Origin of the sequence: Paenibacillus montaniterrae (genome assembly GCF_018403185.1) — a bacterium.
Taxonomy (GTDB): domain Bacteria; phylum Bacillota; class Bacilli; order Paenibacillales; family Paenibacillaceae; genus Pristimantibacillus; species Pristimantibacillus montaniterrae.
On record NZ_BOSE01000012.1, the window covers coordinates 1 to 169,489 of the forward strand.

148 protein-coding genes, 1 tRNA gene, 3 rRNA genes and 2 riboswitches are annotated in these 169,489 nt (G+C 44.3%); of the genes, 142 read left to right on the forward strand and 10 right to left on the reverse strand.

The features are described 5' to 3' along the window. The 9 genes from KJS52_RS23090 to KJS52_RS23130 all read left to right on the forward strand — a co-directional run. Positions 1-124 (forward strand): 23S ribosomal RNA (locus KJS52_RS23090); the annotation flags it as partial. A gap of 143 nt (positions 125-267) precedes the next feature. Beyond that, positions 268-384, forward strand: a 5S ribosomal RNA gene (gene rrf, locus KJS52_RS23095). 139 nt (positions 385-523) lie between these two features. Beyond that, positions 524-1,723, forward strand: a complete 1,200-nt coding sequence (locus KJS52_RS23100) for a GNAT family N-acetyltransferase (RefSeq protein WP_213519668.1) — start codon at positions 524-526, stop codon at positions 1,721-1,723. Positions 1,724-1,865: 142 nt separating this feature from the next. Beyond that, positions 1,866-3,323, forward strand: coding sequence for an IMP dehydrogenase (gene guaB / locus KJS52_RS23105; protein WP_213519669.1), 1,458 nt, complete (start codon positions 1,866-1,868; stop codon positions 3,321-3,323). A 183-nt stretch (positions 3,324-3,506) separates the two neighbouring features. After that, positions 3,507-4,790, forward strand: a complete 1,284-nt coding sequence (locus KJS52_RS23110; RefSeq protein WP_213519670.1) for a D-alanyl-D-alanine carboxypeptidase family protein — start codon at positions 3,507-3,509, stop codon at positions 4,788-4,790. Positions 4,791-4,910: 120 nt separating this feature from the next. Continuing rightward, entirely contained in the window at positions 4,911-5,792 is an 882-nt protein-coding gene (gene pdxS / locus KJS52_RS23115) for a pyridoxal 5'-phosphate synthase lyase subunit PdxS (protein ID WP_213519671.1), read from the forward strand. A gap of 107 nt (positions 5,793-5,899) precedes the next feature. After that, positions 5,900-6,475, forward strand: a complete 576-nt coding sequence (gene pdxT / locus KJS52_RS23120) for a pyridoxal 5'-phosphate synthase glutaminase subunit PdxT (protein WP_213519672.1) — start codon at positions 5,900-5,902, stop codon at positions 6,473-6,475. Positions 6,476-6,527: 52 nt separating this feature from the next. Then, the gene (gene serS, locus KJS52_RS23125) at positions 6,528-7,808 is read left to right on the forward strand and encodes a serine--tRNA ligase (protein ID WP_213519673.1); all 1,281 of its coding nucleotides are present in this window, start codon (positions 6,528-6,530) and stop codon (positions 7,806-7,808) included. 84 nt (positions 7,809-7,892) lie between these two features. Continuing rightward, positions 7,893-7,981 (forward strand) — tRNA-Ser (locus KJS52_RS23130). 94 nt (positions 7,982-8,075) lie between these two features. Here KJS52_RS23130 and KJS52_RS23135 read toward each other — a convergent pair. Next, the gene (locus KJS52_RS23135) at positions 8,076-8,429 is read right to left on the reverse strand and encodes a DUF4870 domain-containing protein (protein WP_213519674.1); all 354 of its coding nucleotides are present in this window, start codon (positions 8,427-8,429) and stop codon (positions 8,076-8,078) included. A gap of 410 nt (positions 8,430-8,839) precedes the next feature. On the opposite strand from KJS52_RS23135, the gene KJS52_RS23140 reads away from it, so the two are divergent. Then, on the forward strand, positions 8,840-9,046 hold the full coding sequence (locus KJS52_RS23140) for an aspartyl-phosphate phosphatase Spo0E family protein (RefSeq protein WP_213519675.1): 207 nt from the start codon (positions 8,840-8,842) through the stop codon (positions 9,044-9,046). Here the strand turns inward: KJS52_RS23140 and tadA are convergent. Then, positions 9,038-9,520 (reverse strand): tRNA adenosine(34) deaminase TadA, encoded by a 483-nt coding sequence (gene tadA, locus KJS52_RS23145; RefSeq protein WP_213519676.1) that lies wholly within the window; start codon positions 9,518-9,520, stop codon positions 9,038-9,040. The genes KJS52_RS23140 and tadA overlap by 9 nt on opposite strands. A gap of 255 nt (positions 9,521-9,775) precedes the next feature. Between tadA and KJS52_RS23150 the strand changes: the two genes are divergently transcribed. The 3 genes from KJS52_RS23150 to KJS52_RS23160 are packed head-to-tail and all read left to right on the forward strand — an operon-like array spanning position 9,776 to position 12,954. Next, positions 9,776-11,512 (forward strand): sensor histidine kinase, encoded by a 1,737-nt coding sequence (locus tag KJS52_RS23150; RefSeq protein ID WP_213519677.1) that lies wholly within the window; start codon positions 9,776-9,778, stop codon positions 11,510-11,512. A gap of 28 nt (positions 11,513-11,540) precedes the next feature. Beyond that, positions 11,541-12,212 (forward strand): NAD(P)H-binding protein, encoded by a 672-nt coding sequence (locus tag KJS52_RS23155; protein ID WP_213519678.1) that lies wholly within the window; start codon positions 11,541-11,543, stop codon positions 12,210-12,212. Between the two features lie 40 nt (positions 12,213-12,252). Next, positions 12,253-12,954, forward strand: a complete 702-nt coding sequence (locus KJS52_RS23160) for a pseudouridine synthase (protein ID WP_213519679.1) — start codon at positions 12,253-12,255, stop codon at positions 12,952-12,954. 46 nt (positions 12,955-13,000) lie between these two features. Here the strand turns inward: KJS52_RS23160 and KJS52_RS23165 are convergent, their stop codons facing one another. After that, the gene (locus KJS52_RS23165; protein WP_213519680.1) at positions 13,001-13,843 is read right to left on the reverse strand and encodes a flagellar motor protein MotB; all 843 of its coding nucleotides are present in this window, start codon (positions 13,841-13,843) and stop codon (positions 13,001-13,003) included. Beyond that, a complete protein-coding gene (gene motA / locus KJS52_RS23170) occupies positions 13,821-14,627 on the reverse strand; it encodes a flagellar motor stator protein MotA (RefSeq protein ID WP_213519681.1) in 807 nt (268 codons plus the stop codon). Before motA ends, KJS52_RS23165 begins: the two co-directional genes overlap by 23 nt. A 201-nt stretch (positions 14,628-14,828) precedes the next feature. Here motA and KJS52_RS23175 point away from each other — a divergent pair, with 201 nt between their 5' ends. Both KJS52_RS23175 and KJS52_RS23180 read left to right on the forward strand, forming a co-directional pair. Next, positions 14,829-15,119 carry a hypothetical protein gene (locus KJS52_RS23175; protein ID WP_213519682.1) on the forward strand — a complete coding sequence of 97 codons (291 nt, stop codon included), beginning with the start codon at positions 14,829-14,831 and terminating at the stop codon, positions 15,117-15,119. Between the two features lie 62 nt (positions 15,120-15,181). After that, complete coding sequence (locus KJS52_RS23180; protein ID WP_213519683.1) at positions 15,182-16,375, forward strand: MFS transporter; 1,194 nt, start codon at positions 15,182-15,184, stop codon at positions 16,373-16,375. Between the two features lie 175 nt (positions 16,376-16,550). On the opposite strand, the gene KJS52_RS23185 is transcribed toward KJS52_RS23180, so the two are convergent. Further along, entirely contained in the window at positions 16,551-17,033 is a 483-nt protein-coding gene (locus KJS52_RS23185) for a C40 family peptidase (protein WP_246563891.1), read from the reverse strand. A 7-nt stretch (positions 17,034-17,040) separates the two neighbouring features. Further along, positions 17,041-17,195, reverse strand: a riboswitch (cyclic di-AMP (ydaO/yuaA leader). Between the two features lie 247 nt (positions 17,196-17,442). Here KJS52_RS23185 and KJS52_RS23190 point away from each other — a divergent pair. From KJS52_RS23190 to KJS52_RS23740, 111 genes are all read left to right on the forward strand, one after another. Next, entirely contained in the window at positions 17,443-19,116 is a 1,674-nt protein-coding gene (locus KJS52_RS23190; RefSeq protein WP_213519684.1) for a glutamine--tRNA ligase/YqeY domain fusion protein, read from the forward strand. A 55-nt stretch (positions 19,117-19,171) separates the two neighbouring features. Then, positions 19,172-20,242: a histidinol-phosphate transaminase gene (gene hisC / locus KJS52_RS23195; RefSeq protein WP_213519685.1), complete on the forward strand. Its 1,071-nt coding sequence runs from the start codon at positions 19,172-19,174 to the stop codon at positions 20,240-20,242. Between the two features lie 229 nt (positions 20,243-20,471). Further along, positions 20,472-20,888 (forward strand): RrF2 family transcriptional regulator, encoded by a 417-nt coding sequence (locus tag KJS52_RS23200; protein ID WP_213519686.1) that lies wholly within the window; start codon positions 20,472-20,474, stop codon positions 20,886-20,888. Positions 20,889-20,952: 64 nt separating this feature from the next. Next, positions 20,953-21,261: a thioredoxin gene (gene trxA / locus KJS52_RS23205; RefSeq protein ID WP_213519687.1), complete on the forward strand. Its 309-nt coding sequence runs from the start codon at positions 20,953-20,955 to the stop codon at positions 21,259-21,261. Positions 21,262-21,276: 15 nt separating this feature from the next. Continuing rightward, the gene (locus KJS52_RS23210; protein WP_213519688.1) at positions 21,277-21,456 is read left to right on the forward strand and encodes a hypothetical protein; all 180 of its coding nucleotides are present in this window, start codon (positions 21,277-21,279) and stop codon (positions 21,454-21,456) included. 109 nt (positions 21,457-21,565) lie between these two features. Continuing rightward, positions 21,566-22,666 carry a redox-regulated ATPase YchF gene (gene ychF / locus KJS52_RS23215; RefSeq protein WP_213519689.1) on the forward strand — a complete coding sequence of 367 codons (1,101 nt, stop codon included), beginning with the start codon at positions 21,566-21,568 and terminating at the stop codon, positions 22,664-22,666. Positions 22,667-23,109: 443 nt separating this feature from the next. Then, positions 23,110-24,186, forward strand: a complete 1,077-nt coding sequence (gene prfA, locus KJS52_RS23220) for a peptide chain release factor 1 (RefSeq protein WP_213519690.1) — start codon at positions 23,110-23,112, stop codon at positions 24,184-24,186. A gap of 358 nt (positions 24,187-24,544) precedes the next feature. Beyond that, positions 24,545-25,471 (forward strand): peptide chain release factor N(5)-glutamine methyltransferase, encoded by a 927-nt coding sequence (prmC, locus tag KJS52_RS23225; protein WP_213519691.1) that lies wholly within the window; start codon positions 24,545-24,547, stop codon positions 25,469-25,471. Between the two features lie 318 nt (positions 25,472-25,789). Further along, positions 25,790-26,530, forward strand: a complete 741-nt coding sequence (spoIIR, locus tag KJS52_RS23230) for a stage II sporulation protein R (protein ID WP_213519692.1) — start codon at positions 25,790-25,792, stop codon at positions 26,528-26,530. Between the two features lie 228 nt (positions 26,531-26,758). Then, the gene (locus tag KJS52_RS23235) at positions 26,759-27,829 is read left to right on the forward strand and encodes an L-threonylcarbamoyladenylate synthase (protein ID WP_213519693.1); all 1,071 of its coding nucleotides are present in this window, start codon (positions 26,759-26,761) and stop codon (positions 27,827-27,829) included. Positions 27,830-27,916: 87 nt separating this feature from the next. Further along, on the forward strand, positions 27,917-28,474 hold the full coding sequence (locus KJS52_RS23240; protein ID WP_213519694.1) for a manganese efflux pump MntP: 558 nt from the start codon (positions 27,917-27,919) through the stop codon (positions 28,472-28,474). 25 nt (positions 28,475-28,499) lie between these two features. After that, entirely contained in the window at positions 28,500-29,096 is a 597-nt protein-coding gene (locus KJS52_RS23245; protein ID WP_213519695.1) for an arsenate reductase/protein-tyrosine-phosphatase family protein, read from the forward strand. A 71-nt stretch (positions 29,097-29,167) separates the two neighbouring features. After that, a riboswitch (ZMP/ZTP riboswitch) is annotated at positions 29,168-29,248 on the forward strand. A 123-nt stretch (positions 29,249-29,371) separates the two neighbouring features. Continuing rightward, positions 29,372-29,830 carry a ribose 5-phosphate isomerase B gene (gene rpiB / locus KJS52_RS23250; RefSeq protein WP_213519696.1) on the forward strand — a complete coding sequence of 153 codons (459 nt, stop codon included), beginning with the start codon at positions 29,372-29,374 and terminating at the stop codon, positions 29,828-29,830. A 4-nt stretch (positions 29,831-29,834) separates the two neighbouring features. Further along, a complete protein-coding gene (locus tag KJS52_RS23255) occupies positions 29,835-30,383 on the forward strand; it encodes a TIGR01440 family protein (protein ID WP_213519697.1) in 549 nt (182 codons plus the stop codon). A 36-nt stretch (positions 30,384-30,419) separates the two neighbouring features. After that, positions 30,420-31,667: a serine hydroxymethyltransferase gene (gene glyA / locus KJS52_RS23260; RefSeq protein ID WP_213519698.1), complete on the forward strand. Its 1,248-nt coding sequence runs from the start codon at positions 30,420-30,422 to the stop codon at positions 31,665-31,667. A 483-nt stretch (positions 31,668-32,150) separates the two neighbouring features. Next, positions 32,151-33,797, forward strand: coding sequence for a peptide ABC transporter substrate-binding protein (locus KJS52_RS23265; RefSeq protein WP_213519699.1), 1,647 nt, complete (start codon positions 32,151-32,153; stop codon positions 33,795-33,797). An 80-nt stretch (positions 33,798-33,877) separates the two neighbouring features. Then, a complete protein-coding gene (locus KJS52_RS23270) occupies positions 33,878-34,813 on the forward strand; it encodes an ABC transporter permease (protein ID WP_213519700.1) in 936 nt (311 codons plus the stop codon). Then, positions 34,786-35,736 (forward strand): ABC transporter permease, encoded by a 951-nt coding sequence (locus tag KJS52_RS23275; RefSeq protein WP_373871387.1) that lies wholly within the window; start codon positions 34,786-34,788, stop codon positions 35,734-35,736. The genes KJS52_RS23270 and KJS52_RS23275 overlap by 28 nt, the downstream gene beginning before the upstream one ends. A gap of 66 nt (positions 35,737-35,802) precedes the next feature. Continuing rightward, positions 35,803-36,807, forward strand: a complete 1,005-nt coding sequence (locus tag KJS52_RS23280; RefSeq protein WP_213519702.1) for an ABC transporter ATP-binding protein — start codon at positions 35,803-35,805, stop codon at positions 36,805-36,807. Beyond that, on the forward strand, positions 36,807-37,763 hold the full coding sequence (locus KJS52_RS23285) for an ABC transporter ATP-binding protein (protein ID WP_213519703.1): 957 nt from the start codon (positions 36,807-36,809) through the stop codon (positions 37,761-37,763). Before KJS52_RS23280 ends, KJS52_RS23285 begins: the two co-directional genes overlap by 1 nt. Before the next feature lie 306 nt (positions 37,764-38,069). Then, the gene (gene upp / locus KJS52_RS23290) at positions 38,070-38,699 is read left to right on the forward strand and encodes a uracil phosphoribosyltransferase (protein WP_213519704.1); all 630 of its coding nucleotides are present in this window, start codon (positions 38,070-38,072) and stop codon (positions 38,697-38,699) included. Positions 38,700-39,506: 807 nt separating this feature from the next. Next, entirely contained in the window at positions 39,507-40,655 is a 1,149-nt protein-coding gene (gene wecB / locus KJS52_RS23295; RefSeq protein ID WP_281425695.1) for a non-hydrolyzing UDP-N-acetylglucosamine 2-epimerase, read from the forward strand. A gap of 189 nt (positions 40,656-40,844) precedes the next feature. Further along, positions 40,845-41,072, forward strand: a complete 228-nt coding sequence (locus KJS52_RS23300) for an AtpZ/AtpI family protein (RefSeq protein WP_213519706.1) — start codon at positions 40,845-40,847, stop codon at positions 41,070-41,072. Beyond that, on the forward strand, positions 41,065-41,454 hold the full coding sequence (locus KJS52_RS23305; RefSeq protein ID WP_213519707.1) for an ATP synthase subunit I: 390 nt from the start codon (positions 41,065-41,067) through the stop codon (positions 41,452-41,454). The genes KJS52_RS23300 and KJS52_RS23305 overlap by 8 nt, the downstream gene beginning before the upstream one ends. 9 nt (positions 41,455-41,463) lie before the next feature. Next, positions 41,464-42,228 carry a F0F1 ATP synthase subunit A gene (gene atpB, locus KJS52_RS23310; protein WP_213519708.1) on the forward strand — a complete coding sequence of 255 codons (765 nt, stop codon included), beginning with the start codon at positions 41,464-41,466 and terminating at the stop codon, positions 42,226-42,228. Positions 42,229-42,328: 100 nt separating this feature from the next. Then, entirely contained in the window at positions 42,329-42,541 is a 213-nt protein-coding gene (gene atpE, locus KJS52_RS23315; RefSeq protein WP_213519709.1) for a F0F1 ATP synthase subunit C, read from the forward strand. 85 nt (positions 42,542-42,626) lie between these two features. After that, positions 42,627-43,109, forward strand: a complete 483-nt coding sequence (atpF, locus tag KJS52_RS23320) for a F0F1 ATP synthase subunit B (protein WP_213519710.1) — start codon at positions 42,627-42,629, stop codon at positions 43,107-43,109. Further along, entirely contained in the window at positions 43,106-43,654 is a 549-nt protein-coding gene (locus KJS52_RS23325) for a F0F1 ATP synthase subunit delta (RefSeq protein ID WP_213519711.1), read from the forward strand. Before atpF ends, KJS52_RS23325 begins: the two co-directional genes overlap by 4 nt. Before the next feature lie 15 nt (positions 43,655-43,669). Then, positions 43,670-45,184, forward strand: a complete 1,515-nt coding sequence (gene atpA / locus KJS52_RS23330) for a F0F1 ATP synthase subunit alpha (protein WP_213519712.1) — start codon at positions 43,670-43,672, stop codon at positions 45,182-45,184. Positions 45,185-45,307: 123 nt separating this feature from the next. Beyond that, positions 45,308-46,171 carry an ATP synthase F1 subunit gamma gene (atpG, locus tag KJS52_RS23335; RefSeq protein WP_213519713.1) on the forward strand — a complete coding sequence of 288 codons (864 nt, stop codon included), beginning with the start codon at positions 45,308-45,310 and terminating at the stop codon, positions 46,169-46,171. Between the two features lie 31 nt (positions 46,172-46,202). Next, positions 46,203-47,609, forward strand: a complete 1,407-nt coding sequence (gene atpD / locus KJS52_RS23340) for a F0F1 ATP synthase subunit beta (protein WP_213519714.1) — start codon at positions 46,203-46,205, stop codon at positions 47,607-47,609. Between the two features lie 21 nt (positions 47,610-47,630). Continuing rightward, positions 47,631-48,047 carry a F0F1 ATP synthase subunit epsilon gene (locus tag KJS52_RS23345; protein WP_213519715.1) on the forward strand — a complete coding sequence of 139 codons (417 nt, stop codon included), beginning with the start codon at positions 47,631-47,633 and terminating at the stop codon, positions 48,045-48,047. Positions 48,048-48,223: 176 nt separating this feature from the next. Next, the gene (locus tag KJS52_RS23350) at positions 48,224-49,945 is read left to right on the forward strand and encodes a hypothetical protein (RefSeq protein WP_213519716.1); all 1,722 of its coding nucleotides are present in this window, start codon (positions 48,224-48,226) and stop codon (positions 49,943-49,945) included. After that, a complete protein-coding gene (locus KJS52_RS23355) occupies positions 49,945-52,110 on the forward strand; it encodes a proton-conducting transporter transmembrane domain-containing protein (protein WP_213519717.1) in 2,166 nt (721 codons plus the stop codon). The genes KJS52_RS23350 and KJS52_RS23355 overlap by 1 nt, the downstream gene beginning before the upstream one ends. A gap of 17 nt (positions 52,111-52,127) precedes the next feature. Beyond that, positions 52,128-52,358, forward strand: a complete 231-nt coding sequence (locus tag KJS52_RS23360; protein WP_213519718.1) for a DUF1146 family protein — start codon at positions 52,128-52,130, stop codon at positions 52,356-52,358. 209 nt (positions 52,359-52,567) lie between these two features. Beyond that, positions 52,568-53,902 carry a UDP-N-acetylglucosamine 1-carboxyvinyltransferase gene (gene murA / locus KJS52_RS23365; protein ID WP_213519719.1) on the forward strand — a complete coding sequence of 445 codons (1,335 nt, stop codon included), beginning with the start codon at positions 52,568-52,570 and terminating at the stop codon, positions 53,900-53,902. Between the two features lie 180 nt (positions 53,903-54,082). After that, positions 54,083-55,267: a stage II sporulation protein D gene (gene spoIID / locus KJS52_RS23370; protein WP_213519720.1), complete on the forward strand. Its 1,185-nt coding sequence runs from the start codon at positions 54,083-54,085 to the stop codon at positions 55,265-55,267. A 64-nt stretch (positions 55,268-55,331) separates the two neighbouring features. Next, a complete protein-coding gene (locus tag KJS52_RS23375) occupies positions 55,332-56,087 on the forward strand; it encodes a M23 family metallopeptidase (protein WP_213519721.1) in 756 nt (251 codons plus the stop codon). Between the two features lie 270 nt (positions 56,088-56,357). After that, entirely contained in the window at positions 56,358-56,648 is a 291-nt protein-coding gene (spoIIID, locus tag KJS52_RS23380; RefSeq protein ID WP_213519722.1) for a sporulation transcriptional regulator SpoIIID, read from the forward strand. 159 nt (positions 56,649-56,807) lie between these two features. Continuing rightward, a complete protein-coding gene (gene mreB, locus KJS52_RS23385; RefSeq protein WP_213519723.1) occupies positions 56,808-57,797 on the forward strand; it encodes a rod shape-determining protein MreB in 990 nt (329 codons plus the stop codon). 170 nt (positions 57,798-57,967) lie between these two features. Beyond that, positions 57,968-58,828, forward strand: a complete 861-nt coding sequence (locus tag KJS52_RS23390) for a flagellar hook-basal body protein (RefSeq protein WP_213519724.1) — start codon at positions 57,968-57,970, stop codon at positions 58,826-58,828. 16 nt (positions 58,829-58,844) lie between these two features. Continuing rightward, positions 58,845-59,678 carry a flagellar hook-basal body protein gene (locus KJS52_RS23395; RefSeq protein WP_213519725.1) on the forward strand — a complete coding sequence of 278 codons (834 nt, stop codon included), beginning with the start codon at positions 58,845-58,847 and terminating at the stop codon, positions 59,676-59,678. A 16-nt stretch (positions 59,679-59,694) separates the two neighbouring features. Further along, a complete protein-coding gene (locus KJS52_RS23400; protein ID WP_213519726.1) occupies positions 59,695-60,153 on the forward strand; it encodes a DNA-directed RNA polymerase subunit beta in 459 nt (152 codons plus the stop codon). Between the two features lie 290 nt (positions 60,154-60,443). Further along, complete coding sequence (gene fabZ / locus KJS52_RS23405) at positions 60,444-60,881, forward strand: 3-hydroxyacyl-ACP dehydratase FabZ (RefSeq protein ID WP_213519727.1); 438 nt, start codon at positions 60,444-60,446, stop codon at positions 60,879-60,881. 34 nt (positions 60,882-60,915) lie between these two features. Continuing rightward, the gene (locus KJS52_RS23410; protein ID WP_213519728.1) at positions 60,916-62,631 is read left to right on the forward strand and encodes a phospho-sugar mutase; all 1,716 of its coding nucleotides are present in this window, start codon (positions 60,916-60,918) and stop codon (positions 62,629-62,631) included. A gap of 39 nt (positions 62,632-62,670) precedes the next feature. Next, a complete protein-coding gene (locus tag KJS52_RS23415) occupies positions 62,671-64,803 on the forward strand; it encodes a DUF5693 family protein (RefSeq protein ID WP_246563895.1) in 2,133 nt (710 codons plus the stop codon). Further along, positions 64,764-65,903, forward strand: coding sequence for a polysaccharide pyruvyl transferase CsaB (gene csaB, locus KJS52_RS23420; protein WP_213519729.1), 1,140 nt, complete (start codon positions 64,764-64,766; stop codon positions 65,901-65,903). The genes KJS52_RS23415 and csaB overlap by 40 nt, the downstream gene beginning before the upstream one ends. An 8-nt stretch (positions 65,904-65,911) precedes the next feature. Next, entirely contained in the window at positions 65,912-66,673 is a 762-nt protein-coding gene (locus KJS52_RS23425) for a WecB/TagA/CpsF family glycosyltransferase (RefSeq protein WP_213519730.1), read from the forward strand. A 202-nt stretch (positions 66,674-66,875) separates the two neighbouring features. Further along, positions 66,876-68,024, forward strand: coding sequence for a glycosyltransferase family 4 protein (locus KJS52_RS23430; RefSeq protein WP_213519731.1), 1,149 nt, complete (start codon positions 66,876-66,878; stop codon positions 68,022-68,024). A 354-nt stretch (positions 68,025-68,378) separates the two neighbouring features. Further along, positions 68,379-72,581, forward strand: a complete 4,203-nt coding sequence (locus KJS52_RS23435; RefSeq protein ID WP_213519732.1) for an S-layer homology domain-containing protein — start codon at positions 68,379-68,381, stop codon at positions 72,579-72,581. Between the two features lie 456 nt (positions 72,582-73,037). Next, the gene (locus KJS52_RS23440; protein ID WP_213519733.1) at positions 73,038-75,473 is read left to right on the forward strand and encodes an S-layer homology domain-containing protein; all 2,436 of its coding nucleotides are present in this window, start codon (positions 73,038-73,040) and stop codon (positions 75,471-75,473) included. 126 nt (positions 75,474-75,599) lie between these two features. Continuing rightward, positions 75,600-78,038, forward strand: coding sequence for a hypothetical protein (locus KJS52_RS23445; protein ID WP_213519734.1), 2,439 nt, complete (start codon positions 75,600-75,602; stop codon positions 78,036-78,038). A gap of 60 nt (positions 78,039-78,098) precedes the next feature. After that, positions 78,099-78,587 (forward strand): hypothetical protein, encoded by a 489-nt coding sequence (locus KJS52_RS23450; protein WP_213519735.1) that lies wholly within the window; start codon positions 78,099-78,101, stop codon positions 78,585-78,587. Positions 78,588-78,777: 190 nt separating this feature from the next. Then, a complete protein-coding gene (locus KJS52_RS23455) occupies positions 78,778-79,041 on the forward strand; it encodes an alpha/beta-type small acid-soluble spore protein (protein WP_213519736.1) in 264 nt (87 codons plus the stop codon). Between the two features lie 185 nt (positions 79,042-79,226). After that, positions 79,227-80,429: a methionine adenosyltransferase gene (gene metK, locus KJS52_RS23460; protein WP_213519737.1), complete on the forward strand. Its 1,203-nt coding sequence runs from the start codon at positions 79,227-79,229 to the stop codon at positions 80,427-80,429. 167 nt (positions 80,430-80,596) lie between these two features. Continuing rightward, the gene (locus tag KJS52_RS23465; protein WP_213519738.1) at positions 80,597-85,009 is read left to right on the forward strand and encodes an Ig-like domain-containing protein; all 4,413 of its coding nucleotides are present in this window, start codon (positions 80,597-80,599) and stop codon (positions 85,007-85,009) included. 252 nt (positions 85,010-85,261) lie between these two features. Then, positions 85,262-87,955 (forward strand): stalk domain-containing protein, encoded by a 2,694-nt coding sequence (locus KJS52_RS23470; protein ID WP_213519739.1) that lies wholly within the window; start codon positions 85,262-85,264, stop codon positions 87,953-87,955. A 70-nt stretch (positions 87,956-88,025) separates the two neighbouring features. Beyond that, on the forward strand, positions 88,026-89,165 hold the full coding sequence (locus KJS52_RS23475; protein WP_213519813.1) for a sensor histidine kinase: 1,140 nt from the start codon (positions 88,026-88,028) through the stop codon (positions 89,163-89,165). Positions 89,166-89,188: 23 nt separating this feature from the next. Then, entirely contained in the window at positions 89,189-89,911 is a 723-nt protein-coding gene (locus tag KJS52_RS23480; protein ID WP_213519812.1) for a response regulator, read from the forward strand. 156 nt (positions 89,912-90,067) lie between these two features. Beyond that, a complete protein-coding gene (locus KJS52_RS23485) occupies positions 90,068-90,427 on the forward strand; it encodes a hypothetical protein (protein WP_213519740.1) in 360 nt (119 codons plus the stop codon). A gap of 120 nt (positions 90,428-90,547) precedes the next feature. Further along, positions 90,548-92,434 (forward strand): ATP-dependent helicase ComFA, encoded by a 1,887-nt coding sequence (locus KJS52_RS23490; protein WP_213519741.1) that lies wholly within the window; start codon positions 90,548-90,550, stop codon positions 92,432-92,434. A gap of 7 nt (positions 92,435-92,441) precedes the next feature. Then, positions 92,442-93,302 (forward strand): ComFC family protein, encoded by an 861-nt coding sequence (locus tag KJS52_RS23495; RefSeq protein ID WP_213519742.1) that lies wholly within the window; start codon positions 92,442-92,444, stop codon positions 93,300-93,302. Positions 93,303-93,654: 352 nt separating this feature from the next. After that, positions 93,655-94,077 carry a TIGR03826 family flagellar region protein gene (locus KJS52_RS23500; RefSeq protein ID WP_213519743.1) on the forward strand — a complete coding sequence of 141 codons (423 nt, stop codon included), beginning with the start codon at positions 93,655-93,657 and terminating at the stop codon, positions 94,075-94,077. A 92-nt stretch (positions 94,078-94,169) separates the two neighbouring features. Then, positions 94,170-94,436 carry a flagellar biosynthesis anti-sigma factor FlgM gene (gene flgM / locus KJS52_RS23505; protein WP_213519744.1) on the forward strand — a complete coding sequence of 89 codons (267 nt, stop codon included), beginning with the start codon at positions 94,170-94,172 and terminating at the stop codon, positions 94,434-94,436. An 18-nt stretch (positions 94,437-94,454) separates the two neighbouring features. Next, on the forward strand, positions 94,455-94,964 hold the full coding sequence (locus KJS52_RS23510) for a flagellar protein FlgN (RefSeq protein WP_213519745.1): 510 nt from the start codon (positions 94,455-94,457) through the stop codon (positions 94,962-94,964). Between the two features lie 70 nt (positions 94,965-95,034). Continuing rightward, positions 95,035-96,624, forward strand: coding sequence for a flagellar hook-associated protein FlgK (gene flgK, locus KJS52_RS23515; RefSeq protein WP_213519746.1), 1,590 nt, complete (start codon positions 95,035-95,037; stop codon positions 96,622-96,624). 11 nt (positions 96,625-96,635) lie between these two features. Further along, positions 96,636-97,523, forward strand: coding sequence for a flagellar hook-associated protein FlgL (gene flgL, locus KJS52_RS23520; RefSeq protein WP_213519747.1), 888 nt, complete (start codon positions 96,636-96,638; stop codon positions 97,521-97,523). 37 nt (positions 97,524-97,560) lie between these two features. Then, entirely contained in the window at positions 97,561-98,019 is a 459-nt protein-coding gene (fliW, locus tag KJS52_RS23525) for a flagellar assembly protein FliW (protein ID WP_213519748.1), read from the forward strand. After that, the gene (csrA, locus tag KJS52_RS23530) at positions 98,006-98,257 is read left to right on the forward strand and encodes a carbon storage regulator CsrA (RefSeq protein ID WP_213519749.1); all 252 of its coding nucleotides are present in this window, start codon (positions 98,006-98,008) and stop codon (positions 98,255-98,257) included. The genes fliW and csrA overlap by 14 nt, the downstream gene beginning before the upstream one ends. A gap of 13 nt (positions 98,258-98,270) precedes the next feature. After that, a complete protein-coding gene (locus KJS52_RS23535; protein WP_213519750.1) occupies positions 98,271-98,645 on the forward strand; it encodes a flagellar protein FlaG in 375 nt (124 codons plus the stop codon). Between the two features lie 33 nt (positions 98,646-98,678). Next, positions 98,679-100,136, forward strand: coding sequence for a flagellar filament capping protein FliD (gene fliD, locus KJS52_RS23540; protein WP_213519751.1), 1,458 nt, complete (start codon positions 98,679-98,681; stop codon positions 100,134-100,136). 20 nt (positions 100,137-100,156) lie between these two features. Beyond that, positions 100,157-100,549: a flagellar export chaperone FliS gene (fliS, locus tag KJS52_RS23545; protein ID WP_213519752.1), complete on the forward strand. Its 393-nt coding sequence runs from the start codon at positions 100,157-100,159 to the stop codon at positions 100,547-100,549. Then, the gene (locus KJS52_RS23550) at positions 100,542-100,940 is read left to right on the forward strand and encodes a hypothetical protein (RefSeq protein ID WP_213519753.1); all 399 of its coding nucleotides are present in this window, start codon (positions 100,542-100,544) and stop codon (positions 100,938-100,940) included. The genes fliS and KJS52_RS23550 overlap by 8 nt, the downstream gene beginning before the upstream one ends. 102 nt (positions 100,941-101,042) lie before the next feature. Next, on the forward strand, positions 101,043-101,864 hold the full coding sequence (locus tag KJS52_RS23555) for a flagellin N-terminal helical domain-containing protein (RefSeq protein WP_213519754.1): 822 nt from the start codon (positions 101,043-101,045) through the stop codon (positions 101,862-101,864). Between the two features lie 167 nt (positions 101,865-102,031). Beyond that, entirely contained in the window at positions 102,032-102,844 is an 813-nt protein-coding gene (locus tag KJS52_RS23560; protein ID WP_213519755.1) for a flagellin N-terminal helical domain-containing protein, read from the forward strand. A 110-nt stretch (positions 102,845-102,954) separates the two neighbouring features. Then, on the forward strand, positions 102,955-103,338 hold the full coding sequence (locus KJS52_RS23565; protein ID WP_213519756.1) for a DUF8042 domain-containing protein: 384 nt from the start codon (positions 102,955-102,957) through the stop codon (positions 103,336-103,338). Beyond that, the gene (locus KJS52_RS23570) at positions 103,338-105,182 is read left to right on the forward strand and encodes a motility associated factor glycosyltransferase family protein (RefSeq protein ID WP_213519757.1); all 1,845 of its coding nucleotides are present in this window, start codon (positions 103,338-103,340) and stop codon (positions 105,180-105,182) included. Before KJS52_RS23565 ends, KJS52_RS23570 begins: the two co-directional genes overlap by 1 nt. 38 nt (positions 105,183-105,220) lie before the next feature. Continuing rightward, positions 105,221-106,195, forward strand: coding sequence for a UDP-N-acetylglucosamine 4,6-dehydratase (inverting) (pseB, locus tag KJS52_RS23575; RefSeq protein WP_213519814.1), 975 nt, complete (start codon positions 105,221-105,223; stop codon positions 106,193-106,195). A 19-nt stretch (positions 106,196-106,214) separates the two neighbouring features. Beyond that, on the forward strand, positions 106,215-107,375 hold the full coding sequence (locus tag KJS52_RS23580) for a glycosyltransferase (protein WP_213519758.1): 1,161 nt from the start codon (positions 106,215-106,217) through the stop codon (positions 107,373-107,375). A gap of 38 nt (positions 107,376-107,413) precedes the next feature. Continuing rightward, positions 107,414-108,655, forward strand: coding sequence for a glycosyltransferase family protein (locus tag KJS52_RS23585; protein WP_213519759.1), 1,242 nt, complete (start codon positions 107,414-107,416; stop codon positions 108,653-108,655). Positions 108,656-108,692: 37 nt separating this feature from the next. Continuing rightward, positions 108,693-109,823, forward strand: a complete 1,131-nt coding sequence (locus tag KJS52_RS23590) for a TDP-N-acetylfucosamine:lipid II N-acetylfucosaminyltransferase family protein (RefSeq protein ID WP_213519760.1) — start codon at positions 108,693-108,695, stop codon at positions 109,821-109,823. Positions 109,824-109,962: 139 nt separating this feature from the next. Next, positions 109,963-110,838, forward strand: coding sequence for a glucose-1-phosphate thymidylyltransferase RfbA (gene rfbA, locus KJS52_RS23595; protein WP_213519761.1), 876 nt, complete (start codon positions 109,963-109,965; stop codon positions 110,836-110,838). Beyond that, the gene (gene rffA / locus KJS52_RS23600) at positions 110,831-111,976 is read left to right on the forward strand and encodes a dTDP-4-amino-4,6-dideoxygalactose transaminase (protein ID WP_213519762.1); all 1,146 of its coding nucleotides are present in this window, start codon (positions 110,831-110,833) and stop codon (positions 111,974-111,976) included. Before rfbA ends, rffA begins: the two co-directional genes overlap by 8 nt. After that, the gene (locus KJS52_RS23605) at positions 111,973-113,172 is read left to right on the forward strand and encodes an ATP-grasp domain-containing protein (protein WP_213519763.1); all 1,200 of its coding nucleotides are present in this window, start codon (positions 111,973-111,975) and stop codon (positions 113,170-113,172) included. Before rffA ends, KJS52_RS23605 begins: the two co-directional genes overlap by 4 nt. Then, positions 113,165-113,929, forward strand: coding sequence for an amidohydrolase family protein (locus KJS52_RS23610; protein ID WP_213519764.1), 765 nt, complete (start codon positions 113,165-113,167; stop codon positions 113,927-113,929). Before KJS52_RS23605 ends, KJS52_RS23610 begins: the two co-directional genes overlap by 8 nt. A gap of 4 nt (positions 113,930-113,933) precedes the next feature. After that, positions 113,934-114,566 carry an RraA family protein gene (locus KJS52_RS23615; protein WP_213519765.1) on the forward strand — a complete coding sequence of 211 codons (633 nt, stop codon included), beginning with the start codon at positions 113,934-113,936 and terminating at the stop codon, positions 114,564-114,566. Between the two features lie 23 nt (positions 114,567-114,589). After that, positions 114,590-115,279 (forward strand): class I SAM-dependent methyltransferase, encoded by a 690-nt coding sequence (locus tag KJS52_RS23620; protein WP_213519766.1) that lies wholly within the window; start codon positions 114,590-114,592, stop codon positions 115,277-115,279. Then, positions 115,269-116,429, forward strand: coding sequence for a pyridoxal phosphate-dependent aminotransferase (locus tag KJS52_RS23625; protein WP_213519767.1), 1,161 nt, complete (start codon positions 115,269-115,271; stop codon positions 116,427-116,429). Before KJS52_RS23620 ends, KJS52_RS23625 begins: the two co-directional genes overlap by 11 nt. A 124-nt stretch (positions 116,430-116,553) precedes the next feature. Beyond that, on the forward strand, positions 116,554-117,582 hold the full coding sequence (gene rfbB / locus KJS52_RS23630; RefSeq protein ID WP_213519768.1) for a dTDP-glucose 4,6-dehydratase: 1,029 nt from the start codon (positions 116,554-116,556) through the stop codon (positions 117,580-117,582). Positions 117,583-117,610: 28 nt separating this feature from the next. Further along, positions 117,611-118,543 carry an ATP-grasp domain-containing protein gene (locus KJS52_RS23635; protein ID WP_213519769.1) on the forward strand — a complete coding sequence of 311 codons (933 nt, stop codon included), beginning with the start codon at positions 117,611-117,613 and terminating at the stop codon, positions 118,541-118,543. Further along, the gene (locus KJS52_RS23640; RefSeq protein WP_213519770.1) at positions 118,540-119,235 is read left to right on the forward strand and encodes an HAD family hydrolase; all 696 of its coding nucleotides are present in this window, start codon (positions 118,540-118,542) and stop codon (positions 119,233-119,235) included. The genes KJS52_RS23635 and KJS52_RS23640 overlap by 4 nt, the downstream gene beginning before the upstream one ends. Positions 119,236-119,240: 5 nt before the next feature. Further along, positions 119,241-119,963 carry a cytidylyltransferase domain-containing protein gene (locus tag KJS52_RS23645; protein WP_213519771.1) on the forward strand — a complete coding sequence of 241 codons (723 nt, stop codon included), beginning with the start codon at positions 119,241-119,243 and terminating at the stop codon, positions 119,961-119,963. Beyond that, positions 119,960-120,946, forward strand: a complete 987-nt coding sequence (gene pseG / locus KJS52_RS23650; protein ID WP_213519772.1) for a UDP-2,4-diacetamido-2,4,6-trideoxy-beta-L-altropyranose hydrolase — start codon at positions 119,960-119,962, stop codon at positions 120,944-120,946. Before KJS52_RS23645 ends, pseG begins: the two co-directional genes overlap by 4 nt. Continuing rightward, on the forward strand, positions 120,943-121,989 hold the full coding sequence (pseI, locus tag KJS52_RS23655; RefSeq protein WP_213519815.1) for a pseudaminic acid synthase: 1,047 nt from the start codon (positions 120,943-120,945) through the stop codon (positions 121,987-121,989). The genes pseG and pseI overlap by 4 nt, the downstream gene beginning before the upstream one ends. Beyond that, positions 121,986-123,131 (forward strand): UDP-4-amino-4,6-dideoxy-N-acetyl-beta-L-altrosamine transaminase, encoded by a 1,146-nt coding sequence (pseC, locus tag KJS52_RS23660; RefSeq protein WP_213519773.1) that lies wholly within the window; start codon positions 121,986-121,988, stop codon positions 123,129-123,131. Before pseI ends, pseC begins: the two co-directional genes overlap by 4 nt. 12 nt (positions 123,132-123,143) lie before the next feature. Beyond that, complete coding sequence (locus KJS52_RS23665) at positions 123,144-124,469, forward strand: DUF4910 domain-containing protein (RefSeq protein WP_213519774.1); 1,326 nt, start codon at positions 123,144-123,146, stop codon at positions 124,467-124,469. A gap of 16 nt (positions 124,470-124,485) precedes the next feature. After that, positions 124,486-125,283 carry a formyltransferase family protein gene (locus KJS52_RS23670; protein ID WP_213519775.1) on the forward strand — a complete coding sequence of 266 codons (798 nt, stop codon included), beginning with the start codon at positions 124,486-124,488 and terminating at the stop codon, positions 125,281-125,283. A gap of 371 nt (positions 125,284-125,654) precedes the next feature. After that, a complete protein-coding gene (locus KJS52_RS23675; protein ID WP_213519776.1) occupies positions 125,655-125,852 on the forward strand; it encodes a cold shock domain-containing protein in 198 nt (65 codons plus the stop codon). 145 nt (positions 125,853-125,997) lie between these two features. After that, entirely contained in the window at positions 125,998-127,020 is a 1,023-nt protein-coding gene (locus tag KJS52_RS23680; protein WP_213519777.1) for a ribokinase, read from the forward strand. 232 nt (positions 127,021-127,252) lie between these two features. Continuing rightward, the gene (gene hpf, locus KJS52_RS23685; protein ID WP_213519778.1) at positions 127,253-127,798 is read left to right on the forward strand and encodes a ribosome hibernation-promoting factor, HPF/YfiA family; all 546 of its coding nucleotides are present in this window, start codon (positions 127,253-127,255) and stop codon (positions 127,796-127,798) included. Between the two features lie 445 nt (positions 127,799-128,243). Then, entirely contained in the window at positions 128,244-130,751 is a 2,508-nt protein-coding gene (secA, locus tag KJS52_RS23690) for a preprotein translocase subunit SecA (protein WP_213519779.1), read from the forward strand. A 297-nt stretch (positions 130,752-131,048) separates the two neighbouring features. Beyond that, positions 131,049-132,159 (forward strand): peptide chain release factor 2 gene (gene prfB / locus KJS52_RS23695; RefSeq protein WP_213519780.1). Its coding sequence is split into 2 segments (ribosomal slippage): positions 131,049-131,120 and positions 131,122-132,159, totalling 1,110 coding nucleotides; the frame shifts between segments, so codons are not numbered across the junction. Positions 132,160-132,219: 60 nt separating this feature from the next. Continuing rightward, on the forward strand, positions 132,220-133,098 hold the full coding sequence (locus tag KJS52_RS23700) for a YitT family protein (protein ID WP_213519781.1): 879 nt from the start codon (positions 132,220-132,222) through the stop codon (positions 133,096-133,098). Positions 133,099-133,283: 185 nt separating this feature from the next. Continuing rightward, on the forward strand, positions 133,284-134,333 hold the full coding sequence (gene argC, locus KJS52_RS23705; RefSeq protein WP_213519782.1) for an N-acetyl-gamma-glutamyl-phosphate reductase: 1,050 nt from the start codon (positions 133,284-133,286) through the stop codon (positions 134,331-134,333). 21 nt (positions 134,334-134,354) lie between these two features. Next, entirely contained in the window at positions 134,355-135,587 is a 1,233-nt protein-coding gene (argJ, locus tag KJS52_RS23710; protein ID WP_213519783.1) for a bifunctional ornithine acetyltransferase/N-acetylglutamate synthase, read from the forward strand. A 10-nt stretch (positions 135,588-135,597) separates the two neighbouring features. Beyond that, on the forward strand, positions 135,598-136,386 hold the full coding sequence (argB, locus tag KJS52_RS23715; protein ID WP_213519784.1) for an acetylglutamate kinase: 789 nt from the start codon (positions 135,598-135,600) through the stop codon (positions 136,384-136,386). A 13-nt stretch (positions 136,387-136,399) separates the two neighbouring features. Further along, positions 136,400-137,587: an acetylornithine transaminase gene (gene argD / locus KJS52_RS23720; RefSeq protein WP_213519785.1), complete on the forward strand. Its 1,188-nt coding sequence runs from the start codon at positions 136,400-136,402 to the stop codon at positions 137,585-137,587. Positions 137,588-137,690: 103 nt separating this feature from the next. Then, the gene (gene argF, locus KJS52_RS23725) at positions 137,691-138,647 is read left to right on the forward strand and encodes an ornithine carbamoyltransferase (protein WP_213519786.1); all 957 of its coding nucleotides are present in this window, start codon (positions 137,691-137,693) and stop codon (positions 138,645-138,647) included. 37 nt (positions 138,648-138,684) lie between these two features. Further along, positions 138,685-139,917, forward strand: a complete 1,233-nt coding sequence (locus KJS52_RS23730) for an argininosuccinate synthase (RefSeq protein WP_213519787.1) — start codon at positions 138,685-138,687, stop codon at positions 139,915-139,917. A gap of 20 nt (positions 139,918-139,937) precedes the next feature. Continuing rightward, complete coding sequence (gene argH, locus KJS52_RS23735; RefSeq protein WP_213519788.1) at positions 139,938-141,356, forward strand: argininosuccinate lyase; 1,419 nt, start codon at positions 139,938-139,940, stop codon at positions 141,354-141,356. 127 nt (positions 141,357-141,483) lie between these two features. Further along, positions 141,484-142,209 (forward strand): 3-ketoacyl-ACP reductase, encoded by a 726-nt coding sequence (locus KJS52_RS23740; RefSeq protein WP_213519789.1) that lies wholly within the window; start codon positions 141,484-141,486, stop codon positions 142,207-142,209. A gap of 56 nt (positions 142,210-142,265) precedes the next feature. Here the strand turns inward: KJS52_RS23740 and hxlB are convergent, their stop codons facing one another. The 3 genes from hxlB to KJS52_RS23755 all read right to left on the reverse strand — a co-directional run bounded on the left by hxlB (position 142,266) and on the right by KJS52_RS23755 (position 143,926). Then, positions 142,266-142,823 carry a 6-phospho-3-hexuloisomerase gene (gene hxlB / locus KJS52_RS23745; RefSeq protein WP_213519790.1) on the reverse strand — a complete coding sequence of 186 codons (558 nt, stop codon included), beginning with the start codon at positions 142,821-142,823 and terminating at the stop codon, positions 142,266-142,268. Between the two features lie 6 nt (positions 142,824-142,829). Further along, positions 142,830-143,462, reverse strand: a complete 633-nt coding sequence (gene hxlA, locus KJS52_RS23750) for a 3-hexulose-6-phosphate synthase (protein WP_213519791.1) — start codon at positions 143,460-143,462, stop codon at positions 142,830-142,832. 101 nt (positions 143,463-143,563) lie between these two features. Beyond that, entirely contained in the window at positions 143,564-143,926 is a 363-nt protein-coding gene (locus tag KJS52_RS23755; RefSeq protein WP_213519792.1) for a winged helix-turn-helix transcriptional regulator, read from the reverse strand. Positions 143,927-144,162: 236 nt separating this feature from the next. Here KJS52_RS23755 and ftsE point away from each other — a divergent pair, with 236 nt between their 5' ends. The 9 genes from ftsE (at position 144,163) to KJS52_RS23800 (ending at position 156,727) form a co-directional block, all read left to right on the forward strand. Further along, positions 144,163-144,849: a cell division ATP-binding protein FtsE gene (gene ftsE / locus KJS52_RS23760; RefSeq protein WP_213519793.1), complete on the forward strand. Its 687-nt coding sequence runs from the start codon at positions 144,163-144,165 to the stop codon at positions 144,847-144,849. Continuing rightward, positions 144,839-145,756 carry a permease-like cell division protein FtsX gene (ftsX, locus tag KJS52_RS23765; RefSeq protein ID WP_213519794.1) on the forward strand — a complete coding sequence of 306 codons (918 nt, stop codon included), beginning with the start codon at positions 144,839-144,841 and terminating at the stop codon, positions 145,754-145,756. The genes ftsE and ftsX overlap by 11 nt, the downstream gene beginning before the upstream one ends. 11 nt (positions 145,757-145,767) lie before the next feature. Continuing rightward, entirely contained in the window at positions 145,768-146,988 is a 1,221-nt protein-coding gene (locus KJS52_RS23770) for a murein hydrolase activator EnvC family protein (protein ID WP_213519795.1), read from the forward strand. A gap of 189 nt (positions 146,989-147,177) precedes the next feature. Further along, positions 147,178-148,632, forward strand: coding sequence for a S41 family peptidase (locus tag KJS52_RS23775; RefSeq protein WP_213519796.1), 1,455 nt, complete (start codon positions 147,178-147,180; stop codon positions 148,630-148,632). Positions 148,633-148,728: 96 nt separating this feature from the next. Beyond that, positions 148,729-150,039: a PDZ domain-containing protein gene (locus tag KJS52_RS23780; RefSeq protein ID WP_213519797.1), complete on the forward strand. Its 1,311-nt coding sequence runs from the start codon at positions 148,729-148,731 to the stop codon at positions 150,037-150,039. Between the two features lie 110 nt (positions 150,040-150,149). After that, positions 150,150-151,322: a response regulator gene (locus KJS52_RS23785; RefSeq protein WP_246563901.1), complete on the forward strand. Its 1,173-nt coding sequence runs from the start codon at positions 150,150-150,152 to the stop codon at positions 151,320-151,322. Positions 151,323-151,450: 128 nt separating this feature from the next. After that, complete coding sequence (uvrB, locus tag KJS52_RS23790; RefSeq protein WP_213519799.1) at positions 151,451-153,424, forward strand: excinuclease ABC subunit UvrB; 1,974 nt, start codon at positions 151,451-151,453, stop codon at positions 153,422-153,424. Positions 153,425-153,439: 15 nt separating this feature from the next. Beyond that, positions 153,440-156,301: an excinuclease ABC subunit UvrA gene (gene uvrA, locus KJS52_RS23795; protein WP_213519800.1), complete on the forward strand. Its 2,862-nt coding sequence runs from the start codon at positions 153,440-153,442 to the stop codon at positions 156,299-156,301. A gap of 216 nt (positions 156,302-156,517) precedes the next feature. Continuing rightward, positions 156,518-156,727: a hypothetical protein gene (locus tag KJS52_RS23800; RefSeq protein ID WP_213519801.1), complete on the forward strand. Its 210-nt coding sequence runs from the start codon at positions 156,518-156,520 to the stop codon at positions 156,725-156,727. Between the two features lie 72 nt (positions 156,728-156,799). Here KJS52_RS23800 and KJS52_RS23805 read toward each other — a convergent pair whose 3' ends face one another. Next, a complete protein-coding gene (locus KJS52_RS23805; protein ID WP_213519802.1) occupies positions 156,800-157,768 on the reverse strand; it encodes a sugar phosphate isomerase/epimerase family protein in 969 nt (322 codons plus the stop codon). Between the two features lie 277 nt (positions 157,769-158,045). Here KJS52_RS23805 and KJS52_RS23810 point away from each other — a divergent pair, with 277 nt between their 5' ends. From KJS52_RS23810 to hmpA, 5 genes are all read left to right on the forward strand, one after another. Then, entirely contained in the window at positions 158,046-160,562 is a 2,517-nt protein-coding gene (locus tag KJS52_RS23810) for a U32 family peptidase (RefSeq protein WP_213519803.1), read from the forward strand. A gap of 86 nt (positions 160,563-160,648) precedes the next feature. After that, the gene (gene pcrB, locus KJS52_RS23815; RefSeq protein ID WP_246563897.1) at positions 160,649-161,347 is read left to right on the forward strand and encodes a heptaprenylglyceryl phosphate synthase; all 699 of its coding nucleotides are present in this window, start codon (positions 160,649-160,651) and stop codon (positions 161,345-161,347) included. Positions 161,348-162,004: 657 nt separating this feature from the next. Beyond that, on the forward strand, positions 162,005-164,392 hold the full coding sequence (gene pcrA, locus KJS52_RS23820; RefSeq protein WP_213519805.1) for a DNA helicase PcrA: 2,388 nt from the start codon (positions 162,005-162,007) through the stop codon (positions 164,390-164,392). Between the two features lie 61 nt (positions 164,393-164,453). Beyond that, positions 164,454-166,475 carry an NAD-dependent DNA ligase LigA gene (ligA, locus tag KJS52_RS23825; protein WP_213519806.1) on the forward strand — a complete coding sequence of 674 codons (2,022 nt, stop codon included), beginning with the start codon at positions 164,454-164,456 and terminating at the stop codon, positions 166,473-166,475. A gap of 231 nt (positions 166,476-166,706) precedes the next feature. Beyond that, the gene (hmpA, locus tag KJS52_RS23830) at positions 166,707-167,951 is read left to right on the forward strand and encodes an NO-inducible flavohemoprotein (protein WP_213519807.1); all 1,245 of its coding nucleotides are present in this window, start codon (positions 166,707-166,709) and stop codon (positions 167,949-167,951) included. On the opposite strand, the gene KJS52_RS23835 is transcribed toward hmpA, so the two are convergent. Then, entirely contained in the window at positions 167,888-168,439 is a 552-nt protein-coding gene (locus KJS52_RS23835; protein ID WP_213519808.1) for a Crp/Fnr family transcriptional regulator, read from the reverse strand. The genes hmpA and KJS52_RS23835 overlap by 64 nt on opposite strands. 201 nt (positions 168,440-168,640) lie before the next feature. Here KJS52_RS23835 and KJS52_RS23840 point away from each other — a divergent pair, with 201 nt between their 5' ends. Further along, entirely contained in the window at positions 168,641-169,078 is a 438-nt protein-coding gene (locus tag KJS52_RS23840) for an N-acetyltransferase (protein ID WP_213519809.1), read from the forward strand. Between the two features lie 301 nt (positions 169,079-169,379). Then, positions 169,380-169,489: ribosomal RNA gene (locus KJS52_RS23845) — 16S ribosomal RNA — on the forward strand; the annotation flags it as partial.

Sequence of the window (169,489 nt, forward strand, 5' to 3'; positions counted from 1 at the left end):
CCCCCTCAAGATGAGATTTCCCAACTAGTAAGACCCCTTGAAGACGACGAGGTTGATAGGCTGGGGGTGGAAGTGCAGCAATGCATGGAGCTGACCAGTACTAATCGGTCGAGGGCTTATCCTAAAGTACCCCACAAAGTGAAGCAATGGCTTCGACGGAGATTCCGAGTACTTTGCGGGGACCCCAGTAACCACTGGGTAAACAAACATCGATCGCACGATGAATCAAGCTTTCCTATCCAGTTTTGAGGGTGCAAGCCCGCAACGTTTGGTGGTAATGGCGAAAGGGAACCACGCGTACCCATCTCGAACACGACCGTTAAGCCTTTCAGCGCCGATGGTACTTGGACCGCAGGGTCCTGGGAGAGTAGGACATCGCCAAGCGCAAGAAGAGTCTGCTGCTTTTGCAGTAGGCTCTTTTTTTGTGCTTAAAGCGTGGGTGATCAGCAAGATGGAATGATTTTATTTGCAACTTGTTCGTCAGTTGCTGTATAATCTGCTAAATATTGAAGGAGGTTATACAATGAATACGGTTATTAAACCTTTGGCGTCTGAACATTTCGAACAAAGCATGGAACTATCATCATTTGCTTTTCAATATTCGCTTACACCGGAGCAGCTTGAAGAAAGAAGAAAAACTTTTTTGCGCGACGGACAGATGGTATTGGGTGTTATGAAGGGCAACGAGCTATGCGCACAGGCAACCTTGCTTGACTTGTATGTGTATATAGCTGGAAAGCCGTTTAGCATGGGCGGTATTGCTGGAGTTAGTACGTGGCCTGAGCACCGTCGGCATGGTTATGTTGCGAAGTTGTTGTCAGAGCTGCTTGTTCGTATGAAAGAGAAGCAGCAAGCTATTTCTATGCTCCATCCGTTTTCCTTTGCTTTTTACCGTAAATTCGGCTGGGAAAGCTTTATTGAATATAAAAGCTATGAGATTGGCTCGGAGCAGCTGTCGGCAATATTAAGAGGTCAGCAGCGAAACGAGCAGGCGGGAACCGTCTATCGAATTGCTGATTGGCAGCCGCTGCAGCATATCTATGATCAGTATGCCAAGCAATACAACGGAATGCTTCAACGTTCTGAAAACTGGTGGAAGGATCGCGTCGCTAAACAGAATGCGGTCTATAGTGTTTATGAGGATGAGCAAGGACAGCTGCAGGGCTATCTAATTTATGAAGCTGTTAATCGTCAAATGAATATTCATGAGTTTGTTGCACTGAGCTATGAAGCAGAGCAAGGCTTGCTTCGTTTTATCGCGCAGCATGATTCAATGGTAGAACAGGTAAAGTGGAAAGCGCCTGTGAATGATCAATTCATCTTTGGCCTTGATAATCCAAGAATTAAGCATGACATTACGCCTTACTTTATGGCCAGAATCGTTGATGTTGCTGCATTTATTGCTCAGTATTCATTTACTCCAGCTCCCGCACATGAAACAGAGCAATACCGCATTAAGGTAGTTGATGAACATGCGGCTTGGAACAACGGAATTTTTGAGCTGTGCATAGCATCAGACGGAAGTGCAACAATAAAACAAGAGGATCAATTTGCACAAGCAAATATTACTATTTCTGTCGGTGCTTTAACAGCTTGGCTATTAAATTACCAAACCTGGGATACATTAGTGCGATTTGGCAAAGCTGAAGGCGATCAGCTTACAATGAAACGCTTGCAAAACCGAATTAATGCACAAACGACGTATTTAACAGATTTTTTCTAATATATTGAACATTTCGTCTTTTATTAATAGCTTAAAATCTGCATTTTAGATGCTTTGTAGCGCATTGACAGCCCCTAACTCAAGTGATAATATTGCAATAATATACGTGAGAGACATATAAAAATAAGGGAGGAACATACTCGTGTGGGAAAATAAATTCGCTAAAGAAGGGCTGACGTTTGACGACGTATTGCTTGTTCCGCGCAAATCTGAAGTGCTGCCAAGAGATGTTGATGTATCGATTCGTTTGAGCGATACTGTAAAGCTGAATATTCCATTGATTAGTGCTGGAATGGATACTGTTACGGAGTCTGCTTTGGCGATCGCGATCGCTCGTGAAGGCGGAGTTGGTATCATTCATAAAAATATGACGATCGCACAGCAATCTGAAGAGGTTGATCGAGTTAAGCGTTCGGAAAGTGGCGTTATCACGAATCCATTCTCATTAACACCTGAGCATCATGTATACGATGCGGAAGAGCTAATGGGCAAATATCGGATTTCTGGCGTGCCTATTGTCGATGAAAACCAAAAGCTAGTCGGTATATTGACTAACCGCGACCTCCGCTTTGTTCATGATTACTCCATTAAAATTAAAGAAGTTATGACACATGATCATCTCGTTACTGCACCTGTAGGTACAACGCTGCAGGAAGCAGAAATTTTATTGCAGCAGCACAAAATTGAAAAGCTGCCAATTGTTGATGAAGAAAACACCTTAAAGGGTCTTATTACCATTAAAGATATTGAAAAAGCGATTCAATTCCCGAATGCGGCAAAAGATAGTCAAGGCCGTTTGCTATGCGGAGCTGCTATCGGTATTTCCAAGGATACTCAAGAGCGTGCAGCGGCACTAGTAGCCGCAGGAGTAGACGTGATCGTAGTCGATTCCGCACATGGTCATTCCGCTAACATTTTGAACGCAGTTAGAGAGCTGAGAAACAACTATCCTGATTTGACGATTATTGCTGGTAACGTAGCAACTGGTGAAGCAACCCGCGACCTGATTGAAGCAGGCGCTTCAGTCGTTAAGGTAGGTATTGGTCCAGGCTCGATCTGTACAACTCGCGTCATTGCAGGGATCGGTGTTCCACAAATTACCGCGATCTATGATTGTGCATCGGTTGCACGCCAATATGACGTTCCAATTATTGCAGATGGCGGAATAAAATATTCTGGCGATATTACCAAATCAATCGCTGCCGGCGCAAGTGCAATTATGATCGGAAGCTTGTTTGCCGGAACAGCTGAAAGCCCTGGTGAAACGGAAATTTTCCAAGGCCGCAGCTACAAAGTATATCGCGGTATGGGCTCTCTTGCAGCTATGAAGGCTGGCAGCAAGGATCGTTATTTCCAAGAAAATGAAAGCAAGCTTGTTCCAGAAGGCATTGAAGGTCGCGTTGCTTACAAAGGGCCGCTTGCTGATACGGTGCATCAATTAATCGGCGGCTTGCGTTCTGGTATGGGGTATTGCGGAACTGCTACTTTAGAAGAGCTGAGAAACGATACGCAGTTTATTAGAATTACAGGTGCAGGCCTTCGTGAAAGCCATCCACACGACGTACAAATTACGAAAGAAGCGCCTAATTACTCTCTATAATCGATGTAAAGCCAAAGATTGCTTATCTGCTGACGATAGCCAATCTTTGGCTTTTTTTACTTTGTGCTGCTGCATTAAATGGGAATATGAGACTATAGCAAAAAGTTTAACTAGCCAATTGAATATGTTACAATAACAGTTGGACAATCCAACGGGAAATGGGGAATAAAGGTGTTGAAAACAATGGGGAAAGTTCGATTATTATCGATCATTATGTTATGTGTGGTTTTGCTTGTCACCTCGTTTGCAACAAGTGCTGGGCGAGCTGGAGCAGTCGGCTATGATAACCGACCAAGTACTGAAAATGAGCTTGGGCTGCAAGTAAAATCAGCGATACTAATTGAATTTGAAACCGGACAAGTGCTGTATGAAGTAAATCCTGATGAGTCGTTGCCTATTGCAAGCATGACAAAGCTGATGACGGAATATATCGTAATGCAGGAAATTGGCAATGGGCGTTTAACCTGGGATGAAGTCATTACGGTAACACCTGAAGCAGCAGATACTGACCCGTCAGAGTCACAAATTTATTTGGCAGCTGGAGATCAGCATACTGTAGAGGATCTGTACATTGCGATGGCTGTAGGCTCAGCGAACGATGCTACGAAGGCATTGGCAATCGCGGTTGAAGGCAGCATTCAGGCATTTGTTGATCGCATGAATGAGACAGCTGAGCAAATGGGGCTTACGTCCGCTGTATTTACAAGTGTAACAGGTCTTGAGGATACGACCATGATGTCTGCACGCGATGTAGCGACCTTGGCTCGCAACATTTTGCAGGAATATCCGGATTTCCTCAAATACTCGGGCCTGCAAGAATATAAGTTTCGCGAGCGCGACGATGCGCCAATGATTAACTTCAACTATATGCTCGGAACGAACGTTAACAAGTCTGGGCTGAAGCATTTGGCCTATGAAGGCGTAGACGGCTTGAAAACTGGCTTTATTAGAGCAGCCGGCTATAACTTTGCAGGAACGGTTCAGCGCGATGGGCTGCGCTATATTAGCGTAGTTATGGATACGCGCTCTAAGGATGCTCGTTTCCAGGAAACCGCAACGCTGTACAACTATGCTTTTGCTACTTTTGAAAAACAGACATTAATTTCTCCAAAAAGTGAAGTAGCAGGCTATGAAACGGTTAAAATAAAGAAAGGCGTCGATAAAAGCATTCCTGTCGTTACCAATAAGGATGTTACAGTATTGACAAGCAAAGGAAAGCAAGCAGAGCTTGAGTTGGTCAGTGCTGATATTATAAGCGAGGACGAGCTTGTAGCGCCAATTCCTGCAGGGACGAAGGCAGGGACGCTAACGTATAAATTTATCGACCATAAAGGCAAGGAGCTGCAATATCAGGTTGATCTGATTACGACCGCAGATGCAGCAAAAGCATCCTGGTTCAAGCTGTTTTTTAGAGGAATTGGCGACTTTTTCGCCGGACTCTTCGATAGCATTCTAAATATCTTTTAATCCGAGTGAATTACATGGAAATAGGGGCTTGTCGAAGTGCCTTCATTCCTGTAAAATCAATGCTTAGAGTAATAACGGAGATCATCTCGTTAGATGCGTAATTTAGGAGGAGACGAACTAATGGAAACAGGTACTTTTCGTGTAAAAAGTGGTATGGCTGAAATGCAAAAAGGCGGCGTTATTATGGACGTTATGAACGCCGAGCAAGCTAAAATTGCTGAAGCTGCAGGTGCTACAGCAGTAATGGCGTTGGAGCGTGTACCGTCTGATATTCGCGCTGCTGGCGGTGTAGCTCGTATGGCTGATCCTACAATTGTAGAAGAAGTGATGAAGGCTGTTTCTATTCCAGTTATGGCAAAAGCCCGCATCGGACATATTGTAGAGGCTAAAGTGCTAGAGGCTATGGGCGTAGACTACATCGATGAAAGCGAAGTGCTGACGCCAGCCGATGAAATTTTCCACATTAGCAAAAATGAATTTACAGTGCCATTCGTATGTGGTGCCAAAGACCTTGGTGAAGCGCTGCGCCGTATTCAAGAAGGTGCGGCAATGCTGCGTACGAAGGGTGAGCCAGGAACAGGAAATATCGTAGAGGCTGTTCGCCATCTTCGTCTCATTAACGGTCAAATCCGCAAGGTGCAAAATTTGTCGAAGGACGAGCTTTACAATGAAGCTAAAGTTCTAGGCGTTCCGTACGATTTGCTGCTTGGTGTTCATGAAACAGGCAAGCTTCCAGTCGTTAACTTTGCAGCTGGCGGCGTTGCAACTCCTGCCGATGCTGCGTTGATGATGGAATTAGGAGCGGACGGTGTATTTGTAGGTTCAGGTATTTTTAAATCAGACAATCCTGAGAAATTTGCCCGTGCAATTGTGGAAGCAACTACACATTATCAAGATTACAAGCTTATCGCGGAAGTATCGAAAAATCTTGGCACACCGATGAAGGGTATTGATATTGCGAAGCTGAACGCTGCAGAACGCATGCAGGATCGCGGTATTTAATGTTTGTTGGTCAACTAAAGTGATAAAAATAAATAGATAACCCTAAGAGCCGAGCTGTCCAGTATTCTGGGTAGGTCGGCCTTTGCGAAAAAGGGGAGGTATTGGATATGAAGGTCGGAGTATTGGCGCTTCAAGGAGCTGTAGCAGAGCATATGCGCAGCCTTGAGGCTGTAGGAGTAGAGGCGGTTGCTGTAAAGCGGGTGGAGCAACTGGATGAGCTGGACGGTTTAATCATACCTGGCGGAGAAAGCACAACGATCGGCAAGCTGATGCGCAAATACGGCTTTATGGAGGCTGTTACCTCCTTTCATCAATCAGGCAAGCCGTTATTTGGTACATGTGCAGGCTTGATTGTGCTTGCGGATCGCATTGAAGGACAAGAGGATGCGCATTTGCAGCTGATGGATATGACTGTTGCTCGCAACGCGTTTGGCCGTCAACGTGAAAGCTTCGAAACAAAATTGCCGGTAAAAGGGATTGATGAGCCGATTACGGCAGTATTTATTCGTGCACCGTTAATTAAGTCAGTAGGCAGCGAGGTTGAGGTGCTGTCAGAATACAATGGTGAAATTGTAACGGCACGTCAAGGTACATTGCTGGCATGCTCGTTCCATCCCGAGCTGACTGATGATGTTCGTCTGCACGCTTATTTTGTAGATATGATCAAACAAGCACGTGCATGAATGGATAGAGGGCGGTAGCTGACTACCGTTCTATAGTAGAAAGGGGACTCTCATGTTAGATGTGAAATTGCTGCGCACCGATTTTGCCAAGGTAGAGGAAGCGCTGCGCAATCGTCAAGCTTCATTGGATTTAGTTGCGCCATTTCCCGAGCTGGATCAAAAGCGCCGTGAGCTGATTCAAAATACAGAGCAGCTTAAAAACCGCCGCAATACGGTGTCGCAGGAAGTTGCTGCTATTAAAAAGGCAGGCGGCGATGCCGATGCTTTAATTACCGAGATGCGTGAGGTCGGGGATCGCATCAAGGAGCTTGATGAAGAGCTTAGAGTGCTTGATGTTCAAGTTAATGAGCTGCTCCAGGCAATTCCGAACATTCCGCATGAATCCGTGCCAGTAGGCGGATCAGAGGATGAAAATGTCGAATTGCGTCGTGTAGGCGAACCGACGGCATTTGATTTTGAACCGAAGGCGCACTATGATCTTGCTGCTGAGCTGCGAATTCTTGATTTTGAACGGGCTGCCAAAGTAACAGGCTCTCGCTTTGTTTTTTATCGCGGACTAGGTGCGCGTCTGGAACGTGCGCTTATGAGCTTTATGATGGATCTCCATAGCGATCAGCATGGCTATGAGGAGATTTTGCCACCATATATCGTAAATCGCGACAGCTTGATCGGGACAGGCCAGCTGCCAAAATTCGAAGAGGATCTGTTCAAAATTGCAGAGACCGATTATTACTTAATTCCAACAGCGGAAGTACCGGTAACGAATATATTGCGTGATGAAATTTTGGATGCATCTGCTTTGCCTGCAAAATTTGTGGCGTTTAGTGCGTGTTTCCGTTCTGAAGCAGGCGCTGCTGGACGCGATACAAGAGGCTTGATTCGCCAGCACCAATTCAATAAAGTTGAGCTTGTAAAGCTTGTAAAACCGGAGGATTCGTATGCCGAGCTAGAAAGCCTTACAGCCGACGCAGAGAAGGTGCTGCAGCTGCTGGAGCTGCCATACCGGGTAATAACGCTTTGTACGGGGGATATGGGCTTTGCTTCTGCCAAAACCTATGATATCGAGGTATGGCTGCCAAGCGCCAATACGTATCGTGAAATTTCCTCCTGCACCAACTTTGAGGACTTCCAGGCGAGACGTGCTGGATTGAAATATCGTCCAGAGCCTAAGAGCAAGCCTGAATTTGTGCATACATTAAACGGTTCCGGATTAGCGCTAGGCCGTACTGTAGCAGCAATTCTGGAAAATTATCAGCAGGCAGACGGCTCGATTATCGTTCCTAAAGTGCTTCGTCCATATATGGGCGGCATTGAAGTTATTTCTGCAAAATAATTTTTAAAAAATATTGAAAAGGGGCTTGCATACCCCTTTTCAATTATGTTATACTCTTTCTTGTCAGCAAATTAAATATCTTGTGGAGAGATACCGAAGCGGTCATAACGGGGCGGTCTTGAAAACCGTTAGGGTGCAAGCCCACGGGGGTTCGAATCCCTCTCTCTCCGCCACTACTAATAATTACACGCTCAAGCTATTACGCTTGAGCGTTTTTGGTATATTAACTTTGACCGCAGTGCTGAACAGGTTGCCCTTTATGAAGCACTATTTAATAAAGCGGAAAATTAACGGATAGCGGAAAAATTGCCCTTGATAGCTTTTTACAGAGGCTATAATGGCTAGAATGATCCAGACGACATTTACGAGCGGGACCAGCAGCAGACCAATTAAAACAAAGACCAATATAGATGCAATGATCGAATAAATCGTGAATGTTATGTTGAAGTTTAATGCTTCCTTGGCATTTTCGGCAATAACGCGGGACTGATCCTTTTTAAGCAGCCAAATAATAAGTGGACCTATAAAGCCGCCGAGAAAGCCTAGCGAAGCAAAAAATAAACCAATGAGCGCGGTTAAGTGCGCGAGCATGCTCCACAGTCTCTCATCTTGAGTATTCATTTCAAAATCCCTCCACGTATAAGATAACAATCTAATGTTACGATATGGACTGTCTCCTCTAAATATACTACAATTTAGCGAGAAATCTACAATTTATTGGAAATGCGAGAGAAAATATGTAATAGTAGTGTTAGTCGGAAACGAAGCGCCTATTCATGGCTTAATCGTCCCAAAAGAAAAAGTGAACTTTTAATCTGTTTTTAAGCAATATGAGGAAGGATAGGACTTATTAAGTATTGTAAAAATAAGTGAATAAACTGTATAATTTGAGAGATAAAAACTATAATTGTCGTAAAATGACTTTTATTCGTAATTATGTATCGACAACATCTAACAAACTTTACGTTATAATCTCGCTATAATGGACCTAAGCAACAACAATATATAAGGAGGGTGGGACGAAGCGAGCTATGGAAAAAAAACTGATTGAACTTCAACTGCAGTCGCTTCGGGACAAGCTCTACGCGCTGGTAGAGGAAAAAGGAAGCTTCACACACCCTGCCGTCCTTGCTATCAGTGAAGAAGCGGATCAACTAATTGTTGCTTTGCAAACGATGAAACAGTATGGCGAGCATTGCCAAGATGTTCATCATAATCGATCTAAAAGCTCAATTTAATTGCTGGCTTTTACGCTGTAAACGAAGTGCTCTAAAAAACTGAGTCAGCAAATCAGCACACTCTTCCTGCAGTACATTACCTGTGAGTTCTGTTTCATGATTGAAGCGGGGCTCCTGTAACAAATTCATTAGCGTTCCGGCACAACCAGCCTTGGGGTCATGTGTTCCAAACACTACACGTTTAATACGGGATTGCACAATTGCACCAGCACACATTGGGCATGGCTCTAATGTTACATACAGTGTACAGTCTAGCAATCGCCAAGCATCTAACACTTGGCTAGCCTGCTGAATGGCGATTATTTCTGCATGAGAGATAGGATTATGCTGCGTTTCCCTGAGATTATGACCCCGACCGATAATTACACCTTCCTTAACGACGACAGCTCCGATTGGAACTTCTCCTAATCTCTCGGCTTTTTTCGCCTCAGCTATGGCTTCTCTCATCCAAAATTCATCTTGATTCGAAAGCATTGGATTCTCCTTTATCTACAGAAAATGATATTTATACATCGAACAAACATTCTTTTGTTAACATACTGTGAATAACTTTGTGAATAACTTTTGTTTATCCACAGTTTGCTCCACATATCATCCACTTTATTAACAAGCAATTGTGGAGTATGTTATTAAATTGTTGATAAGTCAAATGGTTAAGGGTGTGAGTCCGTGTCTTTAAAGTATAAGATAAGTATAACTATAACAGGATTACTGCTGCTTGTAATTGTAGTGTTTCATTTTTTATGGGAATATACACAGCAGGAGACCAATTATGAACTGCTGTCTCAGTCCTCTTACGCGATATCTGACCAGTTGTTTCATCAGATTGAGTTTGAAGCTCCGAATGCTGATCAGCAGCTATCGGAGCTGTTTCAACTGTTGCGGGCCAGCAAGCCGTATTTGATAGACGTAGCGATTATTAATCACGATACGCAGCAGATACAGCTATCTGCAGGTCAATCGGCAAAGTTCGAGGAGCTGCTCGGGAAAGTGGATTATGACGATCATTCGCTTTTTCAAATCCATGATGTTGCAGGGCGTCAAAAAAGCTATTATATTAGTGACTATCGCTTTAATGCAGCCAGTCAGGAACGAATTGTAATGCTGTACGACAAGCGGATGTTCATCGCGACCTACGATAACGATAATAATTTGTTTTTTGCGACACTGCTCTATATTTTGTTCTTTTCAAGTGTCGTTAGCTACTGGGCTGTCGGCAGAATGCTTGGACCACTAAAGGATATTATATGGAAGGTTAATGAAGTATCCTCGGTTCGCTTCCAGGGGCCGATTCCGATTACGAGCAAGGATGAGCTCGGCACGCTGGCATTTAAAATCAATGCCATGAGTCAAAATTTGAGCATTTACATGAATAAGCTGCGCCATGCCTTTGATGAAAACAGACGTATGCGTATGTATATGGAGTCATTTATTAATCATTCTCCAGATGCGATATATATAATGGATATTGATGGCTGTATTATGCAGGCCAACCATGCGTTTGAGGAGCTGTTCGGCTTTTCCACTGCCCAGTTAATTGGTGTTCGCAATCCGATTGTGCCTGATCATTTGCTGCAGGAGGAGGAGGAATTTCTCCAGCTTGTGCAAAGCGGTCAGACGATCAAACCAGTTGAAACGTATCGTCAGACGAAAGACGGCGAGTTGATTCCGGTAAGCATTACGATTAGTCCAATTCGCGATGTCAGCAATGAAATTACGGGATTCGCCAATATTTGCAGAGATATGCGGCACAGGCACCGGATGGAGGAGCTCATGCGCCGCTCGGAAAAGCTCAATACGGTTGGACAGCTTGCTGCCGGCGTAGCCCATGAGATACGCAATCCTTTAACCACGTTGCGGGGCTTTTTACAGCTACAGGAGCAAAGTAAAAAGCTTAATCTTGACCATGTACGCGTTATGCTTTCGGAGCTGGAGCGTATTAATTTAATTGTGGGTGAATTTCTTATTTTGGCGAAGCCGCAAGCCGTTAAGTTCAAATACCGGGATATTCGCGATATTATTAGTGAAGTTAGCGTATTTATGAGCAGCGAGGCGTTAATGCACAATGTCACGATTAAGGACAATTATACGGAGGATGATTGCCGCATACCTTGTGAGGAGAACCAGTTAAAGCAAGTATTTATAAATCTGCTGAAAAATGCGATTGAAGCGATGCCGCAAGGCGGTCAAATTCATATCGTCATTTCGCGTCTTGCTACTCATGTAAGTGTGCAAATTACTGATGAAGGGATAGGGATGGATGAGGAAACGCTGAAGCGAATTGGCGATCCATTTTTTACGGTAAAGGAAAATGGGACTGGACTGGGCATTATGGTCAGCCAAAAAATTATTCAGTCTCATCAGGGACTAATGGAGCTTAGCAGCCAGGTGAATGTTGGAACGACGGTAAGGGTGCTGCTTCCATTGCAGGAAGAACGCCAATATGCAGAGGCCAGCAATCTATAGGCGGTCAGATGGAGGGTGTGATTAAGCTTTGAAGGCAGTTGTTGTTGGCGCGACAGGATTGGTTGGGAAAGAATTGGTTCGATTGCTGCTGAACCAGAAGAAGTACAGCAAAGTGATCGTCATTGCCCGAAGAAGGCTTAGTATTGTTCATCCGCGCTTGGAGCAGCAGCTTATTTCATTTGATGAGCTGAACGTCTGCCCAGCGGAATGGTTCGAGGGTGCTGATGTGTTCTGTACGCTTGGCACAACGATGAAGCAGGCCAAGTCCAAGGAGAAATTCAAGCTTGTTGACTATCACTATGTTGTGGAGCTGGGCAAGCTCGTCAAAAAGCATCATGCTAACAAGCTGCTGGTCGTTACAGCAATGGGCTCAAGCGAAAGCTCGCTCTTTTTTTACAGCAAGGTGAAGGGAATGACGGAGCGGGTGCTGCAGGAGCTGCAGCTGCCGCAGCTGATTATTGTGCGTCCTTCGCTTATTATTGGCAATCGCCATGAGTTTCGGTTCGGCGAGTCCTTGGCTGCCCGGCTCAGCAGTTGGCTATCCTTTGCATTTAAAGGTAAAATGAAAAAATATAAGCCTAATGAAGCCAAGGATATTGCACTAGCTATGATGAAGCTGGCTTTGCTTTGCAAGGAGCCGCTTCGTATTGTGAGCAGCAGTGAGATTGCATCCTGGGCCAAGCAGAGGATATACAAATGATCGATCGTTTTATAATTAGCGAGTCTACGGGGTGGCATCTTTGAGAATTAACAAATTTATTAGTGAAACGGGCATTTGCTCGCGCAGGGAAGCAGACAAGCTGGTTGCAGACGGGCGTGTAACGATCAATGGCACAAAAGCGGAGCTGGGCAGTCAGGCTGAGCTGGGCGACGATGTGCGCATCGACGGACGTCCGTTAGGTGTGCAAAAGAAGCATGTCTATATCGCCTTGCATAAGCCTGTGGGCATTACAAGCACGACAGAGCGGCATATTAAAGGCAATATCGTTGATTTTGTCGGTCATCGGGAGCGTATTTTTCCAATTGGCCGTTTGGATAAGGATTCTGAGGGATTAATTTTGATGACCAACGATGGGGATGTCGTCAATCCGATTTTACGTTCTGAGGGCAAGCATGAAAAGGAATATATCGTTACAGTGGACAAGCCGGTAACGGCTGGTTTTTTGCAGGAGATGTCGCAGGGCGTCTATATTTTGGGAAGCATGACATTGCCCTGCAAGGTTAAACGAATTGGCACAAGCACCTTCAACATTATTTTAACAGAAGGGCGCAATCGGCAAATTCGCAGAATGTGCGAGGCTTTGGGCTACAAAGTTCTGCGCTTGAAGCGAGTGCGGATTATGAATATTCATTTGGGGGAGCTTGCCAAAGGGAAGTGGAGAGACCTCACAGAGGACGAGAAGCGCATCTTGTTTCGAGAGATCGGTTATCACTCCTCTTAAATCAAAAAGGCGTACGAGCCATTGTAGCGGCTCGTACGCCTTTTGCTTAATTGCTTGCTTGTTGTTCATTGACAGACAAGCTTTGCTGCTTCACCATATCGACGTAGTTGTGGACGATTGAAACCTCAACGCGCCGATTTTTCGCTTTGCCCTCAGCAGTATCGTTGGATGCGACCGGATGGTGCTCGCCATAGCCAATCGCGCTGAACCGCTTTGGATCAAGCGCATCATTTTCCAGCATAATATCCATAAATCGGACTGCCCGCATGACGCTCAAATCCCAGTTGGAACGAAATTGAGCAGTGCTAATCGGGCTATTGTCCGTATGTCCTGCAATTTCAATATTAAAGTCAGGATAGTTCTCCAGCATTTCAGCAATGCTTACTGCCAGCTCCTGTCCCTCGCGGTTTACGGTAGCCTCAGCCGAATTGAACAAAGCATTATCACGAATCGTAATGAGCAGCTGCGACATATTGAGCGAGGTTTCCAGGCTAGTTGTCAATCCGTTATCCGCAATATACTGATCAATCTGCTGCTTCAGCTCATTCAGTTCAGTTTTACTTTGCTCAATGACCTGCTCCATTTCAGCTTCCGATAACGGCTCCTTCTCTGTCATGCCCTGCTCGGTGGCATCCTCTTTGCCGCCGAGCTCCGTTCTTATATCCGGACCACGCTCAACAATGGAAGGCATATCAAGCACGCTTTGACCGCTGCTGAATGCGATACTGAAGGCTTGGGACAACTCCTCGAACTTCTTCTGATCCACGGAGTTCATAGAATACAGCACGATGAATAAGGCAAGCAGCAGTGTCAGGATATCGGCATAGGGAACTAGCCAGGATTCGTCAACATGCTCTTCATGTTCCTCATGCCTGCGCTTTTTGCTCATCGTCTCCTTCCTCCTTCGCTTTCATTGCTTTACGCTCAGTTGGCGTTAAGAATACTGAAAGTTTTTGTTCGATGGCAATGGTGGATACGCCTGATTGAATAGACAGCAATCCTTCCAGCATCATCAAACGGATTTGAATTTCTGCTTTCGAAAGACGTTTTAGCTTGTTGGCCATTGGATGCCATAATACATATCCGGTAAAAATACCAAGCAGCGTTGCCATAAAGGCAGCTGAAATTGCTTTAGCCAAAGAGTCCATATCGCTCATATCTGCCAAAGCTGCGATTAGACCGATAACGGCACCAAGTACACCAAGTGTTGGCGCATACGTGCCTGCTTGTGTAAAAATTAAGGCGCCAGCTTTGTGGCGTTCTTCCGTTGCCGAAATATCCTCAAGAAGGACATCACGAACAAGGTCTTGATCGTTGCCATCAATGATCATCCGCATGCCATTCTTCAAGAAAGGATCCTCGATATCATCGACACGTGCTTCCAGTGCAAGAAGACCTTCACGACGTGTAATACCAGCCCATTCGACAAACTGCTTGATCAAATCTTCCCGTTTTGGAAGCGGGCGGTCCGTAAATAAAATTTTGAATAGCGTTCCTACCTTTTTGAGCTCGGAAAGCGGAAAGGCTACCGTGACCGCAGCTATTGTACCAACAATAATGATCATAAAGGCTGCTGGATTAAGAAATGCGGTTAAGCTAGCGTGTTTAAATACCATCCCGAGAACTACAGCTACGATTCCTAAAATAACCCCAATAATTGTCGTATTCTTCATCTTACACCTCAATTAACCCATTTTCGACATAGAACTACTTTATTCTATTATCGTCAAATCTATGTCACGACATTATAGTAAATTTGCAACGTTAATAGAATCGTTATGAAAAGTTAAAGCTGGGCATAATACAATAACGACATTTATGTCTGAATGTGTCATAATAGGTAGTATTGATTTTAACTTCAGGAGGATTTTGAAATGGGTGTGCGTCATGCGCGTGAATATAGTGAGATCTTGCAGGAGCTGACAGAAGCTATTGCAGTAATCGACGACAGCTATCTATTTTTCGAAATGGAGGCTGCGGATTGGAACGAGCTCGATAAAGCGGAGCAGCGCGATGTTTTGGAAGCGCTCGCCGATGATGTATTTTATGGCTTGGGCGAGCATCATGAAATTGCAGTTGGCAGCGGCTTTGTAACCTATGTTCCTCTGCTGCATCGGATTGAAGTGAAGACGAATGAGGAGTATCGGGTAGTACATCTCATTTAACCAAGCCGAGCTTTTTGAACAATACTTAACGTGGAATTATGACATAAGAAGGGTGTAGAGACGTGAAAAAAATATTGTGGCTGGCATGCCTGTCGTATCTGGTCATCGGTATCGCGCATATTATCGGCGGATCGATTCTGGAGCAAATTGTTACGCACTATGAGATTTCATATGCTCAGGGCGGCCAGTGGATTATGAATCAGTTTTTTGGCTTTTTGGTCGGCGTGCTGCTCGGTCCGCTGCTATCGACAAAGCTGGGCAAACGATTAACGGTTGTGCTCGCTTTTGGTTCATTAACGGTAGCGGAGGCGGTATACAGCCTGCTGCCGCCTTGGGAGCTGATGCTTGTAGTCGCTCCATTTGCCGGATTTGGCTTTGGTATGATTGAATCTGTAGTTGGTGCTCTTATTATTGATTTGTATAAAGACAAGAAAGCAGCGGCAATGAGCCGCATTGAAACATTTTTTGGGCTTGGCGCCTTGTTTATTCCGTTAATTGCAGCTGTTCTTATCCGCTATCATATTTGGGAGTGGTCTTTCCCGATATTAACCGCCATAAGCGGTGTAACGCTGCTGCTTTGGCTTAGCCTTTCCTTCGGAAAGCAGATTGACAATATTATTTCTCAGCCGTCGAAGCAGGAGAACGTGCAGGCTCCCAAGCTTGCGAAATACGAGCGGCGCGCCATTCCGTTTTTAACGCTTTCGATGATCTTCTTCTTTCTGTATGTAGGTGTGGAAATGAGCGTGTCTCACTACTTGCCGTCAATTATGATTGAGCGCAGCGGCTTGTCTGAATCAAGCGCGGCCAGCATGCTTAGCTTGTTTTGGGTGTTTATGGTTATTGGCCGCTTTGTATGCGGCATGCTTGCGGATCGATTCGGTTATATCAAATATTTGCTCGTGTCGATGCTTATTGCGGTGCTTGCCTTTGTCGGCATGGTACTGCTGCAGGAGGCATGGGCATTGTATGTGATGATAGCTTTAAGCGGCTTAGGCTTCTCAGGCGTATTTGGCATCGGCCTTGTTTATGTTAATGCGTGCATTCAAGGCTTGACTGATCGAACAACGAGTCTGCTTGTCGCTTGTGGAGGCATTGGCGGTGCGCTGCTGCCAAAGCTGACAGGATGGCTGATGGATCATTATGCTGTTGGCGTAACCGTCAATTATGTCGCTGCACTTGTAGCGGTTATGCTAGGCTTTATGATCGCAATGATTTTTGTTGGAGGAAATCGCAATTTGCAGGAGCGTGGACATTAGTATAAATTATTTTAAAAAATCGAACAGGCTATGCATATGTACAGCAGCTGGCGCATATCGTTATGTTAAAGGCAGCATAGCTTGTTCAGCTCATCAAGGGCGACCAGAGCATTAAAAAGAGGCAAGCTGCCTAGCGCTCATAGCGCAAGCTGCTTGCCTCTTGATGGTTTCAAAATTATTTGCTAGCTTCAACATATTTTGCATATTGATCATCAGACAATACGCGTCTTGCTGTTACATAACGTGGCTTATAATAAGAAGAATCCAATGAATCAATCGTTACACCTTTAGAAGTAGAAGCATGTGCGAATTTTCCATCGCCTACATAAATGCCAACATGTGAGATGCTGCCATTATTTTTGCCGCTTGTATCAAAAAATACAAGATCCCCAAGCTTCAAATCCTCTTTGTCTACTTTAGTGCCTTCTGCAGCTTGATCAGCAGAGCGGCGTGGAAGTTCGACATTCATTTTGTCAAATATGTATCTTACAAATCCAGAGCAATCAAATCCGCTTGTTGTATTACCGCCGTACTTATATTTCGTACCTTTCACATCATCAATATTGGTTAGCATTGTCGATGAGCTTGCGGACGCGCTTCCTGCCGCAAAAGTAAGAAATAATGCAAGCGCTAAAAACATCATGCCAATTTTTTTCACAATCTAAGTCTCCTTCCAAATATGCCGACGAGGTTAGCTGAAGGGTTCGGTTGAAGGTTCCCTATGAAGCTACTGAATGTTTTGCATCATTCAGAGTTCAATTCACCCAGAGTGGATCCCCCGCATCTTATAAAGCTTATAAGAATTAGGCGTTAGGCTTACTTGTTACAAGCTATATATTAAACCGAAAATCGAATTCTGTGTAAAATGTGAGAAGATTTTAATCGTTTTCATTTTCCTCTCATAATTGATTTTTAGCAAAGCCTGACTAAAGCGCTCGAAAATGAGTGAAAAAGGGTAGTAGAAATGTAAGAAGAATCACGAGATTTAGCGGGTGAAATGGGTGTAATTTCATGAAAATTTGTGTATGATAGGAGGATAATATTCGTTGTGTGAAAGGTTGATCAAGATGGAAAACACTAATGAGACGAAATCGGCTGCGTCAAATTTTATTAAAAATATCGTCGTCGACGATTTGAAGGAAGGTCGTGTGAAAGAGGTCATTACTCGTTTCCCTCCTGAGCCAAACGGTTATTTGCATATCGGACACGCCAAATCGATCTGTCTTAACTTTGAGCTGGCAGATGAATTTAAAGGGAAAACGAATTTGCGCTTTGATGACACGAATCCCGTTAAGGAAGATACCGAATATGTCGAGTCCATTATGGAGGATGTAAAATGGCTTGGCTTTGAATGGGATAATTTGTTCTATGCCTCCGACTATTTTGAGGAAATGTACAATCGTGCTGTGCTGCTCATTAAAAAGGGCAAAGCCTATGTATGCGATCTTACGGCCGAGCAAATGAGAGAAACACGCGGCACTTTGACCGAGCCAGGGCAAAACAGCCCGTATCGTGAACGTTCTGTGGAAGAAAATCTTGATCTGTTTGCGCGCATGCGTGCTGGTGAATTTAAGGACGGAGAGCGCGTGCTGCGTGCAAAAATAGATATGGCCTCCTCTAATATTACAATGCGCGATCCGGTGCTGTACCGCATTGCTCATGCTCATCATCATCGTACTGGCGACGCTTGGTGCATTTATCCGATGTATGATTTTGCTCATCCAATCAGCGATGCGATCGAAAGCATTACACATTCCATCTGTACGCTGGAGTTTGAGGATCATCGTCCTTTATATGATTGGGTCATTGCGGAATGCGAGATGGAAGCGACGCCGCATCAATACGAGTTTGCCCGTTTAAATATTACGAATACAATTATGAGCAAGCGTTATTTGAAAATGCTTGTAGACGAAGGCATTGTGGAGGGCTGGGACGACCCGCGCATGCCGACCATTAGCGGAATGCGCCGCAAAGGCTACACGCCAGAGGCAATCCGCAACTTCTGCCGCGAAATTGGCGTCGCGAAAGCGAACAGCATTGTAGATGAACGCAATTTGGAGCATTTCATTCGTGAGGATTTGAAGCTTAAGGCACCTCGTACGATGGCGGTGCTTGATCCGATCAAGGTCGTCATTACGAACTATCCTGAAGGACAAATCGAATGGCTGGATGCAGAAATCAATGCGGAAAATCCAGAAATGGGCGTTCGCCAAATTCCGTTTTCACGCGAAATTTATATCGAGCGCGAAGACTTTATGGAAAACCCGCCAAGCAAATATTTCCGCTTATTCCCGGGCAACGAGGTGCGTCTGAAGCATGCCTACTTTATCGTCTGTAACGAGGTTATTAAAAATGAGCAGGGAGAAGTTGTAGAGCTGCGCTGCACCTATGATCCAGAGACGAAGTCGGGTAGCGGCTTCACTGGCCGTAAAGTAAAGGGCACGATTCATTGGGTAGAAGCGTCTATGGCCGTACCTGCCAAGCTGAGATTGATTGAGCCATTGATCGAGGAGTCGCCTGAGCTTAAAGACAAGCCTTTCCTGGAGCGGATCAATCCAAATTCGATGCGTGTCGTGAGTGGCTTTATTGAGCCGAATATGAAGGATGTTGAAGCGGGCGCCAAGTTCCAATTTTTCCGTCACGGCTATTTCAATGTAGATAACGCAAGAAGCGAGGACGGACAGCTTGTATTTAATCGCATCGTGTCTTTGAAAAGCTCATTTGACCCTAAAAAAGCTTAATACAGGATGCTTTGGATGGGCTTAGGAACGTGAAAAGGTTAAGGAGTGGAGTCGCTTGAGTAAATTTTGGAGTCCGCTGACTGCTTCGCTAGAGCCGTATGTGCCTGGCGAGCAGCCAAAGGACAAAGCATATATTAAGCTGAATACGAACGAAAATCCGTATCCGCCATCGCCAAAGGCAATTGCAGCCATGACTGCTGCTATTAATGAGGATTTGCGCTTGTATCCGGACCCTAATAGCGAGGTGCTTGTGCAGGCTCTTGCGAAAAAGCATGGTCTGGCACCGCAGCAGGTCTTTGTCGGAAACGGCTCGGATGAAATTTTGGCATTTGCATTTGCCTCATTTTTTGACCCTGGCAAGCCAGTGCTGTTCCCTGATATTACGTATAGCTTTTACAAGGTTTATGCCAAATTTTATGGGATTACGCCCAAGCTGATCCCGCTTGATGAGCAATTCAATATTAACGTAGATCATTATACAGGCGAGCATGGCGGAATTGTGATCCCGAACCCTAATGCGCCAACTGCCATTCCACTGCCGCTTGACGATGTGCGTCGTCTAGTAGAAAGCAATCCTGAGCAGGTGGTGCTGATTGACGAGGCCTATGTAGATTTTGGTGCGGAGTCCGCAGCAGGGCTGGTTCATCAATATCCGAATTTGCTTGTCGTGCAGACGCTTTCGAAGTCTCGTTCCTTGGCTGGCTTGCGCGTAGGCTTTGCCTTTGGCTCGGAGGAGCTGATTGAAGGCCTCAACCGCACGAAGAACTCATTTAATTCTTATACATTGGATCGAGTCGCTTTGGCAGGCTCTGTTGCTGCAATTGAAGACCATCATTATTTTGCCGCAACGACTGCCAAGGTTGTCGCTACAAGAGAGCGTGTGCGTGCAAGACTGCAGGAGCTCGGTTTTACTGTTACGCCGTCTAAGGCGAATTTCGTCTTTATATCTCATCCAGTCATCCCTGCGAAGCGGCTGTTTGAAGTGCTTCGTGAGCAAGGTGTGCTGGTGCGTTACTTTGCTTCACCGCGAATTGACAATTTCCTTCGTGTCAGCATCGGGACCGATGAGGAAATGGATAGCTTTTTGGCGGCAATTGAGCATAATCTTGCTCATCCGACATCGTAGCCAGAATGTGTTTGGCTGCAGCTGAATATCGTTAGCAAAGGCTGGTTCTGTGATCAACGCATCGGTTGACATGGGACAGCCTTTTTTGTTACTTAGCCTATAAATTTTATTGCGCGCAATGGGAAATAGTAATGAAAATCACTTAATTTTGCAGGAAGACGTGTGCCGATGTTGACAATAAGAACTGTAACGTTTATTATTACAGTATAAAGCAGGGAGGCCCACTGAAGTGAATAGTGAATTTACAATCGCAGTGCATAGTTTAGTTTATTTGGCAAACTTACCAGATAAGATGGCCAGTAGCGAAATGATTGCTGATAACGTAGGTACCCACTCAGCGCGCATCCGTAAAGTGATGAGCGGTATGAGACGAAGCGGCTTCGTCAATACTAGAGAGGGCTCTGGCGGTGGATACCGCTTGACGATCGATCCCGATACCGTTACCTTGGCTGATATTTATCGGGTAATGGCTCAGGGCTCGTTAATCCCAAGCTGGTGCTCAGGCAATCCTGATGCAGATTGTATGGTTGGCTCCAATATGAATACTGTCATGTATGGTATTTTTTGTACTGCTGAAAAAAAACTGGAGGAGCATTTCAGCCATATTACAATTAGTGATGTGCTGAAGCAAATCCATGAATGCTAGGCACCAATTTGGTGTGCAGGGTTTTGCCCTTAATCATATATTTTAGACCGAAAGGATGATTGTAATGGCAGTCGTATTGACAAAAGATAATTTTAACCAAACAATTGAGAACGGTGTTTCTCTTGTAGATTTCTGGGCTCCATGGTGTGGACCTTGCAAAATGCAGCTTCCAATCGTAGAGGAGCTTGCTACTGAGCTTGAAGGTCAAGCAACAATCGGTAAAATCAATGTTGACGAGCAGCCTGAGCTTGCAGCACAATTTGGCGTAATGAGTATCCCAACGCTTATTTTGTTCAAAGACGGTCAGCCAGTTGATAAAATGGTTGGTCTTCAAAGCAAAGATGCGCTAAAAACAAAAATCTCCAACGCTTAATAAGCAAGCGAGGCCTTGAAACGTATAAAGCTGTCCCCAAGTGAAAATGTTCACGGTGGGACAGCTTTATTTCATGTGTATCGTTATTTTATGCTGCCTCTTTCATTGTTGATGGCGCTAGGGTATAATGACGAAAGCTGTGTACAATTGGGGATTGATCATCTTGCCGAGCTAATTTGCGGCAATTTGAAGTAATGAACATGCAGTTATCTAGCGTATTTGGACGTTGCTTTCGTTATGTTGCGTTTATGGATAAGGAGAGCATGGCAAATCGTAATCATAAATTGTTTGAGGAGTTGAAGGTATGGGTCTTTCTTGTGGAGTAGTCGGATTGCCGAATGTAGGCAAATCCACATTGTTTAACGCCATTACACAGGCTGGTGCAGAATCTGCCAATTATCCTTTCTGTACGATTGATCCGAACGTTGGTGTGGTTGAAGTACCAGACAGTCGTTTGGATAAGCTGGTGGAACTGGTTAAGCCAAACAATATTGTTCCGACTGCGTTTGAATTTGTCGATATTGCAGGTTTAGTTGCCGGTGCTAGCAAAGGCGAGGGCTTGGGCAACAAGTTTCTGGCGCATATTCGCGAGGTGGATGCGATTGTCCATGTCGTGCGCTGCTTCCAGGATGAAAATATTACGCATGTCTCCGGTAAAGTTGATCCGTTAAGCGATATTCAAACGATTAATTTGGAGCTGATTCTTGCGGATATCGACTCCGTTGATCGTCGTATCGAGCGCTCTCGCAAAAATATGAAGAGCGGCGATAAGAAGTTTGCGCAAGAGGTTGAAGTGCTGGAGCGGGTTAAGGAAGCGTTATACAATGATAAGCCTGCACGCAGCCTAGAATTAACAGACGATGAGCTTGCCTTGATCAAGGAGCTTCATTTGCTTACGCTTAAGCCTGTGCTATATGCGGCTAATGTGAGCGAGTCTGATGTGAGCAATCCGGATGATAATGAATATGTAAAGCTGGTTCGTGAATTTGCGGCTAGCGAGGGTGCAGAGGTTGTGCCAATTAGCGCCAAGGTTGAATCCGAGATTGCTGAGCTGGAAGGCGAAGACAAGGAGATGTTCCTTGAGGAGCTGGGCCTGGCTGAATCGGGCTTGAATCGTCTCATTCGTGCGGCGTATAAGCTGCTTGGGCTATATACTTATTTTACAGCAGGAGTTCAAGAGGTTCGCGCCTGGACGATTCGCAAAGGCATGAAGGCGCCGCAAGCTGCGGGTGTCATTCACACCGATTTTGAGCGCGGTTTTATCCGTGCAGAGGTTGTATCCTATGAGGATCTTGCTGCTGCAGGCTCGATGGCTGTTGCGCGCGAGCGTGGCCAGCTTCGTCTGGAGGGCAAGGATTATGTGGTGCAAGACGGAGATGTTATGCACTTCCGCTTCAACGTATAACGCTTGTCATTTGTAATATGCAGTGCTTCGTGACCTTAAGGCTTACGAAGCACTTTTTTGCTTGGAAGAGGAGGTTCAAAAGCTGGGCTTTGATGACAATGTAGTTGCGTTGTAGCGTAGTCGACGTCGAATCTTGAACGCTGAGCTTTTGAATATGTACTAATTATACTTGTGCACAACAGGCTGCTTAAATTGCTTATCTTAGGAGCGAAATGATGTCCACATGTGTATAATAAATAGAGTGTTTCGGCTAAACTGTGGATAACTAATGAAATTGATGTGTATATTCGTTATATTTTTGTGGGTAATTCTGTGAATAACTATAATAACTTGTGGATAATTAATTTAATCTTTTCTTCCAGCATGCGGTGATTCATTGCAGGCAAGGGATATGATATAATATAAATTATCTTATTTTGAGGAAATGACAGAGGTGAAGGACTGTGTTAGATCGTTTACAGGCACTGGCTGACCGATATGAAAAGTTGAGCGAACTGCTATGTGATCCAGATGTATCAAGCGATCCGAAAAGATTGCGCGAGCTTTCCAAGGAGCAATCCGACCTGCAGGCTGCCTATGATGCTTATACCGAGTATAAGCAAGTATGCCAGCAGCTGGATGATGCCAAGGAGATGCTGGGCGAGAAGCTGGATGATGAAATGCGCGAAATGGTCAAAATGGAAGTCGATGAGCTGTCCGAGCGCAAAGTGGGACTAGAGGAGAAGGTACGTATATTGCTTCTGCCAAAAGACCCTAATGATGATAAGAACGTCATTGTGGAAATTCGTGGTGCAGCTGGCGGCGATGAGGCTGCTTTGTTTGCTTATGAGCTTTACCGTATGTACACCAAGTACGCTGACACTCAAGGCTGGAGAACCGAGCTGATGGAGTATACGGAAAATGATCTGGGCGGATTTAAAGAGGTCATTTTCATGATTAACGGAAAAGGCGCGTACAGCAAGATGAAGTACGAGAGCGGTGCACATCGCGTACAGCGTATTCCGGTTACGGAATCAGGCGGACGCATTCATACCTCCACTTCTACAGTTGCTGTAATGCCGGAGGTTGAAGAGGTTGAGGTAGAAATTTTGGATAAAGATATTCGGATTGACACGTTCTGCTCCAGCGGTGCTGGCGGACAGTCTGTCAATACAACGAAGTCTGCGGTTCGTGTGCTTCACGTGCCAACCGGAATCATGGCAACCTGTCAGGACGGCAAATCGCAAAATGACAATAAAATGAAGGCCTTGCAGGTACTCCGTGCCCGCATCTACGATATGCGTCGTCAGGAAGAAGAAGCGAAGTATGCTGGTGAGCGCAAAAGCAAGGTCGGTACGGGTGACCGCAGCGAGCGCATTCGTACGTATAACTTCCCGCAAAGCCGTGTTACTGACCATCGCATCGGGTTGACACTTCATAAGCTGGATGCAGTAATGAACGGAGAAATTGATGATATCGTCAACCAATTGACATTGGCTGAACAGGCTGAAATGCTGGAAAAAGAAACAATGGGTGTATAATAAGCGAGCGTAAGCCATTCGCAGGACGGCCAATCAAAGCGTCCCGCTCAGGCTTGCGCTTTCTTTTTCTCCAAGAAATGCAAAGCCGTCGAATCCACTACGAAGAAGTGACATCGTCATCAAAGCCATATTTTTTGAACTACCCCATAAAATAAGAGTTCAAAAGCAGGGCTTTCAGGACCAAGAAGATGGCATGATACTAGAAGGCGAGGAGCGCAGCGTAGGCCAATAGCTACGTGAGCACCGAAGCCTTCGGTAGCGTGACATATTCGCCGTCGAATTCACTACGAAGAAGTGACATCGTCATCAAAGCCATGCTTATTGAACTACCTCTTACTCTTAGAAAGGTGAATATTCTATGTTGGAAAAAACCCTCGCCGCCTCTCTGACTGGCGGCTATACGGTGCGTCAGCAGCTTGAGCTGGCCACTTCATATTTGACCCAGCTGGAGGTGGACGAGGCTCGGGAAAATGCTGAACTGCTCATGCTGCATGTTTTGAAGCTTGATCGAGCCCAGCTCCTGCTGCGCTGGCAGGAAATCTTTCCAAGTGACTACTTGGAAGAATGGGTGGAATTGCTGACCAGAAAAGGACGCGGGGAGCCGCTGCAATATATGACGGGGGAAGCATGGTTTTATGGCAGAGCCTTTGCAGTTACGCCGGATGTGCTTATTCCGCGTCCAGAGACAGAACTGCTTGTTGAGGCCGTATTGCAGCGGATCAGGCAGCACTGGCCGCAAGAGACGCTGACTATACTTGATGTAGGCACAGGTAGCGGAGCGATTTCCATTACATTGCAGCTTGAGCAGCCAAAGTCGCATGTCATTGCTTCTGACTTGTCTTCTGCTGCGTTGGCTCAAGCACAGCGCAATGCGGAACGATATCAGGTTTCCTCCACAATTGAATGGGTTGAGGGTGATTTGCTTAAGCCGTTTTGCCTGGATGGCGAGAGGCTGCAGCACAATGGCAGGGGAATCGACATACTCGTATCCAATCCGCCATATATTCCGCAAGCTGATATGGCTGGTCTGCAGCGCGAGGTGCAGCAGTATGAGCCGCATCTTGCATTGGTAGGTGGAGCTGACGGCCTGGACCCGTATCGTGCAATGCTATCGAGCCTGCAGCTTCTGAGCGAGCAGCCGCGTATCGTTGCATTTGAACTGGGCATACACCAGCCAGCTATCGTAGCCGGTTGGCTTCGCGAGATGGGCGCCTGGGATGAGGTGGATATCATTACCGATTATGCCGGAATAGATCGTCACATTCTAGCAATAAAAAAAGTCTAGTTTTTTTGATTTTCCAGTTCCAAATAAAGGTTCAAAAAGCAAGGCTTTCAGGACCAAGAAGCTTGGACGCTAGTAGAAAACGAGGAGCGCAGCGTAGGCAACAGCTACGTGAGCACCCCAAATGTTTTCGCAGAAAACATACATCGAAAGCATAAGCCCTTCGCTAGCGTTCAAGATTCGCCGTCGACTCACCTACGAAGCTTTTTGAACTTCCTCTAATAGGTTTAGAGTGTTGCATATCTGGGCATAATATAGATAGAGACGTTCCGGAACGCAAGCAGGTACATTTTAGCGGATGTACGAGAGGAGCTTGTCGTTATGAATAATTCTATTTTTTCTTATCGTAAGGTTTATGGATATGTAGCACTTATTTTAATGGTTTTATTAATGAGTTGGGAATTTCAAAAGGTTGATGCTGCGCTTCATATGGAGTCGATTCCAGAGGAGTCAATTCGTCTGCGTATTTTAGCTAATTCCGATTCTCCTTCCGATCAATATATTAAAGCAATTGTACGTGATGCGGTTGTCGAAACGATGAATAGCTGGGTAAGTGAGCCAATCAGTATTGAAGAAGCAAGAGAGATGCTGGCAAGCCGAGAGGCGGAGCTGCAAGCAGTCATTGCTGCTACATTGGAGCAAAATGGCTACAACTATGGCTTTACTACGACAATTGGACAAGTAGAGTTTCCAACGAAAATGTATGGTCAGCTTGTCTATCCTGCCGGTATGTACGAGGCGCTGCTTGTTACGCTGGGCAAAGGCGAAGGCCGCAACTGGTGGTGTGTGCTGTTCCCTCCACTATGCTTCGCTGACACTGTAGCTGGGGAAGCGACAGCAGGAGTAGATAAAGTATCTGCAGAAGCTGAGGAGCCAGCTGCTGAGAAACAACCGACAAGCAGCGAGACAGAAACGGTACAAGCTGCGGATGCAGAGGCCGATAAAGCTGGTGCAAAGCAGCAGGAGGCTGCCGTTGAAGAGGCTGCTGACATTGAGGTTAAATTTTTTATTGTGGAAATTTTCGAGGATATCGGCGCTTGGTTCCGTTCCTTAATGGCATAAGATTGCAGCTTTCATCTGCAGCAGGCGTGATATTGCGCGCTGCTCTGCTAGACAAAGACGAATGTATAGGGTCATGCACCTGATGCGTTCGTCTTTTTTTGCTGCCACAGCTTTGATCCCTCAGTCGGTGCTGTCCATTACTACTACGATCAAGATTGCTGCGTTAGACGGGCATTCCCTTAAAATCTGCAAGTTATGCTATAATAGCAGGGCAAACGAAGAAGAGGGATGATAGAAGTGACTGTTCATACAAAGGTATGGAATATAAATATAGCTGAACCAGCCTGGCAAAAACAATTGGCGGAAGCGGCTGAACGGCTGGCTGCTGGCAAGCAAATCGCTTTTCCTACAGAAACGGTTTACGGCCTGGGGGCAGATGCGACCAATGATGCGGCTGTGCAGGGTATTTTTTCTGCTAAAGGGCGGCCGGCAGACAATCCGTTAATTGTGCATATTTTTGATATTCAGCAGGTGGAGCAGCTGGCGCAGCAGGTGAGTGAGCTTGCCATTAAGCTGATGGATGCGTTCTGGCCAGGGCCGCTTACGATTGTTTTGCCTGTGAAGCAAGGTGTGCTGTCCTCCTATGTCACAGCCGGGCTTGATACTGTCGGCATTCGTATGCCTGATCACCCAATCGCCCTGGAGCTGATGCGGCAAGCGCGCGTGCCTGTGGCGGCGCCTAGCGCCAATACATCCGGGCGCCCAAGTCCAACCTTGGCGGCCCATGTCTATGAAGATTTACAGGGCAAAATTTCCGGCATTGTTGATGGAGGTGCAACTGGTGTAGGGCTTGAATCGACGGTTGTCGAGCTTGTCGATCAGCAGTTGATTCGTGTGCTGCGCCCTGGCGCAGTAACGCTTGAGCAGCTGCAGGCATGCTGCCCAGAGGCGGTTGTCACGATGGAAAGCGAGCTGGAGAGCAAGCAAGCGCCTCGCTCGCCAGGGATGAAATATACGCATTATGCGCCGCAAGGCAAGCTGGCTATCGTCAAGGGCGAGCCTCAAGCTGTTGCTCATTATATTGAACAGCAGCTAGCGCGCTTCGCGGCTACTGATCGCTGTGGAGTGCTGCGCTTTGACGAGCATGAGCGTCATTATCAGCAGGCCGCGCTTGTGCTTAGCCTTGGCAGTATTCATCAGCTGGAGCAGGCCGCGGCCCGCTTATACCAAGCGCTTCGTCAGTTTGATGAGCAGCAGATTCAGTATATATGGTCGGAAGCCAGCGAAGCTGCGGGGATTGGCGCAGCACTGATGAATAGACTTTTGAAAGCTGCGGGGCATACTGTTATTGAGGTTTAAATAATGGTGTCATGCAATTAGTTGTAAACATTGTCTCAGCGTCTGCATATGCTTGTACAAGGATATCGGACAAGGGGATAATGAATGATGGAAATGAACATTTGGCTTGGACAGCTTACGACAATTACAATGATTGCACTCGCGCTTGGCTTCGATGCGTTTTCACTTGGCGTAGGTATCGGCTTGAAAGGAATTCGTTACCTGCATATTATGAAGCTGGGAATCATTATTGGGCTATTCCATATGATTATGCCGATCGGCGGCATGCTGATGGGCAAAATGATGAGTGTTGTGCTGGGAGAATGGGCCAGCTTTGCAGCCGGCTTGCTGCTTATTATTCTCGGGGTGCATATGGTGATCAACTCCTTCAAGTCAGAGGAAGCGGTACTGCTGAACCATCGAACGTTTTGGGGAGTATTGCTGCTGGCCTTCAGTGTAAGCGTCGATTCCTTTTCTGTCGGCATTACATTGGGCATGTTCCACTTGCCGTTGTGGGTGACAGTTTTGCTGTTTGGATGCTGTGGAGCGATTATGGCGATGCTGGGTTTAACTGTAGGCAAGCGCGTCGGTCATACTTTAGGTGAATATGGGGAAACGCTTGGTGGGATAATTCTGGTCGTATTTGGTGTTTACTTTATTGTATAATAAGAGCGTAAAGGAGTTGACGAGGATGAAGCGAATTTTGTTCTTATGTACAGGGAATACATGTCGATCTCCAATGGCTGAGGCGTTTCTTAAAGGGCTTGCTCATGAGAAGGGATTAATTTTGGCAGTGCGTTCAGCTGGCATATCAACGGTTGATGGACTTCCCGTTTCTACGAATTCCAAGCATGCATTAGAGCGACGCGGCATCCAGCATCAAGGCAGCTCAGTGGCGATGAATGAGGAAGCGCTTCATTGGGCCGATCTTATATTAACGATGACAACAAGTCATAAGCGTGAGGTTATGCGTCGCTACCCGGAAGTGATGGATAAGCTGTACACACTTAAAGAATATGCATATATGGATGACCAGCTTCAAGCCAAGCTGAATGAGCTGGAAGAGCTATACTCAGAGCTGCAAATGCAGCAGTTGTTAGGACAGCCTATTGATGAAGAGAAGCGGAAGCGGGCTCAAAAGCTTGAGCTTTCTATGCCAAGCTTTGATATTGCAGATCCCTTTGGCGGATCACAATCGATTTATGATGCTTGTGCGGATGAGCTGGAGGATGCGATTTTCAAGCTGGTTGATAAGCTTTTGGCCATTCGCAGCAGCGAATCAAGCTAAGTCATTCGCATAATTTAGCTGTTGGTGATTGATATTTACCTACAGATCGGCTATGATAAATATAAATGCAAGGACTTCGATGTAACTGGCGACGAGAGTGGGTAACCACGATGGAGCATCGAAGCATACGGCCGGTCGCCTGGGCAAAGAGCAGCGTGCTAATAAGCATGTCTTGCTCTTTTTTCATTTTTTTCGAAAAAGCGTTATACTACTGTATGTATGCAAGCTCATCTGCATCTTGTATTTATGACAAAATGAACGAAAGGGTGTTTCCTTTGAAAATTGCGATAAGTGCTGATCATGGCGGCTTCCGCTTAAAAAATGAAATTTTGCCGTTATTGGAATCATTAGGCCATGAAGTTGTCGATTTTGGCTGTGATTGTGAAACCTCTGTAGACTACCCTGATTATGCTTTGCCAGTTTGCGACCTTGTAGCTGAGGGCAAGGCGGATCGTGGTATTTTAATCTGCGGCACCGGCATCGGCATGTCAATTGCTGCAAACAAGCACGCAGGAATTCGTTGCGCCCTTGTTTCTGATACATTTTCGGCTCACGCTACACGCGATCATAACGATACCAATGTGTTGGCGCTAGGCGAGCGCGTGCTAGGTCCTGGGCTGGCACTTGATATTGTGAAAATTTGGCTGGAAACTCCATTCTCTAATGGCGAGCGCCATGTCAATCGCATTAACAAAGTAATGGAGATTGAAAAGCGCTTTATTAAAGGAGAGTAATGCTATGGCGCATTCCCTTGAGACCATTGCCCAGCAAGTAGAGCAAATTACTTGTGAATTGATGGAAAGATGTCAATGGACAAAGCCCAAGCTGCTTATTATCGGTGCCAGCACAAGCGAGGTGGCCGGCGAGCGGATTGGCTCAGCGGGAGCAGTTGAAATTGCAGAAGCGATCTATAGCGGCTTGCAGCAAGCGAGCAGAACATATCCGTTTATTCCTGTTTTTCAGTGCTGTGAGCACTTGAATCGCGCAATTGTCATAGAGCGTGAACTGGCAGAGCAGCTTAATCTGACGCTTGTTCATGCGAAGCCTGTGCCGAAAGCGGGCGGGGCGATGGCAGCTTATGCTTATTCTCAGCTGCAACAGCCAGCACTCGTTGAAAGCATTGCGGCAGACGCTGGGATTGATATTGGAGATACATTTATCGGCATGCATCTAAAACAGGTTGTTGTGCCGTTTCGGGCTTCGCTTCGTTCTATAGGCGACGCACACGTGACATTGGCATTTACCCGTCCAAAGCTAATCGGCGGCGAGCGGGCAGTATATGAATAATAAAAACTAAAATAGAGCTTTTGAGGAGGATTTATAATGGAGCATTTACGTAAACAAGATCCACAGGTTTTAGAGGCGCTAGGTCTGGAGCTGCAACGCCAACGCGACAACATTGAATTGATCGCATCCGAAAATATTGTTAGTCCGGCAGTACTCGAAGCAATGGGCTCTGTGCTTACGAACAAGTATGCAGAAGGCTATCCGAGCAAACGTTACTACGGAGGCTGTGAGCATGTAGACATCGTTGAGGATATTGCTCGTGACCGCGCTAAACAATTGTTTGGCGCAGAGCATGCCAACGTGCAGCCACACTCTGGCGCGCAAGCGAATATGGCTGTATATTTGGCGGCATTGAAGCCTGGCGACACCGTGCTTGGCATGAATCTTGCACATGGCGGACATTTAACCCATGGCAGCCCAGTTAATGCATCTGGTCTTTTGTACAATTTCGTGGCGTATGGCGTTCAAGAGGACTCCTTCACGATTGATTATGAAGAAGTTCGCAAGCTTGCCTTCAAGCATCGTCCTCGTCTAATCGTTGCCGGAGCAAGTGCATATCCGCGCATTATCGACTTTGAAAAGCTTGGACAAATCGCGAATGAAGTTGGTGCGTTGTTCATGGTTGACATGGCGCATATTGCTGGTCTGGTAGCAGCAGGTCTGCATCCTAACCCTGTTCCACATGCGCATTTTGTAACGACAACTACTCATAAAACATTGCGTGGTCCTCGCGGCGGTATGATTCTGTGCCGCAAATCTTGGGCTGCAGCCATTGACAAAGCGGTATTCCCTGGCACGCAAGGCGGTCCATTGATGCATATTATCGCTGCAAAAGCAGTTGCTTTCGGTGAAGCATTGCAGGATGAGTTTAAACAATATGCAACCAATGTTGTAAACAATGCAAAAGTGCTGGCAGAATCGTTGACAGCAAACGGCATTAACCTTGTATCAGGCGGCACTGACAATCACCTTATGCTGATCGATACTCGCAATCTAGGCATTACAGGCAAAGATGCTGAGCATGTGCTTGACGAGGTAGGCATTACAGTTAATAAAAATGCGATTCCGTTTGATCCGACAAGTCCGTTTATTACTAGCGGTATCCGCGTTGGTACGCCAGCAGCAACAGCACGCGGCATGGATACAGCTGCGATGACGGTTATTGCAGAGGTTATCTCCTCTGTACTTAAAAACCCTCAGGATGAGGCAGTTAAAAATGCAGCTCGTACCAAAGTTCGTGAGCTAACTGCGAAATTCCCGATTTACCCTGGACTGTCATACTAATCGAATAACCATATGAAATAAATGGATTAACAAAAGCCAAAGCAGATCATTTTTGATCTTGCTTTGGCTTTTTTGTTATACGAATAGAGTGGTTACTTTATGCAAATAGTAAATGCACATTCGTTAATATGTGGAAAAGAAGGCAATCTATAATTTTCTTATGATGCCAAATGCTAGATGGCATTAACTGTATTCAAAAGTTGTTCACAAAAAACAAAAGCAGCCCAGAGCTCAGTTCTATCAAAACTTTCGCTTTTTTGCTGGTCGGGCAGAGAAGAGCAACGGTAAATTTATCATCTTGACAGTGGGCTTGCAGAAGCGGTATATTTCTCTCCGTCTTTTTGGACGGGATTGTAAATATGCACAACAAAAGTAAATATTCGCTCACTTGAATATTCATTCATTTTGAATACAAGCTTGTTATGCATTAGACTCGATTCCACATCATTGCGCTATACATCATGAGAAAAGGGGACTATCCGCATGAAGAGAACAAAACTGGTATCTATTCTTTCAATGGTGCTAGTATTCGCTATTTTTACAGCAGGCTGTGCAACTGGAGCCAAAAACGGAGGCGGTGCAAGCAATAATGAATTCCGTGTTAATTTGTCAACTGAACCGCCAACGCTTGATCCAGCTCAAGCGACTGATCAGGTATCCTTCACCGTCATTAATGCCATTTACGAGGGCTTGACCATTCTTGACGAGAATGGTGATGTACAGCCAGGCATCGCAGAAAAATGGGATGTTTCAGAGGATGGCAAGACATATACATTCAAGATTCGTTCCGATGCAAAATGGAGTAATGGCGATCCAGTGACAGCTCATGATTTTGAGTTTTCCTGGAAGCGCGCACTTGATCCGCTGCTCGTTCCAGAGCCATCCCAATATGCGTACCAGCTTTATTATATTGAGGGTGCCGAAGCCTACAATACAGGAGAGGGCTCGGTTGATGATGTAGCGGTAAAGGCTGAAGATGATCATACACTCGTTGTAACTTTGGTCGCTCCGACGATTTATTTTGAGTCGCTGCTTTCTACAGCGATTTACTTCCCTGTCCATCAATCTGTTAAGGAAAATGAAGCATTCGCAGCGGCAGCAAATACAATGATTACGAATGGTCCGTTTACGATGACAGACTGGAAGCGCAATACGTCGATTACACTTGAGCCAAGTGACTCCTATTACGGTCGTGATCAAATTAAATTCAGCAAAGTTTCGTTTACGATGGTTAACGATTCAAGCTCTGAGCTGAACATGTACGAAACAGGGAAGCTGGATTATGCAGGTCACCCAACAGGCTCCTTGCCAAGTGATCAGTTTGCATCATTGCAGCAAAAATACCCTGATGAATTTAAGATTAAAGGTACAGCAAGCTTGTACTACTATTTGATCAATACAACAGAACCTCCATTTACAAATAAAAAAGTTCGTCAAGCGTTGTCCTTGGCTGTCAATCGCAATGACCTGACCGAGAAAGTAACACTTGGCGGCCAAATTCCAGCCTATGGACTAGTACCTCCAGGTATTAAAGGCGTAGAGGACGAGTATCGCAACGAGGTAAATGGCGATTACTTTAAGGAGGATCTGGAACTGGCGAAGCAACTGCTGGCTGAGGGTCTGGCAGAAGAAGGGCTAACTCAGCTGCCGGCTTTCAGTATCACATTCAATACAAATGATCTGCATCTGAAAGTTGCTGAAGCGATTGTTGATATGTGGCGCAATAATTTGGGAATCGATGTGCAAATCGGAAATGAAGAATGGGGTGTATTCCTCGACAACCGTAATGCAATGAATTATCAAGTTGCGCGTGCTGGCTGGGGTGCTGATTACAATGACCCGATTTCTTTCATCAGCTTGTTCACATCCAAGAGCGGCAACAACAATACAGGCTATGCAAATGCTGAATATGATGAGCTAGTGGAGCGCATTAATCATACAAGTGAGCCTGAGGAGCGCGTCAAACTAATAGCGGATGCCGAGAAGCTGTTGATTGAATCACACTCCATCATACCGCTTTACTATTACACAAATGTGTATCTAATGAAACCTGAAGTAAAAGGCGTGTATGTCGACTTTAAAGGCGATATTATTTTCACCCGCGGCTATTACGAAGAACAAGAACAATAAAGCGTAGGCGGATTGGGATATATGCATATTGTTACGCATATATCCCTTTCTTCAGCATTCTTATGGAGGTGTAGGTTCAATTGGTTCGCTATGTCATCGAGAAGATCTTATATATGCTGCTTTCGCTTTTCGTACTAGCTTCGGCCACGTTCTTCTTAATGAAGGCCATACCTGGCAACCCGTTTCAATCAGAGAAAAATATTCCGCCAGCGATTCAGCAAATGCTGATGGAGAAATACGGCTTTGACAAGCCGGTCTGGGAGCAGTATGTCCATTACATCGGGAACCTGTTGAAGCTCGATTTTGGCACCTCAATGAAGCAGCAGTACGTGACCGTTGAAACGGTTATAAAAAGCGGCTTTGCCTATTCCGTGCAGCTCGGCCTGCTGGCTATGATTGTATCGGTTGCAGCAGGCGTGCTGCTCGGCTTGATCGCAGCATTGAATCATCGCAAGTTTTTAGATGGCTTTACGATTTTTATTGCTGTATTGGGTGTTTCGATTCCAAATTTTGTAATCGCTTCTGCCCTGCAATATTTTTTCGGCGTCCAGCTTCGCTGGTTTAACGTTACTGGCTTGAATGGACCGCTTGACTATGTTTTGCCTGTTATTGCGCTATCCTTTTTGCCGACCGCATTTATTGCGAGACTGACAAGGTCGAGCATGCTTGAGGTTTTATCGGCTGATTATATTAAAACTGCAAGAGCTAAAGGCTTATCTGGTAGAGTCATTCTTGTGAAGCATGCACTTCGCAATGCGATTATGCCTGTCGTCACCTATGTAGGGCCGATGACTGCCAACATTATTACAGGCTCGGTCATTGTAGAGCAGATTTTTGGCATAGGCGGCCTGGGCAAAGATTTTGTTAATAGTATTACGAATCGAGACTATACGCTCATTATGGGCTTAACGTTATTTTATGCTGTTATTTTAATGCTGGCTCGGCTCATTACCGATATTGCCTACGGATTTATTGATCCACGCATTAAATTGATTCGCGGGAGAGGAGGAGCGTAATGTCAGAGCAAACGCTAAAGCCGGAGCAATTTGCCAAGCTGAAAAAATCAGAGCACGCTGGCGAGCTTGTTGTCCGTGAAAGCATATCGGCGTGGAAGGATGCATGGATTCGCCTGAAGGAAAACAAGCTGGCTATGCTCAGTCTTGTTGTACTGCTCGTTATTACTTTACTGGCGATTACAGCCCAGTACATGACGCCATACGATTATAAAACGAATGATCTTGCCAATACGAATCTTCCTCCAAACTCAGAGCATTGGTTTGGCACTGATTCTTTGGGCCGCGATATGTTTCAGCGAACATGGATGGGAGCGGGAATTTCCTTGCAGGTGGGCTTGTACGCGGCATTGGTCGATTTGGCGCTTGGCGTAATTATTGGCGGAATTATGGGCTATTACGGTGGTCGAGTTGATGAGGTGCTGAACCGTTTCTGTGAAGTAATGTACTCGATCCCGAGCATGCTCCTTGTCATTCTGCTCATTGTTGTAATGGAGCCCAGCATGTTTACGATTGTACTGGCGCTTAGTATTACCGGCTGGATTAATATGGCCTGGATTGTTCGCGGACAAGTTATGCAGCTTAAAAATCAAGAGTATGTGCTGGCGGCGCGGACGATTGGAGCGAGCACTAGCCGTATTATGTTTAAGCATTTAATACCGAATGCGATGGGGCCGATTATCGTCACCTTGACGATGACTGTGCCTTCGGCAATTTTCGCCGAAGCCTTTCTAAGCTTCCTTGGCTTAGGCGTGCAATCGCCAGCAGCCTCGCTTGGTACATTAATTAATGATGCATTAAAAGCGATGACGGTCTATCCATGGCGGATGCTGTTTCCTGCTGTGCTTATTAGCTTAACGATGCTTTGCTTTAATATATTCGGGGACGGATTGCGGGATGCGCTTGATCCGAAGATGAAGAAATAATGTAGAGAAGCAATTTCAAGAAAGTACACCAAAGCAGTCATTTGAAAAGCTTTAGGAGGTGGAAGTATGGAGAAGCTGCTTGAGGTTCATGACTTAAAGGTTAACTTTGATGTACGCGGCGGAGTCGTCCAGGCGGTACGCGGCGTCAACTTTCATATCAATAAGGGCGAAGCTGTAGCAATTGTTGGTGAATCTGGCTGCGGTAAAAGTGTTACGGCCCAATCTCTTATGCGCTTAGTTCCAAGTCCTCCTGCCCAATTGAGCGGGGAAATTCTCTTTAAGGGAGAGGATTTGCTCAAGAAATCCGATAAGGAGATGGAAGCTGTTCGCGGCAATGATATCGGAATGATTTTTCAGGATCCGATGACGTCTCTCAATCCAACCTTAACGATTGGCACTCAAATTATAGAAGGCTTGACCAAGCATGAGAAGATGAGCAGATCCAATGCGCGCATGCGTGCGATTGAAATGCTGAAGCTGGTTGGCATTCCTAATCCTGAAAGCCGGATCGATCAGTATCCGCATCAGTTTTCAGGAGGTATGCGGCAGCGCGCAATGATCGCGATTGCGCTTGCCTGCAATCCTTCACTGCTTATTGCCGATGAACCGACAACGGCGCTTGATGTAACGATTCAAGCACAAATTATGAAGGTAATGAAGGATCTGCAGCAGAAAATGGGAACGTCCATTATTTTAATCACGCATGATCTTGGTGTCGTAGCAGATGTATGTGATCGCGTAATCGTGATGTACGCGGGCAAGGTTGTAGAGACCGGTACGAAATACGAAATTTTCAACAATCCACAGCATCCGTATACACGCGGGCTGCTACGCTCGGTTCCGCGCCTCGATCAGAAAAAGGACGAGCCGCTTTTACCGATTCATGGCACGCCGCCGGACCTGATATCGCCGCCCAAAGGCTGCAGCTTTTGCGCACGCTGTGAGGAGGCGATGCTCATTTGCGTCGAACATGATCCCGATCTTGTAGCTGCTGAAGAAGGCGATGAGCATTCTGCACACCGCTCTGCCTGCTGGATGCTGCACCCTTATGCGCAAAGGGAGGTTAAGTGATGAGCAAGCCATTAATCGAGGTTAACCATTTGAGCAAATTTTTCAATTTAGGCAATAATCAAATTCTTAAAGCGGTAAATGATCTTAACTTCTCGATTGCACAAGGCGAAACCGTCGGTGTAGTAGGAGAGTCCGGTTGCGGCAAATCAACAGCTGGCCGCACGATGATGCGACTGTACGAGCCTACGAACGGTGAAGTGCTGTTCAATGGTAAAAATATATATCAGATGAAGGGCGCTGAGCTGAAGCAGCTTCGCCGCGACATGCAGATGATATTCCAGGACCCGTATGCTTCACTTAATCCGCGTATGACGGTTATGGATATTATAGGTGAAGCGCTTGATGTGCATAAGCTGGCCGGCAGCCGCAAGGAGCGCAAAAAGAAAGTAGAGCAGCTGCTGGAGCTTGTTAATTTGAATTCAGCATATGCTTCGCGCTATCCGCATGAGTTTTCAGGCGGTCAGCGTCAGCGCATCGGTATTGCGAGGGCGTTGGCTGTTGATCCGAAGTTTATTATAGCCGATGAGCCGATTTCCGCGCTTGATGTATCGATTCAGGCTCAGGTTGTCAATTTGCTGCAGGAGCTGCAGCGTGACATGGGCTTGACGTACTTGTTTATTGCCCACGATTTGTCGATGGTCAAGCATATTAGCGATCGTGTAGCAGTAATGTATCTTGGCAAAATTGTTGAGCTCGCCCGCAGCGAGGATTTGTATAACGATCCAAGACATCCTTATACGCGCGCTTTAATGTCGGCAATTCCGATTCCCGACCCTGAAGTCGAGGAAAAGCGTGAACGGATTGTGCTTGGCGGCGATTTGCCAAGTCCCATTCATTTGCCTTCAGGCTGTCCTTTTCACACGCGCTGTCCGATGGCGACTGAGAAGTGCAAGGTTGATGTGCCAAAATTTTTGGAAGTAAAGGATAAGCATTTTGCTTCCTGTCATTATGCTTAACCACTAATCAAAAGCCGATCAAATCTGTTTATGCAGTTGATCGGCTTTTTGTATAGGTCCGCTGCGGGCATCGTTTAGACTGACATGTCCTAGTATGGTATAATTTTCATTTATAATAGGAAGCTTTATAAGAAATGTTCTGCTGCGCCATTGCAGCAAAGCCGAGCTAAGATACTCGCGCTGTCAGTGTAGGAAATTATAATGCAACAAGCGGTTTACAATGCTATAATAAGTTGGATTATGAGCAATATTAAATAACAATTACGAAAGCAATAATGAGAATCTTTATAGAAAATGGGAGGCACCATGGGTAAACTATTTATTTGCGATCATCCGATGATTCAGCATAAATTAACATTCATTCGAGATAAAAACACAAACACGAAAGACTTTCGTGAGCTCATTGATGAAGTTGCCACCTTTATGGCCTATGAGATTACTAGAGATCTTCCGTTGCAAACGGTTAAGGTGGAAACACCGGTCGCAGTTACCGATGCTAAAATTGTATCTGGTCGCATGATAGGTTTGGTGCCTATCCTTCGTGCTGGTCTAGGAATGGTGGACGGGATATTGAAGATGATTCCTTCTGCCAAGGTTGGTCATATCGGGCTTGCTCGCGATCATGAAACGCTAAAGCCTAAAGAATACTACATTAATTTACCAACAGATGCGCAAGAAAGATTGCTCATCGTCGTTGATCCAATGCTTGCTACGGGTGGCTCTGCGATTGCGGCCATTCAATCGTTGAAGGAGCGGGGCTGCGAGCATATCAAGCTAATGTGCGTGATCGCTGCGCCAGAGGGAGTAAAGGCTGTGCAGGAAGCGCATCCTGACGTTGATATTTACATCGCTGCGCTGGATCAATGCCTGAATGAAAAAGGCTATATTGTGCCGGGGTTAGGAGACGCCGGAGACCGAATTTTCGGCACCAATTAGAGGTAGTTCAAAAAGCTTGACTTTGATGACGATGTAGTTGCGTTGTAGCGGATTCGACGGCGAATCTTGAACGCTAGCGAAAACTGCGGTGCTCACGTAGCTTGTTGCCTACGCTGCGCTCCTCGCCTTCTAGTATCGTGCCATCTTCTTGGTCCTGAAAGCCGAATATTTTGAACCTCATTGGAATGAGGTAGTTCAAAAAGCTTGACTTTGATGACGATGCTGTGCGTTGTAGTGGATTCGACGGCGAATATGTCACGCTACCGAAGGCTTCGGTGCTCACGTAGATAATGGCCTACGCTGCGCTCCTCGCCTTCTAGTATCGTGCCATCTTCTTGGTCCTGAAAGCCGAATATTTTGAACCTATATTGGAATGAGGTAGTTCAAAAAGCTTGACTTTGATGACGATGTAGTTGCGTTGTAGCGGATTCGATGGCGAATATGACACGCTACCGAAGGCTTCGGTGCTCACGTAGCTAATGGCCTACGCTGCGCTCCTCGCCTTCTAGTATCGTGCCATCTTCTTGGTCGTGCACTCAAAAAAAGCACCAGCGGAGGAGCAAAGCAATCCGAAAAACGAAGTGTGTCGCCTTTAACATCGTAATGCAACCTATAAAATTAAAATAAGAGCATTACGATTTAAAAAGCGACTGGAGGATGCTTTGCTCCGGAGCGCTGAATGTTCAAAAATTTGACTTGATGATGTTTAGGGCGATGTCGTGAACTGTTTGTTGATTGTGGAACGTTAGCCGTGAATTATGCGTACTTGAATATTAATGATTGAATGTAGAATTGGAGTGGAGCAGTTTGTCTAAACTAAAGGTAATGACAATTTTTGGGACGAGACCTGAGGCTATTAAGATGGCGCCATTGGTATTGGAGCTGCAAAAGCGAGAGGATGAGATTGAGTCGATTGTGTGCGTTACGGCACAGCACCGTGAGATTCTTGATCAGGTTTTGGAGTTTTTCGAAATTAAGCCGAACTATGATCTGAATGTGATGAAGGATCGTCAAACGTTAACGGAAACGACGATTCGAGTGATTGAAGGTTTGGACCCTGTGCTGGAAGAGGCCAAGCCAGACATTGTGCTTGTACACGGGGATACACAAACGACATTCCTTGCGAGCTATGCCGCATTTCTGAAAAAAATTAAAGTAGGCCACGTGGAAGCAGGACTGCGCACCTGGAACAAAATGTCTCCATATCCGGAGGAAATGAATCGTCAGCTTGCTGGTGTGCTGTCCGATATTCATTTTGCTCCGACAGATTGGTCGGCAAGCAATTTGCGCAAGGAAAACAAGCATGAGGATACGATTTATGTAACGGGCAACACGGCCGCGGATGTGTTCCAATATACGGTTGATGATTCCTTTGCGCACCCTGTGATTGATTGGGCGAAAGGCAAGCGCATGGTGCTGATGACGGCGCATCGCCGCGAATCGCTAGGCGAGCCGCATCGCAACATATTCCGTGCGGTTAAACGGATTGCTGACGAGTTTGAGGATGTTGCGTTTGTATATGCGGTTCATCCTAATCCTGCAGTGCGCGAGCCTGCGAAGGAAATTTTGGGCGGACATCCGCGCATTCGTCTAATTGAACCGCTTGATGTGTTCGAGTTCCATAATTTTTACCCTCATACGCATATGATTATGACCGACTCCGGCGGCTTGCAGGAGGAAGCGCCTTCGTTCGGCGTGCCAACTCTTGTATTGCGAGATACGACAGAGCGCCCTGAAGGAATTGAAGCGGGTACGCTTGAGCTGGTTGGGACGGAAGAAGAGCGAGTTTATGAGCGTGCCAAAGCATTGCTGACTGACTCTGCACTGTACAATCGCATGAGCCAGGCTGCCAACCCATATGGCGATGGACGCGCGTCAGAGCGGATTGTTGATGCCATCCTGCATCATTTTGGAAAAATCGAGCACAGACCAGACTCGTTCACACAAAGTTCATAGTTTAAATTGAATTTCCGGTGAAATCCCGAATATACAGTGTACAGTAGCACTGTACGGTTTTTTATAAGCAACAACCCTTGTCAGACAAGGGTTGTCTGCAATTAACAGCAGTGATTTTATCGGAATTTCAATTGACAAACCTTCTACCGCTTCGATAAAATATATGAGGATTGACAGGAGTGTTGACTAATGACTAAGAGGAAATTAGATCAGCCGCTTGTAGTTGCTGGTTTAATTGGTGCAATGGGCGTACAAGTCGCCATTTGTATTTTAATTGGTTATTGGTTGGGTACTTATGTTAGTGATTGGACTGGTAGCAAGGGTTGGATAGTAGGTGGCGTTCTGACTGGACTTGCTTTCGGTATAGGATCAGCAATCTTAGTCGTTTTGAAGGTGTTGGAGGGCTCCGATGAATAAAATTATGAAGTCAGCAACACGTTGGATGCTCTACCTTCTGGCAGTAACGCTAATTATGTACGCAGCCTTTCCCGAGTGGAGAGCGGTTGCTTTAGGATTAGCGCTAGGCTTGATAGCGAGTGGAATGAATGCGTTTTTATTGCATCGCAGAGTTGGCATCGTAACTGATGCAGTCACTCAGGAAGGAACTCGCGTTAGAAGAAAAGGGCTCGGCTTTGGTAATCGGATTGCAACAGTTTTGCTGCTTGCGATGTTTGGCTACCAATATCCAGACATTATTAATCTTCCGGCTGCTTTATCCGGCAGTATGGTTATGCCCTTTCTACTTTTAGTGGCAGCTATCATTCACACTGTGAAAGAAAATAACAGCGGAAAGGGGTGATATTGATTTATGCATATTTTTCCGATAGTGGATTTGAATGGTATTCAAATTGACCTTTCAGCTATTATTGCAATTGTTGTCACTTCAATCATTGTGTTTGTGCTTGCTCGATTAGCGGTTCGCAATCTGTCTGTGGAAAACCCGGGCAAACTGCAGAACTTTATGGAGTGGGTCATTGAATTCGTGCACAATACGATTGCGAGTACGATGCCATTTGAAAAAGCAAAAAAATTTATTAGCTTGGGCATGACGCTTATCGTGTTTATTTTCGTAGCCAATCTTCTCGGGCTTCCGTTCCAGATTATAACAGAAGCGCATCACGAAATTCATTGGCTAGGCATTACGAAAGAGGTGCTTGAAGCACATGATGGACACGCCCATATTTCATGGTGGAAATCTCCGACAGCGGATATTTCAGTAACTGCGGGGTTGGCGCTTGTCGTATTCGTTATCGTGCATTCTCTAGGCTTGAAATGGAACAGAAAGCATTACCTCAAGCATTATTTTGAGCCATATCCGATTTTCTTCCCGATCAACTTGATTGAAACGGTCGCAAAGCCGGTCACGCTGGCACTGCGTCTATACGCTAACATTTTGGCGGGTGAAATCTTGATTTCAACCATCCTGATGCTAAAGGTTTGGGGTCTACCGTTTATGGCGGTATGGCAAGGCTTCAGTATCTTCGTAGGTGCGATTCAGGCCTTCCTGTTCACAGTATTAACGATGGTGTACATTTCGCAAGCGGCAATTCATGATGAAGAGCACGCACATTAACGTAAGCAACTTGCTTTGGAGGAGATAACTTAGCCGAATCCAAAGTTCGTTATAAAAATTCAATTTCAAATAAATTACCCATTTTGAGGAGGATTCAGTAATGAGTGTATTAGCAGCAGCTATTGCAGTAGGTTTGGGCGCGATTGGCGCAGGTATTGGTAATGGTATGATCGTATCAAAAACAGTTGAAGGTATCGCTCGTCAACCAGAGCAAAAATCAGCTCTTCAAACAACTATGTTTATCGGTGCAGGTATCGTAGAGGTAGTTCCAATCGTTGGCGTAGTTATCGGTTTCTTGGCGTTCTTCAGCTAATATGAACCTCTAATGGCGGGGAAGGGCTTGCCCTCTTCGCCTTTGTTTTGATTATGTCTACCATTCGGAGGAAAGGAGTGCAGCTATGAGTTTTTACCCATCGTCGACTATCTTTACTATTATTGCTTTCTTAGTTCTTCTCTGGCTCTTGAACAAATATGCTTTCGGTCCACTGTTTGGAGTGATGGAGAAGCGCAGACAGCTTATTCAAGAACAGATGAATGCTGCAGCCAATAGCCGTGTAGAAGCAGAAGCGTCTATGGCGGAGCAAAAGGCGGCACTTGATGAGGCGCGCAAAGAAGCGTATGCAATTATCGAGCAGGCGAGAGCGACTAGCTCCAAGCAAGCTGAGGAAATCGTTTCTTCTGCGAAAAATGAAGCTACAAGACTTAAAGATGAAGCACTCAAGGATATTGAGAGCGAGAAAAATAAAGCGATCTCCGCGCTTCGTACAGAAGTGGGCGGCATTTCTGTGCAAATCGCTTCTAAAATTATCGAGAAGCAAGTGGACGAGAAATCTCAAGAAGAGATCGTTAATAAGTATCTAAACGAGGTTGGAAGTAAATGAGCCGCGACATCGTGGTAGCGAAGCGCTACGCACAAGCGCTGTTCGAGCTTGCAGCCGCTGGCAAGGTCGTATCCCAGGTTGAACTAGAATTAAAGCTTGTTGTTGACGCGCTTGCGCACAATGAGCAGTTGAATAAATTTCTTGAGCTGCCAAGCGTGCAGCCTCAAAACAAAATTGATTTGCTGAAGCAATCCTTCGGCGATCAATTGTCTGAACTTGTCTATAACACATTGCAGCTTATGATTGAGCGCGGACGTCAATCTTTGATTTCGAATCTATTTGAAAGCTATGTAAAAATTGCAGGCGATGCTCTGGGACAGGCTAAGGCGACGGTTTATACAGCAAGAAGCCTTTCCGATGCGGAGCTGGCAAATGTAGCTGCTCAATTCGAACAAGTAACAGGCAAAAAAATTATTGCAGAGCAAATTGTAAATCCAGAGCTTCTAGGCGGCGTTCAAGTGCGCATCGGCGATCGTTTGTACGATGGCAGCTTGGCCGGCAAGCTAGAGCGTTTGCAAAAAACTTTATATTCCAAAGCACTGTAGATAGGGGTGAACGAATTGAGTATCAGACCTGATGAAATTAGTACGCTGATTAAGCAGCAAATTGAAAAATATAAATCTGAAATTCAAGTCGTGGATGTCGGCACTGTTATCAACGTCGGTGACGGTATCGCTCGTGTTCACGGTCTTGAAAATGCGATGCAGGGAGAGCTTCTTGAATTCGCAAACGGTGTCGTAGGTATGGCTCTTAACCTTGAAGAGAGCAATGTCGGCGTCGTTATTCTAGGCCCATATACTGAAATTCGTGAAGGAGACCAGGTAAAACGTACTGGTCGCATTATGGAGGTTCCTGTAGGCGAAGCGCTTCTAGGACGCGTTGTTAACTCGCTAGGCCAGCCAGTGGATGGCAAAGGACCAATCAATACAACTGAATTCCGTGCCATTGAATCACCTGCTCCAGGTGTCATTGACCGTAAAAGCGTACATGAGCCAATGCAAACGGGTATTAAAGCGATTGACTCCATGGTACCAATCGGCCGTGGTCAACGTGAGTTGATCATCGGTGACCGTCAAACAGGTAAAACAACGATTGCGATCGACGCCATTATTAACCAAAAAGGTACTGGCGTAAAATGTATTTATGTTGCAATCGGGCAAAAGCAATCTACAGTAGCGAACGTAGTAGAAACATTGCGTCGCCACGGTGCGCTTGATTATACAATCGTTGTAACAGCAAGTGCATCCGAGCCTTCTCCACTATTGTACCTGGCTCCATATGCTGGCTGCTCTATGGGTGAGTACTTCATGTACAAAGGCGAGCACGTACTTGTTATTTATGATGACTTGTCCAAGCAAGCTGCAGCTTATCGTGAGCTTTCCCTATTGCTTCGTCGTCCTCCAGGTCGTGAGGCATATCCAGGGGATGTATTCTACTTGCACTCTCGCTTGTTGGAGCGTGCAGCGAAGCTTAGTGATAAGCTTGGCGGCGGTTCTCTAACTGCACTGCCATTTATTGAAACACAAGCTTCTGACGTATCTGCATATATCCCAACTAACGTTATCTCGATTACAGACGGACAGATCTTCCTAGAGTCTGACTTGTTCTACTCTGGTCAGCGTCCAGCGGTAAACGTAGGTATTTCCGTATCTCGTGTCGGTGGCTCCGCACAGATCAAAGCGATGAAAAAAGTAGCTGGTACGCTGCGTCTTGACCTTGCAGCTTATCGTGAGCTTCAAGCGTTCTCGCAGTTCGGTTCTGACCTTGATAAATCAACAGTAGCGCGTCTGAATCGCGGTGCTCGTACAATGGAAATCCTGAAGCAAGGCGTTAACCAGCCTATGCCTGTAGAGAAGCAGGTCATTTCTATTTACACTGCGGTTAAAGGGCATCTTGATGAGATCGCAATCGAAGATATTCTTCGCTTCGAGCAAGAATTCCTTGCATTCTTGGATAGCAAATATCCGCAAATTGGCGCTTCTATTCGCGACACGAAGGATCTTGTTGCTGATAACGAGAAAGCGCTTGTCGATGCGATCAATGAGTTTAAAAGAAGCTTTGCTGCTTCCGTATAAGTAAGGTCTAGTACGGACAGCAAGGTTAGATGATAGAGAACACTGTCTGCGCCAGCCAGGCTGGTGCAGACCCTTTAGCAAGTTTGGCGCAGGATGCCAGACAACAAAGGCGGGTGAAATGAAATGGCAAAAGGCATGCGTGAGATTAAACGCGAAATTAAAGGTAAACAAAACACGCGCCAAATTACGAAGGCGATGGAGATGGTAGCTGCTTCCAAGCTAAGAAGAGCACAGGAGGCTGCTGTTGCAGCTCGACCATATGCAGACAAGCTGCTTGAAGTAGTGGGCAATATTGCATCTGGCACAAAGGGTGTGCGCCATCCGATGCTGGAATCACGTCCAATTAAAAAGACGGGATATCTGGTCATCACATCGGATCGTGGCTTGGCTGGCGGTTATAATGCCAATATTTTGCGTAAAGTAACGCAGACAATTAATGAGAAGCATAAGTCCGCAGACGAGTATGTCATTTACGTCATTGGTCGTAAAGGCCGTGATTATTTCCGTCGTAGAAATATGCCGATTTTGGAAGAGGTTATCGGCTTATCCGATTCTCCTGCTTTCAGCGATATTAAATCGATAGCCGCTAGCGCGGTAGGCAAATTCTCTGAAGGGGCTTATGACGAGCTATATATTTTCTACAATCAGTTCGTAAATGCGCTGACACAAATTCCGACAGCAACTCGCTTGCTGCCGCTGGAAAACGTTTCGAGTGAAAACACGCCTGTATCCTCCTACGAATACGAGCCTTCTGCTGAAGGCGTGCTAGAGGTGTTGCTGCCTAAATATGCGGAGACGCTTATTTACAGTGCAGTACTGGATGGCAAGGCAAGTGAATTCGGTGCCCGCATGACGGCAATGGGCAGCGCTACGAAAAATGCTACGAAGATGATTAACTCCTTAACGTTGACGTACAACCGTGCGCGTCAAGCTGCAATTACGCAGGAGATTACGGAAATTGTTGCGGGAGCTAATGCACAATCTTAAGTCTATATATGAGGAACCAGGAGGGAAAGCAATGAAAAAAGGACGCGTTGTATCCGTCATGGGTCCGGTCGTCGATTTGGAATTTGAACGCGGCAATCTGCCAGAAATTATGAATGCTGTTACGATTAAGCATAAAGCAGAAGCTGGCGGAGTAGACATTGATCTTACGCTGGAAGTTGCCGTTCATCTTGGCGACAATCTAGTTCGTACAGTAGCAATGAGCTCTACTGACGGTCTAGTTCGCGGAATGGAAGCGATCGATACTGGCGCAGCAATTACTGTGCCTGTAGGTGCTCCTACACTAGGTCGTGTATTTAACGTTCTAGGTAAACCAATCGACGAAGCTGGTGATGTGGTATCTGATGTAAATCTGCCAATTCATCGTCCAGCACCGACTTTTGACGAATTGTCTACACAATCGGAAATTCTTGAAACAGGGATTAAAGTTATCGACCTTCTTGCACCGTATGCAAAAGGTGGTAAAATCGGTTTGTTCGGTGGTGCCGGCGTTGGTAAAACTGTAACAATCCAGGAATTGATCAACAACATCGCCCAGGAGCATGGCGGTATTTCCGTATTCGCTGGTGTTGGTGAGCGTACTCGTGAGGGTAACGACTTGTACCATGAGATGAAGGATTCCGGCGTACTAAGCAAAACGGCGATGGTATTCGGACAGATGAACGAGCCTCCAGGTGCGCGTCTGCGTGTTGCCCTTACAGGCTTGACAATGGCTGAATTTTTCCGCGATGAAGAAGGTCGTGACGTTCTTCTGTTTATCGATAACATTTTCCGTTTCACGCAAGCAGGTTCCGAGGTATCGGCGTTGCTAGGCCGTATGCCTTCTGCCGTTGGTTATCAGCCGACGCTTGCTACAGAAATGGGTCAGCTGCAAGAGCGTATTACATCTACGAAGAAAGGTTCTGTTACGTCAATCCAAGCGATTTACGTGCCTGCGGATGACTATACGGATCCAGCTCCTGCAACGACATTTGCTCACCTTGATGCAACGACTAACCTTGAGCGTAAAATCTCTGAGATGGGTATCTTCCCTGCGGTAGATCCACTTGCATCTTCTTCACGTATTCTTACGCCAGAGGTGCTTGGTCAAGAGCATTACAATGTAGCGCAAGGTGTTAAGAAGATTCTTCAAACGTATAAAGAGCTTCAAGATATTATCGCAATCCTGGGTATGGATGAGCTTTCCGATGAACAAAAATTGATCGTTGCTCGCGCACGTAAAATTCAATTGTTCTTGTCTCAGCCATTCCACGTAGCAGAACCGTTTACAGGTCTTGCTGGTAAATACGTACCTGTTAAAGAAACAGTGCGCAGCTTTAAAGAAATTCTCGAGGGCAAACACGATGACCTACCTGAGGAGGCATTCCGCTATGTAGGAACAATCGAGGAAGCCGTGGAGAAGGCCAAAACGCTTGTCTAGCGAAGGGCGGGAGGAATCCACATGAGTACGTTTCTAGTTGAAATCGTAACGCCTGAACGCAAGGTATATGGTGAACAAGCAAGAATGGTGGTCGTTACTGGCGTGGAAGGTCAGCTAGGTATTATGCCTAATCATATTCCACTCGTGACACCGCTGCGCATTGCTCCTGTTACCATTAAGCGTGATGGAGGCTCAGATGATGTTATTGCTGTAAACGGCGGCTTTATCGAGGTTCGCAAGGATAAAGTGGTCATTCTTGCAGAAAGCGCAGAACGAGCTGAGGATATCAATGTTGAGCGTGCAGAGGCAGCAAAGCAGCGCGCTGCACAGCGCTTGTCGCTTGCCAAGAGCGATGAAATTGATTACCGCAGAGCAGAGCTTTCTCTTCAGCGTGCAATGAATCGTCTGAACGTTACACATAATAAGCATATCAATTAATTGTATTAGCTGTCTGTTGCGACGTCGTTGCGGCAGGCAGCTTTTTCATGTTGCAAAACGCTTTGCTTCAATTGAACTAGCTTACAGTCAGTCAAGTATAGTAAGATATAGGGGACTGAACTAAAATGGGGTGAACGTAATTGCCTAGTTTTTCAGATCTCGTATGGAGCATTCCATTGTTATATTTGTCTATGTTTGTGATCGGTTTGACGGTTGGCAAGGGCAGCCATAAAGGCATGGCGCGCTGCAGCCTGCTTCTGTCCTCGATCGCCTTTGTAATGGCTGCAGGCATCCTCTGGGAACGTTCTACTGTACATAGAGATGATTATAGCTACGATTTCGATTGGCTAGTCATTGGGGATATCTTTTACCGAATTGGTTATGAGCTGAACAATGTATCCTCGTGGCTGCTAATGCTGATCGCCAGTTTAAATATATTGCTGCTGCTCTTACTGCATAACAAGCAGGAGCAGCAGATGATTGCTTCGATTTATGGCTATATCGGATTGTTGTTAAGTGCGGTAAGTGGACTTGTGCTTGCTGATCATATGCTTACCTTTTTTACATGCGCAATTCTGATCAGCTGCAGCGTCTATTTGCTGCTTTCGCATCCCGTATACGGCTGTGTGCCTAAAGCAATATTCCGCTTTGTTACTGCACAGTTGCTAGGCTTTTCTGCATTTTTAGTTGCTCTTGTTGGACTTTATTGGTACATGCCTGATCATTCGCTGCAGTTTACGATGCTCGAAACTGTGTTTAGCAGCTCTGCACCAAGCTTTACACCATTTATGAAAAAGATTATCGCAGGTGCGCTTGTCGTTAGTGCATTATTGATTGCAGGTATTTCACCATATGCCAATTGGATGAAGCATATCGGTACGGAACGCCCTGTTTTGCGAGTTGTTATGTTTTGCTTTGCCAATGCATTGCTTCCTGCCTACCTATTGCTTCGTTTTCATATGATTATTACTGAAGTAGATACTGTGGTATGGCTATGCAAGCTCGCGGGTGCAATTATTGTTGTATGGTGCACTGTGCGCATGCTGTTGGATGCTCAGCAAACATTGTCCTATATCGGCATGATGATGGTCGGTATAATCGTATTTGCGTATGGTCATGGCGCATACGGCTATATGATCGTTCAGCTCACCTTGATTTTATTTTCTTTGATCGTCATATATGGCGCGAAAATGCAATCATCGTCAATTATTGTATACGGTGCATTTTTGGTAGCGATTTTAACGCTGATCGGGGTACCGCCACTGAGCGGTTACTGGATGCAGCAGTCTTTAGTTGCCACGATAGCTGGAACAAGCACAGGCTGGTTCATCGTATCGTTGCTTGTAGTGCTCTGCTCTGCATTAGGCACGACTATCTATTTTACGATGCAGTGGAAAACTCAGTTCAATCAGACGGGAAAAGGCATGCTGCCTGTTGTAATATTGCCAGCATTGCTTTTAATTGCAATTGGTCTGCTCTGGCTTGTCGATTATATGCAGCTTGAAATATGGCTGTTTGAAAAAGTTACATCAGAGTCGATGAAGCTGCTGCCCATGGTGCTGACGATGCTTAGTGTAGCGGTCGGAGTAATAATTGCCTGGCTGTTTAGTGAACGCATTACCGATGCCTTTGCCAGTTCATTGGAGCAGGCCGACCAACAGCTTAAAAGCCAGGCGGAGCGGTTTGGCAGATCTGTCATGAGGCTAGGGAGAAGCATCGTCAGTCTGGAGCAAATGATTGAGCGCGGCGTTGTCCAGCTGCTAACGGTATGGCTGCCATATCCTTTCCGAATCGTAAGCCGTGCGGGAGCCAACGGTCATTTATTGCATAGCGTTGTGCTAGTTGTCGTATTTACAGCAGTGGTAACTGCGCTTTGGTATGGAATAAGGGGGAGATAATGCTGGATAAGATGATTTTACTGCTATTGCTAGTGCTACCACTATGCTCAGCAGGCTTGCTAGCGCTTCTCTATCGTGTTAATTTGCGAATTTTTCGTCGATTGACGATGGCGGCGATTAGCTTGCCGCTGTTTCCTTTGCTCTATTTAGTCTATCAAGCAGTGCAGCAAGGTAGTCTTGCAAACTATGAGCTGCATTACGACAGTAGAGTTTCTATATTTAGCTTTAGCTATGGTGTAGATAGCGTATCGTTGTGGCTATCTATATTTACAAGCATTGTGCTGCTGGCAGCGGTGCTGTCCGGTGTTTATATTAAAAAGCGGCATAAGCAGTTTTATATGCTTGCCTTGCTCGTTCAAGGCGTCATGCTTCATATTTATTTAAGTAGAGACGCATTGCTGCTCTGTGCAGCGCTGCTGCTTGTATCCTTTTTGTTTATGCTGCTGCTCGGCATATGGGGGAAGGAAGACGCTGTACGCACTGCAAGACGCTTTGCCTACTGGCAGCTTGCAGGCATATTTTGTGTGACAATGAGCTGCATTTTTTTGCTTGGCATCAGCTCAGAGTATTTACAGTCGAGTACGGTTATATTAGGAGAACAGCCGCTACAGCTACTGGAGCAGTATGTGCTGGAGGAAGCTAACCAAAACCAGCGGCTGCTGGCATTCGTTATGCTGCTGCTCGGCTTAGTCTGTTTTTTGCCTGTAATTGGGCTGCATCGTCTGTTTCTGGATATATACCGCAGCGGTCATCTGGTCGTGGCGATGATCTATACTGCTTCAATTGGTACCATAGGCATTTACTTGTTCTATCGTATCGGGTTGACCTATTTTGCCGACTTTATGCTTTTGCTTAGTAAGCCGATCATGTGGATCGCAGCCATTCAATGGCTATTCTCCTGTATTAGCCTATGGCATCAAAAGGATGCACGCGGCTGGCTGGCCTGCTTAATATGGGGACAGTATTCGCTGTTTGTCCTGCTAATGCTGGCGGACTCCCAGCTCGGATTACCTATGATGTGGTTGCATCTGTTTTCATTCCTGCTGCTTGCGAGCCTGTTGTCAGGTTTGCTTGCTGCTATTGAGGAGCGGACTAAAACTTTGCAATTCAAGGAGCTGCGCGGACAATTAAAGCAAGTACCTTTTGTATCGGGACTGCTCGTTATGGTCGTTATTGCTTGGTTGGGCTTGCCAGGTCTATCTCATTTTCTCGGATCATATCATGCATTGTTGCTTAGTTTTCAGGCGAGTCGCTGGATTACTGTTTGCTTGGTGCTTGGTATGATAAGCAGTGTTGCATTTGCAGTACGAAAGTTATTTTATTTGCAACAAGGACAAACCGAAGCACGTATTAACAAAGTAACTGATCTCCGCTTCATCGAGGCGTTTCCTGCTATTATTTTGTTAACGCTTGTCATTGTGATGGGCATGTATCCTGTTATTATCGTTGACTTGATGGAGTTCGAGCTTCACCAGCTATATGCATATTGGCAGCAAATCGAAACAAAGATTTTCATAGAGAGTGGCCATTACATAGATGTGCTGCGCTTTGACAGCAGTGCCTGGCAGTTACCTGTAATAGTGTCAGTTGTAATGTCTCTAGTTATTTGGCTAGTCAATCATAAGCAAACTAATGTTTTTCGCATGCTGTTATGGCAGACGGTCTACCATGCGTTAACGTTAGTTGTCGTGCTCAGCAGTGCAGATGCATTGTCTGCAGAGCTTAATGGGCAGCGAATCGTATTGATCGCGATCTGGTATGCAATTATGATTATCGGCAGCTACAGTATGCTAAAGGCCGTTCTCGGCCACTCGCATGCAACGCTAGCCGCCTTGCATGGATTGTACTACCGTCAGCCGCGGCATGCGCTTGTACTGCTGTTGTTTATGCTTGCCTTAATGTCGGCTCCTTTAACTGCTGGCTTTTCGTTTCAGCTAAGCATGATTGAACTATGGAGCAGCCAAGGACAATATGGGCTGATTCTGCTGTGGCTTGTTGCACACGCACTGATGGCTACCATACCGCTAGAGTACATCATTCAAATGTATATGAACAAAGAACAATGTTCCGGCTTGATGCAGGACCAGCAAGCAAAACAAAAGGGATATTCCTTGCTCGGCTATTGCAGCCTGCTGGCCTTGCTTGTTCTGGCGTTCTGGATTTAGAAAGCGAGAGAAGCAAAATGAGCTTAGGGATTCAAGGGCTTTTTTCCATTGTCGTCGTGTTATTAAGCATTTTGTTTGCCTGGATATTATTATCGGAGGTCAAATGGGATAAATTTTTGAAAAACCCGGCATCTCCCAAGGCCAGAATGCTGCAAATTGTAATTGCTGTTGTAATTGGCTATTTGCTTGGCAGCTTTATTTTGCAATATTGGGGCTTCTCCACAATGCTCCAAGATTTTGTGGAATAACAATGCTCAATTTAGCAAACACTCAATACACGATGTGTCATATCGCAATTCAACAACAGACTGCCGAATTCGACAGTTCTGTAACGAAACAAATTAACTGTTGTCGATTTATAGGTAATAATGTTAAGATGAAGTTTAATGAGTGTCTGATACTACTCTAACTGTTAAAATTTGCAATCGGATAAATATGATTCGCGGAGGGACGCAAGATGGCAAAAATTATCGTCCGCGGAGGTCAACGATTAATGGGTTCAGTACGTGTGCATGGTGCTAAAAACGCGGTACTTCCTATTCTTGCGGCCTCATTACTAGCGACTGAAGGTAAAAGTGTAATTACTGATGTTCCTGTATTAGATGATGTAATGACCATTCGTGAAGTATTAAACGCACTTGGCGCGGATACACATTTTAATCAGGAAACGATGACGATTTCCGCAGCCCACATTACTTCAACCGAAGCCCCATATGAATTAATTCGTAAGATGAGAGCCTCTTTTTTGGTAATGGGTCCTCTATTGGCGCGTGTAGGTCGAGTGAAAATTTCTTTGCCTGGCGGCTGTGCAATCGGCTCTCGCCCCATTGAACAGCATTTAAAGGGCTTTGAGGCTATGGGCGCGACGATTCATTTGGATCAAGGAGCGATTGAAGCTGTATGTCCGCAAGGCTTAAAGGGAGCTAAAATTTATTTGGACGTAGCAAGCGTTGGCGCTACTGAAAACATTATGATGGCAGCAGCCTTGGCTAACGGAACTACAATTATTGAAAACGCTGCGCGAGAACCAGAAATTGTTGATTTGGCCAATTACATTAATGCGATGGGCGGCAAGGTTAGAGGAGCCGGAACAGGCATTATTCGTATTGAAGGCGTACAGACGCTGCACGGCGCACAGCACGGTGTCATTCCAGATCGGATTGAGGCTGGAACGTATATGATTGCTGCTGCAATTACAGGCGGCGATGTATTTGTTGAAGGAGCTATCGCTGATCATTTGGCGCCGGTTATTTCCAAGCTTGAGGAAATGGGCGTTATGATTACTCCGCATGATCAAGGGATCCATGTAAAGGCGCCAAAGCGCTTAAAGGCAGTGGACGTAAAAACATTGCCGCATCCGGGCTTCCCTACTGATATGCAATCGCAGATGATGGCGCTGCTGCTTATTTCAGAGGGCACAAGCATCGTGACAGAGACGGTGTTTGAAAATCGCTTTATGCATGTTGAAGAATTCAATAAAATGTCGGCAAACATTAAAGTGGATGGCAGAACCGCAGTTGTGACAGGCAATACATTGTTAAAGGGTGCAAAGGTTACAGCTTCTGATTTGCGAGCAGGCGCTGCTTTAATATGTGCCGGGCTGGCAGCAGAAGGTGAAACCATTGTTGATGGCTTGCACCACATTGATCGCGGTTATGTTGACATTACTGGCAAGCTTGCTTCGCTTGGCGCGGATATTCGACGCATTACAGGTGAGCGTGAGGAAGCAGCCAAAATTAAGCTAAAGCAAGAGCCAATGGTGTTGGCGCGAGTTCAGGAATTAATGGCATAATATGCTTGTCATAAGAGGAGGATAGCTCTCTACGAGGTAGAGCGTTATCCTCCTCTTTGCAGTTTTTAGTAAAAATGAAGAATTCTTAATGGTCTAGTAGCAGACTATGATTCTATTCTAGCAACCTTATTCATAAGCTATAGCAAATAGAGACGTGCATGTGATAAGGAGTAGATAGAAATGAAGCTTAAAGCAATGTCTAAACCGTTAAGAAGGCTTGTATGGCTTGCAGCCGTTAGCAGCTGTCTGTTGATCGCGATGCTTTTCATGCGTCAGCATAAGCCGTCCGAGCAACTCGTTATACCAGTAGTCGAAGCAAGTGGCGAGCAACAAGAATCAAATACGTCAACGGCTCGGCGGCATAGCTATGGCGAAGCGATCGGGCTGCAGCACGAGCAGCGCGATAAATCGAAGCAAGCCGCTCGCGAGGAAGCAGCACTTGCTTCTAGCGATGAGTCAAGCACATCAACTGTTTCTTCTAAACAAGATGATGTCATTTCTCAGGATGGACCATTTATTACTGTCCATTTAAGCGAAGAGGAGCGGCTTGAACAGGTACCGATTGAGCAGTATGTGCTCGGAGTTGCTTTAGCGGAGCTGCCAGGCAGCTTTGAGCCCGAGGCGATAAAGGCGCAAATGCTGGCAATCCGCACGTACATTGTGCATCGCTTGGTGAAAGCAGACGATGCCAAGCAGTCGCTTGAAATTGAAGTAACCGACACGACGGCTGATCAAGTCTATATGCCGTTGAAAAAGGTGACGCAGTACGCCGAGGATTACCCGGAGTACTATGCCAAATTTGTTAAGGCGCTGCAGGAAACAGAAGGACAAATTATTAGCTACGAGGAACAGCCGATTGACGCCGTTTTTTTCTCCACCAGCAACGGCTATACGGAAGCAGCTGATCAGCTCTGGGGGCAGGAGGTTGCGTACCTGCAAAGCGTTGCCAGTCCGTGGGACGAGCAGTTGTCTCCTAATTACGAGACAGAGTTCCAATTCACCTATGAAGAGGTATATGCAAAGCTGAATTTGAAGCAAAGTCGCAGAAACGGTAAACTAGCGATTGCCAATACGGTAAAGAATGATAGTGGAAGAATTCAATCGCTGGATGTAAATGGAGCCAGCTTTACCGGCAAGGAGCTGAGAGAAAAGCTGGGGCTTACGTCCACAGATATGACATGGACGATTGATCCAAGCGAAAAGACAATTACCTTCAAATGCTATGGCTATGGGCACGGGATTGGTTTAAGTCAGTGGGGAGCCAACGGTATGGCCAAGACGGGCTATCTAGCAGCTGACATTATTAAGCACTATTATACTGGCGTCCATATTGAGCAAGCTTCAAAGCTTGTAAAAAACTATTAAAAAATAAGGTATATCACGTATAAAGCTAGTCATTATGGTAACAATGGCTAGTGAGGTGATATAAATGAGTGAATTCAACCAAAACAAGTCTCAACCGACGGAAGAATCTCTTAAAACTGAAAAGAGAGTTTCTACCGTTGCCAAGCAATCCGGCGTTAAAAGGCTGCTTACCCAGAAATGGTTTTCTCCAGCTTTGTTTTTGCTTACGGCAGCAATTATTGTTACCTTACTGTGGGTATATCAGGATAGAGCAACCGATCAACCTACCACAGGCACTGAGGTGACTGAAGAAGGAACTGCGGTAAACAGCGAGACTGATGAAAATATTGCACCAGTCGACAATCCGCTGGACGCTACTGAAGAAATTGCAGCCACGGGCGAAGATATGCAATGGCCTGTAGCCAACATCAATGAATTGCAAATCGAGATTCCTTTCTACGACACTCAAGCGAGTGCAGCAGAGAAAGAAGCAGCATTGATTCAAGTCGGTTCAACGTTTGCGCCTCATATGGGCATTGATTTCGTACACCCTGAAGGCAGCGCATTTGACGTTATGGCAGCACTTGGCGGTACGGTAACGCATGTGGAAAACAATCCGCTTAACGGAAACATCGTTGAAATTAGCCACGGCAATGGCTTCGTAACCGTATACCAAAGCTTGAGCGATGTTACGGTAAAAGAAGGCGATGAAATTCAGCAAGGAACCGTTATTGCTAAAGCTGGCCGCAGCGATGTAGAGCGTGATCTTGGCGTACATCTGCACTTTGAGGCTAGACTGAATGGCAACCATGTAAATCCAGGCGATTACATCGTCGAGTAGTTATTCGATGCCGAGCAAGAACATCTTTGTATCCGAGAAGGATGCAGAGGTGTTCTTTTTATTTGAACCGAGAGCTTGAAAAATATATTGTGCCGACCATGTTATATTTCAAGAATGCGCCGCATATAGCAAGCAGCACTGGACAGGCTGAAACGGGCATTGCAAAAAATATTTATCGCATTTGTTGGCTTGCTAGCTTGGACACAACGAATATCTGCAAGACCTACTCATATAATGTACCAAACTTAATACGAGTAGGGAGGCGGGAGCGTGCACGATTACATCAAGGAGCGAACGATTAAAATTGGCCGTTGTTTAGTGGAGACTAAACAGACGGTTCGTACGATCGCAAAAGAATTCGGTGTATCCAAAAGTACAGTGCATAAGGATTTGACAGAGCGATTACCAGAGATTAACCCTGAGTTGGCTGATCAAGTCAAGCACATTCTCGAATATCACAAATCCATTCGACATTTGCGCGGTGGAGAAGCGACGAAAATCAAGTACAAAAAGCATGCGCCTAAAAAACGCGAAGTGCTTACAGCGGGCAATTCCAAGTAAATGACATGCATATTTTTGTGATGGAACAAATACCAATATAAAATATTTTTTTATGAGAGGATTTTCAGAAATTTTGGCGAATAATGTTAGTTAACGGTGATTTCTGGCCAGAAATAGCGCTAGTAATGACTACATTATTCGTTGGAGGACTAAGGCCTGATGTTTAGTAAGGATATTGGTATTGATCTAGGTACGGCAAACGTATCAATTCACGTAAAAGGAAAAGGTGTTGTACTCGATGAGCCTTCTGTTGTCGCGATTGAAAGCGATACGAAGAAGGTGCTTGCAGTAGGCGAGGAGGCCCATCGCATGGTGGGACGTACACCTGGCAATATCGTAGCGATTCGACCGCTGCGCGACGGTGTAATTGCAGATTTTGATATCACTGAAATTATGCTGAAGGAATTTATTCACCGCGTTGAAGGACGCACATGGTATTCCCGTCCGCGCATCTTGATCTGTGCACCGACGAACATTACTTCTGTCGAACAGAAGGCCATTCGCGAAGCAGCAGAAAGAAGTGGCGCAAAGGACGTATATTTGGAAGAAGAGCCAAAGGCTGCCGCAATAGGGGCTGGAATGGATATTTTCCAGCCTAGCGGCAACATGGTTGTTGATATTGGCGGCGGAACTACGGATGTTGCTGTATTATCAATGGGCGATATCGTTACGGCATCTTCAATCAAGGTTGCAGGGGACAAGTTCGATGAAGCGATTATGAAGTATATCAAAAACAAGTATAAGCTGCTTGTCGGCGAGCGTACGAGTGAAGATATAAAAATTCGCATCGGCACCGTGCTTGAAAATGCACCTGTAGAAGAAATTGATATTCGCGGACGTGATATGGTGACTGGCTTGCCTCAAACTTTAACGATTCGCTCCAACGAAGTTCGTGAGGCATTATGGGATCCGGTTATGTCAATTGTATCAGCAGCGAAGTATGTCCTGGAGCAGACTCCACCTGAGCTGTCAGCTGATATTATTGATCGCGGCGTTATTTTGACTGGCGGCGGCGCTTTGCTAGGCGGCTTCGATACTTTGCTTGCAGACCAACTGAAAGTGCCTGTACTTATTGCAGACAATCCAATGCATTGTGTAGTAAAAGGCACAGGGATTTTATTAGACAATCTGGACAAGCTCAAACGTTAATTAGATTCGGTAATGAAGTGAACATAGGCGAATAAGCACAGGTAGGGCGTCAGAGGGGGACGTGCTGAAGTGCTTATTCGCGGTTTCACTGTCTATTTACTAACAGCATCTTATTTCCGATATATAAACTAAAATAATAACGGGAATATAAGGTGATGAGGAGGAGCAACATGCTTAGAGGGCTCTATTCTGCCGCATCAGGATTAATCAGTCAGCAGCGGCGTCATGATACGATTACGAACAATATTGCCAATATTGAAACGGCGGGCTATAAGCAAAATACAGCGGCATTGCGTTCGTTTAATGAGATGCTGCTGTCAATTACAGGTGTCAACGGGCAGGAGCGCAGGTCGATTGGCACTTGGACTGGCAATGTATTTGCCGAAGAAAGCTTGACGTATCACTTGCAAGGTGATTTAACTGAGACGAACAACCGAAATGATTTTGCAATCCTTTCGAATATAGCAGTAGATGACTTGGTGTTTGACCAATCGGGCAAAGCAGTAAGGGCGAACGGTGAGGTCGTGTTCCAGCCTCAAGCTTATTTCACTGTGCAAAATGCACAGGGAGAAATTCGTTACACGCGCGGCGGACAATTCTCCGTGACGAGCGATGGTTATTTAACGACGAGCACAGGCGATCATATACTTGGAACGAATAACGAACCGATCGTGCTGCCGGCTGGCGTCAGTCTGGATGAGCTTACACTGACAAGTGATCGTCGTCTTGTTACATCAGCGGGCACGGATACAGGCATTCAGCTATTGATATCTCGCATTGACAATCCTAATGGACTAGTAAGAGAAGGAGATGGCAATTTCAAGCTGGTCGAGGGTACTGCTGTACCTATTACAGATCTGGATGCGGTTGAGGTTCGCCAGGGCTATATTGAAAACTCTAACGTAGATGTGCTGCAATCTTCTGTAGATCTAATGGCTGCTTTGCGCGCCTATGAAGCGAATCAAAAGATTGTGCAATATTATGATGCGACACTGCAAAAAACAGCCAATGATATCGGCAGAATTGGCTAAGGGGGAGTAAGGCACGATGAATAGCTCAATGATCAAGGCGCTTAATTCCATGAACTCCTATCAAATGAAAATGGATGTCATTTCGGATAATGTGGCTAATTTCAACACAGTTGGCTACAAGAAGAAATCAACCGTTTTTGAAGACCTATTAAATAATACAAAGACTCAGCCACAAGACTTTGCTTTGGATGGACGCTTGACCCCGCTTGGCTTTAATCAGGGCTGGGGCTCGAGAGTTACTGGACTTGTTACTGACTTTACGCAAGGCACGTTGAATGCAACCGGTGTGCTGACGGATTTGGCGATTGAAGGCAATGCGCTCTTTGAGGTTCAGGTGGATGCGGCAGGCACGACTGCGTATACGAAGGATGGCTCTTTTCAAATTAGTCTCAATCAGGCAGGAGCAGCAGTTTTGACAACCTCCCAAGGATATCCAGTTGTTGGTACATTGCCAGACGGCTCTCAAGGAAGTATTATTATACCTGATGGCTATGCGATGAAGGTGCAGGCTGACGGCAGCGTATTAGGCGTTACTGAAACAGGGGAGTCGATCGCTTTAGGTCGAATTAATCTGGTTCAACCCGTCCGTCCTGACGCGCTCGTTCAAGTAGCTGACAATTTGTTTGCAGTTGCAACTGGAGCTAATGCTGACGAAGCGGTTTTACAGGTTATCCCTAACACAGAAAATCGTCTCGCTGTTCGCCAAGGCTATTTGGAGCAGTCCAATGTTGATTATTCCACAGAAATGACCGACTTACTAAAAGTTCAACGCGCATATCAACTCGCAGCAAGAGCACTAAGTTCTAGTGATACGATGATGCAGTTAGCGAACAATTTGCGTAACAATTAGAACGTAGGTGACTGAAATGAGTAATAAACGATACGATACAGAGCATACAGCGGCAATTTCAGATCAGGATGTATCGCGCAACCATCTGTTCGAGGAGCAAGAAACGATCTTATTGTCGCGTGCGGACAGGCATCGTAATTCTGATCGTGTCAGTTCGTTGTTCTCGCGTGGAAAAAAAGAGGATGAGCTGGCGAGCATCACAGAATCAAGCATGGATGCAGAAGAAGAGGAAGCAGCCGCTATCGCATCTTCTAATGCTGACCGTGCTGAAGGCCAGGAGAAGAAGAAATCTCCTGTCTGGGCGCGCGCTTTGCTTTGGATACTGCGTAAAAGCATTGCCCCGATCATTATGATTATTATGCTCGTGGCCGGGCTGTATATTGGCTACGTCATTTTAGGCGGTCAGCCTAAAGAGGATGTTTTTCAATTCAGTACATGGAAGCATATGTGGGATTTAATTTTCGCCGAATCTTAATGGTTGCGGTGAGCGTATTTATACGAACAAAAATCAGTCAGCAGTCTGCTGGCTGATTTTTACTTTTGGTTCAGTTTTCATTTTGCATGAGGTAGTCTATAATAGTTGGAAGTTAGATAAAATATTCACACGCATACAAAGAGGCTTGCTTGTGGATGTTAAATCCGGCAAGCAAGCCTCCTTATCTCAACCTTCACTTCCTGCAGGATGTAGAAGGATACTTATAGTATTAGCTAACAATCAAATTTTATACGTCTGAAAATTGATAAAAAGGAAAGAGGAATTTGCTGATGTTAGATATTAATGAAATCCAAAAAATTATTCCGCATCGTCCGCCGTTTTTGCTCATTGATCGTATTACAGAAGTTGTTCCAGGTGAAAGAGCTGTAGGTTTAAAAAATGTAACAATGAATGAGCCTTATTTTGTAGGACATTTTCCTGGCTATCCTGTTATGCCTGGCGTGCTTATTGTTGAGGCGTTGGCACAGGTAGGCACAGTAGCAATGCTAATGATTGAAGCGAATAAAGGAAAGCTTGGCTTTTTTGCTGGTATTGACGGCTTCCGTTTTCGTGAGCAAGTAAAGCCAGGCGATACGTTGACGCTTGAAGTAGAAATTACAAGGCTAAAGGGCCCGATTGGCAAGGGCAAAGGTATTGCAAAGGTTGACGGTAAGGTTGTAGCAGAAGGCGAGCTAATGTTTGCATTGACTAATCCGACTGAAGCATAATGAATTTGTAAGTAGAAGGAAGGGTATTAAATTTATGACACAATTGTCTAATGAACAAGCTAAGGTTCGTTACGAATCTTGGCTGCAGGATCCTAATATTGATGAAGAAACGAAGCGCGAGCTGCGCGCATTAGCAGGACAAGAACAGGAAATTACTGACCGCTTTTATCGTGACCTTGAATTTGGCACAGGCGGTTTGCGTGGCGTAATGGGAGCGGGTACGAATCGGCTTAATGCTTATACTGTGGGCAAAGCTACTCAAGGCTTGGCGAATTGGCTGATGGCTCAAAACTTGTCTTCTCCATCTGCGGTTATTGCGCATGATTCACGCAACAACTCGCCGCAGTTTGCATTGGATGCGGCACTGGTTCTTGCCGCTAATGGCGTACGTACGTATTTGTTCAAGTCGTTGCGTGCTACCCCGCAGCTATCATTTGCTGTACGCAAGCTTCAGGCGAGCACAGGCATCGTCATTACGGCAAGCCATAATCCGCCGGAATACAACGGTTATAAAGCTTATGGTGCGGATGGCTGCCAGCTGGTGCCTGAGGATGCAGAGCAGGTCATTGCGGCGATTGCTAAACTGTCCAGCTTTGACGAAATTAAACGCATGACGCAGCAGGAGGCTGAGGAGCAAGGCTTGCTGGTATGGCTGGACGAGTCAATCGATGAAGCTTATGTGCAAACCGTAGTAGCTCAAAGCGTGAATCATCAGCTGCTGCAGGGCGAGCTTGGCGATACTTTTAAAGTTGTATTTACGCCGCTGCATGGTTCAGGCAATTGGCCTGTTCGCAATGTGCTTGCTGCCGCGGGCTTTAAGCAGGTTTATGTAGTTGCCGAGCAGGAGCAGCCGGACGGCAACTTCAGCACTGTCAAATCTCCGAATCCCGAGGAGAAGGAAGCCTTTACGAAGGCGATCGAGTTAGCGCGCAAGGTTGAGGCTGATGTCATTATTGGCACTGACCCGGATGCGGATCGCATGGGCGCAGTTGTCAAAAACAATGATGGCGACTATGTCGTGCTGACAGGCAATCAGTCCGGAGCTATTATGGTTCATTACTTGCTGAGCCAGCTGCAGGCACGTGGACAAATGCCGGATAACGGTGTTGTCATTAAAACGATCGTAACGAGCGAGCTGGGTGAAGTGATTGCCAAGCACTACGGCGCTTCGGTTGAAAATACATTAACCGGCTTTAAATATATCGGCGAAAAAATGACGCGATATGAGCAAACGGGAGAAAAAACATTTTTATTTGGATATGAGGAAAGCTATGGCTATCTGACAGGCACGTATGCGCGCGACAAGGATGCTATAATGGCATCGCTATTCATTTGTGAGGCGGCTGCTTACTACAGCACGCAAGGCAAAACCTTGTACGATGTATTGCAAGAGCTGTACGAGCAATTCGGCTACTTTTTGGAAAGCCAGCAATCACGCACGCTGAAAGGCATTGACGGGGTAGCGCAAATTGCTGCGATTATGACGAATTTCCGGGAACAGCCACCGACAGAGATTGCAGGCATTCGCGTTCAGCAAGTGCTTGATTATGCGCAAGGACTGGATGGGTTGCGTGCAGAGAACGTGTTGAAATATATGCTTGCTGACGGCTCGTGGTTCTGTCTTCGTCCGTCGGGCACAGAGCCTAAAATTAAAGTGTATTTCGCAGTAAAAGGCACATCAGCCGAAGATGCGGCAGCTAAGCAGGCTGCAATTAGTGAAGCGGTTATGCAGCGGGTTGACGGAGTATAATTGTGCACCGCTATGGTGTGAACAAAACGGAGGGGTAACGTGCACTGGAGGCAATGGAACAAAAAAGCAAGAATGCTGCTTTGGATTATTACACTAGCTGGTGTTATTGCGGCAATTCCGCTTGGCGTGCTGCGCGTCAGTATGGAAAGCTCGGCTGATACGGTTGAATATGTATTCGATTATCGTGATTTGGAGGAAGTAGCCAACTATCAAAGCAATGTCGCATCGTTTCTGGACGAAAAGCTGCTTGCTTTAAAAGCAGCAGGCGTACAAACGATGTCGCTATATGAAAGCTCCCTCAAGGATTTAATGCAGTCTGGACGACTGGTTTACTATTCTGAAAAGGATATGGCGAGCTTACAAGGCACCCTGCTTGATACGACAAAAAATCATACGTATGTCATTTTTGCCGGAGAGCAGGAAGCTGAAAAAATCGCGCCGATTATTAAGCACGAATATGCCAGACAAGGCGTGAACGTCAACGATTGGACCTATGAGGACAAGCCGGCGCTCATTATTGAGGAATCGATCAACGCAGCGAACTTAAAAACGCTTGATTTCGATCCGATGACGATTGAAATGTTGAAGGATTACGGGTTCAATATTATCGCACGCTTCTCGGATCGCATTCAGCCTTACCATAAAGGGATGGCTGAGGAGCAAGTGAAGCGCTTGAACGAATATGGAGTTACCCGCATTATTTTTGACGGTACGCATGTAAAAGGGGCCAATGATCAGGCTGAAATGAAAAGCTTGAATCATTTTGGCGAGTTGCTAAAAAGCTACAATATGGGAATTAGCGTTATTGAAAATTTAAGAGCGCCTCAGGCGGGTACAGCAACACTTGCTTATTTGCTTGATTACAATGTAGTTCGTCTATATTCCCTATCTGATGCCGACAGCTTTACAATGACGCCTGAGGGCATTACAGACCGCTTTAAGCTTGCTGCCAAGGATCGCAACATACGTATGTTTTTCTTGAATGTTGGCGTTAGGTCTAACGGCAATACAGGTGTGCTTGAGCATTCTGTAGACAAGCTTACAGAAGCGCTGGCTGGAGAAGAAGGCGTTGTCGCACAAATGGAGAAAGCAGGCTTTCCGAACGGAATTGCCCAAGCTTTTGATTATGAAAACCCGCAATGGACGAAATTCGCCCGAATTATCGTTGCACTTGCAGCAATAGCGATTATTACGCTGCTTGTAGGAGCATTTTTGCCGGGAACAGAGATTATTATCTTTATATTAGGTGTAATTGGCTCAGGCGGGTTGTATGTATTGAATAGCTCGCTTATGGAGCAGGGCTTGGCACTCGGCGCTGCTATTAGCGGACCGACGTTAGGCGTAATCTGGATGCTGAATCGCATGTATGCTCGCACAATTGGCGAGCGCCGCATGCTTGGCGTTTCAGATTGGACATTGAGCGGCACGACACCGATTCACGATGGCAGTTTGGAGCAGCCTAAGCCGAAATGGATTTTCCCAGAGCTTCCATTCTCGCGCCGCATTGGCTTGACGATGAGCTGGTTTATTGTCGGTACTTGTATTACGCTATGCGCTGTGCCGCTTGTATTTGGCTTGTTGTTCAATATTACGTACAGCTTGGTGATTGAGCAGTTTAGAGGCGTTAGCGCGCTTCACCTTGCTCCGCTAGCATTAATAACGATTTATGTGCTGCTATATCGCGGTGAAGGCGCCAAAGGGGCCATCGGACGTTTGTGGAATCTGCTGCAAAAACCGATCAGCCTGCTGTGGGTAGTCATCGCTGTTATTGTGGCAGCAATTGGGGCATACTATCTTTCCCGTACAGGAAATGCCGGACAAGTAACGGGGCTTGAGCTAATGATTCGCCATTGGCTTGAATCGACGGTTGGGGTTCGTCCAAGATTTAAAGAGTTTATGATTGGACATCCACCTCTTATTCTTGGCTTGTTTCTCGCTTTGCGTTATCGGGCGTCCTGGCTGCTTATTATTGTGGGAACGATGGGACAGCTCACAATGGTTAGCACATTTACGCATATTCATTCGCCAATTATGATCTCAATTATTCGTACCTTGCTAGGTCTCGGCATTGGCATTATCATTGGCTTGCTGCTAATTCTAGCGTGGACAGTAGTGGAAGGAGCATGGCGCAAATGGGCTTGGCCGCGAATTCAGCAACGTTTCGAGTCGTAATTTCGGGTTACTACGGATTTAACAATAGTGGCGATGAAGCGGTGCTGCGCTCTATTCTGCTTGCGCTAGAGGAGCAAAGTAAAGAAGCGGGCATTAACATAGAGCCCGTTGTACTAAGTGCAGATCCAGCAGGGACGAGCCAAATGTACGGTGTGGAGGCGGTGCCGCGCATGCATCCGGCTTCAATTAGGCGTGCGCTTTCTTCCGCTCATGCTTTGATTAGCGGAGGTGGAAGTTTGCTGCAGGATGCAACGGGTATGAAAAGCATTCCGTATTATACAGGGATCATTAAATTAGCTCAGTGGATGCGCAAGCCAACGTTTATTTATGCACAAGGGATCGGCCCTGTGCAGCGCAAGGCAATGTTCCCACTTATCGCTTCAGCTATGAAAAAAAGCCGCTATGTATCGGTGCGTGATGCTCAATCGGCTCAATTTTTGCGAGAGATTGGTGTAAACAAGCCAGAGGTGGAGGTTGTGCCTGATCCGGTAATGGGTATGCCGCTGCCGCAGCAAGCTGAAGCTTTGCTCGCTGAGAGCGAGCTTCCACGGATCGGGATTTCCGTTCGCTTTTGGAACAAGGATCGTTCAGATTTGCAGAGGATCAGTGATGCATTAGTAAAGCTTACGATGCAACGAGATGTTCAGCTGACCTTTTTGCCTTTCCATACGCCGGATGATGTGGAAGCTTCCGACTTTGTTGCGCAGCAGCTTAAAGGGCGAATCGGTGGTGGCAGTAAGGTTGAAATTGCCAAGCTGCCGGACGATCCTCAAGTCATGCTGCAGGCAGTATCGCAATGCGATGTTTTGTTCGGCATGCGGCTGCATGCGCTAATTTACGCTGCGAATCAGCATGTTCCAATGCTCGGGCTTTCCTATGATCCAAAAATTGATCAATTTTTGAAACGTATTGACTGCTCGCCAATTGGAACAACAGACCGTCTGGATGCTGAACAATTTGCTCAGGAAGTGGTGGCATTACTAGATCACCGTATGGATTGGCAGAAGCAGCATGAGCGACAAATTGTGACACTAATCCAGCAATCTCAAAAACCTGCGCAACAAATCGTGCAATTTTTGCGTCAGAATATATCGAGGTGATTTCCCTCATGGCAAAAACTATACCAACGGTCCATATATACGGTATTCCATTTTCTAAAATGAGCATGAACGAAACGGTTCAGTATTTGACTGATCGCATTGCAGCAGGTGAGCAAACACATGTGATCACTGCCAACCCGATTATGGTCATGACCGCGCTTGAAAAGCCTTCCTATAAGGAAATGATGCTTAAATCCGACATTATCGTTCCAGATGGAGCGGGAATTGTCTGGGCTGCACAAAAGGCAGGCAATCCGGTGGCAGAGCGTGTGACCGGCATTGAATTGCTGCATGAGCTTTTGAAGGTTGGCGAGCAGCATCACTGGAAAATATTTTTGCTCGGCACGACGCAGGAAATTATCGAGGCTGCGGCTGAATCGCTGCAAATGCAGTATCCGCAAGTAAGAATAGTTGGCGCAAGAAATGGATTTTTTGATGCTTCCAAGGATGATGAGGTTGTTGCTCAAATCGCCGAGCTGCAGCCGCATTTGCTGTTTGTTGCACGCGGGGCTGAGACGCAGGAGCCGTGGATCGTCAAGCATCGTGCGGCGTTGAAGGTACCTTTGATTATGGGAGTTGGCGGCAGCTTTGACGTTATTTCCGGCAAGCTGAAGCGTGCACCGGAATGGGTGCAGCGCATTCGAATGGAATGGCTGTTTCGATTGCTGCAGGAGCCAAAGCGCTTGCCACGCATGATGGTGCTGCCAAAGTTTATGCTTAAAGTGCTGCGCGACAAAGAGAAGGTTACAAAACATATTGAAAACTCGTGAAAATAAGCGAATTTCTCTTATTTAGATTAAATTCGAAAGTAGTAATTTTTCTGTGTGGAGAGTATAATTCAACACGATGCTTACTACAGAAAGAAAGAGCTGGCATTCCAAAACACTGGATAAGTTGACTGCGATCAGCAAATGATAAGCAGGAATCAGTCAACGAGTTCTGTTTGTAGTTCCAGAGGGGAGAATTCATATTATGCCAATTGGAATCGTTTATACGCTCGGTTTTGCAATTGCACTTATCGTCGCCTTAATTATGACGCCGCTCGTAAAGAAATTTGCTTTTTTTGTTGGCGCAATTGACAAACCGAATCATCGCAAAGTTCATACACGTATTATGCCGCGAATGGGCGGCTTGGCTATTTATCTTGCACTAGTCGTTTCATTCTTTTGCGTTATAATGCTAATACCTGAAGGAACATTGCTCGGGAAAGATTTAAATTTACTTAAGGCAGTATTAGTTGGCGGCACAATCATCATTATTACGGGTGCGTTTGATGACCGTTTTGAATTGTCAGCCAAGCTGAAGTTTGTGCTGCAAATTATAGCTGCCTGCGTTGTAGTGTTCGGCTTTGATATTTCGATTGAATTTGTGAGCCTGCCATTTGGTGAAAACATGCAGCGAATTAACGATTGGATCGGGATTCCAGTAACGATTCTGTGGATCGTTGGTGTGACAAATGCAATCAACTTAATTGATGGCTTGGACGGCTTGGCATCTGGCGTATCGGGTATTGCAATTGCTACGATTTTAATTATGGCAATCATTATGGGCTTCCAACCGGTTATTTTGCTAAGCACGTTGTTGCTTGGCGGTATTATTGGATTTCTACGATATAATTTCCACCCGGCTAAAATTTTTATGGGTGATTCAGGATCATTGTTCTTAGGATTTTGCTTAGCTATGCTATCATTAATTTCATTCAAACAGATTACGTTGGTTTCGTTCGTCATTCCGTTATTAATTATCGGCGTACCGCTGTCTGATACGTTCTTTGCGATTATTCGCCGCTTGGTCAACAAGCGCCCGATCTTTGCCCCGGACAAAGGGCATTTGCATCATCGCTTGCAGGATCTGGGCTTTAGCCATCGCAAGACAGTATTGATGATTTGGGGAATTGCCGCAATATTTGGCGCTATGGCGATTATTCAATCCGCTGTAATGAAATTTAATGGTGCCAACTGGATTACGTTTGCCGTTGTTTGTATCGTAATATTTTTTATGCAAATTGGAGCAGAAGTAATCGGTATTGTCGACAAGTCGCGCCGACCATTAATCGGGCTTCTGCAAAAGCTGGGACTTAAGCTTGGCTTTGTAGATTCACAGTCGTCGCGTAGTGAATAAATGATTTTTTATAGATGGATAGTGAGGGGCTGCTGACCGCATATTGGTTGGCAGCCTTTTTTATGCAGCTCGCGCTGTCGAATAATGCTGTCTAATTTTATGGTTGCTCGACGCATGCACATGTTGAAAAAGTGCGAATTACAGGATTTTCATGTCGATATCACTTTAAATCAACGTTTATTTGACCGATATAAGAGATACGGAACTTTTTAGTAAATTTTGCGTCTATCAAATTACGACAAGAAAATTATGGGAAGGAGCTTTGGAGAAATGCTGTCTTTACTCATGTGATCTGCACTTGGGTGCAATTCATATAGAAAATAACTAAAATTTCAAGAAGAGAGGAGTATTCACTTGAAGAAGTTTTTATCTGTCGTTTTGACGTTGGCACTGGTGATTACTTTAATTCCAGCGTACGGTTCAAACATTCAAGTTGATGCAGCGGGCAGTTACTTTTTGTTCCCTAACGAAAAGGATAGTAAAGCCTCTGCAAGGGTTGTTTCCAGCAAGTATGTTACGCTTAACGGAACAATTAACGGGGTTGTCGGCTCGTCTATTAGCTATAAGGTAGAGCAGGTTACGCTAAATAGTGACGCGCCTCTAAACAGTACTCAAGATATTTCAACGGGGATATCGACTACTGGCGACAATCAGATTACAGTATCAAATTTGGAGCTGTTTGCAGGTTTGAACAAAATTACGTTCAAAGGTGTTGCAGGAACTTCAACAGTTGAAGAATCGATCTACATAGAATTCCGCGACAGCCCGATGCTTAATGATTTGAAAATTTTATTTGAAAACCGTTCCTACGATGTGCTGGAATCTGGTGTGACAATGCTGTATTCGCAAAGCCAGACACCATCATCGACAGGCATTATTACAATTGACGGCTATGCTCCAAATGCGACAAAGGTTACAGTTGAAATTAACGACTACAGCTATGATTTCAACGTATCGCAAACAACAAACAATTTTCGCTTTACAACATCTCAGTTGACGATTAATAAAGGGATGAATACGATCAAATTTAAAGTAACCAACGGTGGTCAGGTTATAGAGACAACAAGACAAGTGACGCTATATAATGGCGAGGTTACTTATTTTGACGAGAAGCTGATTAATGGCAGTACATCCTATGATTTGTCCTACAATGGCGATTATTCCATTGATAGAGGGCAAACTTTAAAGCTAAGCGGAAAAGCAATTATTCCATTGCCTTTATATGATCTTGCCAATAACGGGACGACTCCTGTTAGCACAAGCAATATGAATACGTTCAGAACGGTATTAGCTCGTAATATGAGCATCTCCATCTCTGGTATTACAAACAATCCGGCCGTTCAAATTACAGGTTTAAATCCTTCAACTTTAACGGCATCATCGGAATATGTTACGGTGAGCTATGAGTATACGCTGCCAAGCACGCTGCAGCTTAATACACCAATTTCGTTTACGATGAGAGCACCGAATTTAACGCAATATGATACATCTAACGCTCGTCAATTTACTTTGCGTGATGGTACAAAGGCCTATATTGCTGATATTAATTACTTAACTGGCTTTGACGATGCAATGACGGATAACCATGCGTCGAATTCCAAGCTTTCAGTAACGTCTAATCCAAGTCAGATTAGAGCTTTGCAAGCAACTGATATTCCAGCTGCCGGAGTAGAGGTTTATTCTATTCCAATGGCAGTAGAACTGTTGATTGCCAATGCCAGTTCGCTTGGAACGAGTGCTAATATTCCAAATCAACTTGCTGTAACGGTCAATGGAACTTCGTATTCATATCGGGTTATTGCGGATAGATCGACTGGGACTCCGGTCACAGAAACGGTCACAAGACAAGTTGATGGAGTAGACGTTAATTACTTGCGAGTATTTCTCGAGTTTGAGAACCTGGATAAAGCAGGGACAAATACGGTAGGCATCGCACTAACTAACACGAATACATCTATTACAGACCCTAAATATGCTGTCTTCAAGCTGCAGTACGGTCCGTATGTAAAATTCGAGAGCCTGGTAGACGGCATGTCCGTTACGTATGATTCATATCGTGATAATAACGAGGATTTAGTAAGACGAATCGGAGCCTTGGCGGGTAGAGTTATGAACATCGCCAATCCGAACGATATTGTTTACAAAACCTCTGGCAACAAAAAGCAATCTGTCTTTTTATATTTAAATAATGTTGAAATACCGATTAACTCATATTCTACAAGTGCACCGAATTCGCCTGTGTTTCGTCCAGACGGGGCTACAGTGAACTCCAGCGGCCAAATTACGTCCTTGACTCCGGCTTTGGTAAGTGAGTTGGCACAAATTATGAATAAAGCTGGGGAAAACACGGTTAAATTTGTTTTCCGCACGAGCACGTACAGCTATGAAAGCACGGTCAAGTTTAGCATTGTGCCAACGAACCTGCCGATGGTACCATCGCCAAACAGCGATGGCGTATATCCGCATTCAGCAGGCAGCTGGCCGCCTTCATCCAGCGATGCTAAGTTTACGTATAGCGATGGGGTGTATACAACTAGAGAAGCTGAATTTGATGTGTACGGTACGTTTGACTTTATCGATTTAGGTACAACAACTGCAGAAATCGAGGCAGCATTGAATTCGTCAAGAATTACGAAAGAAAATTATATCGTTCAAATTACTAATCCTGATTGGAACACACCTGTTAAGTGGAACTTGGGCATGCAGTTCAAGGCTACTGACAAATCGCGCAATATTGAGAAGCAGGCAAACGGGACAGATCGCATTTATAATAGTAATTCAACAAGCGCAGCAACTCCTGACGCCAATATTACGTTCTATTATGACAAAGAGAAGCAAGACTTCTTCTTTAACATTACAAATCAACAAATGCCTGAAGACGGCAGTGCTTTAGTTTATGTCATTACCGTATTTAATGCTGGCGAGAGTGGACCGCGAGCGACATATCGTTTGGAGGTTAATCCAATCTCCATCCCATACAGCATCAAGTCTCCTGTAGAGGAAAAGCGTATTGTCAATCAAAACTTTGTAGAGGTTATTATTTCTGCACCTGGAGCTGAATCTGTAACAATCAACAAGCAGGTTGCAGAGCCAATTGACTTCTATGATTATAATGCAGGTCCAAACACTACGATTAAAGCATTCCGTACCGTAATTACAAACTTGCGAGCCAATCGAGATACCGATATCTCATTTACGATTAAGCGCGGTGAAACGACAACGACAGATGAGTTTACAGTGAAATATGTGCCGACCAATATACCTGGCGCACAATATCTTGAGACGATGAAAAACTCGCATAAAGTATTTAATAACTCGTTGACGTTGACGTTCCCGAGAAATACGAATTTGATTCGCCCAAGCTATAATCAATCTAATGATCATGCAACGCAAGTGTATAATAATCACGATATTTTATTTGCAATAGCTAACCCGGATGATGGTATTGTCGATCGTCATTTATTTGAAAGTCAGGCTCCTGACTATTCGGCAAACAGTCAGGCAACTGGCGAGCTTCATATTAAAACTCGCTTTGAAAGCTATGCGAATCGCTACATTAAAGCAAGTCCATTGTATTGGATTGACGCCGGATTGGCTGATGACCCGGATACGAATAGTTATGACCCAGAGCGTGGCGGAATTGATCCGTTCCCGTTCCCGAATTATGTAGGCAAGTATAATCAAAACTTTGCTGCTCGCTACGGGCTTCAAGGACGAGAGCTGATTCCAAGCAATGTGGGCTCATTGACGTTGACCTATGACAACAGCATAGTGCAAAGCGCTGGCACTACGATTACAGTATTCCGCTTTGATCCTTACAGCAGCATGTGGGAAAATATCGGCGGTGTAGTGGACGAAAAGAAAGGCACGATCACGGTACCTTTCAACAAGTTTGGCTATTATGTCGTCGTCAAGCTGACACGTAGCTACAACGATATTATCGATCACAGCTATGCTCGTGAAGCAATGGAAGCCATTTACTCTAAAGGGGTAATGAATGCTATTGAGCCTGTCAATCGTTTTGGCGGCGACGAGTATATTACTCGCGGTGAGTTTACGCGCATGATCGTTAGAGCGCTTGATTTGCCATTGAATTACTCAGGCAGTCTGCACTTTACGTATTATCCGGAAACCATTACGAATGCAAGTAATGCCAATGCTATTTACGATTATCGTTACATTGAAACTGCCGCTCGTGCAGGTATCGTAAACGGCACGCGTCCTGGTTTCTTCGGCGAGGATGTTTCCATTACCCGTCAGGACGCCGCAGTTATTTTAGCGCGCGGCCTTGAACTGAAGCTCGAAACGAATGCAACTAAAGCAAAACAACAGCTGGATAAGGCGTTCAAAGATGGTGCGAGCTTTGATTATTACGCGATACCGGCGGTACTGGCTATTCAAAAGCAAGGCTTTATCGTTGGTAAGCCGCTTAATACTGCTGATCCGAAGGCCGGCTACATCTTTGATCCAAAAGCAAGAATGCTGCGCAGCGATGCTGCCATTATTATGGCGCGTGTGATGAACAGCTTGAAGAAGCTTCCGCAAATTTATGGATAATTAAACGTTCAATAATAAAGAAGGCATGAGATGGTTAACATTTCATGCCTTCTTTAACGGTGATGGTAAAAGTTTGGTATCGACTTCAAATCTAGTACAAGCTATACTATTAATAGAAATTTGAAATAAAAATTTCCAGTACGCTCCTTGCATACATACTTGCAAAATCTTGTTGAAATAGGCGCAACTTTTTAGCTGCTGCTACGTCTAAAGTAATGTGAGATGAATCGAGAGCAAATTGAAGCCACCAGGACTCGGAAAGATTTGGAATGAAAAGTGAAGTTTCTCTTTACGGTCTGGGCACAACATTGTATAATGTTATAGTGATACATGTAATCTAGCAGGCTTCTCTCATCATTTACAAGTTTCTACAGCGTGCTCAATACATACGTTGTCATGCTAGTAGACATCATTTTATAATTATGTGCTCTACTCCAGGAAGGGGGTGAACTGGCTATGAGTAATTCGAGCCATTTTTTATCAAAACAAAACTCTCAACAACCGAAGCAATTTAGAGGAGGAGAAAAAAAGGTTATGAAAAAAAGTTTATCTCTACTAGTTGCAATCGCCATGGTATTCTCCATGTTTGCAACGCTTGTTTCTGCTGACGGTAAGGCAGCAGGCCAAAAACTTCAAGATCTTGGTATTATTAAAGGTACTTCTGATGGTCTTGATGAGAACAAAGAATGGTTGCGTCAAGACGTTACAGTTCTATTGTCTCGTCTACTAAACGCTGAAGCAGAAGCGAAAGCTCATGCTAACACTCATGGTTTTGCTGACCTTGATTCTAAGTTCTACAACGGTTACGTTTCTTGGGCTAAAGAAAAAGGTTACTTCAACGGCGAAACTGACACTAGATTTGGTGTAGGTAACCCTATCACTAACCAACAATTCGCAGCAGTTCTTCTACGTGTACTTAAAGTAGACGTTGAATATGCTAACGCATTTGAAAAAGCAGTTGAGCTTGAGTTGGTATCTGCTGACCTTAACAAAACTGCAAACGCTGTTCGCGGCGACATCTACGAAGCTCTAGTTAAAGCTCTTGATTTCAAAATCGATGGCAAAAAACTAGGTACTATTCTTGGTCTTAAAGGCTACGAAGTTACAGATCTTGAAGTTGAAGCTGCTAAAGGCATCAACCAAAAAACTGTAGTTGTTGAATTCAACAAAGAAATCGCTTCTGTGAATGCTAACAACTTCTCTGTAAAACGTGCTGACAATGACTCTGTACAAATCATTCAAAACGTTACTGTAAGTGGCAAAACTGCAACAATCTCTCTTGTAGACAATCTTGTTGCTGACCAAAGCTACATCGTAACTGTAAGCAATGTTGCTGATCTTGAGTCTGCTTCTAAAGTTGATTCTGCTAACGTAACATTCTCTTACACTAAAACAGCTGCAGCTTCTATCTCTTTTGCTGCAACTACAATCGAGCAAAACAAAGAGCTTAAAGTAGTAATTAAAGATGCTCAAGGCAATGATATTACTCCTAACTTTGCAAGCACTGATATCGAAGCTGTTTCTTCTGCAGCAATCATCAGCCAAAACCCAACTACTGGCGTAATCTCTGCTGGTAGCCTAAACGGTGCAGCTGAAGCTTATGCAGTAGTTTCTGCTAAAATTAAAGGTACTGAAATTACTACTGGTAACGTAATTGTTTATGTTAAATCTTCTTTGACTACAGCTAACTCAATCGGTAAAGTAACTCTTGGTTCTACTACTGATCCTGAGCTTTCTATCTTCAAAGGTACTGTAGGTTCAACTCTAGTTGCTGAAATCGTTGACTCTAACAATCAAGCTGTAAGCTTGGTAGCTAACGGCGACCCTTACAAAGCTAACTTCAGATCTTTGAGCCCAACAGTTCTAGTTGTTGACCAAACTACTGGTGCTGTTCAACCGATCGCTACTGGTTCTGCGACTGTTGTAATCAGCGGTACAATCGGCGGTAAAACAGTTTCTAAGTCTGTAGTTGTAACTGTAAAAGACGATGCTAAAGTTTCTGCACTAACAGCTGACAAAGCATCTGTAAACGTAGTTCTTGGTTCTAACGGTGTTGACTATCAAGTTAAACTAACTGTTAAAGATCAATATGGTAACAAAGTTTCTGGTAACGGTATTCTTAACGTAACAGCTTCTACTGCTGGTATCGTAGCTGTTCCTACTACTTTGAACTACACTAACGGCGAAGTTACATTGACATTGCCTGCTGGTACTGCTGTAAAAGGCAGCACAGTTCTTACTTTCAAAGAGTCTACAAACGCTAACGTTGCAGCTTCTGTAACAGTTAATGTTGTAGAAAAAGCAGCATTCGCTGGTTATGCTGTTGATATCTCTGATCTTACTCTAGATGTAAACACTAATACATCTGACTCTAACAAAAAGAATCCTTCTTCTACTAACGTAAAAGTATACGAAAAGGATGTTAACGGCAACTACATCAATGCTGTAGTTGCAAATGTAACTGTTGAAGCTCCTAAAGCTGATATCGTTACAATCAACGGTAACACAATCACAGCTGCTAAAGCTGGTACTGAAGTTGTTACAGTTAAAGTTAACGGCGTAAGCATCGGTAGCTACACATTCACAGTTGTTAACACAACTGCAAGCATTTCTAAAGTAACTCAAAACGTGAATGCAATCACTGTTGGTAACAGCGATTCTGGTATCTTCGCTAAACTATTCGGTACAAACGGTGCATTCTCTGCTTACAACCAATACGGTTCTGCAGCAACAATCACTGCAGCTGATGTAGCAATCTACTCTGGAAACAATAACCTAGTTACTGTTTCTAATGATAAAGTTATTACATCTCATCCAACTAACGATGGTACTGTTCTTCTAACAGTAGTAATCGCTGGTCAAGTATTCACAATCAACGTTGTAGTTCAATAATTGAACTTAACGTAACGAAAAGCTGTCAAGCCTCTGGCTTGGCAGCTTTTATTTTTAAATTTCGTGTTTATCTCGCAACTTTTGACATGTTGCCCTCGTTTTATATATATGAGGAGGGAATGTTTGGTGAAAAAAATTCTATCGATTATATTGTCATTAGGTTTGCTATTAACATTACTGGATACGTTCCGACCATTACAAACTGTTGAGGCCGCTACCAAAGTTAGCATAGCATCTAATGTAAGTGCGGTGCTTTATGATGCTCAATTGGTAAAGGATGCAACAGGCAAATTAGCGTCTTTTACAGTCAAGTTTGAAAACAAATCTCAAAATAATGTTCCGCTGATCGACTACTGGGCCAAAATATCCGGGAAAGATAATCGTTCCTATGTTACGAGATTGATGTCTGAAGATAAGGAAAAAAGGTATGTTATTCCCAATTCAACAACCTACCTTACATACTATGCTTATGTAGGAGCCAATGATGCGCTGACGGATTTGTCGCTTGATATTATCAAGTGGGATTTTAATGCCAAAGATTATGAGCGTATCGTAGGTAAGCTGAAATCCACAGGTAATGGTGTAACTCCTTATAAAAAATCAGAGGAAACGAATCTGGATAAAGCATTGCTGAATGTGCTGCTCGGCAGTTACAAAATGTACTCTGATAAAAATTATCATTACTTTAATATCGAAGTAGTTATGCGAAATAAAGCTAGTGCGGCGTTAGATACTAGCAAATTGAGTTATTATTTAACAGATGGCAAAGGAACATTGATTCCACTATTATCCGCTAATAAGGAAGAAGGCTCAGCGAGCTTAAATCCGCAAGAACGTAGAACAACTTTACTATCTGCGACACTTGATAAAAGCTTTGCCAAAAATAATGCTAAAGTGGTTGTCATGTATAATGACGAAGCTGGTTCGATCCAACTCCCACGGGTAACTTTTGCATTACCGGCGCTTAAAGATACTTCAGCAGTAAAATCTTCTGCAACGTCGACATTTTCTATTGGCAACCACCAAGTAAATATGACGGTTAATGAACAACGTGTTAGTCAAAGCAATGGCAGTACCTTTACTGATACATCGATCGTGTTAGAGAATAAATCTGTATCTAAAATGACGATGCCTAATTTTGAGTATTATATTAAGACAGCACAAGGCTTCTTGTACCCATTGGTGCCAGAGGAAAACGCTCCAACAGAGCTTCTTCCTAATATAAAGAAAGAAATTAAGCTGCGTGGCGAGCTGCCAAAGGATGCAGATTTAAAGAAAAGTCAATTCGTCGTGTTTTATAGTGAAGAAAAAGGACAAAAAAGCAATTTCTTAGGAAATTTTGAAATTGTGCTTGGCGGTGCTAATCAGCCAACTAAGCCAGCAACAAATAAAACAACTTATCAGGATCAAGTAATTGAACAAACATCGCTGCAAAGAATACCAAGTGGAGATAGCGATTTATTGATTGCAGAATTTAAGATTTTGAATAAATCTGCTAAAGCTAAAGCTAGACTTCAGCTTTCTGGTCAATTTGAAATTGATGGCGTAAAACTTCCAGCCGATGCTACTAAAATTGTATATCTAGACAATTTGCTGACGATTGGAAAGGATCAAAGCTATCGTGTCATTACGTATACGAAGATTCCATATGTTCAAAGCACTGATAATGTTTTGTTTAATATGATTGAAAAGCTAGAGGACAAAGAAAATACCATTCATCAGTTTAAGCTTAACGAAATGACAAGTGCTAGATTGCTAGCGGCTAATGAGCCATATGTAATCGACACAACGGGTGGAAAAGGCGAGGTACAAGTACAGCGCTCAGACATTCTTAAAGGCAAGCAAAATGACCTATTCCTGACTCAGCTAGTGTACGAAAGCAAGGAACAACGCTCTGTCGTTCCAACACAGCTAGTAGGCTATATTACAAACAGCAATGGTGATGTGGTTGAGCTTACGATCAAGCCTTATACTTCTAGAATTATGCCTAACGGCAAAGTAGTATTGTACGGTAGTGCTGTTATACCGAAAGATTATGAACAGCAAAAAATTAATCTTTATTTTGGTGAAACTGTAAAAACTGGCGAAGAAGAAATTAGCAATGTAATGGTTAATCCAGTTTATACACAGAACCTGATTAAGGCTGATAGTCCAATTGATTCATTTACAGCATTACCATTTATGAAGTACGATATTTCACTTTCATCCTTCTATGCACAGTTTGACAGCACGGATGGACTAATTGCAGATACGATTAATTTGAGCTTCAATTACGATATAACAGTTCGTGATGACGCGCCAGAGTATGCAGATGCACATCGCATTGTAATTGAATATGTTGATCCTGAGCGTCCAAGCGTAACGTTCTCGAAATCTTTCGAAATTGGTGGAGAGAAGGACGATAAGTTTACGATCGGCACACGCAATAAACAAACGATGTCATTCAGCGATTCTGCCCTGCAGTTTACTAATCCAGGTCAGTATATTGTCAATGTTTATGAAGAATACGATGGATTCAAAAAGCTAATTGCGAGCAAGACTTTCTTATTTGGCAATGTGCAATAAGTCTAGCAATTACTCTCCTAATCTAGTATCGTATATGTATATGTGAGGGGAGATGACGAGATGAAAGCTATGAAATGGACAGGTGCAGCATTGATTCTGGCAACGGGTATCGTTGCTGGAACGATCATTGGCAATGCGCTAACTGTAGGAACCAGTTCAGTGACTCCAGGAACGGTAAATGATCCAGTTGTAACCAAAAGCTATGTTGATGAACAAATTGCTCGTATTAACGGTGGAGGCTCCTCAGGTGGTTCCACCGGCGGTACAGCAACTCAGGCATCGCTAGAGGTAGTAACAGTTCCAAAAGATCGTATTTTAATGGTTGACGCCGGTAGTGAAGCGGTAATCCGTGTAGGAAAAGCAGTTGCTTACAGCTCCGACAGCAATGGGATTTCTGATGTTACGGCTGGTGTAGATATTAAAAAAGGATCTTCTGTTCCAACTAATCATCTAATATGGTTCCCACGTGATGGACGTGGTATTCAAGTAGCACCAGATTCTAAAACATCTTTAACGGTGCTTGTTAAAGGCACTTATCGTTTGGAATAATTTGATTAAGAAGCTGCAATGATAAGGTATGAATTAAAATCGTCAAAGTGCTGGTTCCCAGTTGCTTTGACGATTTTTTGTTGGCAGCAAAGCAAGCATTAGCCAATGCTGTTATAAATTCATCAGTTTACTGACTTGCGCTCGAGCCATACTAATATTGCTTTTATCAATATATTAGGAGGCGATTGCAATGAGCAGACGCAACCAAGTTGTAGTTCCACAATGTAAGGCAGCATTAAACGCAATGAAGTATGAGCTAGCTGCGGAAATCGGGTTATACACTCCTGGACAAGAGGATTTTAGTGCAGAGTTTGCTGGAGAGCTTGGAACGGCAGGCCCAACAACAAGCAGTATTAACTGGAGAGAAGCTGCTACAAGAGACGTTGGCTACATTGGCGGTTCAATTACAAAGCGACTTATTCAGCAAGCTGAGCAAGTGCTCGGGCAATTATAAACCCGATATATGCGGTGGGCACAATAACTGGGATATTTAACTTGCATTGACATGATGCTTGATTTTCTGTATTATTCTATGTTAGAAGTGTTGTAAACCAACCTTTTCCTACGGGAAAAGGTTCATTTTTTGTGTATAAGGTGTATTCTTATATATAAGCATATGTAAATGGGAGGTTGATACGGATGTCGGTAAAAGGACGCCATTTATTCACATCGGAATCAGTAACAGAAGGTCATCCCGATAAAATTTGTGACCAAATTTCTGATGCTGTTTTAGATGCATTTTTGGAAGCTGATCCTAATGCGCGCGTTGCATGTGAAGTTTCTGTTGCTACAGGTTTAGTACTTGTAATCGGGGAAATTACAAGTAAGGCTGATTATATTGATATTTCAGCTATTGCACGTCGTACAATTAAGGAAATTGGCTACACGCGTGCTAAATACGGTTTTGACTATAGCACTTGTGCCGTGCTTACGTCTCTAAACGAGCAGTCTGCAGATATTGCTCAGGGCGTTAATGCAGCACTTGAAACACGTGATGGCAAAGATGTTAACCAGGAAAATGAAGACATTGGCGCTGGTGACCAAGGTCTAATGTTTGGCTTCGCAACCAATGAAACGCCTGAGTTAATGCCGCTTCCAATTGCCCTATCACACCGTATCGCTCGTCGTTTGTCTGAAGTGCGTAAAGATGGCACGCTTAATTATCTGCGTCCTGATGGTAAAACGCAGGTTACGATTGAATATGTTGACGGCAAGCCTGTACGCGTAGACACGATTGTTGTATCTACACAGCATGCAGAGGATGTTGCGCTTGAGCAAATTCAATCTGACATCATGGAGCATGTTATTAAGCCAGTCGTTCCACAAGAATGGCTTGATGAACAAACAAAATATTTTATTAACCCTACTGGTCGCTTCGTTATTGGCGGTCCACAAGGCGATGCAGGCCTGACAGGTCGCAAGATCATTGTTGATACGTACGGCGGCTATGCGCGTCATGGCGGCGGTGCTTTTTCAGGCAAGGATCCTACGAAGGTTGACCGTTCTGCAGCATATGCAGCGCGTTATGTCGCTAAAAATATTGTTGCTGCCGGTTTGGCCGATAAATGTGAAATTCAATTGGCCTATGCAATCGGTGTTGCACAGCCAGTCTCGATCAATGTAGACACTTACGGAACAGGCAAGGTATCTGAGGAAAAGCTGGTAGAAGTTATTCGTAAAAACTTCGACCTTCGCCCAGCCGGCATTATTAAAATGCTTGATCTTCGCCGTCCGATTTATTCTAAAACTGCGGCATATGGTCATTTTGGTCGCACGGACATTGATTTGCCTTGGGAGCGCGTTGACAAGGCTGACATCATTAAAGCTGATGCAGGCATTTAAAGCTATAAATTAGAAAAATGAGAAACCTTTAAGCCAAATTTTACGTCTAAAGATGTAAAATTTGGCTTTTTATTTTGTAAAGCGATTGAAATGCGACTAAAGGCCCTTCATTTTTAGTGCTCAAAAGCCGAAAAAAAGGGTACGAGTGTATTTTGAGGAGTGGTAAGATGCGGGGAAAGAATAAGCTTTCAGTATTGATCACGATCATGCTGCTGTTGCAATTGGTACTTCCTGTTAATGCAATTCAACAGCAAGCTGCAGCGGCAACATCAGGACCAGTCGTAAAAACGTTAAGTCCATCGGACAATACGACTAATGTTCCAATCCGGGCAAATTTTAGTGTTACGTTTGATGAAGAAATTGTAAAGTATGACAATAACAAAAAGATTACGATTCATCGTTATTCCGATAATTCGGTTATTCAATCATTTGCGATGAATTCATCGTATGTCACCGTTTCGGGCAATACGCTTACGCTTCAAGCAAGCCATATAACATTGGATACTAATACGGAGTATTATATTTTAATCGAAGCTGGCGCGGTGGCCAATACTTCGAACGCTGCACTGTTTGCGGGAATAAACAGTCCAAGTGCATGGAATTTTAAAACGATTGCAAAAAGCGATGATGTTAGACCAACAGTTTCTTCCACATCTCCAAGCTTATGCAGCACATCGGGAACATGCGATAAATCTTTGCCGATTACGACTTCACTTACATTTAATTTCAGTGAGCCGGTCTATGTAGACAGCGGAAGCATCAGCTTAACGAGCTCGGTTGATAATCGCAGCATTCCGGTAACTTCCTCTGAAATTGTCGGAAGCGGAACAAGAAAAATTACGATAACACCTAATACTGTACTCAAGCCTGCTACCTTGTATACGTTAACGATTAGCGGCAGCAATATTGTTGATGCTTCGGGGAATAATTACTTGGGAGGCAGCTGGAGATTCAATACGTCTGAAAGTCCGGTTAAGCTGATTCAGCAAGCGCCGGTTAATGGAGCAACAGGTGTCGGTTTATCCAATAATTTAATTTTGAATTTCGATAAAAAAGTGCAGGCAAGTTCAAGCAAAAAAATTCAAATTCGAAAAGTTGCCAACAATGAGCTTGTTTTCGATGAGTATGCGAATAGCTCACGCATTTCAATTAATGGCTCCAGTGTTACGATAAATCCAGGCAGCTTGTCAAGCAACACTTCGTACTATGTAACGATTGAGCCAGGAGCATTTTATGCATCAGGCAAGCCTAAGGATATTTATTATGGAATGAGCAATGCTACTGATTGGAGATTCCAGACTGGCTATGGCAATGATACTATACCACCTACGATCAGCACATATTCACCGCAACTAAACAGCACTGCGGTCGGTGCGGCTGAACGCATTATTTTAACGTTTTCTGAGCCTGTTTTCGCCAACAGCGGCAAGATTGAAATTCGCGAGTATAACTCAGACGCGCTTTATCGTTCCATTGATTTGACCTCCAGCAGAGTAACGGGTGGGGGAACAACTCAAATCACCATTGATCCGCATTCCGCTGTTTCTGGTGAACGCGCAAAATCATTTACGGTTGGCTCGCGCTATTATGTGTCGATCGGCAATCAAGCGTTCGTAGATGGTGCGGGCAATGCATTTGCCGGCATATCGAATAAAGCTTACAGCTTCCATGTATCGTCTCAGGAAGCAGGTCCTCAGCTTGTAGCGCTATCTCCAGTTAATTTAAGCACTACAGTAGCTACGGATGCTACGTTCAAATTTACGTTTGATAAGCCTGTTTTGGTCGATTCCAGCAATAACAAGGCGATGATTTACAGTCTTACAGACGAGGCGATACATGTGGCGGCAACATTAAAGGTGAGCTCCAGCGATAATAAGGTTGTCGAGCTTATCCCTGCTGCAACGCTTGAGGCTGATAATGACTACTACATCAATATTGAAGCGAATTCGATTTACGACTCGAACGGCAATTATTTTATCGGGATCAAAAATCAGTACCAGTGGAAATTTAAAACACTAGGCGGCGATACAACACCACCTGACATTGTTAAAGCAGAAGTTAGTGGTAATGTGATTCGCCTTGTATACAATGAGCTGTTAAATGAGAAGCAAGTACCATCCCCTGCACAATTTTATGTAACAGTTGCAGGTAATGCGCGCAATGTAAACAGCGTGAAAATTGAAGGCAATGTTGTGTTTGTCACACTATCCTCAACTGTAAGCAGCTCGCAGCAGGTATTGATTTCTTACAGCAGAAGCAATAGCAATCAAATTCAGGATTTGACAGGGAATTATGCGCCTGATTTCGCGAACCAAGTCGCGACGAACGGCTTTACCGAGACAAATCCAGTCGTTACATCAAGCAGCTTTAACGGAAGCACAATTACGCTTACCTTTAGTGAAAACCTGGAAACTATTCATTCGTTGGCATTTACACAATTCTCAGTAACCGTAAATGGGGTAGCGACCACAATTAGTCGAATATCTCAAAGCAATAACAGCCTGGTATTTACGCTTGGCAACTCCATTGCTTCAGGCTCGGCAGTTGTCGTTCACTATGTGGAGGGCTTATATCCAATTACAGGCTTGTCCAGCAATAAAGTAGTATCGTTCTCGCATACAGTAGGTACAACTACTGGCGGCGGAGGTGGCGGGAATGTTCCAGGTGCGCCGGTCATGCAATCTATTTCGCTGTCAGGGGATAAGCTTTATATAAGATATAATAAGTCGATGTCTTCAACCTCCACGCCAGGCACTTATCAATATGCAGTGCTAGTTAACGGACGCGCTGCATCGGTAAGATCTGTCGTATTAAGCGGCGATACCGTTGTGTTGACATTGTCAAGCTCGCCGTCAAGCAACGATACCGTTTATGTAACCTATTATGGAACAGGCTCGACGCTGCTGGACAGCGATTATAATGCAGCCGCATCCTTTAACAATATGCTAGCTACGAGCAGCACTAATCCAGGAAACGGCAGTAACTCGACAGCTGTTTCCGTACAGGGAGCGATTATAAAAGGCGACACATTGACGCTTAATTTCTCAGGAAATTTGGATGCAAGCTCAGTTCCTGACGCGAGCAACTTCCTTGTTCGCATATCGGACAATGTGCGCGTTATTTCCAGCATATCGATCGTTGGCTCTCAAGTGATTTTGAAGCTGAATACGGCAACTAAAGTTGGTGAAACTGCTACTGTATCTTATTTCAATACGACCGGTACGCTGCGCAGTTCATCAGGCACGGCAGTGAACGGCTTTACGAATTTGGCTGTAGCGAATCAAACAACTGTGCTGGATGTATTGACTGATGATTACACCTCTGCAACCAACGGACTGCTCATTAAAACATCAGCGAGCTCCACAAGCAGTGATGTATCGCCAGGCGGCTATTCTGCTACGCGCTATACGCTAGTAACTGAAAAGCTTATTACAGCTATTTCTACTTTGACCGATGCGAATATGACTAAGGCTCAAATTATATTTGAGGTACCAGCGAGTGAGCGTGCTGCGATTGTAGCGTTGTCTGTGTCGGCATTGGAGTATGCCGAAAGAAAAGGTGACTTTACCATTGTTGTGAAGCATGGAAATCGCACCTACGAGCTGCCAGTTGCATCTATTAACGTTACAGCAGCTGCAAGAGCTTTAGGCGGCAACTCCGTATCCAACTACTTGAAGCTAGTACTGGAAGAAGGTGAAACGCCTGCAACAAGCTCGCTTGTAACGGCGATCAACCGCAGCGGAGCAACTATGCTTGAAGGCCCATTCTATTATGATGCAGTAATTGTCAATGGCGCTAATTCGGAACCAGCTAAAATCACTGGCAATTTGACGCGTACAATTCAGACGAACCGCAGCTTTACCAATAACAACACAGCGGCTGTATTCTACGATGAGGTTGTTGGACAGCTTTCCTATGTACCGACTACTTTCAATAAGTCTGGCTCAGCAACGACCGTAGTGTTCAAGCGCCCAGGCAATAGTGCGTATGCATTGGTATCCAGCAATAAGCTGTTTAGCGATTCAAGCAATCACTGGGGCTTGAGCTCGATTTCGGTTATGACACGCAAATTTATTGCCGACGGTCACAGCTCAACGAACTTTAATCCGAAAACGAACATTACACGTGGCGAATTTGCGACTTACATCGTGCGTGGCTTAGGCTTGAGCGCCAATAAAGAAGCAGCCAGACAATTTAAGGATGTTAATAGCAATTCTGTTATGGGCGGCTATATTGGAGCAGCAGTTGAATCAGGTATAGTATCTGGTGTATCGTCTACGTCCTTTGCACCGAATAATTATATTACGAGACAGGATATGGCACTTATGATGATTCGTGCAGCCAACTATGTTGGAATTGATACGAAGCTGGTGTCTACCGCTGATACCGTCCTAAGCGGCTACAAGGATAAATCCTCTGTCAGCTCTTATGCGAAAACAGGGCTGGCTCAGGCGATTGAAATCGGCATTATTTCTGGAACGTCATCTACAGCATTGTCGCCTAAAGATAATGCAGAGCGTGTACAAGGGATTATTATGATTCAGCGTCTGCTTGAAAAAGCGGGATATTTGCAAAAATAAGTACTGCGCTGCGTGAGCGCGAACAGCATACTGTTAGAATAGCCAGGCTGATCCTAATTAGTCTGGCTATTTTTTGTGGATACAGAAATAACTTGCCACAATGAAAGAAAAAGGTATAAAATTAGTACCATTAAAGCTAATCTAGCCTTTCTCTCTCTTAATCTATGAATAAAATTACCAATCAGGGCAACTTTCTATCAATTGGTGTAGTCTAATATAATAGAGAAAAGAGGTAGGGAGAGAGGTTAATCAATGCGACGCTACACAATCAAGCAATTAATTACGAAAAAAAAAGCGGTGATTTTGCTGCTTTCAGGAGTCCTTGTCGTTACCCCTTTGCAATATTTGCTGCCAGCTTCAAAATATGCAGTATCTGACCGTGCGTATGCGGCAACGGCGGCCAATTCAAAGCTAAAAGCAAATGGGGAAAGTATTATATCATCTGGTGTCCTGCGCAAAGACTATACGTTTTCTACTACGCGCGGCTCCAAACAAGTATCAACGGCCGTACATGTTTTAGAGGTTGATCTATCAAATCCATACATATCGCTTCAAGCCATTAGCGGTAAAAATGGCGAGGTTGGTACTCGCACCAATACGATGACGATGGCTAGCAATGCCGGCGCAATAGCAGCCATTAATGGCGATGTATTTAATATGGGGCGCGAAGGCGCGCCGCTAGGCTCGCAAATTTCGTTTGGCTCACTGGTCGTTAGTCCTTCCTTGTTAAAAGGGATGTATGCCTTTGGTGTATCAAAGGACAAAAAACCAACGATTGATGCTTATACCTTTCAAGGGTCGGTAACAGCTAGCAATGGTAGCAGCTTTGATTTGTCGGGCATTAATCAATCCTCCTATAGCTCTGATGTAACAGGAGAAGCCTTCAGCCATTATAATCGATTGTTTATTTATACGAGCGCATGGGCAGGAGCAGAACGTCCACAAAGCTCAGGCACAACTCCAACAGAAGTGCTGGTAGTTGATGGTGTTGTCCAGGAAATTGTAAATAACGGCACCGTATCCAAAGCGATTCCAGAGAATGGCTATATTTTGCGTGGGCATAAGGATGCCGCTCAATTTTTACTAGGACTTAAAGTTGGCGATACGATAACGGCTGACTACAGCCTCGTTTCGCAAACGACAAAGCAAAAGGTAGACCCGGCAAGCTTTGAAATGATGGTGAGTGGACATACGCTGCTGGTGGAAAACGGAAAAGCCTCGAGCTTTTCGCGTGATGTTACAGGGGTTAGCGGCAATTCCTACACCTCTCGTACAGCAATCGGCTACTCTTCCGACGGTAAAAAGGTATATATGGTTACTGCTGAACGAGCAGGCTCCAATACCGGCTTAAGCTTGAAGGAGCTGCAAACGGTGCTTGTGCAGCTTGGCGTGCATAAAGCGGTCAATCTCGATGGAGGCGGCTCCACAACGATGGTAGAGCGCAAGCTCGGTTACAGCTCACTTTCCTTGGCGCATTCTACGCAAGAGAGCTCCATGCGTGCGGTATCAAACGGCATTGGCGTGTTCACGTCAGCTCCGCAAGGCAAATTACATGGCTTCACAATTACAGGTACACAGAAAATGCTGGTCGGTCAAACCGCTACCTTTAATTTGCGTGCCTACGATAATTACTATAATCCAATAGAAGTGAGCGGCTCGCCAACATGGAAAAGCACGAATAATGCAGGCTCATTCTCCGGTGATGTATTTACAGCGAAAGCCGCAGGCACAGCCTCGATTCAAGCGTCGCTAGGCTCGGCTAATGCAACCGCCACCTTTGAAGTGATTGGCAGCGATCAATTGAAGTCGCTCGTATCAACCAGCGGCGTCGGTTCATTGTCAGCAGGTGCGAAGATGCCTGTTTCGCTTAAGGCAACCTTGAAAAATGGCGATCAGTACACGTTGAATGGTAATGATTTGGCATGGGAATTTATCGGATTCAGTGGTACATTTAAAGATGGGACTATTACTGTAAATTCAATTAATAAAGGGGTAACGGCAGGCTATGCCGTCGTCAAATATGGAGATTTGTCTACCATGATCCCGTTTACGAATGAGGTTTCCAGCTCAACAGTAGAAAATTTCGATAATGTTGGCTACAGCATTACAAGTCAAGTAACGCCTTCCGGCACAACTAAAGGCAGTGCCAAGCTTGTTGCGGGCGCTACCTCCAGCAGCTCGGATAAAGCGCTGCAAATTGGCTATGACTTTACAGAAGGAACAGGTACGAAGGCCTCCTACGCCAAGCTTGGCGAAGCGGGACGTACATTAATGACTGGCCTGAGTGGATTATCGCTTGATGTTTTAGGCGACGGCAGCAACAATTGGCTGCGCGCTGAAATTGTCGATGCGGACAATACGATTCACTATGTCGACTTGGCGAAATCCGTCAACTGGACTGGCTGGAAAAATGTGAAGGTAGACATTGACAGCAGTAAAATGAAGGGTGCATTAAAGCTGAGACGGATTTATGTGGTTACACTTGATTCCAGCAAATCAGGTGTTGCTGCAAGCGGGCAAATTACGATCGATAATATTGTACAGTACGCCAAACAGGCTAATACATCACCGTCTAGCAGCCAGGTCATTAAATTGATCATTAACAGCAAGCAAGCGACAGTCAATAATAAGGCCGTTACGCTAGAAGTAGCGCCAACCTTGAAGGATGGCTACACGTACTTGCCGATACGCTTTATTGCCGAGCAGCTTGGTGCAAATGTTAAATACAATAGCAAGAACCAAACTGTCACTGTGCTAAGTGGCAACAATATGCTGGAAATGAAGCTGAACCAGAAGAGCTATACGCTTAATGGCTCTCGTTATGAATCAGAGGTAGCGCCATTTGTTCAGCAAGGAAGAACGCTAATACCTGTTCGTTTATTTTCCGAAAAATTAGGATATAAGGTTACTTATAAACATTCAGAACGCAGTATAACCATACAGTAACATTTATAGTTGTTGTCCTGATTGTGGTATAATTTAGTCAGGAATCATAGATAAAGGAGTACTGGTATTGGTGGATCACCTCTCAGTCGATATTAACCGTATATTTACAAATGCGATACACGTGATGGAAAACAGCAAGTATCAAATCTACGAGGTGTGTGAGTCAGCTCGTAGTGAACGTACAGCATTGGAAAAAGAGCTCGAGCAAGTGCTGCAGCAGACGGTTCAAGTGATTGAGCAGGTTGATAAGCTTGAATTGGAATACCGATATGCTCGGATTCGTCTTACAGAGGTAAGCCGTGAGTTTACGAGATATGGAGAGCTGGATATTAAGAAGGCCTATGAGAAAGCTACTTTAATCCAGCTCCAGCTTGCTACCTTGAGAGAGCAGGAGAAGCATTTAAAATTACGGAGAGATGATCTTCAGTTACGTGTGCGAAATGTCGAAAAAAATATAGAGCGAGCAGAAAGCATTGCCTCGCAAATGAATGTTGTATTGGAATATTTATCAGGTGATCTGGATAATGTAACGCGCATATTGGAATCTGCAAAAAATCGGCAGCTGCTTGGTCTGAAAATCATTTTAGCTCAAGAGGAGGAACGCAAACGCATCGCTCGAGAAATTCACGATGGCCCTGCCCAATCGCTGGCGAATCTCGTGCTTCGCACGGAGATCGCCGAGCGAATGGCATCCAAAAAGGACTTTGAATTAGTGCGATTGGAGCTGTCCGACTTAAAGGGGCAGGTTCGTTCTGGCCTTGAAGAGATTCGTAAAATTATTTTCAATTTGCGGCCGATGGCGCTGGATGATTTGGGGTTGATTCCAACCTTGCGCAAGCTCTCGCAGGATTTTGAGGAAAGAGTCAAAATTCATACGACGTTTGAAGTTTTTGGCAAAGAGGTTCGTTTAAGCTCTTCTATGGAGGCTGCCATTTATCGTCTTATTCAGGAAGCGTTGTCCAATGTGCAAAAGCATGCATACGCTTCACGAGTGATGATAAATTTAAGCTTTTTCCCTGAAAAGTTAGAAATAAATGTCAAGGATAACGGTAAAGGCTTTACTCGGAATCCGGGCAAGGATGACCAAACCCATTACGGAATCATTGGCATGTATGAACGCGTAGAATTGCTTGAAGGAACAATCGACATTCAATCGGGGGCTGATAAAGGAACAGAGATCACAATTGTCATACCGCTGAAAAATAGTTGAGAAAGGAGATAGTGATGATGAACATGGGAGAAGGTAGCTATGCTTCTACAGGACCGATTAAAATTCTGCTTGCAGACGATCATCAATTATTTCGAGAAGGCTTAAAGCGTATACTTAATATGGAAGCTGATCTTGAAGTCATCGGTGAATGTGGCGACGGGATTCAAGTGCTTGAATTTTGCAATCACACGTTGCCTGATATCGTACTAATGGACATTAATATGCCGATAGAAACAGGCGTGGTTACAACAGAGCGCTTACGTGATCTGTTTCCAGATGTAAAGGTAATCATTTTATCGATCCATGATGATGAGAGCTACGTATTTGAGTCGTTGCGCAAAGGAGCAACAGGCTATTTGCTTAAAGATATGGGGGCAGAAGCGTTAGTTAATGCGATTCGTGCTGTTTCCCAAGGCTATTCTTACATCCATCCGAAAGTGACAGGCAAGCTTATTAATCAGCTGCGACGCATGACTTATCTCGATGAAATTGGTGTGGCTACTAACCAAACATTAGATATTGGCGCTACCTATATTCCGCTTGAAGAAAGTCCTTTAACGCGCCGCGAAGCTGAAGTACTGCGCTTGATGGCAGAAGGCAAGAGCAATAAAATGATTGGCGAGCATTTATTTATTAGTGAAAAAACGGTAAAAAACCATGTCAGCAGCATTTTACAAAAAATGGAGGTTGATGACCGCACACAAGCAGTTATTAATTCCATCAAGTTTGGCTGGGTAACGCTTTAATGCTGCAGGCATTGTAGCGATATATGATTCATTCAAAATGGTTATGTTATATCTATTCTTTGAATAAGATACGACATAACCATTTTTTTGGTCGAAGGAATTGGGTGACCGCATGAATGGGTAGTGCATACAATATGCAAAGAGGAGGGAATGAAGATGATTAGTCTTCTACTTTTTGTTATTGGATGCTACGTACTCGCAGCCGTCTCAGTCCATTTATATTATCGAATGTGTCAGCATCAACAAGCAGAAAAGCACTATGTACTGCTGGCCGACCAGCCCCATGAGCAAATGGAATGGATAATGCGCTCCATGCATTCTTTTTCCAAATGGATGGGCATTCCTGTCCACGTTACCATTGTTCCGTCTGTCCACTGCTATGAGCTTTCTTTCATGGCTGATCGCTGGAGCAGTCAATGGTTTCCGATTCAAATTAATCAGCAAGCGTCAACACCAGCACATGCTATCGTCGTTGACCTTAATAAGGAGCAGGACTTGTGCAAGCTGCCATTCTAATTTATACTAGTCACATAATGAAAACGTGAAGCACACGAATCGAGATCAAATCGGTTCGTGTGCTTTTTTATTTCAGCTTGTGTTTTTCTGTGAAACAATTAGATTTTGGGAGGGATCAACATGTATGGAGCAATTGCATTAATAGGAAGCCCCTTGCATGCTAAAGCAGTTCTGCTTCCAATGGAGCAGCGACATATTTCTCAAGCGGAGCAATGGGCGGTCCATTTGCAGCAAAATCAGGAAATGGTGGTAAGCACTACTCCAATTGCGCTGGCGATGGCGGATTGGATTTTACGCAAGCTGCAGCAGACAATGCGATCCGGTAAGGGGAAGGTTCGTATTTCTATGGAGCAGCAGATGAACGATATAGCAGGCATGCTTGCTTCTACCGGGATTCAAGAAGCAATAAGCTGGCGGCGCTGTACAGCCCCATTGGACCAACGTGGGGATTCTAATGAGAGCAAAGAAAGAGAAACGCGCCAGCAGGTCGTTCACTGGCTGCAAGGCCGCAAGCTGCTATATGACGAGTGGCTGGGGCTAGCACATGATCAAGCAAGAGAAGAGGAGCTGCCTCATGTCATGTCAGCATGGCGCTGGCTGCTGCTGCACAATTATGTGCAGCTGCGAAGTGCAGTAGAATTTATAGAGCTGTCCAGTGGACGGGCTAAGCTGCGCTGCTTGCGCTGTTATGATACAGAGCTTGTTTTAGCTGAACGATCATGTGCGTACTGTGGCGAGCGCTGCTATTATTGCAGCTCCTGCCTGCAAATGGGACGAGCGCGCACCTGCACAGCGCTTATCGTTGGGCGATATCGTTCTCCTTTGCAGCAGCATGCCTCTACGCAGCAGCTGGCCCCCGAGCGACTGCTGAGAATGGAGTCATTTGGCTTAAGCGATGCGCAGCTTATGGCGACAACCAAGGCATTAACCTTTACTTATCAGCGTCTCTTTTCACACCAAGGGCAAAAGCATAGTAGACAGGAGAGTGCAAGCAAGCTTGCTTCGCAATTTTTATTATGGGCAGTAACAGGCGCGGGGAAAACGGAAATGATTTTTCCGCTTGTTGCTTATATGATACGACTGGGTGGAAAGGTGCTGCTGGCAACACCGCGCAGAGATGTCGTGCTTGAGCTTTCTCCTCGCCTGCATAAAGCCTTTCCCGAGCTTGCCATCGTCACACTTTATGGAGGAAGCGATGAGCGCTGGCAGCATGGTCAGCTGGTGCTAGCCACTACCCATCAGTTGATGCGATTTCAGCACGCATTTGACTTGGTCATTATTGATGAGCTGGACGCCTTTCCTTACCATGGCGATGAGCGGCTTTATCGTGTTGCTGAGCAATCTAGAACTCGGCAAGGAATTACCATTTTATTATCGGCTACCCCTCCAGCCTATTTGCAGCGTGAGCTGCGCAGCGGCAAGCTAGCTCACGTAAAGCTCCCCGTTCGCTATCATCGTCATCCACTGCCCATCCCGATTCGGCTGAAAACTCCGTTAGTAGCTGAGCAGTTGAGCAAGCACAGTATTCCTCGCAGTCTGCAGCAGGCGTTGGCACAATCCTTGCAGGAGGATGCGCAAATTTTTGTGTTCCTGCAGCGTATTGTTCATACTGAGGCATACGCCATGCTGTTAAGGCAATTGTTCCCCGACATCAACATCCAAGCTACCTCCTCACAGGATCCAGATCGAAGCAGCAAAGTGATGGCATTTCGCCAGCGAGAAATCCGAATATTGGTTACGACGACCATTCTTGAACGGGGCGTTACCGTACCGCGAAGTCATGTTTACATATGCGATGCAGAGGCAGAGCTTTTTGATGAAGCAGCACTTGTGCAAATGGCTGGCAGAGCTGGTCGATCTGGAGATGCGCCTAATGGAGCCGTTTATTTTTTATCTCAGCAATGGAATGCGGGGCAAAAACGCGCGATTAAGCAAATTCAAAGCATGAACAAGCTGGCTATGCAGCAGGGGTATTTGCTGCCACAGTATTTATCGGAAAGAAGGTAGATTGAAGATGAAGCGGAGAATAGATTTGCTGCAATGGCTGCAGCCAACTCCTAATTTGTGCATCGTCTGCGGTCATCCTAATTTGCATGCTTCGGCAAGCAATGCGTTGCATGCCTTTGCTCCTCTGCGTCAATTAAAGCTGCATGAGGTCGTTTGTAAAAGCTGCTTGAACGAAATTGCCTGGATTGACAAAATATTGTGCAAGCGTTGTGGCAGGCGTGATCGTTGTCCCGATTGCAGCAGGCGCGAAGAGTCAGCACTATGGATGAATCGCAGCGCCGTATTTTATAGTGAGGCGATGAAGCAATGGCTGCATCGCTACAAGTTTCAAGGCGATGAACGGTTATCTAGCTTGTTTGGGAAGATGCTAATGCCTGCGGTAGAGCGAGTAACGATGCAGCTTATTTACAAGCAAGGGCTAGAGGAGCATTGGAGAAAAAGCAATAAAACAGCGGTGGCCTGGCTAAAGGGTGTAAGCGGGCGATATTGGGATGCGGTTACGTCTGTGCCTTTAAGCGAAGAAAGATATCGCGAGCGGGGCTTTAACCAGGCTCAGCAGTTGGCAGCCTGCATTAGCGCACAGGCTTCAATTCCGTATTATGAGCTGCTCTTTCGTACACAGCAAGGTGTTCGGCATAGCCAACAAAGCCGCCAGGCACGACTAAGCGAGACTGGCGAGCGATTCAGTGGCTCGCATCAGGGATGGAACGCCATGCTGAGAAGCATCGGAAGGTCCAAGCCGCTTCATATTTTGTTGGTTGATGATGTTTATACTACTGGCAGTACGGTTCATGCCTGCGCAGAAGCGTTAATGCGGGTGGGGAGTGGGGATCTCACGGTAGCAAGCATTACTTGGGCCCGATCTTAGAGGTAGTTCAAAATGCTCGGCTTTGATGACGATGCTGCTTCTTTGCAGCTTAGTCGACGGCGAATCTTGCACGCTAGCGAAAACTGCGGTGCTCACGTAGCTATTGCTCTACGCTGCGCTCCTCGTTTTCTACTAGCGAGCAAGCTTCTTGGTCCTGAAAGCCGAGCATTTTGAACTTTTATTGGAAGAGGTAGTTCGAAATGCACGACTTTGATGACGATGCGTTGCTTCGTAGCTTAGTCGACGTTGGATCTTGAAAGTACTATTATTTTTCATATATGGCTAATGAAAATTAATAATTTTTACGATAAACTATATATAAGTAGCTGTTGGTAAAAAGGGGGTAACTATGATGAATTTAGACAATTGTCCTCGTTGCGGCAAGTTGTTTGCCAAGGGTCTTCGAGATGTCTGCCCAGCCTGTGTCCGCGAAATTGATAAGGAATATGAAAAATGCGCGAACTATTTACGTGAAAATAGAGGGGCTTCTATTACTGAGCTGTCAGAGGAAACAGAGGTCTCGATCAAGCAGATTACAAAGTTTATACGTGAAGGCAGAATATCCTTGATGGATGCGCCTAATCTTTCTTACCCATGCGAATCTTGCGGCGTATTAATTCAAAGCAATAACCTGTGCGATAGCTGCAGAAAACGATTAATTAATGCCTCCAAAAACCTTTTTGACGAGCCAGCTCAGACTCAAGCTAAAAAATTGAGCGAGGAGCAGATTAAAGAGGTATATAAAGGGATAAATCAATATAAAGATCGCACTTAGCAATCATTTACTATTAATATTAATAATTATGAAGCCGATAATACTATTAGTAGTTGTCGGCTTTTTAGTTTGGAAACAATGAGGTGAGTATGATGAAAATTAATGATATAAATCGCGTGACGGGTATAAACAAAGGCTATCAAAATCAAATGGAATACCGCCAGTACAACCAAAAATCTTCTAAAAAAGATGAGGTGCAAATTTCTCAAGCGGCGCAAGAGCTGCTTGAAAGCAGCCGTGCAGAGGGTTCAGAGCGTGCTGAGCAAATCAAGGCGCTTAAGCAAGCGGTGCAAACAGGCACCTATCATGTTGAGGCTGGCAAGCTGGCGGAGAAGCTGCTGCCGTTTTTCAAATCATAACGTAGTGGAGGCTTATAGATGGAACAGTCCACTTTTTCTTTACTTATTGGGCAGCTAAAGCAATTGCTGCTCATCTATCGCGCATTGTTTACGCTGGCGGATGAAAAAAAGCAAGCCATCATCCAAAATCATATTGAGTTAATCAATATGATTACGATGAAGGAAACGAAAGCGATGAAGCCTGTTCCAGAGCTGGAAAGCAGCACTCGCTCCTTTCTAACGAAGCTGCAGCGGGAGCTTGGATTTAGGCCAAAGCTGAAGATGACGCTATCCGAAATGGTCCAGCTGCTTACAGATCCTCAGCAGAAGCTTGAGCTTTCGCAACTGCAGGCTGATTTGGCGCAAGTTTCGGATAAACTGAAGCAAGCGAACGAGCATAATCAACAGCTTATTCAATTGTCGCTAGAGTATGTCAACTTCTCGCTTGATGTTATGTGTGGACCGCCTGAGGATGAAGTGACCTACAAGCGGCCGACTTTAAGCAATGATGTACAGAAAAGAACGGGAATCTACGATCGAAGATTGTAATCGATCCTCTGGTGCAACAAGCTTGGATGAAGTTATCGATGGACTATAAAAGTTTTGAGGAGGGGAAACGATGGTTTCCACATTTCATGGATTGGAGACGAGCAAGCGCTCGTTATTAACACAATCTACTGCACTCAACACAGTCGGGCACAATATTTCCAATGCGTCGACAGTAGGATATACCCGGCAGCGCGTCAATCTGACGAATGCAGATCCTGTTTATGCGCCTGGCTTTAATCGCGTTCATACTCCAGGGCAAATCGGCACAGGTGTTCAGTACAGCAGCATTACTCGCGTGCGCGACAGCTACCTGGACATGCAGTACCGCCGCGAAAACCAGGATTATGGCTACTATTCCATTTACAACGCGACAATGGAATCGATCCAAACGATTATTAACGAGCCTTCCGATAACGGCGTAAGCGCAGTAATGGACAAGTTTTGGAACTCGCTTGAAGTATTGAACCGCGATCCTAATTTGCTTAGTGCGCGTGTTGATTTTATAGGAAACGCGAAGAACCTTGCAGACACCTTCAACAAAATTGGCACCTCGCTTAACACACTTGAGAGCGATATTAACAGCAATACAACAATTAAGCTGAATCAGGCCAACAATCTGTTAAACGACATCTCAAGCTTGAACGATACGATTCGCAAAATTGAAATGCTTGGCGACAACGCAAATGATTACCGTGATCAGCGTGATGTATTGCTTGATGAGCTGTCCAAAATTGTCGATGTTCAATATACCGAGGATGTAAACGGCATGGTCAACGTATTCAGCGGCGGAGTACAGGTCATTGCGGGCACTCAAGTAACAGCATTAACAGCTACGGATGTGCCTAACATTACTGGTGGAGAAATTGCAGGCTATGCCAAATCGTTAGAGGATATTCAACTAGTACGCAATCAGCTCAATGCGCTTGTCGATACGTTTATACGTGGAGAAATTGAGATTACAATGCCTAACGGCTACCGTACCTCGAGCGACATGATTGCTGAGAACGACGTGCAGGTAAAGGATGCTGCAGGCAATATAACGACATATGCAGCGGGAGACACGATTCCTGCAGGCTCCAATATTACGTCCAGCGTGACGTTTAAAGTGAACGGCTTTAATGGCGTGCACGAGTTGGGCTATTCTTTAAACAGCCCTGCTGAAACAGGCATTCCTTTCTTTACTTCAAAGGATAATACAGTTCCATTTACAATAGAAAATATTCAGGTTAACGCTGAAATTTTGGCAGATACGAATAAGGTAGCCGCATCCGGACAGTACGAGCTGGACGGTACCGATATGAAAACAATTAAAGGAAACAGCGATGTGGCACTTGCACTAACCAGCCTGCGCGATGCCAAATTCGTTTATCCGGTTGCTTTGACTTCAATGTCTTCAGGAACAACAGATGACTACTTCCGTGCATTCGTAAGCGATCTTGGCACACGTGCCGATGTCGCGATTACGAACTATGATCGAAGCGGCAATTTGTTGGACAATGTAGAAATTCGCAGACAGTCAGTTAGTGGTGTTAGCATAGATGAAGAGCTGACAGATATGATTCGCTTCCAGCATGCCTATAACGCCGCTGCTCGCAGCATGACCGTAGTGGATGAAATGCTGGACCGCATTATCAATAGTATGGGAATCGTTGGTCGATAGGAGGGTAAAGGATGAGAATTACGAGCATGATGCAAAATACGCAGCTGCTTCGCAATATACGCAACAACAATTCGGATATTTTGGATTGGCAGAACAAGCTGTCCACGGGACAGAAAATCAGCAAGCCGAGCGACGATCCAGTAGGCATTGGCTATCAAATGCGCTACACAACTGAGCTTGCCCGCAACGAGCAGTATTTGGCGAATGCCAAAACAGGCTATGGCTGGTTGAGCCAAACCGATTCCGTGCTGCAGCAGGCGCATGACATTCTGCAGCGTCTTAATACGATTACGAATCAGGCTGCGAACGGTACGATTACGCCGGATATAAGAGAACAGATCAAACTTGAGGTGCTGCAGCTTCGTGAACAGATGATCACGGTCGGTAACAGTACATACGATGGTCGTCATATTTTTAATGGACAAAAAACGGATGTCAAGCCTTACTCGTCCGATGCTGCTAATGACAATACCGATATGGGCATCTATTACTTGAATGTTAGCCCATCAGTTACTGTAGAAGTAAGTATTCCTGGTGAGAAGGTGTTTGGTGAAGCGGGAGCAGCGGATAATATTTTCAAGCTGTTCGATGATATTGCAGAGCATCTTGAAAATGATGATCAGGCTGCGCTGTCTGGAAGCCTGGGCAATATTGAAGCCGCTGTTGAGCGAATCTCCTTGAGCCTTTCAGAGGTTGGAGCGCGGATGAACCGTTTTGAGCTGATCGAAAATCGAATTGGCGACGAGAAGGTTAGCCTTACGACATTAAGATCCTCCGTCGCAGATGTTGATATGGCGGATGCCATTATTCAACTGCAGCTTCAGCAAAACGTACTGCAAGCCTCATTATCGGTCGGCGCACGAGTGATGCAGACCTCGTTGCTGGATTATATTCGATAAGTGAAATTACTATATTTCAAGATTGGAGAGTTTGACGATGGGTGAGAAAGCCGCGACAAATATCGTAATACACAGTCAGTTATACGGAGAGCTCCAGCCAGAACAGCATCAAATTTACGAGTTTCAGCAAGGCATAATCGGTTTCTCTCATCTTAATCAGTTTGCTCTCCTGCCTTATGAAGATACGCAATTGTTTATTTTGCAATCCTTTCACGAGGAAATCAGCTTACTGCTGCTGCCGGCTGTAATGAGCGGTAATAATGAGGGCTTCCATGTAGATGAAGCCACAATTGCAGCGCTTGGCGTTGACAAAGCTGATGAAATTGTTGCTTTTTATATTTTACGGTTCATAGATAGCCAGCCTTATGTCAATTTGAAAGCTCCGATTTTAATCGTGCCGAAAAAACAGAAAGGATGCCAATTTGTCCTAACAGACGATTTAGTAGGCGTTCGCGAGCGCTTAATTTTGGCAGGTGAGGCAGATGCTCGTACTTAAAAGAAAAGTTGGAGAAGTTGTTCGCATAGGCAATGACATTGAGGTGCATGTACTGGCTGTAGAAGGTGACGTAATCAAGCTCGGTTTTGAAGCCCCAAAGCAGGTGCAGATTTTACGATCAGAGATATATGAAGCGATTAAGGCTGAAAATATGCAATCATCAATTTCCAACAGCAAGGACGCGAAGGAATTGATGAAGCAATTGAAGTTAGGGAGTGCTCCACCAAAAGAAGAATAAAGGAGGAATTATTGTGTTTGATTCAATCAATCGTATGGAAGGAACCTCTATTGATTGGACTCAAATGCCTGGCGTCAAAAAGTCAACAGCTCAAGACAACAGTCTTGCTGGAGCGTTTGCTCAAGCTGCACAGACACAGGCAAATTCAAGACTTGCTGAGGATAATAAAGAGAAGCTCTATAAAGAGCTGGAGAAGGTAAACAGTCAGTTTCACGCTCTAAATCATTCATTGCGCATGAAGTTCAATGAGGACGCAGAGCAATTTTACGTTGAAGTTGTTGATATCCAAACGCGCGAGGTCATCGACAGCATTCCTGCAGAATATGTGCTGGAGCTGGCTGCGAAGCTTAAAGATATGGTAGGGTTTTTCATCGACGAGAAACGATAGAGCATTAGCTATAGAGGAAAAGGAGGAATCAACATGGGTATTAGTATTACAGGGTTGTCCGGGTTCGATACAGCGAAAATGGTTAGTGATTTAATGGAACTGGAGCGAATTCCGTATAAAAACCTGAGCACTAAAAAGACAAATCTTCAATCAGAGCAGACAGTATTTCGTTCAATCAACACAGCGTTTAGTTCATTGAGCACAGCATTGAATAATCTAAGATATGCAGCGGACTGGAACAAGCTTAAAGCAACCTCTGATTCAAATGCTGTAAGCGTAAGCTCAACGAATGGCGTAGCTGCAGGTTCTTATACGGTCAATGTACAACAGCTTGCGACTAAAAATGTTGTCGAGGTAGATTCCAGCTATATTTTATCTAAAGTTGAGGAAGCAGCAAGCTCTGGTCAAGAATTGAAAATTGGCAGTTATACCTTTACTGAAGAGGATTTGCAATCCATACAGGATGCTGGTGATTCAGAAGCACAGCTTAAAAAATTGGCGAATATCATAAATACCAATACTGCAGCTGAAAATGGCTCTAATGCTACGGCTTCTGTTCTTAAAACTTCATCAAGCGGGGACTTTAAGTTAGTTCTTAATTCTAAAACGACAGGTGCTGGAGATAACAATAGTGTTAGCTTCACTTTAGCTAATAGCAGCATCATTGACCATAACACGACTGATGAGAATGGCAAAATAGCTGTGACGAATAAAGAGGGTAAGGACGCAATCCTTGAAGTAAATGGAGTCACAGTAACACGCAACAGCAACACCTTTGACGACCTCATTTCTGGAATTACATTTACAGTTAACAGTACAGGCAACTCTAATATTAATGTAGGTCAAGACGTAGATAATATCGTAGCTAATGTAAAGAGCTTTGTAACAGCTTATAATAACTTGATTTCAATGGTTCGCAACAATTTGGCAAAGCCTGAAGATGATAGCAAAATGAATCCACTTCAAGGCGATTCCTTATTGAAGCAAATTGATAGTCAGTTATATTCGTTGTTCAATTCGGTAGTAGATACTTCGGGCGGAAAGGCTTGGATGGAGCAGGTCGGCTTAAGTATTGATAAAGGCATTACTAAGGGCAGCGAAATGACTGGAAAAATCACATTTGATGAAGAAGCGTTTAAAGAAGCTTTGGCAAATGATCCACAAAAGGTTATTGAGCTATTTACGAAGCCGCAGCAAGAAGCTGATCCGGATACAGCGACACCTGCAAAACCAGGCGGGATTATTACAGAACTGACATCAATTATGGGCTACTATAACTCGACTGTGAATGGCATGCTAAATACTAAAATTACAGGCTATGATGCTGAAATTAAAATGATTGATGATCGAATGGAGCAAATGGAGCGTCGTTTGGAGATGACTGAAGCGCGCTTGAAGCTGCAATTTGGAACGATGGAAACGATGCTGTCAACGCTAAATAGTCAAAAGGACTGGTTAACTTCCCAGTTTGATGCACTGACCAAGAAGTAATTAAAGGGGATGAAGATTGCATGATCTCAAGTCTTAACGGTTATCAAGCATATCAAAAAAATAAATATGAGACAGCTTCTCCTCATCGCTTAATTACAATGCTATATGATGGTGCGATTCGCTTTGCCAATCAAGCAATTAAGCATATTGAAAACCAAAACGTAGCAGAGACGAATCAAGCTATTCAACGCTTTCAGGATATTATTTATGAACTGATGTCATGTCTTAATTTTAATGAGGGCAAAGAGATCGCTACTAATCTACAGGCTTTATATACCTATGTAATCGAGCTGTCGATACGCAGCAATCTCGAAAAAACAACAGAGCCATTGCATGAAGCTGTTACCATTATTAGCGAGATTAAATCTTCCTGGGAACAAATCGGGAAGGAAGTGAATATGTCCAATGGCTGAGGTAGAGGAGCAATTGCTAGATAGCTGTAAAAGGCTTGTTGCCATACAGCAAAAACAGCTTCAAATCGCTCAGCTTGAGCGATACGATACACAAATCGACGACATCTATCAGCTGGAAGCGCCTAAGTTAGAGCAGCAGAAAAATATCGATTCGATAAGAGTGGCAACTGCAGACTTCACTTTATTATCTTCACATGCAGAAGCAAAGCTGCTGAATAGTATCGAGGAGCTACGCAGCCTAAACGATCAGCTGCAATTTATTATTAGTCAATGGTACGATGAAAATTCACGCTCTATGAGGCAGGTCAGTGTACAGCGCAAGACATTGCAATCATATGGCGGCATGTACTCTAATGATGTTATTTCCTACTATATCGACAGTAAAAACTAAACTTTTTCAGTTAACTATTAATTATTAGCGGACTGTGTCCGATAATAGTAGTGTGACCACAAGGACGTGGCACGAAAAACCTAATCATGGAGGATGATAACTATGTTTATTAACACTAACGTTGGTGCGATGAATGCACATCGTAACCTAGCATTTAACAACACAAACATGAACAAAACTATGGAAAAGCTATCTTCTGGTTACCGTATTAACCGTGCTGCTGACGATGCAGCAGGTCTAGCGATTTCCGAAAAAATGCGTTTCCAAATCAATGGTTTGCAACAAGCACAACGAAACGCACAAGATGGTATTTCTTTGATCCAAACTGCTGAGGGTGCACTAACTGAAGTTCATGCTATGCTTCAACGTTTGAACACTCTTGCAACACAAGCTGCTAATGGTACATACAATGATGATGAAGACCGTGCTGCGATCCAAAAAGAAGTAGACCAATTGCTTCAAGAGATCAGCAACATTGCTGCAAACACAACATTTAATGGTATTTCGTTGTTGTCTTCCAATGTTGGTGGCACATCACTAAACTTCCAAGTAGGTAGCACGGCTGAGACAACAATTTCAGTTGATCTGGCTAATATGTCAGTAGCAGGTTTAGGGCTGACTGGCCTATCTTTCGGAACTGAAGACGATGCACAAGATGCAATTCAAACAATCAAAGATGCAATTAATACAGTATCTGAGCAACGCGCAGTATTTGGTGCTGCACAAAACCGCCTTGAGCACACAATCAACAACCTTGGCGTAAACGCTGAGAACCTGTCTGCTGCACAATCTCGTATTCGTGATGCAGATATGGCTGCTGAGATGACAAGCTTCACGAAAAACCAAATTCTAGTACAAGCTGGTACATCTATGCTAGCTCAAGCAAACTCTGTACCACAGAACGTTCTTAAGCTTCTAGGCTAATAGATTTATAATGAAAGGTCGCCAATGGCGGCTTTTTCTATATAAATGGAGAAAAAAGATAGTATTAAGTTATGAAAAACTATTCATTATTAGCCAATGAGTTCCGATAATAATTATGTGGCCACAAGGACGTGGCGCGAATAACCAATCATGGAGGATGATCAATTATGTTTATTAACACTAACGTAGGTGCAATGAACGCACATCGTAATCTATCTTTCAACAACACAAACATGAACAAAACAATGGAGAAGCTATCTTCTGGCTACCGCATCAACCGTGCTGCAGATGACGCTGCAGGTCTAGCGATTTCCGAAAAAATGCGTTTCCAAATCAACGGTCTTCAACAAGCGCAACGCAACGCGCAAGATGGCATCTCTTTGATCCAAACTGCTGAGGGTGCGCTAACTGAGGTTCATGCTATGCTACAGCGCTTGAATACTCTTGCAACACAAGCTGCAAACGGTACGTATAATGATGCAGAAGACCGTGCTGCAATCGACAAAGAAGTTCAACAGTTGCTTCAAGAAATTAGCAACATCGCTGCAAACACTACTTTTAACGGTATTAGCCTTCTTAACAATGGTAATACATTGAACTTCCAAGTAGGCAGCACTGCTGACACAACAATTTCAGTGGCTCTTAAAGATATGTCAACTAGCGAACTAGGAATTGATGGAATTGATTTGACTACTGAAGCTGGTGCTCAAGCTGCTATTGAAACTATTAAATCTGCAATTAATACAGTATCCGAGCAACGCGCAGTATTTGGTGCTGCACAAAACCGTCTTGAGCACACAATCAACAACCTTGGCGTAAACGCTGAGAACCTGTCTGCTGCACAATCTCGTATTCGTGATGCAGATATGGCTGCTGAAATGACAAACTTTACGAAAAACCAAATTCTAGTACAAGCTGGTACATCTATGCTAGCTCAAGCAAACTCTGTACCACAAAACGTTCTTAAGCTTCTAGGCTAATAGAACTTTCCAGAAAAAGGCTGCCGTCAGGCAGCCTTTTTTGTTAATGAAACATTTCTGAAATTCCGATATAGTAAGTAGAATACAAAATGAACGTTAGGAGATTTAAAATGAGAATATCCAATACATTATTTAATGAGATCGTTGATGACATTGAACAGTATATTCCGAAGCTTATTACAGCAAGCCATTCTATTGGCGACTTATTCTACGAACCATTAACGAATGAAGGTAGTCAATTCTTCTCAGATTACATTACAGGTCTAAGTAACCTCATTCAAACGGTTATGATGACCTTAAAGGACGCTGCAGACCATGCTCCATCAATGATAGAACCAGTTACATATGCGTTGCAAGCGATACCTGAACAGGTTGCAGAGCTAGAAAAGGCTCTAGCACAGCAGCAGTTTGTGCATGTTGCAGATATATTAAAATATGAATTAGCAGACCATTTGGATAAACTATTACAAGCACTAAAGGAGTCTCGCTCATAATGAATATGCAGCAGGATAATTTAGCTTATCTAAAGAAATATCATCCTCAAATTTATAATGCTGTAAATCAAGCAACAAATAGCAATGTGCTAGAAAATTATGAATTGATTCAGAACCGTAATCAATCCTACAATATTTGTATAAAGAACTGGAACGATAGCATGCTCTATAGCAAATACGACCCCGCGTACGAGGCACAACGCTGGTGTCAATCACTGGATTATATAGAGCAAAATGAAGACGATGTTATTCTATTTGGTTTAGGCTTAACTTATCATTTATCAGCTTTAATTGAGCAATTTCCTAATCGAAGATTTATTATTATCGAGCCTGAAGTGGGTCTGTTTATGCAGATGATCAAAATTGTAGACATTTCACAATTATTAAGTCATCCGAATATTAAGCATATTGGAGTAGGGAAAGAGGATTCAACTATAGAGCAGTTTTTAGAATTTATTAAAAAATATTGCACGTTCCAGTATCGCTATGTTCGAATTCCTTTTTATGACAAGCTTTCATTAGAAACAGAAAAAGTATTTTTAGAGAAGCTTAAAAAGATCGATCTTGAAAAGAAAGCGGTGCAAGGCTTCCATAAAACATTTGGAAAAGTCATGTATCAAAATTCTTTGAGAAATATTCCAAAATTACTAAGTACACCTGTACTAAAAACACTGGAACAGCGTTTTCCGGGATCGACTGCGGTCATAATTGGCGGAGGACCTTCTTTGCAATACGACGTTAATCGCATTAAGGAGAATATTGATAACTGGCTTATCATAGCAGCAGGATCAAGTATACAGAGCTTGCGTCACTATGGCATTCAACCACATTTGATTGTTTCGATGGATCCGGGTGTATACAATACGAAAATATTTCGGGCATATGACTATGCAGACATTCCAATGCTAGTCATGCCTCAAATTCATCATGAAATTCTAACTATTCATGCTAAGAACAATGTATATGCTTATTATAACAATGATCCAATGATTAATTATTTGATCCCTTACCAGGATCAAAATTATGTGCTGAAGCCTACATTCTCTGTAACTGGTACAGCTATTCAAGCAGCCGTCTATATGGGGGCCAACCGAATAATCTTTACGGGACAGGACTTATCGTATCCGAATAAGCAACAATATGCAGCAGGTGCAGAACATGTTACTGAGGCTATGAAAAAAAATAAGGAAAAAGAGCTACAATACGAGGTCGAAAATGTGTATGGGAATTTGAATCCTACCACGTTCAGCATGCTGCAAACATTAAAAGATATCGAGCAGCTTATTGCAGAATTTACGTCGGTAGAGTTTATAAATGCTTCTAAATCGGGTGCCAAAATTGAAGGAACAACTTTTAAAAGTATAGAATTAATCACAACATCTGCTACATGTTATAATTTTAACATTCTAAATAGCCTTATAGAAGATCAGGCTGTTTTACATAAAATTGATCGTCATTCGATTATAAAAAAAGTTGAACGTACAGTGAAATTCTCTTACATGTTATTAAAGGCTATATCCTTTAATCTAAGAAAATTCAATGAACTTAATAAAATAGTTCATAAGGCTCCAAAACAAGGCAAGCTTTTGTTGCTTGAAATAGAAGAAAGCCTAGATCGACTCTTTAATAAAGAAGAATTTAAGGAGTTTATTGCGCATTGGTTTATAGTAGAGCTAAACATATGCGAACAACACATAATAGAAGCACATGGCGAGCAAAATGTTATTAAAAAAGCGGAGATCTATAACAGAAGCATACCTGCATTATTGCAAACTATGAAAACATGGCTCCCAACTATTACCAGTGAGCAAGAGGAGCTTATAATTCAGTTAAAGAATAAGTAATTCAAACTTTATATTATGAATAAAAACAGGTGAATATAATGCATAGTGCTATTGAAAATAAAACAGTTCTTATTACAGGCGGAACAGGCTCATTCGGTTATAAATTTGTATCTAAAGCACTAGAGCTAGGTGCTAAGAAGATAATTGTATTTAGTAGAGATGAGTTGAAACAATATGAAATGAGAAGGCAGTTCCCTAACAGATCTGAATTAAGATTCTTTATTGGGGATGTAAGAGACAAAGAGCGGTTATATCGTGCTTTTTATGGTGTTGATATTGTAATTCATGCAGCTGCTATGAAGCATGTTGATGCATGCGAGTATAATCCATTTGAGGCTGTTAAAACAAACATTAATGGTGCTCAAAATATAATAGAAGCTGCAATTGATTGTGGTGTTAGTAAAGTTATTGCACTCTCAACAGATAAGGCGTGCAGTCCCGTTAATTTATACGGGGCTACGAAGCTTGCATCTGACAAATTATTTATAGCGGCTAATTCATATGTTGGTGATAAACCAACTAGTTTTTCCGTGGTAAGATACGGTAATGTAGTTGGCAGCCGAGGAAGTGTAGTACCTTATTTTAAAAGTATAAAGCATACAGGTGTACTGCCCGTAACCGATGAAAGGATGACACGTTTTTGGATTACATTAGATCAGGGAGTACAATTTGTGCTTGATAGTTTAAAACGCATGTATGGTGGAGAAATATTTGTTCCTAAAATACCAAGTATGAGGGTTATAGATTTGGCAAGGGCTATTGGACCTAAATGTAAAATAGAGGTTATTGGAATTCGCCCAGGAGAGAAGCTTCACGAGGCTATGATTATGGAAGATGATGCAAGACATACTATAGAATTTAATGATTATTACATTATACAGCCAGAGTTTCCATGGTGGTCAAAGCAATACGCAATTGGTGGAAAGAAATTGGATGATGGGTTTTCTTATACAAGTAATTCTAATACTATTTGGTTAACTATTGAACAATTAAAAGAGCTAGTAGGAGAGTAAATATGTAAGGAGAACGAAAATGCAATATTCTAGTTTAGTTACAGTTTCAGTAATTATTCCAATTCATAATGGTGCAGAATTTATAGAACAATGTTTAGAGTCAGTACTTAAACAGAAAGAAAATATCCACGAGATAATCGTTGTGAATGACGGCAGTACAGATGGAACAAGCGATATATTGAAACGTTATTCAGATCAAATCAAAATCGTCTCTTTTAATCAAAAAAGAGGAGTGTCGGTATCTAGAAATAATGGTGTTATTTTATCTCAGAGCGATTGGATTTTATTTTTAGATGCTGATGATATTTTAAGTGATGATTTTGTTAAGAAATATATTTTTACATTAAATAAAGAACCAAACGACACAATCTTAGTTTATTCTAAAGCAATTGAGATTACTAAAGAAGGTAATATTACGAACATAATATATGAAGGATTTGACATGTTGAATGGGACTGCGTTTGGACATGAAATTGTAAGAAATAGAATTCTTCTTACAGGTACTATGGTTAAAAGAGATTTATTTCTAAATGTAGGAGGGTTTAATGAGACGCTTACACACGGTGAAGATTGGGATTTATGGCTTAGATTGTCGAAATATGGTGCTTTTAAATATGCTTCAACCACAGTTGTTTTTATCAGAAGACATGAGTCAAATTCTTCAGCAAAGCTAAATAGGATGCTTGAAGCTGAAAAAACAATAATTAAACAGTATTCATTGCGTGAAATAAAATATAGTATCTCTAAACGAAAGCTTAGTGAATTAGATAATATATCAGACTATTTATTTTTGTTACTAAAAATAGAGGAATATAAGTTATGTAAAGATGAATTAAATGAATATTTAAACAATAGCCAACAATCAGATATTCTACTGTTTGTTGATGCCTTAATCCATTGGAACGAACAAAATTGGATACAAGCAAAAGAGAGCTTATTTTTAGCAATTAGTTATAAAATTAAGGCAGAGTATCATAATAATCTTGGTGCTATCTTTCTAGTTGAAAAAGAATTTGATAAAGCAAAAACGCAATTTGAAGCAGCACTTAGTATTCATGCAAATTATTTAGATGCAGCATATAACTTAGATTTAGCCAAAAGTCAGACCTCTGATTTAAAGCAGATAAGAATTACTTCAAGACCCTTACGTAAGAATTTAACATCGTATTCATCATTCTGACTTAAATTTTCAGTGAGACTATTCATAAGAGGTGTAGTATGAAAAAAGTACTTTTTATAACTTATTACTTTCCACCGTATACTAGTAGTGGTGTTTTTCGTCCCTTGAAGTTCGTTAAATATTTGATGAGAGAAGGAAGTTGGGAACCAATTATCCTAACTCTTAATCAGGATTCTTTTAAAGACAGGCCAAGAGATTACACTTTAAGCAAAAATATACCTGAAGAACTGAAAATTTATTATGCCAACTCGTTAGAACCCAACCAAGACTCTACTAATAATTATAAGGAAATTTATAGAGAAGCACATATACCCGATCATGCATATGGATCATTCATGCATTTTGTTATAAAGGCCTTACAAATTATTAAGGAACAAGAGATTAACCTTATTTTTTGTACCATTCCTCCATACACAATGGGGTTAATCGGAACAACAATTAAAGAAATTACAAATATTCCCATGATTGTTGATTATAGGGATGGCTGGGTTAATGGGAATATGATGAATAAGTTCAGAACTGAGGAAGGCAAACATATTAACACATACTTAGAAAATAAGTTATTGCAAAATGCAGATGCTGCTATTTTTGTTAATAGAGAAGTAGCAGAGGTATCATTAAAGCAATTCCCTAAGATAAAACAATTAGTTGCTCCAAACGGTTACGATCTAGAGGATTTTAATAATCTGCGTAAAGTGAATACTAAAAAATTTAAGATAGGAAATAAAAAACAGATTGTTTGGTGTGGACATATATATAATGACTACGTGGATCATATATTAAAAATGGCTCAAGCTATTAACGTTTTGAATGAAGACGGGCATGACCTTGAGTTTGTGATTGCAGGAACTTTACAAAGTGAAGATATCTTAGAAAGATTAGAATTTAATTATTACTCACATATTCGTTTTTTAGGTAATATTTCATATGAGGACTCAATCTTGCTTACGAACGATGCTGATATAAATTTTGGAGTACACATTTTAGAATATTCAATTGGAAGTAGATTTTACAATTTAATCCCTACATTTAAACCGATTATTGCGTTTTACAATACTGAGAATAAATATATCCCTAGATTTTTTGAAAACTACCCATTAAAAGAATTATTTTCATTAGACGCAAGTGTTAGGGGAATAAGCAACGGAATTGTAAGGTTGATAAATTCAAATTATAGAATGAATGGAAATAAGGTTATTGACTCTTATAAGGAATATAGTAGAGAGAATAATGCCTATAAATTAATAGATTTATTCAATCAAATAAGTTTAAGTCAGTAAGTTTTAGGTGAATGTACATAGCAGAGGTGTGGGGATTTTGTATAAACATGTACACATTGTAATTGATCATCTGTATACCAAGCAACTCTATGACTTTATACAATCCAAGTTTAATGATCATTACTTTATAGTAGTAGATTTGGAGTTGGATACAGGAAGCGCTTATTTTAGTAATGCTAGTCTGAATATACGGAAATGCACAAAATCTGAAATAAAATCGGCTTCTACTACAAGTGAGCTATATCATGAAATATCTGCTTTTAAAAACATATTTATTCATTATCTTTATAATTTTTACTGCGACTTTTTTGTGAATCTTCCATTTAACAAATCCAATTTATATTGGATAGTATGGGGCGCGGATTTGTATGATTACATTCCTTTTGAAATATACGATGATAATGTAAAGCGAATGTTTCCTCAAAGCGTAAACAAGCCAAAGTACAGCGAGTTATTTTTAAAAAATAGAGCTTTGCTAATTTCAAAATTATCAGGTATTTGTACTACATCTGTCTTTGATTATAATTTGATTAAACAATTTTATGAAACACAAGCTCCTAGAATAGAATTAGGATACAACACAAGTATATATTTAAACGAAGCTTATTGTCTTTCAATGAAGGAAATAGAAGGGGCGAGCTGTATCAGAGTATTGGTTGGAAATTCAGGAGATATTTCTAATAATCATCAAACTATATTCGAGTATCTAGATAAACTATTACCCTCAGATTCAGAGGTTATTGTTCCTTTATCTTATGGGAACAGGGAACATATCGAAGAAATCAAAAGAATTGGAAAAATGATACTAAAAAATAGAATGATTCCTCTTGAACAATTTATGATATTTGAAGAGTATGTGCAATTAATAAGTAAAGTTAATTGCATAGTTATGAACCATAGAAGGCAACAAGCTGTGGGGAATGTTTTAATAGGATTATATTTAGGGAAAGCCGTATTTCTATCTGAAACATCACCAGTTTATTATGATCTCATAGATAAGGGCTTTATTATTTACAAGGCAGGGATGCTTAATAATATTTCCTTAGAACAGTTTAGTGAGATCTGCAGCTTAAAATATGACCAAAACAAAGAAAGATTGAAAACTTATTTAGGAGCGGAGTATGTAGAACAACAATACTCTAATTTTTTTCTTGATTTTAGTTCATAATTGCTCGCAAAATTACAAAACTTTATTTCGCGAGCAATAGTCAATGTCTATATTAGAGAGTAAGTTTAGTAAGTTTAATTATTATTTCAGTGAAAATATAGAGTAAGTTCATTTTGATACAGGAAGGGAAAATCAACCAATGAAAGGCGTTATTTTAGCCGCTGGTACTGGTTCAAGATTGTTTCCATTAACTAAATCAATATCCAAACATCTATTACCGATTTATGACAAGCCTATGGTGTATTACCCTCTGTCAGTACTTATGTTGTCTGAAATTAGAGAGATATGTATTATTACCAATGAAGAGGATAGATATTTATATGAAGCGTTGCTAGGAGATGGAAACCAATTTGGTATTTCAATAACTTACTTATCACAAAAGAGCCCTAATGGAATAGCAGAAGCATTTTTAATAGCAGAAGAATTTATTGGACAAGAGACAGTATGTTTAATTTTAGGAGATAATGTTTTCTTTGGTCAAGGCTTCACTCCGGTCTTAAGAAAAGCAGTAAAATTGAAAGAGGGAGCAATTGTTTTCGGTTATCCGGTTCATGATCCTGAAAGATTTGGTATCGTACAATTTGATGAATGTAAAAATGCTATCTTGTTAGAGGAAAAGCCAAAAAATCCTTCATCTCAATATGCTGTGACAGGCTTGTATTTTTACGATAGCTCTGTAGTTAATATAGCTAAAACTTTAAAAGCCTCTGAGCGAGGTGAATTAGAGATTACAGATGTAAATAAAGCATATTTAGAAAGAAAAAAGTTAAAGGTTGAAATACTTGGTCGAGGATTTACATGGTTAGATGCAGGAACCTTTAGTAGCTTGTTGGAAGCTAGTCAATTTGTAGAAACAATCGAGAAGCGGCAGGGTTATAAGATTGCATGTTTGGAAGAAATTGCATTCAACCAAGGTTGGATTACACAGGAAGAAGTTTTGAGTACAGCTAGACGATATAAAAATAATGACTACGGAAAATATTTATTTAAGTTAGTAGGTGATATACTTGATTAAATTTAACATTGCTCCAGTAGCGGGACAAGAAATAGAATTCATTCAAGATGCAATAAATTCCAGACATTTATGCGGAGATGGAAAATATACAGAGCTATGCAGTAAATGGTTAGAGAAAACAACCGGAACACCCAAAGTGTTACTAACAACAAGCTGTACACATGCGTTGGAAATGGCTGCACTCTTATTTGATATAAAACATGGTGATGAAGTAATTATGCCGTCATATACGTTTGTATCGACTGCTAATGCTTTTGTACTGCGTGGTGCTAAAATTATATTTGTCGATATACGTCCTGATACTATGAATATTGATGAAACAAAAATAGAGGCGGCTATCACTAACAGAACTAAAGTTATAGTTCCTGTCCATTACGCTGGTGTTGCATGTGAGATGGACACAATAATGAATATTGCTGAGCGATACAATTTATATGTGGTAGAAGATGCTGCGCAAGGTATTATGTCTACATATAAAGGAAGAATGTTAGGTAGTATTGGGCATCTAGGTACCTTTAGCTTTCATGAAACGAAAAATCTTGTTTGTGGGGAAGGAGGTGCGCTATTAGTAAACGATAGAAGACTTATAGAGAGAGCAGAAATTATTAGGGAAAAGGGAACAAATCGTTCACAGTTTATTAGTGGACGGGTTGATAAATATACGTGGAGAGATATAGGGTCATCATATCTAATGTCCGAACTTACAGCTGCATATTTATATTCACAACTAATTAATGCACAGTATATTACTAAAAAGAGATTGAAATTATGGAGTATATATTACCAATACTTATATAATTTTATTGATATTTACGATATAGAGCTTCCTTGTATACCAAATACGGTAGAACATAATGGTCACCTATTTTTCATTAAACTAAAGAATAAGAAAACAAGAGATAACTTAATTGAATATTTGAAAGATCGAGGTATACAAGCAACGTTCCATTACATTCCTCTTCATACAACAGAAACTGGAAAGAAATACGGGGAGTTTCATGCCTCTGATAATATGACTTGTGAGCAAAGTGATAAATTATTAAGACTACCGATGTTTTTTTCTTTAGAAGAGGAAACAGTAATACAAATCTGCAATGTAGTAGTAGATTACCTTAAGAAGGCGAGGGAGAAAATATGAAAGGACAGAAAATTATGATCGTAGCTGGAGGTGAGTGGCAGGTACCTATTATAAAAAAGGCTAAACAACTGGGGCTTCGTGTAATGAATACCAATTTGTATCAAGATTCTCCAGGCTTCCAATATGCTGATGAAAGTGCAGTTGCTGATGTCCTGGACTATAAAACCAATTTGCAGATAGCGGAGGCTTATAAACCTAATGCGATTATTACTGATCAGAGTGATATTGCGGTAAAAACAGTAGCACGGTTATGTGAAAGACTGAAACTAAAGGGAATTACTGAAAAGATTGCTGATCTATTTACGAATAAGTATCTTATGAGAATGTTTTGCAAGGAACATGGATTTGATATACCAAGATTTGAACTATGCTGCAGTTTGCAGGAAGCTGAGACAGCATCCGAAAAAATCGGTTATCCGCTTGTAATGAAGCCTTTAAGAAATCAATCTAGCAGAGGTGTGTTTGTAGTTTATAATAAGGCCGAACTATTCCAAAAGTTCAATTTAACCCTTCAATTTTCTGAATCTGGTGAAGTGTTAGTTGAGGAATTTATTGACGGTAAAGAATTTACTGTAGAAGGATTCATGTTCAGTGATCGCCACATATCATTGGCAGTATCAGCAAAGGATTATTTAAAAGATAATATTGCGATAGCAACAAGATTGGTATATAGTCATGAAAATTTTGATTTTAACTACGATTGTTTGAAAATTCAAAATAATAATTTAGTAGAAACAATGAAACTCCCTTTTGGTATTACACATGCTGAGTACAAATACAAAGAGGGGAGGTTCTACTTGATTGAAATTGCAGCTCGAGGAGGAGGTACTAAAATTTCTTCTGATATCGTTCCACTAGTTTCGGGTGTTGACGTAAATGAACTACTTATAAGAAGTGCCTTGGGAGAGGAAATAAAATCAGGGGATATTTCCCTAATGCAAAAATCAGTTGCGATTTTAGATTTTTTTATACTACCAACAGGAAGAGTTAAGAGTATCATAGGTGCGGAAGAGATAACAATGATTCCAGGAGTAGTTGATTTTAAATTAAATTTTAAAGCGGGAGATACAATAAGTACACCTAATGATGATCGTTCTAGAGTAGGTTACTATATTGCACATGCATCCTATAAGGAGAGTTTACTTTCCTTGGCTGAATATATTAAATTGAAGTTGAAGGTAATTTACGATGAATAAACTGAACATATTTGATTCGCATTTGCATTTTAATATGAATACGGCAGATCCTTATAAGGATCTAGTAACACAAATAACTTCTAGTCAAATGAAAGGCTGCTTGTTAATTTTAAATTATGAAAATGAACGGAATTATTTTATGAATAATATACAACTTTTACAAGCTCTTGATATTCAACTCGAAGTTGCTCTTATGCTTGATTTTCAAAACATAGATTACGAAATTATTAAACAGTGTTACTTGAAGAACATTGAGTTTTCAATTAAAATCCACCCTCGTCTCTCTAATATTACTTTAGGTGACTTTAATAAAATCCTCCTCGCACTTCAGAAAATTAATTACAAACATATCATAGTTGATGGATTTTATTATGGGCCTAATTTAAGGTCACATATAAATATTGAGCTATTAATTTTTTTGTCAAAATACTTACCCAGTAAAAGAATTCTCTTTGCTCATTCTGGAGGTCATAAGATATTAGAAACAATGCTATATACTAGGAATTTAGACAATATATATTATGACTTGTCATTCACACAAAATTATTTTAAAAATACTTCGATCAGCCTTGATATTATTAATTTTATTAAATTTAACTACGGTAAAATTTTATTCGGTTCGGATTACCCAGAATTTTCGATAGAAGACAGTAAAAAACAGTTGTTAATTTATATGAATAAAGCAGGGTTGAGTTTCGAGGCTCAGAATAAAATTTTAATTGAAAATAGTTTGAGTTTTTTTCGAGATGGAGGATAAGTATATGCAAAAAAAAATTATAGAGTATATAAAGAAGAATAGGGTTTCTTCGACGGAAATAGCCGACTGTCTAGGTAAACAAGGAGTAGTGTCAGGTGTTAAAGCAATAAATAGAGGGAAATTTAAAGTAGGGAATGTTTTTTGGGTCTATGCATACGGGGGAAGTAATTGGGATATGCATGAACAAATTCAGGGGGTAAAAGAAGGAGATGTAGTTTTTATTGAAGTGTTTGATTGTGAGGACAAAGCAATATTTGGGGATCTAGTAGCCAAGTATTTGCTACTTTATAGACAAGCAAGCGCAATTGTTGTAAATGGTAATGTACGTGATGTTCCAAGACTAATTAAGGAAAACTGGCCGATTTGGTGTGTTGGATATAATCCTGTTGGGTGCCATAATGAAAAATTAGATTTTGAGCTAGATAAAAAAATAATAGACAATAAAAGACAAATTTATAGTGGCGCTATAGCAGTTTGTGATGATACTGGCGTAGTAATAATTCCAAAAGAGTGTATAAATGATGATTTCATGATTAGGATGGAAGAAATCGAAGAACAAGAAGATATTTGGTTTGACTGTATTGATAGGAAAAAAATGAGTACTTTTGAGACTGTCTGTTTGAAAAAGTATTTATAATCCTGATTGGAAGTGGTGCCAAGATGAAAATTTCGAATAAAGACCTAAGAAGTATAATCGAGCGTTACGAAGATAGATATAGTAAATATGGCTATTCTCCAATTACATTAGGTTGGGATAAAGGCAAACAATTTATTCGTTTTGATATTTTATTAGATTACTTTGACTTGGATAACCGTACTTTTCTTGATATAGGATGCGGGTTTGGAGACCTTTGTTTTTATTTAAATCAAAAAGTTTCTGCCTTTCAGTATCTTGGTGTCGATATTGTTCCTAAGTTAATAGAGATTGCCAATGAGCGTTATTCTAATAATACAACTATGTTTCTGGAAGGGGATTTCTTAAACATGGAATTTATGGAAAACTCCTTTGACTATGTTATTGGTTCAGGTATTTTTAATTTTAAACTGCAAGATGTTGATAACTACGAATATGTTTATTCTATTATGAAAGAAAGTTTTTATGTAGCTAGACACGGAGTTGCTTTTAATTTTTTATCCGATCAGGTAGATTTTCATAAAGAAATAACTTTTCATTCAAATCCACTAAAGATTTTGGAGTTTGCTTATAGTTTATCAAAAAATGTAGTACTTCGGAATGATTACATGCCATTTGAATTTACAATATATATATTTAAAGATGATTCTTTCCATAAAGCTGATACTTTGTTTAATAAATATAAAGAAGAAAAAGGGATAAGAAATGTTTTCTAAAACCATAGAAAGATTAAATCGCCCTGCCTCTATGAGAATCGCATCTTTGGCAAAAAAATTAAAAGCTGGTGGACACGACATTCTTGATTTAACGTTGGGGCAGCCTGACTTACCAGTACACTATAATATTATTGAATCGGTTCACGAATGCTTGCTTAGTGGAAAGACAGGTTATACAGAATCTCAAGGTATATTAGAACTAAGAGAACAAATCAGTGTATATGAAAGTGAAAAATGGGGATATCCAATTTCTGCTGATCAAGTATTAGTATCCCCTGGGGGAAAGCAAGCTATTTATTATGCGCTGAGAACATTAGTTAATCCATTAGACGAAGTTATTATAATTGAGCCTTGTTGGCTGAGTTATAAAGAGTTAATTGAGATGGTTGGTGGTAAAGCGGTTATACTTAATACGGACCCTAATAAAAATTTTGTTGTTTCTATTCATGAGATATTAGCGAAGATCACCTCTAAAACTAAAGCTATTATCTTAAATGTACCAAATAATCCAACAGGGTCCATTTATCCATCAGATACTATTAAAATGTTAATCCGATATTCCGCAGCGCATCAAATTTTCTTAATATTTGATAATATATATGATGAAATTATTTTTGATGATGAGAAGATAGAATATTCTTTGGAACCACTACAGTGTGAAAAGCTTATAATAGTAAACGGATTTTCTAAAAGCTTTTCCATGACAGGCTTTAGAGTAGGCTATGTCATTAGCCATGAGATTATAATGGAGCAAATGATAAAGGTTCATGAGCAGTTAGCTACATGCACATCAATTGTTTCACAATATGCAGCTTTAGCTGCATTGAGAATTGAAAAATCTTATTTAGAAAAACGAAAAGAGGTATTTGAAAGAAGGAGAGATTTTGTTGTAAACAGATGTAGGGAATTAAATATAGATCTAATAGTTCCTCAAGGTGGGATTTATTGTTTGATCGATACACGTAGTATTAACTCAAGTTCTGTTGTAGCAGCGGAAAAAATATTGCAACATGCACTAGTTGCTGTAATACCTGGAGTTGTATATGGTATCTCTAGTGAAGGTTATGTTCGAATCTCGTTAGTGGGAGATGAAGCAATATTAGAGGAAGCACTGAAGCGAATAAGCGATTTGATGGAATTGACTTTATAAAAGACTTTATAAAGATTGTTGGAGTTAAGTGAATGATTTGGTGTAAATTTTAAAATATATGCAGACGATACTAACCAGTATGAGAAATAATTTGTTAAATCAAATTTGTTAAGGGGGTTCGAAGGTGTATATATTAGTTACAGGAGGAGCTGGCTTTATTGGTTCAAATTTTATTGAGTATTATCTACAACAACATCCTGATGTGAAAATAGTAAATTTGGATTTACTCACCTATGCAGCTCATTTGCAGAATCTAGAGAGCTGTAATCAGAGTAACAAATACAGTTTTGTACATGGAGACATATGTGACAGGGATCTCGTTAAACATTTGTTTGAACATTATAATTTTGAAGGTGTAATTCATTTTGCAGCGGAATCACACGTAGATAATTCTATTAAGAATCCCAGTTCTTTTGTTACTACAAATATCAACGGAACTTTTACATTGTTAAGTGTTGCTCAACAGCATTGGATGAAAGCTCCATTTAAGTATAAAAGAAATTATGAACATTGTAGATTTCTTCACATTTCGACTGATGAGGTATACGGGACTTTAGGTAAAACGGGGTACTTCACAGAACAATCGCCATATGCACCTAATAGTCCTTATTCTGCTAGTAAGGCAGCCTCAGATTTTTTAGTACGGAGTTACTACCATACTTATGGTTTGAATGTGGTCACGACAAATTGCTCAAACAATTATGGCCCAAGACAGCATGATGAAAAGTTTATTCCTACTATTATTCGTAAAGCTATTTCTTTTGAGCCAATTCCTATATATGGAACTGGACTTAATATAAGGGATTGGCTGTATGTTAAGGAGCATTGTCGTGCTATTGATCTTGTATTTAACAATGGTAAGGTAGGAGAGACCTATTTAATAGGTGGAAGTAATGAGCATTCTAACATGAATATTGCACTATTGGTATGCTCTATTCTTGATGAATTATTGGTAGACGAACTTCAACATAAAGAAGTAACTTCCTTTACGGAACTAATAGAATTTGTAAATGATCGTGAAGGTCACGATTTTAGGTACGCTATAGATGCTAGTAAAATAAAAAAAGAATTAGGTTGGTTTCCACAAGGTAATTTTGAAGTGTTGTTAAGGGAAACAATATTATATTATTTAGATCGATATCAATTGAAGTGAATAGCAGACTATAAAGTGAGGAAAGTCAATGACAAACATACTTATAACAAGTGCTGCAAATAAAGTGCCATTAATAGAATGTTTTAAAAAATTGTTAGGGTTCTCGGCTAAGATTTTTATTGCAGATTGTGCAGACAATAATATAGCAAAATACTTTGCAGATCAGTTTATTAAAGTTGTACCTTTAAAAGACTCTGTTATTGAGGACTATATTTTATTATGTAGAAAATATCAAATAAAATATATCATTCCTACAAGAGAAGAGGATTTGCTATTTTTTTCACTTTATAGAGATCGACTGGAAATTCAAGGGGTATATGTTCTTGTATCCTCAGTGGAAGCAATTAGAATTACAAATGATAAACTTAAATTTTACAAAGTTTTAAATGCTGAAAATTTACCTGTCATTCCTACTTTCTTGACGACAGAACAGTTCCATGAAAAAACAAGATTAGTAGTGAAAGAACGATTTGGGGCAGGATCGAAGAAAATATTCGTTAACTTAGATAAGGAGCAAGCAGTACAAGTATCGTACCAGCTAGAGAATCCAATAGTTCAGCCTTATATAGTTGGAAAAGAATACAGTGTAGACGTTTACATTACAAGGAAAAAGCAGGTTAAGGCAGTAGTAGTTCGTGAACGTCAACTTATAGTCGATGGAGAATCACAGATTACAAAAGTCTTAGATCATCCAAGCATATCAGGCTTAATCAGCAAAGCAGCGTTGCTGTTGGGCTTAGAAGGCCATGTTATGTTTCAAGTTTTTGAAGATGAGCATGAAATGCTATGGATAATAGAATGCAATGCTCGGATTGGAGGAGCTTCTACCTTAAGTATGTATGCTGGATTAGACTCTATTAATTGGTGGATTTCAGAATGTGGCGGAAAAAATGTTGCAGAATCGCCAGTAGTGATAAAAAAGATAAAGCAAGTTCGTTATAAAAAGGATTTACTTTTATGAGAAAAGTGATTGTTTTTGATTTGGATGATACACTATATGATGAATATGAATATGTGAAAAGTGGGTTCCAAGCAGTTAGTGAATACCTATGGAGAGAATTTGGATTTGATACAAATGAAACTTATAACCGGATGTGGAACAGTTTAAAGTGTGAGGGTAGAGGAACCATATTTGATGGTTTGCTGAAATACTTTGGAATAACTCAACGAAAATATGTTAAAAAATGTTTATCAGTTTATCGGTTACATCAACCAGAAATAATTTTACCTAAAGAGTCTAATGAAATACTGAGACAGTTGCACAAAAAAGTACCGCTATATTTAGTCACAGATGGGAATAAGGTTGTTCAGGCAAATAAGATTTATGCTTTAAGGTTAGAGATGTACATGAAAAAGTGCTATATTACTTACCGGTATGGTCATGCTAAAAGTAAACCATCCCCGTATTGTTTCCAGCTTATAGCAAAAAGCGAAGGGGTATCGACTGCAGATATTGTTTATATAGGGGATAATCCTAAAAAAGATTTTGTTGGAATCAAGCCGCTCGGCTTTAGAACAATTAGGGTGATGACAGGACAGCATTCTCAAGTAGAGATGCCTATACAATACGAGGCAGAATTAAGAATTAATCATATTTCTGATTTGATTCCTGCTTTAAAGCAAATATGGTGCAATTTTGTAATCGAGGGATAATTGTTATGAATGTAATCGTTATAATTCAAGCAAGGATGGGATCTAAAAGACTACCTGGAAAAGTACTGAAAAAACTTGGAAGTACAGATGCTTTAAATTATTGTGTAAAGCGATGTAGCAAGATTAAAGGAGTTTCAGATGTAATTATTGCGACTTCAAACTTATCTCAAGATGATGCTATCGTTCAATGGTGCAAAACGTATAATGTCAAGTTCTTTCGAGGCTCTGAGGAAGATGTACTAGAAAGGTACGTTCAATGCGCATGTACTTACAACCCCAAGTACGTGATACGTGTAACGGCTGATTGTCCGTTTGTAGACTATGAAATGGCTAGTGGTATAGTAGATTTTATTAAGCAGCAGCAGGTCGATATAGTAGATTTGGGAGCGACCTTGCCACGAGGCCTTGCGGTAGAAGCAATTTCCTACTCCGCCCTGCAATATATAGATCAGCATGGTCAGGAGCCGCGCCACCGCGAGCATGTGACCTACTATGCCTATGAATACAAAGATCAATTTACTAGAGCTACGTATCAACCGCCTAAAAATCGTTTGCATCCTGAGCTGCGCATTACACTGGATACAGAGGAAGATTACACGATGCTTGCTGCCGTAGCCCAGCATTTCAATGATCCGTATATACCCAGCAGCGAGGTCATTAAGTACTTGCTTGAGCATCCTGAAATTGCTGCGTTAAATGCTCATGTGGAGCAAAAGCCAGTCATATGAAGCAAGTATTAATAAGAACGGACGCTTCTACTGCCATTGGCAGCGGGCATGTGATGCGGTGCCTGACAATAGCGAAGCATTTAAGGCGATTAGGCCATCATATACAGTTTTGGATGGAAATGCTGCCAGGTAATCTCATCGATTTGGTGCAGAGAGAAGGGTTTTCTGTAACAGAGCAGGAGATTGCTGTTGATCTGCTTATTGTAGATCATTATCAGCTGGACATAGAGTGGGAGCAAGCGATGCGGGCTGTGGCCAACAAAATCGTTGTTATTGACGATCTGGCTAATCGGCGCCATGACTGTGATTTACTGCTCGATCAAAATGTTGTTGCAGGCTATAAGCAGCGCTATGATCAATTGGTACCGGAGCATTGCATAAAGCTGCTTGGCCCTGCTTATTTAATTATGCGTGATGAATTTATTGAAGCTAGACAGCTTGCCGAGGTTCGTGATGGACATGTGCAGCGCCTGCTTGTATTTATGGGCGGCAGCGATCCAACTGGTGAAACGCTCAAGGTGCTGGATGCTTTAAGGCAAACTGCAACCAGCTTCAAGCATGTTGACATCGTGGTTGGCAGCAGCAATCCAAGTCGCGATTCAATAAAGCAGTATTGTGCAGAGCTGCAGCTTCATTATCATTGCCAAATTAACTATTTAGCGGAGCTAATGCGGCTTGCAGACTTTGCAATTGGAGCAGGCGGCTCGGCTATGTGGGAGCGCTGCTTTGTTGGCTTGCCGTCCTCAAGCACTGTGGTGGCGGACAATCAGCGTCTGACGACAGACAAGGCGACTGAGCTGGGAGCTATTATTCATTTGGGCTGGCACGAAGATGTCACTTCTGCCAGCTATTTGCGGCTATTGGATCAATTGCCGTTGCTTGGTGATCAGCTTGCAGCAATGAGCAGGCAAGGATTGACTATAACGGAAAGCCAGGGGAGTGCTAACGCTTGGCTTCAAGAAATGGTGGGGTTATTTGCGTGATTAAAATCGGACATAAGGAAATTGGACGTCATACAAAACCATTTATTATCGCGGAAATGTCGGGCAATCATAATCAATCACTAGAGCGAGCGCTGCATTTGGTGGAGCTGGCGGCACAGGCCAGAGTCGATGCAGTTAAGCTGCAAACCTATACGCCAGACACGATCACGCTCGATGTACATACAGGAGAATTTTTTATCTCCAATCAGGATGATTTGTGGAAAGGGCAATCACTGTACCAGTTGTATCAAAAAGCGTACACGCCATGGGAGTGGCATAAGGCGATTTTTGACAAATGCAAGGAGCTTGGACTGTTGGCGTTTAGTTCTCCTTTCGATGAAACGGCAGTTGATTTCCTTGAAACGTTGGAAGTGCCTGCCTATAAGATTGCTTCATTTGAAAATGTAGATATTCCTTTAATCCGCAAGGTGGCAAAAACTGGGAAGCCCGTTATTATTTCTACAGGGATGGCTACTGCTGCAGAGCTTGATGAAGCAGTGCGTGCGGTTAGAGGCGAAGGAAACAACCAGCTTGTCCTGTTGAAATGTACAAGTACCTATCCAGCTACTCCAGAAAACTCAAATCTGGCTACTATCCCGCATATGGCTGAGCTGTTCCAAACACAGATTGGCTTATCCGACCATACGATGGGGATTGGTGTTGCTGTAGCTGCTGTAACACTGGGCGCTACTGTCATTGAGAAGCATTTTACGACCTCGCGCGCAGAAGGCGGTGTAGATGCTGCTTTCTCGATGGAGCCGCATGAGCTGAAAATGCTGGTAGAAGAAACGGAACGGGCGTGGCTAAGCATTGGCCATGTGCAATACGGTCCAACCGAAGCAGAAAAGCCTTCTATTAAAAATAGAAGATCGCTATACATCGGCGAGGATATGAAGGCTGGCGATATTTTAACTGAACGCAGCCTGCGCAATGTGCGCCCAGGCTTGGGACTGGAAACGAAATATTATGATCTAGTGCTGGGCAAAGCTGTGAAAAAGGACGTCAAGAAAGGAACAGCATTGAGCTGGGATTTGCTGCTATGAACAAGCGACAATCATTTCTACCATATGGTCAGCAGTGGATCGAAGAGGACGATATTGCTGCAGTAATCGAGACACTTAAGTCTCCCTATTTAACGACGGGGCCGAAAATAGCCCAGTTTGAGCAGGCAGTAGCCGACTACGCAGGTGCAGCATATGCTGTAGCTTTTGCCAATGGTACGGCTGCTCTGCACGGAGCATGCTATGCTGCCGGTATTGCGGAAGGTGACGAGGTGATTACGACACCTATTACGTTTGCGGCAAGTGCCAATTGTGCGCGTTACTTTGGGGCAAGTATCGTATTTGCTGATATCGACGAAAAAACATACAATATTGACCCTGATCAACTGATTCGCAGCATAAGTCCGAAAACGAAGGCGATTGTGCCTGTAGATTTCACAGGTCAGCCTTGTGATATCGATACGATTATGGATATTGCCAAAAGGTATGGGCTCGTTGTCATTCAAGATGGAGCACACTCATTAGGTGCGGAGTATAAGGGGAAAAGAGTTGGCACTCAAGCGGATATGACGATGTTCAGCTTTCATCCTGTCAAGCCTGTTACGACGGCTGAGGGCGGAGTAATTGTAACAGATAACCCGGAATATTATGAGAAGCTTAAGCTGTTTCGCACGCATGGGATCGCAACGACGACTTACGCCAAGGAGCAGGGAGATTGGTACTATGAGATGGTCGATCTTGGCTTCAACTATCGGATGACGGACTTGCAGGCAGCGCTTGGCATCTCACAAATGGGCAAGCTGCAGCAATTTATAGAGCGAAGACGAGAATTGGCAGCACTGTACACTAAGCTGCTGCGTAATGTACGCGGCGTAACGCCACCTTATCAAGCGCCTGAAGCCCTTTCCGGCTGGCATTTGTATTCTGTTCAGCTAAACGAACAGGAGCTTGGCATGAGCCGCAAGCAAATTTTTGATCAAATGCGTTCAGCCAATATCGGTGTACATGTTCACTATATTCCTGTTTACTGGTTTCCGTACTATCAAAGATTAGGGTACGAAAAGGGACTGTGTCCAGTGGCTGAGAAGTGGTATGAAGGGGCATTGACGCTTCCGTTGTATCCGAAAATGACAGATCAGGATGTGCACGAGGTAGTCGCTGTGCTAAAAAATATTATAGGTTAGGAAGAAGCAAGCATGAATGAGCGAGAGCAAATGAATACGCTTTTTGATCGGTTATTTCCGCTTCTCCGCAGCATTACAGGAGAAGGCTTGAGAGAGACGTTGTCTATTCTTAGTGAGCATGTGCCGCTTGAAATAGAAGAGGTTGCTTCAGGAACGAAGGTATTCGACTGGACGATCCCTAAAGAATGGGTTTTGCGAGAAGCATGGATTAAAAATGAAGCCGGGCAAGACATTGTGAATGTGAAGCAGAGCAATCTTCATATTTTAAACTACAGTGAGCCTGTCGATAAAATAGTAGATCTGGAGGAGCTAAAACAACATGTCTATACGATACCTCATTTGCCGCATGCCATTCCCTATGTCACTTCCTATTATAAGGAGCGTTGGGGCTTTTGCATGTCACATGAGCAGCTCAGCAGCTTGTCAGAGGGCAGCTACCATGTCTACATCGACAGCGAGAAGATCGATGGTGGACTAAATTATGGACAAGCTGTGCTGCCTGGCAGAAGTGAGAAGGAAGTGCTCATCTCGACCTATGTCTGCCATCCTTCATTGGCAAACAATGAGCTGAGTGGACCGATTGTGGCGGCATTTTTATACAACCGCATTAAGAAGTGGAAGGATAGAGAATTTACTTACCGCTTTGTATTTCATCCCGAAACGATTGGCTCGATAGCTTACTTAGCTAAAAATGGCGAACACTTGAGGCAGCATGTTTATTCAGGCTGCGTCTTGACCTGTCTGGGCGGTAAGGATAAACCATTGAATTATAAAATGGCGCGCAGCACTCAAGCGCCGCTTAATCGCTTGCTGGATTATTTAGTTGTCCATGAAAAGCGGGGCTATACGATTAGAGCTTTCTCGCCATTGAACGGCTCGGATGAACGCCAGTTTTGCTCGCCCGGCTTTAATTTGCCAGTGGGGCAATTTTCGCGAATGGTATACGGGCAATATCAAGGCTATCATAATTCGTTGGACACGAAGGAAGCAATGACGATTGAAGCACTGCAGCAAAGCGTCGATGAAATTGAAGAAATATTAAAGCTGCAGGAGCTGGACGGCAAATATATCAATTTGAAGCCTTTTGGCGAGCCAATGCTTAGCCAATATGAGCTGTATCCCGATATTAATTCTCCAACAAGCTGGAAGGAATCCAATAGCAGAGTGATAGATAATCGGCAAATGCTGAACCAAATATTAATGACGTTGAATTATGGAGACGGCGAGCATTATTTGACCGACATTGCCAAAAAGCTGAACTATCCTTTGCAAGACTATGAGCTAAGTACAAGAAAGCTAATCGAAGTAGGCCTGCTGCAAGGACCAATTCGAGATTAAAGCGAGGTAAGCCGATATGAAAGTGATCATAATGACAGGTTCGCACCCAAGGCATTATTATGTAGCTGAGCAATTAATCAAGACAGGAAAAGTAGTTGGCTGTCTAATTGAGCATAGAGAGAGCTTTGTTCCTGATCCGCCAGCTTCATTAAATGATCAGGACAAGCAAAACTTTATTCGTCATTTCCATGATCGAGACCAGTCGGAGCGTGCGATGTTTCCTTCGACTATAACGATACCGGATAGCGTTTCCGTAAGAAACGTTACGATTGATCAGCTGAATAGCCCGGAAACGATCAAGTGGATGACTTCCCTTGAGGCAGATGTGCTGATCAGCTATGGTGTGCATAAGTTAAGCAACGAGCTGTTGGCAGAAGCGCCTGAGTATGCATGGAATATTCATGGCGGGCTGTCTCCGTGGTACCGCGGCACGACAACTCTATTTTGGCCATTTTATATGCTGCAGCCGAATTGGGCGGGGATGACCGTTCATAAGCTGACAGCCAAGCTGGATGCAGGAGATATTTTGCATCATTCTGTCCCTGAGCTTAACTATGGTGACGGTATACACGATGTGGCTAATAAGGCGGTAAAGCAGGTTGCGGAGGATTTAAGCTACATATTAACGAACCTAAAGCTTGAGGAGCTCAGCTTTGTGCCGCAAAAATCAGCGGGCAAGCTGTTCTTATCTTCGGATTGGAAGCCAGAGCATTTAAGAGTGATCTATCAGCTTTTTGACAATAACATTGTAGATCGTTTTTTGGATGGAGAATTCCCTCGTACTGAGCCTCCTTTAGTACGAGCTTTTCATTGATAAATAATAGAAGCGAATACTGCGGCAGCAGCTGACGCTTCTATTTTATTTTTGTAAATACTAAGCCCAGTTCCAACTCTATTCTGTACGTTGTAACAATTCGATGTAAACATTTGTGACAAGAAAATTGTAGTTTATTTCATATTTTTGCTCGTTGCAAGCGTAAACGGGCTCTATCAGGGGTCAAAATAAAGGTGAAATTGAAAGTACAAAGTTTATTGGAATTGTGCAAGACGACAAATGTTAATCTTGTTTTTATGAATTCGCTTACAACTATATCGTTGACATTTTGAACCAACCATTGTATAGTCAAATTGTGGGCCACATAATGCAGCCACACAGCATTTAAATGACGAAGGGAATGTTTGCACATGCAAGGAAAAGTAAAATGGTTTAATGCAGAAAAAGGATACGGTTTCATCGAAACAGAACAAGGTGGCGATGTATTCGTACACTTCTCCGCTATCCAAACTGAAGGCTTCAAAACTCTAGAAGAAGGCCAAGCAGTTGAGTTCGATATCGTTGAAGGCGCACGCGGTCCACAAGCTGCAAACGTAGTTAAACTGTAATTATACGGCTAATCAGCCTCTATTATAGTGATGATGTCAAAAATCCTCTCTTTTTAAGAGAGGATTTTTTATTTGGCACAGCATCGATCATTTGAACAGCTAATTTAATGTAAGCTTTTGTAGCATTTATAATAGGAGGACATGTATGTTCGCACACGAGTGGAGCTGCGTCAAGAAGGAGACGCCTCGAATCGCTGTAGTTGGCAGCTTGAATATGGACCTGGTTGTAAGTGCCGCGGCATTTCCACGAAAAGGCGAAACGATAACAGGACATGCCATTCACTATATTCCTGGTGGCAAAGGCGCCAATCAGGCGGTTGCTTGTGCCAGATTGGGTGCAATGGTAAGCATGATTGGTGCTGTTGGTGACGATCAGTTTGGCCGTCGCCTGCGAGAGGTGCTGGAGCAGGAAGGGGTTGATGTGTCTGGTGTTGCCACACTGCCTGGAATTGCTACTGGCGTAGCCTCGATTATTCATGCCGAGCAGGACAATCGTATTATCGTTGTACCGGGGGCCAATGGCGAGGTAACGCCCGAGCTGATTGAACGGTATAGAGAGCAAATCACTGCCGCCGATGCTTTGCTTGTACAGCTCGAAATTCCGCTCCCTGCAGTCGAAAGCGCTTTGCGCATAGCTAGAGAAGAGGGAGTTACGACGATATTGAATCCTGCACCAGTGCAGCATTTGCCAGCTTCCTTGTTAAGCCTGGTCGATTATATAACGCCAAATGAACTCGAGTTCCAGATATTAGCCAGCAAGGCTGACTCGCAAGGCAATTTTGGGCAAGCTAACAGCAATAGTCACGCACGCGAAAAACAGAGGACTGATAGCGATAATGCTGAACAACAGCTGGCAGTGGAGCTTGAGCAAAATTTGCAGGCTTGGTCAGAGGCTGTTGCTCCAGCAATTGTACTGACACTTGGCAGTAAAGGAGCGTTGCTCTGCAAGGCTGGTGAGGTAAGTGCCGCAGCGGCCCCCCAGGTTCAGGTTGTAGATACGACGGGAGCGGGAGACTGCTTGAATGGCGCTTTTGCCACCTGTCTTGCTAAAGGGATGAGCCCGCAACAAGCGCTGCAGCTGGCCGTCAAAGCAGCCACGATTTCTGTTACGGTCTTTGGCGCTCAGGCTGGTATGCCAACCTGGGAGCAGTTAGATGTCGACATCTAAATTCAATTGCGAAATAACGAGCCGTCTTTTCTATATAAAGCAGTAAGCTGTGATTTATTAGAAGGACGGCTACTTGCATGTAAATAAGGGTATTCGAGCTTCCTATGTTGAGACCCTGATCCATGATTTTACACAGAGATAATTTTTCTGAAAATTCATAATTAACTAAAATCTATTTTGAATCTTCACCCTGCATATGCTATAATAACAACATATAAAGGAGGAGTGCCACATGAACTACAATATTCGAGGACAACGTGTTCAAGTTACTGATGCACTTAGGGACTATGCTGAGAAAAAGCTCAGCAGATTGGAGAAGTATTTCGATCCTTCGATCACCTCCGAGGTTAATGTTACACTCTCTGTAACGAAAGGCCAGCATACCGTTGAGGTTACTATACCGATTTCCGGAATGTTCCTTCGTGCAGAAGAACGCAGCGATGATATGTACGCTTCTATTGACTCTGTCATTGATAAGCTGGAGCGTCAAATTCGCAAGCATAAAACGAAATTGAATCGTAAAATTCGCCAAACAGGCGGCAGCAAGGAAATTGTGCAGGATCAGGGCTCAGCTGTTTCCGTACTGGACGAAGAAGAGGAATTCGAGCTTGTCCGTACCAAGCGCTTTACCTTTAAGCCAATGGATGTAGAGGAAGCCATTTTGCAAATGAATATGCTCGGTCATACCTTCTTTGTTTTCGCAAATGTCGATACGAAGTCTGTCAATGTCGTGTACAAACGTAGTGATGGGAAGTATGGCTTGATTGAACAACAATAATACAAGAGGAAGTTCAAAAAGCACGACTTTGATGACGAGGCGATTGCGTTGTAGTGTATTCGGCGGCGAATCTTGAACGCTAGCGAAAATTCCGGTGCTCACGTAGTAAGTACCTACGCTGCGCTCCTCATTTTCTACTAGCGTCCAAGCTTCTTGGTCCTGAAAGCCGAGCTTTTTGGACCTTAATTGAAAGAGGAAATTCAAAAAAGCCCCGAGCTTTTTGGACCTTAATTAAAAGAGGAATCTCAAAGGTGCGTTGAGACTTGCTGCTGCAGGTTTCAACAGCGCCTTTTTTATATTGGTTGAATATGGAGAGTTGACCGTTTGCTGGAGCAAATCGCAACTTCTTGCCAATAGTTGGCGTATGATAGGGTTATACATTGCGATAACTGCAACAAACTGTTAAAATTTTAAGCATAAGTCGAACAATCGGAAGGGGAAAGCCATGCTCGGATTGGTAAAGAAGATTTTTGGAGACTATAACGAGAAGGAAATAAAGCGGCTTACAAAGGTCGTTGAACAAATAAATGCAATGGAATCGCAATATCAGGCGCTTTCAGATGAACAGCTGCGTGCGAAAACGGAGGAATTTAAAGCGCGGGTAGCCAAAGGAGAATCGCTTGATGATTTACTGCCTGAAGCATTTGCTACTGCACGCGAGGCTTCCAAACGTGTACTGAACATGCGTCACTTTGATGTTCAGCTGCTAGGCGGTATGGTGCTTCATGAAGGCAAGATCGCAGAGATGAAAACAGGGGAAGGTAAAACACTCGTTGCTACACTTCCTGTTTATTTGAATGCTCTTGCTGGAAAAGGCGTTCATGTCGTTACGGTCAATAGTTACTTGGCTGAGCGCGATAGTAAAATAATGGGTCAGCTGTATGAGTTTCTTGGCTTGACAGTTGGCTGTAACTTGCACGGACTTTCTCATGCAGAAAAACAAGCTGCATATGCCTGTGATATTACGTACGGAACAAACAATGAGTTTGGCTTTGACTATTTGCGTGACAACATGGTGCTGTACAAAGAGCAAATGGTACAGCGTCCACTTAACTACGCGATCATTGACGAGGTCGACTCGATTCTAATTGATGAGGCGCGTACTCCGCTCATCATTTCTGGACAAGCTGCCAAATCTACCGAGCTATATCATGCAGCGCAACGCCTCGTTTCCCGCATGAAAGAGGAAGAAGATTTTACAATTGACATTAAGCTGAAAAATGTAATGCTGACTGAAGAAGGGGTTAACAAGTCGGAGCGTGCCTTCGGTATTGAAAACCTGTTTGATCATGCCAATGTGACGATCAACCACCATATTCAGCAGGCGCTTAAAGCGAACTACATTATGAAGCGCGATGTTGATTATGTTGTAGAAAATGAAGAAGTTGTGATCGTCGATGAATTTACGGGCCGTCTGATGGCTGGACGTCGCTACAGCGATGGCTTGCACCAAGCTATTGAAGCTAAAGAAGAATTAAAGGTGCAAAATGAAAGCATGACGCTAGCTACGATTACCTTCCAGAACTATTTCCGTATGTACCGCAAGCTTTCAGGTATGACAGGTACAGCGAAAACTGAGGAAGAGGAATTCCGTAAAATATATGGGCTTGATGTTATTCAAATCCCTACTAACCGTGCCATGATCCGTAATGATATGGCGGATGTTGTTTACAAAACAGTAAACGGCAAGTTCAAGGCGGTTGTTGAGGAGATTGTGGTGCGCCATAAAAAGAACCAGCCGGTGCTTGTAGGTACGATTTCCATCGAAAACTCGGAAGTGCTTTCTGAAATGCTGAAGCGACGTGGTGTTCAGCATAAAGTATTGAACGCCAAGTTCCATGCGGAGGAAGCTGAAATTATTTCACGTGCAGGCCAGCCTGGTGCCGTTACAATTGCAACCAATATGGCGGGTCGTGGTACCGATATTTTGCTTGGCGATGGTGTTGCAGAAATCGGCGGCTTGCATATTATTGGTACAGAGCGCCATGAAAGCCGTCGTATTGATAACCAGCTTCGCGGACGTGCCGGTCGTCAAGGCGATCCGGGCTCCTCGCAATTCTACTTGTCGCTTGAAGATGAGCTGATGCGTCGCTTTGGTGCAGAAAATATTATGGCGATGATGGATCGACTTGGCTTGGATGAGGATCAGCCGATCGAAAGTCGAATGATTACTAAAGCGGTTGAGTCTGCGCAAAAACGTGTTGAGGGCAATAACTTCGATACACGTAAAATCGTCCTGCAATATGACGATGTGATGAACCAGCAGCGCGAGGTTATCTACAAGCAGCGTCGCGATATTTTGGAATCAGACAACATTCGCGATGAAGTTATGGAGATGATCAAGCCTGTTATTGAGCGTACAGTCGAAGCGCACTGCGTAGGAGATATTCCGGAGGATTGGGATCTGCAGGCTATTATCGACTACGTGCATGCCAATCTGCTTGAAGAAGGCTCTCTAACTCGCGATGATATTTGGGGCAAGGAAAAAGATGAAATCGTCGAGACGATTTATAATAAAGTCGTTCAAGTATATGATGCGCGCGAGGAGCAGCTTGGCGCATTATCGATGCGTGAATTCGAGAAGGTTATTGTGCTTCGCGCGGTAGACTCCAAATGGATGGATCATATTGATGCGATGGATCATTTGCGTCAAGGTATTCACCTGCGCGCGTATGGCGGTACCGATCCACTTCGCGAATATCAGTTTGAAGGCTATGAAATGTTCCAGAGCATGATTGCCTCCATTCAAGAAGAGGTTGCCAAGTATATTATGAAGGCAAGAATTGAAAGCAACCTCGAACGTCAAGAGGTTGTGAAGGGACAAACGTCTTCAACAAGCGGCGGTGGCGAAGAAAATGCAAAACGCCCGGTACGCCGTGAAGAGCGCGTTGGACGCAACGATCTATGTCCGTGTGGGAGCGGCAAGAAATACAAGCAATGCCACGGCAAATAGAGCGGAAGTTTAAAAATCCGGACTTTGATGACGATGACGGGCGTTGTAGCGTAGTCGACGTCGAATCTTGAACGCTAGCGAAAATTCCGGTGCTCACGTAGTAAGTACCTACGCTGCGCTCCTCATTTTCTACTAGCGTCCAAGCTTCTTGGTCCTGAAAGCCCGGCTTTTTAAACCTTATTGGAAGTGAAAGTTTAAAAAACGGACTTTGATGACGATGACGGGCGATGTAGCTTAGTCGACGTCGAATATGTCACGCTAAGCAGTAAATTCTTTTATTTTAGGAGAACGATGATTATGATAGATGTTGCGGTAAAGCAAGAGCTTCGTGATATGGTCAGCCGATTACAGACTCTTAGGGGGTCTCTTTGACTTAGAACTGAAGCAGGAAATGATTGCGAACTATGAAGAGAAGATGTCTATGCCGGATTTTTGGGATGATAATGATCGGGCACAAACCATTATTTCTGAATTGAATGCGGTCAAGTCCGTCGTTGAGCAGTATAATAAGCTGCATAATGAGCAGCAAGAGCTTGAAATGATGCTGGAGCTGGTAGAGGAGGAGCAGGACGAGGAGATGGCAGGCGAGCTTGTCACGGGCATTACCGCCTTGTCGAATAAGCTGTCTGATTTTGAACTGCAATTGCTTCTTAACCAGCCTTATGATCGCCTGAATGCGATTGTTGAACTGCATCCCGGCGCTGGCGGTACTGAGTCACAGGACTGGGGCATGATGCTGTATCGGATGTATACGCGCTGGGCCGAGAAGCGCGGCTTTAAGGTCGAACTGCTTGATTATCAGCCGGGCGATGAAGCGGGAATTAAAAGCGTCAGCATGCTGGTCAAAGGCTATAATGCCTATGGCTATCTAAAAGCGGAAAAAGGCGTCCACCGTCTGGTGCGCATTTCACCGTTCGATTCCGCAGGACGACGCCATACATCCTTCGTTTCCTGTGATGTTGTGCCGGAAATTGATGATACGATTGAAATCGAGATCCGCTCGGAGGATTTAAAGGTCGATACGTATCGTGCCAGCGGCGCAGGCGGACAGCATGTCAATAAAACGGAGTCTGCGATTCGAATTACGCATATTCCTACAGGAATTGTCGTAGCTTGCCAGCAGGAGCGCTCGCAAATCGCCAACCGCGACCGTGCGATGAAAATGCTGCGCTCCAAGCTCTATGAGCGCAAGATTGAGGAGCAGATGAAGGAGCTTGCTGAAATACGGGGTGAGCAATCGGACATTGCCTGGGGCAGCCAAATTCGCTCTTATGTCTTCCACCCGTACAGCATGGTTAAGGATCATCGCACCTCGGTGGAAACAGGAAATGTTGGAGCAGTGATGGACGGGGATCTGGATATGTTTATTGACGGCTACCTGCGTAGCCAGATTAGGCAGCAAGCATAAGACTGGGGAGAGTTTGCGCGTTAGTGCGGCTCTCCCTTTTCCTTGAAAGGATGGCATTGTATGACGCAAAAGACGAGACGGCAAGCAAGAGCACCATTATCTCCATCCATGCAAGTGGCCTGGAACATGATTCAAGTCGTGGTCGGATCATGCTTGCTGGCACTGAGCTTTAATTTATTTTTGCTGCCTAGCGGTATCGCCTCTGGCGGGGTGGCTGGAATCTCAGTGCTTGTGCAGCGTGTCGCCAATATCGCGCCGGCAATTACGCAGTGGTCGTTTAATATTCCGCTATTTATAGCGGCGATTGCTGTGCTTGGCAAAAAGTTCGGCGCTAAATCGATATTAGGCTCCATCATTTTTCCTTTTTTCGTGTTATTGACCGCTCATCTGCCTGCGCCGACGGATAATCCGATTCTTGCGGCTATTTATGGCGGCATCGGTGTAGGGTTAGGATTGTCGATCGTGTTCCGTGGAGGCGGCTCGACAGGCGGACTAGACCTTGCTGCGCAAATGCTGCATAAACTTACAGGAATTCCGTATAATCTTGCAGTGGTTTGCTTTGACGGTGCTGTTATTATTGGCACGGCAATCATTATTTCTCCTGAGGTTGCGCTTTACGCGCTCATTTCGTTGTTTGTGACAAGCAAAACAATTGATTTTGCACAAAATGGACTGCAGCTGTCAAAGGTCGCATTTATTATAAGCGAGCGTTCTGAAGAGCTGGAGCCGATCATTTTGCATGATTTGGATCGTGGCTTAACGAAGCTGAAAGGGGAAGGCGGCTATACTGGACATGCGCGCAATGTGATCATGGTCGTTGTTGCCCAGCATGAAGTAGTTAAGCTGAAAAAAACAGTTGCCAGGCATGATCCGAGCGCATTTGTCATTATAAGCAACACGGCAGAGGTGCTGGGAGAAGGCTTTAAATCGTATCAATAAACCATGTCAAAAGAACATTGTATTTTTATAAATGTGAATGTATAATAATACAATGTTCTGCATATTCATTTTCATAATCTCCTATTGTAAAATAGTAAAATAGACAAGTGCGAATTCGAATGGACCTGTGAAACCGAACAAAGATTAATAGAGTTGATAGACGGGTGCGAGAGGAAGCGATATTAATGAGTACGAAGCTGAAAATTGCAATTGTAGGTTCGACCGGCTACGGAGGCGTTGAATTGATGCGTCTGCTGCAGTCTCATCCATACGCGGAAATTACTTCAGTTATTTCTTCATCAAGTGCAGGCTCACGTGTAACGGAGGGCTATCCGCATTTGCAGCATATTCGAGAAGAGGTGCTTGATGATGTTGATCCGCAGCTAATTAAGCAAAAGGCTGATCTGGTATTTTTGGCAACGCCGGCAGGTGTAGCATCCAAGCTTGCGCCACAGTATTTGGCTGAGGGCTTAAAGGTGATTGATCTATCAGGAGATTTTCGTCTGAAAGATCGAGCCGTGTATGAGCAATGGTATAGGAAGCCGGCAGCGGAGCAGGCGGATCTTGATCAAGCGATCTTTGGACTGGCAGAAGTATACGGCTCACAAGTAAGCGACGCTGCGTTCATTTCCAATCCAGGCTGCTTTCCAACGGCAACCTTGCTAGGAATTGTTCCGGCATTGCAGGCTGGCCTTATCGATCATAGCACATTAATTGTTGATGCCAAATCAGGTGTATCAGGTGCAGGCCGCGGCGCTTCGCTTGGTACTCATTATTCTGAGCTGAACGAAAATTTCAAGGCATATAAGGTAAATCAGCATCAGCATATCCCGGAAATCGAGATGGTGCTGTCACAAGTAGCAGGCGAGCAAGTGACGGTTACGTTTACCACTCATCTTGTGCCGATGACGCGCGGCATTTTGGCTACAAGCTATGCCAAGCTAAAGCAGGATGTTACGGAGCAGCAGCTGATCGAGCTATATGAGCAGTACTATGCGGGTCGCTCTTTTGTACGTATTCGTCCGCAGGGCCAATTGCCTGCAACGAAGGAAGTGTGGGGCTCCAATTATTGCGATATCGGTTTTTCTGTTGACCCTCGCACCAAGCGCGTAACGATTATTTCGGTAATTGATAATCTTGTAAAGGGCGCTGCAGGTCAAGCAATTCAAAATATGAATATTATGATGGGATGGGACGAGACACTTGGCTTGCAATTCGTTCCAGTTTACCCTTAATTATAAGGAGAGCGAGATAAAATGGCAGACGGACAGCAATTTAATATTGTAACGGAAGGCTCCGTGACAACGCCGCAAGGCTTTACTGCAGGTGGACTGCATTGTGGATTGAAAAAGACAGATCGCCATGATTTGGGGGCGATTGTATGCGAGGTGGCTGCAGCAGCAGCGGCGGTGTATACGACCAATGTATTTCAGGCTGCGCCTATTAAAGTAACGCGGGAAAGCCTTGCAAGCAGCGGAAGGCTGCGAGCTGTCATCGTCAATAGCGGCAATGCCAACGCATGTACGGGCAAGCAAGGAGAAGAGGATGCGTACAGCATGCGCAATGCATTTGCTGAAGCCATTGGAGTGGCCAACGAAGAAGTTGCAGTAGCCTCTACCGGAGTAATCGGCGAGCTGCTTAAAATGGATAAGGTTTATGCTGGCATTAAGCAGCTGCCTGGCAAGCTGCAGGCAGATGATCAAGCTGCTGAAGACTTTAGCCAAGCGATTTTGACGACTGATCTTGTGAAAAAAACGATTGCTGTTGAGCTTAATATCGACGGCAAGGCTGTGAAAATTGGCGGTGCAGCCAAGGGCTCGGGAATGATTCACCCGAATATGGCGACTATGCTTGGCTTCGTTACAACTGATGCCAATATTGAACCTTCTTCTCTGCAAAACTTGCTGCGCGAGGTTACGAACGTTAGCTTTAATATGATTACGGTGGACGGAGACACTAGCACGAATGATATGCTGATTGCGCTGGCAAGCGGCTTGGCAGGCAACGATTCGCTGTCAGAGGCTCATCCTTCCTGGGGATCGTTCAAAGCGGCGCTAACCTTTGTTTGTGTGCATTTGGCCAAGGCGATTGCGCGCGACGGAGAAGGGGCTACCAAGCTTGTTGAAGTACGTGTACAGGGAGCGGTCAATGATGAAGCGGCTCAAGCGATTGCGAAAACGATTATCGGCTCATCGCTTGTCAAATCTGCCGTGTTTGGCGCTGATGCCAACTGGGGACGGATCATTGCCGCTGTAGGACGCGCAGGCCAGCCTGTTAATCCGGATACAGTTGATATCGCATTAGGTGATATTGTTACATTGCGACAATCGTCTCCTGTAGCGTTTGACGAGGAGCAGGCGTTGGAATACCTGAAGGGGGACACGGTAATTATTTCCGTAAACCTCAACATGGAAAACGGCAAGGCAATTGCCTGGGGCTGCGACTTGACCTACGATTATGTACGTATCAATGCAGCTTACCGCACATAGGAGGATGAGGATGGAAAAGCAGCGCTTTGTTATGAAATGCGGCGGCAGCACTTTGGCGGCATTGCCGGACAGCTTTTTCGCGGAGCTTCGCGAGCTGCAGGCAAGCGGGGTTGCTCCAGTAATTGTGCATGGCGGTGGACCGGCGATATCGGAAACGCTGGATAAGCTTGGCATCGAGACGGAGTTTGTCCAAGGACTGCGCAAAACGAATGATCAGGTGCTTGATGTTGTAGAAATGGTGCTTGCTGGACGCATTAATAAAGAAATTGTGCGCAAAATGGAAACGAATGGCGCTAAGGCGATCGGCTTATCTGGAGTGGATGGCATGCTGATTCAAGCTAAGCCTGTCGCCAATCATCAGGAAATCGGCTTTGTCGGCGAGGTAACAAGCGTCAACGCAACAATCGTCGAGGGGATTATGAGCATGGGCTATATTCCAGTCATCGCTCCAATCGGCATTGATCAAACGGGACAGCGCTATAATATTAACGCTGATACAGCAGCAGGAGCAGTTGCTTCTCAGCTTGGCGTGTCGCGCATGATTGTCGTGACGGATGTGCCGGGCATTTTGAAAACGGTCGATGGTGAAAAGGTTACATTGCCTGAGGTGACTGTAGCAGATATTGAAGCGATGATTGCCAGCGGCGAAATTTATGGCGGCATGATTCCGAAGGTAAGAGCGGCGATGCAATGCATCCATGGCGATGTGCAGGAGGTTGTTATCGTTAGCGGTTCGATTGAAGGTGTGCTGACACAGGCTGTTACAACAGGTGGAGTGGGAACGGTCATTAAGCAATAGAGAGGTGTTTCTTATGAGTCAAGGTACAATAGAAACGACGGAACAAGCGCTTTTTCCAACCTATGCGAGATATCCGCAAGCGATTGTAAAAGGCGAGGGAAGCTGGCTATGGGACAGCGAGGGCAATAAATATTTGGACTTTATGAGCGGCATTGCGGTAACGAATCTTGGGCATGTGCCTAAGGCGGTCAAGGAGGCGCTAGTCGCTCAGCTTGATTCACTTTGGCATATATCGAATCTGTTTCATATTCCCAATCAAGCGGAAGCTGGCAAGCTAATTACCGATAACAGCTGCGCTGATGCAGTATTTTTCTGCAATTCTGGCGCAGAGGCGAATGAGGCGGCGATAAAGCTTGCTCGTCGCTATCAGCAAAAGGTAAAAGGCAATGGCCGCTATGAAGTGATAACCTTTCATCAATCCTTCCATGGGCGTACATTGGCAACCTTGACTGCTACCGGACAGGACAAAGTGAAGGACGGCTTTGGACCGCTGCCAGCAGGCTTTAAGCATGTGCCGTATAACGATCTTGCTGCGCTTAAAGCTGCAATTACGAATGAAACGGCAGCTATTATGCTGGAAATGGTGCAAGCTGAAGGCGGAATCCATCCGGTTGATCCGCAATTTATTCAAGCAGTTGCCCAGTTGTGCAAGGCGGAAGGCATTTTGCTCATCGTTGATGAAATCCAGACAGGGATTGGCAGAACAGGCAAGCTGTTCGCATTCGAGCATTTCGGCATCGAGCCGGATATTTTTACAATGGCGAAGGGGCTTGGCAGCGGTTTTCCGGTTGGCGCGATGGCAGCCAAGGAAGAGCTGCGTGAAGCGTTCACTGCCGGCAGCCATGGTTCAACCTTTGGCGGCACGCCGATTGCTACAGCAGCAGTGAAAGCGACACTGGAAACGATTATCGGCCAACAAGTGCCAGCGCATGCAGCCCAGCAAGGCGAATATTTGCTTTCCAAGCTACGCCAGCAGCTGGCAGGCTGCACCTTTGTCAATGAGGTGCGCGGCTTGGGCTTGATCGTAGGGATTGAATGTAAGGAGCCTGTTGCTGAACTCGTTGTAGAAGCTCAGAAGCAGGGCTTGCTGGTCATTACAGCTGGTCCGAACGTGATTCGTTTGCTGCCGAATTTGCTGGTGACGAATGAAGAAATCGACCAAGCAGTAGCAATTCTTGCAAGCATTCTATCCGCACGTTAAACTAGCAATCTAAACAATGGTCACGACATTGCTGATGCGCTCCGGCATAACCGCCTGGAGCGGCATCAGCATTAGTATTGTATAGCAAAAGGAGGCGTTACATATGGTAAGTAGTAAAGCGGAAATCGCACAAAGCATGAAGGGCAGAGACTTTTTAATGCTTGTCGATTTTACGAAAGAGGAACTGCAATATTTAATTGATTTGGCAATTGAGCTTAAAGCAAAGCTGAAGGCTGGCGAGGAGCATAAGCTGCTGAACGGCAAAACGATCGGCTTAATTTTTGAAAAATCGTCGACCCGTACACGAGTGTCCTTTGAGGTGGGCATCTATCAATTGGGCGGTCAAGGGTTGTTTTTAAGCGGCAATGATTTGCAAATTGGACGCGGCGAAACGATTTTAGACACGGCGCAAACCTTGTCTCGCTATTTGGACGGAATAATGATTCGCACCTTTGAGCATCGCAAGGTTGTAGAGCTGGCGCGCGGTGCTACGATCCCGGTTATTAACGGCTTGACTGACCTGTCTCACCCATGTCAGGCGCTTGCTGATTTCCAGACAATTTATGAGAAGCATGGCTCCTTCGAAGGCGTGAAGCTTGCATATATCGGCGATGGCAACAATATGGTACACTCTCTAATGATGGGAGCTGCCAAGCTTGGAGTCGATATGTCGATTGCAACTCCTGAAGGCTATGAGCCGGATGAGGACATTATTGCGCAGACGATGGCGGCAGCTGAGGAAACCGGTGCAAAAATTGTCGTTTGCCGTGATCCGAAGGAAGCGATTCAAGGCGCTCATTTTGTATATACCGATGTTTGGGCAAGCATGGGCCAAGAGGCCGAGCAAAAGGAACGCGAGGTGGCATTTGCCAGCTATCAGGTTGATGAGGAGCTTGTTAAGCTTGCTAGCCCTAATTATATGTTTATGCACTGCTTGCCAGCCCACCGTGGCGAAGAAGTAACTGAAGGTGTTATTGATGGCGAGCATTCGATTATTTTTGATCAGGCTGAAAATCGACTGCATGCGCAAAAAGCGATTATGGCAGCGATTATGTCCTAATACACCGCTTTGAATCATAGAAAAGGAGAGATTGAATATGGCAAAGGATAAAATTGTATTGGCCTATTCAGGTGGTCTTGATACATCGATCATTCTAAAATGGCTAAAGGAAACGTATGATGCGGAAATTATCGCATTTACTGCTGATATCGGACAGAAGGAAGAGCTTGATGGACTTGAAGAAAAAGCATTGAAAACGGGTGCTTCCAAAGTCTATATTGATGATTTGCGCGATGAGTTTGCCAAAGACTTTATTTTCCCGATGTTCCAGGCGGCTACGATGTATGAAGGCCAATATTTGCTTGGCACATCGATTGCTCGTCCGCTTATCGCCAAGCGCATGGTAGAAATTGCACGCGCTGAAGGCGCGAAATATATTGCGCATGGTGCGACGGGCAAAGGTAATGACCAGGTGCGCTTCGAGCTGGGCGTCGCTGCGCTCGCTCCTGAAATTGAAGTGATTGCGCCTTGGCGCTCTGAGCAGTTCCGCTCCGACTTCCCGGGCCGTGCAGAAATGATCGCATTTGCCGAGAAGCATGGCATTCCAGTAACCGCTTCTGCTGCCAAGCCATATTCAACTGACCGCAATCTGCTGCATATCAGCTTTGAAAGCGGCATGCTGGAGGACCCTTGGTTCGATCCAAGCGCTGAGGAAAATGAAGAGATGTACGTGCTGAGCGTATCGCCAGAGCGCGCGCCAGACCAGGCTGAATATGTGGAGCTAACGTTCGAGCAAGGGAACTGCGTGGCGATTAACGGAGAAGCAATGTCTCCGCTGCAAGTAATGGAAAAGCTGAATGAGCTGGGCGGCAAGCATGGTATTGGCCGTGTCGATATGGTTGAAAACCGCTTTGTCGGCATGAAGAGCCGCGGCGTATATGAAACGCCAGGCGGTACAATTCTGTTTACTGCACATCGCAAAATGGAATCGTTGACGATGGACCGTGAAGTCATGCATCTGCGCGATTCACTGATTTCCAAATATAGCGAGCTTGTTTACAATGGCTTCTGGTTTGCTCCTGAACGCTTGGCGCTGCAGGCGCTTGTAACCGAGTCGCAAAAAAATGTATCCGGCGTTGTCCGCTTGAAGCTGTATAAAGGCAATGTAATCGGTGCCGGCGTAAAAAGCCCGGTCAGCTTGTATAATCCGGATATTGCTACGATGGAGGCAGATCCTTCCCAGGCTTATGACCAAGGCGATGCAACGGGCTTCATTCGCTTGAACGCTTTGCGCTTGAAGGTTTCGGCTGGAGTAAATCAAAGCAAGTAAATGTAAAGGGATGTGGATTCGTGAGTAAGCTATGGGGCGGTCGGTTCACTAAAAAAACGGACCAGTTAGTAGAAGAATATACAGCATCGATAACCTTCGACAAGGCGCTTGCAGAGGAAGACATTCAAGGCAGTTTGGCGCATGTAACGATGCTAGGCAAGCAAGGCATCGTGCCGCAGGAGGATGTAGAAACGATTAAGGCTGGCTTGCTGCGCGTGCTGGAGCGCATTCGCAGCGGCGAGCAGCAATTTTCAATTAGCGACGAGGATATTCATATGAATATCGAGAAAGCGCTGATCGACGATGTAGGACCAGTAGGCGGCAAGCTTCATACTGGCCGCAGCCGCAATGACCAGGTAGCGACCGATATGCATTTGTGGCTGCGCAAGCGCGTTGTTGAATTTGTTGAGCTGCTGCGCAAGCTGCAGGAGGCGCTAATTGGGCAGGCGAAGGCGAATATTGATACAATTGTGCCTGGCTATACGCATTTGCAGCGTGCACAGCCGATCTTGTTTGCGCATCATATGATGGCCTATGTATCGATGTTTGGCCGCGACATTGAGCGCTTGCAGGACAGCTACAAGCGGATCAACGTGCTGCCGTTAGGTGCCGGCGCTCTTGCGGGAACAACGTTTCCGATTGATCGCCACTTTGTAGCGGAGCAATTGAATTTTGACCGCGTCTATGAAAACAGTTTGGATGCAGTTAGCGACCGTGATTTTATTGTGGAATTTTTGGCTGATGCGGCGATTATTATGATGCATTTGTCTCGCTTGAGCGAGGAGCTGATTATGTGGTCCAGCACCGAGTTCAGCTTTGTCGAGCTGGATGACGCATTCTGTACTGGCAGCAGCATTATGCCGCAAAAGAAAAATCCGGACGTGCCTGAGCTGGTGCGCGGCAAAACAGGCCGCGTTTACGGCGATTTGATCGGCTTGCTAACTGTATTGAAATCTTTGCCGCTTGCCTACAACAAAGATATGCAAGAGGATAAAGAAGGAATGTTCGATACGGTTACGACGCTGCAAGGGGCGCTTCAGCTATTTGCGCCTATGATTGCAACGATGAAGGTCAACCAATCGCGCATGCGTCAAGCGGTTAATCAGGATTTCTCCAATGCAACCGATATCGCTGACTTCCTTGTAAATAAAGGCTTGCCTTTCCGTCAAGCGCATGAAGTCATTGGCAAAACAGTATTGTACTGCATTGAAAACAATAAATATTTGCTGGATTTGTCGCTTGATGAATTCAAGCAATTCTCGGAGCTGTTTGACGAGCGCATTTATGATGTGCTGCAGCCAGAGCAGGTGGTCAACGCGCGTAATGTGTATGGCGGAACCGCCAAGCCTCAAGTAGAGGCCGCGATTTCACGTGCTGAAGAAGCGCTGCAGGCGACTGCTGGCTGGGTAGCTGAATATATGGAGCGCAGCCAGTCATAAGCTCTCCTTTTAAATAAAACAGTTACGCAAGAAGCGCAAGCTGCCTGAGCTGATCAGCTCAGTAGCTTGCGCTGTTTTCGTGTATAATAAGAAAAAGTGAACTACATTAACGAAAGGAGCTGTACATATGGCACAGTCATTAAAGGGCAAGGTAGCATTCATTACGGGTGCAGCAAGAGGCATCGGCAAAGCAACAGCAATTGCATTGGCAAAAGAAGGGGTAAATGTAGGGCTGCTTGCCAGAACAGAGACTACCTTAAAAGAAGCAGCAGCTGAGTTAGAGAGCATGGGCGTAAAGGTAGCCTATGCAGCAGCTGATGTAGCCTCTAAAGAACAGGTTGAATCAGCTATTGAAGCTCTGACGAATCAATTAGGCCCAGCAGATATTTTAATTAATAATGCGGGAATTGCTGCTTTTGCTTCGGTGTTAGAAATGGACCCGGAACAATGGAAACGTATAATCGATACTAATTTGCTAGGAACCTATTATGTCACACGCGCAGTTCTGCCTCAGCTGATCGAAAAAAATGGTGGGGATATTATTAATATTTCTTCCACCAGCGGGTTGAGCGGGGCAGCGACATCTAGCGCATACAGCGCCTCCAAGTTTGCTGTAATAGGCTTTACCGAGTCGCTTGCGCAAGAGGTTCGTCGCAACAATATTCGTGTTTCGGCATTAAACCCAAGCACGGTTGCGACAGATTTGGCGCTTGATCTAAGCTTGATCAAGGAAAATAACGATTCGAAATTTATGCAGCCTGAGGATATCGCAGAAATTATCGTCAATCAATTAAAGCTGAATCCGCGCATCTATGTAAAAACAGCCAGCTTTATCGCCACGAACCCGTATTGAGTAGGCAGTATAGTAGAAGGGCTGATCAATCGTTGACCGGCCCTTTTGTCTAACCTCTATTCAAGATTCGCGTGTCGACTGTACATCGCCTGCGAATCCAATTTGCGAATGTCCATTAATCGTAGAATGATAGCATCAAGGAATAAAAACAATGTTTGTTCAAACAAGGATCCCATTGGTTGTATCGTCTCAGCTGTATTTTGCGATCGGTCCTTGGGCGAGCCTGGCAAGGAAACCGAAAGGCTTGATAATTTCCCAATTGAGGACTCTGGAAAAATAGTGACTACTGCAACTGTCGCTTGCAGGCTTTTTGCCTTCTGGGCCATGGAAAGCAAGCTTTTGGTCTCCCCGGAGCCTGATCCGATTAGAAGCATATCACCTGCGGATAAGCCGGGAGTCACCGTTTCCCCTACAACATATGAATCAAGTCCAAGGTGCATAAGTCTCATTGCGAAGGCACGCATCATAAGACCTGATCGGCCTGCGCCGGCTACATAGATTCTCTTGGCCTGCACAATATGCTGGACTAATGTCTCCGCTTCTGTCTCGGATATTCTGTCGGCAATTTGGCTTAACTCTTTTTGAATGCTGCTAAGATATTGGTTAGTATGCATAGCGCTCTAACCCTGCTTGATCAATTTGTGCATTTCGGCAGCAGCAGCTTTTTTATCGGATTCGCTCGTAATACCGCCACCAACAATAACAAGATCAGGTTGAGACTTGATTACCTCGGGCAGCGTGCTAAGTTTAATTCCTCCAGCTACCGCAGTTTTAGCGTTCTTGACGACACGCTTGATCGTTTGCAAATCCTCGAACGAATTTTTGCCTACTGCTTGCAGGTCATACCCTGTATGCACGCAAATATAATCGACGCCGAATGCGTCTACTTCCTGTGCACGCTGTGCCAGATCCTTGACGCCGATCATATCGACTAAAATTTTCTTTCCTTGCTTCTTGGCCTCTTCCACAGCGCCTTTAATGGTCATATCCTCAGCTACGCCTAGAATCGTAATAATATCTGCGCCAGCTTCAGAAGCTTTCATAACCTCATAGCCTGCAGCATCCATTACTTTAAGGTCGGCCAATACCTTAAGATGAGGAAATGCGTCCTTCACTGCCTTTACCGCGTGGAGGCCTTCGTTAATGACAACAGGAGTTCCGATTTCCACAATATCAATATATGGTTCTACTTCCTTAATCACCTGTTTTGCTTGAGGGATGTCGACAAGATCTAAAGCTAATTGAAGTTCCATAACCCTTCACTCCTTACTGTGTATGATGAGACCTATTGTAAGGCTTCATGAACAAGTTGAATAGAACGCACAATAAAGATAGATAGTTACTAAAAGGTTACCTATTGCTTTTTAATATCTTCTATTCGCTTCTTTCCCCAGTCATACATGAGCTCGAGGATGGGCATTAACGTCAAGCCGAGTTCCGTCATGGAATATTCAACCTTTGGAGGAACCTCCGGATATACTTCACGATGAATGATGCCATCGTCGGTAAGCTCCTTTAACTGGCTGGTTAGCATTTTATGAGTAATTTTAGGCAGCAGCCGTTGGAGCTCACTGAAGCGCTGAGGACCTTCCTTCCCAAGATGCCAGAGAATAATCAGCTTCCACTTCCCGCCTATTATCGATAAGGTGAGCTCTTTCTCGCAATTGAAGTCACCATTTTTGAGCTTATTAAGTATTTCTTCCCTTAAATCAGCCATAAACTTTTCTCCTTAACAAATTTACAACCCACTTTAGCATGATCGACCATGCTTATTTAGTTATACAGTATCTCACCTCATTACACCAGTTTAACGAATAAACGACAAATTGAAGCTTTTTGCGCGTAAAATGAAAAATGAGAAAAGTGAGAATTGCAAACAGAAGGCGATCTTTGAAGGAATTAGCTGTACGCTGTCGAATTTATAGAATTGAACTTTCTACAGGATGTGATAACGTGATAGAAATGCACGACATATGGAAAACATATGCGGACGGCACGAGTGCGCTTAATGGCGTGTCGGTCAAAATAGATCGTAATGAGTTTGTTTATTTGGTAGGTCCATCAGGTGCAGGGAAATCTACCTTTATGAAACTGATCTATCGAGAGGAAATTCCGACAAAAGGCGAGATTTTTGTCAACGGATTCAATATTGGCAAGCTGAAGCAGCGTAAAATTCCTTATATTCGTCGAAACATCGGGGTCGTTTTTCAGGACTTCAGACTGCTTCCCAAGCTAACCGTTTTTGAAAATGTAGCCTTTGCCATGGAAGCAATTGAAGCACCGCGCAAAGTCATTAGAAAACGCACGCTCGAAGTGCTGGAGCTGGTCGGCTTGAAGCACAAATATAAAAATTTCCCTTCCCAGCTATCGGGCGGTGAGCAGCAAAGGGTTTCGATCGCTCGAGCCATTGTTAATAATCCGGCAGTTATCGTGGCAGATGAGCCTACCGGAAACCTGGACCCAGACACGTCTGTCGAGATTATGCATTTGCTGGAAGAAATTAATTTCCGCGGAACAACAATTGTTATGGCAACTCACAATAAGGAAATTGTGAACTCGATGCGTAAGCGCGTCATTGCTATTGAAAATGGCAATATTGTGCGTGATGTGCAAAGAGGGGAGTACGGATATGAAATTTAGCACGTTAGCTCGACACACTAGAGAAGGCTTCAAGAGCATTTGGCGAAACGGCTGGATGTCCTTTGCCTCCATTACTTCCATTTTTATTTCGTTGTTAATATTAGGCGTGTTCATTTTGCTCGCGCTTAATATGAACGCTATGGCTTCGCAAATAGAAAGCCAAGTGCAAATCCGGGTGTATTTGCAAACCGAAGTCAGCGAGGAAGTTGTCGCAGATTTGCAGCGTAAAATTGGTAACATAACCGAGGTAAGCAAGCTTACATACGTTTCCAAGGAAGAAGGGCTGGAAATTTTGCGGGAGCGAATGGGCGAGGACAACAGCAACTGGCTGGAGGGCTACGATAGCGAAAACAACCCGCTGCCGATTACGTTTACCGTAGAGGTGTTTGAGCCTCAGCTTGTAAAAACAGTTGCCGATCAAATTAATGAAATATCTGCTTCCTATGAAACACCGCCAATAGACGAGGTTAAGTACGGTCAAGGAACAGTAGAAACGTTATTCAAAATTACAAATGCCATTCGCAATGCAGGCTATGTTGTTGTTGCAGCATTGTCGATTACGGCAGTATTGCTCATTTCGAATACGATCCGTATGACCATTGTTGCACGTCAACGTGAGATCGGCATTATGAAAATGGTTGGCGCGACCAATTCCTTTATTCGCTGGCCATTTTTTATTGAAGGGGCCTTGATCGGAATTCTTACATCAGCGATTACGACAGCAATTGTATTAATAGGGTATGACCAAATCGTAAAAGCCTTTCAATATGATCTATCGCTCATGCTGCTGCAGCTATTGCCTGTAAAAGAGGTTATGCCGCTTACAGCGATGATGATGATATTGCTCGGTTCCTTTATCGGAATTTGGGGCAGTGTGATGTCTGTTCGTAAATATTTGAAGGTGTAGGTGAAAATAAAGTGAATAAGAAAAAAATTACCGCTTATATGCTCTCGGCAGCGCTATTTCTATCAATAGCGGCTGTTTCACCAAGCAGCTATGCATCAACACTCTCGCAAATTGAGAAGCAAATTCAACAGAAAAACGAAGAGAAGAAAAAATCAGAAGAGCGCGCTGCCCAAGCGCAAGCTGATAAAACAGAAGTTGAAAAGGAACAAATCGCTGTTGAAAACGAGAAGAAGCAGCTGGAAGCAGAGCGCGACAAGCTCATGGCTGAGATTAGAGAGCTTGCCAAAGCGATGGAGAAAACCGAAGCTGAAATTCGTGAGGCTGAGAAGCAGCTGAAAATAACAGAGCAAGAGCTGGAGGAAGCAATCCAGCAGGTAGAAAAGCAGGATGAGCTTATGCAGAAGCGCACCAGACTGATGTACAGCAACGGTGTAGTATCGTATTTGGATGTGCTGCTTAGCGCAACAAGCTTCTCTGATTTTCTCGATCGCTTTGACTCCCTGCAAATGATTCTAAAGTCGGACCGTGAAATTTTGGATTCGTTCAAGGAAGCACAGCAGGTCGTTGAAGACAAAAAGGCTGAGGTTGAAGAGCAGCTTGCTGCATTGGAAGCAATGTATAAAGAGCTAGAAGAAGAAGAGAAGGTTCTAATGGAGAAGGAAGCCGAGAAGGAAGAGCTGATTGAAAAGCTTGCTCAAAAGTCGGCTGAGCTTGATGAATTGCATACAGAGCTAAGTGAAATAACAGAAGAGGAAGAACGCAATCTCGTGAAAATCGCTTCTGAATTGTCCAAGCTCTATGCTGAGAAGAACCGCATTGCCAATCCATATTCTGGTGGCAAGCTAGGCATGCCAATCGATAGCAAATATCGCGTGACCTCTAACTTCGGCATGCGAATTCATCCGATTTCCGGCAAAAGAAAGGCGCATAACGGCATCGACTTCGGTGCTCCATCCGGAACACCAATCTATGCAGCTGAGTCGGGCAATGTTATTGTAGCCAAGTATACTAGCGGTTATGGCAATACGGTTATTATCGACCATGGCAATGGCCTATGGACATTGTACGGTCATATTAAAAAGGGTGGAATTCTCGTCAGCGAAGGCGATCAAGTTAAGCGTGGCGATAAAATCGCATTGGTAGGCTCAACAGGCAATTCCACAGGTCCTCATTTACATTTTGAAGTTCGTAAAAACGAAGTGCCGGTAAATCCTTCAAATTACTTGAAATAAAGAATCATCAGGGCTTATTCAGATTTTCAGTATTCACTGAATTTCTGGACAAGCCCCTTGTTGTTGCAGCTAGCTCCTAATTGTTTTACCTGTTAGATGAAGTTTTTACATTGCATAAATAAATGCGCTACAATTGTCATATACTAAGTTGGTCGAGCTAGAGTATACATGAATAGGTGGTGAGAGTTGATGCGTGTAAGAGGACGCACAGTAGCGGCAATCGTAATGCTAAGTGTACTTGCAACAGTTTTTGTTACGTTGCTCGTTGTGGACAAGCTGGATGAGGTTCCTGTAGCCGCTTCAACATCGGTTATTTCTGCTGCAACTGACCGTGGAACGCAGCTGACTGATGAAGAGTTAAAGCAGCTTAACACCGTAATAGATTTGCTGGAGACGCAGTACGTTTCAGAGGTCGAGCGGGAAGATCTTATTGACGGAGCGATCTCGGGTATGATGAATGCGCTTGGTGATCCATATTCCGTATATATGGAAAAGGAGGTTGCTAATCAATTCTCGCAATCGATCGAAGGCTCATTTTCTGGTATAGGCGCAGAGGTTTCATTGGAAAACGGCCAAGTTGTAGTTGTATCTCCTATTAAAGGATCTCCCGCTGAAAGAGGCGGATTGCTTGCCAAGGACGTTATTTTGTCAGTAAACGGAGAAAGCTTGTCTGGCCTTACTTTACAGGAAGCGGTTAATGTAATTCGCGGGGAAAAAGGGACAAAGGCCAAGCTGGAGGTCATTCGTGAAGGGCAAGCTAAGCCGATCACCGTTGTACTGATTCGCGATGACATTGATATCGAAACGGTATATAGCAGCATAGATGAGCAAGGCATTGGAGTAATTGAAATTACTCAATTCTCCGTAAATACGGCGGAACGCTTTGCCGAGGAGCTTGCTGCGCTTGAGCAAAAAGGGTTGAAAGGGCTTGTGATCGATGTGCGCAACAATCCTGGAGGCGTACTGCAGGATGTAGTGGAAATCGCACAGCTTATGATGAAGGAAGGCTCCGTTGTTGTTCAGGTCGAGGATCGCAACGGCAAGCGAGACAAAACCTACGCTAAAGGCGGGGAGCAGAAGAAGTATCCTATTGTAGTGCTGACCAATGGCGGCAGCGCAAGTGCGTCTGAAATATTGGCAGGCGCGCTGCAGGAGGGTGCGGGGGCTACAGTTGTTGGACAGCAAACGTATGGAAAAGGTACCGTACAGGTAAGCTTTAACCAGCTGTTTGAGGATGGCGGTCTAATTAAAATGACGATTGCAAAATGGCTGACGCCAAAAGGCAATTGGATTAATGAAAAAGGCGTTACTCCTGATGTTGTAGTCGAGCCCCCTGCAATTTATAGCGTCGCTCGTCTACATCTCACCGAAAGTCTTAAAGAGGATATGCTGAATGAGCAAATTGCTAGCGCGCAAATTATGCTGCAAACGCTAGGCTATGGCGTGGATCGCACCGATGGCTACTTTAGTGCCATGACGACGAAGGCTGTTAAGCAATTTCAGCAGGATTACTCCGTTCCAGTTACTGGAATTATTGATGAAGCAACAGCTGCCAAGCTGGAGGAAAGCGTCATTTCCTTTATTCGCGATGTGGAAAATGATCCGCAATTGCAGAAAGCGTTGGAGCTGGCGGGCAGGAAATAAGCGGCGCGCGTCGAACTAGTTAAAGGTTGGTTTCTTAGTGCATAAGAAACCTGCCTTTTTTTATTTGTGATCTAAAGTGGTGAAGGGGTGTACGCAGTGGATAATGTTGAGCTATGGCTCATACTGTTAGGAAAAGCAATATTGTCTTTGCTAACACAGCCTTTCTTCTATGTATCTCTATTGCTGCTCGGCTTAATTTATACCTTTTTAACACGAATGGAAAGAGCGATGTTTGCTACCAGGCTCCAGCCTTGGCTAAAACCTTTTCTACAATCGGTTATCGGCGGTGTTTTGGCTGCGCTTGCGGTTTCACTCGTATCCGCTTTGTTAGGCTTCACCTTCACTGTAGAGACTGTATGGTGGCTTTGGGGCGTATCTCTTCTGCTGGCGCTTATTCGGCTTCGGCTTGTCAATATTGCGTACAGCGCCGCTATTGTAAGCTTGCTGCATCTCATTGCGAAGCTGGCAGATCCGCTGCCGCTGCAATATGATATGCTAATCATTTATCAATCCTTATTAAATCTTCAACCGCTGAACATACTAGTAGTAGCCTCCTTGCTGCTGCTTGCACAAGCTGCATTAATTCGTTGGCAGGGCAAGCATTTTGTAAGCCCGATCTATATGAGCGGCAAGCGCGGGAAGCTTATAGGCGGCTATGTGCTTCATGGCTACTGGACTGCTCCTATTCTGCTGTTTATGCCCGTTGCTGCCGAGACGAAAGGCGCAGTCACGTTTGCTGCCCAAGCGGCCCAGCCCTTCTTTTTTACAGGAGGCGAAGGGGCATGGCTGCTGCTTGCCTGTCCGCTTATGCTAGGGCTGACTGGCATGACACAATCGAGCAGTCCTGAGCAATTTGTTAAGCGAACAGCAAAGCAGTGGCTGCTGTATGCAGTGCTGCTGCTAGCCATTGCGATAGCTTCCTGGTGGGTGAAGCCGCTAATATGGGTTGCCGCTATCGGCATGCTGCTTTCATTCGAGCTCATCCATTGGCTCAATCGACGCAACGAAAGCAAGCAGCCTCCGCGTTATGGCCCGCTAGACAAAGGTTTGCGCGTGCTTGCAATCGTCGAGCACTCTCCTGCTGTACATATGGGCATACAAGCAGGAGATACTGTACTGAAGGCGAATGGACAAGCGGTTAATTCCTTGGCGGAGCTGTATGAGGCGATGTCAATTAACCCGGCCTTTTGCAAGCTGGAGTTGCTCAACACCGAAGGAGAGGTCAAATTCGCTCAGCGTGCCAGATTTGCAGATGAGCACCATCAGCTGGGCATTATTATGGCGCCTGACGGTAAAGCGAAGCATTTGGAAAAATATCGCGAGCCTGGGCTATTGACGCTTTTTGGGCAAAGCAAGCTGCGACAAAAGCTGTCAAGCGATACACAAGATTCAACAATAACCTTGTAAAATAATGTAAAACATTCTAAAGACCTATAGCCTATTATGATCGAACCATGTCATAATAGGCTATAGTTGTAACAACGCATTTTGATAGGGTGGTGAACAGCTTGAAGATCATGCTAGTGGATGATGAAAACCTTGCTCTTCTGCAGCTAGAGCGAATGATAACGAATGCTTTTACCGAGCATGGCGTGCAGGATCAAATTCAAGAGCTTAAAAGCTTTCAGCTTGTGCAGCAAGCGTTGGACTATGCCAAGCAAAGCCCGCCTGATTTAATATTTCTAGATATTCAAATGCCTGAGATTACAGGCCTTGAAGCAGCTGAATATTTTCAGCAAATGCTGCCTGAGGTTGAAATCATTTTTGTAACCGCATATGATGAATTCGCTGTTAAAGCGTTTGAGCTTAATGCGATGGATTATTTGTTAAAGCCAGTGTCTGCGTCGCGTTTAAGTAAAACGGTAAACCGGATTATGGCAAGACGCAAGGACAAGCAGCCGCAAGTACTAGTCGAGAAGCCTCAAGCAAAACAAAAAATATATTGCTTTAACCATATCCGCTTCCAGGTTGGCGACGGGATCATTGAATATCCGAAGTGGAGAACGGCAAAGGCGCAGGAATTGTTTGCCTTTCTGCTGCATCATCGCGGAGAGTTTGTTCCCAAGTATTCGATTATCAATATGTTTTCGCCCGAGCTGGACAAAAAACGGGCGATGACGCAGCTGTATACGGTTATTTATCAAATCCGCAAATGTGTGAAGGAAGCGAATTTGGAAATTAAAATCGACAATGACAGCATTCAGGAAGGCTATTGCTTGCGTCTGGAAAATACGGTTATAGATGTCGAGCAATGGGAAAAGGAGCTTAATCAGCTGCAGCCGCAGGACCCGCAATATTATAACAAGCTGGAAGAGCTGCTTTATCAATACGAAGGCGATTATATGGGCAATTACGACTATTTATGGGCTGAAAGTGAAAGAGAGCGGCTGCGGCAGCTATGGATTAGCAACGCCAAAGATTTTCTCCAGCACCTGTACGCTATAAAGGATTGGTCGAGGCTGCTGAAGCTGGGAGACAAAATGAACTCCTTTAGCCCGTACGAATTTGAATATGGCATTTATATGATGGAAGCCTATGACCAGCTGGGACAATATGACAAGCTGAAGCAATTTTATGAGAAGCAGGAGCAGACAATGCTTGAGGAGCTTGATCTGCCGCTGCCTGAAGATATGATACATTGGTATGAAGCCTGGCTCGCAAGCCGCAAGGGTATACAGAATAAAGTATAGCTCTTGCGGCTTTGCCGTGTTTAGCGCTATAATAAATGAGAACATACATTCTGTTTCGTAAACCTGTTGAAATTGGCAAAATTTGACCATAATAAAATTATTCAGAAATAGATGGACGGGAGGATCATATGCCAAATTTTCAAATTGTTTCGGATTATGCACCAAGAGGGGATCAGCCGCGGGCGATTGATCAGCTTGTGCATGGCTTGCAGCAGGGGAAGCGTCATCAAACGCTGCTGGGAGCTACGGGTACTGGCAAAACCTACACCATCGCTAATGTCATTGAGCGCGTTCAGCGGCCAACGCTTGTGATCGCTCATAATAAAACGCTCGCTGCTCAGCTTTGCAGCGAGTTTAAGGCGTTTTTTCCTCATAATGCGGTAGAGTATTTCGTAAGCTACTACGATTATTATCAGCCGGAGGCATACATTCCCTCTACAGATACCTTTATTGAAAAAGACTCGAGCATTAACGATGAGATTGACAAGCTTCGCCACTCTGCAACCAGCTCATTGTTTGAGCGCAGAGATGTCATCATTGTAGCCAGCGTATCGTGTATTTACGGCTTGGGTTCGCCTCAGGAGTACGGAAGCATGGTTGTTTCGCTGCGCAAAGGGATGGAGAAATCGCGCAATGAGATTTTGCACGCATTGGTAGATATTCAGTATCAGCGCAATGATATCAGCTTTACACGGGGAACGTTTCGGGTTCGTGGCGATGTCGTCGAAATCTTTCCAGTGTCGAGCAATGAGCATGCGGTGCGTGTTGAGCTGTTTGGCGATGAAATTGAACGGATATGTGAAATTGATGTGCTGACAGGCGAGGTGTTGGGTGAACGCGAGCATATTGCGATATTTCCGGCCTCCCACTTCGTAACCCAAGCTGAAACGATGAAGCGCGCGATTGTAAATATTGAGCGCGAGCTTGAGGAGCAGTTGGCTTATTTCCGCAGCGAGGGCAAGCTGCTGGAAGCGCAGCGTCTGGAGCAGCGCACGCGCTATGATCTTGAAATGATGGCTGAAATGGGCTTTTGCTCAGGCATCGAGAACTACTCCGGTCCACTTACCTTCCGTGAGCGTGGGGCTACGCCTTATACTCTGTTCGATTATTTTCCAGAGGATATGCTGGTCATTATAGACGAGTCTCATGTTTCACTGCCGCAAATTCGCGCAATGTACAATGGTGACCGGGCGCGCAAGGAAGTTTTGGTCAACCACGGCTTTCGGCTGCCGAGCGCAATGGACAATCGACCGCTGCGCTTTGAGGAGTTTGAGGGCAAGACAAAGCAGCTCATCTATGTATCGGCTACACCAGGACCTTACGAGCTGGAAAATTGTCCGGAAATGGTCGAGCAAATTATTCGTCCGACCGGGCTGCTGGACCCAATTATTGAGGTACGGCCGTCGAAGGGGCAGATTGATGATTTGCTGCATGAAATTCAGCTGCGCATCGCCAAGGATGAGCGTGTGCTGGTGACGACCTTAACGAAAAAAATGGCCGAGGATTTAACGGATTACTTGAAGGATGTCGGCTTGAAGGTCCGCTATCTGCATTCAGAAATTAAAACGCTGGAGCGTCTTGCTATTATTCGGGACTTGCGGCTTGGCGTATTTGATATATTAGTCGGGATCAACCTGCTCAGAGAAGGGCTCGATCTGCCAGAGGTAAGCCTTGTAGCGATACTTGATGCCGATAAGGAAGGCTTCCTGCGCTCTGAACGCTCATTGATTCAGACGATCGGTCGCGCCGCGCGCAATAGCGAGGGTACCGTTATTATGTACGGCGATCATATTACCGAGTCGATGGCCAAAGCGATACAGGAGACAGCGCGCCGACGCGAGCTGCAGATCGCCTATAATGAAAAGCACGGCATAACACCGCAAACGATTCGCAAGCAGGTGCATAATGTCATTGAGGCGACCAAGGTTGCGGAGGAACCTGCAGAATACAGTGTTGATGCCAATAAGAAGCTGAGCAAAAAGGAACGAACTGCCTTGATCGAGCGGCTTGAGGCTGAGATGAAGGAAGCAGCGAAACAATTACAATTCGAGCGTGCGGCTGAGCTGCGGGATGCGTTGCTGGAGCTAAAGGCTGAACAATAGGTGGGAGGAAACAAAGTGGCGAATGACAAAATTGTCGTAAAAGGTGCGCGAGCACATAATCTTAAAAATATTGATGTAACGATACCGCGTGACAAGTTCGTCGTACTGACAGGCTTAAGCGGCTCGGGGAAATCGTCGCTAGCATTTGACACGATCTATGCAGAAGGACAGCGTCGCTATGTGGAATCGCTAAGCGCTTATGCTCGCCAGTTTCTAGGTCAGATGGATAAGCCAGATGTCGATTCGATTGAGGGGCTGTCTCCAGCGATATCAATCGATCAAAAAACGACGAGCCGCAACCCTCGTTCGACAGTTGGAACCGTAACGGAAATTTACGATTACTTGCGTCTGCTGTATGCAAGAATCGGCAAACCGCATTGCCCAACGCATGGCATCGAAATTACCTCGCAAACGGTAGAGCAAATGGTAGACCGCATTATGGAATATGAAGAGCGCACACGTCTGCAAATTTTGGCGCCTATCGTGTCAGGTCGCAAAGGCGAGCATGTCAAGCTGCTTAACGACATGCAAAAACAAGGCTATGTGCGCGTTCGAGTCGATGGTGAAATTCGTGAGCTGAGCGAGCAAATTGAGCTTGATAAAAATAAAAAGCATAGCATTGAGGTAGTCATCGACCGTATCGTCGTCAAGTCCGACATTGAAACGCGCTTGGCCGATTCCTTGGAAACGGCGCTGCAGCTTGGCGAGGGCAAAGTAATCGTCGATGTCATCGGCAAGGAGGAGCTGTTGTTCAGCTCCAATCTTGCTTGTCCCGAATGCGGCTTCAGCATCGATGAGCTTGCGCCTCGTATGTTCTCATTTAATAGCCCGTATGGCGCTTGTCCAGAGTGTGACGGGCTTGGCGCGAAAATGGTTGTCGACCCTGATTTGCTGATTCCAGATTATAGCAAGTCGATCGACGAAGGTGCTTTTTTGGCATGGGCTGGCAGCACCTCAAACTACTATCCGCAATTTCTTAAAGCAGTAGCAGAGCATTACAACATCCCGCAGGATGTTCCGGTGTCCGAGCTGACAAAGGAGCAAATGAAGAAGCTGCTCTATGGTACAGATGGACAGAAGGTGCGCTTCGTCTATGAAAATGATTTCGGAGCTCGCAAGGAAGCGTATGTTCCATTTGAAGGTATTGTCCATAATTTGGAGCGTCGCTATCGTGATACTGCCTCAGAAATGATGCGCGAGCATATTGAAGGCTATATGAGCGCCAAGCCATGTAATAGCTGTAAAGGAAAGCGTCTGCGCAAGGAAAGTCTGGCTGTAACGGTTGGAAGCAAGGATATCGCTTATGTGACGGATTTGTCGATTGGCGAGGCAGCGCAATATTTCCAAGGGCTGCAGCTGACTGAAAAGGAACAAACGATCGCCAACTTGATCTTGAAAGAGATTGTGAATCGACTTGGCTTCCTCGTCAACGTCGGCCTGGAATATTTGTCGCTAAGCCGTGCTGCGGGCACGCTGTCAGGCGGCGAGGCGCAGCGAATTCGTCTGGCAACGCAAATCGGCTCCAGCCTGATGGGCGTGCTCTATATATTGGACGAGCCAAGCATTGGCTTGCATCAGCGCGACAATGATCGACTAATTGAAGCGCTGCTTCATATGCGTGATCTTGGCAATACGTTAATTGTCGTAGAGCATGATGAGGACACGATGCTGGCGGCCGACTACATTATTGATATTGGGCCGGGCGCAGGCATACATGGCGGACAGGTGATCGCGCAGGGCACACCGCAGGAAGTGATGGACGATGAGCAGTCGCTTACAGGCCAATATTTGAGCGGCAAAAAGTTTATTGAGGTTCCATTGCAGCGCAGACAGCCGGATGAGCGCTGGCTTGAGGTTGTTGGAGCAAAGGAAAATAATTTGCGCAACATTAACGTTAAAATTCCGCTTGGTGTATTTGTTGCGGTTACAGGCGTTTCGGGCTCAGGCAAATCGACATTCGTTAACGAGATTTTGTACAAAGCGTTGGCGCGAGATTTGAACAGAGCCAAGACGCGTCCTGGCGAGCATAAAGAGATTCGCGGCTTGAAGCACATTGACAAAGTAATCGATATTGACCAATCGCCAATCGGACGTACGCCTCGCTCCAATCCAGCAACGTATACAGGCGTATTTGATGATATTCGTGATTTGTACTCGACAACGAATGAAGCAAAGGTGCGCGGCTATAAGAAGGGTCGCTTCAGCTTTAACGTGAAGGGCGGTCGCTGTGAGGCTTGCCGTGGCGACGGGATTATTAAAATCGAGATGCACTTTTTGCCGGACGTATATGTGCCTTGCGAAATATGCAAAGGCAAGCGCTATAACCGCGAGACGCTGGAAGTGAAGTACAAAGGCAAAAATATCGCTGAAGTGCTGGAGATGACCATTGAGGACGGCTGCAAGTTTTTCGAGAACATTCCGAGAATCAATCGCAAGCTGCAAACCTTGCTTGATGTTGGCTTGGGCTATATGAAGCTTGGCCAGCCTGCTACGACGCTGTCGGGCGGCGAGGCGCAGCGCGTCAAGCTGGCGGCAGAGCTGTATCGTCGAAGCACAGGCAAAACGCTATATATTTTGGATGAGCCGACAACCGGGTTGCATGCCGATGATATTGCGCGTTTGCTGCATGTTTTGCATCGTCTTGTTGATTCTGGAGAATCCGTACTCGTTATTGAGCATAATCTGGATGTCATTAAAACAGCCGATTATCTCATTGATTTGGGGCCAGAAGGCGGTAAAGGCGGCGGCACAATCGTAGCTACTGGTTCACCTGAACAGGTTATAAATGTAGAGGGCTCCTATACCGGGAAATACTTGTCTCCTATTCTTGAACGTGATCGAGAACGCTCTTTGCATAAGCACGCGGTCAAATCGTAATACATTTGTTGTCGTTGGGTAAGCTAATCTGGATAAATGTGTGAGACTCCACAATGCTGAGCGGTTAAAATTTCGCCAGGTCAGGTATATACCGCTCAGTAATTGTGAACATTATGTGACGAAGAGATCAACAGTAATGATAGTGCTTGCATGTTGACTGGATTATCGCTACGATATATAAATAATAGGACACGTGTGATTAAGGGAGGTCTATTCATGTTTTTAGCAGAAGGAACAAGCACTGGAATCGACCCATTCGATTGGTTTATGCTTGCTTTCACGGTAATCATTGCAATTGGGTTTGTTCGCTTGGTTACACAAAAGGAAAAAAACAAGTTTGCCATCGGCTTCGCTGGCGTATCACTTCTTTTATTTTTGTTTATCGATTTCGTAATGATTAAAGAAACATGGCTAGGAATTGTTTAATCGTACATAAAAAAGTTCCGCCGAATTAATCGGCGGAACTTTTTTTACTTCATTGATTGCTAAAGGTAGCTTTTAAACCCACCACATTTCGCCTAGTGGCTCGCGAATCAAAACTTGCTGCAAGTTTTGCACCGCTTTAGAGAAGCCTTCCTCTACAGACATCAAGCCATCCTCATGCTCAATGCTTACAACGTAATCGTAGCCTACAAGACGCAGCTCGCTAATAATGTCAGCCCAAGTTTTCAGGTCATGACCGAAGCCTACGCTGCGGAATTGCCAAGCACGATCGAGCATTTGCGTATAGCTTTGCATATCAGTAACGCCATGCATGTTAACATTTACTGGATCAATCGTCGTATCTTTGGCATGGAAGTGATGAATCGCGTCAGCGCGGCCAAGAATACGAATAGCTTGTACAGGATCAATGCCTTGCCACCACATATGGCTTGGGTCAAGGTTGGCGCCGATTGCTTTACCAGTTGCTTCGCGCAAGCGCAGCAAGGTTGCTGGGCTGTGAACAGAGAAGCCGCCGTGCAGCTCCAGCCCAATTTTAACACCTGCTTCAGTCGCGACGTTGTTAATGTCGGACCAGTACGGAATAACCTTTTGCTCCCATTGCCATTTCAAAATTTCTTGATAGTCATTTGGCCAAGGAGCGACTGGCCAGTTTGGATATTTCGCATCCTCATGGTCGCCCGGGCAGCCAGAGAATGTGTTGACAACAGGCACCTCCAAGCGGTTGGCCAGCTCGATTGTTTTGCGAATTGTTGCATCATCAGCTTGAGCAAGCGCTTTCTGAGGATGCAGCGGGTTAGCATGACAGCTTAGTGCGCTAATGATAAGCCCGCGAGATTCAACCGCTTGCTTGAATGCTTTAAGCTTGCCTGCATCAGCAAGCAATTCATCTGGCTTGCAGTGAGCGTCTCCAGGATAGCCGCCCGTGCCGATTTCGACCGCTTCAAGACCTTTGCTGGCGATGTAATCAAGAGCTTCTTCAAACGGTTTTTGTGCAAAAAGTACAGCGAATACGCCTAATTTCATAATGTTACCCTCCTGAATCTAAATTTGGTATATGTTGTGCAAAATGAAGTGTAAACTATACTACTATAATGCCTGTTACAAGCGCGAACTTCAATAGAGATAGCAAAATCACATAAATATTCGACAAAACTGCAATAAAGGCGTATCTGCCAGTAATGTGATGTAGAATATATTGCCCAGCTTTGCTACACTATTATCAAGAAAAAGTACAGGCTTGCTGCAAGCTGAATCTATCGGTTTAGCATAATAGACTGATGAACTTGAGAGGAATTGAACTATGACTTTAACTCGATCAGATATTGAATTACTAGCCCCTGCTGGTGATTGGGACTGTATGCGCGCCGCGGTTGCAAATGGTGCCGACGCAGTCTTTTTTGGCGTTGAAAAATTCAATGCCCGCGCCAGAGCGAACAATTTCAGAAGCGAAGAGCTGCCTGAAATTATGTCGTTCCTTCACACCTATGGGGTTAAAGGGTTTTTGACGTTTAATATATTAGTGTTTGAGGATGAGCTGCGCGATGCGCAAACCTTGATCGAAATGTGTATTGATGCTGGCGTCGATGCCGTTATCGTCCAGGATTTGGGTCTCGTTAAACTGATCCGCGAGCTTTCCCCTGATTTTCCTATTCACGGCTCCACGCAAATGACGATTACATCGCCTGAAGCGGTTGAGTTCACGAAGCCGTACAATATGGAGCGCGTCGTGCTTGGACGCGAAAATAATTTAAAGCAAATTAAAACAATTGGCGAGCAAGCAAAGCTGCCGATGGAAGTGTTCGTGCACGGAGCGCTCTGTGTTTCCTATTCGGGACAATGCTTGACCTCGGAAATGTGGGGCGGACGCTCTGCCAATCGCGGCGAATGCGCGCAAGCATGCCGCTTGCCATATGACCTAGTTGTTGATGGTGAGCAAAAGCCGATGGGCGATGTTGCATACCTCCTTTCACCTAAGGATCTTGCAGCAATTGAGCTTGTTCCTGAGCTGATTGAAGCTGGCGTGACCTCCTTTAAAATTGAAGGTCGCTTGAAAAGTCCGGAGTATGTCGCCAATGTTGTAAGCAAATATCGCAATGCGATTGATAAATATTTCGATGGAGACCGCTCAAAACCTTCCAAGGAAGAAATTCGCGAGCTGCAGCAAAGCTTTTCACGCGGCTTTACGCACGGTTTCCTGCAAGGCACGAATAATAAGCAGCTTGTTGACGGCACATTTCCGAAAAGCCGCGGCGTCTATCTCGGCAAAGTAGAGCGAGTGATGCGCGATGCCGTTACAGTAAGGCTTGAAGCTCCATTGAAGCGTGGCGACGGCATTGTGTTTGATGCGGGCGATCCGACGCAGAAGGAAGAAGGCGGACGCGTCTATGACTTGAGACGGCAGGGCGTTAAGCTGACTGGAGAGGCTGCTGAAGGCATCGTAATCGAGCTGGTTCCAGGGCGCAACGATGTAGATTTGCGCAAGGTGCACGTAGGCGATCGGATATGGAAAACGAATGATCCGGCGCTTGATCGCGCCTTGCGAGCTTCATTTGAGACAGATAAGCCGTATCGTGTATTTCCGCTGCATGTTCAAGTAACGGGTATTGCTGGAGAACCGCTCAAGACGGTTTGGACCGATGTGGAGAAAGGAATTAGCGTAACCGTCCAATCGGAGCTGCTGCTGGAAGAAGCGCGCAAGCGCCCGATGGATGCTGAGCTGCTGGCAGAGCAGCTTGGACGACTGGGAGGCACTATCTATCAGCTGGACAAGCTGGAGGTTGCACTGCAGGGAGATTTGATATTGCCGATGCGCGAGCTTAATCGTCTGCGCCGCGAAGCGGTTGAGCAGCTTGCAGGCGAGCGGCCGAAGCCGCCGAAATATATAAAGCGCGAAGTGAATGCGATGGACGATTCATTTGACAATACGAAGCAGCTAAAGCCGCTAGCTAGCGGCAAGGAGGCTCAGCTTTCTGTATTATGCCGTACGCTGGAGCAGGTTGAAGGTGCGATTAAAGCGGATGCTGACTATATTTATGCCGATTTTGAGTTTATTAAGCAGTTTCCGGCAGCGATCGAGCTGGCTCGTGCAGCTGGAAAGCCAATTGCTTTAGCGACACCGCGTATTCATATGCCTAATGAAAATGGCTACCATGCAAATATTTTAAAGCTGAATCCAGATGCAGTGCTTGTGCGCAACACAGGCGCATTGTATTACTATATGCGAGCTAAAATGCAAAATCCGGATCGCCCGTTTCCACGCTTGATCGGTGATTTCTCATTGAATATCGCCAATCATAAATCAGTCAATTTATTTTTGGACAGCGGCCTTGATACGGTAACGCCATCCTATGATTTGAACATTCAGCAAATGGTTGATTTGCTTGAACGCTCTAATACAAGCCGGATTGAGGTCGTAATCCATCAGCATTTGCCGATGTTCCATACCGAGCATTGCGTTTACTGTACATTTTTAAGTGAAGGCACTGACTTTACGAATTGCGGACGTCCATGCGAATCGCATCGTGCTTCACTGCAGGATCGTATTGGCATGAGCCATCCTGTACGAGTAGATGAAGGCTGCCGCAATACGGTGTATAATGCAATTGAGCAGTCCGGTGCGGAATATTTGAAAAACTTTATTGAGCTCGGCGTGGCGCAGTATCGCGTTGAGTTTCTGGAGGAAAGCGCGCAAAAGGTAGAAGAGGTGCTGTCCCTCTACCGTCAAGCATTGGACGGCCAAATTAGCGGAACACAGGTTTGGCGCAGCTTGAAAGCAACCAATCAGCTTGGCGTAACACGCGGGCAGCTTGTGAAGTGATAAATGCTGGAAAGACATGAGTGAGAGACATGGTCAAGTCGAACGTATGGCTTGACCTTTTGTTTGATGAGGTAGGGAGGGAAATCGTGGATAATCGTTGGTATGCTCATTGGCGGCATGTATTTAAGCTGGATCCCGAAAAGGAAATTGATGACGCGACATTGGATGCAATATGCTTGTCAGGGACGGATGCGATTTTGCTTGGTGGCTCCAGTGGAGTAACCTTTGACAATACGGTTGACCTGCTTGCACGCGTTCGCCGCTACAGCGTCGATTGTGCGCTGGAGGTGTCAACGCTGGACGGAGCAGTGCCTGGCTTTGACGGCTATTTTGTACCGTTTGTGATGAATACGAAGAACGCGGACTGGCTAATGCTGAAGCAGCTGGAAGGCTTGCAGCAATATGGTGCCTTTGTGCCGTGGGAAGCTACTGCGGCCTCAGGCTATATTGTGCTTAATGAGCAAAGCACAGCAGCGAAGGTGTCAGAGGCAGAAGCGAATTTGAGCTCACAGGATGTATTGCCCTATGTGTGGCTGACGGATCGCTTGCTGCATATGCCTGTTCTTTATATAGAGTATAGTGGCCGCTTTGGCGATATGAGCTTGCTTGCTCGCGTTGCTGCCGAGCTTGATCAGGCACAGTTGTTTTACGGCGGTGGAATCGACAGCGCCGACAAGGCTGCACAAGCAGCCAAGCATGCCGATACTGTAGTTGTCGGCAATGTTGTTTATGACAATTTGCAAGCAGCAATAAGTACAGTACAAGCAGTGAAGAGGATGGTTTAACGGTCCGACTTTGATGACGATGGGCTGCTTCGTAGCTTAGTCGACGTCGAATCTTGAACGCTAGCGAAAGCTGCGGTGCTCACGTAGCTTTTGCCTACACTGCGCTCCTCGCTTTCTACTAGCGCCCAAGCTTCTTGGTCCTGAAAGCCGAACCGTTAAACCTTGATTGGAAGAGGATGGTTTAACGGTCCGACTTTGATGACGATGCTATTGCGCTGTAGCGTAGTCGACGTCGAATATGTCACGCTACCGAAAGCTGCGGTGCTCACGTAGCAAGTGCCTACGCTGCGCTCCTCGCTTTCTAGTATCGTGCCATCTTCTCGGTCCTGAAAGCCGAACCGTTAAACCTTGATTGGAAGAGGATGGTTTAACGGTCCGACTTTGATGACGATGTGATTATCGTTGTAGCGTAGTCGACGTCGAATATGTCACGCTAGCGAAAACTGCGGTGCTCACGTAGCTATTGCTCTACGCTGCGCTCCTCGTTTTCTACTAGCGTCCAAGCTTCTTGGTCCTGAAAGCCGAACCGTTAAACCTTGATTGGAAGTGGATGGTTTAACGGTCCGACTTTGATGACGATGTAGATGCGTTGTAGCGTAGTCGACGGCGAATCTTGATTAAATAATGCAACAAACAGAAATTAGAGGTGAAAGAGGGATGTTTAATTCATTTCAAATTGATGATGCGCTGCAAAGGTTGAATCCTCCGCAGCGTGAGGCAGTGCAGGCTACTGACGGTCCGCTGCTTATTATGGCTGGGGCGGGCAGTGGCAAGACCCGCGTTCTAACTCATCGGATTGCTTATTTGATTGAAAAAAAGCGGGTAGCGCCGTGGAGTATTTTGGCGATTACGTTTACGAATAAAGCGGCGAGGGAGATGCAGGAGCGGGTAAGTGCCTTGGTTGGCCCTTCAGGACGTGATATTTGGGTATCGACCTTCCACTCGATGTGTGTGCGTATATTGCGCAAGGATATTGATCGGATTGGCTTCAGCTCGAACTTTTCGATTCTCGATTCAGCCGATCAGCTGTCCGTTATTCGCGGCTGCATGAAGGAAGAAAATATTGATGTTAAAAAATTTGAGCCTAAAGCAGTGCAGGCAACCATTAGTGCTGCCAAAAATGAGCTGATTACACCAGAGCGTTATGAAGAAAAGGTCGGCGACTACTTTCAAGGCATTGTCGCTAAAATTTACAAGCTGTATCAAAGACGATTAAAAAGCAATAATTCGCTAGATTTTGACGATCTTATTATGAAAACCATCCAATTGTTTAAGGAAGTTCCCGAGGCGCTTAGCTTCTATCAAAACAAATTCCGCTATATTCACGTCGACGAGTATCAGGACACGAATCGCGCGCAATATATGCTCGTACGCATGCTGGCTGATGCTCATCATAATATTTGTGTTGTGGGGGATAGTGATCAATCGATTTATCGCTGGCGAGGTGCGGATATTAGCAATATTTTAAATTTTGAAAGCGACTATGCCGAAGCCAAAACGATTTTGCTGGAGCAAAACTATCGCTCCACAGCAACGATTTTGAATGCTGCCAACGCCGTTATTGCCAATAATACCGGCCGCAAATCGAAAAAGCTATGGACGGATCAGGGCGAGGGCAACAAAATCTATGTGTACTACGGCGACAGCGAGCGCGATGAAGGCTATTTTGTTACGGGCGTTATTCAAAAAAATGTAGCCGGCAAGCGAAAATATCGCGATCACGCAATTTTGTATCGTACCAATGCGCAATCCCGTGTCATCGAGGAAACGCTCATTAAATCTGAAATACCTTATCAAATCGTTGGCGGCATCAAGTTCTATGATCGCAAAGAAATTAAAGACTTGCTCGCTTATTTGCGCCTGATTTCCAATCCGGATGACGATATAAGCCTGCAGCGCATTATTAATGTGCCGAAGCGCGGTATAGGCGATACGACGCTGGCCAAGCTGGAGGCTGCTGCAAGCAGTCGCGGCATCTCGATGTTTAGCGCGCTTTCGCATTTGGATGAGGTAGATGTTAAAGGAAAGACGAAGGAGCAGCTGCTTGCTTTCCAAAGCATGATCGCAGGTCTGCACAGCAGAGTGGACGAGCTAACCGTTACCGAGCTGACAGAAAAGGTTCTTGAGCTCTCAGAGTATAAGCTGGAGTTGCAGCGCGAGCAGACGCTTGAGGCGCAGTCCCGTATTGAGAATATCGAGGAGTTTTTATCGGTAACTCAGGATTTCGAGCAGCGCAATGAAGATCGTACCCTTGTTGCGTTTTTGACCGATTTGGCGCTGATTGCCGATATTGATTCGATGAACGATGAAGAGGATGGAAGCGGCGAGCAGGATGCAGTCATTTTGATGACGATGCATAGTGCCAAAGGGTTGGAGTTCCCTGTTGTATTTATCGTTGGCATGGAGGAGAGTATTTTTCCTCATTCACGCGCATTAACTGATGATGAGGAGCTTGAGGAGGAGCGCAGACTTGCTTACGTAGGTATTACGCGGGCCGAGGAGCAGCTCTATTTGACTTCAGCGCGCATGAGAACGCTATTCGGGAGAACGGCAGTCAATATGCCGTCTCGCTTCCTGCGGGAAATTCCAGTGGAATTGGTTGAAAGCAATCAGCCTGAAGCGGGGAGCGGGATGGGACGCAGCTTTGGCAGCTATGCTGGCCGCTCGGATAGCCCGGGCTTTGGTTACGGCAGCAGAGGCGGTCAGGCTGGCTTTGGCTATGGCAGCGCGCGAGCTGGAGCAAGCAGTGCCGGCAACACAGGGAGAGCGGCAGCTGCCGGCGGCTATGGCTCATCTAAAGCGACTAGCCGCTCAAATGTTACGGTGACCTCAGGGCTTGAGGCGGCGAAGCAAGCTTCGCAGGCAAATGCTGAAGGAGCAGTGTCTTATGTTGCCGGAGACAAGGTTGCGCATGGCAAATGGGGTGAAGGAACGGTTATTGCCGTTAAAGGCAAGGATCAGGATATGGAGCTGCAAATTGCATTTCCAGCACCAATTGGCATAAAAAGACTGCTGGCAAGTTTTGCGCCAATTAAAAAAGTGTAATACTGGTACTTGAATCGATATTGATTTGGCTAATGCCAGGATTGAGCTATGGAGGGATGTTATGTCGACGAATCAGGCAATGCAGCGAATGGAGCAGCTTGTGCAAGAGTTGAATGAGCATAATTACCGTTATTATACACTTGATGCGCCTTCAATCTCAGATGCGGAGTACGATAAGCTATATGATGAATTAGTTGCTCTTGAAGCATCGCTGGCAGTAGTGCTGCCTCATTCACCTACGCAGCGGGTTGGCGGGGAAATTTTGGCTGGGTTTGCCCAGCATAAGCATCGCGCCCGTTTATGGAGCCTGGATAAGGCGCAAAATCTTGAGCAATTGTATGCTTGGGAAGCAAGATTAAAGCGTGCGATAAACGATTACAATGCGAAGCATGCGGGTACACCGTTGCCTGAGCCTTCCTATGTGATGGAGCTGAAATTCGACGGCTTGACATTAAATCTCACCTATGAAAACGGCCAGCTGGTGCAAGCGGCGACGCGCGGAAACGGTGTGATCGGAGAGAGCATATTGCCGCAGGTCAAAACGATTAAGTCGATACCGCTAACGATTGCCTTCAACCAAGGCGTGATCGAGGTGCAGGGAGAAGGTATGATGACCTTGTCCAGCCTTGCTAAATACAATGAAACAGCGGAGGAACCGTTAAAAAATGCGCGCAACGCGGCAGCAGGAGCGCTTCGCAACTTGAATCCGGCGGTCACGGCAAGCCGCAAGCTGGATGCTTTTATTTATAATGTTGGTTATGCTGAGGGAATATCGTTTGATAACCACGAGCAAATGCAGCAATTTTTGAAAAACAATCATTTCAAGGTGAATCCATATATTATATATGCTCATAGCTTGCAGGAGCTGGAGGCGGAGCTTGTCAAGCTAACTGAGCGGCGCAATGAGCTTGATTATTTGATCGACGGCGCAGTAATCAAGGTTCAAGATATGCGCACGCGGGAAGCACTTGGCTATACGGACAAATTTCCGCGCTGGGCAGTCGCTTTTAAATTTGAAGCAGAGGAAGCCGAAACGACACTGCTGTCCGTTTCGTGGGAAGTAGGGCGTACTGGCAAAATAACACCTGTCGCCAAGGTGGAGCCGGTTGAGCTCGCGGGCGTAACGGTGCAAAATTGTACCCTGAACAATATGGGTGATATAGAACGGAAAAATTTGAAGCATGCGCTCGGCACGCTTGTATCGATTCGTCGCTCCAATGATGTAATTCCGGAAATACTAGGCAAGGTTGATGAGCAGCAGGGAGAGGAAATCGTATTTCCAACGAGCTGTCCTGCCTGTGGCTCGCCATTAGAGCAGCGCGGCGCTCATCTGTTCTGCAACAATAAGCTGGGCTGTGAGCCGCAAATGATCGGAAGAATTACTCATTTTGCCTCGCGCGACGCAATGGATATAGAATCGTTCAGCATTATGACGGCTGAGCAGCTTTACCATGATTGTGGCGTCAAGGACCCGTCTGATCTTTACAGGCTGCGTTTTGATGACTTGATTAAGCTGGAGCGCTTTGGAGAGAAAAAGGCGCAGAAGCTGCTTGATGCAATTGAAGCTTCGAAAACGCGTGAGCTGGCTTCATTCTTGTTTGCGCTTGGAATTCCTAACACAGGCAAGGCAACAGCCAAAACATTGGCCGATCATTTCCGCAGCCTTGATGCCGTTATGCAGGCTACTGTTGATGAGTTGATTGGACTGCAGGATGTAGGTGCGATTGTCGCCGAGAGCATCGTTAGCTTTTTTCAGGATGAAAAGATGAAGCAAAGCATTGCCGACATGCTGGCGGCGGGCGTATCACCACAAATCGAGGAGCAGCAGGAGACGACGGTATCTGCCGATAATCCGTTCTTCGGAAAAACGGTTGTGATTACAGGAACATTGCCGACCCTTGGGCGAGACGAGCTTACGAAAAGGCTGGAGGCCTGCGGCGCTAAAGTTACAGGCAGTGTATCGAAGAAAACAGATATCGTAATCGCTGGGGAAAAAGCGGGCAGCAAGCTTGCTAAAGCGCAGGAGCTTGGCATCACCATTATTGAAGATGAAGCGATCGTGCTGCAAATGCTTGAGCAATAAATAGTTAAATAGCTGAACTTCCAATAAACTATGAGGCTGATCTGCAGGTCCAACGACCTGAGGGATCAGCCTTCTTTATTTTATTGCTACCTATCTATCGGCAAATTCATCGTTGCTCTCTCGTCACAAATCGTTTGATTTTAGTGTGATTAGAGTCACTAAGGCGGAGCATGGACTGTCGTTATACTAGGGTTAGATGTGAAAAATGATTTGGAAGGGATGCGTGTATGAATGTTAAGTGAACAAATGATTCGCATTATTAAATCGACTGTACCAGTGCTTGAAGTGCATGGAACAGCCATTACGAAACGGTTTTATCAAATGCTCTTTACCAATCATCCTGAACTATTGAATGTATTTAATCATGCCAATCAAAAGCAGGGCAAACAACCGACTGCGCTAGCTAATGCGGTTTATGCAGCTGCTGCCAATATCGATCAGCTTGAAAATATTTTGCCAGCTGTAAAGCAGATCGCTCATAAGCATCGCAGTTTGGGAATAACGGCTGAGCAATACCCGATTGTCGGTCAAAACTTGTTAGCAGCGATAAAGGATGTACTTGGAGACGCAGCGACTGATGAGATTATTCAGGCATGGTCTGAAGCATACGGCGTAATTGCACAAGTATTTATAGATGTAGAAGCAGAGATGTATCAGGCTGCGGAGCTTGCTGAAGGCGGCTGGGCAGGGTTTAGACCATTTACAGTTGCGCGCAAAGTGAAGGAAAGCGAGGTAATTACTTCATTTTACCTTGTTCCACAGGACGGAAAGGCCATTTCAGCATTTTTGCCAGGTCAATATGTAACGGTGAAGGTGAACATTGCTGGTGAAGAGTATACGCATTTGCGCCAGTACAGCTTGTCGGATAAGCCCGGACAAAGCTTTTATCGCATTAGTGTAAAGCGCGAGGAAGGCGATGAGCACAAGCCAGGCGGCAAGGTTTCGCAGTATTTGCACAATAGCATAAATGAAGGGGACGTGCTGGAATTAACTGCGCCTGCAGGTGATTTTACACTGGATGTTGAGGATGAACGGCCTGTGGTACTCATCAGTGGTGGCGTAGGGTTGACTCCAATGGTTAGTATGCTGAATACGCTAGTAGAGCAAACGCCGGAACGCAAAGTATACTTCATACATGCAGCGAGAAATAGCCAGGTTCATGCGATGAAGCAAGCGATCACAGAACTGGCTAAGCAGCATTCGCAGGCTAGCGTCCATTGGTGCTATAGTGAGCCGTCGTCAGAGGATCGTATGCAGCAAAGCTATAACAAGGAAGGCTTTATTACAGCTGAATGGCTTAAGGAAATTGTGCCGGATCAGTCCGCTGCATACTATTTCTGCGGCCCTGTGCCATTTATGAAGCAAATCAATCAGGCATTGCAAAGCCTTGGCGTGCCACAAAATGATATCCATTATGAATTTTTTGGGCCTAAAGGCAGCTTGGAAGCAGAGCCTGCTGAAGCTGAAACCGTCTGATCGCGCAGCAGTCGATTAACTGTTTCACGCCGCAAGCCGATAAACTGTCCAATTTCCTCTTGAGTTAAAATTTCGCTAAGGGCTGCTGTACCAACATATTGCTTGAACCAGGCTTGAAGCTTAATCAAGCGATTCATAGGCGTTACTTCTGTAAGCTGGTCGATTCGTTGCTGCATCATACGGAGCTTGTCCTGCAATCGCAAAGCGATATCGCGACACAACTCCGCATCCTGTGCAATGGATCGGTACCAGCTTTCTGTTTGGATCAGCTCTATTTCGCATGTCGTTAGTGCGATTGCGGTGCCGTGATAAGGATTTTGCGCGATTAAAGAATGATGCGGAATAATTTCATCCGGTGTAATGATGTTGACTAATGTTTGTGTTCCATCCTCATGCAAACGGGATATTTTTAGAAGTCCGCTTTTCAAATGATAAAGTGGTCCGATGTCTCCCTGGCGAAACACAACCTCGCCTTTATGGATGATCATATAAACTCGCTCCTTTGCCTTACATGATTACGATTAGATAAATGAATATTATTAGATGTGAAAATTTATAGATCATTGCCGCTTTAATGATACCTATAAACATTTCACAGTACAACTGTACCCAATTCAGTGAGGTTTTGCTGCTTACTGCCGTATGTAGTAGAATAAAACATACTACTATAGAATTGGAGATTTTTGAAAATGAACGTGTCAAATATGCAGCAGCATCAAATTAAGCAGCTAGTTCAGCTATGGCTTGACGTTTCGAAAGAAGCACATTCCTTTATTCCAGCCGATTATTGGGAGCAGCGTGCAGATGAAATGGCGAATATTTATTTGCCGCAGTCTGAAACATATGTAATCAGCAAAGGAGAGCAAATTGCAGGATTCATATCATTAGTTGATGATTATTTAGCGGCTATATTCGTAGCTAGCGATGTGCAGGGGCAAGGCTATGGGAAGAGTCTGCTTCAGCATGCTCAAGGCTTGCGCAGTTCTTTACAGCTTAAAGTATATGAAAAGAACGTTGGCGCAACAATGTTCTATAAAGCGAATGGCTTTCAAGTCGTAGACAACCTGTTAGATGAAGAAACCAATGAAAAAGAGCTAGTGATGCTATGGCAGTCTCAGCAAGCTTAAATGGCATTGCGCATAAAGTGAGTGTTCAAAAAGCTAGGCTTTTTGAACAGCCTCACAAATAGAAAATATTACAAGTTGTATTGTGCTGACAGGCGTGGTATATTAGTAAATGTCACTTCGGACGGCATTGAATTGAGCAACAAATTAAATAAAAAAAGTGCTTGACGAAATGTGCAGAAGCTGATAACATAATATCTTGTTACCGCATCGGTAACTGAAAGTTCTTTGAAAACTGAACAAATGGAACACGTCAATTAACTTACAATTAAGTAAGTGGTTTTATAAATGAGCAAGACAAACTTTCATGGAGAGTTTGATCCTGGCTCAGGACGAACGCTGGCGGCGTGCCTAATACATGCAAGTCGAGCGGAGCTAGTGTTTTCTTCGGAAAACACGATGCTTAGCGGCGGA

Coding starts and splice junctions, on each gene's coding strand:
- KJS52_RS23440 (WP_213519733.1), top strand. CDS start 73,038: ATGAGTAATTCGAGCCATTTTTTATCAAAACAAAACTCTCAACAACCG.
- glyA (WP_213519698.1), top strand. CDS start 30,420: ATGGAGCATTTACGTAAACAAGATCCACAGGTTTTAGAGGCGCTAGGT.
- KJS52_RS23565 (WP_213519756.1), top strand. CDS start 102,955: ATGAGAATATCCAATACATTATTTAATGAGATCGTTGATGACATTGAA.
- KJS52_RS23510 (WP_213519745.1), top strand. CDS start 94,455: ATGGAACAGTCCACTTTTTCTTTACTTATTGGGCAGCTAAAGCAATTG.
- KJS52_RS23555 (WP_213519754.1), top strand. CDS start 101,043: ATGTTTATTAACACTAACGTTGGTGCGATGAATGCACATCGTAACCTA.
- prmC (WP_213519691.1), top strand. CDS start 24,545: ATGTTGGAAAAAACCCTCGCCGCCTCTCTGACTGGCGGCTATACGGTG.
- KJS52_RS23755 (WP_213519792.1), bottom strand. CDS start 143,926: ATGGCTGATTTAAGGGAAGAAATACTTAATAAGCTCAAAAATGGTGAC.
- KJS52_RS23265 (WP_213519699.1), top strand. CDS start 32,151: ATGAAGAGAACAAAACTGGTATCTATTCTTTCAATGGTGCTAGTATTC.
- atpB (WP_213519708.1), top strand. CDS start 41,464: ATGCATATTTTTCCGATAGTGGATTTGAATGGTATTCAAATTGACCTT.
- spoIIR (WP_213519692.1), top strand. CDS start 25,790: ATGAATAATTCTATTTTTTCTTATCGTAAGGTTTATGGATATGTAGCA.
- KJS52_RS23620 (WP_213519766.1), top strand. CDS start 114,590: ATGAAAATTTCGAATAAAGACCTAAGAAGTATAATCGAGCGTTACGAA.
- motA (WP_213519681.1), bottom strand. CDS start 14,627: ATGAAGAATACGACAATTATTGGGGTTATTTTAGGAATCGTAGCTGTA.
- KJS52_RS23775 (WP_213519796.1), top strand. CDS start 147,178: ATGCGTGTAAGAGGACGCACAGTAGCGGCAATCGTAATGCTAAGTGTA.
- KJS52_RS23645 (WP_213519771.1), top strand. CDS start 119,241: ATGAATGTAATCGTTATAATTCAAGCAAGGATGGGATCTAAAAGACTA.
- csrA (WP_213519749.1), top strand. CDS start 98,006: ATGCTCGTACTTAAAAGAAAAGTTGGAGAAGTTGTTCGCATAGGCAAT.
- KJS52_RS23355 (WP_213519717.1), top strand. CDS start 49,945: ATGCTGGATAAGATGATTTTACTGCTATTGCTAGTGCTACCACTATGC.
- KJS52_RS23480 (WP_213519812.1), top strand. CDS start 89,189: ATGGGAGAAGGTAGCTATGCTTCTACAGGACCGATTAAAATTCTGCTT.
- KJS52_RS23470 (WP_213519739.1), top strand. CDS start 85,262: ATGCGACGCTACACAATCAAGCAATTAATTACGAAAAAAAAAGCGGTG.
- KJS52_RS23465 (WP_213519738.1), top strand. CDS start 80,597: ATGCGGGGAAAGAATAAGCTTTCAGTATTGATCACGATCATGCTGCTG.
- hpf (WP_213519778.1), top strand. CDS start 127,253: ATGAACTACAATATTCGAGGACAACGTGTTCAAGTTACTGATGCACTT.
- KJS52_RS23400 (WP_213519726.1), top strand. CDS start 59,695: ATGAGTAATAAACGATACGATACAGAGCATACAGCGGCAATTTCAGAT.
- KJS52_RS23175 (WP_213519682.1), top strand. CDS start 14,829: ATGGGTGTGCGTCATGCGCGTGAATATAGTGAGATCTTGCAGGAGCTG.
- KJS52_RS23110 (WP_213519670.1), top strand. CDS start 3,507: ATGGGGAAAGTTCGATTATTATCGATCATTATGTTATGTGTGGTTTTG.
- KJS52_RS23485 (WP_213519740.1), top strand. CDS start 90,068: ATGATTAGTCTTCTACTTTTTGTTATTGGATGCTACGTACTCGCAGCC.
- KJS52_RS23810 (WP_213519803.1), top strand. CDS start 158,046: ATGACTTTAACTCGATCAGATATTGAATTACTAGCCCCTGCTGGTGAT.
- tadA (WP_213519676.1), bottom strand. CDS start 9,520: ATGCTTTCGAATCAAGATGAATTTTGGATGAGAGAAGCCATAGCTGAG.
- KJS52_RS23805 (WP_213519802.1), bottom strand. CDS start 157,768: ATGAAATTAGGCGTATTCGCTGTACTTTTTGCACAAAAACCGTTTGAA.
- KJS52_RS23395 (WP_213519725.1), top strand. CDS start 58,845: ATGAATAGCTCAATGATCAAGGCGCTTAATTCCATGAACTCCTATCAA.
- KJS52_RS23240 (WP_213519694.1), top strand. CDS start 27,917: ATGGAAATGAACATTTGGCTTGGACAGCTTACGACAATTACAATGATT.
- hxlA (WP_213519791.1), bottom strand. CDS start 143,462: ATGGAACTTCAATTAGCTTTAGATCTTGTCGACATCCCTCAAGCAAAA.
- KJS52_RS23800 (WP_213519801.1), top strand. CDS start 156,518: ATGTTTTTAGCAGAAGGAACAAGCACTGGAATCGACCCATTCGATTGG.
- KJS52_RS23560 (WP_213519755.1), top strand. CDS start 102,032: ATGTTTATTAACACTAACGTAGGTGCAATGAACGCACATCGTAATCTA.
- fabZ (WP_213519727.1), top strand. CDS start 60,444: ATGTTAGATATTAATGAAATCCAAAAAATTATTCCGCATCGTCCGCCG.
- KJS52_RS23345 (WP_213519715.1), top strand. CDS start 47,631: ATGAGTACGTTTCTAGTTGAAATCGTAACGCCTGAACGCAAGGTATAT.
- serS (WP_213519673.1), top strand. CDS start 6,528: ATGTTAGATGTGAAATTGCTGCGCACCGATTTTGCCAAGGTAGAGGAA.
- atpE (WP_213519709.1), top strand. CDS start 42,329: ATGAGTGTATTAGCAGCAGCTATTGCAGTAGGTTTGGGCGCGATTGGC.
- atpD (WP_213519714.1), top strand. CDS start 46,203: ATGAAAAAAGGACGCGTTGTATCCGTCATGGGTCCGGTCGTCGATTTG.
- flgK (WP_213519746.1), top strand. CDS start 95,035: ATGGTTTCCACATTTCATGGATTGGAGACGAGCAAGCGCTCGTTATTA.
- KJS52_RS23450 (WP_213519735.1), top strand. CDS start 78,099: ATGAAAGCTATGAAATGGACAGGTGCAGCATTGATTCTGGCAACGGGT.
- atpF (WP_213519710.1), top strand. CDS start 42,627: ATGAGTTTTTACCCATCGTCGACTATCTTTACTATTATTGCTTTCTTA.
- KJS52_RS23285 (WP_213519703.1), top strand. CDS start 36,807: ATGAGCAAGCCATTAATCGAGGTTAACCATTTGAGCAAATTTTTCAAT.
- KJS52_RS23255 (WP_213519697.1), top strand. CDS start 29,835: ATGGCGCATTCCCTTGAGACCATTGCCCAGCAAGTAGAGCAAATTACT.
- KJS52_RS23305 (WP_213519707.1), top strand. CDS start 41,065: ATGAATAAAATTATGAAGTCAGCAACACGTTGGATGCTCTACCTTCTG.
- KJS52_RS23640 (WP_213519770.1), top strand. CDS start 118,540: ATGAGAAAAGTGATTGTTTTTGATTTGGATGATACACTATATGATGAA.
- csaB (WP_213519729.1), top strand. CDS start 64,764: ATGGGCTTGGCCGCGAATTCAGCAACGTTTCGAGTCGTAATTTCGGGT.
- KJS52_RS23280 (WP_213519702.1), top strand. CDS start 35,803: ATGGAGAAGCTGCTTGAGGTTCATGACTTAAAGGTTAACTTTGATGTA.
- KJS52_RS23610 (WP_213519764.1), top strand. CDS start 113,165: ATGAATAAACTGAACATATTTGATTCGCATTTGCATTTTAATATGAAT.
- KJS52_RS23835 (WP_213519808.1), bottom strand. CDS start 168,439: ATGATCATCCATAAAGGCGAGGTTGTGTTTCGCCAGGGAGACATCGGA.
- fliD (WP_213519751.1), top strand. CDS start 98,679: ATGGGTATTAGTATTACAGGGTTGTCCGGGTTCGATACAGCGAAAATG.
- KJS52_RS23635 (WP_213519769.1), top strand. CDS start 117,611: ATGACAAACATACTTATAACAAGTGCTGCAAATAAAGTGCCATTAATA.
- KJS52_RS23730 (WP_213519787.1), top strand. CDS start 138,685: ATGGCAAAGGATAAAATTGTATTGGCCTATTCAGGTGGTCTTGATACA.
- KJS52_RS23585 (WP_213519759.1), top strand. CDS start 107,414: ATGAAAAAAGTACTTTTTATAACTTATTACTTTCCACCGTATACTAGT.
- KJS52_RS23490 (WP_213519741.1), top strand. CDS start 90,548: ATGTATGGAGCAATTGCATTAATAGGAAGCCCCTTGCATGCTAAAGCA.
- KJS52_RS23410 (WP_213519728.1), top strand. CDS start 60,916: ATGACACAATTGTCTAATGAACAAGCTAAGGTTCGTTACGAATCTTGG.
- argJ (WP_213519783.1), top strand. CDS start 134,355: ATGGCAGACGGACAGCAATTTAATATTGTAACGGAAGGCTCCGTGACA.
- argD (WP_213519785.1), top strand. CDS start 136,400: ATGAGTCAAGGTACAATAGAAACGACGGAACAAGCGCTTTTTCCAACC.
- KJS52_RS23455 (WP_213519736.1), top strand. CDS start 78,778: ATGAGCAGACGCAACCAAGTTGTAGTTCCACAATGTAAGGCAGCATTA.
- flgM (WP_213519744.1), top strand. CDS start 94,170: ATGAAAATTAATGATATAAATCGCGTGACGGGTATAAACAAAGGCTAT.
- KJS52_RS23605 (WP_213519763.1), top strand. CDS start 111,973: ATGAAAGGACAGAAAATTATGATCGTAGCTGGAGGTGAGTGGCAGGTA.
- KJS52_RS23390 (WP_213519724.1), top strand. CDS start 57,968: ATGCTTAGAGGGCTCTATTCTGCCGCATCAGGATTAATCAGTCAGCAG.
- KJS52_RS23740 (WP_213519789.1), top strand. CDS start 141,484: ATGGCACAGTCATTAAAGGGCAAGGTAGCATTCATTACGGGTGCAGCA.
- KJS52_RS23190 (WP_213519684.1), top strand. CDS start 17,443: ATGGAAAACACTAATGAGACGAAATCGGCTGCGTCAAATTTTATTAAA.
- KJS52_RS23785 (WP_246563901.1), top strand. CDS start 150,150: ATGCTAGTGGATGATGAAAACCTTGCTCTTCTGCAGCTAGAGCGAATG.
- spoIID (WP_213519720.1), top strand. CDS start 54,083: ATGAAGCTTAAAGCAATGTCTAAACCGTTAAGAAGGCTTGTATGGCTT.
- ligA (WP_213519806.1), top strand. CDS start 164,454: ATGTCGACGAATCAGGCAATGCAGCGAATGGAGCAGCTTGTGCAAGAG.
- KJS52_RS23625 (WP_213519767.1), top strand. CDS start 115,269: ATGTTTTCTAAAACCATAGAAAGATTAAATCGCCCTGCCTCTATGAGA.
- hxlB (WP_213519790.1), bottom strand. CDS start 142,823: ATGCATACTAACCAATATCTTAGCAGCATTCAAAAAGAGTTAAGCCAA.
- KJS52_RS23245 (WP_213519695.1), top strand. CDS start 28,500: ATGAAGCGAATTTTGTTCTTATGTACAGGGAATACATGTCGATCTCCA.
- mreB (WP_213519723.1), top strand. CDS start 56,808: ATGTTTAGTAAGGATATTGGTATTGATCTAGGTACGGCAAACGTATCA.
- ftsX (WP_213519794.1), top strand. CDS start 144,839: ATGAAATTTAGCACGTTAGCTCGACACACTAGAGAAGGCTTCAAGAGC.
- pdxT (WP_213519672.1), top strand. CDS start 5,900: ATGAAGGTCGGAGTATTGGCGCTTCAAGGAGCTGTAGCAGAGCATATG.
- pseC (WP_213519773.1), top strand. CDS start 121,986: ATGAACAAGCGACAATCATTTCTACCATATGGTCAGCAGTGGATCGAA.
- KJS52_RS23100 (WP_213519668.1), top strand. CDS start 524: ATGAATACGGTTATTAAACCTTTGGCGTCTGAACATTTCGAACAAAGC.
- argF (WP_213519786.1), top strand. CDS start 137,691: ATGGTAAGTAGTAAAGCGGAAATCGCACAAAGCATGAAGGGCAGAGAC.
- argC (WP_213519782.1), top strand. CDS start 133,284: ATGAGTACGAAGCTGAAAATTGCAATTGTAGGTTCGACCGGCTACGGA.
- KJS52_RS23425 (WP_213519730.1), top strand. CDS start 65,912: ATGGCAAAAACTATACCAACGGTCCATATATACGGTATTCCATTTTCT.
- KJS52_RS23325 (WP_213519711.1), top strand. CDS start 43,106: ATGAGCCGCGACATCGTGGTAGCGAAGCGCTACGCACAAGCGCTGTTC.
- KJS52_RS23495 (WP_213519742.1), top strand. CDS start 92,442: ATGAAGCGGAGAATAGATTTGCTGCAATGGCTGCAGCCAACTCCTAAT.
- KJS52_RS23580 (WP_213519758.1), top strand. CDS start 106,215: ATGCAATATTCTAGTTTAGTTACAGTTTCAGTAATTATTCCAATTCAT.
- pdxS (WP_213519671.1), top strand. CDS start 4,911: ATGGAAACAGGTACTTTTCGTGTAAAAAGTGGTATGGCTGAAATGCAA.
- KJS52_RS23430 (WP_213519731.1), top strand. CDS start 66,876: ATGCCAATTGGAATCGTTTATACGCTCGGTTTTGCAATTGCACTTATC.
- fliS (WP_213519752.1), top strand. CDS start 100,157: ATGATCTCAAGTCTTAACGGTTATCAAGCATATCAAAAAAATAAATAT.
- KJS52_RS23550 (WP_213519753.1), top strand. CDS start 100,542: ATGGCTGAGGTAGAGGAGCAATTGCTAGATAGCTGTAAAAGGCTTGTT.
- KJS52_RS23675 (WP_213519776.1), top strand. CDS start 125,655: ATGCAAGGAAAAGTAAAATGGTTTAATGCAGAAAAAGGATACGGTTTC.
- KJS52_RS23500 (WP_213519743.1), top strand. CDS start 93,655: ATGAATTTAGACAATTGTCCTCGTTGCGGCAAGTTGTTTGCCAAGGGT.
- rfbA (WP_213519761.1), top strand. CDS start 109,963: ATGAAAGGCGTTATTTTAGCCGCTGGTACTGGTTCAAGATTGTTTCCA.
- KJS52_RS23375 (WP_213519721.1), top strand. CDS start 55,332: ATGAGTGAATTCAACCAAAACAAGTCTCAACCGACGGAAGAATCTCTT.
- KJS52_RS23615 (WP_213519765.1), top strand. CDS start 113,934: ATGCAAAAAAAAATTATAGAGTATATAAAGAAGAATAGGGTTTCTTCG.
- upp (WP_213519704.1), top strand. CDS start 38,070: ATGGGTAAACTATTTATTTGCGATCATCCGATGATTCAGCATAAATTA.
- ychF (WP_213519689.1), top strand. CDS start 21,566: ATGGGTCTTTCTTGTGGAGTAGTCGGATTGCCGAATGTAGGCAAATCC.
- fliW (WP_213519748.1), top strand. CDS start 97,561: ATGGGTGAGAAAGCCGCGACAAATATCGTAATACACAGTCAGTTATAC.
- pseB (WP_213519814.1), top strand. CDS start 105,221: ATGCATAGTGCTATTGAAAATAAAACAGTTCTTATTACAGGCGGAACA.
- KJS52_RS23140 (WP_213519675.1), top strand. CDS start 8,840: ATGGAAAAAAAACTGATTGAACTTCAACTGCAGTCGCTTCGGGACAAG.
- atpG (WP_213519713.1), top strand. CDS start 45,308: ATGGCAAAAGGCATGCGTGAGATTAAACGCGAAATTAAAGGTAAACAA.
- KJS52_RS23840 (WP_213519809.1), top strand. CDS start 168,641: ATGAACGTGTCAAATATGCAGCAGCATCAAATTAAGCAGCTAGTTCAG.
- KJS52_RS23235 (WP_213519693.1), top strand. CDS start 26,759: ATGATAGAAGTGACTGTTCATACAAAGGTATGGAATATAAATATAGCT.
- KJS52_RS23665 (WP_213519774.1), top strand. CDS start 123,144: ATGAATGAGCGAGAGCAAATGAATACGCTTTTTGATCGGTTATTTCCG.
- KJS52_RS23300 (WP_213519706.1), top strand. CDS start 40,845: ATGACTAAGAGGAAATTAGATCAGCCGCTTGTAGTTGCTGGTTTAATT.
- KJS52_RS23570 (WP_213519757.1), top strand. CDS start 103,338: ATGAATATGCAGCAGGATAATTTAGCTTATCTAAAGAAATATCATCCT.
- KJS52_RS23680 (WP_213519777.1), top strand. CDS start 125,998: ATGTTCGCACACGAGTGGAGCTGCGTCAAGAAGGAGACGCCTCGAATC.
- pcrA (WP_213519805.1), top strand. CDS start 162,005: ATGTTTAATTCATTTCAAATTGATGATGCGCTGCAAAGGTTGAATCCT.
- KJS52_RS23700 (WP_213519781.1), top strand. CDS start 132,220: ATGACGCAAAAGACGAGACGGCAAGCAAGAGCACCATTATCTCCATCC.
- murA (WP_213519719.1), top strand. CDS start 52,568: ATGGCAAAAATTATCGTCCGCGGAGGTCAACGATTAATGGGTTCAGTA.
- secA (WP_213519779.1), top strand. CDS start 128,244: ATGCTCGGATTGGTAAAGAAGATTTTTGGAGACTATAACGAGAAGGAA.
- KJS52_RS23135 (WP_213519674.1), bottom strand. CDS start 8,429: ATGAATACTCAAGATGAGAGACTGTGGAGCATGCTCGCGCACTTAACC.
- hmpA (WP_213519807.1), top strand. CDS start 166,707: ATGTTAAGTGAACAAATGATTCGCATTATTAAATCGACTGTACCAGTG.
- uvrB (WP_213519799.1), top strand. CDS start 151,451: ATGCCAAATTTTCAAATTGTTTCGGATTATGCACCAAGAGGGGATCAG.
- pseG (WP_213519772.1), top strand. CDS start 119,960: ATGAAGCAAGTATTAATAAGAACGGACGCTTCTACTGCCATTGGCAGC.
- KJS52_RS23670 (WP_213519775.1), top strand. CDS start 124,486: ATGAAAGTGATCATAATGACAGGTTCGCACCCAAGGCATTATTATGTA.
- flgL (WP_213519747.1), top strand. CDS start 96,636: ATGAGAATTACGAGCATGATGCAAAATACGCAGCTGCTTCGCAATATA.
- KJS52_RS23360 (WP_213519718.1), top strand. CDS start 52,128: ATGAGCTTAGGGATTCAAGGGCTTTTTTCCATTGTCGTCGTGTTATTA.
- KJS52_RS23165 (WP_213519680.1), bottom strand. CDS start 13,843: ATGAGCAAAAAGCGCAGGCATGAGGAACATGAAGAGCATGTTGACGAA.
- argB (WP_213519784.1), top strand. CDS start 135,598: ATGGAAAAGCAGCGCTTTGTTATGAAATGCGGCGGCAGCACTTTGGCG.
- metK (WP_213519737.1), top strand. CDS start 79,227: ATGTCGGTAAAAGGACGCCATTTATTCACATCGGAATCAGTAACAGAA.
- trxA (WP_213519687.1), top strand. CDS start 20,953: ATGGCAGTCGTATTGACAAAAGATAATTTTAACCAAACAATTGAGAAC.